This is a genomic window from Bacillus sp. GW823-FHT06A10 (assembly GCF_058795375.1).
Map to the genome: position 1 here is coordinate 437,065 of NZ_JBXAHT010000001.1, position 184,569 is coordinate 621,633.

At 35.2% G+C, this 184,569-nt stretch carries 197 protein-coding genes, 1 tRNA gene, 2 pseudogenes, 2 riboswitches and 2 other annotated features (1 of these 204 only partly in view); of the genes and pseudogenes, 127 read left to right on the forward strand and 73 right to left on the reverse strand.

The genetic code is table 11. The annotated features are described in order from the left end of the window. Together AC1Q8M_RS02265 and pepF are read left to right on the forward strand one after the other, a co-directional pair. On the forward strand, window positions 1–518 hold the end of the coding sequence (locus tag AC1Q8M_RS02265) for a competence protein CoiA (RefSeq protein ID WP_000612279.1). 727 nt of this gene lie to the left of the window's left edge; the window shows 518 of its 1,245 coding nt (coding positions 728–1,245); the start codon falls outside the window, past its left edge; the stop codon is at window positions 516–518. A gap of 50 nt (window positions 519–568) precedes the next feature. Beyond that, window positions 569–2,395 (forward strand): oligoendopeptidase F, encoded by a 1,827-nt coding sequence (gene pepF, locus AC1Q8M_RS02270; protein WP_000003348.1) that lies wholly within the window; start codon window positions 569–571, stop codon window positions 2,393–2,395. A gap of 129 nt (window positions 2,396–2,524) precedes the next feature. On the opposite strand, the gene AC1Q8M_RS02275 is transcribed toward pepF, so the two are convergent. The 4 genes from AC1Q8M_RS02275 to AC1Q8M_RS02290 all read right to left on the reverse strand — a co-directional run bounded on the left by AC1Q8M_RS02275 (window position 2,525) and on the right by AC1Q8M_RS02290 (window position 4,965). Beyond that, window positions 2,525–2,698 (reverse strand): hypothetical protein, encoded by a 174-nt coding sequence (locus AC1Q8M_RS02275; RefSeq protein WP_000750352.1) that lies wholly within the window; start codon window positions 2,696–2,698, stop codon window positions 2,525–2,527. Window positions 2,699–2,927: 229 nt separating this feature from the next. Continuing rightward, window positions 2,928–3,821, reverse strand: coding sequence for a ClpXP adapter SpxH family protein (locus AC1Q8M_RS02280; protein WP_000360660.1), 894 nt, complete (start codon window positions 3,819–3,821; stop codon window positions 2,928–2,930). Beyond that, complete coding sequence (locus AC1Q8M_RS02285; protein WP_000043386.1) at window positions 3,821–4,219, reverse strand: globin domain-containing protein; 399 nt, start codon at window positions 4,217–4,219, stop codon at window positions 3,821–3,823. Before AC1Q8M_RS02285 ends, AC1Q8M_RS02280 begins: the two co-directional genes overlap by 1 nt. Before the next feature lie 167 nt (window positions 4,220–4,386). Beyond that, window positions 4,387–4,965 (reverse strand): CYTH domain-containing protein, encoded by a 579-nt coding sequence (locus AC1Q8M_RS02290; RefSeq protein WP_065228463.1) that lies wholly within the window; start codon window positions 4,963–4,965, stop codon window positions 4,387–4,389. A 144-nt stretch (window positions 4,966–5,109) separates the two neighbouring features. On the opposite strand from AC1Q8M_RS02290, the gene AC1Q8M_RS02295 reads away from it, so the two are divergent. The 4 genes from AC1Q8M_RS02295 to AC1Q8M_RS02310 are packed head-to-tail and all read left to right on the forward strand — an operon-like array spanning window position 5,110 to window position 7,874. Further along, a complete protein-coding gene (locus AC1Q8M_RS02295) occupies window positions 5,110–5,481 on the forward strand; it encodes a UPF0738 family protein (protein WP_016513138.1) in 372 nt (123 codons plus the stop codon). Window positions 5,482–5,511: 30 nt separating this feature from the next. Next, entirely contained in the window at window positions 5,512–6,150 is a 639-nt protein-coding gene (yjbM, locus tag AC1Q8M_RS02300) for a GTP diphosphokinase (RefSeq protein ID WP_001081482.1), read from the forward strand. A gap of 18 nt (window positions 6,151–6,168) precedes the next feature. After that, complete coding sequence (locus AC1Q8M_RS02305; RefSeq protein ID WP_000673190.1) at window positions 6,169–6,966, forward strand: NAD kinase; 798 nt, start codon at window positions 6,169–6,171, stop codon at window positions 6,964–6,966. Between the two features lie 14 nt (window positions 6,967–6,980). Further along, on the forward strand, window positions 6,981–7,874 hold the full coding sequence (locus tag AC1Q8M_RS02310; RefSeq protein ID WP_065228464.1) for an RluA family pseudouridine synthase: 894 nt from the start codon (window positions 6,981–6,983) through the stop codon (window positions 7,872–7,874). A 48-nt stretch (window positions 7,875–7,922) separates the two neighbouring features. On the opposite strand, the gene AC1Q8M_RS02315 is transcribed toward AC1Q8M_RS02310, so the two are convergent. The 7 genes from AC1Q8M_RS02315 to AC1Q8M_RS02345 form a co-directional block, all read right to left on the reverse strand. Then, a complete protein-coding gene (locus AC1Q8M_RS02315; protein WP_000730510.1) occupies window positions 7,923–9,311 on the reverse strand; it encodes a peptidase G2 autoproteolytic cleavage domain-containing protein in 1,389 nt (462 codons plus the stop codon). Window positions 9,312–9,434: 123 nt separating this feature from the next. Continuing rightward, window positions 9,435–10,175: a bis(5'-nucleosyl)-tetraphosphatase PrpE gene (prpE, locus tag AC1Q8M_RS02320; protein WP_000872702.1), complete on the reverse strand. Its 741-nt coding sequence runs from the start codon at window positions 10,173–10,175 to the stop codon at window positions 9,435–9,437. Window positions 10,176–10,251: 76 nt separating this feature from the next. Next, entirely contained in the window at window positions 10,252–11,412 is a 1,161-nt protein-coding gene (locus AC1Q8M_RS02325; protein ID WP_000654698.1) for an FtsW/RodA/SpoVE family cell cycle protein, read from the reverse strand. A gap of 118 nt (window positions 11,413–11,530) precedes the next feature. Next, on the reverse strand, window positions 11,531–12,457 hold the full coding sequence (locus AC1Q8M_RS02330; RefSeq protein ID WP_071713727.1) for a glycosyltransferase family 2 protein: 927 nt from the start codon (window positions 12,455–12,457) through the stop codon (window positions 11,531–11,533). Between the two features lie 13 nt (window positions 12,458–12,470). Beyond that, a complete protein-coding gene (locus AC1Q8M_RS02335; RefSeq protein ID WP_001292839.1) occupies window positions 12,471–13,223 on the reverse strand; it encodes a class I SAM-dependent methyltransferase in 753 nt (250 codons plus the stop codon). A 184-nt stretch (window positions 13,224–13,407) separates the two neighbouring features. Next, window positions 13,408–14,253: a TylF/MycF family methyltransferase gene (locus AC1Q8M_RS02340; RefSeq protein ID WP_043937653.1), complete on the reverse strand. Its 846-nt coding sequence runs from the start codon at window positions 14,251–14,253 to the stop codon at window positions 13,408–13,410. A gap of 122 nt (window positions 14,254–14,375) precedes the next feature. Then, complete coding sequence (locus AC1Q8M_RS02345) at window positions 14,376–15,227, reverse strand: BclA C-terminal domain-containing protein (RefSeq protein ID WP_492334114.1); 852 nt, start codon at window positions 15,225–15,227, stop codon at window positions 14,376–14,378. A 165-nt stretch (window positions 15,228–15,392) separates the two neighbouring features. Here AC1Q8M_RS02345 and AC1Q8M_RS02350 point away from each other — a divergent pair, with 165 nt between their 5' ends. The 10 genes from AC1Q8M_RS02350 to AC1Q8M_RS02395 all read left to right on the forward strand — a co-directional run bounded on the left by AC1Q8M_RS02350 (window position 15,393) and on the right by AC1Q8M_RS02395 (window position 23,519). Further along, window positions 15,393–16,490: a glycosyltransferase gene (locus AC1Q8M_RS02350; RefSeq protein ID WP_090975820.1), complete on the forward strand. Its 1,098-nt coding sequence runs from the start codon at window positions 15,393–15,395 to the stop codon at window positions 16,488–16,490. A 211-nt stretch (window positions 16,491–16,701) separates the two neighbouring features. Further along, the gene (locus AC1Q8M_RS02355; RefSeq protein ID WP_001078430.1) at window positions 16,702–17,391 is read left to right on the forward strand and encodes a class I SAM-dependent methyltransferase; all 690 of its coding nucleotides are present in this window, start codon (window positions 16,702–16,704) and stop codon (window positions 17,389–17,391) included. After that, window positions 17,388–18,074 (forward strand): glycosyltransferase family protein, encoded by a 687-nt coding sequence (locus AC1Q8M_RS02360; RefSeq protein ID WP_001271186.1) that lies wholly within the window; start codon window positions 17,388–17,390, stop codon window positions 18,072–18,074. Before AC1Q8M_RS02355 ends, AC1Q8M_RS02360 begins: the two co-directional genes overlap by 4 nt. Before the next feature lie 14 nt (window positions 18,075–18,088). Continuing rightward, the gene (locus AC1Q8M_RS02365) at window positions 18,089–18,769 is read left to right on the forward strand and encodes a glycosyltransferase family protein (RefSeq protein ID WP_000651522.1); all 681 of its coding nucleotides are present in this window, start codon (window positions 18,089–18,091) and stop codon (window positions 18,767–18,769) included. A 14-nt stretch (window positions 18,770–18,783) separates the two neighbouring features. Further along, window positions 18,784–19,521, forward strand: coding sequence for a sugar phosphate nucleotidyltransferase (locus tag AC1Q8M_RS02370; RefSeq protein ID WP_000676160.1), 738 nt, complete (start codon window positions 18,784–18,786; stop codon window positions 19,519–19,521). Window positions 19,522–19,529: 8 nt separating this feature from the next. Beyond that, the gene (rfbC, locus tag AC1Q8M_RS02375) at window positions 19,530–20,075 is read left to right on the forward strand and encodes a dTDP-4-dehydrorhamnose 3,5-epimerase (protein ID WP_000864165.1); all 546 of its coding nucleotides are present in this window, start codon (window positions 19,530–19,532) and stop codon (window positions 20,073–20,075) included. A gap of 15 nt (window positions 20,076–20,090) precedes the next feature. Next, window positions 20,091–21,062 (forward strand): dTDP-glucose 4,6-dehydratase, encoded by a 972-nt coding sequence (rfbB, locus tag AC1Q8M_RS02380; protein WP_001024177.1) that lies wholly within the window; start codon window positions 20,091–20,093, stop codon window positions 21,060–21,062. Window positions 21,063–21,074: 12 nt separating this feature from the next. Further along, window positions 21,075–21,929: a dTDP-4-dehydrorhamnose reductase gene (gene rfbD, locus AC1Q8M_RS02385; RefSeq protein WP_000664659.1), complete on the forward strand. Its 855-nt coding sequence runs from the start codon at window positions 21,075–21,077 to the stop codon at window positions 21,927–21,929. 108 nt (window positions 21,930–22,037) lie between these two features. Continuing rightward, window positions 22,038–22,808 carry an enoyl-ACP reductase FabI gene (fabI, locus tag AC1Q8M_RS02390; protein ID WP_000421885.1) on the forward strand — a complete coding sequence of 257 codons (771 nt, stop codon included), beginning with the start codon at window positions 22,038–22,040 and terminating at the stop codon, window positions 22,806–22,808. Between the two features lie 141 nt (window positions 22,809–22,949). Further along, window positions 22,950–23,519 carry a spore coat CotO family protein gene (locus AC1Q8M_RS02395; protein WP_098361203.1) on the forward strand — a complete coding sequence of 190 codons (570 nt, stop codon included), beginning with the start codon at window positions 22,950–22,952 and terminating at the stop codon, window positions 23,517–23,519. A gap of 48 nt (window positions 23,520–23,567) precedes the next feature. On the opposite strand, the gene exsY is transcribed toward AC1Q8M_RS02395, so the two are convergent. Further along, window positions 23,568–24,032, reverse strand: coding sequence for an exosporium assembly protein ExsY (exsY, locus tag AC1Q8M_RS02400; RefSeq protein ID WP_001277740.1), 465 nt, complete (start codon window positions 24,030–24,032; stop codon window positions 23,568–23,570). Window positions 24,033–24,157: 125 nt separating this feature from the next. On the opposite strand from exsY, the gene AC1Q8M_RS02405 reads away from it, so the two are divergent. Beyond that, window positions 24,158–24,517, forward strand: coding sequence for a DUF1360 domain-containing protein (locus AC1Q8M_RS02405; RefSeq protein WP_000899660.1), 360 nt, complete (start codon window positions 24,158–24,160; stop codon window positions 24,515–24,517). Between the two features lie 101 nt (window positions 24,518–24,618). Then, window positions 24,619–24,804, forward strand: coding sequence for a hypothetical protein (locus AC1Q8M_RS02410; protein ID WP_023521433.1), 186 nt, complete (start codon window positions 24,619–24,621; stop codon window positions 24,802–24,804). 73 nt (window positions 24,805–24,877) lie between these two features. Here AC1Q8M_RS02410 and exsF read toward each other — a convergent pair whose 3' ends face one another. The 6 genes from exsF to AC1Q8M_RS02440 form a co-directional block, all read right to left on the reverse strand. After that, window positions 24,878–25,381 (reverse strand): exosporium protein ExsF, encoded by a 504-nt coding sequence (gene exsF / locus AC1Q8M_RS02415; RefSeq protein ID WP_000492939.1) that lies wholly within the window; start codon window positions 25,379–25,381, stop codon window positions 24,878–24,880. A 167-nt stretch (window positions 25,382–25,548) separates the two neighbouring features. Next, a complete protein-coding gene (cotY, locus tag AC1Q8M_RS02420) occupies window positions 25,549–26,016 on the reverse strand; it encodes a spore coat protein CotY (protein ID WP_001277719.1) in 468 nt (155 codons plus the stop codon). 142 nt (window positions 26,017–26,158) lie between these two features. Beyond that, complete coding sequence (locus AC1Q8M_RS02425; RefSeq protein WP_072939702.1) at window positions 26,159–28,225, reverse strand: ATP-dependent helicase; 2,067 nt, start codon at window positions 28,223–28,225, stop codon at window positions 26,159–26,161. 99 nt (window positions 28,226–28,324) lie between these two features. After that, window positions 28,325–28,747: a GNAT family N-acetyltransferase gene (locus AC1Q8M_RS02430; protein WP_072939699.1), complete on the reverse strand. Its 423-nt coding sequence runs from the start codon at window positions 28,745–28,747 to the stop codon at window positions 28,325–28,327. Between the two features lies 1 nt (window position 28,748). Continuing rightward, window positions 28,749–29,267, reverse strand: a complete 519-nt coding sequence (locus AC1Q8M_RS02435) for a YjcG family protein (protein WP_000765871.1) — start codon at window positions 29,265–29,267, stop codon at window positions 28,749–28,751. Window positions 29,268–29,360: 93 nt separating this feature from the next. After that, window positions 29,361–30,092 carry an alpha/beta hydrolase gene (locus tag AC1Q8M_RS02440; RefSeq protein WP_000084015.1) on the reverse strand — a complete coding sequence of 244 codons (732 nt, stop codon included), beginning with the start codon at window positions 30,090–30,092 and terminating at the stop codon, window positions 29,361–29,363. 204 nt (window positions 30,093–30,296) lie between these two features. Here AC1Q8M_RS02440 and AC1Q8M_RS02445 point away from each other — a divergent pair, with 204 nt between their 5' ends. Together AC1Q8M_RS02445 and AC1Q8M_RS02450 are read left to right on the forward strand one after the other, a co-directional pair. Further along, the gene (locus AC1Q8M_RS02445) at window positions 30,297–31,208 is read left to right on the forward strand and encodes a DMT family transporter (protein WP_000806939.1); all 912 of its coding nucleotides are present in this window, start codon (window positions 30,297–30,299) and stop codon (window positions 31,206–31,208) included. Between the two features lie 77 nt (window positions 31,209–31,285). After that, window positions 31,286–31,858, forward strand: a complete 573-nt coding sequence (locus AC1Q8M_RS02450) for a Crp/Fnr family transcriptional regulator (RefSeq protein ID WP_097822190.1) — start codon at window positions 31,286–31,288, stop codon at window positions 31,856–31,858. On the opposite strand, the gene AC1Q8M_RS02455 is transcribed toward AC1Q8M_RS02450, so the two are convergent. The 3 genes from AC1Q8M_RS02455 to putP all read right to left on the reverse strand — a co-directional run bounded on the left by AC1Q8M_RS02455 (window position 31,851) and on the right by putP (window position 34,753). Further along, complete coding sequence (locus AC1Q8M_RS02455; protein ID WP_097822191.1) at window positions 31,851–32,519, reverse strand: DUF4386 domain-containing protein; 669 nt, start codon at window positions 32,517–32,519, stop codon at window positions 31,851–31,853. The genes AC1Q8M_RS02450 and AC1Q8M_RS02455 overlap by 8 nt on opposite strands. Before the next feature lie 201 nt (window positions 32,520–32,720). After that, entirely contained in the window at window positions 32,721–33,119 is a 399-nt protein-coding gene (locus AC1Q8M_RS02460; RefSeq protein ID WP_000878729.1) for an Ig-like domain-containing protein, read from the reverse strand. Between the two features lie 155 nt (window positions 33,120–33,274). Then, a complete protein-coding gene (gene putP, locus AC1Q8M_RS02465) occupies window positions 33,275–34,753 on the reverse strand; it encodes a sodium/proline symporter PutP (protein WP_000107189.1) in 1,479 nt (492 codons plus the stop codon). 456 nt (window positions 34,754–35,209) lie between these two features. Continuing rightward, window positions 35,210–35,447, forward strand: a binding site (T-box leader). A 42-nt stretch (window positions 35,448–35,489) separates the two neighbouring features. Continuing rightward, window positions 35,490–35,734: a binding site (T-box leader), on the forward strand. A gap of 52 nt (window positions 35,735–35,786) precedes the next feature. Between putP and trpE the strand changes: the two genes are divergently transcribed. From trpE to AC1Q8M_RS02515, 10 genes are all read left to right on the forward strand, one after another. Beyond that, window positions 35,787–37,205, forward strand: coding sequence for an anthranilate synthase component I (trpE, locus tag AC1Q8M_RS02470; RefSeq protein ID WP_141532464.1), 1,419 nt, complete (start codon window positions 35,787–35,789; stop codon window positions 37,203–37,205). Next, the gene (locus tag AC1Q8M_RS02475; RefSeq protein ID WP_000636319.1) at window positions 37,202–37,789 is read left to right on the forward strand and encodes an aminodeoxychorismate/anthranilate synthase component II; all 588 of its coding nucleotides are present in this window, start codon (window positions 37,202–37,204) and stop codon (window positions 37,787–37,789) included. Before trpE ends, AC1Q8M_RS02475 begins: the two co-directional genes overlap by 4 nt. Then, window positions 37,786–38,811, forward strand: coding sequence for an anthranilate phosphoribosyltransferase (gene trpD, locus AC1Q8M_RS02480; protein ID WP_097822194.1), 1,026 nt, complete (start codon window positions 37,786–37,788; stop codon window positions 38,809–38,811). Before AC1Q8M_RS02475 ends, trpD begins: the two co-directional genes overlap by 4 nt. Before the next feature lies 1 nt (window position 38,812). Continuing rightward, complete coding sequence (gene trpC, locus AC1Q8M_RS02485; RefSeq protein WP_097822195.1) at window positions 38,813–39,574, forward strand: indole-3-glycerol phosphate synthase TrpC; 762 nt, start codon at window positions 38,813–38,815, stop codon at window positions 39,572–39,574. Next, the gene (locus AC1Q8M_RS02490) at window positions 39,571–40,185 is read left to right on the forward strand and encodes a phosphoribosylanthranilate isomerase (RefSeq protein WP_071714529.1); all 615 of its coding nucleotides are present in this window, start codon (window positions 39,571–39,573) and stop codon (window positions 40,183–40,185) included. The genes trpC and AC1Q8M_RS02490 overlap by 4 nt, the downstream gene beginning before the upstream one ends. Continuing rightward, complete coding sequence (trpB, locus tag AC1Q8M_RS02495) at window positions 40,182–41,375, forward strand: tryptophan synthase subunit beta (RefSeq protein ID WP_097822196.1); 1,194 nt, start codon at window positions 40,182–40,184, stop codon at window positions 41,373–41,375. The genes AC1Q8M_RS02490 and trpB overlap by 4 nt, the downstream gene beginning before the upstream one ends. 3 nt (window positions 41,376–41,378) lie before the next feature. Further along, window positions 41,379–42,155 (forward strand): tryptophan synthase subunit alpha, encoded by a 777-nt coding sequence (gene trpA / locus AC1Q8M_RS02500; RefSeq protein WP_071714531.1) that lies wholly within the window; start codon window positions 41,379–41,381, stop codon window positions 42,153–42,155. Window positions 42,156–42,228: 73 nt separating this feature from the next. Further along, window positions 42,229–42,588, forward strand: coding sequence for a DUF4029 domain-containing protein (locus AC1Q8M_RS02505; protein ID WP_053564990.1), 360 nt, complete (start codon window positions 42,229–42,231; stop codon window positions 42,586–42,588). A 114-nt stretch (window positions 42,589–42,702) separates the two neighbouring features. After that, window positions 42,703–44,202, forward strand: coding sequence for an L-lactate permease (locus AC1Q8M_RS02510; RefSeq protein ID WP_098855624.1), 1,500 nt, complete (start codon window positions 42,703–42,705; stop codon window positions 44,200–44,202). 90 nt (window positions 44,203–44,292) lie between these two features. Then, window positions 44,293–44,976, forward strand: coding sequence for a DUF2278 family protein (locus tag AC1Q8M_RS02515; protein WP_071714533.1), 684 nt, complete (start codon window positions 44,293–44,295; stop codon window positions 44,974–44,976). A gap of 14 nt (window positions 44,977–44,990) precedes the next feature. Here the strand turns inward: AC1Q8M_RS02515 and AC1Q8M_RS02520 are convergent, their stop codons facing one another. Continuing rightward, a complete protein-coding gene (locus tag AC1Q8M_RS02520) occupies window positions 44,991–45,824 on the reverse strand; it encodes a hypothetical protein (protein WP_071714534.1) in 834 nt (277 codons plus the stop codon). A gap of 196 nt (window positions 45,825–46,020) precedes the next feature. On the opposite strand from AC1Q8M_RS02520, the gene AC1Q8M_RS02525 reads away from it, so the two are divergent. Continuing rightward, window positions 46,021–46,806 carry a zinc ribbon domain-containing protein gene (locus tag AC1Q8M_RS02525; RefSeq protein WP_000650084.1) on the forward strand — a complete coding sequence of 262 codons (786 nt, stop codon included), beginning with the start codon at window positions 46,021–46,023 and terminating at the stop codon, window positions 46,804–46,806. A 19-nt stretch (window positions 46,807–46,825) separates the two neighbouring features. After that, window positions 46,826–48,061: a TcaA 3rd/4th domain-containing protein gene (locus tag AC1Q8M_RS02530; protein ID WP_098855623.1), complete on the forward strand. Its 1,236-nt coding sequence runs from the start codon at window positions 46,826–46,828 to the stop codon at window positions 48,059–48,061. A 39-nt stretch (window positions 48,062–48,100) separates the two neighbouring features. Here AC1Q8M_RS02530 and AC1Q8M_RS02535 read toward each other — a convergent pair whose 3' ends face one another. Then, window positions 48,101–48,529 carry a hypothetical protein gene (locus tag AC1Q8M_RS02535; protein ID WP_000332398.1) on the reverse strand — a complete coding sequence of 143 codons (429 nt, stop codon included), beginning with the start codon at window positions 48,527–48,529 and terminating at the stop codon, window positions 48,101–48,103. A 200-nt stretch (window positions 48,530–48,729) separates the two neighbouring features. Here AC1Q8M_RS02535 and AC1Q8M_RS02540 point away from each other — a divergent pair, with 200 nt between their 5' ends. The 3 genes from AC1Q8M_RS02540 to AC1Q8M_RS02550 all read left to right on the forward strand — a co-directional run bounded on the left by AC1Q8M_RS02540 (window position 48,730) and on the right by AC1Q8M_RS02550 (window position 51,361). Beyond that, window positions 48,730–50,064, forward strand: a complete 1,335-nt coding sequence (locus AC1Q8M_RS02540; protein ID WP_001110233.1) for a CoA-disulfide reductase — start codon at window positions 48,730–48,732, stop codon at window positions 50,062–50,064. 100 nt (window positions 50,065–50,164) lie between these two features. After that, on the forward strand, window positions 50,165–50,653 hold the full coding sequence (locus AC1Q8M_RS02545; protein WP_098855622.1) for a GNAT family N-acetyltransferase: 489 nt from the start codon (window positions 50,165–50,167) through the stop codon (window positions 50,651–50,653). A 297-nt stretch (window positions 50,654–50,950) separates the two neighbouring features. Beyond that, the gene (locus AC1Q8M_RS02550) at window positions 50,951–51,361 is read left to right on the forward strand and encodes a DUF3908 family protein (protein WP_000996808.1); all 411 of its coding nucleotides are present in this window, start codon (window positions 50,951–50,953) and stop codon (window positions 51,359–51,361) included. 30 nt (window positions 51,362–51,391) lie between these two features. Here AC1Q8M_RS02550 and AC1Q8M_RS02555 read toward each other — a convergent pair whose 3' ends face one another. The 5 genes from AC1Q8M_RS02555 to odhA form a co-directional block, all read right to left on the reverse strand. Next, window positions 51,392–52,933 (reverse strand): SagB family peptide dehydrogenase, encoded by a 1,542-nt coding sequence (locus AC1Q8M_RS02555; RefSeq protein ID WP_071714536.1) that lies wholly within the window; start codon window positions 52,931–52,933, stop codon window positions 51,392–51,394. Window positions 52,934–52,948: 15 nt separating this feature from the next. Continuing rightward, window positions 52,949–54,898 (reverse strand): TOMM precursor leader peptide-binding protein, encoded by a 1,950-nt coding sequence (locus tag AC1Q8M_RS02560; RefSeq protein ID WP_000615603.1) that lies wholly within the window; start codon window positions 54,896–54,898, stop codon window positions 52,949–52,951. Continuing rightward, a complete protein-coding gene (locus tag AC1Q8M_RS02565; protein WP_097822201.1) occupies window positions 54,895–56,814 on the reverse strand; it encodes a putative thiazole-containing bacteriocin maturation protein in 1,920 nt (639 codons plus the stop codon). The genes AC1Q8M_RS02560 and AC1Q8M_RS02565 overlap by 4 nt, the downstream gene beginning before the upstream one ends. Window positions 56,815–56,937: 123 nt before the next feature. Further along, window positions 56,938–58,197, reverse strand: coding sequence for a 2-oxoglutarate dehydrogenase complex dihydrolipoyllysine-residue succinyltransferase (gene odhB, locus AC1Q8M_RS02570; RefSeq protein WP_000569893.1), 1,260 nt, complete (start codon window positions 58,195–58,197; stop codon window positions 56,938–56,940). A gap of 133 nt (window positions 58,198–58,330) precedes the next feature. Beyond that, window positions 58,331–61,198: a 2-oxoglutarate dehydrogenase E1 component gene (odhA, locus tag AC1Q8M_RS02575; RefSeq protein ID WP_098662072.1), complete on the reverse strand. Its 2,868-nt coding sequence runs from the start codon at window positions 61,196–61,198 to the stop codon at window positions 58,331–58,333. Window positions 61,199–62,021: 823 nt separating this feature from the next. Here odhA and AC1Q8M_RS02580 point away from each other — a divergent pair. The 6 genes and pseudogenes from AC1Q8M_RS02580 (at window position 62,022) to AC1Q8M_RS02605 (ending at window position 64,343) form a co-directional block, all read left to right on the forward strand. Next, window positions 62,022–62,231, forward strand: coding sequence for a helix-turn-helix transcriptional regulator (locus AC1Q8M_RS02580; protein WP_097822203.1), 210 nt, complete (start codon window positions 62,022–62,024; stop codon window positions 62,229–62,231). A gap of 2 nt (window positions 62,232–62,233) precedes the next feature. Next, window positions 62,234–62,611 (forward strand): hypothetical protein, encoded by a 378-nt coding sequence (locus tag AC1Q8M_RS02585; RefSeq protein ID WP_001109901.1) that lies wholly within the window; start codon window positions 62,234–62,236, stop codon window positions 62,609–62,611. Window positions 62,612–62,639: 28 nt separating this feature from the next. Further along, the gene (locus AC1Q8M_RS02590) at window positions 62,640–62,822 is read left to right on the forward strand and encodes a DUF3976 domain-containing protein (protein ID WP_001178302.1); all 183 of its coding nucleotides are present in this window, start codon (window positions 62,640–62,642) and stop codon (window positions 62,820–62,822) included. A gap of 132 nt (window positions 62,823–62,954) precedes the next feature. Then, window positions 62,955–63,317, forward strand: coding sequence for a hypothetical protein (locus tag AC1Q8M_RS02595; protein ID WP_097822204.1), 363 nt, complete (start codon window positions 62,955–62,957; stop codon window positions 63,315–63,317). 16 nt (window positions 63,318–63,333) lie between these two features. After that, window positions 63,334–63,587: pseudogene (locus AC1Q8M_RS02600) on the forward strand (hypothetical protein). Between the two features lie 159 nt (window positions 63,588–63,746). Then, window positions 63,747–64,343 (forward strand): DUF4878 domain-containing protein, encoded by a 597-nt coding sequence (locus AC1Q8M_RS02605; RefSeq protein ID WP_001169482.1) that lies wholly within the window; start codon window positions 63,747–63,749, stop codon window positions 64,341–64,343. A 298-nt stretch (window positions 64,344–64,641) separates the two neighbouring features. Here the strand turns inward: AC1Q8M_RS02605 and AC1Q8M_RS02610 are convergent, their stop codons facing one another. Next, on the reverse strand, window positions 64,642–65,928 hold the full coding sequence (locus AC1Q8M_RS02610; RefSeq protein ID WP_098855621.1) for a hypothetical protein: 1,287 nt from the start codon (window positions 65,926–65,928) through the stop codon (window positions 64,642–64,644). A 185-nt stretch (window positions 65,929–66,113) separates the two neighbouring features. On the opposite strand from AC1Q8M_RS02610, the gene AC1Q8M_RS02615 reads away from it, so the two are divergent. From AC1Q8M_RS02615 to AC1Q8M_RS02625, 3 genes are read left to right on the forward strand one after another with little or no spacing between them, the layout of a single operon-like run. Then, a complete protein-coding gene (locus AC1Q8M_RS02615; protein ID WP_098431282.1) occupies window positions 66,114–66,866 on the forward strand; it encodes a hypothetical protein in 753 nt (250 codons plus the stop codon). A gap of 25 nt (window positions 66,867–66,891) precedes the next feature. After that, the gene (locus tag AC1Q8M_RS02620) at window positions 66,892–67,614 is read left to right on the forward strand and encodes a hypothetical protein (protein WP_098855620.1); all 723 of its coding nucleotides are present in this window, start codon (window positions 66,892–66,894) and stop codon (window positions 67,612–67,614) included. A 2-nt stretch (window positions 67,615–67,616) separates the two neighbouring features. After that, a complete protein-coding gene (locus AC1Q8M_RS02625; protein ID WP_098431284.1) occupies window positions 67,617–67,850 on the forward strand; it encodes a DUF7662 domain-containing protein in 234 nt (77 codons plus the stop codon). A gap of 488 nt (window positions 67,851–68,338) precedes the next feature. Here the strand turns inward: AC1Q8M_RS02625 and AC1Q8M_RS02630 are convergent. The 4 genes and pseudogenes from AC1Q8M_RS02630 to AC1Q8M_RS02645 form a co-directional block, all read right to left on the reverse strand. Next, a pseudogene (locus tag AC1Q8M_RS02630) lies at window positions 68,339–68,536 on the reverse strand (hypothetical protein); the annotation flags it as partial. 3 nt (window positions 68,537–68,539) lie between these two features. Beyond that, entirely contained in the window at window positions 68,540–68,719 is a 180-nt protein-coding gene (locus AC1Q8M_RS02635; RefSeq protein ID WP_098431286.1) for a hypothetical protein, read from the reverse strand. 34 nt (window positions 68,720–68,753) lie between these two features. Then, complete coding sequence (locus tag AC1Q8M_RS02640; RefSeq protein WP_098855619.1) at window positions 68,754–69,002, reverse strand: hypothetical protein; 249 nt, start codon at window positions 69,000–69,002, stop codon at window positions 68,754–68,756. Between the two features lie 223 nt (window positions 69,003–69,225). Next, complete coding sequence (locus AC1Q8M_RS02645; protein WP_098431287.1) at window positions 69,226–69,471, reverse strand: hypothetical protein; 246 nt, start codon at window positions 69,469–69,471, stop codon at window positions 69,226–69,228. A 253-nt stretch (window positions 69,472–69,724) separates the two neighbouring features. Between AC1Q8M_RS02645 and AC1Q8M_RS02650 the strand changes: the two genes are divergently transcribed. From AC1Q8M_RS02650 to AC1Q8M_RS02675, 6 genes are all read left to right on the forward strand, one after another. Continuing rightward, window positions 69,725–71,473, forward strand: a complete 1,749-nt coding sequence (locus AC1Q8M_RS02650) for a DEAD/DEAH box helicase family protein (protein WP_098855618.1) — start codon at window positions 69,725–69,727, stop codon at window positions 71,471–71,473. A gap of 97 nt (window positions 71,474–71,570) precedes the next feature. Further along, window positions 71,571–72,143 carry a hypothetical protein gene (locus tag AC1Q8M_RS02655; protein WP_098855617.1) on the forward strand — a complete coding sequence of 191 codons (573 nt, stop codon included), beginning with the start codon at window positions 71,571–71,573 and terminating at the stop codon, window positions 72,141–72,143. 512 nt (window positions 72,144–72,655) lie between these two features. Beyond that, on the forward strand, window positions 72,656–74,983 hold the full coding sequence (hsdR, locus tag AC1Q8M_RS02660; protein ID WP_098855616.1) for an EcoAI/FtnUII family type I restriction enzme subunit R: 2,328 nt from the start codon (window positions 72,656–72,658) through the stop codon (window positions 74,981–74,983). Between the two features lie 110 nt (window positions 74,984–75,093). Then, window positions 75,094–76,560: a class I SAM-dependent DNA methyltransferase gene (locus tag AC1Q8M_RS02665; protein WP_098855615.1), complete on the forward strand. Its 1,467-nt coding sequence runs from the start codon at window positions 75,094–75,096 to the stop codon at window positions 76,558–76,560. Beyond that, the gene (locus tag AC1Q8M_RS02670; protein ID WP_098855614.1) at window positions 76,557–78,305 is read left to right on the forward strand and encodes a restriction endonuclease subunit S; all 1,749 of its coding nucleotides are present in this window, start codon (window positions 76,557–76,559) and stop codon (window positions 78,303–78,305) included. Before AC1Q8M_RS02665 ends, AC1Q8M_RS02670 begins: the two co-directional genes overlap by 4 nt. A 164-nt stretch (window positions 78,306–78,469) precedes the next feature. Beyond that, window positions 78,470–79,291 (forward strand): restriction endonuclease, encoded by an 822-nt coding sequence (locus AC1Q8M_RS02675; protein ID WP_098855613.1) that lies wholly within the window; start codon window positions 78,470–78,472, stop codon window positions 79,289–79,291. A gap of 339 nt (window positions 79,292–79,630) precedes the next feature. On the opposite strand, the gene AC1Q8M_RS02680 is transcribed toward AC1Q8M_RS02675, so the two are convergent. The 6 genes from AC1Q8M_RS02680 to AC1Q8M_RS02705 form a co-directional block, all read right to left on the reverse strand. Next, on the reverse strand, window positions 79,631–80,386 hold the full coding sequence (locus tag AC1Q8M_RS02680) for a hypothetical protein (RefSeq protein ID WP_255291850.1): 756 nt from the start codon (window positions 80,384–80,386) through the stop codon (window positions 79,631–79,633). A 121-nt stretch (window positions 80,387–80,507) separates the two neighbouring features. Then, window positions 80,508–81,593, reverse strand: coding sequence for a tyrosine-type recombinase/integrase (locus AC1Q8M_RS02685; protein ID WP_255291849.1), 1,086 nt, complete (start codon window positions 81,591–81,593; stop codon window positions 80,508–80,510). A 120-nt stretch (window positions 81,594–81,713) separates the two neighbouring features. Next, window positions 81,714–81,786 (reverse strand) — tRNA-Val (locus AC1Q8M_RS02690). A 270-nt stretch (window positions 81,787–82,056) separates the two neighbouring features. Next, window positions 82,057–82,521, reverse strand: coding sequence for a hypothetical protein (locus tag AC1Q8M_RS02695; RefSeq protein WP_098365690.1), 465 nt, complete (start codon window positions 82,519–82,521; stop codon window positions 82,057–82,059). 589 nt (window positions 82,522–83,110) lie between these two features. Further along, the gene (locus AC1Q8M_RS02700) at window positions 83,111–83,332 is read right to left on the reverse strand and encodes a hypothetical protein (protein ID WP_098365689.1); all 222 of its coding nucleotides are present in this window, start codon (window positions 83,330–83,332) and stop codon (window positions 83,111–83,113) included. Between the two features lie 167 nt (window positions 83,333–83,499). Then, window positions 83,500–84,255: a class I SAM-dependent methyltransferase gene (locus AC1Q8M_RS02705; RefSeq protein ID WP_098361239.1), complete on the reverse strand. Its 756-nt coding sequence runs from the start codon at window positions 84,253–84,255 to the stop codon at window positions 83,500–83,502. A 521-nt stretch (window positions 84,256–84,776) separates the two neighbouring features. On the opposite strand from AC1Q8M_RS02705, the gene AC1Q8M_RS02710 reads away from it, so the two are divergent. From AC1Q8M_RS02710 to calY, 6 genes are all read left to right on the forward strand, one after another. Then, on the forward strand, window positions 84,777–85,004 hold the full coding sequence (locus AC1Q8M_RS02710) for a hypothetical protein (protein ID WP_000251856.1): 228 nt from the start codon (window positions 84,777–84,779) through the stop codon (window positions 85,002–85,004). A 152-nt stretch (window positions 85,005–85,156) separates the two neighbouring features. Beyond that, complete coding sequence (locus tag AC1Q8M_RS02715; RefSeq protein ID WP_016513126.1) at window positions 85,157–86,443, forward strand: D-alanyl-D-alanine carboxypeptidase family protein; 1,287 nt, start codon at window positions 85,157–85,159, stop codon at window positions 86,441–86,443. Window positions 86,444–86,633: 190 nt separating this feature from the next. Continuing rightward, window positions 86,634–87,203, forward strand: coding sequence for a signal peptidase I SipW (sipW, locus tag AC1Q8M_RS02720; protein ID WP_000767802.1), 570 nt, complete (start codon window positions 86,634–86,636; stop codon window positions 87,201–87,203). A gap of 64 nt (window positions 87,204–87,267) precedes the next feature. Then, window positions 87,268–87,855, forward strand: coding sequence for a CalY family protein (locus AC1Q8M_RS02725; RefSeq protein WP_000172852.1), 588 nt, complete (start codon window positions 87,268–87,270; stop codon window positions 87,853–87,855). A gap of 134 nt (window positions 87,856–87,989) precedes the next feature. Continuing rightward, entirely contained in the window at window positions 87,990–88,796 is an 807-nt protein-coding gene (locus AC1Q8M_RS02730) for a DUF4047 domain-containing protein (RefSeq protein WP_492334115.1), read from the forward strand. A gap of 386 nt (window positions 88,797–89,182) precedes the next feature. After that, window positions 89,183–89,776: a biofilm matrix protein CalY gene (calY, locus tag AC1Q8M_RS02735; protein WP_000053715.1), complete on the forward strand. Its 594-nt coding sequence runs from the start codon at window positions 89,183–89,185 to the stop codon at window positions 89,774–89,776. A gap of 72 nt (window positions 89,777–89,848) precedes the next feature. On the opposite strand, the gene AC1Q8M_RS02740 is transcribed toward calY, so the two are convergent. Both AC1Q8M_RS02740 and AC1Q8M_RS02745 read right to left on the reverse strand, forming a co-directional pair. Beyond that, window positions 89,849–90,172: a helix-turn-helix domain-containing protein gene (locus AC1Q8M_RS02740; RefSeq protein WP_000578885.1), complete on the reverse strand. Its 324-nt coding sequence runs from the start codon at window positions 90,170–90,172 to the stop codon at window positions 89,849–89,851. 79 nt (window positions 90,173–90,251) lie between these two features. Beyond that, window positions 90,252–90,386, reverse strand: coding sequence for an anti-repressor SinI family protein (locus AC1Q8M_RS02745; protein ID WP_000276219.1), 135 nt, complete (start codon window positions 90,384–90,386; stop codon window positions 90,252–90,254). 342 nt (window positions 90,387–90,728) lie between these two features. Here AC1Q8M_RS02745 and inhA1 point away from each other — a divergent pair, with 342 nt between their 5' ends. The 11 genes from inhA1 to AC1Q8M_RS02800 all read left to right on the forward strand — a co-directional run bounded on the left by inhA1 (window position 90,729) and on the right by AC1Q8M_RS02800 (window position 103,872). Then, window positions 90,729–93,119, forward strand: coding sequence for a M6 family metalloprotease immune inhibitor InhA1 (gene inhA1 / locus AC1Q8M_RS02750; protein ID WP_001035939.1), 2,391 nt, complete (start codon window positions 90,729–90,731; stop codon window positions 93,117–93,119). A 171-nt stretch (window positions 93,120–93,290) separates the two neighbouring features. Further along, a complete protein-coding gene (locus tag AC1Q8M_RS02755; RefSeq protein ID WP_097822210.1) occupies window positions 93,291–94,658 on the forward strand; it encodes an aldehyde dehydrogenase in 1,368 nt (455 codons plus the stop codon). A 239-nt stretch (window positions 94,659–94,897) separates the two neighbouring features. Further along, window positions 94,898–95,881: a spermidine/putrescine ABC transporter ATP-binding protein PotA gene (potA, locus tag AC1Q8M_RS02760; protein WP_000720333.1), complete on the forward strand. Its 984-nt coding sequence runs from the start codon at window positions 94,898–94,900 to the stop codon at window positions 95,879–95,881. Further along, window positions 95,878–96,726, forward strand: a complete 849-nt coding sequence (potB, locus tag AC1Q8M_RS02765) for a spermidine/putrescine ABC transporter permease PotB (RefSeq protein WP_000715500.1) — start codon at window positions 95,878–95,880, stop codon at window positions 96,724–96,726. Before potA ends, potB begins: the two co-directional genes overlap by 4 nt. Window positions 96,727–96,732: 6 nt before the next feature. Beyond that, complete coding sequence (gene potC, locus AC1Q8M_RS02770; protein WP_000714190.1) at window positions 96,733–97,533, forward strand: spermidine/putrescine ABC transporter permease PotC; 801 nt, start codon at window positions 96,733–96,735, stop codon at window positions 97,531–97,533. Between the two features lie 38 nt (window positions 97,534–97,571). Then, a complete protein-coding gene (potD, locus tag AC1Q8M_RS02775) occupies window positions 97,572–98,621 on the forward strand; it encodes a spermidine/putrescine ABC transporter substrate-binding protein PotD (protein ID WP_000772490.1) in 1,050 nt (349 codons plus the stop codon). A 59-nt stretch (window positions 98,622–98,680) separates the two neighbouring features. Continuing rightward, window positions 98,681–99,328 (forward strand): phosphatase PAP2 family protein, encoded by a 648-nt coding sequence (locus tag AC1Q8M_RS02780; RefSeq protein WP_016513124.1) that lies wholly within the window; start codon window positions 98,681–98,683, stop codon window positions 99,326–99,328. A 111-nt stretch (window positions 99,329–99,439) separates the two neighbouring features. Then, complete coding sequence (locus tag AC1Q8M_RS02785; protein WP_000856400.1) at window positions 99,440–101,632, forward strand: MMPL family transporter; 2,193 nt, start codon at window positions 99,440–99,442, stop codon at window positions 101,630–101,632. A 102-nt stretch (window positions 101,633–101,734) separates the two neighbouring features. Continuing rightward, window positions 101,735–102,151: a YodN-related protein gene (locus tag AC1Q8M_RS02790; RefSeq protein WP_000490302.1), complete on the forward strand. Its 417-nt coding sequence runs from the start codon at window positions 101,735–101,737 to the stop codon at window positions 102,149–102,151. A 100-nt stretch (window positions 102,152–102,251) separates the two neighbouring features. Further along, window positions 102,252–103,175, forward strand: a complete 924-nt coding sequence (locus AC1Q8M_RS02795; RefSeq protein WP_098855610.1) for an RluA family pseudouridine synthase — start codon at window positions 102,252–102,254, stop codon at window positions 103,173–103,175. A gap of 91 nt (window positions 103,176–103,266) precedes the next feature. Then, window positions 103,267–103,872 carry a DUF1648 domain-containing protein gene (locus AC1Q8M_RS02800; protein WP_097822211.1) on the forward strand — a complete coding sequence of 202 codons (606 nt, stop codon included), beginning with the start codon at window positions 103,267–103,269 and terminating at the stop codon, window positions 103,870–103,872. A gap of 40 nt (window positions 103,873–103,912) precedes the next feature. Here the strand turns inward: AC1Q8M_RS02800 and AC1Q8M_RS02805 are convergent, their stop codons facing one another. From AC1Q8M_RS02805 to AC1Q8M_RS02820, 4 genes are all read right to left on the reverse strand, one after another. Next, window positions 103,913–104,740: a CAP domain-containing protein gene (locus AC1Q8M_RS02805; RefSeq protein ID WP_016513122.1), complete on the reverse strand. Its 828-nt coding sequence runs from the start codon at window positions 104,738–104,740 to the stop codon at window positions 103,913–103,915. Between the two features lie 465 nt (window positions 104,741–105,205). Further along, window positions 105,206–106,534: a (Fe-S)-binding protein gene (locus tag AC1Q8M_RS02810; RefSeq protein ID WP_098855609.1), complete on the reverse strand. Its 1,329-nt coding sequence runs from the start codon at window positions 106,532–106,534 to the stop codon at window positions 105,206–105,208. Further along, on the reverse strand, window positions 106,531–107,943 hold the full coding sequence (glcD, locus tag AC1Q8M_RS02815; protein WP_098361245.1) for a glycolate oxidase subunit GlcD: 1,413 nt from the start codon (window positions 107,941–107,943) through the stop codon (window positions 106,531–106,533). The genes AC1Q8M_RS02810 and glcD overlap by 4 nt, the downstream gene beginning before the upstream one ends. 117 nt (window positions 107,944–108,060) lie before the next feature. After that, window positions 108,061–109,176 carry a CdaR family transcriptional regulator gene (locus AC1Q8M_RS02820; RefSeq protein WP_098855608.1) on the reverse strand — a complete coding sequence of 372 codons (1,116 nt, stop codon included), beginning with the start codon at window positions 109,174–109,176 and terminating at the stop codon, window positions 108,061–108,063. Window positions 109,177–109,312: 136 nt separating this feature from the next. Here AC1Q8M_RS02820 and AC1Q8M_RS02825 point away from each other — a divergent pair, with 136 nt between their 5' ends. From AC1Q8M_RS02825 to AC1Q8M_RS02865, 9 genes are all read left to right on the forward strand, one after another. Further along, window positions 109,313–110,287 carry a YncE family protein gene (locus AC1Q8M_RS02825; protein ID WP_001234156.1) on the forward strand — a complete coding sequence of 325 codons (975 nt, stop codon included), beginning with the start codon at window positions 109,313–109,315 and terminating at the stop codon, window positions 110,285–110,287. Next, window positions 110,280–110,951: a response regulator transcription factor gene (locus AC1Q8M_RS02830; RefSeq protein WP_001046397.1), complete on the forward strand. Its 672-nt coding sequence runs from the start codon at window positions 110,280–110,282 to the stop codon at window positions 110,949–110,951. Before AC1Q8M_RS02825 ends, AC1Q8M_RS02830 begins: the two co-directional genes overlap by 8 nt. A 3-nt stretch (window positions 110,952–110,954) precedes the next feature. Continuing rightward, complete coding sequence (locus tag AC1Q8M_RS02835) at window positions 110,955–112,355, forward strand: sensor histidine kinase (RefSeq protein ID WP_097822214.1); 1,401 nt, start codon at window positions 110,955–110,957, stop codon at window positions 112,353–112,355. A gap of 382 nt (window positions 112,356–112,737) precedes the next feature. Next, a complete protein-coding gene (locus AC1Q8M_RS02840; protein WP_254904515.1) occupies window positions 112,738–113,427 on the forward strand; it encodes a FadR/GntR family transcriptional regulator in 690 nt (229 codons plus the stop codon). A 168-nt stretch (window positions 113,428–113,595) separates the two neighbouring features. After that, window positions 113,596–114,315 (forward strand): (Fe-S)-binding protein, encoded by a 720-nt coding sequence (locus tag AC1Q8M_RS02845; protein ID WP_000869147.1) that lies wholly within the window; start codon window positions 113,596–113,598, stop codon window positions 114,313–114,315. Between the two features lie 16 nt (window positions 114,316–114,331). Beyond that, window positions 114,332–115,753 (forward strand): LutB/LldF family L-lactate oxidation iron-sulfur protein, encoded by a 1,422-nt coding sequence (locus AC1Q8M_RS02850; protein ID WP_098855607.1) that lies wholly within the window; start codon window positions 114,332–114,334, stop codon window positions 115,751–115,753. Beyond that, a complete protein-coding gene (locus tag AC1Q8M_RS02855) occupies window positions 115,753–116,463 on the forward strand; it encodes a LutC/YkgG family protein (protein WP_000147180.1) in 711 nt (236 codons plus the stop codon). Before AC1Q8M_RS02850 ends, AC1Q8M_RS02855 begins: the two co-directional genes overlap by 1 nt. Window positions 116,464–116,575: 112 nt before the next feature. Continuing rightward, on the forward strand, window positions 116,576–117,298 hold the full coding sequence (locus AC1Q8M_RS02860) for a prepilin peptidase (RefSeq protein WP_000495719.1): 723 nt from the start codon (window positions 116,576–116,578) through the stop codon (window positions 117,296–117,298). Between the two features lie 14 nt (window positions 117,299–117,312). Beyond that, window positions 117,313–117,624 (forward strand): cyclic-phosphate processing receiver domain-containing protein, encoded by a 312-nt coding sequence (locus AC1Q8M_RS02865; protein WP_001103762.1) that lies wholly within the window; start codon window positions 117,313–117,315, stop codon window positions 117,622–117,624. Window positions 117,625–117,651: 27 nt separating this feature from the next. On the opposite strand, the gene AC1Q8M_RS02870 is transcribed toward AC1Q8M_RS02865, so the two are convergent. The 7 genes from AC1Q8M_RS02870 to phaQ all read right to left on the reverse strand — a co-directional run bounded on the left by AC1Q8M_RS02870 (window position 117,652) and on the right by phaQ (window position 123,127). After that, window positions 117,652–118,503, reverse strand: a complete 852-nt coding sequence (locus tag AC1Q8M_RS02870) for a formate/nitrite transporter family protein (protein ID WP_000893034.1) — start codon at window positions 118,501–118,503, stop codon at window positions 117,652–117,654. 202 nt (window positions 118,504–118,705) lie between these two features. Next, entirely contained in the window at window positions 118,706–119,500 is a 795-nt protein-coding gene (locus tag AC1Q8M_RS02875; RefSeq protein WP_000383326.1) for a TerC family protein, read from the reverse strand. A gap of 90 nt (window positions 119,501–119,590) precedes the next feature. Then, window positions 119,591–119,756: riboswitch (yybP-ykoY riboswitch) on the reverse strand. 38 nt (window positions 119,757–119,794) lie between these two features. Beyond that, the gene (locus tag AC1Q8M_RS02880; protein ID WP_000822356.1) at window positions 119,795–121,114 is read right to left on the reverse strand and encodes a TrkH family potassium uptake protein; all 1,320 of its coding nucleotides are present in this window, start codon (window positions 121,112–121,114) and stop codon (window positions 119,795–119,797) included. Window positions 121,115–121,228: 114 nt separating this feature from the next. Beyond that, window positions 121,229–121,414, reverse strand: coding sequence for an alpha/beta-type small acid-soluble spore protein (locus tag AC1Q8M_RS02885; RefSeq protein WP_000241212.1), 186 nt, complete (start codon window positions 121,412–121,414; stop codon window positions 121,229–121,231). 148 nt (window positions 121,415–121,562) lie between these two features. Continuing rightward, entirely contained in the window at window positions 121,563–122,006 is a 444-nt protein-coding gene (locus AC1Q8M_RS02890; RefSeq protein ID WP_001067916.1) for a MaoC family dehydratase, read from the reverse strand. A 101-nt stretch (window positions 122,007–122,107) separates the two neighbouring features. Continuing rightward, a complete protein-coding gene (phaP, locus tag AC1Q8M_RS02895; protein WP_000448592.1) occupies window positions 122,108–122,632 on the reverse strand; it encodes a polyhydroxyalkanoic acid inclusion protein PhaP in 525 nt (174 codons plus the stop codon). 42 nt (window positions 122,633–122,674) lie between these two features. Then, window positions 122,675–123,127, reverse strand: coding sequence for a poly-beta-hydroxybutyrate-responsive repressor (gene phaQ / locus AC1Q8M_RS02900; protein WP_000939954.1), 453 nt, complete (start codon window positions 123,125–123,127; stop codon window positions 122,675–122,677). A 198-nt stretch (window positions 123,128–123,325) separates the two neighbouring features. On the opposite strand from phaQ, the gene phaR reads away from it, so the two are divergent. The 5 genes from phaR (at window position 123,326) to AC1Q8M_RS02925 (ending at window position 128,532) form a co-directional block, all read left to right on the forward strand. After that, window positions 123,326–123,808: a polyhydroxyalkanoic acid synthase subunit PhaR gene (phaR, locus tag AC1Q8M_RS02905; RefSeq protein ID WP_000566941.1), complete on the forward strand. Its 483-nt coding sequence runs from the start codon at window positions 123,326–123,328 to the stop codon at window positions 123,806–123,808. 150 nt (window positions 123,809–123,958) lie between these two features. Beyond that, window positions 123,959–124,702: an acetoacetyl-CoA reductase gene (locus AC1Q8M_RS02910; protein WP_000250407.1), complete on the forward strand. Its 744-nt coding sequence runs from the start codon at window positions 123,959–123,961 to the stop codon at window positions 124,700–124,702. A gap of 83 nt (window positions 124,703–124,785) precedes the next feature. Continuing rightward, window positions 124,786–125,871 carry a class III poly(R)-hydroxyalkanoic acid synthase subunit PhaC gene (gene phaC, locus AC1Q8M_RS02915; protein ID WP_000206336.1) on the forward strand — a complete coding sequence of 362 codons (1,086 nt, stop codon included), beginning with the start codon at window positions 124,786–124,788 and terminating at the stop codon, window positions 125,869–125,871. 94 nt (window positions 125,872–125,965) lie between these two features. Beyond that, window positions 125,966–127,159, forward strand: a complete 1,194-nt coding sequence (locus tag AC1Q8M_RS02920) for an NAD(P)/FAD-dependent oxidoreductase (RefSeq protein ID WP_000772526.1) — start codon at window positions 125,966–125,968, stop codon at window positions 127,157–127,159. A gap of 23 nt (window positions 127,160–127,182) precedes the next feature. Further along, window positions 127,183–128,532: a TrkH family potassium uptake protein gene (locus tag AC1Q8M_RS02925; protein WP_001204706.1), complete on the forward strand. Its 1,350-nt coding sequence runs from the start codon at window positions 127,183–127,185 to the stop codon at window positions 128,530–128,532. Window positions 128,533–128,570: 38 nt separating this feature from the next. Here the strand turns inward: AC1Q8M_RS02925 and AC1Q8M_RS02930 are convergent, their stop codons facing one another. Next, complete coding sequence (locus AC1Q8M_RS02930) at window positions 128,571–128,906, reverse strand: DUF3905 domain-containing protein (RefSeq protein WP_141532466.1); 336 nt, start codon at window positions 128,904–128,906, stop codon at window positions 128,571–128,573. A 148-nt stretch (window positions 128,907–129,054) separates the two neighbouring features. Between AC1Q8M_RS02930 and ykzP the strand changes: the two genes are divergently transcribed. From ykzP to cbpA, 11 genes are all read left to right on the forward strand, one after another. After that, on the forward strand, window positions 129,055–129,207 hold the full coding sequence (ykzP, locus tag AC1Q8M_RS02935; protein WP_000240799.1) for a protein YkzP: 153 nt from the start codon (window positions 129,055–129,057) through the stop codon (window positions 129,205–129,207). A 228-nt stretch (window positions 129,208–129,435) separates the two neighbouring features. Beyond that, window positions 129,436–130,512, forward strand: a complete 1,077-nt coding sequence (locus AC1Q8M_RS02940) for a putative 2-aminoethylphosphonate ABC transporter substrate-binding protein (protein WP_000750893.1) — start codon at window positions 129,436–129,438, stop codon at window positions 130,510–130,512. Between the two features lie 19 nt (window positions 130,513–130,531). Continuing rightward, the gene (locus tag AC1Q8M_RS02945) at window positions 130,532–131,533 is read left to right on the forward strand and encodes a putative 2-aminoethylphosphonate ABC transporter ATP-binding protein (RefSeq protein ID WP_000006196.1); all 1,002 of its coding nucleotides are present in this window, start codon (window positions 130,532–130,534) and stop codon (window positions 131,531–131,533) included. Beyond that, the gene (locus AC1Q8M_RS02950) at window positions 131,534–133,291 is read left to right on the forward strand and encodes a putative 2-aminoethylphosphonate ABC transporter permease subunit (RefSeq protein ID WP_000425531.1); all 1,758 of its coding nucleotides are present in this window, start codon (window positions 131,534–131,536) and stop codon (window positions 133,289–133,291) included. It abuts the gene before it with no gap. 21 nt (window positions 133,292–133,312) lie between these two features. After that, window positions 133,313–134,107, forward strand: coding sequence for a phosphonoacetaldehyde hydrolase (gene phnX / locus AC1Q8M_RS02955; RefSeq protein WP_000687381.1), 795 nt, complete (start codon window positions 133,313–133,315; stop codon window positions 134,105–134,107). Between the two features lie 15 nt (window positions 134,108–134,122). After that, complete coding sequence (gene phnW / locus AC1Q8M_RS02960; RefSeq protein WP_001004781.1) at window positions 134,123–135,220, forward strand: 2-aminoethylphosphonate--pyruvate transaminase; 1,098 nt, start codon at window positions 134,123–134,125, stop codon at window positions 135,218–135,220. Beyond that, entirely contained in the window at window positions 135,217–136,401 is a 1,185-nt protein-coding gene (locus AC1Q8M_RS02965) for a saccharopine dehydrogenase family protein (protein WP_492334116.1), read from the forward strand. The genes phnW and AC1Q8M_RS02965 overlap by 4 nt, the downstream gene beginning before the upstream one ends. Before the next feature lie 40 nt (window positions 136,402–136,441). Then, a complete protein-coding gene (locus tag AC1Q8M_RS02970; RefSeq protein WP_000117666.1) occupies window positions 136,442–137,224 on the forward strand; it encodes a DeoR/GlpR family DNA-binding transcription regulator in 783 nt (260 codons plus the stop codon). A gap of 420 nt (window positions 137,225–137,644) precedes the next feature. Then, complete coding sequence (locus AC1Q8M_RS02975; RefSeq protein ID WP_098361246.1) at window positions 137,645–139,945, forward strand: NEAT domain-containing leucine-rich repeat protein; 2,301 nt, start codon at window positions 137,645–137,647, stop codon at window positions 139,943–139,945. Between the two features lie 298 nt (window positions 139,946–140,243). Further along, window positions 140,244–140,873 carry a class II aldolase/adducin family protein gene (locus tag AC1Q8M_RS02980; RefSeq protein ID WP_000895987.1) on the forward strand — a complete coding sequence of 210 codons (630 nt, stop codon included), beginning with the start codon at window positions 140,244–140,246 and terminating at the stop codon, window positions 140,871–140,873. Window positions 140,874–140,999: 126 nt separating this feature from the next. Beyond that, window positions 141,000–141,623: a cyclic di-AMP binding protein CbpA gene (gene cbpA, locus AC1Q8M_RS02985; RefSeq protein WP_001264204.1), complete on the forward strand. Its 624-nt coding sequence runs from the start codon at window positions 141,000–141,002 to the stop codon at window positions 141,621–141,623. A gap of 160 nt (window positions 141,624–141,783) precedes the next feature. Here the strand turns inward: cbpA and AC1Q8M_RS02990 are convergent, their stop codons facing one another. Continuing rightward, window positions 141,784–142,554, reverse strand: coding sequence for a divergent polysaccharide deacetylase family protein (locus tag AC1Q8M_RS02990; protein ID WP_001234112.1), 771 nt, complete (start codon window positions 142,552–142,554; stop codon window positions 141,784–141,786). Between the two features lie 480 nt (window positions 142,555–143,034). Here AC1Q8M_RS02990 and AC1Q8M_RS02995 point away from each other — a divergent pair, with 480 nt between their 5' ends. Further along, a complete protein-coding gene (locus AC1Q8M_RS02995; RefSeq protein ID WP_000495527.1) occupies window positions 143,035–143,316 on the forward strand; it encodes an aspartyl-phosphate phosphatase Spo0E family protein in 282 nt (93 codons plus the stop codon). A gap of 29 nt (window positions 143,317–143,345) precedes the next feature. Here AC1Q8M_RS02995 and AC1Q8M_RS03000 read toward each other — a convergent pair whose 3' ends face one another. Continuing rightward, entirely contained in the window at window positions 143,346–144,842 is a 1,497-nt protein-coding gene (locus tag AC1Q8M_RS03000) for a DUF3149 domain-containing protein (protein WP_025118332.1), read from the reverse strand. A gap of 195 nt (window positions 144,843–145,037) precedes the next feature. Here AC1Q8M_RS03000 and AC1Q8M_RS03005 point away from each other — a divergent pair, with 195 nt between their 5' ends. The 4 genes from AC1Q8M_RS03005 to AC1Q8M_RS03020 all read left to right on the forward strand — a co-directional run bounded on the left by AC1Q8M_RS03005 (window position 145,038) and on the right by AC1Q8M_RS03020 (window position 148,230). Then, window positions 145,038–145,484, forward strand: coding sequence for a MarR family winged helix-turn-helix transcriptional regulator (locus AC1Q8M_RS03005; protein WP_000203336.1), 447 nt, complete (start codon window positions 145,038–145,040; stop codon window positions 145,482–145,484). Window positions 145,485–145,643: 159 nt separating this feature from the next. Further along, complete coding sequence (locus tag AC1Q8M_RS03010) at window positions 145,644–147,338, forward strand: M3 family oligoendopeptidase (RefSeq protein ID WP_000008582.1); 1,695 nt, start codon at window positions 145,644–145,646, stop codon at window positions 147,336–147,338. 139 nt (window positions 147,339–147,477) lie between these two features. Continuing rightward, a complete protein-coding gene (locus AC1Q8M_RS03015; protein WP_000941977.1) occupies window positions 147,478–148,011 on the forward strand; it encodes a DinB family protein in 534 nt (177 codons plus the stop codon). A 102-nt stretch (window positions 148,012–148,113) separates the two neighbouring features. Next, entirely contained in the window at window positions 148,114–148,230 is a 117-nt protein-coding gene (locus AC1Q8M_RS03020; protein ID WP_000038355.1) for a DUF6254 family protein, read from the forward strand. Window positions 148,231–148,241: 11 nt separating this feature from the next. Here AC1Q8M_RS03020 and kinB read toward each other — a convergent pair whose 3' ends face one another. Further along, a complete protein-coding gene (gene kinB / locus AC1Q8M_RS03025; protein ID WP_000964151.1) occupies window positions 148,242–149,450 on the reverse strand; it encodes a sporulation sensor histidine kinase KinB in 1,209 nt (402 codons plus the stop codon). A gap of 206 nt (window positions 149,451–149,656) precedes the next feature. Then, window positions 149,657–149,700, forward strand: a riboswitch (PreQ1 riboswitch). A 93-nt stretch (window positions 149,701–149,793) separates the two neighbouring features. Here kinB and queC point away from each other — a divergent pair. Genes queC through queF form a run of 4 tightly spaced genes read left to right on the forward strand, consistent with a single transcriptional unit; the run spans window position 149,794 to window position 152,172 of the window. Continuing rightward, window positions 149,794–150,456 carry a 7-cyano-7-deazaguanine synthase QueC gene (gene queC, locus AC1Q8M_RS03030; protein ID WP_000711595.1) on the forward strand — a complete coding sequence of 221 codons (663 nt, stop codon included), beginning with the start codon at window positions 149,794–149,796 and terminating at the stop codon, window positions 150,454–150,456. Beyond that, window positions 150,456–150,947, forward strand: a complete 492-nt coding sequence (gene queD, locus AC1Q8M_RS03035; RefSeq protein WP_098400451.1) for a 6-carboxytetrahydropterin synthase QueD — start codon at window positions 150,456–150,458, stop codon at window positions 150,945–150,947. Before queC ends, queD begins: the two co-directional genes overlap by 1 nt. Next, window positions 150,940–151,656, forward strand: a complete 717-nt coding sequence (queE, locus tag AC1Q8M_RS03040; RefSeq protein WP_000036292.1) for a 7-carboxy-7-deazaguanine synthase QueE — start codon at window positions 150,940–150,942, stop codon at window positions 151,654–151,656. The genes queD and queE overlap by 8 nt, the downstream gene beginning before the upstream one ends. A gap of 18 nt (window positions 151,657–151,674) precedes the next feature. Beyond that, on the forward strand, window positions 151,675–152,172 hold the full coding sequence (gene queF / locus AC1Q8M_RS03045) for a preQ(1) synthase (protein ID WP_001986050.1): 498 nt from the start codon (window positions 151,675–151,677) through the stop codon (window positions 152,170–152,172). A gap of 48 nt (window positions 152,173–152,220) precedes the next feature. Here queF and AC1Q8M_RS03050 read toward each other — a convergent pair whose 3' ends face one another. Continuing rightward, complete coding sequence (locus tag AC1Q8M_RS03050) at window positions 152,221–152,406, reverse strand: YkvS family protein (RefSeq protein WP_001165082.1); 186 nt, start codon at window positions 152,404–152,406, stop codon at window positions 152,221–152,223. A 260-nt stretch (window positions 152,407–152,666) separates the two neighbouring features. On the opposite strand from AC1Q8M_RS03050, the gene AC1Q8M_RS03055 reads away from it, so the two are divergent. After that, complete coding sequence (locus AC1Q8M_RS03055) at window positions 152,667–152,822, forward strand: hypothetical protein (protein ID WP_000461432.1); 156 nt, start codon at window positions 152,667–152,669, stop codon at window positions 152,820–152,822. A gap of 88 nt (window positions 152,823–152,910) precedes the next feature. After that, window positions 152,911–153,513: a hypothetical protein gene (locus AC1Q8M_RS03060; protein WP_000703093.1), complete on the forward strand. Its 603-nt coding sequence runs from the start codon at window positions 152,911–152,913 to the stop codon at window positions 153,511–153,513. 35 nt (window positions 153,514–153,548) lie between these two features. Here AC1Q8M_RS03060 and AC1Q8M_RS03065 read toward each other — a convergent pair whose 3' ends face one another. After that, entirely contained in the window at window positions 153,549–154,127 is a 579-nt protein-coding gene (locus AC1Q8M_RS03065; RefSeq protein WP_098361247.1) for a GNAT family N-acetyltransferase, read from the reverse strand. A 334-nt stretch (window positions 154,128–154,461) separates the two neighbouring features. On the opposite strand from AC1Q8M_RS03065, the gene ykzS reads away from it, so the two are divergent. The 11 genes from ykzS (at window position 154,462) to AC1Q8M_RS03120 (ending at window position 164,061) form a co-directional block, all read left to right on the forward strand. Then, on the forward strand, window positions 154,462–154,656 hold the full coding sequence (ykzS, locus tag AC1Q8M_RS03070) for a protein YkzS (RefSeq protein ID WP_000356686.1): 195 nt from the start codon (window positions 154,462–154,464) through the stop codon (window positions 154,654–154,656). Window positions 154,657–154,755: 99 nt separating this feature from the next. Further along, a complete protein-coding gene (locus AC1Q8M_RS03075; RefSeq protein ID WP_000502199.1) occupies window positions 154,756–155,073 on the forward strand; it encodes a hypothetical protein in 318 nt (105 codons plus the stop codon). Window positions 155,074–155,550: 477 nt separating this feature from the next. Further along, on the forward strand, window positions 155,551–155,910 hold the full coding sequence (gene nrdI / locus AC1Q8M_RS03080) for a class Ib ribonucleoside-diphosphate reductase assembly flavoprotein NrdI (RefSeq protein ID WP_000959447.1): 360 nt from the start codon (window positions 155,551–155,553) through the stop codon (window positions 155,908–155,910). Then, entirely contained in the window at window positions 155,897–157,981 is a 2,085-nt protein-coding gene (gene nrdE, locus AC1Q8M_RS03085) for a class 1b ribonucleoside-diphosphate reductase subunit alpha (RefSeq protein WP_001215839.1), read from the forward strand. Before nrdI ends, nrdE begins: the two co-directional genes overlap by 14 nt. Window positions 157,982–158,062: 81 nt before the next feature. Then, window positions 158,063–159,031, forward strand: a complete 969-nt coding sequence (gene nrdF / locus AC1Q8M_RS03090) for a class 1b ribonucleoside-diphosphate reductase subunit beta (RefSeq protein WP_098361249.1) — start codon at window positions 158,063–158,065, stop codon at window positions 159,029–159,031. Between the two features lie 215 nt (window positions 159,032–159,246). Continuing rightward, a complete protein-coding gene (locus tag AC1Q8M_RS03095; RefSeq protein WP_000687503.1) occupies window positions 159,247–159,627 on the forward strand; it encodes a GntR family transcriptional regulator in 381 nt (126 codons plus the stop codon). After that, entirely contained in the window at window positions 159,624–160,322 is a 699-nt protein-coding gene (locus AC1Q8M_RS03100; protein WP_071714548.1) for an ABC transporter ATP-binding protein, read from the forward strand. Before AC1Q8M_RS03095 ends, AC1Q8M_RS03100 begins: the two co-directional genes overlap by 4 nt. Further along, the gene (locus AC1Q8M_RS03105; protein WP_071714549.1) at window positions 160,319–161,107 is read left to right on the forward strand and encodes an ABC transporter permease; all 789 of its coding nucleotides are present in this window, start codon (window positions 160,319–160,321) and stop codon (window positions 161,105–161,107) included. The genes AC1Q8M_RS03100 and AC1Q8M_RS03105 overlap by 4 nt, the downstream gene beginning before the upstream one ends. 14 nt (window positions 161,108–161,121) lie before the next feature. Continuing rightward, window positions 161,122–162,024, forward strand: a complete 903-nt coding sequence (locus tag AC1Q8M_RS03110; protein ID WP_000528788.1) for an ABC transporter ATP-binding protein — start codon at window positions 161,122–161,124, stop codon at window positions 162,022–162,024. Further along, complete coding sequence (locus AC1Q8M_RS03115) at window positions 162,024–162,800, forward strand: ABC transporter permease (RefSeq protein WP_071714550.1); 777 nt, start codon at window positions 162,024–162,026, stop codon at window positions 162,798–162,800. Before AC1Q8M_RS03110 ends, AC1Q8M_RS03115 begins: the two co-directional genes overlap by 1 nt. A 247-nt stretch (window positions 162,801–163,047) precedes the next feature. Next, window positions 163,048–164,061, forward strand: a complete 1,014-nt coding sequence (locus AC1Q8M_RS03120) for a CPBP family intramembrane glutamic endopeptidase (RefSeq protein ID WP_000558812.1) — start codon at window positions 163,048–163,050, stop codon at window positions 164,059–164,061. Window positions 164,062–164,089: 28 nt separating this feature from the next. Here the strand turns inward: AC1Q8M_RS03120 and AC1Q8M_RS03125 are convergent, their stop codons facing one another. Both AC1Q8M_RS03125 and AC1Q8M_RS03130 read right to left on the reverse strand, forming a co-directional pair. Beyond that, complete coding sequence (locus AC1Q8M_RS03125; protein ID WP_000707107.1) at window positions 164,090–164,272, reverse strand: DUF3913 family protein; 183 nt, start codon at window positions 164,270–164,272, stop codon at window positions 164,090–164,092. Window positions 164,273–164,372: 100 nt separating this feature from the next. After that, complete coding sequence (locus tag AC1Q8M_RS03130) at window positions 164,373–164,825, reverse strand: Lrp/AsnC family transcriptional regulator (RefSeq protein WP_001175498.1); 453 nt, start codon at window positions 164,823–164,825, stop codon at window positions 164,373–164,375. Window positions 164,826–164,951: 126 nt separating this feature from the next. Between AC1Q8M_RS03130 and AC1Q8M_RS03135 the strand changes: the two genes are divergently transcribed. The 3 genes from AC1Q8M_RS03135 (at window position 164,952) to AC1Q8M_RS03145 (ending at window position 166,412) form a co-directional block, all read left to right on the forward strand. Continuing rightward, complete coding sequence (locus tag AC1Q8M_RS03135) at window positions 164,952–165,362, forward strand: carboxymuconolactone decarboxylase family protein (protein ID WP_016082359.1); 411 nt, start codon at window positions 164,952–164,954, stop codon at window positions 165,360–165,362. A gap of 10 nt (window positions 165,363–165,372) precedes the next feature. Then, window positions 165,373–165,927: a cysteine hydrolase family protein gene (locus AC1Q8M_RS03140; protein ID WP_000184438.1), complete on the forward strand. Its 555-nt coding sequence runs from the start codon at window positions 165,373–165,375 to the stop codon at window positions 165,925–165,927. Window positions 165,928–166,013: 86 nt separating this feature from the next. Continuing rightward, the gene (locus AC1Q8M_RS03145; protein WP_000435265.1) at window positions 166,014–166,412 is read left to right on the forward strand and encodes an SseB family protein; all 399 of its coding nucleotides are present in this window, start codon (window positions 166,014–166,016) and stop codon (window positions 166,410–166,412) included. Window positions 166,413–166,463: 51 nt separating this feature from the next. On the opposite strand, the gene AC1Q8M_RS03150 is transcribed toward AC1Q8M_RS03145, so the two are convergent. After that, window positions 166,464–167,384, reverse strand: a complete 921-nt coding sequence (locus AC1Q8M_RS03150) for a S66 peptidase family protein (RefSeq protein WP_000640064.1) — start codon at window positions 167,382–167,384, stop codon at window positions 166,464–166,466. A gap of 115 nt (window positions 167,385–167,499) precedes the next feature. Here AC1Q8M_RS03150 and AC1Q8M_RS03155 point away from each other — a divergent pair, with 115 nt between their 5' ends. After that, complete coding sequence (locus AC1Q8M_RS03155; protein ID WP_088022513.1) at window positions 167,500–168,588, forward strand: NAD(P)H-dependent flavin oxidoreductase; 1,089 nt, start codon at window positions 167,500–167,502, stop codon at window positions 168,586–168,588. A gap of 21 nt (window positions 168,589–168,609) precedes the next feature. On the opposite strand, the gene dltD is transcribed toward AC1Q8M_RS03155, so the two are convergent. The 5 genes from dltD to AC1Q8M_RS03180 all read right to left on the reverse strand — a co-directional run bounded on the left by dltD (window position 168,610) and on the right by AC1Q8M_RS03180 (window position 172,935). Further along, a complete protein-coding gene (gene dltD / locus AC1Q8M_RS03160; RefSeq protein WP_098400453.1) occupies window positions 168,610–169,785 on the reverse strand; it encodes a D-alanyl-lipoteichoic acid biosynthesis protein DltD in 1,176 nt (391 codons plus the stop codon). Beyond that, the gene (gene dltC, locus AC1Q8M_RS03165; protein WP_000807310.1) at window positions 169,782–170,021 is read right to left on the reverse strand and encodes a D-alanine--poly(phosphoribitol) ligase subunit DltC; all 240 of its coding nucleotides are present in this window, start codon (window positions 170,019–170,021) and stop codon (window positions 169,782–169,784) included. Before dltC ends, dltD begins: the two co-directional genes overlap by 4 nt. Window positions 170,022–170,089: 68 nt before the next feature. Next, window positions 170,090–171,265 (reverse strand): D-alanyl-lipoteichoic acid biosynthesis protein DltB, encoded by a 1,176-nt coding sequence (dltB, locus tag AC1Q8M_RS03170; protein ID WP_098361250.1) that lies wholly within the window; start codon window positions 171,263–171,265, stop codon window positions 170,090–170,092. Beyond that, window positions 171,262–172,776, reverse strand: coding sequence for a D-alanine--poly(phosphoribitol) ligase subunit DltA (gene dltA, locus AC1Q8M_RS03175; RefSeq protein ID WP_000770502.1), 1,515 nt, complete (start codon window positions 172,774–172,776; stop codon window positions 171,262–171,264). The genes dltB and dltA overlap by 4 nt, the downstream gene beginning before the upstream one ends. A 12-nt stretch (window positions 172,777–172,788) precedes the next feature. Further along, window positions 172,789–172,935, reverse strand: a complete 147-nt coding sequence (locus AC1Q8M_RS03180; RefSeq protein WP_000440293.1) for a teichoic acid D-Ala incorporation-associated protein DltX — start codon at window positions 172,933–172,935, stop codon at window positions 172,789–172,791. 337 nt (window positions 172,936–173,272) lie between these two features. Between AC1Q8M_RS03180 and AC1Q8M_RS03185 the strand changes: the two genes are divergently transcribed. The 5 genes from AC1Q8M_RS03185 to AC1Q8M_RS03205 all read left to right on the forward strand — a co-directional run bounded on the left by AC1Q8M_RS03185 (window position 173,273) and on the right by AC1Q8M_RS03205 (window position 176,393). Then, window positions 173,273–174,442, forward strand: coding sequence for an amidohydrolase (locus tag AC1Q8M_RS03185; protein ID WP_001082811.1), 1,170 nt, complete (start codon window positions 173,273–173,275; stop codon window positions 174,440–174,442). A gap of 223 nt (window positions 174,443–174,665) precedes the next feature. After that, window positions 174,666–174,842 carry a hypothetical protein gene (locus AC1Q8M_RS03190; RefSeq protein WP_000929009.1) on the forward strand — a complete coding sequence of 59 codons (177 nt, stop codon included), beginning with the start codon at window positions 174,666–174,668 and terminating at the stop codon, window positions 174,840–174,842. Beyond that, a complete protein-coding gene (locus AC1Q8M_RS03195) occupies window positions 174,835–175,281 on the forward strand; it encodes a flavodoxin (protein ID WP_000041153.1) in 447 nt (148 codons plus the stop codon). The genes AC1Q8M_RS03190 and AC1Q8M_RS03195 overlap by 8 nt, the downstream gene beginning before the upstream one ends. 24 nt (window positions 175,282–175,305) lie before the next feature. Beyond that, complete coding sequence (locus AC1Q8M_RS03200; protein ID WP_029441796.1) at window positions 175,306–176,079, forward strand: hypothetical protein; 774 nt, start codon at window positions 175,306–175,308, stop codon at window positions 176,077–176,079. Window positions 176,080–176,231: 152 nt separating this feature from the next. After that, the gene (locus tag AC1Q8M_RS03205; protein WP_000651086.1) at window positions 176,232–176,393 is read left to right on the forward strand and encodes a hypothetical protein; all 162 of its coding nucleotides are present in this window, start codon (window positions 176,232–176,234) and stop codon (window positions 176,391–176,393) included. 2 nt (window positions 176,394–176,395) lie between these two features. Here AC1Q8M_RS03205 and AC1Q8M_RS03210 read toward each other — a convergent pair whose 3' ends face one another. Continuing rightward, on the reverse strand, window positions 176,396–177,298 hold the full coding sequence (locus AC1Q8M_RS03210; protein ID WP_098855606.1) for an aminoglycoside phosphotransferase family protein: 903 nt from the start codon (window positions 177,296–177,298) through the stop codon (window positions 176,396–176,398). An 83-nt stretch (window positions 177,299–177,381) separates the two neighbouring features. Between AC1Q8M_RS03210 and AC1Q8M_RS03215 the strand changes: the two genes are divergently transcribed. Then, window positions 177,382–177,900, forward strand: coding sequence for a biotin transporter BioY (locus AC1Q8M_RS03215; RefSeq protein WP_098855605.1), 519 nt, complete (start codon window positions 177,382–177,384; stop codon window positions 177,898–177,900). 83 nt (window positions 177,901–177,983) lie between these two features. Here AC1Q8M_RS03215 and AC1Q8M_RS03220 read toward each other — a convergent pair whose 3' ends face one another. The 3 genes from AC1Q8M_RS03220 to AC1Q8M_RS03230 all read right to left on the reverse strand — a co-directional run bounded on the left by AC1Q8M_RS03220 (window position 177,984) and on the right by AC1Q8M_RS03230 (window position 179,760). Then, window positions 177,984–178,133, reverse strand: coding sequence for a hypothetical protein (locus tag AC1Q8M_RS03220; RefSeq protein ID WP_000828707.1), 150 nt, complete (start codon window positions 178,131–178,133; stop codon window positions 177,984–177,986). 18 nt (window positions 178,134–178,151) lie between these two features. After that, window positions 178,152–178,325 (reverse strand): hypothetical protein, encoded by a 174-nt coding sequence (locus AC1Q8M_RS03225; protein ID WP_000341062.1) that lies wholly within the window; start codon window positions 178,323–178,325, stop codon window positions 178,152–178,154. Window positions 178,326–178,401: 76 nt separating this feature from the next. Then, window positions 178,402–179,760 carry an MATE family efflux transporter gene (locus AC1Q8M_RS03230; protein ID WP_492334117.1) on the reverse strand — a complete coding sequence of 453 codons (1,359 nt, stop codon included), beginning with the start codon at window positions 179,758–179,760 and terminating at the stop codon, window positions 178,402–178,404. Window positions 179,761–179,946: 186 nt separating this feature from the next. Here AC1Q8M_RS03230 and uppP point away from each other — a divergent pair, with 186 nt between their 5' ends. Further along, complete coding sequence (gene uppP, locus AC1Q8M_RS03235; RefSeq protein ID WP_000796253.1) at window positions 179,947–180,738, forward strand: bacitracin resistance undecaprenyl-diphosphatase; 792 nt, start codon at window positions 179,947–179,949, stop codon at window positions 180,736–180,738. Between the two features lie 31 nt (window positions 180,739–180,769). On the opposite strand, the gene AC1Q8M_RS03240 is transcribed toward uppP, so the two are convergent. Together AC1Q8M_RS03240 and AC1Q8M_RS03245 are read right to left on the reverse strand one after the other, a co-directional pair. Beyond that, a complete protein-coding gene (locus AC1Q8M_RS03240; RefSeq protein ID WP_002040836.1) occupies window positions 180,770–181,357 on the reverse strand; it encodes a thioredoxin family protein in 588 nt (195 codons plus the stop codon). 33 nt (window positions 181,358–181,390) lie between these two features. Continuing rightward, entirely contained in the window at window positions 181,391–181,822 is a 432-nt protein-coding gene (locus tag AC1Q8M_RS03245) for a YrvL family regulatory protein (protein ID WP_000544072.1), read from the reverse strand. A 161-nt stretch (window positions 181,823–181,983) separates the two neighbouring features. On the opposite strand from AC1Q8M_RS03245, the gene AC1Q8M_RS03250 reads away from it, so the two are divergent. After that, on the forward strand, window positions 181,984–182,403 hold the full coding sequence (locus AC1Q8M_RS03250) for a MarR family winged helix-turn-helix transcriptional regulator (RefSeq protein ID WP_000081434.1): 420 nt from the start codon (window positions 181,984–181,986) through the stop codon (window positions 182,401–182,403). A 154-nt stretch (window positions 182,404–182,557) separates the two neighbouring features. Then, window positions 182,558–182,713: a hypothetical protein gene (locus tag AC1Q8M_RS03255; protein WP_000184928.1), complete on the forward strand. Its 156-nt coding sequence runs from the start codon at window positions 182,558–182,560 to the stop codon at window positions 182,711–182,713. 22 nt (window positions 182,714–182,735) lie between these two features. Here the strand turns inward: AC1Q8M_RS03255 and AC1Q8M_RS03260 are convergent, their stop codons facing one another. Continuing rightward, window positions 182,736–183,971: a dicarboxylate/amino acid:cation symporter gene (locus tag AC1Q8M_RS03260; RefSeq protein ID WP_000814809.1), complete on the reverse strand. Its 1,236-nt coding sequence runs from the start codon at window positions 183,969–183,971 to the stop codon at window positions 182,736–182,738. Between the last annotated feature and the right edge of the window lie 598 nt (window positions 183,972–184,569).

Genomic DNA, 184,569 nt, shown 5'->3' on the forward strand with positions numbered 1-184,569 from the left:
TTCGGCAAAACGCTCTGCCTATTTGGAATTATAACTATAAGTCATTATTACGCCTCTTATATCAATTTAAATGTACCCCAGCGAGCTTTCCTTCTGAAATTGGTGTTCCACTCCCTTCTGGATTTGCTTTTCAAACAAACACATTTATATGGCAAGCTTTTCTATATATGAAGTGTATAGGGGGGCTTGCAGTAGGAGAGTGTATTTCTCTTCAATATGTGTGTAGTTATGTAAAAAGGTATACGAAAAGGCGGATACTTCCGTACTTTTCACAGCACACATGGAAAGTGGCAGTTACTGAATATATGACATTTTTATGCTATATAGGTGTATTGCATAAAGTGGGAAGTTATACGTACCGAAAAATAAGGGATGCCGTGATGTTAAAAACAGAGGAGGAAATTATGAAAAATGATGAGATTTGCTTAATACATGCGCTATCTTTATTTGAGGCAAATTTTAACATGAGAGGAGGAAAAGGGGATATAATAAAGAATGATTGTGAAGGAATTACATAAGAAAAAACGAATTGTACTTAAGTAGAGATATTTAAAGGAGGGCTTAAAGAATGTCTGAACAAAACAAAGCGAAAGCATTACCAGATCGCAACGAGATTGAAGAAGCAAGTACGTGGCGATTAGAAGATATTTTCCAAACGGATGCAGAATGGGAAAAAGAATTCCAGGCTATTAAAGAGCTATTACCGAAGTTAACTGAATTTAAAGGGAAACTTGGTGACTCTGCGGACAATTTACTTGAGGCATTGCAATATGAAGATGAAATTTCAATGCGATTAGGTAAGCTATATACATATGCTCATATGCGTTACGATCAAGATACAACAAACTCTGTATATCAAGCATTAAATGATCGCGCAACAAATTTATATTCACAAGTATCTAGTAGCACAGCGTATATTGTGCCTGAAATTTTATCGATTTCAGAAGATACACTGCAAACATTCTTGAAGGAAAATAGAGATTTAAGTGTATATGAACATGCATTAGAAGAAATTACACGTCAACGCCCGCACGTATTATCAGAAGCTGAGGAGGCTTTATTAGCGGAAGCATCTGAAGTAATGAGTTCATCAAGCAATACATTCGGTATGTTGAATAACGCAGATTTAAAATTCCCATCTATTAAAGGTGAAGACGGAGAAGAAATAGAAATTACACATGGTCGTTACATTCAGTTTTTAGAAAGTGATGATCCTCGTGTTCGCAAAGATGCATTTAAAGCTGTATATGAAACGTATGGGAAATTTAAAAATACATTCGCAAGTACGTTAAGTGGAGCAGTAAAACGTAATAATTTCAATGCGCGTGTTCGTAAATATGATTCTGCTCGCCAAGCTGCACTGAGCAATAATAATATTCCGGAAGCAGTATACGATCAACTCGTTGAAACGGTAAATGACAACTTACATTTATTACACCGTTACATCGATATTCGTAAGCGTGCATTAGGACTTGATGAGCTTCATATGTATGATTTATATACACCACTTGTACCAGAAGTGAAAATGAATGTGAAATACGAAGAAGCGCAAGACCTTTTATTAAAATCTTTAAACGTACTTGGTGATGAATATGTTGATATTTTGAAAGAGGCATATGAAAATCGCTGGGTAGATGTGTATGAGAATAAAGGAAAACGAAGCGGGGCATACTCATCTGGTGCATATGGAACAAATCCGTATATTTTAATGAACTGGCATGATAATGTAAATAATTTATTTACACTTGCTCATGAGTTTGGCCATTCGGTGCATAGTTACTATACAAGAAAAACACAACCGCACGTATATGGTGATTATTCCATCTTCGTAGCAGAAGTGGCATCAACTTGTAATGAAGCGCTTCTAAATGATTATTTATTAAAAACGACAGAAGATAAGAAAGAGCGTCTATATTTATTAAATCATTATTTAGAAGGATTCCGTGGTACTGTATTCCGTCAAACGATGTTTGCAGAGTTTGAACATATTATTCATAAGAAAGTACAAGAAGGACATGCTGTTACGCCAGATATGCTAACGGAAATCTACTATGATTTAAATAAGAAATATTTCGGTGACGCTTTAGTAATCGACGAAGAGATTGGTTTAGAATGGTCTCGTATTCCACACTTCTACTACAACTATTACGTATATCAATACGCAACAGGATTTAGTGCAGCGACAGCTCTATCTAAACAGATTTTAGAAGAAGGACAACCAGCAGTAGAACGTTATATTAACGAGTTCTTAAAAGCAGGAAGCTCTGATTACCCAATTGAAGTGCTGAAAAAAGCAGGAGTAGATATGGCATCTCCTGAACCAGTAAAAGAGGCACTACAAGTATTTGAAGAGAAATTAAATGAATTAGAAGCATTATTATTTGAAGAAAAGTAATGAAAAAAGACGAGGGATTGTATCCTCGTCTTTTTTTGAATAGATTAAATGTCGATATATGTCGAAAAAACAAGGTGAATTTCTTTGTTTTTCTAACTGAAAGGATAGTTTTACGGCTGATTTTTGAAATTAAAACCCTTTGAATCGTTTTTTATGATTGAAATAAGAGAGAGTGATAACGATGATTCCGAATAAAAGAGGTAAGGCAATAATTTTAGGAAAAGCTTGTAGTAGAGAGAGGATGTACAAGAAAAAAGAAATGATGACAGCTAGAAAGAGAAGAGCAATATAAGATTTTTTCATAAATAAACCCCCTAAATGACCTTTTTTATAGCTTATTCAAAAATGAAAACGTTTAGAATGTGACAAAAGTGTGAAATTCGACAAAAGGGGTTGTCATCTGACGTCGAATCTTGTAATATAATAAGCGTGAACGAATTCACATACAAACATATACCCCTTTGTTTGAACGTGAAAATTTCTCCCATCCCCTTTAATATTTTTATAAGCCGTAAAGAAGAAGACCTGGTGTTTACACCAGGTCTTTTTCTTTTGCTATCCATTTCCAATAACGTTCGCATTTTACTTCAATCATTTGTACTTTTCGTTTCAGTTGTAATTTTTTAAGCTCGCGCTCAATTTCTTGTTGCGGACAGTCATAAATAAATGCTACTTCTTTTGAAGATATAAATTGTGTTGCTTCTAGTAGCACTTCTAAAGGTGGTAATGGTTCTGGCTCAATTTCACATTTTACAAGTTCTTTCAATAATTGTACGTATACATCGTAGGAATAATTTCCAGCGATTTTAATACCTTCTTCATCTGAGTTCGCATGAAAAAAGACGAGGGAGGGTATTTCTGTAATATGCATTTCATTCGTGAATTTCAAGTCACATTGGAAAGCTTTTTTTGCACTAGCAGAATGTAGATCTTTTTTAAATTCTTCTACATCAATATTGCTATCTTTCGCACATGCAAGTAATAGTTCGCAGTCAGGGGTTGATACATTTTCAAGGAAAATGTATTCTTGGAGTTTTCGCAAAAACTTCGAACCTGCTTTTCGGCCCTGTAACTCCGCTGCCTTAATCGCCATCGAAACTAAATATGGTGTTGACGATGCTTCTTGCATATGTACCTTTCCATCACATGAAAAACCTTGTAAACTTGTTGTCTTTTCCCACACAAATCGAATATTAGCAGGTTTATTCCATTTGTGTGAGGAAGCGTTCGTTCCATCCACTTTTCCTGTTACGATATGACGAATAGAGAAGTATTTCCCGTATTCAAGCCATAGTTTAATAATAAAAGGCTCAATTTCCCAGCAATCTTTACAAAGTGGATCAATAAATAAATATGCTTCTACAGACTTATGCTCGCATGCGGAAGGAGATGGCATATTTATATGCTTTGCTTCCTGCTTATCCATTACACTTCACCTGTTTCGTTTGGAGTATTAACCATATGCTGAGCGGTTAATGCTAAACGTTCAAAAACAAACTCTCTTATATGACCATGCACTCCAGTATCATCCATTGCTTGCTCCATACATGATAGCCAAGCCTCTGCTCGTTTTGGAGTAATCTCAAACGGAAGATGGCGTGCTCTTAACATAGGATGACCATGTTCTTCAGTGTACAAATTAGGACCACCTAAATATTGTGTTAAAAATTGCTTCTGCTTCCTAGCGGTTTCTGTTAAATCTTCCGGGAAGATGGGAGATAAGTCAGGGTGTTTACTGACATAGGAATAAAATGTATCTACTAATATTGCAATGCATTGTTCACCGCCAATTGCTTCAAATGGTGTCATCGGTTGCTTGCTCATCCTTTATAAACTCCTTTTTCCATGAAATGTATATCTATTGTAGCAATGGAATGTTCGAGAGGGCAAATAAACAGCCTTCTCAAAGATTCTTTGCCTATTCTACGGATGTAAATTTTTTAGTGAGGTATATCCACTAGCGAAACATATTCACTAGTGGAATTTTCACTTTAGCGTGCTTTGTTTTGTTTGGCAAGGAAAAAGCGTTTTACTTTGTTATTTGTATGACGAACAGGTATGTTATGTTGCGTTAATAAATGAATAAATGCAGCTTTTCCTGTTTCTTCATCTTGCACTTCAAATTCAATTTCATAATCATCGTGATTGTAATAGAAACTATGATCAAAGACAAGCGTTCCGCCTTTAAATAATGTTTCTGCTCTTTCTGTTGTTAAACTACCCATATATGTTAAAGCAGAAACAGGAATTTGTAATTTGTGTAATTGATCTACTACTGCTCCTTGAATGATTGTGTTTGTTTCCATCATCATTTTTGCTTCGTCTTCTGTTACGATTTGATGCGTTTCTAATAAACCGATTTCTGCAGGTTGTTTCAACGTTAACGTATAAGTTTCTCCTTTATGACGAATACGAAGTGCAGAGCCAGCTTCTTTTAACGAGAAGTCAGGTGTTTCAAAGTAGTGATTCACTTGTTTCGTAAATGCTTCAATAGAAAACGATTTGCATAATGTATCGAATTCTTCTTTTGTAACGATATTTTTGAATTCAATTTCAATTTCTTGTGTCATTGTATAATCTCCTTTTGAAAAATAATTCTTTACACATTATCGCTTTTTCATAAATTTGGTTCAATGTTTTATTTGTTTGCGTCCATGTTATGATACAATAATACTGTTAAGTAAGACAGGAAGTTGAGATGGAGGAGTTAGAGCATGCAAAATAAAATCCAAGTTAAGAGCGTAGAAAAGAGAGAGAATGCTCTTATTTTTTGTGCGGAAAATAGTGAAATAGAGGTAAAGGAGTTAAGTGCACGTAATCACGTACTTGTAGACTCAGACAATTTATCATTTTTATATATCTTAGAAAATGAATCATCTTTTATTTATGTAAGTATTCCGCACACATGCTGGGAAGTAATGCATGAAGCGATGAATAACGATGTGGTTATGTTCGTTAGCGTGAATGACATTGAAATGGAATTAGAAGGATTAAAAGAAGAAGTAGAATATTTAGTTGAAAATATTGAAGGTAATGCAAATTACGGAGAAGAATTAGTAACTGCTGTAGAAAAAGTATTTCTATAAGCAAATGGATTGATTTTGGTGGTGGTTGAAATGAATCGAAATTGGGAAGAATTTTTAGCACCTTACCACCAAGCGGTGGCAGAGCTGAAAGTGAAACTAAAAGGAATGCGTACTCAATTTGCAATGTTAACAGAGCATTCTCCAATTGAGTTTGTAACAGGAAGGGTAAAGTCGGTTGCAAGTATTATTGATAAAGCGGAGAAGAGAAATGTACCGCTAGACCGATTGAGAGAAGATATGCAGGATATTGCTGGGCTTAGAATGATGTGTCAATTTGTTGATGAGATTAAGCCTGTTGTAGAATATCTTCGAAAACGAAATGACTTTGAAATCGTGGAAGAACGTGATTATGTCACGCAAAAGAAAGATAGCGGTTATCGTTCTTATCATGTTGTCATTAGTTATCCTGTTCAAACGATTCAGGGTGAACAAAAAGTATTGGTAGAAATCCAAATACGCACGCTAGCAATGAACTTTTGGGCAACAATTGAGCATTCTTTAAATTATAAATATAGTGGACGTTTTCCTGAAGATATTAAAATACGCTTGCAACGTGCAGCTGAAGCGGCGTTTTTATTAGATGAAGAAATGTCTTCTATTCGTCTTGAAATTCAAGAAGCGCAAAAGGCTTTTTCAAGAAAGCAAGAAACGAAAGATTCCGAATCATAAACTAAAGGGTGTTGGGCGATGAAATTTACAATTATGTCAAAGGGAGATCAATCATCAGATACACTGGCAAGCACGATGAAAGAGTACTTGCTAGATTTTGGATTTATAATGGATGAAAAGGAACCCGATATTGTAATTTCTGTTGGGGGAGATGGAACGCTTTTGTATGCGTTTCATCGTTATTATAATCGATTGGATGAAACAGCATTTGTTGGTGTACATACAGGACATTTAGGTTTCTATGCAGATTGGTTACCGACAGAAGTAGAGAAATTAGTAATTGCGATTGCAAAAACACCATTCCAAGTGGTGGAATATCCGCTTTTAGAAGTTATTATTCGCTATGTGAATGGAAGTAAAGAGTCACAGTATTTAGCGATGAATGAGGCGACTGTAAAAAGTGCAGAAGGTACATTAGTAACAGAAGTAGAAATACGTGGAGAATATTTTGAAACATTCCGCGGGGACGGTCTTTGTATTTCTACTCCTTCAGGAAGTACTGCGTATAATAAAGCGCTTGGCGGAGCAATTATTCACCCATCTATTGAAGCGATTCAAATTGCAGAAATGGCGTCCATTAACAATCGTGTGTTTCGTACTGTAGGATCGCCACTCGTATTGCCGAAGCATCATACATGTGTGTTAAAGCCGGCTGCAGGAATGAACTTACAAATTACAGTGGATCATTTAACAATGGTCCATCAAGATGTGAAATCAATCCAGTATCGCGTCGCAAACGAGAAAGTACGATTTGTTCGTTTCCGCCCGTTCCCGTTCTGGAAACGAGTTCGTGACTCGTTTGTTGCAGATAAATAGAAAGGGTTATATATTTGAACAGATTTACATTGAAATGGGATATAGGGCTGGCTGAAGAGGGAACTTTAGTTAGGGAATTTTTGAAAACGAAAGGTATTTCTAAAGCCGCTTTAACGGATATAAAGTTTCACGGCGGGGCAATTGAAGTAAATAGTCAACATGCGAGTGTTCGTCATCAGTTGCGCGCTGGTGAAGAATTAAGTGTCTTTTTTCCAGTCGAGGAAAGAAGTGAAGGGATGATGGCAGAAGATATCCCTTTATGCATTGTATATGAAGATGATGCGGTTCTTATCATTGATAAAGAGGCGAACATGTCAACGATTCCGTCTAGAGAACATCCGACAGGGAGTGTTGCCAATGCGATTTTATCTCATTATGATAAGCAGCATCTTGCAAGTACAGTGCACATTGTAACACGGTTAGATCGTGATACTTCAGGGCTTATGCTTATTGCAAAAAATCGTTTCGTGCATCATCTTTTATCGAAGCAGCATCAACAAAAAGCTGTGAAACGAACGTATGAAGCAATTGTTCACGGAAAGATTGTAGAACGAGAAGGAATGATTGATGCACCAATTGGTCGAAAATCTGATAGCATTATTGAGCGAACGGTTTGTGAAGATGGACAAAGGGCAGTTACTCATTTTAAAGTAATTGATAGTACATATGATAAGACACATGTAGGGCTTGAGCTTGAGACAGGAAGAACGCATCAAATTCGTGTGCATATGGCTCATATAGGACATCCATTACTTGGTGATAGCTTATATGGAGGGAGAAGGGATGAAATGAAACGGCAAGCACTTCATAGTAAATCTTTGACGTTTTATCATCCTATTTTAGAGAAAGAGATGTCTTTCACTATAAAGCTTCCAAGCGATATGCAAGAAGTGTTGCGGCATACTTAAAAAGGGAACAAAATTCTTATATTATAAAGAATTTTGTTCCCTTTTTTCTTAGCGGAATAATATTAAAATTTGGTTTTCACCCGTACGCTTTATAACGAAAAATCCACTTTCGGCTTTTGTAGCAATGCCATTGTCATTTGGACGACAATATCCATGTGCTTCGCAAGTGCCGTCATCACGTACTAACATTTGTCCAATTAATCCGACTGGAAGCCACTCGGCGCGATCTTTTCTTGCTACATATTTGCAAGCTGGATCCCATTCTGTATTTAAAAGAGGTTGTATTTCTTCTGTTTCCGTCCATACATATTGGCGTTTTCCAAAGTTATCTGTTTTATAGCGTTTTTGCCAACTTAAAGCCCCGCTATTTCCTATAAGTGCAGGGGTTGCACTAGATATTCCTAAAATGAAAGAATCGTGTGAAGTAGCTATCCGAATTTTTTCTTCGCTACTAAATGTAACGAAATAACCGACATCAATAGGTTTATGACCTTCTGTTTCAAACATTTGTGCAAAATCCGTTCCGCTTGCATTGTAAGACGCGCCCTCAATGTACATTTCTCCATTATGGGCAAGCCATTTAGCCCCGATATTATGGTCGGTGTCGTTTACACCATTTGCAATAAACCAAGAATAAGCTTCTTCTGCAGTGCCGAAGCGCCCCATAATATGGCTACCTGCAAAATGAGCTGTTGATGTATGATGACCTTCCGCATGAGAAGAGGATCCGTTAGCGATAGTTGCGGTTCCTTCTGCGTGTGCTGCTTCGCCTAAAGCAATCGTCTGTTTACCCTCCGCATGAGAATAAGCACCGCTTGCTGTCGTTTCACTTCCCTCACTATGCGAACTATGTCCGGTTGCTTTTGAGTTTGATCCTTCTGCATGAGAGAAAGAACCTTTTGCGTGTGTTAATAAGCCTTCCGCATGTGCTGCCATGCCCTCCGCATGAGAGTGAAGCCCCTCCGCATATGCATATCGGCCGCCCCTTTTAACTTTTGTATTTTCAGGTGTAGGTGTCTCAATTATGAGTGGTTTTTCAGTTTGTATATCATTCGATGAAGCCAATGCCTCTTTTATTTTTTTTACTTTGTTTATAATAGCAGCTGGAATTTCTGGTTCCACTTTTTTATTTATTGCTACAGAAATATTTTCTTCGGCCTTTTCTTCTGTTTGGTTAGAATGTAGTACCTGTTCATTTTGATTTGAGAGCTGTTTATTTTTTTGTTTCATCTTTATTTTTTTACGATCGATTATGCGGCTCATCACAGCATTTTCTAAAGAGACATATGTTGGTTTTACTTTGCTTTTTTTTGATGACTCTTGTTCTTCCAGTTCTTCTATCGCTGCAGCCCGAATACTACACCAGTTGTTAATTCCGTACATGGGCAGATATAAAGGGGGAAATTTTCTTTTTTGTTTAGAAGATTTTTTCTTCATTCTGTCACCTCCTGCGACATTATATGTAGGGTAATTAAAAAAAGATGCACTTTATTGCATCTTTTTTTAATTACTTTACCTAGTTTTATATGAAATCTGCCTAAATAATGCTAAGTAAGGTAGTTATGAAATTGGACGGAATTTCTCAGCGACAAAAGGTAACGAAGAAGGGACAGAGATAGTCTCCATTTCAGGATAACGTAATCCGGTTAATTTGCCACCAAATACAGCACCAGTATCAATATTGACTGTCTGATTGACGAATCGAGGTTCTGCTACTGGTGTATGTCCATATACAATCCAAGCTTGCCCCTTGTACTCTTGCGCCCAATCGCGACGGACAGGTGAGCCATCGGCATGCTTTTCTCCTGTAATATCGCCATATAATACAAAGGTTTGTACTTTTTTATCTCGTCTTCCTATGTAATCTTGCCGAATCCCAGCGTGACATACGATTACTCTTTTTTCATCTAGTATGTGGTAGAGCGGTGATTGTTCATAAAGAGTGATAAACTTTTCTTTTATAATGTTTTGCTTATGAGAAGGAAGTGCCTCATATTCAGCAACAGTTGTTTCAAGTCCGTGAGCGACTGTTACATTACGCCCAAGGAAAAATCGATATAGTTTATTACAGTGATTTCCAGGAGCGTAATAAGCTTCTTTTCTATGTATGACAAGTTCCCATACAATTTCAATCATACGTAATGAATGAGGACCACGGTCTGTAATATCGCCAACGAATGCAAGTTTACGTTGGTCAGGGTGAACCGGTAGACCGCTACTCCAGTTATATCCTAGCTTCTCTGTTAAATTTTGAAACTCTTGGAAGCATCCATGAATATCTCCTATAATGTCATATTTCATATTTAAACCTCCATCGTATTTTTCATTAGTATATCTAAAAAAGGATAGAGATAAAAATATAGCGTTTTTGTGTTGTTCATTTAAACATAAAGATTTTCGTTCTTGAGCGAACATTTAAAATGAATCCAATCGCAATCATGTATGTAAGCAGTGAACTTCCTCCGTAACTCATAAGAGGTAATGTTATCCCTGTAATGGGAAGTAATCCGATTGTCATCCCGATATTTTGGAATACTTGGAAAGTAAACATTCCGATTGTACCAGCGCAAATGTAACTACCGAAAGGGTCATTACTTTCTAAAGCAATATGAATCATTCGAAAAATGAGTAAGAAAAAAAGAGAAATAATGACACTTGCGCCTAGAAATCCAAATTGTTCAGCGACATTAGTGAAAATAAAATCTGTATGTGGTTCTGGAAAATATACTTGTCCATTTTCCCACCCTTTTCCTTGCATTTCTCCGGATCCAGTCGCTAAGAATGCTTGTCTTAATTGATAGCCTTGTGCATCATATTTGTAAGGTGCTAACCATCCGTAGAAGCGATTTAATTGATATTCTTTTAAAATGTGTGCTTTAAAGAAATCTGTGTGAGTAAAAAAAATATATATTAATGTAGATCCAGCAACGAAAGTACCTGAAACTAATCCGAAAATAAAACGCCATCGTATGCCAGAAACTAGTATCATTGCTGCAAGCATCGCTGAAATGACCATTGTGTTTCCTAAATCTGGTTCTTTTGCAATAAGTAGTAGTGGTGGCAAGCTTGTCGCAAATATTTTTCCAAGTAATAAAAAATCATCACGCATTGTTCGGGGAAAATATTTCTCATTATGATTTGCTATAATTCTTCCAATGACGATAATTAAAAACAATTTCATAATTTCAGAAGGCTGAAAATTCCCGATGCCTGGGAGCCTGTACCAAGCGGTAGCGCCTTTAATTGTAACGGCACCTGGTACTTGAAGTTCTAGTCCAATAAGTAGTACCATTGCAAAGCTATACAAATACCAAGCAATTTTTTGATAACGATCGAAATCGATAATCATAATAACACCAATGGCTATAAATCCAATGAAATACCATTGGATTTGCTTTAGTACAAAATTGACGTTTTGTAAAAATGGCGGTAAAGAGGCTTGCGCACTTGCAATAGCACAACAACTAACAATCCCAATGGCAAATAAAATAAATAGCAATACGTAGTCTATTTGATATTGAGAATTTGGATCTTTCAATGTAGGTATTCCTTTCTAATGCTCTTTATAGTAATGGATTTTATAGTATGAGAAAGAATGTATGAACTATACGAATGATTCGCATATAGCCCATACACTTTTAATTTTGCAGAGTAATTTAATTGTTTAACTCTTTAATAATTATATCCAAACAATGGGAAAGACGTACATGTGCGTCAGGAAAAATATCTAGTTGATGAAGATAGTATTTTAAGGAACTTTTACACCATTGGTAAGCACTAAGTAGAGCTGCTCTATAGTCCGTAGTATTTTGTAAAAAGCCATATTCTTTTGCTGTTATAACGAGGTGTGTGAAATCTTCACAACCTTGAAGGAGCTTATTGTGTATTTGTTGTCCAGCATGGTAGCGAAATTGACTTAAAGGCTCAGAAATGTATATTGCATTTCCTTTAGAAAGTAAAGAAATCCATGAGGCCATATCAACACTACAAGAATATTGTCGCTTTTTAAGAGTACCAAAAGGATCCGTGAGCAATTCTTTTCGAAACAAAGTAGTTGTAGGCTCACCGATAATGTTGTGCCCGCCCTTTAACATCCAATTACCTAAAAATATTCCGTTTAATGGAGTGTCTTCACTATATAACCTTTGGGTTGGATGGGAATCACCTATTAGATTTCCATGATCATCAATACGTACTCGATAAGAAGTAACAAGAGCAAGATTTTTATTGAGATCTTGCTCAAAATAGGCCATCATTTTTTGTATTTTATGCTTATAAAACACGTCATCGTCCATTAAAAAATTTATATACTCACCATTTGATTTTTCTATGAGCATAAGGTCATTGTGAAATTGTCCTAGAGTAGGGATATTTCGAATGTATGTTATATTTTTATAATTTGGTAAGTATTGTTCGCGTATTAAAGTTTCTGTTTCATCATTTGTGCTGTCATCTCCGATGATGATTTCAATATTTGAATAAGTTTGTGCCAATGCACTTTCTAGAGCGATTTTAAAATAATGAGGCCGATTATAAGTGGGAATAAGGATGGAAACGAGAGGTGGATTTTTTTCATTCATCATACATAACTTCCTTTCAGAAGCTTTTTTTTGTAAGAACAATATCTTGGTAACTTGTATATTCATTTCTGCCGCACCATAAACCGTAATGCGGCTTATTAATTATTTCTAGGCCGTACTTATTCAATAGATTGCAAATATCTGTCTCAGGATAAGCAACTGCAAAATTCGGAATATCTTTATTCACAACGTAGCAATTTTCAATTCGATGATAAAAACCTAATGTACTTTGTCCTGCATTTAAATAATAGGACGATTCAGGATTTATAAGAAAGAATGTAATGAAACATCTCCCGTCTTTTTTTAATACACGTACAATTTCAGATACGTAATGTTCTAATTCTTTTGGGAGAAGATGCGTAAATACAGAAGTTAAAAAGATAAAATCGAATGTCCCGTCTTCATAGGGAAAACGATATTGAGAGGCATCTTCTTTTCCTTCTGGATTATAGAATTGATTATATATGTCAACATGTTCAAAGTGAAAATTATTACGCATAGTTGAAATGTTATTTTGACACCAAGTAATTCCATCTTTAAACAAATCAAATCCATAATACGCTCCATCATCATTTAAGTAATTCAATAATGGTACAGCCATTCGGCCGACGCCGCAGCCTACATCTAATACTTTTTCATTTGATTTTAAAGCGCCAATTTGAATAAAATGCTTTAGGAATTCTTTTCCAACTTTTTTGAAGTCACCACCTACATATTGGACGAGTTCGGGAGGGGGGAGTAAAGTCATTTCTTTGTTAAGTTCGCTCATGAGTATACCCCTTTCTTGTATGAGAAGATGCAGTAAATCTATTAATAAAATTTTCAATTTTTAGTGAGAGAACACAGGAAAACAATTGTTATATGTAAGGAGATTCCGAAAAAGAATACTTAATTGGATTAGAAGTGAGAGAAGGATCAATGAAAATAGAATCCCCTATAGATTAAATCTTTTTTTATTCTTTTCTCCAATAAACGCCAAATACATCAATTTTAGTAATAGGGGCTTTTAAATTTCGTTGGTTTCTAAAGTCTGTCACAGCCTCAGCGCATGGCGGTAGCCCGTAGTCATCGATAATTATATAGCCACCTTTAGAAACTTTATCATATAAGTTCACGAGACCATCCATTGTAGATTCGTACATATCACCATCAAGCCGTGCAATTGCTATTTTTTCAATTGGTGCTGTTGGTAAAGTATCTTTAAACCAGCCTTTTAAAAATTTCACTTGATTATTTAGTAAATCATATTTTTTAAAATTCTCTTGTACTTGTTCTAAAGAGACGCGTAAGTAATCGAATGTGTGTAAATAATCACCGTAATCTTTTGGATATTGTTCTAGATTCGGTGCTGGCAAACCTTCAAATGAATCTGCGACCCACACATTACGATTCGTAATGTTGTTTGCTTGTAAAAAACCATTCATAAAAATGCATGATCCTCCGCGCCATACACCTGTTTCAATAAAATCTCCTTCTATATTTTCACGAACAACGGTTTCCATTGCCTCTTGTAATTGGTTCATACGTTCTCGACCAATCATGCTATGTGCTGCTCTTGGCCAATCCATTCCATCATGACGTTCACTTTTTGAAACATTTGGTTTTACAATTTTTAAGTTATGGTTTTCAGCATATTGCTTAATGAATAAAGGGAGGGGGACTGTAACTGGTTCGAATTCTAGTTCTTTCGAAATATGTAGAGATGCGGGTAAGTATGCCTCATATTCCAACCATATTTCAAATAAAATTGTCTTCTTTAGCAATTCGAGATAAAGCTGAACAGCAGATTTACTTTCCATATTTGTGCCTCCTGCAAAATGTCATACAACAATATGATTATGTAGATAGCGAATGTTTCATGATTGAATTTAAAATTGAAAAAGCAGTAAAACTGATAACAGTTTTACTGCTAAGTAAAAAATTAAGCAACTTTTTCAATAATAATAGATGCATTTGTACCAAGAGCTAATGATAGCCCAAGTCCTGTAACGATTACTTCAACTAATGATGGAGTTGTCGTAATTTGCGTAATTGCTTGAACAACGATAGGTGCTCCAACTGAGATTAAAGTAGCCCCAGTACCTGGTACAGATACCCCATTTACTTGGATTGTAAGCCCCCCTAATACACTTATTGCCGCAGTATATACGATAACAGTGATTTTATAGAATCCAGTTTCAGCAATAACGAAAGTATCAGCATCTAATTGAGAAATTGCTGTACCAAACTGAGATCCAACAGTATTAAATGGTACTGGAGCATTAAGTCCAAGATCTAAAGAAATTCCAGCGGAGTTAAATGCATACAATCCTGCTGGAAGTCCTAGTCCGGATGGTCCAGTCGGTCCAGTCGGTCCAGTCGGTCCAGTAGCCCCAGTAGGCCCCGTAGGTCCAGTAGCCCCAGTGTCACCAGTAGGCCCCGTAGGTCCAGTAGCCCCAGTGTCACCAGTAGGCCCCGTAGGTCCAGTAGCCCCAGTGTCACCAGTAGGCCCCGTAGGTCCAGTAGTCCCAGTGACACCAGTCGGTCCAGTAGGTCCCGTAGGTCCAGTAGGCCCCGTAGGTCCAGTAGGCCCCGTAGGTCCAGTCGGTCCAGTAGGCCCGGTAGGTACAGTAGGGCCCGTAGGTCCAGTAGGTCCAGTAGGCCCGGTTGGTCCAGTCGGAAGGGTAAACGGTGGTATCGGTGGTAATGTAGGTCCTACAAGATTAGGGTCAAATGCACTAGCTGATAAAGATTCATCGGGATTTAATCCATTTGAATAATTATTATTTGACATAAATTCACCTCCATAAAGCGTTCATTATATAGTAGATGCAAAACCGAAAGAAAATGACACGGACATTTGAATTATTGAAAAGAAATCTTAAACTACTTGAACAATTTAAAAAAATGGAAAGTTTAGTATATGTATAACATATGATTGATTTGGAAGAGGGTGATTATGTTGAACAAGCAAGGAATTACAATTAGTTTATGTATGATTGTTCGAGATGAGGAGGAGACAATAGCCCGTTGTTTAGAAACAGTTGAAAAAATTGTGGATGAAATTATAGTAGTTGATACAGGTTCCGTCGATCGAACGAAAGAAATCGTAGAGAAATACACTTCTAACATATATGATTTCCAGTGGATTGATGATTTTGCAGCAGCAAGAAATTTTTCTTTTTCAAAAGCGACGCAAGAGTATATATTGTGGCTAGATGCAGATGACGTATTATTAGAAGATGCTCAAGAAGCATTGAAACTTTTAAAAAGAGAATTAGATCCTAAAATTGATGCTGTTTCGATGCCTTATCACCTTGCAATGGATTCTAACGGGAAACCTTTATATTGTACAAAAAGAAATCGACTTGTAAAGCGTGAAAAACAATTTCAATGGTTTGGAAAGGTTCATGAGTATTTGGCTATTTCTGGTGAGGTTTTTAGTAGTAATGTTGCTATTACACATAAAAAAGAAAAAAAAGTAACAGATCGTAATTTGAAAATTTTTCAAAATACTGTAGCTGCAGGTGAAGAATTGAGTCCGAGAGATTTATTTTATTACGCAAATGAATCTACGGATAACCAAAAATATGATGATGCAGTTCTTCTATATGAAACATTTCTTAATCAAGACGAAGGATGGTATGAAGAAAAAATTTATGCATGTGGTAAGCTAGGAGATTGCTATGCGAAGCTCGGAATGTGGGAGAAGGCAATCGAATCTTGTGTGAAGTCGTTTCGGTATGACGTCCCTAGAGGAGAGAATTGTACAAGAATAGGATATATATATATGGAACAAGAAAAATATAATGAAGCGATATTTTGGTTTAAACTTGCTACGGAAGTACCAATGGCAACGGAAAGCCCTTTCCATAGTCCAGCTAGCTACACATGGCTACCCTATTTACAAATGTGTATTTGTTATAGCAGGTTAGGGGAGCAGGATAAAGCGTATTATTACAATGAATTAGCAGCTTCTTATGTTCCGAATAATGCTGCAATTGAATATAACCGTAAATATTTTCGGGGAGTTTTTGATAAACCATATAAAGTGTAATAGGTTTCGTTTTTTAGAAATGATTTATCGCTATTCTAACTCTAATAGATTGGTTATATATTAGAGTATCAGTAACGTAACCAATATAAATAAAAGATTTTATACTGCTATTTGCGGGCTAATAATCATTGGGGGATGAAAAAAATCTGCACTTTATAGAATTCATATGAGATTTATATTTCTAATTCAATTTGCATAAGGAGTGTGTGAAATGAATCGCGAAAAAAGTTCTTTATATGAAGAAAAATCCGAGCATTATTATAATGCAGCGAATCCGAATTTATTAAAGCATATAAAAAAGGAATGGAAAGAAGTTCTTGATATTGGTTGCTCGAGCGGTGCATTGGGAGCGGCTATTAAAGAAAATGGTACACGTGTATCAGGAATTGAGGCATTTCCAGAGGCGGCAGAAAAAGCGAAAGAAAGACTAGATCATGTTATTTTAGGGGATATAGAAAAAATAGATCTTCCTTATGAGGAGGGGCAATTTGATTGCGTCATATTTGGGGATGTATTAGAGCATTTATTTGATCCGTGGGCTGTAATAGAAAAAGTAAAGCCATATATAAAGCAAAATGGTGTGATTTTAGCAAGTATACCAAACGTTGCTCATATTTCAGTATTAGCTCCCTTACTTGCTGGAAATTGGACGTATACAGAATATGGTTTATTAGATAAAACACATATTCGTTTCTTTACATTCAATGAAATGCTAAGAATGTTTTTAAAAGCAGGATATTCAATTAGTAAAGTAGATCGTGTATATGTTGATCATAAAATGTATGAACCACTTATTGAGGAGTTATATGGAATTTGTAAAAAATATCGTCTTGGAAGTGGCTTCATGGCTGAGACAGTTGTATTTCAGTATATTATTGAAGCTGAAAAATCACAATTATGAGTGCTGCAGACAAAACAATATTATTTGTTACATGTATAAATGATCGGAAATTGTATGCAAACTGCGTGCGACATATATTGCAATTGTTAGTACCGCCAGGATATATTGTCCAATTTATGCCGATTCGAAATGCGAAAAGTATGACGAGTGGATACAATCAAGCCATTTCGCATCCTGCGAAGTATAAAGTTTATTTACATCAAGATGTTTTTATTATAAATAGGGCTTTTTTATACGGATTACTTCAATTATTTGAGGAACATGAACACCTTGGGATGATTGGGATGGTTGGAGCGCAATATGTTCCTCCGACTGGTGTATGGAACGAAGGGCGTGGAATTGTAGGGAAGGTCATTGGTTATATGAATGATTTGTTTTATATGGCAAGTTTAGAACAACCGTATCATGAATCAAAAACATTTATTCCTGTAGAATGTATTGACGGTTTATTAATGGCGACACAATATGATGTTCCGTGGCGAGAAGACGTATTTGACGGATTTGATTTTTATGATGTATCTCAATCGTTTGAATTTAAAAAAGCAGGATATACAGTCGGTGTGCCTGTACAGCGCGATGCTTGGTGTATCCATTATCATTTTGATGTGAATATGACGAACTATGAAAAGTATCGAAAAATATTTGTGGAACACTATATGTCAGATGTAAATAAGGAAGAATAAAAGGGGGGACAAAAATGAAAGATCATACAATATTAGTCGTTGTTTGTGTAAATAATGAGGAGCTTTTCAAACAATGTGAGAGCCAAATAAGAAACATTTTTGTTCCCCCTGGTTATGTCGTGCAAATTTTTCCGATACGAGATGCGCAAAGTATGGCAAGTGCATACAACCGAGCCCTTTCATATCCAGCGAAATACAAAGTGTATATACATCAAGATACATATCTTATTAATCGAGACATGTTTTCTACACTTATATCTCTTTTTAAAGAAAATGAAAAGCTTGGTTTAATAGGAGTCGCTGGGGCTCAGTTTTTACCGAATAACGGGATATGGTGGGAAGGAAAAAATTTAGTAGGGAAAGTGATTGAGTATAGAAGACAGAATTATCAATTATTAAATTTAGATCAGGTTTTTTATGGTAATCAACCATTTTTGTCAGTTCAGGCAATTGATGGTTTATTTATGGCAACGCAGTATGATATTCCGTGGCGAGAAGATTTGTTTCAAGGGTTTCACTTTTATGATATATCACAGTCTTTAGAGTTTCAAAGGGCTGGTTATTTAATCGGTATCCCAAATCAAGCAAATTTATGGTGTATTCATTACAACGGGGATGAGTTTGATGCGGATACATATGAGAAGTACCGGAAAGTGTTTGTAGAACATTACAAAGATATATTATCTCCATCATAAAGGAGAGATGCAAAGTGAAAGGAATTATTTTAGCAGGTGGTACTGGATCGAGATTATATCCAATAACGAAAGTAACGAATAAACATTTACTTCCTGTTGGTCGGTATCCGATGATTTATCATGCGGTATATAAGCTAAAACAATGCGATATTACAGATATTATGATTATTACAGGTAAAGAGCATATGGGGGATGTTGTTAGCTTTTTAGGGAGTGGTCATGAATTTGGAGTGTCCTTTACGTATCGTGTGCAAGATAAAGCGGGCGGGATCGCACAGGCGTTAGGGCTTTGTGAAGATTTCGTCGGGAATGATCGTATGGTAGTTATATTAGGGGATAATATTTTTTCAGATGATATTCTTCCGTATGTTGAAGAGTTTGCAAATCAAAAAGAAGGTGCGAAAGTGCTATTACAATCTGTAGAAGATCCCGAAAGATTTGGCGTAGCACATATTCAAAATCGAAAAATAGTTGAAATTGAAGAAAAGCCGAAAGAGCCGAAAAGTTCTTATGCGGTTACGGGAATTTATTTGTATGATTCGAAAGTCTTTTCTTATATTAAAGAATTAAAACCTTCTGCACGGGGAGAACTTGAAATTACAGATATAAATAATTGGTATTTAAAACGAGGGGTACTTACTTATAATGAAATGAGCGGCTGGTGGACTGATGCGGGAACTCATGCTTCGCTTCAAAAGGCGAATACGTTAGCACGGGATATTAACTTTGGGAAACAGTTTAACGGAGAATAGGTGAGAATATGAAAGTTATAGAAACAAATTTTACCGATGCAAAATTGTTAGAACCGAGGTTATTTGGAGACGAGCGTGGTTTTTTTTCAGAGAGTTATAATAAGCAGGTGCTAGAAACATTAGGGATTACGTATTCATTTGTACAGGATAACGTATCTTATTCGGCTAAGGCTGGAACGATTCGAGGACTACACTTTCAAAAAAAACCGAAAGCACAAACGAAACTCATTCAAGTTATGCAAGGGGCAATTTATGATGTTATCGTTGATTTACGAAAAAAATCACCAACATTTAAACAATGGAAAGGGTATATTTTAAGTGCAGATAACCATCGGCAATTACTAGTGCCAAGAGGGTTTGCACATGGATTTTGCACGCTTGTCCCGCATACTATCGTTATGTATAAAGTAGATGAATATTATAGCGCAGAGCATGACTCTGGATTACTTTGGGAAGATAAAGATTTAGCAATTCCTTGGCCAGTAACCGATCCTATATTGTCCGATAAGGATCAGATATTACCATTATTAGAGGAATATGAAGATAGTTTTTAAGTAGGAGCGTTGTTTATGAATATATTAGTAACAGGTGGGGCTGGATTTATTGGAAGTAATTTCGTTCATTACATGCTACAAAGTTATGAAACATATAAAATTATTAATTACGATGCATTAACATATAGCGGGAATTTAAATAATGTAAAATCTCTTCAGAATCACCCGAATTACTTTTTTGTAAAGGGAGAAATTCAAAATGGAGAGCTATTAGAACACGTTATAAAAGAGCGGGACGTACAAGTGATTGTAAATTTTGCAGCTGAATCACATGTGGACCGTAGTATTGAAAATCCGATTCCTTTTTATGATACAAATGTAATTGGGACGGTCACTTTATTAGAACTAGTTAAAAAATATTCGCATATAAAATTTGTGCAAGTATCAACGGATGAAGTGTATGGCTCTTTAGGAAAAACAGGGAAGTTCACAGAGAAAACGCCGTTAGCTCCAAATAGTCCATATTCTTCAAGTAAGGCGAGCGCGGACATGATAGCTCTATCTTACTATAAAACATATCAATTACCGGTTATAGTAACGCGTTGTTCTAACAATTATGGACCGTACCAGTATCCTGAAAAATTAATTCCATTAATGGTTACGAATGCACTAGAAGGAAAAAAACTACCGTTATATGGTGATGGTTTAAATGTAAGAGATTGGTTACATGTAACGGATCATTGCAGTGCGATTGACGTTGTTTTGCATAAGGGACGTGTAGGAGAAGTATATAATATAGGTGGAAATAATGAAAAAACAAATGTAGAAGTTGTGGAACAAATTATTACTCTTTTAGGAAAAACAAAAAAAGACATTGAATATGTTACAGATCGTTTAGGGCACGATCGTCGTTATGCGATTGATGCAGAGAAAATGAAGAATGAATTTGATTGGGAACCGAAATATACGTTTGAACAAGGATTACAAGAGACGGTGAAATGGTATGAAAAGAATAAGGAATGGTGGAAACCACTAAAAGACCAGTAAGGGGCATGTTACATGAAAGAGAGGGTTATCATAACAGGAGCAAACGGTCAATTAGGAAAGCAACTATTTGAAGAGTTAAACTCTGAAGAATATGATATATATCCATTTGATAAAAAGTTATTAGATGTGACAAATATATCCCGAATACAACAAGTGGTACAAGAAATAAAACCACATATAATTATTCATTGTGCTGCCTATACGAAAGTAGATCATGCGGAGAAAGAACAGGATCTTGCATATAGAATAAATGCAATCGGAGCTAGAAATGTAGCGGTTGCTTCACAATTAGTAGGGGCGAAGCTAGTTTATATTAGTACTGATTATGTATTTCAAGGTGCCAGACCAGATGGATACGACGAATTTCATAGTCCAGCGCCGATAAATATATATGGAGCCTCTAAGTATGCGGGGGAGCAGTTCGTCAAAGAGTTACATAATAAATATTTTATCGTTCGCACATCGTGGCTATATGGTAAATATGGAAATAATTTCGTGAAAACGATGATGCGATTAGGAAAAGAAAGAGATGAAATATCTGTTGTAGCGGATCAAGTTGGCTCGCCTACGTATGTGGCGGATTTAAATATGGTTATTAATAAGCTCATTCATACTTCTTTATACGGTACATACCACGTATCAAACAGAGGCTCATGCTCTTGGTTTGAATTTGCACAAAAGATATTTTCGTATGCAAATATGAAAGTGAATGTATTACCTGTTTCAACGGAAGAATTCGGGGCTGCAGCTGCGAGGCCCAAATATTCTATTTTTCAACACAACATGCTACGATTAAATGGTTTTTCACAAATGCCTTCTTGGGAAGAAGGATTAGAGCGGTTTTTTATAGAAACCAAAAGTCATTAACAAATTTCTGTTAATGACTTTTTTGTTTGCCTTTAAGCGGTTTTATGGTACTATAATTATAGTATCAGGTACTAATAACAAGTATAAGTATTTCTGGGAGGATATATCATGGAACTATTACAAGGGAAAACATTTGTTGTTATGGGCGTTGCGAACCAAAGAAGTATTGCATGGGGAATTGCTCGCTCTTTGCATAATGCAGGTGCAAAATTAATATTCACATATGCAGGAGAACGTTTAGAAAGAAACGTTCGTGAATTAGCGGACACATTAGAAGGACAAGAATCACTTGTATTACCTTGTGATGTAACGAATGATGAGGAACTTACAGCTTGCTTTGAAACAATTAAACAAGAAGTAGGTACTATTCACGGTGTAGCACATTGTATTGCTTTTGCAAATCGCGATGACTTAAAAGGTGAATTTGTAGATACTTCTCGCGATGGATTTTTACTTGCACAAAATATTAGTGCATTCTCTTTAACAGCTGTAGCAAGAGAAGCAAAAAAAGTAATGACAGAAGGCGGAAATATTTTAACGTTAACATACCTTGGCGGCGAGCGCGTTGTGAAAAATTATAACGTTATGGGTGTTGCGAAAGCTTCATTAGAAGCGAGCGTGAAATATTTAGCGAACGATTTAGGTCAACATGGTATTCGTGTCAACGCTATTTCTGCAGGACCAATTCGTACGTTGTCTGCAAAAGGTGTAGGCGATTTCAACTCAATCTTAAGAGAAATTGAGGAGCGCGCACCACTTCGTCGTACAACAACTCCAGAAGAAGTTGGCGATACAGCAGTATTCCTATTCAGTGATTTAGCACGTGGAGTAACAGGAGAAAACATTCACGTTGATTCAGGGTATCATATCCTAGGATAAATAGAATATTAATTTTTAAAGGACAATCTCTAAATGCTGAGATTGTCCTTTTTATTTGTTCTGAGAAAGAACGATTTTTAACGAAAGTTCTTACCACGTGATGAATATAACTATAATAGTACACGATTTATTCAGCTACGTATGGAAGTGGGAGGGACGAGTGTGAAGAATAAAAATAAAAGTTCAACAGTTGGAAAACCGTTGTTATATATTGCGCAAGTAAGTTTAGAACTTGCTGCACCGAAAATAAAAAGGATTATCCTGACAAACTTTGAAAATGAAGATCAAAAAGAGCAAAGTAATAGACATGAAAATATTGTAAGCGGTGCTGTGGAAGAGGTAACAGAACAAGAACAACAAGAAGAGCAGCAAGGGGAAGAAAAAATAGAAGAAGAAAAAGAAGAACACGCAGAACAAGAAGAGCAAGAACAACAAGAACAACAAGAACCAGAACAACAAGAACCAGTAAGAACTGTCCCGTATAATAAATCATTTAAGGATATGAATAATGATGAAAAAATTCATTTTTTATTAAACCGCCCTCATTATATTCCGAAAGTAAGGTGCAGAATAAAAACAGCTACAGTTTCTTATGTTGGATCGATCATATCGTATCGTAATGGCATTGTATCTATTATGCCGCAAAATAGTATGAGAGATATTAGGTTGTCTATAGATGATATCCAATCGATTAGTATGGCTGGCTTTTAAATATGTAAAGGTGGTAGAAAGCTTCTACCACCCCAATAGTTTTTTAGTTTACTTAACGATAGAAACGTCGCGTAAGCATTGAATTGCACAGAAACAGCTTAAATCAACAGTAATACAAGTAGTTGTAGATATTAATCTTGCATTTGGTACAGCTAAAAACGTACAAATTGGATCGTCACCAGGTGGTACCGGAGAACTGTCACCTAAAACTACAGTTAATACACGTAGTACAGCACAGCTATCGTCATCTACACTTTCCACACGGAAAATTGGAGATCGGCAGCTAGTAAGGCTTGCAGATGGTGCGAATGCTTCAAAAGGTTCTCCAGTTTTTGTGTATAAAATAAAAGGGCGTGTATTAGCTACTGATGCAGTATTGTGTGCACCTAAGAATGGGATTTCACAACCAGATCCACATGTTGTTGTAGAACAATCTTGTAATTCATTGATGAATTTTACAACGTCAACTACACAATGAGAAGAGCCATGGTGTTTATTTTCGTTACAACTCATTAATGTCACTCCTTATCTTCTTGTTTGTATTTACATTAATAAGATATTGGAGTCGAGGAGATTTGGTCACAATCTCAAGACCTTTTTTTTTAAATAGGCGAAAGAGGATAAGGGAAGGTGGAATTATGCTGTTTACAAGCTGGCTTTTATTTTTTATTTTTGCGTTAGCTGCTTTTAGGCTCACTCGTTTAATTGTATATGATAAAATAACAGCCTTTTTGCGAAGACCATTTATTGATGAATTAGAGATTACGGAGCCGGATGGAAGTGTATCAACATTTACAAAAGTAAAAGGTAAAGGATTAAGAAAGTGGATTGGTGAATTGTTAAGCTGTTATTGGTGTACAGGTGTATGGGTTAGTGCTTTTTTATTAGTTTTATATAATTGGATTCCTATCATTGCGGAGCCGTTACTTGCATTATTAGCCATTGCAGGTGCAGCAGCAATCATTGAAACAGTTACAGGATATTTTATGGGAGAATAATATTTTTTCATAATAAGAGAAAAAGCGGAGTTTAAAAGAATCAGGGAACGGAAATAAAGAGTTGTTCATATAGTAAATAGACAGAATTGACAGTAGAGGAGATGTTTGCTGTGAGCAATAATCCAAGGCAAAATTCATATGACCTGCAGCAGTGGTATCATATACAGCAACAACACCAAGCACAACAACAGGCATATCAAGAACAATTACAACAACAAGGATTTGTGAAGAAAAAGGGATGCAATTGTGGGAAAAAGAAGAACGCAATAAAACAATATGAAGAATGAAACACTCATGCTACTGTGAGTGTTTTTTATTATATAAAAAGCGGTATTTCTGTATTAGAAATACCGCTTTTTACTAACTAATTTGTGCAACTGTTAATGCTGCTGCGCGGATGTCTACAGTTCCAATTAACTGAACTGGCACAATTTGAATTAAGTCACCAGGATTTAAGTTAATAAGAATAACACCACTGGATACATCTACTTCACCAGTACCAATAACGTTAGAACGAACTGCTGTACCTGATCCAGGAATAATGTTAGCTGGCGTATTTAATGATAAGAAGAAACGACCAGCTTCTGGTGCAACAGGTGAGTTATCAAGACTAATTGTTAATGTATAACTGATTTGATAAATACCAGCTCGTAGAATTCGAATGCCATCTCCGACACTTACTGTATCGTTGATTACAGGAACAGTAATATTTGGATTTGGACTTACGCTAGGTAATAATAGTGGTGTAAATAGTGAAGCAAACTGAGGTGCAGAAGCATTGAAAGCAAAACCAAAGGCAGGTAGTGTACTAGCTGGCTTCGCCTCACAATCGATTTTAGTAAATTCGCAATCAGAAGAGAACATGTTTTTCACTCCTTTATCTGTTTCTACTTTCAGTTAATGAAAAGGACAGGTTCTATGTTCTAGACAAGTTCCCAATTTTAAGAAATTTACATAAGAATACTCTTTAAGCATGGATTGGGTGGCAGAATTATCTGCCACCCAATCCATGCTTAACTCATTATTTAGTTTTAAATAGAAACATCGCGTAAGCATTGAATAGCGCAGAAGCAACTTAAATCAACAGTAATGCAAGTGGAGGTTGATATTAGTCTTGCATTTGGTACAGCTAAAAACGTACAGATTGGGTCGTCACCAGGTGGTACAGCGGTACCATCACCTAAAACTACAGTTAATACACGCAATACAGCACAGTCATCATCATCTATACTTTCTACGCGGAAAATAGGAGATCGGCAACTAGTAAGGCTTGAAGATGGTGCGAATGCTTCAAAAGGTTCTCCAGTTTTTGTGTATAAAATAAAAGGACGTGTATTAGCTACTGATGCATTGTTATGTGCACCTAAAAATGGAACTTCGCAACCAGATCCACATGTTGTCGTTGCACATTCTTGTAGTTCATGTATAAAACGAACAACATTCGATACACAGTTGAAATCACACTCATGTTGATGATCTTCATTACAATTGCAGCTCATTATGTTCACTCCTTCTCGTGAGTTCTGACATACACTATTACAATATGAGTGGGATATGGTTGATATTACGTTAATTCTTATGATAAAAACAAGGAATTTATATAGGAGGGATGTACATAACGCATTATAAAAAAAGACATCCTTATTTAGTGGATGTCTTTTCAGGTAAATCTTTTCGCACAGTATATAAAAAACGAGATATATCTAATTTCTTTCCTCTGAAAAATTGCGGAGAAGAAATGTAAAGTTCTTCTTTCGCACGTGTAATGGCGACATAAAGTAATCGGCGTTCTTCTTCTAATGCTTCAGAAGTTTCCGTAACACGATCATTTGCATCTTTTAAAGAAGAAGTATGCGGCAGGATCCCATCACTCGCTCCAAGTAAAAAGACACATGGAAATTCAAGGCCTTTTGCGTTATGAATTGACATAAGTGAAACGGCATCTTTTTGCGGCATTGTTTTTAATGCTTCCATTTCTTTTTGACCTTGAATCGCTTCGTCAATAAATTGTAAATAAGCTGGAATATCGGTGAAACGAGTTGCAGACTCCATTAATTCTTCCAACATTTCTTCTTGTATGTCTTTATGCATCGTAAAGGAAGAACGATCGTTACTTTGTAAGTACTCTAAATATTTTCCTTTACCATGAATGATTTCTTTTAATGCTTTTTTCGGTTCTAATTCTTTAATAAACTTAATAAAATCGATGCGCTCATTTACCTTTTTCACTTGAAAAGGTTTTAAGCTTGGATTTAATAGTAAGAAATGAAGAAGAGAAGGGAAGCGCCCCTCACCATATTTCCATTGTTCACGTTCAATAAATGAAATACAATCATCACGTCCGATATACATCGTCGGCAATATGTTTGAAAGTGATTCTAGTCGAAACGGCTCAATCACGAGTCTTAAATGATCTAATACAGGCTTAATTAAAGAATGTTCATAAAATGATTGGCTCGCCCCGTGTTTAATAAACGGGATTTTATGAATGGTAAGCTGATCAAGTAACGAACGGCTTACAGAATGTGTGCGATACAGTAAACAAAAATCTTTATAGTTTCGTTCACCGCTATCCACTTTTTCTTGAATGAGCTGTAAAATTTGATTTGCTTCATCAAGAGTCGTAGCAGGTCTTGAATAAAAAGGTTGTACACCTTCCTCACGAACGGAGTATAGCTCTTTATCAAAACGTTCTTGATTTAATTTTATAACTTCATTTCCAAGCCCGACGATAAAGGGATTGGATCGATAATTCGTATTTAGTGCAATGATTGTTGTGTTATCAAATTCTTTTGGAAAAGATAAAATAATTTGGTGACTTGCCCCTCGCCAGCCATAGATAGCTTGATCATCATCACCTGCGATGAACAAATTATTTCTTGGTGTGGCTAACAATTTTACAATTTCATATTGTGCATACGATGTATCTTGAAACTCATCTACTTCAATGTAGTGAAAACGTTGTTGTAATTGAGTTAGTAAAGGAGCATTATTTTCTAACATATAATATGTTTCCAATAAGATGTCATCGAAATCAATATAATTGTATCGTTGTTTTACTTCTTCAAAACGTTCATATACTTCTTTAAATTCTTGTTCCACTGGTGTTTTCGCTTTTACATCTTTCGGACGATTTAATTTGTTTTTCTCAAGTGAAATCATCGCGAGTATCGTTTCCGCATCATAATCGTCTTTTAAACGCAATTCTTTTAAGATTTTCTTTATCATAATTTGTTTATGTTTTTCATTTGCTAAAATTTGCTGATTATACCCTTGACTACGAAGCAATTTTAAGAAAACAGAGTGGAATGTACCAGCAACAACATAGCTACTTGCTGCATGATTCATACCTGGTAACTTCGCAACACGACTTCGGATTTCTTCAGCTGCTTTTTGTGTAAATGTAAGTAATAAAATATTTCGTGGATGAACTTGTTTTACATTTACTAAATAACCAACGCGAGTTGTTAAAACAGATGTTTTCCCGCTTCCAGCACCAGCTAGTGTGAGAACAGGACCTTCTGTTGTGCGCACGGCTTCTAATTGTTTTTCATTTAAAAAAACATTTTGTTGTTCGAGAGCGCGGAAATAAGCCGCATCTACATCTTCTTCCATAATTAAATGGGTAGATGTTTTCGGAATATGATATGTCGCACGCGGAATATCGGCGTGTGTTAACGATTTTTGTGAAAATTTTTCTTGTGTCATATGTTCACCTTCAAAACTATAGCATCAACATTTAACTTTAGCGGAAGAAAAAGAAAATAGCAATGTAAAAAACAGGAGGGGTCACCTCCTGCTTTCAAATTACAATTCTTTTATCATTACGACGTGCGGGATATTTGCTTCCATAAATACATCAGAACTCGTTACATAGCCAAGTTTTTTATAGAAATCTTCAGCATGTGTTTGAGCATGAAGTTTCAATTTTGGTAGCGAATTTTCTTTTGCATACGCTTCAAGCGCATCCATAACAATTTTTCCGATACCTTTTTTACGATGGGAACCTAGCACGCAAATGCGTTCCATTTTCCCTATACCATCAAGGGTGCGAAAACGTCCAGCACCAACTGGAACATCATTGTCATATATAACAACGTGTGCTGAAGTTTCTTCAAACTCATCGTACTCTTCTTCAGCAGAGACACGTTGTTCATTTACAAACACTTGTTTACGTACAGAGAATGCATCTCTTAGTTGTTCGTCCGTTTGTACAATCTGTGCGTGCAAATTAGTTGTTCCCCTTTCCAAGGTGGAATGTTTCGTGTACAGTCCATGTTCCATTTTCTAATTGATATAGAAGATGGAAACGATCAATTGGTTGTTCATAATAGAAATCTTTCATACGTAATCGACCCAATACATCAGCATGCTCTGCATCTGATAAGCCTTGTCCGATTGTTAAGTGAGGTACGAAAGCATATTCGCGTTCTTGTGTGAATAACCCGCCATGCATTTCTTCATTTAAGAAAGTAAGTTCAGGTGTTTTTTCTACTTTAAAATAAAGGACGTTATTAACAGGTGCGAATGAACCAACTTTCCCAACATGAAGGGTGAAAGGATTCGTTTTACCTGCGATTGTATGTAGCTCGTTTACAATCGATTCTAATTGTTCATCTTGCGTCTCAAAGGGTGTTTTCAATGTAATATGTGGCGGAACTAATGCGTAGTGCGGGTCATAACGCTTACGCAATCCGTTCGCTTTATCTTGAATCATTTTAGATGGAAAAATTACAATGCCTAATTTCATGTTCCAATTCCTCCCTTTGTAAGTCTAGTTAGATTTTGAGATAAATAAATCTCTTTATCTATTATATCAAATTATTCTGAATACTGCTCTCTATTATTTCATTGATAGAATATGAGAGAAGGCTTTCGGTAAATCAGTTTGCCAATATTTCCAAGTATGATTACCTTCAAACTCCTCGTAATGCGTAATGAAATTTCTATCTGTGAGAAGTGTATTTAACTCACGGTTTGGTTCTACGAAATCAGATACTTGTCCATCAGTACGCTTTACAGCCGTTTCTTCTGTACCAATGACGTGATACAGTTCTAATGCTTGTGGATCTTTGAAGTCTTTTGCTAAGTTCATCACTGTCTCATCCACAAATGGTGATTGCATAACGACTTTACCGAATGTATGCGGATACATAAGTGCAGTCATAAAGGAAACTGTTCCGCCAAGAGAATCACCAATTAAAACACGACCTTTTCCCATTTGGTACGTTGGATAATTTTCATCAATATATGGTGCAAGTTCATGAGCAAGGAAACGAATATATGCAGCATTTTTCACTTCACTTGGGAAATATTTTTCTTTACGATCCTGTACATTTTTATATGGAATACCGACAATAATTGTACGGTCAATTTCTTCAGTTTCACGAAGGCGCTCAATTACACGGTGCGCTTTACCAAGCTGAAAATAATCTCTACCATCTTGTGCAATTACAACTGTATGTTTGTGCAGTGGTGTGTAATTTACTGGCAAATAAACGAGAAGCGTAACGTCTTCTTGAAGTGATGCGCTATAAAATGAAATTTCTTCAATTCTCCCTATTGTTTGACTCATGTAGATCCCCCTAAATAAAAATTTACTGTAACGATTGTAAGAGCGACGCTTGTAGTGAAAAAGGAAATAAATATTCACTAATTGGTGCCTTAATTTCTATTTTACCATAATGGTACGAAGAATCTAAAAAATTAGTATTTAAGTTACGAAAGAAAACGGATATAATGAAGTGGGATTTTTGACAGGTGAGAGGGGAGACAGGGTTTGAAACAAGAAAAATCAATCGCACTACCATTGGCTATTTCTATAATTGCTATTTCCTTTGCAGCAGTTTTTGTAAAGATGTCCTCAGCACCATCTTCAATATTAAGTATGTACCGCTTATGGATTATCGTACTTATTATGCTGCCTATCGTATGGAAAAAAAGAGAGGAATTTAATAGGATTCAAATGAAAGATTGGGGCTTTTTAATTGGATCTGGTTTCTTTTTAGCACTTCATTTTCTTTTATGGTTTGAATCTTTAAAGCATACAACAGTTGCTAGTTCAACAATTATTTTGGCACTTCAACCGATCGTATCTTTAGTTGGAGGTTTTTTTCTGTTTAAAGAAAGAACAACATATTCAGCCATTGCAACGATGGGAATCGCTATTCTAGGCGTAATGTGCATTGGTTGGGGAGATTTAGGTTTAAGTAAGCAAGCAATTTATGGAGACATATTATCCTTTCTAAGTGTAATAGCAGTTGTCGGTTATTTATTTATCGGGCAAACGACAGTAAAGAAAGTATCACACTGGATTTATAGCTTTACAGTCTTTGCATTCGCAGGTCTTTTTATGGGGATTTATAATGTCATATTGCAAGTACCCTTTACAGGTTATACGAAGTGGGATTGGACCGTTTTTCTTTTACTTGCGGTTGTGCCGACAGTGTCACATGTAATTAATAACTGGCTATTAAATTATGTAAATGCAACGACAATTTCAATGAGTATTTTAGGAGAACCTGTTGGAGCATCTATACTTGCGTTCTTCTTACTTGGAGAAAAATTAAATGCAATGCAAATTATCGGTAGCATGCTCGTATTGTTTGGTGTATCTGTTTTCTTACTGCAGCAACAAAAGCGAACAGCAAAAAATGTCGTAAACGAGCCGGTGTACACACAGGAATTATAGTGTTAGGGGAGAAAAGAGAAGTTGTGATACTTCTCTTTTTGTTTTATAGAAATACGGGCGTAGAAGGGGGGAAGAAAATGGAAGAGATATTAAAGAAGTATATGAATAGATTTACAACACTAAGTGAAGAAGAGCAGCAAATGATTCTCAGTGAATTACAAATTGAAGAATATAAAAAAGGAACAGTGCTCCTAAGACAAGGAAATGTTCCGTTAAAATGTTATTTTGTATTAAAAGGATGCGTTAGGCAACATAGTATAGATGAAGCAGGGAAAGAAGTTACATCAAATTTTTATACAGAAGAACAGGCAATTTCGAATTTCAACCATCATAAACAAGATAAATCTTCATCATATACGTTAACGTGTTTAGAAGATTGTACTGTAGTTGTTGGTGATCTACATAGTGAAAAGGACATGTATAATAAGTATTTACAATTAGAAGAAATGACGCGTAAAATGATCGAGTGCAATTTCGGTGAAGTACAAGATGAACTTGCTGTATTTATCTCATCGACACCAGAAGAGCGATATAAAACATTGTTACGAAAACGCCCGTATTTAATTCATCGCGTTCCACAATATCAGCTAGCAAGCTATCTTGGCATGACACCAGAATCATTAAGTAGAATTAAGAAACGGCTTAATTAGAGTGTTTACCACCTTTCAATAGTAGCCATATCGCAAGTCCTAATTCACCTGCAATCATAGGTAATTGGAATAGTGATTGTATGAGTGAAATCATTGTATCGTATTGTGTAAACATTGTATTCATGACGTGAATTAGCATATAACCGGTAGCAGCAATGAACAGCAGTATACTAATAAACTTTGGTATCTGTATAGAGAGAAAAGCTACATAGCTTAAAACGAAAAGATGTAATCCAAAAATGATCAATCCTACAGACCAAATGTATTCGAATGCACTGAGAAACAACATTGTATATGTTTCTGGATTTGCAATTGTATTTTTTGAAAGCAATAATGCCAATATTAGATTGAATATAGCAATCCCAAGTATAGCTGTATACATAAGACGAAGCAAAGCGGCTAGTAATGAGAGGCTAGTATGAATTGGTTTTAGAAAGAAATAAAGAGCCCACGCAGCGACAATATCAGTGATAAAAATGATAATCCACCCAAAAACTTCCGCTTTGAAAAGTGAATTTGAAGTTTGGATATTATGGAATGTTGTACTCGCATCTCCTTGTATAACGAGGTTTCCATGAACAAAACCGTAAGAGAAAAATGCAATGAATGCCATAACAAGAAGAGATGTGCTAGCAAATAAGGCGTACTTTCGTTCAGTCATAATATGTCCTCCTTTTCTAATATTGTTTTCATTGTAATAGGGAAGAGGAGGAGATTCATTGACTTAAATCAAGACGGGGAAAGTTTAGTAGAATTTCCATCAAAAAAAATGTATGGTTATATCCAATTTTTTATTAACCTTGTAAAAAGTAAAAACTAAAATATTGAAATCAAGTAAAAGAGTGGCTACGAAGCCACTCTTTTACTTTGGATTTGTCATATAAGGTTGTACATGAATGACACATAGGTCACGGAATTTGCCTTCAGCAGTTGTGACAATTACGACTGCTCTACCTGCGCTTTTTCCAGTAATTGTAACGGTGTCGCCTTTTGGATATATGGTGATGATATCAGAATTCATATTTGACCAAATAAGCTCTTTATGCGTTGCTTGTATTGGCAAAATGGAAGCTGCTAACACAATGTTTTGTCCCGTTTTTATTTTTAATTTATGTTTTTCCATATGAACACCGATGACTGAAATAACAGAAGGAGCAATTGAAATTTTAGGCGGGTTAGGTTGCATGTTTAAACAAGACGCAGAAGTATTTGTGATAGGTGAAAATTTTCGTGTTTGTTGTTGCTGGAAAGCTGCTAACATGTTGGAGTCCCCTTTCTGTATAAGTGCTGATACTCATACTATAAAGGAGTAGTGTTATGTTAAATTTAACGAAACATAAAGAATTTGTTAAATTTGATAAGAAGATTGTCGAACTGTAAAAAATCTCTGCTGTTACGATAACAGCAGAGATTTTTTTATAAATTATGACGATGTTGTTTTTCGAAATCCTCAAATTGCTCTTCAACTTCTTTTGAAGGTTGTGTTAATAAACTAACAATTACGATGGCTAGTAAACTAATAGCGAAACCTGGAATCATTTCATATAAGAAATCTTTTAAGAATTTGAATTGAGTCCATATAATAACAGTAGCGGCACCAGAAATCATACCAGCAAGCGCGCCCCATTTCGTCATACGTTTCCAATATAAGCTTAATAAAATAGCAGGTCCGAATGAAGAACCGAACCCAGCCCAAGCGTATCCAACAAGAGCTAAAATCGTATCATTTTGTTTAAGCGCTAATGCACATCCAATTAAAGCGATAACAAGAACAGCCATACGACCGACAAATACAAGTTCTTTATCAGAAGCATCACGCTTAAAGAATGTTCTATATAAGTCTTCTGTTACTGCACTCGAAGTAACGAGAAGTTGAGAAGAAATTGTACTCATAATAGCTGCTAAAATAGCTGCTAATAAAAATCCAGTAATAAGTGGATGGAATAAAATAGTGCCAAGTTCAACGAAAATCGTTTCTGGATCAGAAAGTTTTAAACCTGCTTTTGAATAGTATGCAATACCGATAAGGCCAGTAAACATAGCTCCAGCAACAGAGAAAATCATCCAGCTCATACCAATACGTCGTGCACTTTTAATTTCTTTTACAGAAGAAATCGCCATAAAGCGTACAATAATATGTGGTTGTCCAACATAACCAAGGCCCCATGCGAATAATGAAATAATTCCTAATACAGAAGTACCTTTAAAAATATCTAATAATGCCGGATCGATAGATTTAATTGTTTCAAATGCTGGACCAAGTCCATTTACGTGCATAATTGTTACGATTGGAACAAGAATAAGAGCGACTACCATAATGATTCCTTGCACGAAGTCTGTCCAACTTACAGCTAAAAATCCACCAAATAATGTGTAAGCTACGACAACTCCACCAACGATAAGAAGACCAACATGGTAATTGAGTCCAAATGAATTTTCGAATAATACAGCACCAGAGACAAATCCTGAAGCTACATAAAACGTGAAAAATATCATAATAACAAGTCCAGATACTAAACGTAGCATATGGGATTTGTCGTGGAAACGGTGTTCCAAAAATTCTGGGATAGTAATAGAGTTATTTGCAATTTCAGAGTAGGTACGTAAGCGAGGAGCGACATAAAGCCAGTTTGCATATGCGCCTAATGTTAGGCCAATCGCAATCCAGCTACTACTTAATCCAACGCTAAACATTGCACCGGGTAAGCCCATTAAAAGCCAACCACTCATATCAGCTGCTCCAGCACTTAATGCTGTTACTGCGGGGCCTAGTGTACGCCCGCCAAGCATATAATCTGTTAAGTTGGATGTTTGCTTATAAGCGAAATAGCCGATAATTAGCATCCCAAGCATGTAAATAGAGATAGAAGTTAAAATTAACATCTGCGTACTCATGTAGTTCCCCTTTCTTTTGTCATGTCTTTTGATGCGTTATGCATATTTATCCCGCATGAACGGGCAGTAAAACTCCCACCTTAAAATTGGATGGGCAAGGAAGTTAGGTGGGAGATCAACTGCCCGTAAATGCCCGATTAGTTCAACTAATAATAAGTGGGGGATGAACAAAACCCCTACTGATTAAAGTTTCACTTTATAATCTATCATGATTATTCTGAAAAATCCATATAGAAATACGAATTTTCAGAAATGTAAGCGTTTTTTGATGTTATTTTACTTTTTTAATATATAATATTCATACAAAAAACCTTATTTTTAATAGAGTATTTATTATATTTACATAAAAAGAGGTTGTTTTGTCAATATAATATTGAAAGGAAAGAAAAATAAAATTTTTAAAAAAGTATTGACTTGTGAAAAAAGTCAGGTCTATAATGAGTGCAACTTAAAAAAATGCAAGCGTTGATGAAGAAGAGTACACATGATGAACATGTCAGAGAGCTGATGGTTGGTGCGAATCAGTATGGAATTGATGTGGAATGGGCTTCGGAGCTTCCAAACCGAAACGAAAGAAGTAGGCTTTGGCGACATGATCTCATCGATACAAGAGACACGTATTGTTTTTGATACGGTAAAGTGCGTTACATTTGTAACGAATTAAGGTGGCACCACGGGAGTACCCGTCCTTTCTATAGGATGAGTACTCCCTTTTTGTGTATAAAAAATTAAATAAATGAAATCGTTTAAGTAAGAAGAGTACGTATATTGGAGACGTTACAGAGAGCCGGGAATAGGTGGGAGCCCGGTACGGTGCCATATACGGAATGGGCTTACGAGAGGTATGCTGAACAATTATTTTTAGTAGGCAACCCGGGTTCCGCCGTTACAAGGATAAGGTATAAAATTTGTACCTGAACAAAGCGGGATGCTTTTGCATCCAACACGAGGTGGTACCGCGGTATATTTATCGTCCTCTACATATTTTCGATATGTAGGGGACTTTTTTATTTTTCAGAGTGAGGTGAAGGACATGATGACGAAAGAAGAATTTATAAAACAAAAAAGAGAGAGAAAGACATTTTTAGTAATTACTGAAGAAGAAGGAGATAGCATTACGCCAATTTCTTTATATAGACGTATGAAAGGAAAGAAGAAATTTTTATTAGAAAGTTCACAGCTTCATCAAGATAAAGGGCGTTATTCTTACTTAGGATGTAATCCTTATGAAGAAGTAAAAAGCGTTGGTACGGAAGTAGAACGAACGATTTTCGGGCAAACAGAAAAGTTACAAGGTAACGTACTACAAGTGTTAGAAGAAATAATCGCACCATCACAAGTAGACAGCCCATTTCCATTTTGCGGAGGAGCAGTTGGTTATATTGGATATGATGTCATTCGGCAGTATGAAAACATTGGAGCGGATTTACACGACCCATTAAATATTCCGGAAGTACACCTCTTACTATATCGTGAGTTTATCGTTTACGATCATTTACGCCAAAGGTTGTCGTTTGTATATGTATGCAGGGAAGATGATTCAGCAGATTATGAGGAAGTATACGAAAGGCTACGAGTATACAAAGAGGAAGTGCTACAAGGAGAAGAAACTGAAGTAAATGCAATACAATCCACATTATCATTCACTTCTTCTATAACGGAAAAAGAGTTTTGTGGGATGGTAGAAATGGCGAAAGAACATATAAGAGCTGGAGACATATTCCAAGTCGTACTGTCACAGCGTTTACAAAGTGAATGTATTGGTGATCCATTCGCGTTATACCGAAAACTTCGAATTGCAAATCCATCACCATATATGTTCTATATCGATTTTCAAGATTATGTTGTACTCGGTTCTTCACCGGAAAGTTTGCTATCAGTAAGAGAGAATAAAGTGATGACGAATCCAATTGCTGGTACAAGACCGAGGGGGAAAACGAAAAGGGAAGATGAGGAAATCGAAAAAGAACTGTTAGGCAATGAGAAAGAGCGAGCAGAGCATATGATGCTTGTAGATCTTGGGCGAAACGATATTGGTAGAGTGAGCGAAATCGGCTCGGTTACGATAGATAAATATATGAAAGTAGAAAAATACTCTCACGTTATGCACATTGTATCTGAAGTTTACGGAATATTGCGGAAACAAATGAGCGGATTTGATGCATTAGCGTATTGCCTACCAGCAGGAACAGTGTCGGGAGCTCCGAAAATTAGAGCGATGGAAATTATAAATGAGCTAGAGAATGAAAAAAGAAATGTATACGCCGGAGCAGTTGGATACGTTAGTTTTTCAGGAAATCTTGATATGGCGCTCGCCATTCGAACGATGGTCGTAAAGGATGAAAAAGCATACGTTCAAGCAGGAGCAGGAGTCGTTTACGATTCAGATCCAGTAGCTGAATATGAAGAAACATTAAATAAAGCGAGAGCGCTTTTGGAGGTTATGAAATGATTGTACTTATCGATAATTACGATTCGTTCACATATAACTTGTACCAACTGTTAGGCGAACATGAAGAAGAAATTGTAGTTGTAAGAAATGATGAAATAACGATAGAACAGTTAGAAGAGATGAATCCAAGAGGAATTGTACTTTCACCAGGACCAGGAAAACCAGAGGATGCCGGCATTTGTATCGACGTCATCCGCCATTTTTATAAGAACGTTCCCATATTAGGGATTTGTCTAGGCCACCAAGCGATCATAGCTGCATTTGGAGGAGACATTGTTAGAGCAGAACGTATTAAACACGGAAAAACATCGCGTGTGAAACATAACGGAACGTCAATCTTTTCATACGCTACACAGCCGCTAACGGCGATGCGCTATCATTCCCTTGTTGCAGAGCACACGAGCTTGCCAAAGTGTTTTGACATATTAGCGACAGCGATGGACGATGGAGAAATAATGGCAGTCCGTCACAATTATTATCCGCTCTTCGGATTACAGTTTCATCCGGAATCAATCGCAACAGAAGAAGGCGGAAAGTTAATACGTGCCTTTTTAACAGAAGTAAAAGAGGAGGAAAGAGTATGAATAACTATCTTCGTAAATTAGTGGAGGGTCAACATTTAACAGAAGAGGAAATGTATAAAGCAGGACTACTTTTATTAAGTGAAAACATATTAGAAAGTGAAATTGCAGCTTTCTTAGTCTTACTGAAAGCGAAAGGTGAAACTGCAGAAGAAATATACGGCCTTGTTCGAGCTCTTCGCGAAAAGGCACTACCATTTTCGAACCATATACAAGGAGCGATGGACAATTGCGGAACGGGTGGTGACGGTGCCCAAACGTTTAATATTAGTACAACATCGGCATTTGTACTGGCAGGAGCTGGCGTAAAGGTTGCAAAACATGGTAATCGAGCTGTTTCTAGTAAAACAGGAAGTGCGGACTTATTAGAAGAATTAGGTGTAAATATTAGCAGTACGCCAATCGAAATTGATTATTTACTAGAGCATGTGGGCATTGCATTTTTATTTGCACCAGCGATGCATCCAGCACTAAGGCGCATTATGAAAATAAGAAAAGAGTTAAACGTGCCGACGATCTTTAATTTAATTGGCCCTTTAACAAATCCAGTGAATTTAGAAACACAATTTGTCGGTATTTATAAACGAGATATGTTATTACCAGTTGCGCAAGTATTACAAAAGTTAGGCCGGAAACAAGCACTTGTCGTAAATGGAAGTGGTTTTTTAGATGAAGCATCATTACAAGGGGAAAATCACGTAGTCCTTTTAAAAGATAATGAAATAGTGGAAATGATTATTGATCCAGAAAAGTATGGTTTTTCAAGAGTGAAAAATGAAGAAATTAGAGGGGGGAATTCAAAAGAAAATGCAAAGATTACAGTCGGCGTATTGAGCGGAGAAAAGAGTGTTTATCGCGATACCGTTTTATTAAATGCAGGTCTAGCTCTTTTCGCAAATGGAAAAACGGAAACGATTGAAGAAGGAATTAAACTCGCGGCACATAGCATTGACTCTGGAAAAGCATTAGCCAAATTAAACTTATTAATTGTAGCAAGCAACGAAAAATTAGAAAGGGTGAACTAAAGTGGGGACGATTTTAGATGAAATTTTAGAACAGAAGAAAAAGGAAGTTGCGGAGTTATATGAAATATATACACCAGTAAAAACAAAAAGAAAGACACATTCACTTGTAGAAGCGTTACAGCAGTTTACTGTCATTGCAGAAGTAAAGCGAGCATCACCATCAAAAGGAGATATCAATTTACACGTTGACGTACGAAAACAAGTGGGAACATATGAGAAATGTGGTGCAGGAGCAGTATCTGTTTTAACAGATGGTCAATTTTTTAAAGGATCGTTTCACGATTTACAAACAGCAAGAGAAGAAAGTAACATTCCGCTTTTATGTAAAGATTTCATAATCGATAAGATTCAAATCGATAGAGCGTATGAAGCGGGAGCAGATATTATTTTACTAATCGTAGCAGCGTTAACGAAAGAGAAGTTAAAAGAGTTGTATAGCTACGTGTTAGAAAAAGGATTGGAAGCGATTGTTGAAGTTCATGATGAACAGGAATTAGAAACTGCGATTGTATTAAATCCGCACGTTATTGGCATTAATAATCGTAATTTAAAAACGTTCGAAGTAGATTTAAGCCAAACTGAAAAGCTTGGAAAAAGATTGAATGAGGAGAAATTACTTTGGATTAGTGAAAGTGGCATTCATTCAAAAGAAGATATTATTCGTGTTAAAAGAGCTGGAGCCAAAGGTGTATTAGTTGGAGAGGCGCTTATGACATCATCTTCTATTAGTAGTTTTTTTGAAGATTGTAAGGTGAATATATGAAAGTAAAAATTTGCGGCATCACTGATGTGGAAACAGCGAAAAGTGCGTGTGAATATGGCGCAGATGCACTCGGATTTGTTTTTGCGGAAAGTAAACGGAAAATCACTCCAAAGAGAGCGAAAGAAATCATTCAGGAGCTTCCAGCCAACGTGTTAAAAATCGGTGTTTTCGTAAATGAATCAGTAGAAGTGATCCAGAAAATTGCAGATGAGTGTGGGTTAACACATGTACAACTACATGGGGATGAAGACAATTATCAAATTAGAAGATTGAATATTCTGTGTATAAAGTCGCTAGGAGTAACTTCAGAGAGTGATATGAAAAACGCTCAAAGGTATGAAACGGATTATATATTATTTGATAGCCCGAAAGAAAAGTTTCATGGAGGAAATGGAAAGACATTTTCATGGGAACTACTTGGGCATATGCCAAAAGAATTGCGAAAGAAAACGATATTAGCTGGTGGATTAAACGCTCTTAATATAGAAGAAGCAATTCGAACTGTTCGGCCATACATGGTCGATGTGAGCAGCGGAGTAGAGACAGAAGGAAAGAAAGATGTAGAGAAAATAAAACAATTTATTATAAAAGCGAAGGAGTGTTCCAAATGAACTACGCATATCCAGATGAAAAAGGACATTACGGTATATACGGAGGACGATATGTTCCAGAAACGTTAATGCAATCTGTACTAGAACTAGAAGAAGCGTATAAAGAAGCGATGCAAGATGAAGCATTTCAAAAGGAATTAAATCATTATTTAAAAACGTACGTCGGAAGAGAAACACCGCTATATTATGCTGAAAATATGACGAAGTATTGCGGTGGTGCAAAGATTTATTTAAAACGTGAAGATTTGAACCATACAGGAGCTCATAAAATTAACAATACAATCGGTCAGGCACTACTTGCGGTGCGAATGGGGAAGAAAAAAGTTGTCGCTGAAACAGGAGCTGGACAACACGGAGTTGCAACAGCTACTGTATGTGCTCTTCTCGGGTTAGAATGCGTCATTTTTATGGGAGAAGAAGATGTAAGACGTCAAAAATTAAATGTGTTCCGAATGGAATTACTCGGAGCGAAAGTAGAAAGTGTAGCAGCAGGTAGCGGTACATTAAAAGATGCGGTAAACGAGGCGCTTCGTTACTGGGTTTCACATGTGCATGATACGCACTACATTATGGGATCTGTTCTCGGACCACATCCATTCCCCCAAATTGTCCGTGATTTCCAAAGCGTAATTGGGAATGAGACGAAGAAACAATATGAAGAATTAGAGGGGAAATTACCAGAAGCAGTCGTTGCTTGCATTGGTGGTGGGAGTAACGCGATGGGAATGTTTTATCCATTTGTACATGATGATGAAGTTGCTCTTTACGGCGTAGAAGCAGCTGGAAAAGGCGTTCATACAGAAAAGCATGCAGCAACTTTAACGAAAGGAAGCGTCGGTGTTTTACACGGATCAATGATGTATCTTCTGCAAAATGAAGAAGGACAAATTCAAGAAGCACACTCTATTTCAGCAGGACTTGATTATCCAGGTGTTGGTCCAGAACATAGCTTGCTAAAAGATATTGGCCGTGTTTCTTATCATTCGATAACAGACGAAGAAGCATTAGAAGCATTTCAATTATTAACGAAAAAAGAAGGCATTATCCCGGCGCTAGAAAGTTCACATGCTGTCGCATATGCATTAAAATTAGCTCCGAAAATGAAGGAAGATGAAGGACTTGTTATTTGTTTATCTGGCCGTGGTGATAAAGATGTAGAGAGTATAAAACGTTATATGGAAGAGGTGTAAAAAATGGGAGTAGAAAAAATTAAAGCAGCGTTTGAAAATGGCAAGAAAGCATTTATTCCGTACGTAATGGGCGGAGATGGCGGCCTTGAAAAATTAAAAGAAAGAATTCGTTTTCTAGATGAAGCTGGAGCAAGCATCGTTGAAATTGGTATTCCGTTTTCAGATCCAGTCGCGGACGGCCCAACGATTCAAAGAGCAGGAAAGCGAGCGCTAGATAGCGGCGTAACATTAAAAGGCATTTTTCAAGCGTTAGCAGAGGTAAGGAAAGAAGTACAAATGCCTTTTGTTCTTATGACATATTTAAATCCGGTACTTGCATTCGGAAAAGAGAGATTCATTGAGAACTGTATAGAAGCAGGTGTAGACGGCATCATCGTTCCAGACTTACCGTATGAAGAACAAAATATTATTGCGCCGTTACTTCGAGAGGCAAACATTGCGCTCATTCCACTCGTTACCGTAACGAGTCCTATTGAAAGAATTGAAAAAATTACGAGTGAATCAGAAGGGTTCGTTTATGCTGTTACAGTAGCGGGCGTAACGGGAGTACGTCAAAACTTTAAAGAGGAGATTCATAGTTACTTAGAAAAAGTAAAATCACACGTCAACTTACCAGTAGTCGCTGGATTTGGCATCTCAACAAAAGAACATGTAGAAGAAATGGTTACAATATGCGACGGAGTTGTCGTTGGAAGTAAGATCATTGAGCTTTTAGAAAATGAAAAGCAAGAAGAAATATGTGAATTAATATATGCAACAAAACAAAAAGAAGAGGCGTAGTCTCTTCTTTTTGTTTTGCGTAATAAATGTTAAAATATACAGAAAATACATATAATTTAGAGGGTGAGAAGGCATGCTAAGACGTAAACTACTATATCTATTTTTAACTGTACCGCTATACGCTTGGCTCATTAGCATGACGAAAATAGAGTTAATGGCTCTATTTTTAGGATATGTATTTATCTTTTCCAACTTAAATCGCATTCAAGAACAGTCTATTTTAGAAATATGTCTATTTTCGATTAGTATAGAATTATTTAGTATCGTTTCGATTGTATTATTAAACGAATTATTTCTACGGATTCATTCATTTACATTAATGAAATTTTGGAATATTGCATTGCAAGCAATATGTACTTACATTGTGTTTGTTGTGTTGAAAAAAATAATCGGACAGCAGACAGTTTTTCAGGATAATAGAAAATGGGAGTGAATGAAAAGGGGCCGTTTGCCTCCTTTTTTAAATCTGTTTTAAAAACAATTGAAAATTACAACATCTGTTATATAATAGTTAAAAATTGTATTTTAAACGAAATGAGATGATAACATGGCCATATTGTTGGCACTTATCCCAATTATGATGATTTTCATTTGTTTATTTTTATTTAAACAAACGTCATTAAGGTCTTCGTTAATTTCTTATGCTGTATGTGTTGGAATCGTTTTACTCTCGCCAACGTTTCAATTAGGGATAAGTGAAACTGTGCACGCAACGATTAAAGGGTGGTTAATTTGTTTTATTGTCGGGTACGTTTTATTTTTCGGTATTTTTTTATTTCACCTCATGAACAAAATGGGGTACATCGATCAAGTAGCACGTTTTCTAGAAGAAGTTACTCAGGATCGCTTATTACAAATGCTGCTTATGTGTTTTGGCATTTGCCCGCTTATTGAATCAGTAAGTGGATTCGGTATCGGCTTCATGGTTGCAGCACCTATTTTTCTTTCACTAGGATATAAACCATTTCAAGCTGTACTGCTCTCATTCATCGGCTTACTAGCTAGTTCATGGGGCGCAATGGCAACTGGTACGATTATCGGTTCGCAGCTAATAAATATGCCTCTTACAACACTTGGTACAAATACAGCGCTATTAAGTATTCCGATGTTTGCTTACTTTGTTATTCTTTCTTTATACGTTGTTGGCGGCTGGCAAGCGGTTATAGAAAAGTGGAAAGAAGGAGTAGGATTCTTTCTATTATTTTCTCTCGGAATCTATCTTTCTAATGCGTACGTAAGTGTTGAACTAGCCGGGATATTAAGTTCTATCGTTACGATTACATTTGGCTTTCTTATCATTAAATTAAAAGGAAAAAGTGGGCAAAATCTTATAATAGAACATGCGGCTGCAACGGAGAGAGAAGTATCCATTATAAAAATTATTAGCCCTTATATATTTCTAACAGTTTGTATTTTACTTTCTCGCCTCGTTCCAGCATTACATGATTTGTTCAGATCATATGCGGTTCTTGATTTGAAATCATACTCTTACAAACTAGAGTTACTATATTCACCAGGATTTTGGCTCGGTATGACTTGCTTATTTACTATTATTTTCTTCCGCATCCCGTCTAATATTATTAAACAATCACTCTCGCAAACGATCAAACAATGGATTCCTTTTGCGATTACGACGACAATGTTTATCGCCATTTCAGAACTAATGGGTGCATCAGGCATGCATTCATTACTCGCAAAGACAGCTGGTGATACATTTGGAACATTTTTTGTTTTCGTTGCTCCGTTTATTGGTGCTATTGGTGGATTTTTAACAGGTAGTAACGCAGGATCAAATGCAATGTTTATAAAACTACAAATGCAAACCGCACAAAACGTAGCACTCCCGTGGCAATACGTCACAACACTGCAAAACACCGCATCATCAGTAGCGACAATCGCTTGCCCGTCACGGATTACACTAGGTGCTTACTTATGTAATATCCCTTACCGTGAAAATGAACTGTTAAAGAAGACGACGTTAATGATCTTTGGTGCGGTTTTGCTTGTAATGGTAGAAGTTATTGTTTGGTATATGTTGAGAAATTAAAAATCCTCCTAAAATAGGAGGATTTTTTTTATGAGTGGATAATGATTTAAATATGAATAGCTTCTACTAAATGAATAGGAGATGAAATGTATGCCCCTAAAAAACTACGGTGTGTTAAAAGGTACAGTTATACAATCAAAGATTGGAAAAGGGAAAACACCTCATTATCAAGTTCATTTACAGGGCGAGACTGGAGTAGATTATCGTATTGCTATTAACGTAAAGTCGCAAAGTTATCCGTCAGAAGTTTTATATTTTGCGAGTAACGATATTCGGTCAGAGGCGATTCACATTTTACCGACATTACCATTTGGTTTTACGGAAGTAAAAAACAATGAACCGAAAGTGGCTTTAGATTATGTAAGAGGAAATCTATTTGACTCAAAACAAATGATTCCTTTGCCTCCCGAAAAAGCAGGAGCAGATAATGATTTAAACGAAAAAATAGAACGTTATATAAAGCGAGCGATGGAAGAAAAAGCAATTATTTACGCGTTTGGCGAAAGATGGGGAGCAGAAGAAAACACACCAGATTCCTATTTTCATTTCAAACCAGGAAACGGTATACATGATATTCACATGAATCAAGGGAATGTAGAAAAATGGCAAGGTGATGATGGCATCTGGCAAGATGGAGGAATACTTATTCACTTTGAAAAGGAAGAAGAATGGATTGGTATCTTTCTTGCCTTCCAATCACAGTCATGGTGTACCGATGAAGAGGGGCATGCTCGTGTTCCGGTTGAGCATTGTGATTATAAGGGGAATAATTAATAAGAAGAGGGCGTTCAAAAGGAACGCCCTCTTCTTATTTTATAAAACGAAAAACTAACGAGTGTAGAAAGACAAGAGAACAGCAGTGCCACACTAGAAAACGCAATGAGATACATATTATATTTCATAACCTGTCCAATTAGCTGATTACTGTCGTATTGAAACAGTCCTGCTATTATGTTGAATAAAAATAACACGATAAACATGACGACAACACCGTCTATTGATCCTTTAATGTCTGGTTTACTTAAAGCGATATGTGCGGAAATGCAAATGGCGATAAATAAAAATAACCAAAAGGAAGGATTCAATAAATTGCCGATTGTAAATAAGCTTTTCAATAATACAAACGTCGACAAGAGCATGTTTTGAATCATTTCTACATTAATAGAAGTAGAAGCAATCGTTTTTTCGAGAGTTGTATTAAATAAAAAATATGATTCTGGTACGAAATAGCGCATTAAAAGGATTAATGCAGTAATACCAGAAATAATAGGCCCAATACCGATAAAGAAATTCCCAATTCGTTGATACACACTTTTTTGATTGTATTGATGTTGTATATAACCTAAAGCCCCTTGACTTGTATCTGTTGGGAAGAACTGAGTCGCCACAATTTTATGACGGAACAGTACGCACATAATGGCATGTCCAAGTTCGTGAATCGGAACACCGATCCAAGCCGTTAATAGGAATCCTTTTCTTCCAAAAGCTCTCGACCAATACATGCGTGTGAGAGATTCTAAATGGCCTAATAGAAATCCAATTACAATGATAACGCCAATTAAAGATAATAATTGGATTACGCTTGTAAGGAGTATTTGAAAAATTGAGTTTACCAATTCCATTTTCTTTCATCCAATCTGTTAAAAATATTATTTATTCTGTTTCATAATAGCATTTTTTTTCAAGATTGCTAGCACATATATTTTCTTTCGGAAGAAGGATTTCAGAATCTTTTTCTTGTAGTCATGTTTTATGTACAAATTCATATATTGAACTTGTAACACCCTATAAGGTATATGCTTAAGGAGGGATAAGAGAATGAAATGTCCGTCATGTCATACAGAACATGCAGTAGAGGCAAAGTTTTGCGGGAATTGTGGACATTCGTTAACGGAAGAAGTAGTGGCAAGTAGTGGCAAAGAAGAAGGGCAGGAACAAGCGCGCGCGGCACAAGAAAAGGAAACGCGTCCAAATGAAACGGTAGAACAAGCGAAGCGGTTTGCGAGCGGCTATTTTCAATTTTTTAAACATGCATTACAAGCACCGACAGCGATTATGAAAAGCGGCACTATTGAAGTGCGAAATGGAATTGTAAGTCTTGTTCTTATTTGTTTTTTAGGAGCATGTATTTTTTATAGAATGATGAGTGCAGCATCAGCAGTTACGAGAACATTTGCACCAGATATATCTACTCCCACGTTTTTTGGAGAATCTATAACGGTCTTTTTCTTTTTATTAATTTTAACTTTATTTGTCGGATTTATTATTTTTGTAAGTGGTAAGATGATGAAATCATCTTTTTCGTTTCTTGAAGTATTTGGTATATGGGGAACGATAGCGACGCCGGCTATTGTCATATTAGTTCTTTCTTTTCTTTTTAGTTTTTTATTAATCTTTTTCTTACCGATATTATTATCGGTAGTTGCAACTTATATAGGGATTAGTATAACTGTAGCCGTATTAAAACTAGACAATGGCGGATTAGATCTCGTTTACACACTTATTATTGCAAATGTTTTAATTGGAATTGCAACGTTCATTGTACTTTGGTCTTACATTAGCACGATAATTCAAGCCTTAACACAGGGAATAACTGGCTTCTAATGAAAAGGTGGTTGACTGAATGAATGTATGTACAAAGTGCGGAGTTCAGTTTGAAGATGGTGTACAATTTTGTCAAAACTGCGGGATGAAGAGGGGAAGTCCTGTAGTAAAGAAGAACATGAGCAGTGGTACAAAAGTTGGCATTACACTGTTAGCACTATTTGTTATAGCGATTATTGGATTGTATTTGTACGGATCATCGTATTATACACAGGTGGCACAAGTAGACCGGATGATTACGATTTTACAAGAGCGGGACGGAGAGAAATTAGCTGAGATCGTTACGGCAGATGATCCGTCGGTTATGATAACGAGAGAGAGTTTAACGCCTCTATTTTCATATATAAAAGAAAATCCATCTTACGTAAATGAATTAAAAGGATATTTGAGACAAGGTGAAAAACAACGGGACGGAATAGAAAGAGCTGATTTTTCATTAACGAAAGACGGAAAGTATTTCTTTATATTTGATCGGTATAAATTGAAAGCGAAGACGTACTATACAACTTTGCTTACAAATGAAAAAGGCGTATCGTTAAAAATGAACGGAAAAGAAATTGATAAGACAGATGACAAAAAGTTTGAGAAGCAATATGGGCCATTTCTTCCGGGAAATCAAGTGTTTCAATCAGAATATAAAAATGACTATGTAAAACTATCACGTGAGGAAAAGGTTGTACTTATGAAACAAAGCCAAAATAACGTAACGATAGATTTAACGTTGCAAGGTCAATATATTACAGTTCAAACGAACGCGCCTGGTGCAACATTGTACGTAAATCAAAAACCAGTTACAGCGCTCGCAGGAGAAGAAATTACATGGGGGCCTGTAGCGACTGATGGAAGCGCGAAAATTTATTTAGAACGAAATGGAGAAAATGGACGGGAAACGACAAAAGTAGAGACGGTAACGGCACTTTCGTCTTATAATCTTCCATTCCAAACCAAAAGTACAGAAAAAACAGTTGTTTATAATGTTACCCCGCCACCTACGACTGGGTATGTATATAATGGTTTCATCTTTCCTGATAGTGATATTCGAAAATTAACGAGCACAGATTTAACCTATTTATCGAAAGAACAGTTGAAAATTGCTAGAAATGAAATATATGCAAGGCATGGACATATTTTTCAAACGAAAGATATGCAAGCGTATTTTGCAACACAGTCTTGGTATAGAGAAAATCCTTATTTTAAAGGAAAGTTAACAGATATCGAAACTTATAATATTGAACTGATTAAATCAAGAGAATAGAACACATGGAAAAAGGTACAGTGCATAACTGTACCTTTTTTATGGTTTTTTATCTGAACCAGGATCCCTTGAGAAAAAGATATGAAAGAGGAATGTGACTTTACTTGCTCCTCCTGATGTACTTGCTTGCACGTCAGATAATGCGTTAGATGTTAAAACACCTTCAGAATGAGGGGGTACGACTATTTTGAGAGTATCATCTGATTCTGATGATGCAGTAACTGTTATTGTATCATCAGATAAGTTCAAAATTTTTACAGTACCGATTGGTAAGATGGACTTGCCAGCGTGTGATGCTGAAGCAAAGTGAGAGCCTTTCCAAATCGTTTGTGGAAAAGTTTCATCATTAGATAACCAAGCACGAGCACTATAAATGGTTGCGTTAATAGAAAATTCTTGATCAAGCGACAAGGCGGGTTTTGGTTCTTTCGGTTCCTCTGGAAACTGAGCGAGAAGACCAGCGCACATGTATATTTCACCTACTTTCAATTGGTTACTGTTATAGCATATTAAACATGTTGTTTATAAGACACGACAGTTACCTATTCATACATAAGTTTGTGCACCAAATTTGAAGATGAAATTCTCTTTCTTTACAATGGAAGTAGGTGTTATTTCTATAAAATATGGAAAACGTAAAGAGTATGTAAAAAAGAAGGAGTGGTAAAGTGAACTATGTCATTATTGGCGGAGATGCAGCTGGTATGAGTGCAGCTATGCAAATTGTTAGAAACGATGAAAATGCAAATGTTGTAACTTTAGAAAAAGGTGAAATTTATTCATACGCTCAGTGTGGATTACCGTATGTCATTAGTGGTGCTATCGCTTCAACTGAAAAGTTAATCGCGCGCAACGTAAAGACGTTTCGTGAGAAATATGGAATTGATGCGAAAGTGCGTCATGAAGTAACGAAAGTAGATACGGAAAAGAAAATGGTGTACGCAGAGCATACGAAGACGAAGGATGTCTTTGAATTTCCATATGATCGATTATTAATTGCGACTGGAGTACGTCCTGTTATGCCAGAATGGGAAGGAAGGGAATTACAAGGCGTTCATCTTTTAAAAACAATTCCGGATGCTGAGCGCATATTAAAAACGTTAGAAACGAATAAAGTTGAAGATGTAACCATTATTGGCGGCGGTGCGATTGGACTGGAGATGGCAGAAACATTCGTCGAACTTGGTAAGAAAGTAAGAATGATTGAGCGAAATGATCATATCGGTACGATTTATGATGCAGATATGGCTGAATATATACATAAAGAAGCAGATAAACACAATATTGAAATTTTAACGAATGAAAATGTAAAAGCATTTAAAGGAAATGAACGAGTAGAAGCAATCGAAACGGATAAAGGTACGTATAAAGCAGATCTTGTTTTAGTGTCGGTTGGAGTGAAGCCAAATACTGATTTTCTTGAAGGGACAAATATACGTAAGAATCATAAAGGAGCAATCGAAATAAATGCATATATGCAAACAAATGTGCAAGACGTATATGCAGCTGGTGATTGCGCAACACATTACCACGTTATAAAGGAAATTCATGATCATATCCCGCTCGGAACGACTGCCAATAAGCAAGGGCGACTTGCTGGACTGAATATGCTTGATAAACGAAGAGCTTTTAAAGGTACGTTAGGCACAGGCATTATTAAATTTATGGATTTGACACTCGCAAGAACAGGGTTAAATGAAAAAGAAGCAAAAGGGCTACACATTCCGTATAAAACGGTCAAAGTAGATTCTACAAATATGGCGGGCTATTATCCAAATGCAAAACCACTTTACTTGAAATTACTATATCGCTCCGATACGAAACAATTATTGGGCGGGCAAGTAATTGGAGAAGAAGGCGTAGATAAACGTATTGATGTGATCGCGATGGCACTTTTCAATAAAATGAGCATTCATGATTTAGAAGATGTCGATTTAAGTTATGCACCACCATATAACAGCGTGTGGGACCCAATTCAGCAAGCGGCAAGGAGAGCAGAATAGCACTTTTTAAAGTGCTATTTTTTTGTTAAAGGGGAATTATCATTTTTGTCGAATGAAGAGGATCGGGAAATAGTTACATATGAGGAAGGGGAGTTTTTTTATGATTGTAGCACTTCAAAAGGTTCAAGAATCAGAAAAAGAAATATTACGTAATTTGTACGCTTTATATCTTCATGACCTTTCTAAGTTCACTATGAATATAACTATCGGAGCGAACGGATTTTTTGAATACGAAGATTTGCATATGGTTTGGAAAAATGACGGAATCACGCCGTATTTTATAAAAGTTGATCATAGTATTGTAGGATTCTTATTACTACTGGAACGTCCGTTTTTGAAGAAGGAAAATGATTTTGGTATTAATGATATTTTCATATTGAATCAATATAAAGGAAAAGGAATCGGTAAACAAGCTGTTGAGAATTTACTAGAAGAGAAAAGAGGACAATATTTCGTTATCGAACTTCTAAAAAATGTACCAGCAGTGTCGTTTTGGAAGAAAGTATATAAAAAACTGAACATTGAATTTGATGAGAGAGAGCAGTTAATTGATGATGAAGAATGTCTCGTTCAAACGTTTAAAATTTAATGAAATTGGTTTTCCTTTTATATTACTTTGAAATTTAACTTTATCCCGCTATTTGCGGACAGTAAGACCCCCACCTCAAAATCCAGCGAAAGCAAAGAAGTTAGGTGGGGGGATCAACTGCCCATAAAAGCCCGATTGGTTCAACTAATAATCAGTGGGGATGAAGACCCCTATTGATTAAAGTTTCACTTTATTTTGAATATACCGTTCCCCCTTGAAAACATATTACTAATCGCTTATATTTTCATATAGTATTTATTTTTTAAACGAAGCAATGAACGAACCAGGGGGCGCAGTATGGCAATTAATATGAAAACAATCGAAGAATGGATTGTTGAATCAAATACAAGACATGAAGAAGACTTTGGACACGTTGTGGAAGAAATGAAAGAAGTATGTGTCGGACTTGATAACGCGACATTAATTTATACGAAAAATGTATTTTGTTTCGGTAAAAAAGTAGAAGTATTTTTCTTCTTCCAAGACCATGTCGTGATCGGACAAGAAAAAGACGAATATATTGAGATTGAAAAATTAAAGTATGATGATATTACAAATAGTAATTTAAAAACAAATGACAAAAATACAACGTTAGAATTAAAGTTTGCTAACGGACAATCTATTAATTTAGATAGTTTAAATGATAACTACGGTACGAAAAATTGGTTATTTGCTAGACAAATTAAGAGTATTTTTAAGTTAATCTAGTAAAAAAGCACGCCGTTCATCGGCGTGCTTTTAACTATGCAAAGCCCCTTTTAACCAATTCCGCGCCCGATATGCCCCAACTGGAACTTGAATAAGAGATGTTTCATTTCCAGCATCTATTCCGTACAATTGATCACATGAATTTGTATCAAAACTAAGTAAAGGATGCCCGCCCATCCCCATCGCGGTCGATGCAAAAACGAGTTTATGAACGAGTATACCTGCTTCCATTTGATGAATACGGTACCCTCTATAGCCTAATGCATTTGTATAATAATCTTTCTTTCCGACTACATGTAAGCAAAGTGGTACTTGAAAAAGGTTTACGTTATCCATCGTCATACTAGACTGAAGTGGGTAGCGAAGGTCTCCATATCGAATTGGTTGTATGGAATGTGTTTTACTGTTATAAGCGTAAGCCCCGTTTTCAATATTTTTCACGTTATAAAAACATCCATATAAGGAGACGCGCGCATTTTCATTTACATACTTACCATCAAGGTCGTTGTAATAGGGGAAGGAGAGGCTTGCTTCTTGTAGTAAAGTAGCGAGCTCAGCTGCATCCCATTTCGTTAAAATAAAGTCCGCATCAGGAGAATATCGTTTTTTACAAAGTTGTAGGAAATCATACGATAACCGTTCTACTTTCGGTAGCTGTACAGCGTACGTATTATGTTGATAGTGCTCTTCATGATGTAGTGTTTGGAAGTGTTCTGTCGATTCAATCATAGAAGCTTCATTTATTTTTGTTATCATCGGATGTTCATTTACATGTTTTGAGCGAACGAAATGTTCATGTGCTAACGGCGGAATTTGTTGCAACAACTCATGAGAAGTAACTGTTTTATTTTCACGGTAATCATTGTGAAACCAATTAGTTTCTGGCTCTGTACTTAAAGGAATAACGGCATACACACTTTCTTCACCTTCTGACAATCCGAGTAAATGGTTCAGTGCACGGTCTAGAAATTGAAAGTATACGCCGTTCGTATAACCGAACTGTTTTGCACATTCTAGTAATTGTCCAATGAGAACCCCGCTATCTAATCCTTGAAGGCGATATGAAAAGTTATTGTATTTAAAGAAGTTTTTCCAAAACATAGTGGATACGAATGCGGCACCGAAACAATCATGTATATTACAGCGATTACCGAGTGCGTCTGCTAAATAAGAATCGAAATTTCCTTCGCGAAGTAAAATAAGTCGGTGATGCGCGGCGTCATAATGGTAAATGCCGTCTGGATAATCGTCAATCTTTAAATAGATATACAATTCATTCGGATATAAAGCACCGCCTGAAGGAATGGATCTGCGTAATACATTTCTCTCGCTATTTAGCTGACATAATTGTGTTACACCAAATGAATACCAAAGGTAGTGACCAATCTCATTTAGAGTAGGTGTAGTAGAAGAGTTCGATAAAGATAACGGGATTTCTAAGGAGAGCGGGATGGTAGGTACATTTCGATATAATTTATAAGGAAGCGGTGCGTCTTTCCAGTCCACCTCATGATTCGGCATAATTTCATCAATAGAGAAATGGAGATGATGTAGAAAAGTATCTAGCTGCATGAAATCCCTCCTTTACTATGGAAACGGATGTGGATGTGGATTTAATCTTTCATTCGTTAAAGGTTCGTCTGTATATCCAAGTGTCATTGGTACAGTATATACCCGGTCCAGTCCTGTAACCCGAGTGAGATGGTGACCGAACGTCATCGGTAGCATGCCTGGAATAATGACTTTTACACAGTGTAGTCCGTTCTTTTCTATAAGGGGAACAGTTTGATCTACAACGATTACTTCAAGGTCAGATTGATGCAAACGATCTAAAAGTTGGTGGAGATCGGAAGTTAAATCCATATCAAATGATTGTGATACATTCATTTCTTGGAACGTTTGCACCGGTGCATCTTCTCGTAAAAGGAAGTGAAGACGTTCTTCCGTTTCTTTCAATCCATACAGCATACTATGGTCTTCCATTTTATTAACAAAATAAGGATCTTGTAAGCACTTTTCGTAGTATTCTCTTTTGTGCTCGAGCTCATCGTCTGTTATAAGTAACATGCCTGCTATTTCTTGAATGGCACTTTTTAAAGCTCGAATAGGATCTAAATGAGCGCCTCCCGCACAAACAACGTTCATTCCATTTTCACGTGTATTTTTTGCAATTACCCATAAGCTCGGGATGCCGTGTTCCATCGTCGCATTAAAAGCGTGTAATTCATATCCGGTAATCGTACGTAACCGCTGAATCATTAATTGTAATTCTGTATCATTTGCTGAACTCAGATCAAGGCGGGGAAGAGGTAATTCGGCATACCAAGTGAGTAAGAAGGCATCACGCTCTACAATTTCTAAAATACCGTGAAAAATCGCTTCTTCTAAACTACCGCCAATTGCACATCCATTTGATGTTTCATACACGAAAGCATCTCGATGACCGAGGCTATAATAAGCAATTGATTCAGGAACTAAAAGCGGTCTGTCTTGTGATAAAGAATATCCCCATACCCAGTTTTGCTCATAATCAGGATCAAACGGCTTGAATGGAAAATTATCACGATTGTAATGTTCATTTGTATGTACACCGAGTGTAAGGGGATTTAGTGCATGTTCCTCTAAATCATGAAAACTACCATGCACATTTGTCTTCTTCCCGCGAGGCGACATACCGCAATATCGTTCTAAACCTTCTAAAATAGCAGTTGCTTCACTCACTACAAATGAATGAGTTCGGCCTGCAACACCTTCATTTCCGAACATTAATGGCATGTTTATAATGACGTCAGCGAATGGTAATAAAGAATGCTGCATTTTGCCGTTCAACATACCGACCCGATAATCTAAATAGTCTCTCGTTAAAAATGTGTTTAATTCATGAATGGAACGGCAGCGATACGTTTCGGTGCTTACTTTTAAACTCGGTTGTAAAGAAACTTCCGCCGCATCCGCAGTATCATCAGGTAAATTACTACATACAGGACAGAGAGGATCTGGAAGAAAAGAATGCCGCGTACATTGTAATGTTTGTAAGTTGAGTAAAATAAGTTCATTTTCTAAAGAAGAATGGTTATGAGTTAATATTTTTTCTGTTTCTGCGCAAATAAGATGGCACATTTGTAACATTCCATTTTGGGTGGCACGTACATCACGCCTCGTTACATTATCTGCTTTAAAGGCATATTTCCGCTGTAGTTCCCACATTTCTTTTTGATCAAAGCCAGCGATAAAACGGCGTCCATCAGAACAATGGGAACATCCGGGCGTAAGAGGATGAATGTAAGGACCGATAATACCTTCGCCAAATGAAGTAAAACCACGTAGCCACGGAATATGATTTGACCGAAAAATTAGCTCAGCATCATGATGAATAGTAGAAGGAGATCCATCATGTAATACGAGAGCAAGATGAATATTTTCAGGAAGTTCTTCTGTAAGGGTATGCTGACGAATGATGGAATATTGTTTGCATAATTGATCATGTACATAGTCTGCAAGAAGGCCATCTCCTATAAGCAATATATTTTGAATCATAAACCGTCCTCCTTTGCAATTAATACCCCATACACACCGTCTAAGTTTTCTTTCAAAAAGGGTTCGATTGCTAAATCAAACACGAAAGGATAAAAATTATGTTCTTCTAAATGTTGTAAGGCGAGTTGTAAAGATTGTACGCTTGGAATTTCTTCTTCTGGTTGTATTTCCACTCTAAGAGAATCAGTGTCATATAAAATAATAGATGAGTCATACAAAATATTAGCTCTGTAAGGAATTTCTTCATTTTGAATGTGAAAGAGTGATAGTTGTAGTGCGTTTCGTAACGCTAACGTCATATTAATATTAGATGCACCGTACCATCTATCATTTATACCAACCCAAACGACTGGAAAACTGAGAATCTCTTCACTCATTGCGATTTTAGGTGTTTCATGAATTGTAGCGAGGGCATCGTAATAAAATCTACAATGTTTATCGTGAATATCAGTTAAATCAATCGTTGTAAGTTCTTCTAGCATATGTGACTGCCGCTCATACAATTTATTATTTAAATGTTGTTGTAGTGCCCGGTAAAATCCTTCTGTCATCGTTTCTCCAGCACCGATACCGATATCATTATGTTCAGGAATAAGGCGGTGAATGATTTCTGCTACATATGTTTCAATTCCTGTTAAACCAGCTTCTCGGCGTGCTTCATTATGAGTCAATCCACTGCGAGTCATAAGAGGCAGAAGGGGAGCTGGGCCATCTGATAGTGGAGTGGCTACTTGAATATAGCACTGTGATAACGGTAATTGATATGAATCTTGTTCATCCCATACATGGAATATACCGGCTTCTTTAGAAGTTAATGAGTCAAAAAATCGGAATACATCAGTTGAAGTATGTTGGTTGGACCGATGCTCAAGTTTTTCAGAAAGATTTTCTATCGTATCAATTGTAAAACTTTCATCAGCTGCAAGAGGGTGTTTTATAAAAGGATGCCACGTTCCTTCAAGTGTTTCATAGTTTAATAAAAAGAATTGTGATTCTTTTTCACGATATGAATCATCCGCGACATGTTTAAACAATTCAAAAACGATTACATTTGTTAACATTGCAGATGTAATTGGTGAGAAGGAATCCGATGAATTTTCATTTTGCAAAGTCGTTTCATGTAGCCGATGCCATGCGGATTCCCAGCATTCATCACGATTTTCTGTTACGACAGGTCCAGCTATACCGAGTGTTGATAAACAAATAGCTGGTATGAAATTCTTTTTCGTTTCTCTACAAATAGTGTGAACTGTTTTTAAACCGTCAATGTCTCCGTTTTGGGAAACATATAAAATCCAATCAAAAGGTTCGAATACTTCATGCAAGGGACGGTCAATTGTAGTATCGATTTCTTGAATGAGTACACTGTTATCAACTTCATATGCACGTTCTATTAGCTCATGTATTCTGTCATAGTTTGTTTCATCCCGATCTGTAACAAGGTAATGAAATGTAGGTAAACCAGATTCTAACAAAGAAGAAACTAAGGAAGTAAGCATATCTCCGGAGCCAAGTACAAGGACATTTGCTCCGCGGTACGTTTCAAATTTTAAAGCACCAGAATGAGAATCAGCTTCTAAAAATTCAATTTGTGAAGCATATCTGTCGAGTAATGTACTGTTTAATTCATGAGGTGCATCTTGATTTGCATCGCGAACGAAACCATTTTCATATAAAACCTCTCCAATTTCAAATACACGATTTTGATAGGGGAGAGGGAGACCATCAGTTATTTCTGCTAAAGAATAATTACCGTTAAACATTGGCATTAATTTTTCAATCCAGTCATAAATTCCATCACCGTCCATGCGAAATGAACTGGCGTTATTTCGAAAATAGACACCCCCATTTGAATCGGGGAGGAAAAAAGTATCCTTATTTACTTTAAGTTTTGCATGAATTGGAAGGTTATTCATTTTAATCCTCCTTACGTTTAGGCATACATTATTACTTTATGTCATGAAATTTGTCCCGTATGAACACAATAAAAAAAGGCTGTAGAATGATTTATTCTACAGCCTTTAATAGATTTTAATCTATCAACCTTCTAATAATAATGATTTTGGATCTTCAAGCATATCTTTAACAGCAACAAGGAAGCTAACTGCTTCTTTACCATCAACAATACGGTGATCGTAAGATAAAGCAATGTACATCATTGGGCGGTTTTCCATACGCTCGTTATCAATTGCAACTGGGCGTACTTGGATTTTATGCATTCCTAAAATACCAACTTGAGGGCTATTTAGGATTGGTGTTGACATTAGAGAACCGAATACACCACCGTTTGTAATTGTAAATGTACCACCTTGTAGTTCTTTTAATGAAAGTTTGTTATCGCGTGCTTTCATACCTAAATTACGAATTTCACTTTCGATTTCAGCGAAGTTTAATTGGTTAGCATCGCGTACAACTGGAACAACTAATCCATCTGGAGCTGCTACTGCAATACCGATATCATAGAATTTTTTGATGATAAGCTCGTCACCTTGAATTTCAGCATTTAATAATGGGAATTGTTTTAATGCTGCAACAACTGCTTTTGTGAAGAATGACATGAAGCCAAGACGTACATCATGTTTTTTCTCGAAAGCATCTTTGCGTTCTTTACGTAATTCCATGATCGCGCTCATATCAACTTCGTTAAATGTTGTTAACATTGCAGATGTTTGTTGAACTTCTACAAGACGTTTTGCAATTGTTTGACGGCGGCGGGACATTTTCACGCGCTCAACTGGTTTTTCGAATTCAGTTTTTGCAACTGGAGCAGGAGCTGGGCTCTTTGGAGCAGCTGGTGCTTCTTTTGGTGCTGCAGCATGAGCTTGTACATCATGTGGTCTCACGCGTCCAAGTGGATCTGTGCTACGTACGTCGTTTAAGTCGATTCCTAATTCACGAGCCATTTTTCTAGCAGCTGGTGATGCGATAGGACGGTTCGTATTTGGTAAGCCTTGTAGACCCGTAGTTTGTTCAGCATTTGGAGCCGCAGCTTTCGGTGCTTCAGCTGTTTCTTGTTTTGGTTGCTCAGCAGCTGGAGCAGGTGTACTTACTGCAACTGGTGCTCCATTAGCATCTAAAATTGCGATAGTTGCGCCAACTTCAACTGTATCCCCAGGTTCGCCTAGTAACTTCGATACAATACCTGAATCTTCTGCAATGATTTCTACATTGACTTTATCAGTTTCAAGCTCAACAACGCTGCCACCTTTCTCAACTTTGTCGCCTACGTTGATAAGCCATTGTGAAATAGTTCCTTCGGTAATAGATTCTGCAAGCTCAGGTACTTTAATTTCGATCATTTTAAATGTCCTCCCCTTATTTGCCTAACGGTGTGTTTTTTCTTCTTTTGTCTTCGGTAATCTCCATTTGTTAGCCTGGCCTTGGGCAGATATTCTGCCCAAGGAACAAGCTAGAAACCTTCATTGTTACTTTTTAGTTGCTGTAAACTTCAATTTCTTGTTTATCTTGACGGAAGTTATACTTCACATCTAAAGCATGTGCAACAATTAGTTCTTGCTCAGCTTTGTGAGCGAATGGATCGCCGCCAGATGGACTAGAGCGATCAGGACGTCCAATGTAACCTGTTTTCACTTTATCTCCAGCAAGTTCGAACAGAATTGGAGCCATGTAATGCCATGCGCCCATATTACGAGGTTCTTCTTGAACCCAAATGATTTCTTCTAAGTTTTTAAAGCGTTTAATAATAGATTGAACTTTCTCAGCAGGGAATGGGTACAATTGCTCAATACGAACGACATGAACTTCGTCTAAGCTGTACTCGTGTTTACCAGACTCGATTTCTGCTGCTAAGTCAATCGCCATTTTACCTGTACTTAAAACAAGACGTTTTACTTTATTTGGTTTCATGCCAAGGTTTTCTTGTTCTAAAGCAGGTTGGAAACGTCCTTCGCTTAACTGACTAGCAGTTGAAAGCGTAAGTGGGTGACGTAATAAGCTCTTCGGTGTCATCAGTACTAATGGTCGAACAGCTTCTGTTCCTAAGATAGATGCTTGACGACGCAGGATATGGAAGTATTGTGCCGCGCTCGTTAAGTTTGCAACTGTCCAGTTATTCTCAGCAGCTAACTGTAAGAAACGCTCTGGACGTGCACTAGAGTGCTCTGGTCCTTGACCTTCATAACCGTGTGGTAATAGAAGAACTAAACCAGATTTTTGACCCCATTTTGCTCTTCCGGCTGAAACATATTGATCAAATAATGCTTGCGCAGTATTTGAGAAGTCACCATATTGCGCTTCCCACATAACAAGAGTTTCTGGAGCAAATACGTTATAACCATATTCGTAACCAACAACAGCAGCCTCTGATAACGGACTGTTATGAACAGAGAACGATGCATTAATGTTTGGTAAGCGATGTAACGGTGAATATGTTTCATTTGTTTCTGTATCGTGCAGTACGATATGACGGTGTGCGAATGTACCACGCTGTGAATCTTGACCAGTTAAACGAATTGGCGTACCTTCTTGTAAAATAGAAGCGAATGCTAACGATTCAGCAAGTGCCCATTCAATTTTACCGTTTTCTTCAAGAGCATCTTTACGGCGCTCAAGAATTTTCTTCACTTTTGGATATACGTTAAATCCTTCTGGCCAAGATAGTAGACCTTCGTTAATTGCACGAAGTGAGTCAAGTTCAATACCAGTATCGATTGGTTGAATACCTTTTGCAACAACATTTGGCACTTTAACGTGAATTGTTGCATCGCTCGTATCAGCTGGTGGTACTTGTGCATAATCGGATTTTAATTGCTCTTGTATAAACTGTGTAATTGTTTCAACCTCATCTGCATTTAGAACACCAGCAGCTTGTAATTGATCTGCGTAAATTGCTCTTACAGTAGGGTGGTTTTTAATTTTTTTGTACACTTGTGGTTGCGTAACCGCTGGGTCATCCATTTCGTTATGACCATATCGACGGTAACCGATTAAATCGATTAAGAAGTCTTTTTGGAACAACATGCGATATTGAATCGCAAGGTTAGCAGCTGCAAGACAAGCTTCTGGATCATCAGCGTTCACGTGAACAATCGGAATATCGAAACCTTTTGCAAGGTCACTTGAATATTTCGTAGAACGAGAATCATAGCTATCAGTCGTGAAACCAACTGCATTGTTTGCGATAACATGAATCGTTCCGCCTGTTTGATACGCGTTCAATCTGCTTAAGTTCAACGTTTCAGATACAATACCTTGACCAGGGAATGCAGCATCACCATGAACTAAAATTACGAATGATTTTGAAGTGTCTTGATCTGGAAGACCAGATTTTTTACGATTCTCTTGAGCAGCACGTGCGAAACCTTCGACTACAGGATTCACGAACTCAAGATGACTCGGGTTATTTGCTAGTGTCACGCGAGTGCTAACTTCTTCGTTACTAACGACTTGTTCTCTACCTAAGTGGTATTTTACGTCGCCAGTCCAGCCAGAATTGGCTACTGCGCCTTCTATTTTTGCATGTTTGAACTCAGCAAACATGTGACTATATGGTTTTTCTAATACGTGAGCAAGTACGCTTAGACGACCGCGGTGAGCCATACCAATCATGACATCCTCTACGCCGTTCTTAGCACCTTCTAGAACAATTTCATCTAAAACAGGTACAAGCATATCAACGCCCTCGATAGAGAAACGTTTTTGCCCAACGAATGTTTTATGCAAGAATTGCTCGAAACCTTCAACAGCTGTTAAACGTTTTAAAAGAGCAGTTCGTTTTTTATTTGATAGTGGTTGACGCAATGAATTTGATTCCACCATTTGATGCAACCACGCGCGTTCTTCACTATCTTGTATATGAGAAAATTCATAAGCTAAAGATTTTGTATAAACGTCTTTTAATCTATGAATTACATCAAGTGCAGTGTGAATACCTTCTGGTGCATCTTGCCATACTGTTTTCGCTGGAATCGCTTTCAAGTCAGCATCGCTCAGTTCACTCATTGCTTTCTCAAGAAGTGATTGTCCATTTGCAGCATCTTCCATCGGGTTAATGTGAGCCAACGTGTGCCCGAAAGAACGAATCTGCTCAACAAGTTGAACGACTTTAAGAATTTTTTCAATGTTACCTGTGTTTTGAGGAGAAAAATGTGTTGCTGTGTTGTCCCCTGTTACGACATCATCTTGAAACGAAGGAGCTCCAAAAATTTCAAAAAGCTCTTGTAATTCCGGATCAACAGAACCTGCTCCAGTTACGTAAAGATCATACTGCTCAATAACATAACCAAGGTTCGGACCGTGGAACTTGGCCCAAGGGTTTGTCGTTGTATTCTTCCTCGTCATTTGTTTAAACCTCCCAATGCATATAATCCTTTTCCATACAAAGGTGCATTTTGCTCTTTTTCAATAAGTAATGAATCAATAATCAATGTAAATGTTTTCTTTACTCTTATGTTATTACAATAATTTACATAATACCAAACACTATTACTTATCTGTTTTGTAAAAAAACATTCACAATAACTTATCACCCAAGTTAATCTTTCACTTTATAAAGTAATTTTACAGAAAAATGGGGTGGATATATTTGGTATGCCTACACTAATAGCTATAATTGTTGCATTTAAATATAGGAACAATAGTTAGAATGTTTTGATAAAATTTAGTTTGAATTATGTATATTGAAATAATAAGCGCTTTCATAGATATTATACAACAATATAACGGAATATAGTATAAAAAATAAAAAATTATGAATTTAGCGTAAACTTTATTTCGATAGTGTTAAATATCGAAAGGAAAATGAAGGATTTCTACAAAAAAAGTTGTTAAACATAAAAAATGGTTCATAACCCGTTAGTTTCTATAAATATGACGAAAAACACCGTAAAACCAATAACACATTTCATCTAATAAAGAAGAGAATGAAATATTTTAAAAGGATAAAACAAATATGAAGATATTAAATTTTAAAAAAGGTGAGGAGGAAATATAGTAACGATTACATACAGTGTTCCATGTTTTATTACAAAATAGACGTGCTTAAATCGAACAAGTTTCTTCTATATAAATAGAGTGAAAAATGATTGGGATAAATGTAAAGGAACCTTGACGTAAAGTTTACTTTACATATATACTCGATATATGGGAGGAGGGAGAAATTTCCTTGGAAAATAAAATGGTCGAATACCGAAAAAAATTTGGACTATCTCAAGAAAAGTTGGCTGAGAAACTTGGAGTTTCCAGACAAACCATCATTTCAATTGAAAAGGGGAAATACGATCCATCACTTCCGCTAGCATTTGAAATAGCAAAAACATTTCAAACAACGATAGAACATGTATTTATTTATGAAGAAAAAGAAGAGGGGGAATAGGGGTGAATTATTCACAAAAGTACTTTGTAATTATGGGGATTATTTTTCTATTTATGAGTGGGTTTATGATATTAACAGGTATAATGACGCATTCTGCACCGCCAGCTATAACGTATCCATTGCTTGGGATGATGATTATGAGTTTCTGTCTAAGCTACTTGCACCCGCAATTTAAAGAAAAAGACGAGCGAATGAAACTTATTCGTTATAAAGGAATGTTTGTAACCTTTTTTGCATTAACAGCATATTATCTTCTTTTCTCTATCGGCTTAAACTTAAAAATACTTACACTATCTGCTACTGAATTATTGAATATACTTATGGCACTTACGATGAGTACCGTTTTTATCTCATTTGTTGTTTTGGCAAAAAGATATTAAGATGGAAGAGAGAAAGGAAGATTAACATATGCAAATGATGTATGCTTTTGGCATTGGGCTTGTATTATTTTTAGCTGTATTCTTATTTATTCGTAAAGACGTTCAAGGCGGGACGTTAACGAAACGAGGATTTTATAAAATGATCGGCTGCTTAGTTGTTATGTTTATAGCGATTATTGTAATGATCGTTTTAATAAGTCAGTCACTATAGAATGTAAAAACGGAACCTTACTTCGGTAAGGTTTTTCTTTATTATTTAACCTAAAAATCACCATTAAATCCATTTACTATAAATAACTTGTATTATATAATCCAATGAAATGATAGATAAGGAGTGTAGTATATGAATAAAAAAACTATCTTCTATTTATTAACTTGTCTACTACTTGTAGCTAGTACTACTTATATAATATGTAACAAACGAGAACAAGTGCCACCTATATTAGTATGGGACGAACAAGAATACTATGTTACGAATGAACCTGCCAAAGTAGAAGAAGTTGGGCAAAAACTTGGTGAAGTAACAAAAAAAATTAAAACAAGTAAAAAACCTATTAAAAATAGAGAATCTAATACATTACAAGAGAAAACAGAAGTATTCACAATGATTGAGGAAGAAAAAGGTCCTCAATCACCTTTAATCATAAAGGAAACTTATAGTGATGAATATAGGGTAGTGAGGCCGATGTTGAAGCAAGTATTATGATGAAAAGGGGATTCATATGCAGACAGTAACTTCGTATCCGTGGGTGTTAAGAAAAACTTTTTCCTTTGCTTTATTTTGTCTCCTATCGGTGCAATTTACATTGTAATGAATAGAGGGGGACTACAAAAGAGAGATTTCATTTTATATTTATTATTTGCTGCTATTAATATATGTTGGCTGTCACTTATGATTTTTGATTGGAGTGTGTGGATGGTAGCGGGTAGTAGGGAGCAGAAAATGTGGTTCATTTGTGCTACGGATACAGATTGATAGAAGAGGGACCTTGTAGGAATGCTGCAAGGCTCTTTATATTTTTGGGAATTAATAGAAAATTAATCATATAAATGCTATACTAAAAAATGTTTGTAATGTCAGTTTCATAATATTGTATGATGCTGACTTACTAGAAAAGATAAGAGGAGAATGAACGTGCAAAAGATAAAGAAATTATTGCTATTAATGATGGTAGTGGGATTAACAGCAGGTGTTTTAGCAGGGTGTGCAAATCCGAAAGATACTACAGAAGAATTTTTAACAGCGATACAAAAAGGTGATGTAGAAAAGGCTCGTACATTTGTTGAGAGTGACAAGGAATTTAATAAACTAAATGAAAAAACAGATGATGCTGAGGCAAAAGCAATGCTGAGTGCAATTACGAAAAACTTTAAATTTGAAAAGCTAGAAGAAGTATCGAAAAAGGATGACAAAGCAGAAGTGAAAGTGAAAATTACATCTGCAGATCTATCCGTTGCTGTAACAAAAGCAGTGGGAGAAGTTATGCCAATGGCGTTCGCTAGTGCCTTTAGTGAAGACAAAGAACAATCTGAAAAAGCAATCGAAAAAACAATGACATCAACTATCGTCAAAAACTTAGCAGATAAAGATGCAGCAATGGCAACTCGCGAAGTTACATTGAACTTAAAGAAAGACAAAGATGGCGACTATAAAATCGTTGCTGACGATAACTTGAAAGAAGTATTGTTTGCCAATGCGAAGTCTTTGGAGAAGATGTTTGGTGGAAAGTGATTGAATTAGATAACAAGAGACACCATATCACGTAGAAGGTTGATATGGTGTCTCTTGTTTATGACCCCGGAGAGGCTCGAACTCACGACCTCCACCCTGTCAAGGTTTGAGGGTGAATATGGGGGTATTATTATATGTATAATTGTTGATAACTCAACTTTTCCGATAACTCTATTAACACAATTATACATATTTGATTGACACCCTACAAGGGATTTTAACAACAATATTTAAGAAGAAACTAAAAAAATACGCCCATCATCAATTAAGATGATGAGCATGTACAAAATAAAATATTTTATTCAGATTCAAAAGAAATTTGCGCTAGACAATCCGGGGTTGTTTCTCCTAAATCATCGCAAATACTTTTATAGTTATCCCATATTTTTTTATTTGTTTTATAAAAACCTATTAAAACTTCTTTCAAATGTCTAGGAGAATATACAGAGTTTAAAGCGCTATTTAAAGCTTTTACTATCGTGTCATCAAGTTCAAAATTATCAAGGTAATATAATACCAAATCTTTATTCCTATTACCCCAATTAAAATCGTGCTTTATTTCTCTTTCCTTAAAAGCATGTTTGTAAAAGCTATCAAAGAATCCTTTATCCTTCAAATACATTTTTGGGAATTCTTCTTTTAAAAATTGATCTTCACCAAATATGTCTGATGGAATATTATTAAACATGTGCAAAAATAATTCATCTAATTGTTCTTTTGGAATTAAGTTATTTTGAATCATCATTATAAATATCTTATAATCTACCGCAATTGCAAAATCTTCTTTCCATAAGCTTCTTACATATCCAGGTTCTTTATGGAAATGCTGAATAAGATTAGGTTTTTCTCTCAAGAGGAAATAGGTAAATCTACGATTATCCTTTAAGAAATCGATAAGGATTCTATTTCTTTCTTCTGGTAATGTAAAGAGTTCTGACCACACTAAAATCTCAGGAGTATCCATGAATGCAAAACGTTTTTTTGATCCATATGTTATTTTTAATAACTCTTCTAAAAAACCTTTATATTCAATTAGTTCTATAGCAAAAGGAACTTGTTTTATAATCGGTCCAACATCTGTTCCACTTGGAGTAATAGATGGATTTAAATAATTTATAATTTGTTCAATGACATGTGCTTTTCCGCCATTAACCACAAATTTTGATAAATTAGATTCTATGAATAACCAGAAACTCTCTACATGTGGATAATCTATGGCATTTCCTTTAGCATGTGCACAATCATTCCTTCTATTTTTCCAATAAAAATATTGTTCGTATAAATCGTTAGATACTTTAAAAACTGGTTTTTTCTTTGCCTTTATGGATTCTATAACATGCTTTTCCCACGTTTCATCATTTTGTAATTGTATTTGAATGTTGCTCCATTCTTGATCTTCATACTTTTCTGGCGTCTTTGATAATAACATTCGATGTTTAATTACAGTTTGAAAACCCAAAAATGAAAAAAGAAGAGCCGCACGATATGCTGAAGCTTTGTAGCATTTTACACTTTCACTGAATAAATCTTTCGCCTCATCTTCTATTTCTTGATTATCTAACCAATCTGAAAATCTTAATCTCATTTTTAACACTCATTCCTTTTTAATATGCAAATATCTTTACGTATTATTCTATTACATATCTCATGTCATTTTCACCATAATATTTCTTTATATGTAAATTAAATACACAACAATACAGAACATACATTCCTTTTGGTGTGATATAATGGAATAAATTAGATATTTATACATAGGAGGAGTGTTATTTGACTGAAAATAGAGATGCTTTTGTATTGCTAAAATGTGTAGAAAGTCAATTTGCAGAAAGTATATTAGATGGGAATTTTTATTTTGCAAGGAATAGTTATTTTATAGATTTAGAAGAAAAACAAATTGATAAAGGTATTGGTGATAAAAGGGAAGGCGTATGGAGTCGTGTGTTGGATCCGAAAAAGGACAAGTTATCTTTTATTACCGAAGATGGAATAGAAATACCTTTTACTTATAATAGATGTGTTTTTCGTCAAACAAGTAGTGAATTAAAACATTGCCCTATATGTTGTTTTGTAATGCTTTCTGTAAAAAATGATTTCATTGTAAATGAAGAACAAAGTATATTAACTCTGAAACCAGAAGTCGAAAGAAAACTATCAGAACAATTTGCTGGTAGGGATTTAATTCTTATTACAAATATGGATGAATTTATTGAAAGAATGGATGCAACTTGTAAAAAAGAAAAACTTGGATGGATGCGTGGACGAGTTGCATATTATGATGACGAAACTGAATGTCACCCTTTATCTCGAGAAGAAGCAGAATCAAATCCTGTAAGAACGCTCCTTTATAAACGTAAATTCTTTGAATTCCAAAAAGAATTTCGTTATATTCTTAAAACGCCTCAAGATAACGACAAATTATTAGATGTTGGGAATATTAGAGATATCGCATATAATCTTGGGACAATAAAAAAAGGGAAATTCCAAATTGGGTTCCGATATAGCATAGAAACTATGGAATAAATCGGAAAGAAAAAGGGGCACGGTAATGTTAATTAAATTTTTTAGACCTGAGCATGTTCAACAGTTTTTAGATGGTATGTTGTATTTTAAAAATGCAGGTTACTTTATAGACGAAGAAGAAAAACGAGGAAATAAAGGAATAGGCGATAAGCATGAAGGCTCATTCTTTTCTCCATTCAATCCGCAAACACATGAAATTTACATAAGTATTGGTGATGGGGAGGAAAAACACAAATTGAATATTACTCGAGGTTTTTCCACATCAAGATATGAAAACGTTCGTCAATTGCAATTAACTTGCTTTACAGCGATCACTTTAGATGATATGGAAAATATCAATGAGAGCGAACAAAAAATAAAAGATGAGTTAATAGAAGAATTAAAAAAAGATTTTGAAGGTAGAGTGCCTGTATTAATTTCAGATGAAGATACATTTTTTGATAAAGTAAAAGATGCTTTTGAAACCGCTGATATAGGTGCCAAACGTGGTTTTGTTAATTATTTCGATAGATACAAAGGTTATCCGTTAACAGAAGAAGAATATGAAAACGATATTACAAAAGCATTTTTTTACAAGGAAAATTATTTTAAATCACAAAGAGAATATCGAATTATAACTTCGCACCCTGTAGAAGGTGATTCGTTAGAATTACATCTTGGTGATATAAAAGAATGTGTTGTCAATTTAGAAAGCGTTGATAATTTAAAAAATATTATGTTGCAAACGTTAGAAAAGGAGGAAGTGTAATCATGAGCAAATATGCACCATTAAGCGATTATTTAAGCAAACATGAAGGAAATCATATCAGATTACGTTTCGAAGAAATTGAAGCGATTATATCCGACAAACTACCGAAATCTGCATCTACGCATAAAGCATGGTGGTCAGATGATAAAACACATGTACAGGCGAATGCTTGGTTAAATGCTCAATGGAAAGTAGATAATGTGGCATTAGGCGAATACGTGGAATTTGTGAAATAGGTAGGTAACTTACGGTTACATACCCAACTAGCGTTTCAGGAACACAGGTTGAAATGTGAAAATAATTCACATTTGGTGTTTCAACTGTAAATTTTTTTTACAATTGGATTGCGACATTTTGTCGCAGTTAACATGATTTTAACTGTGAATTTTTTTCACAGTTAAGGGTACGAAGATTGTTCGTATCCTTGAGGGATACATGTAGTATATGTACCCTTGAGGGTTCGTAACAGTATTACGAACCTTAATGCGTAATGAATGTTTACGCATATATATATAAGGAAGCGGTGTTTTACCGCTACCCATTCTATACACTGTATATAGCGACTGTGTTCAACATAAGGGAGTCGTGTTTCACGACACCCTTCAAGGGGGCTCTAAAACGGAGATCCCTTTCCAATTGCAAATTATTTTTGCTATAAAAGGAGACCCAAATTTAGGGCTTCCTTTGAGATAACAAGAGGCCTTGCATAATGCAAGACCCTTGACTCCATATTTTTCAACCATTCTTCACGTTGAATCCGTCTTTCTTCACGCTCTCGCTCTTGTCGTCTCGTCTCATCATCTTTAGCAAATAAATTGACCCACACATTATAAATAAATAACATCATCATTATTACAACTGACAGAAATAACAAGATCGTCTTTATTCGTTCCGATAGTAACACTTTCTTATTCCGTTTCATTGCTTATCCCTTGTAACTTTGATTATTTATTCGTGCAATGCTCTTTCTCAATTCAACTGAGTCCTCAAAAGCGTAACATTGGTATTTTTTATTTTTCCGATTCCGTGTCGTATATTCCAAATCGTGTCCCGCTTTTATTAAATCCATAGCAAGTGTTTTTTTGTAAATCATCTTAATTCCCATATCATATTCCCCTTTAGTAATTTGATAGTTTTAATCAATCATCATATGGACGGTATTGCTTGCGTTTCCTAATGAGTTCTTCTTTCTTTTTCATAATGTCATCACGTAAAAATATATTCACGCCTGTCGTCCGTTTGATTGGTTCTAGTTGACCTTTTTTCAATAGCGCATTCATGCGTGAACGACTGATACCCAGTATTTCAATTGCTTCCGAAGTGACCAAAATTTCTGTACGAGCAAATTCTTGTTTATCAAATTTTTGTAATATGTATACGTCGTTCATGGTATCGCTCCTTATATAAAATAAATCCGACATGCAAAACTTACATGTCGGAAATCTTATCATGCAAAGTTTGCATTATTGAAATCTCGATGTGTAAGTTATGCACATCAGAAAATTCAGAGGTGCATAACTTACACTTCTAAAATCTTAATGTGCATGGTTTGCACGTTTGGAATCTAACATCGTCAGCAACGATGTTGAAGGTAGTAATCAAGTTACTACCTTAGGATTTAACACCTTTCAAGATGTCTTCTATCTGTTCAGCAGCTCTCATATCAAACAACTTTATTACATGAAGTAAATCGCAACTCCTTGTTTCTTCGAATATTTCCGCTAGCAATCTCTTATCATTTAATAGTCCCATTTCAATGTAGTGTTCTAATGTTCTAATCCCCATTTCTGTGTTCTGATGTACATAAAATAGAGTCGTCAGTGCTCCTATTGCTGAATGAACATTTTGTCTTTTCATTTTCAACCAACCTCCTAATTTATTCCATTTTCTATATTATAATACATTTGGAATAATTCTTAAATAAGAATCGAAAAAAATTTCGTGGCTAAGTTTACATCGCAAAACTTCTCAATATAATAGCGGTGTTATGTAAAAACGAAACGAAAAAATTTTAAACAACACGGACAATAAACGCCCAAGAGTTTGAGAAACTATTAATAGAAATCTAAACTTTGTCCGTTTACTGTCCCATAGATGGAGGATATATATAATGAAAAAAAATTACATTACAGATGTTATCACCAAAGAAAATGTGGAAGATATTTTAAAACCAGGCTTCAGCCTAATCGCCTCACCCACAGGAACAGGCAAATCAACATTTATCATCGAGGATTTAATCAAACCGATGTTCAGAAATAAAACGTACGGATTTGGAAGCGGAAAGTATCACGATTTCGCCAGCGCAAATTCATTGTTACTTTCTAACAGAACAGCGGTACGGATTAAGACCGAAGAGGATGTAACGAATTTATATGAAAAAATGGGCATCTTCTCATCGTCTAGTGTCGATGTAAACAGTTATCAAAAGGTATCAACAACAAAGAAAACAATTGATGATATTGACGAAGCAGACGTTATTATATGCGATGAATCGCATTACTTCATTGCAGACGCTTGGAATTTAACAACTGTTCGTATCATGTTAAAACTCATTGAAGTAGCAAAAACAAAACCTGTTATCCTGTTTACCGCAACGCCACAATTGATCCTCGAATATTTCAAGTTCAGAAGTCTCCATTTGAATACATTCTTGGATTACCGCAAAGAACTTGGCTGGGAAAACAGAATGGACTTCATTTGCTCCAACAAACCATTAAAGGAAATCCTGAAGGACATTCCTAAAGGTGAAAAATGGCTAGTGTTTGTGGAAAACGGCAAATCCAGAAAAATGATAAAGAGATTGTGCGAGCAATTAAACACAGAAGGATATGACGTAGAATACTACCATTCTATGTGGATTCAAACACGTGATGGTAAATTTACTGGTCAGAAAGATGAAGAAATGCAGGATAAAATCGGATTGTTGGTACAAGACAAACGTTTCAAAACTCAAGGAGCGCTTGCAAATAAAGCGATTGATAATGGCATTGATTTAAAGGACAAGGACTTAAAACATATCATCCTTCTGAATCAATTCGACCATGTGCAATTACAACAGATGATAGGTCGTAAGCGTTTTGACGTAGATGACGAGAACGACAGATTAACAGTTTGGTTCACGACTGAAAAGAAACCCGTTTTAAGCAACACATACAAAAGGCTGACTGATGCAATCGAAATTTGTTTCAAATACAAAAATTATCACGATGATATGATTGATAAATTCCGATATTCAACTAAGGTGGAATTTGAAATGAATGAAGTAGAGTTCACCGACGAGAAATTAGAAAAAACAACTTTGGAGAAAGTGTACAAGATGTTCTTGGAGAAATATGAAGACGAAGAAATGGAAGAAAGAATCGTAGCATTAAAATTGAATCGTCACCACTTACAAAATGAACATTACGTGGGATTACTAACATTCCAGAAAAAATATATCATTCCACTATTAATGGAAGACCAAGTGGAAGAAACAGATGCAACAGGAGCTTCAAAATCTGTTATGAAAAAGTCCATTGTACGCAATTATCAAACTCTAGTAAAAGAATTGTTCGGGCGCTTATCCAAGTTGTTATGGTCAAGCACTTATGATGCAAAGCAACAAGAATTTAACAATCGTGTAGCAAATGAATTAGCACCGTACTTGGAATCTCTTGAAGGCATCCAACTGATGAATGAAGCCAAGCGAGATTTTGAAGCGCAGATCAGTTATTACTATGGAGCATCAAAAAAGAGTGAAAGATTAGCAAGTTTTACGAATATAAACAAATTTATAGAAGAACATGGTTTTAAAGTTAACAAAACACGTAAAACGATTGATAAGGAAAAAACAACAATTTGGACGATTGAAAGAACATAAATCGTATGGGACACAAGACGGACATTTTTTGAACTAGTATTAATACTTTTTAAAAAGCACGTCCGTTTACTGTCCGTAATAAAAAGGAGAATGAATCATGGAAGAAAACGTTAAATTGGCAATGAGTGAAGCAATGATGGCAAATAAAATTACAGAAGTGTTTGCGATACTAGATAAATATAATATCAACTCTGGTGAAGATTATATGATTATACGATTGTTTGAAGAGTCCGAGGAAGCAAGTAAAGAAGCTCGTGAACGTACCAAACGCATTGAACAAGGTAGAAAGATTGCCCGATTAAAAAAGAAATACGGTTATTTACAGGATCTGTCGGATAATCAAGTAGATGTGTTCTATGCACATTTGTTATATGAAAAGAATCCGAATGATATATTCAACACTCGTTACGAACATCTTGTATTTGAGTGTTCACATAAACGACGTATCAAACGACAACAGGTAAAACAGGAGCAACTATTCTCTCAAGGATTAATCAAGAATAAATACGATGACCGAACATTGAATGAAGTATATTCTACATATGCAGGTAACTATGGCTTCGGTTCATATACAGATGAAACATATTATATATTAAGCATATATGAAGCAAAGCATTGTAAAGCATGTGAGCATTTAATTGAGTGCAAATGCAAATGCAAATGCAAATAGCACAGTAAACAACTATGTTTTTGTGTGCTCGAGAAATGTATATATATAGTATAACTCAAAAATACGGAAAATATAGGAAATGTAAATATATCAAAGAAACCAAATAATAGCCCCTGTCAAAAAAGAAAAAAACTAAGGGGAACGAAAGGACAGAAGGGTGGGAGAATACTAAAAAATCGACCCCCTTAATCAAAAAAATCGAGAAAATGACGTTTTTTAGATGTGAAAAATTGCGTAGAACCGCACCACTAATGGGTTTCTATCCCCAACTTGGATAAAAAACATGCGATTTTTATGTCATTTTTATGCGTTTTTTATGCAAAAATCTATAGAAAATTGCACGTTTTTAACGAAAATTTTAAGGTTTTTATATAGAAAATACTATAAAATTTTTATTATATGAAAAATACCCTGTTTTCCATAAATTCCAATACTATTTGCATATGTATATGGTAAAATTTGATATTATAAATATAAATTTGTTTGGAAAGTTTATGAGGGGAGAATTTATAATGGACAAACACAAAATGACCGAACGTGATATTTGTACAAAATATATTACACCAGCTATTGTGAATGCTGGATGGGATTTACATAGACAAATAAGAGAAGAATATCAAATAACGGACGGCAGAATTATTGTGAGGGGAAGTCTTGTTGCTAGAGGAACGAAGAAAAGAGCAGATTATGTATTATTTTATAAAACAAATCTACCTATTGCTGTAATCGAAGCTAAGGATAATAAACATTCAATTGGTCATGGCATTCAACAGGCAATTGGTTATGGTGAGATGTTAAAAGTGCCTTTTGTATATTCTTCAAATGGTGATGGCTTTCTTGAACATGACCGATTAACAGGTAAGGAACGACAAATAGGTTTAGATGAATTTCCAAGTCCAGAGCAATTATGGAATCGTTATAAACAGCATAACAATATTGATAATCAAGAGGAAACGTTAATTACAGAGCCGTACTATTTTCAACTTGGTGAAAAAACACCTCGATATTATCAAATGAACGCAATTAATGAAACGATTAAGAGTGTGGCAAAAGGTCAAAATAGAATATTGTTAGTCATGGCAACAGGGACAGGAAAGACATATACTGCTTTCCAAATTATTTATCGTTTGTGGAAAGCAAGGAAAGCTAAGCGCATTTTATTTTTAGCAGATCGGAATATCCTAGTTGACCAAACAATGAATCAAGATTTTAAGCCATTTAAGACCGTAATGACAAAAATTAAAAATCGTAAGATAGATACAAGCTATGAAGTTTACCTAGGATTGTACCAAGCAATAACAGGTCCTAGTGAAGAGGATAAGACTTATAAGCAAGTCCCTCCTTCTTTTTTTGATTTGATTGTAATTGACGAGTGCCATCGTGGTTCTGCAAAAGAAGATTCACAATGGAGAGAAATTATTGAATACTTTTCAGATGCTGTACAAGTTGGGCTCACAGCAACACCAAAAGAAACAGAGGATGTTTCTAATATTGGCTATTTTGGAGAGCCAGTATACACTTATTCATTAAAAGAAGGGATTGAAGATGGGTTTCTTGCTCCATATAAGGTATATCGTTATGGATTCGATAAGGATTTAATGGGCTTTAGGCCTAAAAAGGGGCAACTTGATAGAAATGGAGAAGTTATTGAAGACCGTATTTATAATACGATGGATTTTGATACAAATTTAGTATTAGAAAAGCGGACGGAATTAGTTGCAAAAGTTATTTCGGATTTTCTTAAAAAGCAAGATAGATTTATGAAAACGATAGTTTTTTGTATTGATATTGAACATGCTGAACGTATGCGACAAGCATTAGTAAATGAAAATAGTGATTTAGTAAAAGAAGATTCACGATATATCATGAAAATTACAGGCGATGATAACGAAGGTAAAGCGCAATTAGATAATTTTATAGACCCTAATAGTAAGTATCCAACTATTGTAACGACATCAAAATTACTTACAACAGGTGTAGATGCAAAAACCTGTAAGATTGTAGCCATAGATTCACGGATTGAATCTATGATTGAGTTTAAACAGATTCTTGGTCGTGGTACAAGAATCAATGAGAAACATGATAAACTGTACTTTAATTTACTGGATTTCCGAGACGTTTCTAATAAATTTGCTGACCCTGATTTCGATGGGGATCCTATTCTAGTTGATAATGGTGATGATGAAAGCGGAGAAAATGGAAAAGGTAGTCAAGGAAAAGGCGGAAGAAAAGGTAATGATGGTGGCAATGACGATGAAGAAGGTACAGAACCGAGAAGAAAAATATATGTAAATGATGTAGAAGTAATATTGTTACATGAACGAGTTCAGTACTATGATAAAGATGGTAAGTTAGTAACGGAGTCGCTCAAAGATTATTCTAAACGTAATATAAAGGAAGAGTTTGCCGACTTAAATGAGTTTCTAAGACGTTGGAATTCCGAAGAACGAAAAGAAGCAATTATTGAGGAGTTAAAGGAACATGGTGTTATTTTAGATGCGTTGCGTGAAGAAACAGGTCTAAATGAAATTGATGATTTTGACTTGATTTGTCATATAGCATACGATATGAAGCCATTGACTAGAAAGGAACGGGCTAATAATGTAAAAAAACGAAATTATTTCGGTAAGTATTCAGAAGTAGCACAAAAGGTATTAGAAAATCTCTTAGAAAAGTACATGAATGAAGGAGTCTATAACTTAGACGATGCCAAAGTTTTAAGACTTGAGCCATTCTGTGAAATTGGAAAACCAAAAGATTTGATTCAAGCATTTGGCGGAAAAGGTGGTTGGAATAAGGCTGTAAAGGAATTAGAAAGAGAGTTATTTGACATTAGTTAAATCGCTGATTGGAACACATGTTGATATAAAACGTGTGTTCTTATTTTTTTGGTTCTGTGATATAGTCTTTGTGTTATAATTTACATATTGAAAAGTGGAGGTTAGATGGAATGTCAATTACAAATTTCGTGAAATCTATACAAGATATAATGAGACAAGACCCTGGTGTCGATGGAGACGCTCAGCGAATTTCTCAATTAGTTTGGATGCTATTCCTAAAAATATATGATGCAAAGGAAGAAGAAGAGTGGGAAGTATTTGAAGACGATTATGTTTCAATCATTCCTGAAGGTTTGAAATGGCGTGATTGGGCAAAAACGGATGAAGAAACTGGACAAGCTATGACAGGTAGTGAGCTTGTTGAATTTATTAATGAAAAGTTATTCCCTACTTTAAAAGAGTTAGAAATTGATGAGCAAACAGAAGAACGTGCAGCTATTGTTAAATATGTTTTTGAAGATGCGTATAACTACATGAAAAACGGTACATTAATTCGTCAAGTTATTGATGTTATAGATAACATTGACTTTGGTTCTTATGAAGAGCGACATGCTTTTAATGACATTTATGAGACGATTTTAAAAGACCTGCAGAGTGCAGGGAATAGTGGGGAGTATTATACACCACGAGCAGTTACGGAATTTATTGTTGAAATGTTAGATCCGCAAGTAGGAGAAAAATTTGCTGACTTTGCATGTGGTACAGGTGGGTTTTTAACTTGCGCTTTAGAACACATGAAAAAGCAACCAGAATATAAACGTACAGGTGGCGAAGAATCCGTATTTAACGGATTAATTGGAATTGAAAAGAAACCAATGCCGCACTTATTGGCTGTTACAAACCTGATTCTTCATGGTGTAGATGCTCCTAAGATTAAACGTGATAACTCATTAGAGATTGATACTCGTGATATTTCAGATGAACAAAAAGTTGATAAAATTGGAATGAATCCTCCATTTGGTGGAGTAGAGGAAAAATCTGTTCAAACTAATTTTAAAAAGGAATTCCAAACAGCCGAAACAGCAGATTTGTTCATGGTCATGATTATGGAACGGTTAAAAGAAAATGGTAAAGCTGGAGTTGTATTACCTGATGGATTCTTATTTGGAACAGAAGGTGTAAAAAGAAATATAAAAGAAAAGTTGTTGAAGGAATTTAATCTCCATACAATTATACGTTTACCTAATGGTGTATTTGCCCCATACACAGGTATTAACACAAATTTACTATTTTTCGATAAAATAGGACCAACAAGAGAAGTTTGGTTTTATGAGCATCAATTACCAGAGGGTTATAAGAACTATACAAAAACAAAACCAATTCGTTTAGAAGAATTTGATGCTGAACGTGAATGGTGGAATAATAGAGAAGAAAATAATTTTGCATGGAAAGTAACAATCGATGAAGTGAAGGTAAGAAATTATAACTTAGACTTTAAAAAGCCGTATAGTAAAGAAGATGAGTTGCTTTCCCCAGAAGAAGCACTACAGAAATATGATAGAGCTATGCAACAAGTACAAAAAGTGAAAAATACATTAAAACAAGAACTATCAGCTATTTTGGAGGGAATGAAATGAGTTTGCTCCTAGAACATTTTGATACTATTTTTGACTCTCCAGAATCCACAAAGAAATTGCAAGAGCTTATTTTAGATATGGCTGTAAGAGGGAAACTAGTTCCGCAAGATCTGAATGATGAACCAGCAAGTGTATTATTAGAAAAAATCAAGATAAAAAAAGAAAAATTAATTAAAGAAAAGAAAATAAAAAAAGAAAAAACATTACCTCCAATTACGGAAGAAGAGAAGCCTTTTGAATTACCTAAGGGGTGGGAGTGGGTTAGATTACAATATTTAATTGAAAAGATTGGTGCAGGAAGTACACCTCGTGGGGGAAGGGCAGTTTATGTAGATGCAGGTATTAAATTTATTAGGTCACAAAACGTTTGGAATGATGGACTATACTTAAAAGATATTGCTTGTATTACAGAAGAAATCAATAATAAGATGTCAGGAAGTATAGTTAAACCAAATGACTTACTATTGAATATTACTGGTGCTTCAATTGGAAGATGCTGTATCGTACCTTCTACTTTTGATATTGGAAATGTAAATCAACATGTATCAATTATAAGATTGGTAGATGATAACGATACATTAAGACACTATTTACATTACTGTCTAATTTCAAATTATATTCAAAAGACTATTATGTCAACTCAAGTTGGTATATCTAGGGAAGGTTTAAGTATTTCTAAACTTATTGAATTTAAAATTCCTATCCCTCCTTTAAGTGAACAAAAGCGTATTGTAGAAAAAGTAGATCGATTAATGAATTTTTGCGAAATGTTAAAAAAACAATTAGAAAAGAAACAAAGAAGAAAAGATAGATTAAATAAATCTGCTTTCTCTTCTTTAGAAAAGTCAACAACGGAAGCCGAACTACGAGGAAGTTTGCAATTTGTTATATCTAATTTACAATTACTTTGTACAGATACGGAACATGTATTACAGTTACGGAATTCCATTTTATCACTTGCTGTGAAAGGGAAACTTGTAACCAAAAATGAAAATGGTGAACCCGCAAGTATGTTATTAGAAAAAATAGCAGAAGAAAAAGAACGATTAATTAGAGAAAAGAAATTAAAAAGAGAGAAGCCATTATCCCAAATTACAAATGAGGAGAAACCTTTTAACGTACCTAAAGGATGGGAATGGGTAAGGCTACAGGACATATCACATTTAATAACTAAAGGTTCTTCACCAAAATGGCAGGGTGTTGAGTATACAGAAAATCCCGATGATGTTTTATTTATTACAAGTGAAAATGTCGGGAAATTCAATCTCATCCTAAAGAAAAAGAAATATGTTGAGAAAAAATTCAATGAGATAGCGCCGAGGTCATTATTACAAAAAGGCGATTTGCTAATGAATATCGTTGGGGCTTCTATAGGAAGAACCGCAATTTTTAATGAAGATGCTTGTGCCAATATAAATCAGGCTGTGTGTTTAATTCGACTAACTCCACTTGTAATTAAAGAATACTTACTGCTCTTTTTTAACAGTCCGTTATGTATAAGTTATATGTATGATAAACAAGTAGATAGTGCTAGAGCGAATTTAAGTATGAGTAATATTGCTAAATTTTTAATTTCTTTGCCACCATTACATGAGCAACAACGTATAGTTGAGAAAGTCAACAGGCTAATGATTTTATGCGATGAATTAGAAGCAAATATTGAAAAATCTAAGCACGAGAGCGAGCAGCTAATGAAATCTGTATTACAAGAAACTTTTACAGTAAAAGAAGAAGTGTTAAATTAATTTAAGATCCATTCATTTTGCATAATTGAAAATATATCGTGTTAAAATGAATGGATTTTTTTATTGTGAGTGTTGTGGATTAGGTAAGTAACGGATTATACTGGGGGTAAATGCACAATATTATTTCGATTACATAATAAAAATATATCGAAAGGATGTTGTAAATGGGATTACCTAGTATGTATGATGATGTTCATTTGCCGTTATTGACATTAGTTGATACGTATCCCATTAAGAGTTTGAAAGAGGCAGTAGAAGTATTGGCACATTTTTTCGGTTTAACTGATGAAGAACTGAATGAAAGAGTTAAATCTGGTGGGAAGAAATTCTACTCACAAGTAAGTTTTTCTATGAAGCGATTAATTGAAGCGGGGCTAGTTTTTAAAGGTATAAAACCTTTTAGAACAACTGATAATGCAAGAAAAGTATTAGCGAAAAAATCAAATAAGATTACAAATCATGATATTAATGAATTGATTAAGAGGAAGCAAACTTTAAAGGCTCAAAGAGAGAAAGAGTTAGAAAAAAAGCTGATCTTTAAAAGATATGAGAAATATCTCCAGAAATTAAAAAAAGTCCACCATACTTACTTTGAAGAAATTTGCGGATTAGTTCTATCTAGAATGTATAATGTAGATTTTTTACAATGCGTAGAAATTACCCCCAAAAGCAATGATGGTGGTATTGATGGTATCGTTCATTTGGGAAAAGATAAAAACTCTAAAATTTACTTTGAGTCTAAACGATACAATGATGGAAATGTTGGTAGAAAATTAGTGCAACAATTCTCAGGTGCATTAGATCCATATTTAGATCCATATAAGTGTATAAAAGGTTACTATATTACCACAGGGAAATTTGCTCGCAAGGCTAATGATTATGTAGAAGAAATAAAAAGATGCAAAGATATAATATTGATAGATGGGTATAAGCTTGTTGAGCTCATTTTTAAATACAAACTTGAAAACGAAATAAAAATGGATTGAGCAATAGCTATTCTATGCAGTTGTTTTCTTTGTTCTTATGAAATAGAAATTTTACCATATAACGCTCATTGTATTTATTGATTAATGAGCGTTATTTTTTTTGATTTCTTTCCTTACACTGAAAATAAACACAATATAATAGTATTATGAAAGGTAGGTGAAAACACGATTTCATTTTTCACATTCTCTTATAATTTTTAAATTAAATTGTCCATAATTAAATTACTCATTATAACCACGTATCATTCATTTGGTACGTGGGATCTTGCTGTATATACACATCTTTTCACGGACAGCAAACGGCAATTATTTATAAAAGTATTAATAGAAATGCAAAATCTATACCGTTTCGTGTCCGTCACCATTTAACCAATCATAAAACAGTTGATTTCGTGGATTATCGTATGTACGTGTTCCATTCCGAAATGAAATATGGTTTATTACGTTTTTGATTGCTCCACGAATATATACTTTGAGATTGCTGATATTATTTTTATTTTTGATTTCATCAATGACCTTGAAGAACACCTTTTTGCTGATTCCATTTTCACGTGCAAATACATATTCCTCGTGAATAATATCGTTTTGTATAACATCTTCTTTGTTAACAGTACTAGTATTTATAACTTTATTTTGATTAGAAATATATACTTCGGAATGATTAGAAAAACTTCTAGAAGGCGATTCAACAATATCATGGCATACCGTATCATCATTGACTTCCTCCGTTTGTTCACCGTTTGACATATCCGTTTGACATTTATCATTTAACTGTAAATTTTCTTTACAGTTGGCTAGTGGAATGAACGTAAATACTAATGAAGCGAATTGTTCCGATACATTACGATTTTGTTCAATTTGAATTAAATCAGCGCATCTGTCTTTAATTTTCTTTAGGTTGCGTGAAATTGTAGAAGCGGTAACATCACATTTAACTGCTAATGTTGAATTTTTTTGTGATACTACGAACGAGCATTTTGCGTACGCTTGTTGAGAAATCGCTTCGATAATAGTAAATAAAGTGGATCCAGTTTTAACGTTCAGTCGTTCAAGCAAACGTTTCTGAATGTAATTAATATCGCTTTTAATACACATAAGTATTCTCCTTTTCATGGAGAAGAAACTTTGCTACAATTAAATAAGCAAGTCCTTCTCGGATTTGTGGTGAACCGTTTATTCCCAAACTTTGGTCGGTGGGGGAGTAGACGGTTTTATTTTATTTCCTTTTATTACTTCGCTTACGATTGATTACATTTTCACTGCCAAAAAATCCATAAGTCGCATGTTTCTCTTGAACGGTACTATCCGCCAAATGACTGTATATAAGAACAGTTCGTAAATCAGCATGTCCAAGGATTTTTCGTAATGATTCAATATCACCAGAAGATGATAAATAATGAGTAGCCGCTGAATGACGTATCAAATGCAAATAGAATCGCTTTTTAATTTTGGACTCAATAGCGTATTTACGAAAATCACGAAGCACATTGTTTTTGCTTAACATACGTCCGCTTAATGATAAGAAAATTAAATCATCAACATCGCCTTCAAATGCTTCATTTTCCTCTAGCAATTGCATAAGTAGACGATATGTTTTATTTGATAATGGTACGGTACGAGATTTTCGTGATTTGGCGTTATTGGATTGTATAATTACCGCTCGGTTTGTATGGTCAATATTTGATGGTGATAACAACAATGCTTCGGTTATACGAAACATGCCATCAATGAGAAGGTGTAACAATACATAGTCACGAAAATGTTTGAAACTTTTATTGGAGTACGATTTTGCCACCTTCAATAAATTGTTCAATTCATCAATCGAAAGAATGTCAATTTGTGTGTTATCTTTACGGAATCCCTCGAATTTATTGAATGGATTTTTGCTGATGATTTCTTGGCGTAAACACCAATTTATAAATGTTTTCAATCGCTTAATCCTACTAGAAATCGTTTCATCCGCTAATCCAACAGTTTGAGCACTTTCAGGCACGTAAGCGTGACCTTCAAAGCGTATATATTCATTTTTTAACCAGTAGACCCAGTCAGAAATGAAGTTTGTTGTAATCTCATTCATATAAAATGTGTGAGCATTTTGTGTTCTATGAAATGCCTTAATGCTATTAAACATAAGAAGGAATTGATTCAATGATTTGGGGCGTAAATTCTGTTTCACTTTACTGTCAACAAATCTTTCGAATACACGTTCAACAGAATCTTCTTTTGAAATTTTGCTAGTTTTTCGTTTGTGGGGTTGTCGTTTTTTTACGATTTCTTTTTCAGTGAAGTATGTTAAAGACATAAAAAAACCTCCTTCATTCTCATTTAGAGTTAAAGGAGGAGTTTCAATCAAAACTTGAGCGGTACTCACCGTTAGTTTTGGTCAAAATATGAAATTATCAACAGTTGATACAATAGGATATGACCCCGGAGAGGCTCGAACTCACGACCTCCACCCTGTCAAGGTGGCGCTCTCCCTGCTGAGCTACGGGATCCCAACTATAAATATTACGACCAGCAATGTGTTTTCATTCGTGTAATCGGAGGATTTGTATAATCTGTTGAATATTGTAACATTTGATGTATTTCTATAATAGCAACAAACTTTAATAGTGTAAAGATTTAATTTTCTGAATATTATCATTCCAATTTGTATATAAAAAATAAGCCCCGAAGAGCTTATTTCAATAATAATAATAATATCACCGCAATTATCAATGAAATCATCAAAAATACAAGCATAAATAATGGAGCTTGTTCATGAGCTATCTTCCTGTAAGTGTCATTGAAGCTGTATAAATTGTATCTACAGAACCGTCAACATTTGTAATTTTAACTTTGTAACGATATTCCCCGTTTTCTGAAAGTTGTCCACCCCAACCAGTGGTATTGTAAAATTCTTCGTTTGTTCCAGCTGGTAATTCGGAGCCAAAATTGAAGTCAGTTTCATAGTAACCCCAGCCACTTGTCCATTTCTTTTCAATAGTTACACGATAGCGCACATCTTCAGCTCTATCATTTGTGATTTTTGCAATCATATTTTGGCCGTAGCTGTACTCTGTAGCGTGTAATTGAATTGTGAAACCATTCAACGTTTCGCTAGGACCACAAATATAACGACAGAACTCGCTTGCTCCGTCAGCATGTGCCTTCGGTGTATCAATGTTCATAGCTGTTAAACCGCCTAAAGCTAAAGCTCCTGTTAATAATACTTTACTAAATGCTTTCACTTGAAATTCCCCCTAAGTATATTCTCAATTCATTCCATAGATATCACATTAAGTAGTTTTATAACATTAATCTAATCGAACACTTTTTTCCTCGAGTGCATTCGCTATGAATCTTTCATCTTGTAGTAATCTAATCTCTACATAAAATTTCATAGTTTTGATTCCATATATGTATCATGATTTACATAGAACAAATCTGTTAATACGTTTTGGTTAATTGCTTATCCCACTACTTTTTATTACCTTTTATTGGTAAAACATTGATTTTATTATATACCATTATTATCTATTTACAAGAGAAAATCATACTGTATGCAAAAATGCATAATAAAAAACACTGCTTGTATTCTGAATTACAGAATACAAGCAGTGTTGAGTTTCAATTAATATTTGATTGGAACCTAATGCTTATACATATATCATCGTTTATTAAAGTCATAATTGATAAACCTTGTCCAGGGGACGCCCTTTCTGCTGAGATACGGGATTTTCAAAAGGGAAAGTATAAGCGATTATGAGAGTAATGTATGAAGGAATAATGATGAGAAGCGAATTTAGTAGAAAGTAGTCTTTAGATGCAGAGGTTATATTATTTCCGATACCAATCTAAAGGACCTTCATCACTCAAATCAACACGAAAAGGGAACAAGAAGTGTAAAGGTAAGCTTATAAGTTCTGGCATAGCGTTCACTGTTTTTTTTGATAGATATTGCCTCCCAAAACAATACGGACAATCTTTTTCAAATGCCAAGAGTATCGACCATACGTCTTTTACTTTCCATTTCGTTTTACAATACGTACAACGCGCCATTGAGTTCCTCCTCAGTTTAAGGTGTTTTCTAATATATTCTACTTTATTGTACGAAAGTCATTTGAATTTGATGTGGTAAAATGCAAAACAAGCCTAACCTCGTTCTACATTCAGGAAGGGGCTAGGCTTGTTTTAATTCCGTTCAAAGTCTCTTTGTATCAGGCTGTTTATACATTGCCTAGATAGCTTCGTGTTAAATTCGGGAGAATAATTTTTCCGTTTTTACTGTATTTTTCGAATAGCTCTGATAGGAGAAAAATAAAATTTTTATACTGTTCGTCATTTTCTTTCGGAGCATAAGATGCTGATAAATTCCTTCCCAAAAACCCTTCATAATCAAAAAGTAAATCATTTTGATATTCTTTAAACTCATACTTTCCATCCTTAAAAAAGCTATTAAATATTTCTGGAGTTTCATCTATTCCACCGCTAAATCCTTTAAAGTTTGGGCAGGTTTTCTGGCAAATTTCTGCGTTCTCTTTAATAAGTGGACTAGTTAAATCTCTACTATTCCAAACAAGTGCAACATTTGCTTTTTGTTTTAAAATTCGTTGGCATTCGATTTTGAAAGCCTCTTTATTAAACCAATGAAATGCTTGGGCAACAGTTACTAAATCTACACTATTTTCTTTTAAAGTGGTATGTTCAGCAGTTGCTTTTATGGATTGAAAACGAGAATATAGTTTTAACGATTGCTCAGCCATCTTTCTCATATCATCATTTGGCTCAACTCCAATAACATGTAAACCACTTTCAAGCAGCTGGTGGCTAAATATCCCTGTACCTGAACCAATATCAGCCACAATCCGATTCCCTTTCAGTTGGTTAGCTGAAAGCAAGTAATCAATATATTCATTAGGATAACTAGGGCGATATTTTGCATATATATCGGCCCTGTCAGTAAAATTTTCTGTTGTTTTCACAGTACTACCTTCTTTCTTACGATATTATGTACAGAAATAGAAATTAAATATGAATTCCGGCATCAGTCTCTAAGTCTACAACTTAAGAGTCCAGCTAAATAGAAAGCCTCAGTTTCTTTATTCAAATATCCTTTATCCGTTTAGTATACTATTTTAGATAATATCTTCCAAAAGACTAGAATGGCTTACTCAATTATGTTTTAAAGTGTATATTTTTATGGATTTATTTAATAATTTATGAGCGATTGTATGTCGTATTACGTTTACGTAGGTAAGAGATTTTCATTTTTGCTATTTAAATTGGCCAATATATCCTTTTTACAATTTACTGAAAATCATGTATAACAGAGATACATGATTATTTTATCTCGCTATTTGCGGGCAGTAAGATCCCTTACCTCGAAATTTAGCAAAAGTAAAGAAGTTAGGTTGGGGTCGGGATGGCCGTAAAAGTCCGATTGGTGAGGGTTGATGAAAGTTTCACTTTATAAATATTCAGAAGTAGAGGGAGAAAAGTTGTAATGGTAAGAAAAACGTTCAAGATGCGCGTGTCTAAAAATAGAACGATTTCGATTAATGGCTCGATTCTTGATGTGGATGTTACACATGATGAATTTTTACAAGAGTTTGTTGAGTGGGTCGATTCTAAAGGTTGGTCGTTTATGGGGATAACCGATGAGATTACGCCCGAGGAAGCTAGTCAAAAGTTAATAGATTCGTTGATAGATGAGAAGGATAAGAAAGAGTAATTCCTTCTTATTTTTATTGTATATTTATGTTCTTTATCGTAAAAATATGATATAGTAAAAAATAGTGAAAATTCTTCCAGTTTAATACAAATTACATATGATTGGTAGATTTCTTATTTTGTTAGAGGAGTAAATGGAAAAGGGAGAGTCATATGGTAAATTTTAAGAAAATTTTGGTTTTTATTACAGTTATTTGTTTGTTTTTGTTGACACCTATGACATTGCGTGCTGAGACGAATATTGGAGTAAATCCAGAACAAGTTGCACCACCACCTGCAGAAGGACCGAATGTTTTTAGTCAGTTTGCAACGACAATTGATGCGAAAACAGGAGATGTTATGTATGACAAAAACGCATATCACCGAGCATATCCTGCTAGTACGACGAAGGTGTTAACAGCGATTTTACTCATGGAGCATACAAAGCCAGAGGATCAATTTACATTTTCACAATTAGCATTAGATCAAGAGAAGAGTAATTATCAAATTGAGTTTCAACCTGGAGAGACAATTAATAGAAATACTGCGCTTATGATTTTAATGGTGCTGAGTGCGAATGATGTGTCGTATGCGATTGCGGAGCGGATTGGCGGGAGTGTTGAGAATTTCGCTAATATGATGAATGAGAAAGCGAAGCAATTAGGGGCGAAAGATAGCCACTTTGTAACACCGAATGGACTGCATGATCCGAACCATTATACGACGCCGTATGATATGGCTATGATTACGAAGGGTGTGCAAAAGTATCCTGAAATTTTACAAGCGATGAATACGAAAAGAACGACAGTTACGACGTCTAGGCAGACGGTGTCTATTTTTAATAAATCTAATTTTTTTGAAAATCCATATAGCATTGGCGGTAAGACAGGGTTTACGAATGAAGCGCGTAATACGCTTGTTTTATTAAATGAGAAAGATGGAAACCGTATTATAAGCGTAGTAATGGCTTCTCAAAGACCTGAAATTTATGAAGATTTGAAGCAGATGGCGGAATATTCTTTCGGTCAATTTACGAAGCAAATGGTGCTGGATAAACATAATTGGCATCAAAAAACAACATATTTAAATAAAGATGTTAATTCTGAGTTGGAACAAAGTGCGGAGCTTATGCTTAAGAAAGATGAAGGAAAAAATGTGAAAACTATTTTCCGGGCGGCTTCATTAGATAAAGAATCTTTATATCATAAAGGAATACATCGTGGTGAGGTAGTTGGTGCAGTTGATATTACGAAAAATAATCAAACAATTGCGACGGTAAATGTTCTTTCAACAGAAGATGTCACTTTTGCGATGCCTAAAAAAGATACAACTATGCCTGAAGTAAAAGACTCAAATGTTAAAGTAATAAGTGTTGGGATAGGTGCGATTGTATTATTTGGAGCAATTTTATATGTAGTGTTGCGCCGAAATACAAAAGGAATGAAATCAGAAGGTAAATAAATTACTAATATAAAGATTGTGTGAAATTTTGGCACAGTCTTTTTTTTATACTTTAAATAACTAATAATTGTAAATTTTCTTATTGCAATAACTTAAAGTTCGTTATATCATTTACTTGTGTTCTTGTTAAAGAACATAATGGATATTGCATACTTCAAATAATATAAAACAACGGAGAGGGAGAGAGACGATGAAATTAATTTGGAAGGTAATTAGCAACGCGATCTCATTTGTTTTATTTGCATTGATGGTTTTTTTAGCTTTTGTAGTTATTTCTTCAAAAGCGAGCGGTGGTGATCCGACAGTGATGGGATATCAATTTAAGAGCGTTCTTTCAGGATCAATGGAGCCGACGTTTTTAACAGGATCAATCATTGCAATAGAACCAAACAAAGATGGTTCTAAATATCAAAAAGGTGATGTTATTACCTTTAAAGAGAAAGATCAAAAAATTATCACTCACCGTATTATCGGTGTGAAAGATACAAATGGAAAAGTAATGTATGAAACAAAAGGGGATAACAACAACGGACCAGATTTAGAGCCAGTACTTGCAGAAAATGTAGTTGGAAAGTATGCAGATATTACAGTTCCGTACGTTGGTTATTTACTGAATTATGCGAATTCAAAAGCGGGAGCAGCATTACTTCTTATTATTCCAGGAGTCTTTTTACTTGGATATTCCGCGATTTCTATTTTTGGGGCTATTCGTAGCATTGACGGAGAAAAGAAAGATAAAAAAGTAGAACAATCCGTCTAGTTCGTTTGGTTATACTTTCCGTTTAGGAAGTTAACAAATATATATATATTAAGGGGATATGGACATGACTTTAAAGAAAAAATTAGGAATGGGTATTACATCAGCAGTACTAGGAGCAGCGTTAGTTGGTGGAGGAACATTTGCATTTTTCAGTGATAAAGAAGTGTCAAACAATACATTTGCGGCTGGGACACTGGATTTAGCATTAAATCCATCAACAGTTGTTAACGTATCGAATTTAAAACCTGGGGATACAATTGAAAAAGAATTTAAACTAGAAAATAAAGGCTCTTTAGATATTAAAAAGGTTTTACTGAAAACAGATTATAATGTAGAAGATGTAAAGAAAGATAATAAAGATGATTTTGGTAAACATATTAAAGTAACATTCTTAAAAAATGTAGATAAGCATGAGACAATTGTGAAACAAACTACTTTAGATAAATTAAAAGGTGACACACTTACAGCTGTAGATAATGATTTATCGGCTTGGTTCTGGGATGAAAAAGGTATTTCAGCAGGTAAATCTGATAAATTCAAAGTGAAATTTGAGTTCGTTGATAATGGAAAAGATCAAAATCAATTCCAAGGCGATAAGTTACAATTAAATTGGACGTTTGATGCACAACAAACAGCAGGTGAAGAAAGATAATAACAAAAAGGGCTATCACATGGATAGCCCTTTTTCTATTTTTCTAGTATTTGTCTATCAATTTTAATAGTTCTTTACTATAATATAGATAATGTTCTGTATAAAGAACGTAATGTTCGATGGGAGAGATTAAGATGCTGAAAAGACCGCGTAATTTTAAAAAGATGCTTATATTGCCGTGTATGTGTTCTATTACGTTTTATTTAGGATCTCAAATTATGACGCATACAGAAGCGGCGTTCATTCATGAAACGAAAGTAGAAGCGACGTTTTCTACAGCAATTATATTTCCGAAAACAGTTAATACGTTAAAAGAGCAATCCGAGAAACATAAACAGTTTATTGAGCGTGAGTATGGAACGATGAAGGGAAAATCGAAAGCAACTTCTATTGAAGAAATAAAACAGGCGATTTCTGTATGGCAACAAGGGCGTGAGAAAATTGTTGCTGAGAAGGAAGCCCTGCAAAATGTATATACTGAAATAGAAGCTCCTTACAATCAAATACAAGAAGAATTAAAGGTAAATAAAGATGAGTCGATGCAGCAAGTGTCCATATATGTAAATGAAGGCTTCCGCAGTATCAAAGAGAAGCGTGACTATATTGAGAAAGAAATTAGCTTGAAAGCTATTGATGAGCAAATTCAGGCTCTTCAGCAACAATTAAACATTGCAATTGAAGCGGAAGGACAAAAGAAAGCCGAAGAACAAAAGAAAGTAGAAGAACAGAAGAAAGCCGAAGAACAAAAGAAAGTAGAAGAACAAAAGAAAGTAGAAGAACAGAAGAAAGTAGAAGAACAGAAGAAAGTAGAAGAACAAAAGAAAGCCGAAGAACAGAAGAAAGTAGAAGAACAAAAGAAAGCCGAAGAACAGAAGAAAGTAGAAGAACAAAAGAAAGCGGAAGAACAGAAAAAGCTAGAAGAGCAGAAGAAAGCGGAGTAACTGCTTTAGTGAAACAGTCAGAAAACAAGAATGTGGTGTAAGAGAGAGTGAACGAATAAGTAAGACTAGTAATATTTATACGAGTGTGAGGGAACGTTAGCCCTCACTTCTTTATTTTTCTTTTTTCTTATAGTATTAAATGATTTGAGCGTGAAAAAATAAATAAATTATCATTCTTTTTTCTGAAAAGTCTAAATAATATTGAGAAATAAAAATAACTGAAAATATTAATAAATATGTGTTGTGTTTATATAGGTTTGTTCGTTATAATGAACATAAGGTTTTTAAAAAAGAACGCATATTAGCTAAGCTAATATAGTTTTCTTTACATCTCTTATTGAAAAATAAGTGATAAAAATATAAAAAAAAGCTAGGGGGAATTGATTGTGAGTCTGAAAAAGAAATTAGGTATGGGAGTTGCATCAGCAGCATTGGGGTTAGCTTTAATTGGTGGAGGAACATTTGCATTCTTTAGCGATAAAGAAGTATCAAACAATACATTTGCAGCTGGGACGTTAGACCTTACATTAAACCCTAAGACGCTTGTAGATATTAAAGATTTAAAACCAGGGGATTCTGTTAAGAAAGAGTTCTTATTACAAAACAGCGGTTCGTTAACTATTAAAGACGTTAAATTAGCAACAAAGTACACTGTTAAAGATGCAAAAGGTGATAATGCTGGTGAAGACTTTGGTAAGCACGTTAAAGTAAAATTCCTTTGGAACTGGGATAAACAAAGTGAGCCTGTATACGAAACAACTTTAGCAGACTTACAAAATGTGGATCCAGATCTTTTAGCTAAAGACATCTTTGCTCCTGAGTGGGGAGAAAAGGGTGGATTAGCAGCTGGTACAGAGGATTATCTATGGGTGCAATTTGAATTTGTAGATGATGGAAAAGACCAAAATATCTTCCAAGGTGATACATTGAATTTAGAATGGACATTCAATGCTAACCAAGAAGCTGGGGAAGAAAAATAATAAAAAAGCGGGTATTCCCGCTTTTTTTTATAAAGAAAAAGAAGTGCTGGTTGTAAGCACTTCTTTCTATTATTATTTTTGATTTTGCTTCCACTTTGTAAATTCAAGAAATTCACGAAATTGTTCTTTGGAGACACCAGAGTTCATTGCATCTTTAACGAGTTGTGTCCATTCGGAGTCTAGGTTAGTTTCCTTTGTTGTTTCATCATGAAGTAAAGTATCAACTGGAATTTGTAGAACTGCTGCGATCTTTTCAAGAAACTGAATGGAAGGGTTTTTTTGTAAATTTCGTTCTATAGAACTAATGTAAGATTTAGCAACGCCAGCTTTTTCGGCAAGTTCAGTTAATGAAATACCTTTTTGTAAACGAAGGCGTTTTATACGTTCTCCAATCATATTTGCGCACCTTTCTATCAATATGTAGTTGTCTTATGATGTCATTATTATAACATAAACTTCGTTAAAAAGAACAAACCTATTGAGCCTGACTGGATGGCTTCATACGTTGGAAAAATTGCTCGATGTCTTGCATGGCGATACCAGCATCTAGAGCTTCAAGTATTAAATCAATCCATTCTTGATCCAGTGCGTCTGTCTTATCTTTGTACAAATGTAATTCCTCCCTAATTATCGGTCATAATTGCTGCTACAGAACACATGATAATGAAATCCGATTTTGTGTTTTATATAATGAATTATCAAATATTGTGTAGATGAAACAAAGATAAAATCCCCATTAAACTCCCTCTATGGAAATTATAAATTGTTCGATAAAAACTTTCAATATTTTCAGAAAACATTGTTGAATTGTGATATATTCGTATGCTAACTATGAAATTTTTACAAATATATTAAAAACATTACATAATATGACTAAATATTGAAAAAATATTGAATTTTTAATAAAATTCAATTTGTAATACATATTATTTATTAGGGGAGGAAATATGGGATGAACAAGAAACCGTTCAAAGTTTTGTCATCAATCGCTTTGACAGCTGTATTAGGCCTTTCATTCGGAGCTGGAACTCAATCTGCATATGCTGAAACGCCTGTGAATAAAACAGCTACGAGCCCAGTTGATGATCATTTAATTCCGGAAGAACGTTTAGCAGATGCGCTAAAAAAACGTGGGGTAATTGATTCGAAGGCTTCAGAGACAGAAACAAAGAAAGCAGTCGAAAAGTATGTAGAGAACAAAAAGGGTGAAAATCCTGGAAAAGAAGCAGCAAATGGGGACCAGCTTACGAAAGATGCATCCGACTTTTTAAAGAAAGTAAAAGATGCGAAAGCAGACACGAAAGAAAAATTAAATGAACCAGCAACAGGGACACCTGCAGCGACAGGCCCAGTTAAAGGCGGACTAAATGGTAAAGTACCAACTTCTCCAGCAAAGGGAAAAGACTATAACGGTGAAGTTCGAAAAGACAAAGTACTCGTTTTACTTGTAGAGTACGCTGACTTTAAACATAATAATATCGACAAAGAGCCTGGATATATGTATTCTAACGATTTTAATAAAGAACATTATGAAAAAATGTTATTCGGCAACGAGCCATTCACATTAGATGATGGAAGCAAAATCGAAACATTTAAACAATATTACGAAGAGCAATCTGGTGGTAGTTACACAGTGGACGGAACAGTTACAAAATGGTTAACAGTTCCTGGTAAAGCTGCTGATTACGGTGCAGATGCTGCTAGCGGCGGCCATGATAATAAAGGACCAAAAGGGCCACGTGATTTAGTAAAAGATGCATTAAAAGCGGCTGTAGATAGCGGTATTGATTTATCAGAGTTCGATCAGTTCGATCAATACGATGTAAATGGTGATGGAAATAAAAATCAACCAGATGGTTTAATCGATCACTTAATGATTATTCATGCGGGTGTTGGACAAGAAGCAGGCGGTGGTAAATTAGGCGATGATGCAATTTGGTCGCACCGTTGGACAGTTGGACCAAAGCCATTCCCAATTGAAGGTACACAAGCGAAAGTTCCATATTGGGGCGGAAAGATGGCAGCATTCGACTACACAATTGAACCAGAAGATGGAGCGGTTGGTGTATTCGCACATGAATATGGTCACGATTTAGGTCTTCCAGATGAGTACGATACACAATATAGTGGTCAAGGTGAGCCGATTGAAGCTTGGTCTATTATGAGTGGCGGAAGCTGGGCTGGTAAAATCGCTGGAACGACGCCAACGAGTTTCTCACCACAAAATAAAGAGTTTTTCCAAAAAACAATTGGTGGTAACTGGGCAAATATCGTAGAAGTAGATTACGAGAAATTAAATAAAGGTATCGGTCTAGCGACATATTTGGATCAAAGTGTTACGAAATCAGATCGACCAGGTATGATCCGTGTTAACTTACCAGATAAAGATGTTAAAACAATTGAGCCAGCATTTGGTAAACAATATTATTACAGCACAAAAGGTGACGATCTTCATACGAAGATGGAAACACCGTTGTTTGATTTAACGAATGCAACGAATGCAAAATTTGATTTCAAGTCATTATATGAGATTGAAGCAGGTTATGATTTCCTTGAAGTACACGCTGTAACAGAAGATGGTAAACAAACGTTAATTGAAAGACTTGGCGAGAAAGCAACTAGTGGAAATGCAGATTCGACAAATGGAAAATGGATTGACAAATCATATGATTTAAGTCAATTCAAAGGCAAGAAAGTAAAATTAACATTTGATTACATTACTGATGGTGGTTTAGCATTAAATGGATTCGCTCTTGATAATGCTTCATTAACAGTAGATGGTAAAGTAGTATTCTCTGATGATGCAGAAGGTACACCACAATTAAAATTAGATGGTTTCGTTGTATCTAACGGAACAGAAAAGAAAAAACATAACTACTATGTTGAGTGGAGAAACTATGCTGGGGCAGATAACGCGTTGAAATTTGCTCGCGGTCCAGTATTTAACACTGGTATGGTTGTATGGTATGCAGATTCAGCTTATACAGATAACTGGGTTGGTGTACATCCAGGACACGGTTTCCTTGGTGTTGTTGATTCTCATCCAGAAGCAATTGTTGGTACTTTAAATGGTAAACCAACAGTTAAGAGCAGTACACGATTCCAAATCGCTGATGCTGCGTTCTCATTCGACAAAACGCCAGCTTGGAAAGTTGTATCTCCAACGCGTGGAACATTTACGTATGATGGCTTAGCAGGCGTACCGAAGTTTGATGATTCTAAAACGTATATTAATCAACAGATTCCAGATGCAGGACGTATTTTACCGAAGCTTGGTTTGAAATTTGAAGTAGTAGGACAAGCTGATGATAATTCTGCAGGTGCTGTTCGTTTATATCGTTAATACAGTAAAACTACCGAGAGATTTTTTTTCGGTAGTTTTTTTGTGAGCAATGAATTTTATATAGCTGAAAAAGTCATATATAATGTAACTTTAAGAATAGAAATTTGTTATATATGAAGTTTATATAAATAATGAAAGAATTGGATAAAAATAGTGGGAGAAGGTGAGTGAATGAGTATTTCCTCTATTGTAAGTAGGCAAAAGGAATATTTTTTAAAAGGGCATACGAGAAGCATCGAAATAAGAAAGAATAATTTGAAGAAGCTTTATGAAGGCATTCAGCATTTTGAAGAAGAAATATTTCAGGCGTTGAAATTAGATTTAAATAAGTCAGTTCACGAGTCGTTTACAACGGAAGTTGGATATGTATTAAAAGAAATTTCCTTTCAATTGAAACATATGTCATCATGGAGTAAACCGAAGCGAGTTCGAACAGCACTCACTCATTTTGGATCAAAAGGAAAAGTAGTGCCAGAACCGTATGGTGTGACGCTTATTATTGCACCGTGGAACTATCCTTTTCAATTAGCAATTGCACCACTTGTAGGGGCACTGGCAGCTGGAAATACAATCGTTTTAAAGCCGTCAGAGTTAACGCCAAGCGTTTCAAAAGTGCTTAAGATAATGTTAGATGAATTATTCCCAGAAGAGCTTGTAGCGGTAGTAGAAGGTGGCGTTGAAGAGAGTACATCTTTGCTGAGGGAACCAATTGATTATATTTTCTTTACTGGTAGTGTTGGCGTTGGAAAAGTTGTAATGGAAGCAGCAGCGAAACAGTTGACGCCGCTTACGTTAGAACTTGGCGGGAAAAGTCCTTGTATTGTACATAAAGATGCAAAGATAGAGATGACAGCAAGAAGAATTGTTTGGGGTAAGTTTTTAAATGCAGGGCAGACATGTGTAGCGCCTGATTATATGTACGTGCATTCTTCCGTGAAAGAACAGCTAGTTGAGGCACTGCGACATGAAATCACAGAGCAGTATAGTAAAGAACCTTTGCAAAATGAAAATTACGTGCGTATTGTAAGTGAGCGTCATTTTGAACGATTATGTGGATTTTTACAAGATGGTCAAGTCGTAATTGGTGGAAACTATAAGAAAGATACATTACATATTGAACCGACAGTGCTAGCGGATGTTACATGGCAAGATGCTGTTATGGAAGATGAAATTTTTGGTCCGATTTTACCAATCATAGAGTACGACAATATAGAAGATGTAATTGGCACAATCCAGCAACATCCGAAGCCGTTAGCGTTATATGTATTTTCGGAAGATAAAGAAGTACAAAAGAAAGTGACGAGTAATATTTCATATGGTGGAGGCTGTATTAATGATGTTGTCTACCATCTTGCCACGCCATATTTACCTTTTGGGGGTGTTGGAAGTAGTGGATTAGGGGGTTATCATGGGAAAGAAAGTTTTCGGACTTTTTCACATTATAAAAGCATTTTAGCCCAATCTACAGCATTCGACATGAAAATTCGTTACTCTTCTACAAAAAGTGCTTTAAAATTCATACGAAAGTTGTTAAAATGATGATGGTGTTTATCAGTAGGCGTAGCCGTATGATAATAGCCCCTTCGCGATGGAAGGGGTTTTTCTGTTCGACGTTATGTATCATGCGAAAATGAATCAAACATACTACATAAAGAATAGAAACGAACGCTTGCTAAATAACCATTTTTGTTTGGATCGAAACAAAAAATAGTCTATAGAACATAAATATTTATTCATGAATATAAAAATTTAAAATTTAAGGTAGATAGGACGGGAAAATGAAAAAGATTATTAAAGTTGAAGCAGTTGAAAAACATTTTGGAAATCAAGTGATTATCCCACCTCTTTCTTTAGATATTAAAGAGGGAGAGTTTTTAACAATTTTAGGGCCGAGTGGCTGCGGGAAAACGACTTTACTTCGTATGATCGCAGGATTTGAAACTCCAACTAAAGGGAATCTTTTATTAGATGATGAAAGAATTAACGATTTGCCGCCATATAAGCGTCATATGAACCTAGTGTTCCAACATTACGCACTATTCCCGCATATGACAGTAGAGAAGAATATTTGTTTTGGTATGAAAATGCAGAAAGTATCAGCAGCAGAGCAGAAAGAGCGTGCTGAAGAGGCAATGCGTTTAACGCAGTTACTTGAGTTCCGTAATCGTAAACCTGCTAAGCTTTCTGGTGGACAACAGCAGCGTGTTGCAATTGCAAGAGCGATTGTAAATAATCCGCGTGTATTACTATTAGATGAGCCACTTGGAGCGCTTGACTTTAAGTTACGAAAAGACTTGCAACGTGAATTGAAAAACTTACAACGTAATTTAGGAATTACGTTTATATACGTAACGCACGATCAAGAAGAAGCAATGAGCATGAGCGATCGTATCGTCGTTATGAATAAAGGCCATATCGAACAAATTGGAACGCCGAAAGAAATTTATAATAAGCCGAAAACATTGTTCGTTGCGACATTCATCGGTGAAAATAATATTGTGAAAAATGGGGAAGGCTATGTAGCAATTCGCCCTGAAAATGTGAAAGTACGTTCGGTTGAAGAACCAATTTTAAAAGAATACCATCTTGGACATATTGAAGATATTGAGTTTGTCGGAAATATGGAGAAGCTTTATGTACGTGATGAGAAAACATCAGAATTACTAATGGCATATCAAACTGCTGAAGAGGCAGCGCAGTGGAGCATTGGAGATAATGTATATGTAGGCTGGGAGCAAGAGGACGAGGTGACCTTAAATTGAAAAAAGGGAAATTACTCGCACTACCTACAGTCGCGTGGCTGTTAATTTTCTTCCTAATCCCGCTCGTATTCGTATTAGGATTCGCCTTCATGCAGCGCGGAGCTTACGGGACAGTAGAAATGCAATTTACGCTGGAGAATATATCCCGTGTGTTTGATCCATTGTACTTAGGAACGTTATGGGAAACTGTTAAGATTGCAGTTATTACTACAGTAATATGTTTATTAATTGGTTATCCATTTGCGTATACAATTACAATTGTTGACCGCAAATATCGTTCTATTCTTTTATTATTGGCAACGATCCCGTTTTGGATTAACTTTCTTGTTCGTTCATACGCATGGATTGTTATTTTACGTTCACAAGGTCTTGTGAATACGTTGTTATTAAAACTCGGCATTATTAGTGAACCGTTAAATTTATTATATAATACGCCTTCTGTAATACTCGGAATGGTCTATTCTTTATTACCATTTATGATTTTACCAGTGTATGCAGCAATTGAGCAGCTGGATAAGCGTAAGCTAGAAGCGGCTTATGATTTAGGAGCAACACCAATAAAGGCATTTTGGAATATAACAGTGCCGATGACAATGTCAGGAATTGCGACTGGTTCTATTTTAGTATTCGTTTCTTCTATCGGAATGTTTGTTGTATCAGACGTGATGGGCGGATCGAAAGTAGCATTAATCGGAAACGTTATTCAAAACCAATTCTTAGGTGCACGTGACTGGCCGTTTGGATCTGCGTTATCGATTATCGTTGTTCTATTCTCTGTTCTGTTAATTTACTTATATTATCGTGCAACGAAAGTATATAAATATAATGAGAACGGAGGGGAATAGGCAAAGATGAAGAAGTTTTTAGTTTCTTATTCTTGGTTAATTTTGTTATTCTTGTATTTTCCAATGATGGTTTTAATGGTCTATTCTTTCAACGACTCTCGCATTAATGCGGAGTGGGAAGGTTTTACATTCCATTGGTATACAGATTTATTTCAAAAACAAGATGTTATTGATGCATTTGTAAATAGTATTACGATTGCAGTTATAACAACGATTGTGACAACGGTACTTGGTGTATTCTTTGCGATTGCTTTACATCGTTATAAATATCGTTTCGAAGGGGCTATTAATGGCCTTGTATATTTACCAATTTTAATTCCTGATATTTTAATGGGATTATCTTTACTAATTCTTTTCAGTCAGCTAGGAATGGAACTTGGACAAACAACGATTATTATTGCACATATTACATTTAGTATTTCGTTTGTTGTTGTTATTTTAGCTGCGCGTCTTTCAAGTATGGGACGTGACTTAGAAGAAGCTGCAAATGATTTAGGAGCAACGCCTTGGCAAACGTTTCGTTTTGTAACGTTCCCAGCAATTGCACCGGGAGTTATTTCAGCAGCATTATTAACATTCACATTATCAATTGATGATTTTGTAATTAGTTTCTTCGTATCAGGACCAGGATCAACAACATTGCCATTATACATTTACAGTATGGTTAAGCGCGGAGTATCACCAGAAATTAATGCTCTTTCTACAATTTTAATTGTTGCTATCGTAGGATTAATGGTTCTATCTGAAATCTTCCGTAACAAAGGTGCAGATGGTGAAGAAAACTCTGGAGGACACCTTCCTTTATAATACGAACGATATAGAAAGTACGAGGGGGTAATAAACCGATGAAATTAATGAAAAGAATAGCTGGCGCAGCAATTAGCTTTAGCCTTGTTGCTGGTGTGCTTGCTGGTTGTGGTGAAAAGAAAGAAGAATTAAATATTTATAGCTGGGCTGACAATTTTGATGAGCAAGTGCTAAGAGATTTTGAAAAGAAGTATAATGTGAAAATTAACTATGATAAGTACGCAAGTAACGAAGAAATGCTTGCGAAATTACAAGCTGGTGGCGCAAAGTATGATTTAATTCAACCATCTGATTACATGGTTAAAACAATGGCAAAAATGGATTTATTAGCGCCGTTAGATAAAAAGAATATCCCAAATATCGAAAACATGGTTTCTAATTTCAAAACACCTGCGTTTGATCCAGAGAATAAATATTCTTTAGTGTACACTTGGGGTGTAACAGGGATTGCATACAATAAAAAGTATGTGAAAGAAGCACCTACAAGCTGGGCTGACTTATGGAATGAGAAATATAAAGGACATGTAACGTTGTTAAACGATTCTCGTGAAGTATTAGGAGTGGGTCTTAAGAAGCACGGGTTCTCAAACAGTACAAAAGAAGATGCAGAGTTAAAGACAGCAGCGGATGATTTAAAGAAGCTGCTTCCAAACTTATTAGCATTTGATACAGATAACATTAAACAAAAATTCATTACAGAAGATGCTTGGATCGGAACAGTTTGGTCTGGAGATGCAGCATTTATCGCAAAAGATAATAAAGATGTAGAATACGTTGTACCAAAAGAAGGTGGCACAATTTGGGCTGATACGTTAGCAATTCCAAAAGGTGCAAAACATAAAGAGCTTGCTGAGAAGTTTATGAACTACTTACTTGATGAAAAAGTAAGTGTGAAAAACTACGAGTCAATTGGTTACAGTAATCCAAATGAAAAAGCTCATCCTCTTCATAGTAAAGAATACCGTGATAATCACATGATTTTCTTAACGAAAGAAGAGTTAGATCGTACAGAATGGCTTGTTGATGTAGACGATAAGTTAAAAGACTATGATCGTTACTGGACAGAGCTAAAAACAAAAGGTAAATAAGTAAGAAAATGCGGTTTCTAAAGTAGAAATCGCATTTTTTCATAGTAGGAGGAAATCGTTTGAAGAAGAAGTTACATCAGTATGAGGTAATATGTATCGGTTTATTATTTGCTGTATTTAGTATTGTTGCTTGGCGCGTACATGCAGGTGGCGTTACAGTAATGGATACATATGTCCGCGGATTAGTAAAAGGGCTACAAACGGAAAGTTCCCTTACATTTTTCTCGTACTTTACAAAATTGGGGTCAGCAATTGGGATAGCTGCTACGCTCGTTATAAGTTTGCTTGTTTTTTGGAAGCAGCGTTATTATGCTGCGATGATTGTGTATCCAATGGGAATTTTAATAACACATCTTGTGAATAAAGGGATAAAAGAGATTGTAAAGAGAGAACGTCCATCATTAAATGAAGCGTTAGATGCACTTGGATATAGTTTTCCTAGTGGACATGCAATGCTATCGATTATGACATTTGGATTTCTTGCTTATATCATTGCTGCTAATTTGAAAAGCATAGCTGGGAAATGTGTCATAACGATTTTGATGGGTATAGTAATCCTATCGATTGGATTAAGTAGAGTCATTTTAAATGTACATTACCCAACTGATATTTTAGCTGGTTACTGCGTAGGTGGTATTTTGTTAGTTATCGCTATTTACTATCATCGTTTACTTACTGAGAGATTGGGGCTTAATAAAGAGAGATAGAAAAAACGCCTGGAAAAACTATCATTATAGTGTTCCTAGGCGTTTTTTGTTTGTATAAAGATATGATACAGTATAAGTGACAATTGAATTATTTAAAGTAGGTGAAAATGTGTGAAGACAAATGTTCATAAAGTTGATAAGTGGGGGAAGTTAGGAGCTTTTTTGTATCAATTTCGTTATACAGTAATTGTAGCGTTACTGTTGCTTGCAATCGCACTTGGGATTTTTGCTCCAAAGCTACCGGGAGTATTAGGTGGTGACGGTTTCCAAACGGAAGGAGACTATCAAAAAACAAAAGAAATTTTAGATAAAGATTTTAAGAAGTCTCAAGATACGCTTCTGCTCGTTTTTGAGAAAAATAAAGATGCTTCGCATGAGGAATTTAAAAAGCGAATAGATGAAATTGTAAAGAATGTTCAAGAGAAAGAGAACTATGAATCTTTCCATCACCCAATCCAAAATAAAGAAATGCTACAAGATGACATCGGTTATGCGACAATTTTATTTTCCGGGAAAACAAATAAAGAAAGAATGGAAAAGACATTACAATTTGCTAATGAGATTGAGAAAGAAAGTAATGTAGCATTAAAAGTAACACCTACAGGATTTCCGAAAATTAATCAAGAAATTAATGAAAGAACGCAAAATGATTTAAAAGTAGCAGAAATGATTGGATTACCAATTGCGTTTCTTGTATTACTATTTTCGTTTGGTAGCCTTTTGGCATCAATTTTACCGATTTTGAATGGAGCGCTTAGTGTTATTAGCACGATGGGTATATTGTATTTCATCGGTGTGGATAAAGAACTATCTATTTTCGTGTTAAACGTTGCACCGATGATTGGACTTGCACTATCTATTGATTTTGCGCTATTATTTGTGAACCGTTTTCGAGAGGAAGTTGCTAAACGAACGGTAAAAGAAGCGATAGCAATTACATATCAGACGGCAGGACGTGCAATTGTATTTTCAGGATTATGCGTATTTGTTGGGTTATCCGGTTTGTTTTTCTTTAAGATAGATTATATTCAATCTGTCGCAATTAGCGGAATGATTGTTGTGATTATGAGTATTTTATTCTCACTCACACTTCTTCCAGCGTTATTATCGTTAATCGGTAAAAAAATATTAAAAAAGAATCAAGTAGCACATACGCCGGCAAAAGCATGGCGTAAATTTGCACAATTTGTGATGAAACATCCAATTGCAATGATTGTTGTTGTTACAACATTTATTGTTATTTGCTTATTACCGTTACGTACAGCTAATTTGCAGTTCCCTAGTGTTGAAGCTTTACCTGAAAAGAGTGATACAAGGATTGCATATGAAAAGTATGAAGAAGCATTTAATAAAACTGTCAAAACACACGCTGATGTTACGTTAGTTGTAGAGACGAAAAAAGATATGAAAGAAAAAGAAAGTCTACAAAAGATAGAAGAAGTCGTTCAAAAGTTAAAAGATGATAAAAAAGTACATGAAGTAAGAAGTTTATACGACGGGTTAACTGGAATGAAAGCAGATCAAGTTGCTGGAATATTGCAGTCGCCAGAAGCAGCAAAACTAACTCCTGTATTTGAAGCATACACAAAAGGGAATAAGACGACGATAGAAGTTTTTTTGAAAACAAAACCACGTACAGAGACTGCAAAACAGTGGGTGCGTGACTTTAAAAAGAACTATAAAGAAACGAATGTTACGTATTATCTAGGCGGAATGACGACGTTTCAACAAGAATTAGAAGATGAAATTAAAGATAAAGTTGTAATTGGTATGTCTGTTATATTTGGATCGACCTTTGTTATATTATTATTTGCATTCCGATCTATACTCATTCCAATTAAGGCAATTATTATGAATATACTTAGTTTGAGTGCAACCATTGGAATTGTTGTTTGGTTATTTGAAGGTGGTCATTTCGGTTTAGAAGCGAGTCCGGTTCTGTTTGTCTTACCAATCTTCATTTTTGGCCTCGTATTTGGGCTTAGTATGGATTATGAAGTATTTCTTATTTCACGTATTCACGAGCTCTATGAAGAAACAGGAGATAACGATCAAGCAACGTTAGAAGGGCTCGTTTCAACAAGTAGAATCATTACATCAGCTGCATTAATTATGATTGTTGTAACGGGTGCATTCGCATTTACTGATATTTTACCAGTAAAGCAGATGGGGCTTGGCGTGGCATTAGCAATATTTCTTGATGCAACAATTATTCGTCTTATGCTCGTTCCAAGCTTAATGAAGTTATTTGGAGACTGGAATTGGTGGTTACCATTTCGAAAAAAACGAGAAAAATCATCGTAAAAAAATGCTCATCATATTGATGAGCATTTTTTTATGAATAGCAAGACCTACATTTTGCAAATAGTATGTGATAAGAACATTACATACAAGTAGGTGAAGGCAATGTTTCGTTATTTTAAGTTTAAGTTAAATGATACAGTACAGTTTGCAGAAAACGATGGGCATATGTATCGCATTGTCGGTTATCGGTTAGAAAAGGGATTTTATCCAAAAGATGAATGGACTCATATCATTTATGAACTACTTAGAGAATTTGACGGGTATACGATGGATGCAGAGGAGGAAGAACTTGTAAAGGTCGTTCAAGTAGAGGATGAGTATTACAAAATACAAGAAGTATCAGGTTATCGTTATCCAGTAAAGATGAAACAAAAACAACAAGTGATGAAAATAGAAAGGATGGACGATTTATTAGATGCTTACAATGACTATAAAAGGTTGGCGGATTTCTTTAAAGATTTATCGTATGAACAAAAAGCTGAAGAAGTATTGTTAGAAATGAAAAGACTTAGAGCTTGAGGGGCAGTCTATTATAAGACTGTCCTCTATTTTTGACGGTGCACCAAAGTGTGTTTTCCGTTACAATGAGAGAATCAATAGAAATAAGGTGATAAACAGTATGGAAACAAAGAAAAAGGGCGAATGGTGTGAAATTACCGTTCCAGCTAAATGGAATGGTATAAGTATTGAATCGGTATTAAAAGTAGAATGGGAAATATCGAAAAAGCTATTACATCAGCTTCGTATGGGAAAAGGTGTTACGGTTAACGGAGAACAAAGAAGATGGAACGAGCTTTTAAAAGAGAACGATAAGTTACAAGTTCATATGTTTGCGGAGGAAGAGTACGGTGTGGATCCAGAATATGGTGAATTGCATGTAGTATACGAAGATGATCACGTACTCATCGTAAATAAACCAGAGAAAATGGACACACATCCTGCTGAAAAAGGTGGAACCGGGACGCTTGCAAATCTTGTTGCTTTTCATTTTCAAATGCAAGGTTTAGAGACGAAGGTGCGTCATATTCATCGTTTAGATAAAGATACGACAGGTGGTGTCGTATTTGCTAAGCATAGAATTGCTGGTGCAATTATGGATCGTTTATTAATGGAACGAAAAATTAAAAGGACGTACGCAGCGCTCGTTGAAGGGAAAGTAAAGAAGAAACAAGGAACGATTGATGCTGCTATTGGAAGGGATCGCCATCATGCTACAAGGCGTCGTATTTCTCCAAAAGGTGACCAAGCTATCACATATTATAAAGTAGAAAAGTATTTTAAGAAGCAAAACACGACTTTCGTAACGTTACAATTAGAAACGGGTAGAACGCATCAAATTCGTGTTCATATGAGCCATAATGGTAATCCACTAGTTGGGGATGTATTATATGGTGGACAAACAAAATATATGTCCAGTCAAGCATTGCATGCGATGAAGATAAATTTCTTGCATCCAATTACGAAAGAAGCGATTGAAGTTGATGTGCCGTTTCCTACAAAGTTAGATAATAAAATAAGAGAATTTCAAAAAGAAAATGCGTAAAGTATAAGGTTTAATTTGAAAAAAGTAGATTTTTGCAGGGATTTCTCTAAAAGGAGCGAAGCCGTTAAGAGAAAAGAGAGGTGAGAATCACTTGATCAAATATAAGTATGTACTTGGAATATTTTTCGCTTGTCTTTTAGTTACTCTATGTCTCTATCCCTATTTACCAACTCGTATGGCAGTACATTGGAATGTAAATGGTGAGCCAAACGAGTTTATGAGTAAACAAGTTGTTGTAGCATTTATTCCTTGTTTTATTATTTTTTCATATGGATTTTTGTATATTATTTCACATAATATATTTAAGTTTAATGAAAGAGAGCATGGTATTATAGACGGATTTATAAAGAAAATTACGTTATTTATGTTGTTTATTCATATGCTTATCCTCTTTATTAATTTTGAGGATTTGATATCCTTTCAAACAGGATTAACGATTGGGATTAGTATGTTTCTTTTTATGCTGAGTAAAGAATTTAAGAAAATAAAAGGCAAAGAAAAAGACCCAATTAAATTACAAAAAATTCGTTTAGTAAGTAGACAGATTTTTCAAGTGATGGCATGTGGCATATTGTTTTCATTGTTTTTGAACTTAGAGTGGGGATTTTATGTATTGCTTAGTGTAATAAGCTGTGGATCTATGCTATTTATGTTATATATTTTCTATTCATACATAATAGAAAGTTATGAAACTTAAAAAAGAGTCTTCTCATTATGAGAAGACTCTTTTAATCTATTTACTTTGTAATAAATTGTTGTGTCCAGTAGTTGCCGCTTTCTACATAACCAACACCGATGTGAGTGAAGCCGTTATTTAAGATGTTTGCACGGTGTCCAGCGCTGTTCATCCAAGCTTGTACCACTTCTTCAGGTGTACGTTGGCCTTGAGCGATGTTTTCACCTGCAGATGTATAAGAAATACCAAATTTCTTCATCATGTCAAACGGAGACCCGTATGTAGGGCTGTTATGATCAAAGTAGTTGTTTTTTTGCATGTCTTCAGACTTAATACGTGCTACTTTGCTTAATTCAGTATCGATTTTTAGTGCTGGTAAACCTTGTTTTGCACGCTCAGCGTTTGTTAATTCAACAACACGTTGTTCGAACTCGCTTAAAGATTTTGCTTCTTCAGCAGGCTTTTGCTCAGCAGGTTTTTGTTCAGCAGGTTTTTGCGTATTGTTGTTTTCAGCAGGCTTTTGAGCTTCTGGTTTTTGAACTTCTTCAGCAGGCTTTTGCTCGGCAGGTTTTTGCTCAGCAGGCTTTTGAGTTTCTGGCTTAGCTGTTGGTTGCTCAGTTACAACATTTTCAGTAGGTTGTTGACCAGGAATGAAGCAGTTTGGTTGGAAGTTTCCTTGTTGCCATTGTGCTAATGATTCAACTCCCATAGATTGTAAGAATGCTTGTAGTTCTTGTTGGCTCATTTGCTTCATCATCACTTTTGAATGCTGAATATTTTGAACCTTTATGTTAGATGGTTGTACTGTTGCAGCTTGTGCATCTAGAGAAGATACTCCTAAAGTAAGAGCTGTTGCAGCAGCTACAGATAATAAAACACGCTTTTTCATGATGTGTGTCCCCCTATATAAAGTTTTAATTTGTTTTCACACGATTTGTTTTTGACAGCCTGTTTGACTGACAAATTCATCGTAGCATACAATTTGCGAGAAAAAAGATGGAAAAAAATTCATAGACTTTAAAATTACCTAATTTATCCTAAGAGAAGAAGGGAGCAAAAATAAGAGAAATATAGAGTATAAAAGGAATTTATAGTGTTTTTATACTTGGTTTTAAGAGGGGGTTTTTGGATAAAGTTACCTAAATAGAAAATGAAGAATCCTATTGTATCAATGGTTTGAGCAATTTTTTGAGGAATATAATGGATTGATTTTTACAAAACTGTAATGTTTCTGTTGTTCTTTTTTATAATAAAGTAACATATTTTTAATGTTGTAGCAGACAAAAAAGCGGCTATCTCTTTACATAGACGAAGGAGATAGCCGTTTTCCTATTATTACGTATGTTACGAGTTATTACGAGTTAGTTTCAATTGCTTCTAATAATAAATCCACAATGTGAATTCCTCTCATTTTATGAGAAAGCCCTTCTCGCTCAATGCCCAATTTCATTTGTAATAAACAACCTGGATTTGCAGTAACAATGGTTGCTGCTTCTGTTTCATGCACACAGTCCATTTTGTAATCTAGAAATTCCATTGATAACTCTGAATGAACAATATTGTAAATACCAGCAGAGCCACAGCAGCGATCGGCATCTTTCATTTCTCGATATGTTGCACCTTGGATAGCCTCTAGTAACATACGAGGTTCAGAAGATGTGCGCATAACATTGCGTAAATGACAAGAGTCTTGATACGTAATAACCTGCGGCGTGAGTCGTAAGTCAGTTCGCTTATGGAAGTCTAGTTCTACTAGAATAGCAGTAATATCTTTAATTTTAGAAACAAACTGCTTAGCACGTTCAGCCCAATCCGGATCATCCTTTAAAAGATAATCATAGTCTACAAGATAAGCCCCGCAACCTCCTGCATTCGTAATAATATAGTCGATGTTTAAATCTTCGAATGCTTTTATATTTCGCTTTGCTAATTCTTTTGCTCCACTCTTTTCACCAGCATGTCCATGCAATGCACCGCAGCAATTTTGTGTTTTCGGAATAACAATATCACAACCAGCTAATTGAAGAAGTTTCATCGTTGCGTTATTTGTTTCTAAAAACATCGTATCCATTAAACAGCCTGCGAAGAATGCAACTTGTTTTTTCTTTGTACTTTCTGCAGGTAAAAATGAAGGACGATCTTTCATTGCTTTCATTTTAGGGACTTTTGGTAAAACGAGATCCATCGTTGCAAGTGTTTCAGGGAATAACTTCATAATACCTGTTTTATGTGTTAGCGTTTGTAAACCAGAACGTTGATAAAATCCGATTAGTCCGGTTAATTTTCGCATTCGATTTTGATGGGGGAATAATCCTTCAAAAACGACTTTTCGAACAGCTTTCACTGGCATTGAGAATTTTTTATTTTGATTAATAATATCTCGAGCCTCTTCTAATAAATGTCCATAATTTACACCAGATGGACAAACAGGCTCACAAGCACGGCAACCAAGACAAACGTTTAATGTATTTTCAACATCTTCATCTGGTTCGATTAAACCATCAACGACTGCTTTCATTAATGCGATACGTCCGCGCGGTGAATGTGACTCTTTATATCCGGATTGAATGTAGGTAGGACAAGTAGGTAAACAAAAACCGCATCGCATACAGTTAAGTAGCTCATCTTCACTTAATCGTTCTTTAAATTCTTTTTGAATATTTTCTTTATTTAATGTGGTCATCGCTCAACCACCACTCTTTTTCGAGTGTCTTTCGCGAACATTTTTCCAGGGTTCATAATGTTGTTTGGATCGAAAGCTTGCTTTATTCCTTGCATAGCTGCAATACCTTCTTTACCTAATTTCATTTCTAAATATGGAGCTTTCATTGCACCAACACCATGTTCACCAGTAATTGTGCCACCAAGTTCAATTGCTTTCGCAAATATTTCAGCAAAAGCTTGTTCAGCTCGGTGCATTTCTTCTGCATTACGAGCATCTGTCATACAAGTTGGATGTAAGTTACCATCACCAGCGTGTCCAAACGTACAAATAGGAATATTATATTTTTTTGCAATGGCATTAATAGCTTCAACCATTGGAGCGATTTGTGAACGTGGTACAGTCGCATCTTCTAATATTGTAGTAGGTTTTAATCGTGCGAGCGCTGATAGAGCACTACGGCGAGCAGTACGAAGCGCATCTGCTTCTGTTTCATCTTTTGCAATGCGAACATCAACTGCATTCATAGAGCGGCAAACGTTAGCCATGTTTTCAATATCTCGATTGACTACTTCGGGCGGGCCATCTTGTTCGATTAATAAAATTGCTTTTACGTCAGTTGGTAAACCGATTTGTGCAAACTCTTCTACAACTTCAATTGTCGGTTGGTCTAAAAACTCAAGTGTTGCTGGAATAATTTTATTTGCAATAATAGAAGAAACAGCACGTGCAGCTTCATTAATATCTTCATATAATGCAAGCATTGTTTTCTTTGTTTCAGGCATAGGAACAAGTTTTAATATAGCTTCTGTTACCACGCCAAGTGTTCCTTCAGAACCGATAAATAAACGAGTTAAATCGTAACCAGCTACATCTTTTGCTAATTTACCACCAGTGCGAATAATATCGCCATTTGGTAAGACAAGTTCAAGCCCCATTACATAATCACGTGTTACGCCATATTTCAAACCGCGTAATCCACCTGAGTTTTCATTAATATTGCCGCCGATTGTAGAAATTTTCATCGAGCTTGGATCTGGTGGATAAAATAAACCTTTTTCTTCTACCGCTTTAATAATATCAAGTGTAATGACTCCAGCTTGTACAGTAATTGTTAAGTTTTCTTCATCAATTTCTAAAATATTGTTCATATGGCGGAAAATAAGGACGATACCGCCTTCAAGTGGACATGTACCTGCGCAAAGGTTTGTTCCAGACCCGCGCACATATACAGGGATTTTGTGAGTGTTACATACTTTTAACACTTCAGCTACTTCATTTGTATTACGAGGAGCAATGACTGCATCAGGCATTGCTTGGAAGTTTGGAGTGGCATCATAACTATAAGTTAAACGCCCCATATTGGATGTATCTACATTATCTTCGCCAACAATAGATATGAATGAATGAATAATTTGCTTTTCTAACATTGGAAATCCCCCTCAAACTGTCAACGTGTTTAGTTATAATAAACATCGTGGTAACAGTGCTTTCATTATAATGATAAAAAAGTCGAGGGATTCTTTCTATGTGTAATCATCTGAAGATTAATCTGTTTTATCCTTCTTTTTTGTGTGATTATCTAATAGGAGGAGTGCGAAGTATAAAACGTGTAAGTCTTTGAATTGTTTTGGATCAAGTCCTGTATGTTCTTCAATCTTTTTTAGCCTGTAATGTAATGTGTTAATGTGTATATGTAATTGTTTAGCCGTCTGTTTATAAGATTGGTTATAATCGATAAATAAGCGCAAAGTATGCATAAGCTCAGGAAATGATAATAAGTTTTCGATGGTACGCTCTAGAAATTGTTCACGCGTTTCGGCAGAAATATCTTGTAAACACATTTCTAAACGTAAATCTTCATTAAATACAATTTTTTTCGTTTCCAATGATACAGAAAGAGCGCGTAATGCTTGTTCGTAACATATGTTCATATTGTTTGAGGTAACTGTTTGTCCAATCCCGATATATAAAGGAATAGAAAATAAAGTTTCGCAGTCTTGTTTTAACCGTTTTAAAAATTGATAAGTTTGCTCTTTGGAGCTCGTTGCTGTAAATAAAATAAAACGATCATTTCCCCAACGAACAAATAGATGCTCTTTTGTTAAAATATTACGTATGTGTTGCCATATTTTACGCTGGAGCATCGTGTCATTTTTGCCAATAGAAAACAAAATAAGTTGTTTTTTCTTATATAAATCAATGCCAAGTGTTTTGGCGCGATCAAGAAAACTCGGGGACCACTCTGTATTTTGAAGCCAATCAAAGACAAAAGCTTCATAAGAACGGTGCTCAAGTTCTAGTTGCTCTAAAAAGTAGTTTTCATGAATTAATAATTCGGTCATCTTACGCAATATTTCGCTGTAGCGTGAAATATTTTCAGGATCTCCTGTAATTCCAATGACACCAATTACTTCATCATGAAATAATAAAGGAAGATTCATCCCAGCCTTTACACCTTGCAATCGCCTTTCATCTTCTTTTGTAATGATGACGGTTTTCTTTTGTTTGGCGCAGCGGAGTGCACCTTCATGAAATTGACCAATTCTTTCTGTATCTGTACTTGCGATAATAACGCCTTCTATATTAATGATAATAATATTTTCTGTAATTAGTCTGCGTACTTCTCGTACAATTTTATTCGCTAAATCAGGAAATAGCATAATTGACACACCTCAAATTCTATTTGTTGTACATTATATATGTAAATTGAGTAAGAAAGGAAAATTTCACACTTTCCACACATTTATTTGTTATTTTACAATTATAACGAAATCATCCGAAGATGGAGGGAATCTTTTGAGAAAGTATGTTTTTCTTCTCTGTTTTTTATTTCTATTAGTAGGGTGTCAAGGAAGTTCGTATACACCAATTGCTAAAGATAAAAATGTTATTATAACAACGAATATAAAAGAAGGCAGTATTAGTTTTATTGATAAAAAAGATAAAAAGTTAATCACGACATGGGAACTAAATGAGCCAATGGCCGGAATCACACTGCTTCCAAATGGTGAGGAAATACTTGTATACGGTAAGCAATTAGAATATATGTATGTATATTCACTAACGGAAGGAAGGCAAGTGGGAAAATATAAAACTGGAAAGGGCATTGTAAATGTGGTCGTATCAGAAGATAAAAAACAATTATTTGCTGCCGATCAAAATGTTCAAAAGGTAAGGTTCTTTACGATAAATGGGAAAGAGACAGGAAATGTTTCAACAGGCAAAGGACCTATAACGATGGTAGAGTATCATAATCGGTTATCTGTATTAAACTTTTATGATACGAAACTAACGACAATTGATACGAAGAAAAAAGAGGTTGTTCAATCCTTTATGATTCCACCAGCATCAACAGGAGCAACGATTAGTCCTGATGGGAAAGAAATATGGATTGGCGGACATGGTGATGGAAATCAAGTAAATGAGAAAGTGTTAGTATATTCTTTGCAGGATGGAGAAATGGTACGTTCTTTACATGCTCCATTTATGCCTGTGAATATAACGAAGGATAGTAAGTACGTATATGCATTAAGTCATGGGTCGAATACACTTAGAAAGTTTGATATTAGCACATATAAAGAAATAGCTTCTGTAGAAGTAGGATCAAATCCATTTGCATTTTTGGAGAGCGGAGCAGAAGGATATGTAGCAAGTTATGATAGTGATGAAGTGTGCGTTATGGATATGAAGAATTTGAAAATAAAACAAACAATTAAAGTCGGAAAAGGACCGTTTCAACTCATAGAGAGAGAAGGGAAGGACAATGAATAAATATAGAGTGCTAGTTGTAGATGATGAAAGTGATATGAGGCAGCTTGTTGGAATGTATTTGGATAACTTTGGATATGAGTGGGGAGAAGCTGAGAATGGAAAAGAGGCTCTTAAAAAACTAGAAACGGATCATTATGATTTCGTTGTATTAGATATAATGATGCCAGAAATGGATGGACTTTCAGTTTGTAAAGAAATTAGAAAAACGTCAGATGTGCCGATTATATTTTTAACCGCAAAAGGTGAAGAGTGGAATAGGGTGAACGGCTTACGTATGGGAGCAGATGATTATATTGTAAAACCGTTTAGTCCGGGTGAATTAGTTGCCCGTATGGAAGCTGTGCTAAGAAGATATACAAAGCAAGAACAGCAAGAAGAGATTCAATTTGGACCAATTCTTATCAATGAAAAAAGTAGAAGAATCGAGGCGGATGGTGAGTCGATTTCTCTTACTGTAAAAGAGTTTGATTTACTATATTTTCTTTGCCAGCATACAGGACAAGTATTTAGCCGGGAGCAATTACTTGAAAAGGTATGGGGATATGATTATGCCGGAAGTACAAGAACAGTAGATACGCACGTGAAAACGATGCGCTTGAAGCTTGGAGAAAGTGGAAACTACATTCAAACTGTTTGGGGTGTAGGCTATAAATTCGAGGTGTAACGTATGTTTACAATGGTACAAAAACTTTGGCTTACAGTAGTATGTGCAGTATGTGTAACAGTGTCCTTTCTTTATTTCGTATCTTTATACTCGTATGAAAAACTATACGTTGATAATTTAAAAGGCTCATTAGTAATGGAAGGAAAAAATCTTGCTGCCCAATATGATAAGCACGAAGGAATATCAACTTTTGAAGAGAAAGTAAGATCGTTTGATCAAATATCTAGTTCAGACGTTATTTTCGTGTCTAATCCGCGTGATTTAAGTGCATGTTTGCCTTTTGATGTGCATCATCATTCCCTTATAAGTGAAGGAGATAGGCAAACGCTATTAGATGGGAAAACTGTGACAAAAATAGGATATGAAGAACATTTTGACCGTAATATTATGGGGGTTGTCATCCCTGTATTGGAAAATAAAAAATTAGTCGGAATTGTCTATTCGTATATTCCTTTAAAAAGTATAAAAGATTTAATCTATGATATGGGTCTTATTTTAGCACCGTTAGCAATTGCTATGATTTTAATTACTATATGGGTTGGAAGAAAAATTATAATTGCAATTACGAAGCCACTTTCGCAAATGGAACGGGTTGCAAATCATTTGGCTACGGGAGATTTCTCGGAGCGGATTACAGTTTCTTCAGAGGATGAAATTGGACGGTTAGGAAAAGCATTTAATAAAATGGCCAATTCATTAGAAACAGAAGATGTAAAGCGTAAGGAATTTTTAGCAAATGTTTCGCATGAACTTAGAACACCACTTAGTTATATAAAAGGGTATAGCGAGGCTATTTTAGATGGCGTTGCCAAGGGACCGCAGCAGGAAAAAGTAACGCAGCTAATTCATAAAGAAGCAGGTCGTATGCAGCGTCTCGTTCATGACTTGTTAGACTTAGCACAATTAGAAGGTGAGCACTTTCCGTTAAAGAAGCAACCTATCGTTTTTTCACAGCTGATTGAAGACGTATTAGATACGTATGAGATTAAGTTTATAGAAAAGGAACTTCATATTTCAACCAATTTAAATCCAGAGATCATTGTCATGATTGATGAGGATCGTATGCAACAAGTGCTTCATAATGTGTTAGATAATGCGATACGGTATACAAATCAAAACGGAAATATCGTTATAACTTTAGAGCAAATCGATGATTACTGTGAATTGAAAATAAAAGATACAGGAATTGGCATTGATATAGAGCATTTGGAGAATCTTGGGGAACGCTTTTACCGAGTTGATAAAGCGAGAAGTCGTCAACACGGTGGAACAGGTTTAGGCCTTGCTATTGTGAAACAAATTGTTCATATACATGGTGGACATTGGAAAATTGAAAGTGAAAAAGATAAGGGAGCAACGGTTATTATTAAACTGAATGTACAGGATGAGGGGGGCATGTTCTAATTTTTAGGACATGTTCTTTATATTGAAGAAAATATTTATCCCGCTATTTGCCGGACAGTAAGACCCTCACCTCAAAATTCAACGGAAGCAAAGAAGTTAGGTGGAGGCCCTGCTGTCCGTAAAAGCCCGATTGGTGAGGGCTAATAATCAGTGGGGGATGAACAAAACCCCTACTGATTAAAGTTTCACTTTATACGTGAAAATATAAATTAATATGTAATAAATATCGAAAATTTGACTATTTTATGAACAAAACATTTGTACTTCTTATCAATTCGGTCTAAAATAGTTATGATGCAAAGTTCTTATAAATCGTTTCAATTGTTGTTTGGAAGATACTGAGGTGATTTAACTGGAGTACAAATCTATTAAACCGAAAAAAATTTACGAAGAAGTATCTGAAGCTATTTTAACAATGATTAAAAATGGTACGTTAAAACCTGGTGACAAACTACTCCCTGTGCATCAATTAGCTGAGCAGTTTCAAGTTGGTAGATCTGCTGTTCGTGAAGCGCTAAGTGCGCTAAGAGCGATGGGCTTAATTGAGATGAAACAAGGAGAAGGTACATATGTGAAGAACTTCGATTCTTCTTCATTAACGAAATCATTAAACAATAGATTATTAATGAAGAAAGAAGATATTTTGAATTTATTAGAAGTACGAAAGGTGCTTGAAGTGGGGGCAGTTCGAGTAGCGGCGGCAAAACGTACGGAAGATAATTTACAAAATATGAAACATTGGTTAGATGAAATGGCAAAGAGCATTGGAGATGAAAAGGCTGGCGAAAAAGCCGATTTTCAATTCCATATGGGAATTGCAGAGTCTTCGCATAATAACATTTTGCTTGAACTCATGAATCATGTTTCAGAGATGATTGCTGAAACGATTGGTGAATCAAGACGCATTATTTTATATGGTGAACAAACGACATCAGAACGACTTATAGAAGAGCATCAAGTTATATATGATGCGGTGTTAAAACAAGATGTAGAATTAGCGCAGCAAGCAATGCTAGATCATTTAACAAATGTAGAACATATTGTCACAGGTAAAAACGATATAAATTCGTAATTTAATCTTTTAAAAATTTAATTTTCTGATAAAATAGAGAAAGATTAAGTAAGCGTTTTCTTTAGAAGAGGGAGAGGATAGGCTATGGTTGAGCCTATTTCTTCTCTACTCAGTCATCTGATGACCATATGTTTGTTGGCGAAGTTGTAAAAAGGGGGAGTAATAGTTATGAAAGTTACTTTATTTGTTACTTGTTTAGTCGATATGTTCGAAACAAATGTCGGCAAAGCAACAGTTGAAGTGTTGGAGCGTTTAGGTTGTGAAATTGAATTTCCAGAAGCACAAGTTTGTTGTGGCCAGCCTGCTTATAATAGTGGCCATGTAGAAGCAGCAAAAGAAGCGATGAAACATATGATTGAAACTTTCGAAGATGCAGAATATATCGTTACGCCATCTGGTTCGTGTGCGACAATGTTTCATGAGTATCCGCATGTTTTCAAAGATGATCCAAAGTGGGCTAAACGTGCACAAAAAGTTGCTGATAAAACCTATGAATTTACACAGTTTATTGTAGATGTTTTAAAAGTTACAGATGTTGGTGCAAGTTTACCAGGGATAGCTACTATTCATAAATCATGTCATATGACACGTATGCTCGGAATAAAAGAAGCACCAGGAATTTTATTATCAAATGTAAAAGGATTAACTGTGAGAGATTTACCAAACGTGCAAAATTGTTGCGGGTTTGGGGGAACGTTTTCAGTTAAGATGACTCCAATTTCTGAGCAAATGGTAGACGAAAAAGTAGATAGTGTAATGGAAACAGGTGCAGATTATTTAATCGGTGCAGATTGTGGGTGTTTGTTAAACATTGGCGGACGTATTGAGCGTTTAGGAAAAGAAGTAAAAGTAATGCATATTGCTGAGGTACTGAATAGTCGCTCATGAAGGGGGAACATAAGCTATGTCTATGAAAATCAGTGAGAAAAAATTTAATGATCGCGTTGGTGATGGAATTCAAGATTCGTTTATGCGCGGAGCAGTTTCTTCTGCACAAACGCGTTTATATACGAATCGCTTAAAAGCCGCAGATGAATTAGGAAACTGGGAAGAGTGGCGAGAACTAGGTGAACAAATTCGTCAACATACGTTAGAAAATCTTGATTATTATTTAATGCAGTTAAGTGAAAATGTATCAAAAAGAGGCGGACACGTGTACTTTGCGAAGACGAAAGAGGAAGCAGCAAAGTATATTCAAGACGTTGCCAAAAAGAAACAAGCGAAAAAAGTAGTAAAATCAAAGTCGATGGTAACAGAAGAAATCAGTATGAATCATGCGCTTGAAGAGATTGGCTGTGAAGTGTTAGAGAGTGACTTAGGAGAGTATATCTTGCAAGTAGATAACGATCCACCTTCACATATTATTGCACCTGCACTTCATAAAAATAGAACGCAAATTCGCGATGTATTTAAAGAAAAGCTAGGCTATGAAAATTCTGATGAACCGTATGAAATGACAAAGTTTGTTCGTAAACAACTTCGTGAGAAATTTATGGATGCAGAAATTGGTGTAACTGGTTGTAATTTTGCTGTTGCAAATACTGGCTCTCTTTGTCTAGTAACGAATGAAGGTAATGCAGATCTTGTTATGTCAATTCCGAAAACACAAATTGCGGTAATGGGTATGGAACGGATGGTTCCGACAATGGAAGAATTAGATGTTTTAGTTGGTTTACTATGTCGTAGTGCAGTAGGTCAAAAATTAACAAGTTATGTAACGGTAGCAGGACCAATTCAAGAAGAGGAAGTTGATGGACCTGAAGAATTCCATTTAGTTGTTGTTGATAATGGTCGCTCTCAAATTCTGGGATCTGAATTCCGTTCAGTATTACAATGTATTCGTTGCGCTGCTTGTGTTAATGTATGTCCTGTATATCGTCACGTTGGTGGACATTCATATGGATCGATTTACTCAGGACCAATCGGTGCGGTATTAACACCGCTTCTAGGTGGATATGATGATTACAAAGAGCTTCCTTATGCATCTAGTTTATGCGGAGCATGTACAGAAGCTTGTCCAGTAAAAATTCCATTGCATGATTTATTATTAAAACATCGTCAAGTTATTGTTGAGCAAGAAGGTCGTGCACCACTTGCAGAAAAACTAGCGATGAAAATGTTTAGTATGGGTGCTTCTTCAGCTGCTTTATATAAAATGGGGTCAAAAATGGCACCAGCGGCAATGAGTCCATTTACATCTGGTAATCGTGTATCAAAAGGTGTTGGACCACTTAAAAACTGGACGGATATTCGGGAATTCCCAGCTCCAAGTAAAGAGCGATTCCGTGATTGGTATAAAGATCATAAGAAAGGCGGGGATAAATAATGACAGGATTAATTCAAAACCGTGATGCCTTTCTAGATAACATTGCAAAAGAACTTGGGCGCGCGCGTAAAACAGAAGATGTAGAGCGACCAGTATGGAAAAGTAATGTGAATATAGAAACGTTAAAAGATTGTTCACAAGAAGAATTACTAGAAGTGTTTAAAAAGCAATGTACAAACATTCATACAACTGTAGTAGAAACGACAAATGACCGATTAGGTGAAGACCTTCAAAAAGTAATCATGGAAAACGGCGGTGGACCTATTTTATTATCAGCAGATGATCGTTTTGATGCATATGGTTTAACATCTTTATTTAAAGAAGAACTTCCAAAGCGAGACGTTGAAGTAAACGTATGGGATCCAGAGAGAAAAGACGAAAATATGTGTTTAGCTGAAAAAGCGAATATTGGTATTGCATTTAGTGATTATACATTAGCTGAATCTGGTACAATTGTTGTACAAAGTCATAAAGGGCAAGGACGTTCTTTACACTTTTTACCGACTGTATATTTTGCTATTATTCCACGTGAAACACTTGTGCCTCGTATTACACAAGCAGTTCAGGATATGAACTTACGCGTAGAAAATGGGGAGACAGCGGCATCTTGTATTAACTTTATTACAGGGCCAAGTAACTCGGCTGACATTGAGATGAATCTTGTTGTCGGAGTACATGGACCATTAAAAGCAGTATATTTCATCGTATAAAAGAGGGGAAAGCAGGCCAGAAAATGGCCTGCTTTTTAGTAGAATAAAGGATAATATGAAGTAGAAGTTCTCTCCTTTTTTTGCTATGTTTTTTGGGAAAGGAGAGGAAGGGATGTTCACTTATTTATATGCACTGTTAGCAGGGATGGTGTTTGGTTCTTTTTTTATGCTAGTTGCGATGAGGGTTCCATTAGGTGCGTCTATTATTACCCCGCGTTCACATTGTTATTATTGCAAATATGTGCTAAGGCCAAAAGAACTAATCCCCATCATTTCATTTTATATACAAAGAGGCTGTTGTACGAATTGTAAGAGGAAAATTCCAATTATGTATGTAGCATTTGAATGTATAACAGGAAGTATATTTCTTCTTACCGTGTATATGATTGGAATAGAACGAGAGCTTATTATCATTTTATCCCTTTTTTCGCTACTTCTTATTATTTCAGTTACAGATTACTTATATATGTTAATTCCTGATTGTATTTTAATTTCGTTTGCCGTTTTACTCATTCTTGAAAGTGTTTTTGTACAATTAGTTACTTGGACAGATAGTATAGTTGGTAGTGGTGTTATATTCATTTTGTTATATTGCATGCAAAAGATATATCCAGAAGGGCTTGGCGGAGGTGATATAAAACTACTTTCGTTACTTGGGTTTATAGTAGGAGTGAAAGGCGTTTTTATCATTTTATTTTTAGCATCTTGTTTCAGTCTTTGTTTCTTTGGGGTGGGTATCGTATTAAAACGTATAGAAGTACGAAAACCAATTCCATTTGGTCCTTTTATTAGTCTTGGGGCAATATGTTATGTATTGGCCGCATATTCAAATTAGAGAGGGAATAGAAAATGAACGTATATATGGATGATCAAAGAAGTTGCCCGTTCGGGTATGTGCCCGCAACTACAGTAGAATGTGCTTTGCAAATGGTTCGGGATTATGATGTGAATATTCTTTCCCTTGATTTTAATATGGGGTGGGGAGCAAAAAATGGACTGGATTTTGTAGAAGCTTTTTGTACAGAGGGGTTATATGTAAATGAAATTCACCTTCATACGAATGATGTCATCGGTATGCACAAGATGAAACAGAGAATGGATAAGGGAAAGGAAGAAGGAGAAATTAATCCTCACCTTGTTGTTAAATACGTGGGAAGCTAAAAACTCCAAAGTAAAACTTTGGAGTTTTTAATGTTTCATATGTGCTTGTAAAGGAATAATCTCTTCTTGTTGAGCTGCTGCGATTTCAGTTTCTTCCTGTTGAACTTCAGGTGTTTTTTTTGTTAAGTAGTGGTATACCATACCGACAAATACTGATCCGCCAATAATGTTACCGATTGTAACAGGAATTAAGTTATGAATAGCACCTGAAAAAGAAATTGTCTCAGGATGTGGTGAAACTAAAGATAAAGCAAAGAGTGACAAGTTTGCAATACTATGTTCGTAACCAGATAAGAAGAATGTGAAAACAAGTAGCATCATGACCATTATTTTTGCCGTGTCGCCTTTAACCTGAGATGGTAAGAAGCAAGCAAGACATACGAGCCAGTTACATAAAATGGCTTTAAAGAATAACTGCATTGTAGGTGTGTTCATCTTTCCTTCAACGACTTTATTCATTAGGTGACCGTGATCAATTGCTTCAAAAATTCCAGTTGCGTAAAATAGTAAGGCAAAGAATAACGCGCCGGCTAAGTTACCTGCATAACAAGCAACCCAGTTACGAAGTGTATCAGAAATCGTTGTTTCTTTTCTTAAAGTTGCTACAGTAAAGTACATTGTGTTTCCAGTAAACAATTCAGCACCGCCATATATAATAAGTACGAGAGCAATCCCGAAAAACATAGAAGCAGCTAAATAAGTTGCTGGTGAATCTGCAATGTGAAAAAAGTTACCTAATTTAAAACATAGTACAATAATAAAACCGATATAAATACCCGCAAGTGCAGCACGAATGAAATATTGCATTGGGTTTGTATCTAGCATTTTCTTTTTGCTTTTAGCCAGTTTGACAACATAATCTAGTCCTTGTTCTAGCATGAGTAATACGCTCCTTTAGTAAATCTTCTATAAATACTCCTTATATGAATAAAGTACATGGAATTGTTCTCACTTTCAATAAGTTTGTGCAATGTTTCACAAAAAGGACATACATACGTTAAGAAAACGTTTACAAAGGGTAGTATAATGGAATTTTTTCTGGACATTGAGAGGAAGAAAGGAAAAAGAAAAAGCGCTGTAATTACAGCGCTTTTTCGTCTAAATTCTTTTCTACTTTTACTTCTACTTCTTTTGAGAAGAACCAACCACCAACTGCGATTCCGACTAATACAATCCAGAATGTAAGCTTCCACGGAGTGGATTCTGGGAATGAATGTGGAATTACATTTAATGCAGGGTGTGCTAATGTATAAACTGCTAGCTTCACACCAACCCAACCTACAATTAAGAATGCTGCAGTTTCAAGTCCTGGTTTACGTTTTAAGATTTGTACGAATGCAGTTGCTGCAAATCGCATAATGATTAATCCGATAAGTCCACCTACAAAGATAACAACGAATTGCCCAGTATCTAGACTACCAATTGTACCTAATCCTGTTTTTGGTAAAGTCATTGCTAGTGCAACCGCAGCTAAAATTGAATCAACTGCGAAGGCGATATCAGCAACTTCAACTTTAAATACAGTCCACCAGAAGTTCTCTTGTTTTTTCTTTGCTTCTTTTTCTTCTGTTTCTTCATCTGTATTCTTTTTAACATATGTTTTAAATAAGTGATTACCAGCGATAAACATAAGGTAGATGGCACCGATTGCTTGCACTTGCCATACATCGACTAAGAACGAAATCATAAATAACGATCCAAATCGGAAAACAAATGCCCCCGCTAATCCGTAAAATAGTGCTTTCTTTCGTTTTTCTTCTGGTAAATGTTTTACCATAATTGCAAGAACAAGAGCGTTATCAGCCGCTAAAATCCCTTCAAGTGCAATTAGGATGAGTAATACCCAACCATACTCCAATAATAATGATACATCCATGTACATTCTCCTCTCATCTCTATAAGTTCTAAATAAGTGAAGAATTTCCCCACTATTTAGTTTCCCCATACTCCTGCCTATTAACTTTGGAAGAATTTGGAAATGAATACAAAAAAGACCTCTGCCGTTAATAGGCAAAGGTCTTGCTAGACATATGTAATAAAAATGCCAACAAAGCCGGAAGAACTAAGTTCTACGTAATGACGACTTTGTTTCCAAGAAATATTCTTGGACGCTACTCCCCTTTGGAGATATGTTATTGTATTCTCATTATATGGATAATTGATACGGTTGTCAACCTGTTAAAATATCTTCATTAGGATATTTTATTTTCCGGTTCTTTTTACGAGCAAATGAAAAAGCCAATGTTAAAGGCCCCATTTTGCCAAAAAACATCATAAAGATAATAATAGCTTTTCCGATTATAGTTAAGTGGGGTGTTAAGTTCATACTGAGGCCAACAGTCCCGAATGCTGAAAATACTTCGAAAGCACTCATCAATAGAGGAACTCGCTCAGTAATACTCAAAATTAAAATAGCAAAAAAGATAAATGAAATGGAAATAATAGTAATGGTTAATGATTTGACAATGAGAGTATCTTTAATGGATTTTTTAAATACGACAATATCCTCTTGTTCTTGTAAAAATTTAAATACGCCAAAAAATATGATTAAAAATGTTGTTAACTTAATCCCACCACCCGTTGAAGCACTACCAGCACCAATAAACATAAGGAGCATCATTAATAGGAGGGAAGGTTTTGACAATGTAGAAATATCAACAGTATTAAACCCGGCAGTTCGTGTTGAAATTGCTTGAAAATAAGAGGCCATTCCTTCTTCAAATGGGGTAAAACCTCTCATAGAAAGGGAGTTATGGAACTCGAATATAAAAATAAAAAGGGTAGCAATAATGTTGACGATTAGAGTAGAAGTGAGCATAAGTTTTGAATGTAGTGTAAGGTTTTTAAAGTTTTTCTTTCTTTTTATGTCTACAATTACTGTAAAACCAATTCCACCTAAGATGATTAGAGAGGAAATGACGAAATTGACAAGAATGCTATGAGAATGGGACATTAAATTATCGCTCCACACAGAAAAACCAGCATTGTTAAAGGCTGAGATTGAATGGAAAAAACTATAATAGATCCCTTTGGCAACCCCATATTTGGGTACCCATTCAAAAGAAAGAATTAAAGTAGCGATACATTCGACTGTAAAAGAGAATAAAAATAATGCTTTGGCAAGACGGATAACGCCGCCGATATTCGTTTGATTTAATGCTTGTTGTAATAAAATACGGTTTTGAAGACCGATTTTTCTTCCGAGCATAATAGCAATTAAGACCGCAAAGCTCATAATGCCAAGCCCGCCAACTTGTATAAGCGTTAAAATGACACATTGTCCAAATAAAGTAAACACTTTTCCAGTATCCACAACACCAAGCCCAGTAACAGTACAAGCGGAAACGGTTGTAAATAAGGCATCGAGCCATGAAATGGACGTTGTCGTAGCAATTGGCAGTTTTAATAAGCATGTGCCGACAACTGATAATACAATAAAAGATAAAGTAAGAACGCGGGGAGGGCTCATGCTAATATTAATCCGTTTCATGTCACATATTGCTCCTTTCGTTTTGCTTTGATTAGTATGTGAAAAAGCACTATTATGTATGTTGAAAATAGAAAGAGGCAGATAATATCTGCCTCTAAGCCATATGTTATATAATTATCCACGTAATTGTTGTTGAGCTAAAGCAACAAGACGTTTTGTTACTTCACCGCCAACTGAACCGTTAGAACGAGATGCTGTATTAGAACCTAAGCTTACACCAAATTCTTGTGCAATTTCATATTTAAATTGTTCAAGCGCTTGTTCTGCACCTGGAACTAATAATTTGTTTGTTTTTACCATGTTGATACACATCCTTATGAGTAGTCCAGTTCAGCTAAGTTCTTATCTAAACTGGTAACGTTATTTTATGTGGAAATGACATACTCATACGCGGAAGTAATCGGTGCGATTAGAAGTTCTTGGATAGAAAAAAAGAGTAGCAACTTTGCTACTCTTTTTTTAGTATTGTCGCTGTTCCTTCCACGACAATATCATCTGATTGATTATATATGTTTGTTTGCAACGTAATGATTTTTTTATCGTCACGCTTCTTAATAACCTCTGCCACAACGCGAAGTGTATCACCGATTTTGACAGGGGCACGGAATGAAACATTTTGGGATAAATAAATCGTATTTTTGCCTGGGAGTTTCGTTCCAAGGATGGTAGAAATAAAACTCGAAACGAGCATACCGTGAGCAATACGTTCTTTAAACATTGTCGTTTTTGCAAAAGAATCTAAAATGTGAATAGGATTCACATCTCCAGTCAATTTTGCAAAATTGATAACATCTTCATCTGTAATTGTTTTTGTAAGGGATGCTTGATCACCGACTTGAATCTCATCATAACGAAGCTCCGGAACAGTTTGTGCTTCTTGAAATGGATTCATTTTGTCCTCCTTCTTTTCCATATCGAAAAATGTTAGCCATCTTGATGTAGTAGGAGGAAGAAAGAGTTTTGTTTGTGCTGCAGTTAGCTCCCACATTTTTCTTACTTGATGGAAGTAAATAGATTTTTTGAGTTTTCCTCGAACTTTTTTGCGAGTTCCAACTGTTTTGACTTGAACTCTTCCAAAAAACCCTCTAACTGTTTTTGAGCCTCTTCACGTTGTAATTGTTGTTGCTCAATAAATTGTTTTGTTGTTTCTTCAAATTGACCGCTTGTTTGTGTAAGAATTGACAAAGATGTTTTTGTAGGAGAAACAGTAAGCTGCTGCATATGAGCAGAAAGTTCTTTCCACTTGTCTTGCCACTCGTTAATTTGATCATTTAAGGAGTTACCAGTTAATTGTTTCACGTAATCTGTATATTGGTTATTGAACTGAGCAGTGATTTGTTGTAGTTCTTTTTCTAGTTCATCTACTCCTGATGTTAATTTATGCAAAGCGTCTTGTTGTTGTTTTAATGTTTCTAAAGTAAGTTGCTCTAATTGTTTCCCAGCTGAAGAAAAAAGGGAAAGTGATTGAGACCAGTTTTTCCAAAATGCATCGACTAATTCGTATGGTTTAGTTTCCATTGTTTGACCCCCAAATGTTTTTTTACATATTGTGAACGCAGATTACTCTGCTGTACCACCAGGTGAAGATGAAGAATCCTTTTCATCCTTTTCTGGAGAAGTAGAAAATGGAAAGAATGCATTGGTGTATAACGTGAAAAACGTCCGCAACATATTTTGATAATGTTCAAAAGAAGTCGCACATGTTGTTAAATATTGCTCTCCATATTCAGTTAAAGAATAAATTCTTTTTGCCGGCCCTCCATCGCTTGTATCCCAAGTAGAAGAAATAAGGTTTTCTTTTTCTAATTTGCGTAGTGTTCTATAAACATTACCTTGGTCAACAGAAGAAAAGCCGATATCCATTAGCATTTGAATAAGTTTGTAACCATGAAGACTCCAGTCTTTTAGACAGAGAAGTAAGAAGGGAACTAAGAAGTTTTTTGGCATGGAGTTTGGTTGTTTCGCTTGGTTGTTCTCCAAACTTTCGCGTTGTTCTGGTTCATTTTGTAGCATGATTGTGCATCACCTCATGAATCAGTTAGATGGAATTTTTTGCTTATAAGTGCAATTTACACCTATCTGTTTTTAAAGTCAACACATTTGTTAGAAAATAGAAAAAAATAAAATATAGACTTGAAGTTTTATTCGGAATATTAGAAAATAGTGAATAGGTTGAATTGTTTCAAAAAAGAAAAAGGGAGTGTAGGTAAAGTGATTGATCAAAAATTCGATCCACTACAAGCATGGAAAAATGCTTATGAACAAACCGAAACATTTTGGGGAAAAGCGCTCAATGAAACAATTAAAACAGAAGAATATTCTGCTTGGATGGGCAGCGTTCTAGATTTGAATTTGTTTTATCAAAAAGCATTAAATGATACGACAAAAAACTATTTAGAACAAGTAAATGTGCCGACGAAAGAGGATATCGCAAGAGTGGCTACGCTTGTTATTAACTTAGAAAATAAAGTAGATAACATTGAGGAGTTTCTAGAGGAGAAAGTAGATTCTTTAGGACAAGCTCCTACATTAAAGCGTGATGTGACAAAAGTGAAACAAGATATTCGTACGCTTGAAACAAAAGTAGATCAAATTTTAGAATTGCTAGAAAAGCAAAATGCAGTACTAGCTAAACTACAAGTACCTGTAAAAGAAGAGATAAAGCCTGCGAATAAGCCGGAAAATAAAAAATGATAAAAGCGCTTGTTTATAACAGGCAAAAGAGAGAGGGAGAATCTCTTTTCACATGTAAACGGCGAAACATAATTATATAGGGACTCTACAGTATGAGTACCAAAATGATTCATAACAATCGTTCACAAATTCATTTAAGGGGGAAAAGAAATGGTTCAATTAAATGGAAAAGTAGCAATCGTAACAGGTGGAGCAAAAGGGATTGGAAAAGCAATTACAGTAGCGTTAGCACAAGAGGGCGCTAAAGTTGTTATTAACTATAATAGCAGTAAAGAAGCAGCTGAAAACTTAGTAAATGAACTAGGAAAAGACGGACATGACGTTTATGCAGTGCAAGCGGATGTTTCTAAAGTAGAAGATGCAAATCGACTTGTAGAAGAAGCTGTGAATCATTTTGGTAAAGTTGATATTCTTGTTAATAATGCTGGTATTACAAGAGATCGTACATTCAAAAAGTTAAATCGTGAAGATTGGGAGCGCGTAATTGACGTGAATTTAAGTAGCGTATTTAATACGACAAGCGCGGTTCTTCCATACATAACGGAAGCGGAAGAAGGAAGAATTATTAGCATTTCTTCTATTATTGGTCAAGCAGGTGGATTTGGCCAAACAAACTACTCAGCAGCAAAAGCGGGTATGTTAGGATTTACAAAATCATTAGCGTTAGAACTTGCAAAAACAAATGTCACTGTAAATGCAATTTGCCCAGGATTTATTGATACTGAAATGGTAGCAGAAGTGCCAGAAGAAGTACGTCAAAAAATCGTTGCAAAAATCCCGAAAAAACGTTTTGGTCAAGCTGATGAAATTGCAAAAGGTGTAGTATACCTATGCCGTGACGGTGCGTATATCACAGGTCAGCAATTAAACATTAACGGCGGATTATATATGTAATGAAGTAAGAAAAAAGTGCATATCCATAGCAGGAATGCACTTCTTTTTTTAAGAAGGAAATCGACCAAAAAGGAGATAAAAAAATGACTACATTCGCAACAGAATGGGAAAAGCAATTAGAGCTATACCCAGAAGAGTACCGAAAAGCATACCGCCGAGTGAAAAGGGCGAGTGAAATTTTATTACGTGAACCAGAGCCGCAAGTAGGATTAACGCCGAAAGAGGTTATTTGGACGAAGAATAAGACGAAGCTTTATCGCTACATTCCAAAACAAGAAAAAACACAAAGAGTTCCAATTCTGTTAATATATGCTCTTATCAATAAACCATATATTATGGATTTAACTCCTGGAAATAGTTTAGTGGAATATCTAGTGGATCGTGGTTTTGATGTGTATATGCTTGATTGGGGCACATTTGGTTTAGAAGATAGTCATTTGAAATTTGATGATTTCGTGTTTGATTATATTGCAAAAGCAGTAAAAAAAGTAATGCGAACTGCAAAATCGGACGAGATTTCTTTACTTGGTTATTGCATGGGTGGAACGCTAACTTCTATTTATGCAGCACTTCATCCGCACATGCCAATTCGTAATTTAATTTTCATGACAAGTCCTTTTGATTTCTCTGAAACAGGATTGTATGGTCCTTTGTTAGATGAGAAATACTTCAATTTAGATAAAGCGGTTGATACATTTGGAAATATTCCGCCAGAAATGATTGATTTCGGAAACAAAATGTTAAAACCAATTACGAACTTTGTCGGTCCATATGTTGCTTTAGTAGATCGTTCAGAGAATGAGCGCTTCGTCGAAAGCTGGAGATTGGTTCAAAAGTGGGTTGGTGATGGTATTCCGTTCCCAGGTGAATCATACAGACAGTGGATTCGTGATTTTTATCAAAATAATAAACTGGTTAAGGGTGAACTCGTTATTCGCGGACAAAAGGTAGACCTTGCAAATATTAAGGCGAATGTCTTAAATATTTCCGGGAAACGTGATCATATTGCTTTGCCATGTCAAGTAGAAGCATTACTAGACCATATTTCTAGCACAGATAAACAATATGTATGTTTACCGACAGGGCATATGTCTATCGTTTACGGTGGAACAGCTGTAAAACAAACATATCCGACGATTGGAAATTGGCTTGAAGAGCGTTCTAATTAAAAATAAAAAATCCAACTAGCCTATGTTAGTTGGATTTTTTTATGGAAAATAACAAAACATAGAAAGGAGAAACTTATATTTTAGGAGTATAATTATGAAACTTATGAATGGTAAGTTGTTTTGGAATACAGGAGTTTCTGTACCTTGTTATCCACTGTTAGAAAATGATATGATATGTGATGTGCTCGTAGTCGGAAGCGGCGAAGCTGGTGCTCATATAGCGCATTCGTTAGCGAAAATTGGCATGAGTGTTACGCTTATTGAAAAAAGAGCAATTGGGTGTGGTAGCACAGCTGCTAATACAGGTTTACTACAATTCCTTCATGATAAATCGTTAACCTCCCTTATCCATACATTTGGTAAAGAAAAAGGGGTACGAGCATATAAGCTTTGTTATGAAGCGCTAAGAACAATGGAAGAGGTTATACCGACTCTTGATATTGATCCCCATTTTATTCCGCGAAATAGTTTATATTATGCAAGTAAAAGTGAGGATGTCTCATTTTTACAAGAGGAATATAATACGTTACAGAATTATGGATTTCCAGTTGAATATTTTACAGAAGCTGATATTAAGAAACGTTATTCTTTTGCAAAACAAGCAGCGTTATATACGCAAGGTGATGCTGAGGTGAATCCGTATTTATTAGCGCATAGTTTTTTGCATAAAGCAAACCAAATAGGAGCTAATATATATGAACATACAGAGGCAATACATATAAAAAAACGCCAAAATGATTTAATTTGTTACACGAAAACAGGAAATCAAATTGTAGCAAAGAATATTATTATGGCGACAGGTTATGAAGCGCTTTTTGGAAAGAAAGAAAAAAATACAACAGTAGAAACTTCTTATGCAATTGTAACAAATGAAATAGATCAGTTTGAAGGCTGGCATGAGCGATCGTTAATTTGGGAAACGGAACGGCCTTACTTATATTTTCGAACGTATCGAAACCGCATTATTGTAGGCGGATTAGATGAAGCGATGCAAATTCAAACAATCGGTGATACGAAATTATTGCATAAGCGTGATATCCTTATTAATATTGTAAAAGAGATGTTCCCGCAGTATAAAAATATACAGGCAGACTACTATTGGGCAGCCGCATTTGGTGGTACTCATGATGGTCTCCCCATTTTAAAAGAAGACGAAAAGATACATAATTTGTTTTACGCATTGCCGTATGGAGGTAATGGAACTGTATATGGAATGGTCTTTGCCAAATTATTTGAACAGTTATTTACAAATAAAGAAAGGGAAGATTTTTCTTTATTTAATCGATAGAAAAAAGGTAGCGAAGTGATGGAATGAGAGATATAAAAAAGTTTTTACAAAAATTACGTCCAGTACAACTCATTGTTTTATTTTATTTATTAGCAGTAGTTGTATCGGTAATCTTGCTTAGTTTACCGTTTGTTACGAAACCTGGTGTGAAATGGACATTTATAGATGCCCTTTTTACATCGGTTAGTGCGGTAAGTGTTACGGGGCTGTCTGTTATTACGATTTCAGATACGTTTACTACAGCAGGAATTATTGTTTTAGCCCTTATTTTACAATTAGGCGGCTTAGGAATTATGGCGCTTGGTACATTTGTTTGGATCATTACGGGGAAAAAGATTGGTTTGCAAAGAAGAAGATTAATTATGGCAGACCATAATCAAGGAAATTTATCGGGTCTTGTAGAATTGATGCGTTCTATTTTAATTGTAATTATTTCGATAGAACTTATTGGAGCAATCCTATTAGGTACAAGATTTTTACTTTACTTTCCGACTTGGCAAGAAGCTTATTTTCACGGTTTCTTTGCAGCAGTTAGTGCGACTACGAACGGTGGATTTGATTTAACAGGACAATCGTTAATTCCGTATAAAAAAGATTATATTGTTCAAATGATTCATATGTTACTAATTATTTTAGGGGCGATTGGTTTCCCTGTGCTAATGGAAGTGAAGCAATTCCTTAGTAAAAGAGGACAACAATTATTTCGTTTTTCATTATTTACAAAATTGACGACAACAACATTTTTTGCACTCGTTGTTGTTGGTACAATTATGATTTTTTTACTGGAGAGAAATCACTTTTTAGTAGGAAAGTCATGGCATGAAACGGTATTTTATACATTATTCCAATCTGTGACGACGCGAAGTGGTGGACTTGCTACGATGGATATACGTGAATTGTCACAACCGACGCTTTTATTTATGAGTATATTAATGTTTATAGGGGCATCTCCAAGTTCGGTTGGGGGCGGAATACGTACAACTACATTTGCTGTTAGTATATTGTCACTATACACCTTTGCAAGGGGCGGTAGAACAGTTAGAGTCTTCAAACGTCAGCTACATGAAGAGGATGTACTAAAAGCATCTGTCGTTATGACGATGGGGATTTTGTTATGTGCTACTGCGCTATTCATTTTATCTATTACGGAAAATGTACCGCTTATGAGCTTAATTGTTGAAGTTTGTTCTGCTTTCGGAACGACGGGACTATCAACAGGTGTTACGCCTGATTTAACAACTGTTGGGAAACTTGTACTCATTGTGCTTATGTTTATCGGACGCGTTGGTATTTTAACATTTATTTTAGCTAGTGGTGGAAGGGAACAACCACCTCGCTATAAATACCCGAAAGAGCGGATTATTATTGGATAGTATGAAACCATTCTACCTACGTTAGGTAGAATGGTTTTTTAGTCGTTAATACCAAATTGTGGATGCATAAAAGCTTCATTTTTATTATCCACTTCGTTTTTTAGTAACTCTTGATTTTCTTCTGAAATCCACCCAATATCATTTGTCGGATGGATCCACTCATCGCCAGCCATAATGGCAGGATCTACTTCATCACTCCAATTGTTAAGCGGACTGTTCTCGGAATTATATTTACTGTCTCCAATTACAACATTATATTGATTCACAAAAGGTTGTTGCATCGTTTTTCCTGTTCCTTTAAAAGATGGAAAATCCATTTGATGCGGGAGCGTTTCGTCTAAAATTGGTGATTGAATCTTTTCTTTTTTCTTCAAAATTATCGCTCCTTTTTATAATGATTTCTTCATATGTAGTATTTCCATCTAACGCCCCTTATGTACTTGTTAACACTTGCCAGTAATAATTATTTTAAGTTGTTTCAAACTAGAGTAGAAAGTGATTTCTTGAGAGCAGGTGAATGTATTGGTAAAAAGAAAAGTGAAACAAAATGCGGCAATCAATAATAATAAAACTCCGAAAGAAAGCTTACCAGATGCAGAATTTGCATTAGAGTATGAAGGGGAAAATAGCGCAAAGTATGCTAATCGTAATTCAAAAAAAGGGAAACAAAAATGAGGCGTTTTTTACAAACGCCTCATTTTTTTGTGGGATTATAAAGGTTTTTTTAATTATTTGTAAATTTAGTGTTTTCTATTAGCAGAAAAATGCGAAAAAACATAGAAGTAGCAACGTATTACACAAAAACAAACAACAAACAAAAGATTAATGTTGGTTTAATACTGCTTTTACACTAGTTGTTTATATTTGAGTTGTACATAAGATTTGTAAAAGGAGAGAGAAACAGTGAAAAAAACAATCTTTAAAGCTGTAGCGACTGGAATGGTATTTTCGTTATTAATGGGGTGTGGTGCAAAGAAGGAAGAAAGTGCTGGAGCGAAAGTGAAAGATGACAAATTATCTGGATCATTAACTGTTTACACAGCAATTGAAGAAGAGCTTGTACCAATTTATCTTGATTCCTTTAAAAAGAAATATCCTGATGTGAAATTGAACATTGTACGTGATTCAACAGGAGTTATTACTGCGAAATTGCTAGCTGAAGGGAAAAATACACAAGCAGATGTTGTATGGGGAACTGCGGCATCAAGTCTATTAGCTTTAGATAAAAAAGATATGTTAAAAGGATACTCTCCAAAAGGAGCAGATCGTGTTCTTCCACAATTTAAAGATGATAAGCAACCTGAAAAATGGGTAGGAAATACTGCATTTATGACGGGGATTGCTGTAAATAAAGAAGAGTTAAAGAAGAAAAATTTACCGATGCCAGAATCATATGAAGATTTAACGAAACCAGAGTATAAAGGAACACTTGTTATGCCACATCCAGCATCATCTGGAACAGGATTTTTAACAGTTTCTGCATGGCTACAAATCATGGGTGAAGATAAAGGCTGGGATTACATGAAGAAACTTCATGATAATATGGCAAGTTATACGCATTCAGGATCAAAACCAGCGAAATTAGCAGGAGCAGGTGAATATCCAGTCGGTGTATCAATGGTTTATAGTGCTTTAAAAGAGAAACAAAAAGGTGCACCAGTTGAAGTTGTACTGCCGAAAGAAGGATTAGGGTGGGAAGTAGAAGCGAACGCACTTATTAAGAAAGATAATGCGAAAAATGATAAATTAGCACAAGCATTTTTAGATTGGGCAATTACTGATGATGTAATGAAGTTATACTTTGAGAAAAATGGATTTGCGACAATTAAAAATGATTATAAACTTCCAGAGGGATTCCCGAAAGATGTTACTGAAAAATTATATAAAAAGAATGACTTTAAATGGGCAGCAGAAAATCGTGACAAAATCTTAGAAAAATGGGAAAAAGAGTTTGGCCAAAAAGCAGAACCGAAAAAGTAAGTGAGTGGGAGAGAGAAAAATGAGCGAATATTTATCAATTCAACACATTCAAAAACAGTTTGATGCATTTACAGCGTTAAAAGATATTTCTTTTACTGTGAACAAAAATGAGTTTGTTTGTTTATTAGGCCCGAGTGGCTGTGGGAAAACGACGTTGCTTCGCATTTTAGCGGGACTAGAGGAACCAACGACTGGCAGTATAGCTGTGAATGGAAAAGATATTACAGCATTGCCTCCTGGAAAGAGAAACTTCGGAATGGTTTTCCAATCGTATGCTTTATTTCCGAATTTAACAGCACTTGAAAATATTGAATACGGCTTAAAGACAAAAAAATATGGGAAAGCAGAAGTGAAAGAGAAAGCGCTAGATGCGTTAAAACTTGTAGATTTGCTGAATGTAAAAGATAAATATCCTGCTCAAATGTCTGGTGGACAACAGCAGCGAGTAGCACTTGCACGTGCGCTCGCTCTGTCTCCAGATATTTTGTTACTCGATGAGCCGTTATCAGCTTTAGATGCAAAAGTGCGTGAAAAATTACGTAGGGAAATGCGTGATTTGCAAGAGAAAATAGGAATAACGACGATTATGGTAACGCATGATCAAGAAGAGGCATTAACGATGGCTGATAAAATTGTTGTAATGAATCATGCGGAAATTATGCAGATTGGAACACCAGAGGAGATTTATCAAAGACCAGCCAATCCGTTTGTGGCAGATTTTATTGGTTCTATTAATTTCTTTTCGAAAAATAACGAAGAACATGCAATTCGTCCTGAACATGTAACAATTGTACAAAAGGACGGTATTAAAACAGTTGTGGAAAGTATGGAATTTCGCGGATCTGTATATCGGACGGAAGTGCGAGTCGTAGAAGAAAACACACACCTTTATAATGAGAAAATTGTAGTGGATATATTAGCATCAGAAGTAGAAGCAACGGCTATTAGAAAAGGAAAGCCGATTCAAATCTCTTTCTCAGAAAATCATATGTTGTCATATGGAAAGAAGGTCATTGTATAGATGGAGATGTTAGAAAACTATAAGGTAGAAAGTACGAAAAAAAAGATTAAGAGAAGTATAGGGAAAGAGGAATGGATCCAAAGGCTCGTAATTATCGGTATGATTCTTTCCTTCCTTATCATACTTGTATTACCGCTATTACAACTATTTACACAAGCTTTTTATAATAAAGATGGAGTTTTCATTGGTTTAGCGAATTTCAGTAAATATTTCACAACACCAACTTTAGTTCAGTCTTTACAAAATACAGTATGGATTTCGGGCGCAACAACAATGATTTCAGTTGCAATCGCATTCGTTTACGCATATGCAATTGCCCGTACGAATGTTTTTGGAAAGCGCGTATTTCAGTATGTAGCGTTATTACCATTGTTTGCACCAACGATGATGCACGGTATAGCACTTACATATTTATTTGGTAATCAAGGGCTAGTAACGAAAGGAATGTTTGGTTTATTTGAAGGTATACAAATCCCTTTATATGGACCAATAGGAATTGTAATAGCTGAAGTTATGTATACATTTCCGCAAGCCTTTCTCATATTGCTAATTGCCTTTCAAGGATCTGATTATCGTTTATATGAAGCTTCTAATATGTTAGGAGCCAGTAAAACAAAGCAATTTTTCACGGTTACTTTACCTAGTGTAAAGTACGGATTAATTAGTGCAATGTTTGTTGTGTTTACACTTAGTTTTACTGATTTTGGGGCACCAAAAATTGTTGGTGGGCAATATAATGTGCTTGCTACTGACGTATACAAACAAGTAATTGGACAGCAAAATATGCCGATGGGTGCAACTGTCGGAATGATTTTATTAATCCCAGCTATATTCGCATTTGTGGTTGATCGTATTACGCAAAGAAAGCAGGCGAATTTCTTATCTTCAAAAGCAGTACCATACAGAATAATAGCTAATAAGAAAAGAGATGTAATCTCATTCATATATTGTAGTGTGATTACCCTTATGATCATTCTATTATTTGTTGCAGTTGGTATTGCTGCAAGTGTGAAAGTATGGCCATATAATATGAGTTTTACATTTGAGCATTTTAATTTTTCCAGTTTAACAGGAGATGGACTTGAAGCATTTAAAAATAGCGTAATTGTTTCAGCAGTTACAGCAGTTATTGGGGCGATCTTAACATTTGTATTCGCATATGCAATTGAGAAAATAGACCAGCTACAATTTTTTAGAAAAACAGGTTACTTTTTCTCTATAGTGCCGTTAGCGATACCAGGTTTAGTACTCGGATTAGGATATGTCTTTTTCTTTAGTCAACCAACGATTCAAATTCTTGGACTATCAGTAACGAATCCGTTTCATTCTTTATACGGAACAATCGCTGTATTAGTACTAGTAAATATCATTCATTTTTATTCTGTAACATTTGTCACGGCAACGACTGCCTTAAAGAAATTAGACCGAGAGTTTGAGCTTGTTTCGCAGTCGATGGGTATTCCGTTTTATAAAACATTCTTCCGAGTAACAGTACCAATGTGTTTACCAGCAATTTTAGAAATGGTAATGTACTACTTCGTAAATTCAATGGTAACTGTATCGGCAGTTGTGTTCCTATATGCAGCTGATTTTAAACTAGCTGCCGTATCAATCGTAAATATGGATGATGCAGGAAATGTAGCGCCAGCAGCTGCAATGAGTGTACTTATTGTTGTTACAAATATTGTAGTGAGAGTTGTATATGAATGGGGAACGAAAGCACTTCGTAACCGAACTTCACAATGGCAAAAAAGATAAGTAAGAAGGGTGATGGACAGAATGAAAATTGAAGCAGTTATTTTTGATTGGGCAGGTACGACGGTTGATTACGGATGCTTTGCACCACTAGAAGTATTCATGAAGATTTTTCATAAACGCGGCGTTGAAATTACAGCAGAAGAAGCACGTAAGCCAATGGGATTATTAAAAATAGATCATGTAAGGGCACTAACAGAAATGCCTCGTATTGCGGATGAGTGGAAACGTGTCTTTGGTCACTTACCAACAGAAGCAGACATTCATGAGATGTATGAAGAGTTTGAAGAAATTCTCTTTTCTATTTTGCCAAATTATGCTAAGCCGATTGATGGGGTAAAAGAAGTAATCGCTTCTTTACGTAAGAGAGGCATTAAAATCGGTTCAACAACTGGTTATACGAGAGAAATGATGGATATTGTAGCAAAGGAAGCAGCGTTACAAGGATATAAACCTGATTTTCTTGTTACGCCAGATGATGTTCCAGCAGGCCGCCCATACCCATGGATGTGCTATAAAAATGCAATGGAACTTGGTGTGTATCCGATGAACCATATGATAAAAGTAGGGGACACAGTATCAGATATGAAAGAAGGTAGAAATGCTGGAATGTGGACAGTTGGTGTAATTCTTGGAAGTAGTGAGCTCGGTTTAACGGAAGAGGAGGTGGAGAGTATGGATTCGGTAGAGCTTCGTGAAAAAATAGAAATAGTTCGTAATCGGTTTGTTGAAAATGGGGCTCATTTTACGATTGAAACGATGCAGGAGCTCGAAAACGTAATGGAACATATCGAGAAACAAGAACTTATTATTTCATAAAAGGGGTACGGGATCATGAATGAAAATCACTACTTATTATTAACACCAGGACCATTAACGACAACAAAATCAGTAAAAGAAGTTATGCTATACGATTGGTGTACGTGGGATGTTGAATATAATACGATGGTGCAAGAAGTAAGAGCTAAACTTGTATCGTTAGCGACGAAGGAAGAAGAGAAATATACAACAGTGTTAATGCAAGGAAGCGGTACGTTTTCAGTTGAAGCAGTAATTGGTTCTGTTATTCCGGGAAATGGGAAGCTTCTCGTTTGTACAAATGGTGCGTACGGTAAGCGCATTGTACAAATGGCAGAGATGTTACAGATTGATGTAGTGGTCAGCCAAACAGAAGAGTGGGAACCTACTAATATTGTAGAAGTAGAAAAGTTATTGGAAGAAGATAAAGATATTACGCATATTGCAGTTGTTCATTGTGAAACAACGACAGGCATTATAAATCCAATTGTAGATGTATGTAAATTAGGAAAGCAGTATGGAAAGGTTACAATTGTTGATGCGATGAGTAGTTTCGGCGGGATTGAAATAGACATTGCTGATTTACAAATTGATTTTTTAATTAGTAGTGCGAATAAGTGTATTCAAGGGGTTCCTGGATTCGGATTTGTAATCGCAAAACGTGATGAATTATTGAAGTGTAAAGGGCAAGGACGCTCTTTATCTCTTGATTTATATGATCAATGGGAAACGATGGAAAAACAAAATGGGAAATGGCGTTTTACTTCACCTACACATGTTGTACATGCTTTTTATCAAGCACTACTTGAACTAGAAAAAGAGGGTGGAGTAAGAGCGCGTTACAATCGATATTACAACAATCAAAAACTACTAGTGAATAGAATGGGAGAAATCGGATTTAAGCCACTAGTAGATGAGAAATATCAATCTCCTATTATTACATCTTTCATTTATCCAAAAGGGGAGTTCGAGTTTCAACAGTTATATAACGAATTAAAATGCTATGGATTTGTTATTTACCCTGGGAAAATTTCGAAAGTAGATACGTTCCGGATTGGAAATATAGGTGATGTACATGAAGAAGATATTAATCGCTTAGTTGATAGTATTGCTAAAGGAGCTGTTATTGGGTGAAAGTATTTTGTTTAGGTGGAGCAGGTAAAATTTGTCGTGAAGCTATTTTGGATTTAGTTCAATTTTCATCTTTTGAGACGATTACTGTAGCCGATTTTAACGAGGAAGAAGGCCGTAAAGTAGTAGAATGGCTCAACGATTCTCGTGTTGATTTTGTAAAAGTAGATGTAACGAATCACGAGGATACGGTTGCAAAAATGAAAGGTTATGACATTGTATTGGACGGTAGGACGATAAAGCTAAACGGATTGTCGACTCGCTGTATTGCAGAAGCAGGCTGCCACGGTGTGAACTTAAATGGATTTGGTGAAGAAAATGAATCGCATGCTATATTTGTTCAAAATGAAAAAACATGTTTGCCTGGGTTTGGCATGACGCCAGGTGTAACGCAAATGATGGCAATGCATGCAGCAAATCAACTGGATACTGTAGAGTCTGTCCGCGTAAGTCACGGTTCGTATCGTCCGATTGCTTTTTCTGCTTCAATTACAGAGACAACGACATATGAATATAATCCACATTTACCATCACGTACAGTGTATGAAGATGGTGAATTTAAACAAGTACTTCCGTTTGCGCGTCCGAGAGAAATAGAATTGCCAGCGCCTTATGGTAAGGAAACGCAGTATATCATTCCGCATTCTGAAACGATTACGTTAGCAAAGGCACTAGAAAATAAAGGTGTCAAACTGATAGAGACGAGAGGAACTTGGCCGAAGCAAAATATGCAACTTGTACGTGCTTTATATGATTACGGCATATTGCGTAATGATCAGATTGAAATAAACGGGAAAGAAATAGGCATTATGGATTGTATTTCGCAGTATTTATTGCAATCGAAAGAAGGACAAGAAACAGAGCTTTATGGTTATGCACTTCATGTAGAAGTAATAGGTATGAAAAATAATGAGAAGCAAAGACATGTGTTATATCATACACATCCGTTATCTGATGGTTCTGTTGTAGGATGGGAAAAATTAAGAGCGTATACGAGAAACGTCGGTATTCCATTTGGGATTGCCGCAGAGTTAATTGCAACTGGAAATGTAAATAGGGTGGGTGTTGTTACGCCTGAAGAAGCTTTTGAAAATCCACAATTAATTTTTGATGAGCTAGCAAAGCGCGGTATTCATATTCATGAAGAAGTTTCTACTTACAAAGAAAATTATAACTTTGTATAAGCAAGGAAGCTTATGAGGGAGATATAAATGAGGTGAAGCTATGTCTGTAGTAGGAGAAGAAAGAAAGCGAACCATTCTTGAAAAGGTAGAATTTAAAGGGAAAGTAAAGGTTTCAGAATTAGCGAGAGAATTTGCTGTATCAACAGAAACGATTCGTCGTTATTTAGAAGAATTAGATCGTGAAAAGAAGCTGAAAAAAGTGTATGGTGGAGCTGTTCAACTTCCAGGCGCTGGGGTAGAGGCACCGATGTTAGAAAGAGAAATGCTACATATAGAAGAGAAGAAAAGAATTGGTTATAAAGCAGCGACATTTGTAGAAGATGGTGATGTCATTGCAATTGATGATGGAAGTACACCGCTTCAAATGGTTCCATACCTTGTTCATCGTAAAAACTTAACGATTGTAACAAGTTCATTTCCAGTCGCAACACAATTAATTTCTTCTATTAATAAAAAGATGTTTCACGGTGAAGTTTTATTTATAGGTGGAAAAGTATCTCCAAAGCATTCGCGTGTATCAGGGTCTATTTCTCAGCAAGTAATACAGCAATTCCATTTTCATAAAGCGTTCGTTTCGATTGATGGGTTATTACCTAGTTTTGGAGTTTCCAGCTTTGAATTAGAGAAAGCGAAATTGTCAGAGGCGATGATGAAATTAGCTGAGAAGACATATATTTTATGTGATCATACGAAGGTAGGCGTGAAAGGGAATTATCGTATAGCAGCATTTTCACGTATTCAACATGTAATTTGTGATAAAAAAATGCCATATAGTTTTGAAGAAGAACTTATGAAGCATAATATTCAGTGGACAGTTTGTTAAATAAAGTGAAAGTACCTAAACTCCCGCCTAATTTTTAGGAGGGAGTTTTATTGTCTGCAAATCGTAAAATAAAAGATTTGCATTTATGCAAAAAGTGGACACATTTTCTCATCTCTTTCATATAATTTACCAATACAAAAAAAGTTGGTCGAAGGAAAGAAGGGAGAACATGTCAGAACGAATATATAATAAACTTGTATTGTACGCGAATATTTTGCAAAAAATTGGTGTCATCAATGAGAAGGAAAAAAGTGAAATTCTTCATACGATAGGTAAAAAAGCCCTTTGAATAAAGGGCTTTTTATTTTTTATCTTTAAAAATATAAATTTAATGTAATATTCTCATTGACAATGATAATGATATTCATTATCATTTATTTGTAGGTAATTGATAAGGGTTATCAATTATAAAAATTGTATATGATAGGGGATATTATTTTGAAAAAAAATTATATGAAGGCGCTAGTAGTAGCGACAACATTAGCAATTCCATTTGCTACGTATTCTACTCCAGCATTAGCGGCATTAAAAGTTGAAGCAAATCAATCGGTAGCAGCAGCGAGTGATCGCACGTATGATACTGAAATTAAAATATATAAGGACCAAAAAGACGAGCCATCTATGGTTTCTCAATATATAAAAGATCCTAAAGTAACGATTGCAGCTGGTAAAAAAATTGTCACTGTAACAATGCAAGATAGCGATTATTTTCAATATCTTAGAATAGAAGATAGAAACCAGCCTGGTGTATTTCATGATGTGAAGGTTTTGTCAGAAGATAAGAGGAAGAACGGAACGAAAGTAGTCCAATTTGAAATTGGCGAGTTTGAGAAGAAGCACAATATGCAAATGCATATACTTATTCCAGCTATTGGATATGATCACAAATATCAAGTTCAATTTGAAATTAAAGATCCAACTGTAGGTAACAAAGAAACAGAGAAACCAGATGATAACTCTAATTCAGGCAATACGGAAACGGATAATCCAGTTGATAATCAAAATATGATAACAGATAACAAATTAAGAGAACTTGTGAATAAAAAAGTATTTAATAGAAAAGATTTAAATACACCAATTACGAAAGAAGAGTTATTACAAGTAAAGGATTTATTTTTAAATACAAATGAGATACTTGATTATAGTGCATTAAAATATATGCCAAATTTAAAATCTTTAACAGTTGCGAATGCGAAGATAAAAGACCCGTCGTTCTTTGCGAACTTAAAGCAATTAAATCATTTAGCTTTGCGTGGTAATGAATTTGCAGATGTAACGCCACTTGTTAAGATGGATAATTTAGAATCTCTTGATTTAAGTAATAATAAAATTACAAACGTTGCACCACTAACTGAAATGAAAAATGTAAAAAGTTTATATCTATCAGGCAACCAAATAGAAGATGTAACAGCATTAGCGAAAATGGAACAACTAGATTACTTGAATTTAGCAAATAATAAAATTACGAACGTTGCTCCATTAAGCGCTTTGAAAAATGTAACATACTTAACTTTAGCAGGTAATCAAATTGAAGATATTAAAGCGTTATATTCATTACCTTTAACAGACTTAGTATTAACACGTAATAAAGTTAAAGATTTATCCGGCATTGAGCAAATGAAGCAATTAGAAGAATTGTGGATCGGGAAAAATGAAATAAAAGATGTTACTCCTCTAAGTAAGATGACACAGTTAAAACAATTACACTTACCTAACAATGAGTTAAAGGATATTACGCCATTATCAAGTCTAGTAAACTTACAAAAGCTTGATTTAGAAGCGAATTATATTTCAGACTTATCACCAGTGAGCAATTTGAAAAAATTAGTATTTCTAAGTTTTGTTGCAAATGAAATCCGTGATGTCCGACCAGTTATAGAACTAAGTAAGACGGCTTATATTAATGTCCAAAATCAAAAAGTATTTTTAGAGGAAACAGAAGTAAATAAAGAAGTAAAAGTACCTATATATGAAAAAGATGGTAAGGTTTCTACGAAAATCCGTCTGAAGAGCGATAACGGTACATATAGTAATGGTGTAGTGAAATGGAGTACACCAGGTGAGAAAGTATATGAATTTGGTGTGAAAGATCCATTCGCGGATACAGGAATCTTCTTTACAGGATCTGTTATTCAAAATGTAGTAGAAAGTAAAGACGGTAATACATCTAAAGAAGATGAGAAAACAGAAGTGGTAGAATTTAAAGATGTACCAAAAGGACATTGGTCAGAAGAAGCAATTAATTACTTAGCGAAAGAAAAGTTATTTATAGGCTATGGAAATGGTGAATTTGGATTTGGGGATAACATTACTCGTGGACAAGTAGCACTTCTAATACAAAGGTACTTAAAATTAGAAAATAATCTAAAACCCAAAACGACATTTACAGATACGAAAGGAAATATGTATGAAACGGCTATTGATGCAGTAGTTCAAGCTGGTATTATGACAGGGTATGGAAATGATACATTCCGTCCAGATGGAGTATTAACTCGATATGAAATGTCAGTAGTACTACAAAGAGTATTTCAGTTAAAAGAAAATGAAAATAGTGCAGAGAACTTTAAAGATATACCAAATGGCCATTGGGCGAAAGGATATGTGAAAGCTTTAGTAGATAATAAAATATCAAAAGGTGACGGGGAAGGGAACTTTTTAGGAGATAATTTCGTAACACGTGAACAATACGCACAGTTTTTATATAATGCAATAAGGAAATAAGGTGAAACTTTAATCAGTGGGGGTCTTACTGTCCGGCAAATAGCGGGATAAAAAATGAGGAAAATACGCTATTCTTTAATTAAAGAATAGCGTATTTTTTTATGTGCAAAATGAAATAGGCAATAGATAGAAGTATAGACATATGAATAGCCTATTTTAAAGAAGAACCACGAAACTATATTGACAAAAAAGCGTTCTCATGTGATAATTCAATTAAATTTTTAGAATAATCAAAAAATATTCCTTTTACATAGAAAGGATTCGAACCTTATATGAATATTATGCCGGGGGTGACGAAATGTTATTTTTTCTGAAGAAATGGAATGAATTAAAAGATGTGAAATCTGAATTGGCACTTCGTGATTGGTTTTATGGTACCAAAATTAGTTTATCGCTATGTACGTCAAAAGAGCCGTTAACATTCTTAGTAAATATTGAGGGAAGAGATAAAGGGCTATTTTCGGAAGAAGATTTTATTGTCGTAAATTGCATGTGCGAGTCAGTATTTGAAAATGAAGAAAAACCAGCTGCAGAGTCATTTATGCATGCAGATATTTATAAAAAAAGTAGTGCAGGATGTATTTTACAAGTGCAGACTGTAGATAGTCATTTAATATCAGAGTTATATGGAGAAGAAGGAGAAGTAACGTTCGATAAACGCAGTGTGGAGCGTGTTTTCGGAAAAGAAGGTATAACAGAAATGACAATTCCAATTGTAGAAGATGAAAAAAAATTCGCTGATTTATTAGAAAGTAATGTTCCGAATTTCATTGAAGGTGGAGGAGTAGTTCTTGTTCATAATTATGGCATGATTGTGTGGGGGAAAACGCCAGAAGAATCGAAAAAATGGCTAGAGGGTATAGAATATTTAATGAACTATCATGTAAAGTTATTAATGATTAAGGGCGCAAGGAGCTCTGTTATATAAAAATGTATGTGATATGGATACAAGTTAATAAATAAATGAAAGCGTTTTAAAAATAATTTCACTCATAAAATATAGGTCTCCTTATTATATATAGATTACATGTTGACATGTAAGGAGGAACATATTTTGCGAGTTAAATATCATTTTCTGCCAAAGCAGCAAGTAACATTTTGCAAAATAAATGATTCTGGTGAAGAGGCACTGCAAATGATGAACGAAACGGGATTTCGAGCCATCCCGGTATTAGCAGAAGATGAGAAGAAATTCACGGGGATTATTTATAAAGTAGATTTATTAGAAAAAAAATGCAATAGCGGATTAGATCATGTAAGTGCAGGAGATATGCTTGACAATTCCGATGCATTTATTTTTGAAAAGGATTCCTTCTTCAGAGCCTTTTATGTAATTCGTCGGCTTCCGTTTTTAGCCGTGCTAAATGATTATAATGAATTTGTCGGTATGTTAACGCATTCGAATATATTTGATGTTATTGAAGATTCATTTGGTATGCGAACAGGTGGTTATATATTAACAATTGCAACACAAGATTGTAAGGGGACGATTAAAGAGCTTGGGACATTGTTAAAAGCATATAATATCGGTGGTTTGTTTACACTCGATAACGGTGATCAATATATCCGTCGGGTTATTGTAAATATATCAGATGAGTTAGATGAAACAAGATTAAAGCAATTAATCGGAAAAATAGAGAAAAAAGGATTCAGAGTGAGTCATGTAGATTATATTTAAGTTAAAAAGAAAAGTACCTATCTGTTATATACAGATAGGTACTTTTTTGTCCCGTTATTTGTGGGCGGTAAGATCCCCACCTCAAAATTCAGTGAAAGCAATGGGGGGCTTCCCGTAAAAGCCCGATTGGTGAGGGCTGGTTATATGTGAGTAATGAACTTTATTTTGAAACAGGAGGCGGGGATAATGCTAGATCAGATAAAAAAATAAAGTCTGCATGCTCACGAATTTTAGGGATAGAAGTTTCAATAACGCGTGATGTAATTTCACCTGGGGGGCCCACATGCCCGATAGCTACCATAATAGGCTTTTCTTGAATTTTTTTGATGAGTAATTGGGCTTGTTTTGAAATATGTCCTGCTGTATACACATCATCAAAAAATAGTTGGTTTTCAATAATAGGAACTCCTAATTCTTTTCCGATTTTTGGGACGACACTATTAGGATTCGTTTTACTATCTAAGTAAAATAAACCGTGTTTTTTACAAGCAGCAAGTATAAGGCGAACAATTCTTTCATCTGCTGTTACTTTTGACCCCATATGATTGTTCATTCCAATTGCATGCGGAACTTCTTGAATTGCTTGTTCAAGTCGGTTGTTTATTTCTTCATCGCTTAAATCGGTTGTAATGGCTTTTGGTCCAAGCCATTCTTTTTTACCTTTAATAGGTTCCATTGGCATATGTATAATAACTTCATGACCTTTTTTATGGGCAGCTATTGCATCTTCTTTTGTGGAAGGAAGAAAAGGCATAACAGCAACAGTTAGTGGAATTGGAAGTGACAACATTTGATTAGTCCCCTTCATATTATTGCCGAAATCATCAATGACAATAGCAACTTTATTCGTATGAGCAGTTGCTTGAATAGGAAATAAGAAGGACGGTAAAAACAAAACAATGATGAATAATGCAATCGTATATTTTCGCATATAAATATTTCCTTTCTCTTGTTATCCCGCTATTTGTGGGTAGTAAGACTCCCACCTCAACATTGGGCTGGATAGGTGGGAGATTCACTGTCAATAAACGCTTGATTGGTGAATGCTAATAATCAGTGGGGCTGAACAAAAAACACTGATGAAAGTTTCACTTTATCAATCATCATTATGTTTTGCTTTTTTATATAAATTAAACAAAAAATGTCGAAGAAAAGTAGGTGGAAAATTAAGAATCCCCGGTTTACGTAGAATTTGTAAAAAAAGAAGATGAAAAAAATGTCTATTATTGCGAATGTATTTACAAAGATAGAATAATTTGTAATAATTCTCAAAGTGAGGGTAAAGATTTGTAAATTACAGGGAGAAAATGTTAAATTTTCTGATTCTTCAAATTTGCATATGATTAAGTAGTTAAAAAAGTCAATGGAGAAGTGAACTTGAGAGCATGGAAGTATAATAAGGGGGATATGGATGTTTACTGTAAAAAGGAAGTACACATTAGAAAAGCTTTCACGTGATATTCATATGAAACGTGAAGAAATGATTCAACTAGGATTAACAAGTGGGCTAAATAGTAAGGAGACAATTCAAGTTAGTCAAGAATTGGACAAGCTTATTTTACAATATCAGTGTTATAAAGAAAAACAAACACCGAAATGGTTTTCAATTATAAAAATACCTATTTTCCAAATCGGGTATGAAGGAAAATCAAATAATTTTTGGCGAATGCTTGTCGCTGGTTTTATGAAATAAGTATAATTACCCTTATAGGATAAGGATAATTATACTATGTGTAACGGAATTTCGATATGAACTGTCGTTCCTTCGTTTTCTGTACTGTCAATAAAAATATGCCCATTATACATCTCTACAATTCGTTTACATATGACAAGTCCAAGACCTGTTCCAGTATCTTTATTAGTAAAGAACGGATGAAAGAGGTGTTTTTGAATATGTTGTGGAATCCCTTTCCCAGTATCTATAATCTGCAATTGTGCATGTGTTTCATTGTTTTTTACTACAATGGTTAGTGTATCATTAGAAGTCATAGCCTCAATTGCATTTTTTGTAATGTTTAAAACCACTTGTTTCATATGGTCTTTCGAACAACGGATATGAACAGGATGGTCTGGCAAATGTAAATGGAATACAATGTTATGTAAATTCGCCTCAGATTGAATAATTAATGCTACCTCATTTAGAATTGTTCTTACATCATATGTTTGTTCGATGATGGCGGTTGGCTTTCCGAGAATAAGAAATTCACTTACAATTTCATTGATTCGCTCTATTTCTTGTTCAATTACGGAAAAGTAGAACTGATCTTGTTCATCTTTATATTTCTCTTTTAATAGAGCGACGAGTCCTTTAATTCCAGTAAGAGGATTACGGATTTCGTGTGCTGTACTTGCTGCAAAAGTTCCAACTAATTCAATTTTCTGTAGTTCGTTTTGTTGTCTTTCAAGTTTTGTTTGACGTTTTAACAACATATATTGAGCAAGTAAAAATAAAATAGACATTAAAAATAAAGTAGCGATACACTCTATTGCAACCCACTGGTATAAGGTTTTCTGATGAATAGGTAATGGAGAAACAGAGACCTTCCAATTTAATCTTTGGAGTGGGGTAGTAAGCATATTAGAATGCGTATCACTTGTGTCGTTATTATCATCGGTTAGAAACACTACATCATGTTTATCAGTTACCTCAAAATGGTATTGTGGTTTAATGGCATTTAAAGAAGATGAAATGTAATCAAAGCGTAAACTAGCTAATAATAATCCTGAGAGCTCTTTCTGTTTATTGAATATGGGGGTAGCAATCATAATAGCTTTATGTCCAAGAACGCGATCAGTAATGACTGATGATACAGTGGTTTTTTTAGTTTGTAGCACGTCTTGAATATATTTACGGTCTGAAACATCTATAGGCTTTGATTCATCTTCAGATGCGATTGTAATGACCCCTTCTGGTGTAGCGTAATATAAACCAGAAAAGCGTGCATCGTTCCCATCTGTATCATGTACAATTTGTTTAATGCCGTTTATATTACCAGTCTCGGTGCCTACAACTTTTGCAAGCATGTCTAAAGCAGAAATTGCTTCACCAAGATGATGATCTAAATAATCTCTATATAAAAAGAGAACTGTATGAGCGGATAATTTGTTTTCCTGTTTCATTTTATATGTATGATACGAATAAAATGTAGCACCAATCCCTATTGTCGGTAGGATAACAAGCAATATATATATAATTATGCTTTGGAATTTGACTTTCAAATGTGGTACTCCTTCTTTTTTTATTATCATTATATATAAACTATGTTAAAATTGTCATGTTTTTATTCAAGAATGATTCTTAATATATTAGGAGAGAGGAAATGGATGAGTGAATGCTCATTCGGAATTCACATGAAGTATGAAGTGGCATTTTCTTTTTATTGGTGAGAATTTAAGTGAAGGGTTGAAAGTTGTATGACATCAAATAATGAACGAGAAGATATTTCTCAATCTTTAAAAGTATTTATTGCATTATCTCGTGTACATCGTTCTGTTATGGATACTACAAATAAATCTATACAAAGTAACGGGTTAAATCCAACTGAATTTGCTGTATTAGAACTGCTATATCATAAAGGCGGTCAACCACTCCAGCAAATTGGTGAGCGCATTTTAATAGCCAGTGGCAGCATTACATATGTTGTAGATAAGCTGGAGAAAAAGGGATTAGTAAAGAGAATCCCATGTCCGAATGACAGACGTGTTATTTACGCGCAATTAACTGAGTCTGGCGAGAACTTTATTGCTTCTATTTTTCCGGGGCATGAGAAAGTTATACATCAGTCTTTTGAAATGTTAACGAAAGATGAAAAAGATGAATTACTTGATCTATTAAAAAAAATTGGGAAGTATGAAAAATAATAATATGTTCCAAAGGAGCTTTGGATAAATAAATCCAGGGCTTTTTTATTTGCAATGAACTCAGAGTAGTCACTGCCGAATTTTGTTGAAAATTAAGAGGGAATTCGAGAATACGTATTGAATTATAATAAAGGTATGTAATGGAGAGGAGGCTCGTTCATGTCATTTAAAGACTATGAATATAAACGCCCAAATATTGAAGAGTTAAAAGAGAAATTTACTGTTGCTTTAGAGAAGTTTGATAACGCAAAAACTGTAGAAGAACAAAAACAAGTCATTCATTCAATTAATGAAATTCGCAACGATTTTGGGACAATGGGAAACCTTTGTTACATTCGCCATTCTGTTGATACGACGGATACTTTTTATAAGGAGGAGCAGGATTTCTTTGATGAATACTCTCCAGTTGTACAAGGATATGGTACAAAATATTATAAGGCACTTATTAATTCTCCATTTCGTGAAGAATTAGAGGCGTATTATGGAAAACAATTATTTGCTCTAGCAGAATGTGATTTAAAAACATATTCAGATGAAGTCGTGAAAGATTTACAATTAGAAAATAAATTATCGTCGCAATATACACAGTTATTAGCATCCGCAAAAATTGACTTTGCTGGAGAAGAAAGAACGTTATCGCAATTGATTCCGTTTATGCAAGGAAAAGAAAGAAGCGAACGTAAAGCAGCAAGTGAAGCATACTACGGATTTTTAGCTGGAAATGAGGAAGAACTAGATCGTATTTATGATGAGCTTGTTAAAGTGAGAACGAAAATCGCAAAATCTTTAGGTTTCAAAACCTTTGTTGAACTTGGATATGCAAGAATGTACCGTACAGATTATAATGCGGAGATGGTGGCTAATTACCGTCAGCAAGTGCTGGATTATATCGTTCCCGTTACAACGGAATTAAGAAAGCGACAACAAGCACGTATCGGTGTAGAGAAGTTAGCTTATTACGACGAAAACTTTGAGTTTGCTACAGGTAACCCAACTCCAAAAGGAGATGCGGATTGGATTGTTGATCATGGAAAGACGATGTATAAAGAGTTATCGGCTGAAACAGATGAATTTTTCAATTTCATGCTAGATAACGATTTATTAGATTTAGTTGCGAAAAAAGGAAAAGCTGGTGGCGGATATTGTACATATATTGAGAATTATAAAGCGCCGTTTATTTTCTCAAACTTCAATGGAACATCTGGTGACATTGATGTATTAACACATGAAGCAGGTCATGCTTTCCAAGTATATGAAAGTCGTAAATTTGAAATTCCAGAATATAATTGGCCAACATATGAGGCATGTGAAATCCACTCTATGAGTATGGAATTCTTTACATGGCCATGGATGAAGCTATTCTTTGAAGAAGATGCAGATAAATATTACTTCTCTCACTTAAGTTCAGCACTTCTGTTTTTACCTTATGGTGTATCTGTTGATGAATATCAACATTATGTATATGAAAATCCTGAAGCATCACCTGAAGAGCGTAAGACAGCATGGCGTAACATAGAGAAGAAATATTTACCGCATCGTGATTATGAGGATAATGATTATTTAGAGCGCGGTGGTTTTTGGCAACGTCAAGGGCATATTTATAGCTCACCTTTCTATTATATTGATTACACGCTTGCTCAAATTTGTGCGCTACAATTTTGGAAACGTGCAAGAGATAATAGACAAGAGGCATGGGAAGATTATGTGAATCTGTGCCAACAAGGTGGAAGTAAATCGTTCTTAGAATTAGTAGAAGTTGCAAATTTAACATCACCATTTGCTGAAGGCTGTGTGAAAAGTGTTATTACAGAAATTGAAGCATGGTTACATGCGATTGACGACACAAAATTGTAAAAAACATGCGCTTTTTTTCACATGTTTAACATCGACATAATGGGAAAATGATGAGATAATAAAAGAAAATTCAGAATACTAAAGAGGTGTTTCTAATAAGGAGCACCTCTTTTCACCAACAAAAAGGGGGGAAAGAAGTATGCTTCAATCTAATATGGATGTGAGTTTAGAAAGTTTAGTAAGCTCATTACAGTCTACTCGAAGCACGCTATTATCAGAAATTGAAATGTTAAATGATACAGAAGTGAATGTAAAGCCACGCCGTGATAAATGGAGTATTATTCAAATTTTACACCACTTGCATTTAGTTGAACAATCTGTCACGTCTGCCCTTGTATATGCTTTACAAAAAAATGAAAGAAACATGACTCCATTTAAAGACCTCCAACTTACGCTTGATCGCACACATAAACGAGAAGCTCCTCAGCAAATGCAACCAACAGAAACTTTAATGAAAAAACAGCAAGGAATTCAATTACTAGAACATTCACGACAAGAACTATTACATGCGCTTCATAGTGTTATAGATGAAAAAGATCTATTTGAAAATGGATTAAAGCATCCTGTTTTTAATGATCTGAATTTGTATCAATGGGTTCAATTTCTTGATTTGCATGAACAAAGACATCTTACGCAATTAAAAGAGGCGAAACATGCAATTTTGCAGCGCTAAAGTGGAAGAAGTGGGAAACCACTTCTTTTTTTGATACGTGCATAGTTTTCTTTCTTATTTTGGAATACTACATGGAGAAAGAAAAGAAGGAGTTGAAAAAATATGTCTAAGAAGAAGCGAGAAGAAGAGCGCGCCTGGAAAGCGCGTAAAGAAAATCAACAACCGCACGGGAAAGTGAAAGCTTTTGCTGAATTAGTTGAAGGAACAGAAAAAACGTGATGATTATCTCATCACGTTTTTTGTATGAGTGGAAAAGTTAATAAAAAGGTTGTACCGATTCCTTTTTCACTTATAATATCAATTTTTCCATTCATAGCTTGAACAACACTGAATACGACCATCATTCCAAGTCCAGTGCCTTTTTCTTTCGTTGAATAGAAAGGCGAGCCAAGACGTTTTACTTGTTCTGAATCCATACCGACTCCTGTATCTTTTATGTATAACTGAATATGCTTATGATCAGGAACTAATGTGAAATAAAGATCACCGCCTTTTGGCATAGCCTCAATGCAATTTTTTAAAATATTTAATAAACATTGATTTAGTTTTTGCTTTTCTCCAGCGATAAAAAAAGAAGTGCTTTGCTTTATATAATGAGTACGTACATTTGTTAAATTAGCAAGCGGTGTAATTAACGACAATGCATGTAGTAATTCTTCTTCTAACTGTAATGTTTGTTCTTTTTCAATGCTTGGTTTAGCAAAGGTTAAATAATCTGTAAGAACATGATTTGCTTGTTCAATGCCGTTAATGGCAATGTCGATATATAATTTTCGTTCCTGCTCAGTGCATGTATCTGATTGTAACAGTTGTAAAAACCCTTTTGTTGAAGTTAATGGATTGCGAATTTCATGAGAGATAGACGCTGCCATTTCACCAATTAAATGAAATTTTTCAGCATTTATAAGTTCGTTTTGGAGACGAACTTGAGTTTGTAATATGTGTAGTAAATATAAAATTAGAATCGTACCAAGCATTGAACATAACTCATACACAATAATATGCGGTATATAATCAGTCTTATTTGTAACCTTTGAAAGGAAGAAGGGTATCCAACTAAATCCGTATGTGAGACTGTAGATAATAGCAAGTGTTATTTTTATACGATTAGAAGTTCGATTGAAAAATTTATATGTTAATAGTAGAACAATAAATAGAAGAACAGAACCGATAAGAGATGGGAAAACACCGATCCCACCTAATAATAAGCGATATATGTTTAATACAACTAAGATAGAACCACCAGCAATAGGCCCTCCCGTTAATGTACCGACAATTAATACAATATGGCGCATATCAAATTGAAAACCATTATTTGTTTTTGCTGCAAATGTAATACAGAGTACGGTAGCGAGGCAACAGAGTACAATGAATATAGCTGAATTTAATTTAGGAGAGCGTTTCCCTTTTTGATTCCAAAATAAATGATATACGAGCATTGTAATCAGGATGAATAATATATTTAAAAAGAGATAAATAATAAAGGATTTCAGTGGGATGCCTCCTCTCTTCTTATATTAAATTAATCATACTATAAAATGAAAGAAATGAAATGATAAATAGCGGAAAAATCAGAAATTTTTACGCTAGTATACAATATGTTACAATAAGCTGTGTCAATGAAAGAAGAAATTCCGTGCACCGCGCGGGAGAGGTTCGCGAACTCCCTCTATAAAAAACTATGGAAACAACAATATCTTTAGGTATTGTTTTGTTTTTTTATTGTGACAGTTCAAGAACGTTCTTTCTTCTTATTTATAGTAGAGAAGGAGAATGAGTGAAATGAAAAAAGAAAAAGCAGTTGTTGTTTTTAGTGGAGGACAAGATAGTACGACATGTTTATTTTGGGCAATAGAGCAGTTTGCAGAGGTAGAAGCTGTAACATTTAATTACAATCAACGTCATAAGCTAGAAATTGATTGTGCAGCGGAAATTGCAAAAGAGCTAGGAATAAAGCATACGGTACTAGATATGAGTCTATTAAATCAACTTGCTCCAAATGCGTTAACGAGAACGGATATGGAGATTACACATGAAGAAGGTGAATTGCCATCGACATTTGTAGATGGACGAAATTTACTCTTCCTATCATTTGCTGCTGTATTAGCAAAACAAGTTGGAGCACGTCATATTGTAACAGGTGTATGTGAAACTGATTTCAGTGGTTATCCAGACTGCCGTGACGTGTTTGTGAAATCGTTAAACGTTACTTTAAATTTATCTATGGATTACCCGTTTGTCATTCACACGCCACTTATGTGGATTGATAAAGCTGAAACATGGAAATTATCAGATGAACTTGGAGCATTTGAGTTTGTTCGGGAAAAAACATTAACATGTTATAACGGAATCATTGGTGATGGTTGCGGTGAATGTCCAGCATGTCAACTTCGTAAAGCAGGATTAGATACGTACCTACAGGAACGCGAAGGAGCGAACAACTAATGGATAACTTTTTTGGATTTCGCATCGTAGAGAATTTGCAAAAAATGGACCAGGATATTCAGCGTAAACAACTCAAATACCATAATAAAAGAGTAATGGTCAGCAAGGAATTTACATTTGATGCAGCACACCATTTACATTGTTATGAAGGGAAATGTAAAAACTTACATGGTCACACATATAAAGTTGTATTTGGAATTAGTGGATATGTAAATGAAATAGGTCTTGCAATTGACTTTGGAGATATAAAAGAAATTTGGAAGAATGAAATCGAAATTTATTTAGATCATCGTTATTTAAACGAAACGTTACCTGCAATGAATACGACTGCTGAAAATATGGTCGTTTGGATTTATGAAAAGATGGCAGAAGCACTAACAAAAGAGAATCGAGTGAACGAATATAAAGGAGCTCGCGTTGAATTTGTTCGTCTATTTGAGACGCCGACTAGTTATGCGGAAGTAAGACGGGAGTGGATGCTCGATGAGTAAAATCCCTGTCTTAGAAATATTCGGTCCGACTATTCAAGGTGAAGGAATGGTTGTAGGGCAAAAGACAATGTTTATCCGTACAGCTGGTTGTGATTATAGCTGTGCTTGGTGTGATTCTGCTTTTACGTGGGATGGATCAGCTAAAGATCAAATTAGACAGATGACACCAGAAGATATTTGGGATGAGCTTGTTGCAATTGGAGGAGAAAAATTTTCTCATGTTACGATTTCAGGCGGAAATCCGGCATTACTGAAAAATATTGAGTTTCTTCTTTCAATATTAAAAGAAAATGGAATGCGAACGGCAATTGAAACGCAAGGGAGTAAATGGCAAGATTGGTTACTTCAAATTGATGAGGTAACAATTTCTCCAAAACCACCAAGTTCGACGATGAAAACAGATTTTCAGAAGTTAGATGCTATTATTCAGAAACTAGCAGGAAAAGATATTAGTTTAAAAGTAGTAGTATTCGATGATCATGATTTTGAATATGCAGTTAAGATGCACGAACGTTATCCAGGTGTACCATTTTTCCTGCAAGTAGGAAACGATGATACAAAAACAGTGGATGATGCGATGCTTATTAAAAAATTATTAGATAAGTATGAGTGGCTGATTGATAAAGCTGTAAATTGTAAAGAGATGAATGATGCAAAAGTATTGCCTCAGCTTCATGCGTTAGTATGGGGAAATAAACGCGGCGTATAACGAGAAGGGATGTTTAAAATGACTGGAAGATTAGATGAAGATTTAAAAGATGTAACATTATTAGGAAATCAAAATACAAAATATTTATTTGAATATAGCCCAGAAATATTAGAGGTATTTGATAATAATCATCCAAACCGTGATTATTTTGTAAAATTCAATTGTCCTGAATTTACAAGTTTATGTCCGAAAACAGGACAACCAGATTTTGCAACAATTTATATTAGCTATATTCCAGAGCAAAAAATGGTAGAGAGTAAATCTTTAAAGTTGTATTTATTTAGTTTCCGCAATCATGGTGATTTCCACGAAGATTGCATGAACGTTATTATGAACGATTTAATTAAATTAATGGATCCACGTTACATTGAGGTATGGGGGAAATTCACACCACGTGGTGGCATTTCAATTGATCCATACTGCAACTACGGTCGCCCAGGGACGAAGTATGAACAAATGGCTGACTACCGCATGATGAACCACGATCTATATCCGGAAACAATTGATAATCGTTAATAGAAAGAAAGAGCCTGTATAGTATACAGGCTCTTTCTTTCTATTATATTATGCATTTTGATTAATGACAGTATAGTTTTTATGACTTACAACTGTAAGAGGTTCCATATCTAGTTCTCTAAAATTCTTCATAATTGTTATATCAACAATAACAGAGTTTTGATTTACTTTTTGAACACGGCCTTGCATTCCACCTTTAAATTCGATGATATCTCCAGTTTCTGCGATCTGCATAAGCAACTCTCCTTGTTACAGTTTTCCCAAAAAAAGAATAAATTTGGGTTTTTTTATTTCCTCCTATTTTGAACCATATTTCCTACTTTGTAAATGTTTCCAAAGTAAAAATTCGAAAAATATTCACTTTTTGTAAGAAAATATGTAGAAAATCCATGTTATTTGAAAAAAATAGCAAAAATGCGGGAATCTTTATATCGAGGTATAATGAAAAAGTAGAATAACCTGCTGAAGTGGGAGAAATTAGAGGCGGTAAAATGATGTTTGAATTTGTGGGGAGTGTTATAGCTTTAATTTTATTTTTATTTTCTTATATGCATTTAAAAAAGATTCGTCAATATGATACGAGTACATATTTTGATGGGATGGATGGTATCCATGCTTCGATAACGCATGATAGTGGTGGGGAGATGTAAAGGTATATGACTTTCTTTTCTTGCGTGGTATGATGTTTAGAACTAGTGCATAATAGAGTTCGTAAGTGATGAATGGAGAGTGAAAAGAATGAAGATTTCTTTTATTCGTCATGGTTGTTTAGGTCGTATAAGAGAACCGATGACAATTAATTCATTTCACGAATGGATGAAACAGTATGATTCCGAGTCAATGATACAAAAAGCTAAAATGCCGATAGAAACAATAGAGGCAATTGAAGCAGCGAAATTTGTCTTAACAAGTGATCAAAGGCGTGCTGTACAATCAGCAGCTGAATTAACGGATTCTTTATCTTTTATGCAAAACTCTCTTTTTAGAGAAGCTGAAGTTCCTTCATACTTTTTTGCTCCGAAGTGGTTGAAATGCACAATTAAGGTATGGATGTTCATTGGGCGCACATTATGGATACTTGGCTACCATAAAGATGTTGAGTCTTATAAGGAAGTAAGAGAGAGGGCAAGGCAAGCGGCTTACCTGTTACATCGTTATGCTCTCGTACATGGAAGTATTGCTCTTGTAGGTCATAATTATTTTAATTCGATGATTGGAACGGAGCTGAGGGCAATGGGATGGTCTGGTTCTCCTATTTTGCATAGAAAGCCATGGGGATGTACAACATATACGTTTCACGAGGCGATGGATGGAAATATATTAAATACGAATTTAACATAAAAGCACACGATTTATATAAATCGTGTGCTTTCTTTTTAAGATATAGAAATTTTGACGTTTAATGGTTTTACGAGATGAGCATAAGGTTCGCCTACTAGCATAACAATTTCATCTTTTTTATAACCTAACTTTTCGTATAGTGAATAGGCGCGTTTGTTTTCTAAATTAACAAGTAAAGCGATTTTTTCATGCCCTTTTTCAGTTGCATAGATTTCGGCAGCTTCAATTAATTTAGAACCAATACCTTTTCCACCGTGTGCACTTGAAACTGATAATGTATCAATGTAATACTCATCAAGCTCAGCTTCTTTTTCTAACGTAATCGATTCATCTTTATGTAATTCTCTTAAGTGATGTACAATTGGTGCGTCAAGCTGTGTTGCTTCACTACCGTGATAAGCGACAATAATTCCAACTGCACTTTCGTCTTGTTCATAAATAAAACAGTTTTCGTAGCTCAGACGGTTATTTTCTTTTGAGAACCATGTCTCAAGTCCTTGTAATACTTCTGCTTCAACTGTGCTACCTGTGATTTTTTCAGCAATTTCATGCAGAGCATTATACAATAAAGGAGCTATTGCCATTGCATCTGTCTTTTTTGCTTTCCGAATCATAGTATCCCTCCTAGTTCTATTTGTATATTGTAGCATAGTGGTATGGAACTTTGCATAATTGAATGCCGAAATGTTTGATATAGAGAAGTAGCTATGTTAGTATATGATATTTAGTGGACATATAGTAAAACGATATTGTTTGCGAAATAACGAAAATAAAATCATGGCATAACAACAAGATAAAGTGAAATGTTAATCAGTAAGATTTTTTGTTCATTCCACGACTGATTAGTAGTCAACACCAATCGGACTACCCGCAAATAGCGGGATAATTTTACAGTTGTTGACCTATAGAATATACGATAGAATAAAATATTGCAGAGAGGTGAAATACATGGATAAAGAATTAGCAAATACAATTTTAGATCAGCTGAAAAATGGTGAAATAACGGAGTATGTTGTTACGAAAGATGTATTTTATACGTTCAGAGAAGTTGTTGTAAATAGAGAAGACTTTAAGCATTTCATTGGTAACGCACAGCGAGGCGGGCAAGTGATTTATACATATTCAGAAACGCCACGTTCATAAAGGGGAATTTTGATCAGCAGGGCATCCCTCACTGATTAGTAACCTTCACCAACTGGACGTTTAATGCGGAATAAATAAAAGATAAAGGAGAGGGGAATTATGGGCGATTTTAAACAAGGCATTTTACCACATTGGGATTATATGTGGAAAGATAGAGCCGGCAATAGATTTATGGGAATGGTTATGTATCCAGAGAAACGAAAATGTTCAGCAAAAATGCTTCAGAAAATAAAAAGAGCATATGAAGAAGCGATAGAAATTAAAGTAACTGTACAAGTTCAACATACATATCAGTATGTAGAAGGAATGATTGTATACTTTGATGAAGAGGCTCCTGTATGTACAATGCTTGATAAAGATGAAAATCCACATCACATATTTGTAAAAGATATTTTGCGTATTGAGCACTCTGAATAAACTTTTCATAAATAAATTGAAGTTCCATAATAATAATCTTTTTCTATAATAGTTATCTTTTAGTATGTAACGAGAGACGAAAGTATATGTATAATATATTTAATAAGGTAAATTTGATAAATGTAATCGTTTTTTAGAGCAGATTATCGTTTTATATCTGTTCTTTTTTGCGTGATGCTGGAGAAATATATTTCTTCAGCATCTACCGTTTTATGACAAAATATATTGTTAACTTTTTTAAAAATAAGGTTAAATTCGTTGACAACTTTTTTGAAAAGCACTTTATTGACATGAGTTTTAGAATGTTGTTTCATAGTCATTGTATTGAAAAAAAACGGCTATCATGTCGAAAAGTAAAAGTTAAAAAAAGAAAGAATTTATACATATATCTTGTGTCTTATTTTGAAACGTAATACAATATATAGAGAAATCAAGAACAACATATAGAGAATATAGATTTGAGAGGGAGGGTCGGAAATGTTAGTTGCATATGATTCTATGACAGGAAACGTGAAGCGTTTCATTCACAAATTAAATATGCCGGCCGTTCAAATTGATGAAGATCTAGTAATAGATGAAGACTTTATTCTTATTACGTATACAACAGGTTTTGGCAATGTACCAGAACGTGTTTTAGACTTTTTAGAGCGCAATAATGAAAAATTAAAAGGCGTATCTGCAAGCGGCAATCGTAACTGGGGAGACATGTTCGGTGCAAGTGCTGACAAGATTTCTACTAAATATGAAGTGCCTATTGTATCAAAATTTGAGTTATCTGGAACAAATAACGATGTAGAATATTTTAAGGAAAGGGTGCGGGAGATTGCGACACATTGAACTGAATAATGAAATCACGCAAATGCAGGACGGTTTTTATCAGCTTCATAAAGATAAAGAGGCATTAGAAGTCTTTATGGAAGAAGCTAGAGAGAATACCGTTCCTTTTAATAGCGTGGCAGAGCGAATGGAGTATATGAAAGAACATGATTACTATTACAACGTTCTGGACGAGTATAGCTTGGAGGAAGTAGAGGAAGTATATAACATCGCTTATGGTGAAAACTTCGAGTTCCAATCTTATATGGCAGCATCTAAGTTCTACAAAGATTATGCGTTAAAAACGAATGATCAAAAACAATACTTAGAAAGCTATGAAGATCGTGTAGCAATTGTTTCATTATACTTAGGACGCGGTGATGTTTCGAAGGCAAGACAATTCGCAAGCATGATTGTAAAACAAAACTACCAACCAGCGACACCAACCTTTTTAAATGCGGGAAGAAGCAGAAGAGGAGAAATGGTGTCTTGTTTCTTGTTAGAGATGGACGATAGCTTAAATTCGATCGGCTTTAACATTAATACTGCGATGCAATTATCGAAAATCGGCGGGGGAGTAGCTTTAAACTTATCTAAGCTACGCGCACGTGGTGAGCAAATTAAAGGTATCGACAACGCTGCAAGTGGTGTAGTACCTGTTATGAAATTGCTTGAAGATTCGTTTTCATATGCGAATCAACTTGGCCAACGAAAAGGTGCCGGTGCAGTATATTTAAACATTTTCCATTGGGATATTATTGAATTCCTTGATACAAAAAAAATAAATGCCGATGAGAAGAGCCGTATTCAGTCTCTATCAATCGGAATTATCGTTCCAAGTAAGTTCTTTGAGCTTGCTGAGAAAAATGAGCCTTTCCATGTTTTCGCACCTTATACGGTTTATAAAGAATATGGCAAGCATTTAGATGATATTGATATTGATGAAATGTACGATGAATTAATGAGCAATCCGAAAGTGAAGAAGAAGCCACTAGATATTAGTGCACGTGATATGCTTATTAAAATCGCTATGATTCAGCTTGAGTCTGGTTACCCATACTTAATGTTTAAATCAAATGCAAATAATCAACATCCATTGAAGGATATTGGAACTGTGAAGATGTCGAACTTATGTACAGAAATCTTCCAGCTTCAAGAAACTTCAGAAATAAATGATTACGGTACAGATGACATTATCCGTCGTGATATTAACTGTAACTTAGGATCGTTAAATATCGTAAACGTAATGGAAAATAAAGAAATTCGTGAAGCGGTTCATGCAGGAATGGAAGCTTTAACAGCTGTTTCAGATATGACGATCATTCCGAATGCACCAACCGTGAAAAAAGCAAATGACGAGCTTCATTCAGTTGGACTTGGAGCAATGAATTTACACGGGTATTTAGCAAAAAATAAAATCGCTTATGAAAGTGCAGAAGCGAAAGAGTTTGCTCGTACATTCTTTATGATGTTAAATTACTACTCTATTGAGAAAAGTATGGAAATCGCTACAGAAAAAGGCGAGACATTTAAAGACTTCGATAAATCTGATTATGCGAATGGCACATACTTTGAAAAGTATGAAACGACAGATTACAGCCCAGTAACTGAAAAAGTTCAGCAACTATTTGAAGGAATTCATATTCCAACAAAAGAAGATTGGACAAGTTTAAAAGAGCAAGTGCAAAAGAATGGTTTATACAACTCATATCGTCTTGCCATTGCTCCAACACAATCAATCAGTTACGTTCAAAATGCAACTTCAAGCGTAATGCCGATCGTAAGTCAAATCGAATCAAGAACATATGCGAACGCGACAACATATTATCCAATGCCGTATTTATCAAAAGATACGTTCTGGTACTATAAATCTTCTTACGATATGAATCAGTTTAAATTAATTGATTTAATCGCAGAAATTCAAGAACATATTGACCAAGGAATTAGTACAATTCTTTACGTTAATAGTGATATTTCAACACGTGAATTAGCACGTTACTACATCTATGCACATAAAAAAGGCTTAAAGAGTCTGTATTATACGAGAACACGTAAATTAAGTGTGGAAGAGTGTGTGGCTTGTACCGTTTAATATAAAAAGTGAGACATGATGAGCAGGGTTTTCTGAACCCTGCTCATGCTTAGTTATCATATTTAGAGAAGGGGCGATTTAATGCGTGCGGTAAACTGGAACAAAAAAGAAGATGATTTTAGTTTAATGTTTTGGAAGCAAAACATCGCTCAGTTTTGGACAGAAGAAGAAATTGCGGTTTCGTCTGACAAAAATACTTGGGTGCAATTATCGAAAGAAGAGCAAATTGCTTATAAGCGTGTATTAGGTGGTTTAACACTTTTAGATACGAAACAAGGTGGCGAAGGAATGCCACTTGTACTTGTTCATCTTGAAAATTTACAAGCGAAAAGTGTATTAGCTTTCATGGGAGCTATGGAAGAAGTACATGCGAAGAGTTACAGTCATATCTTTACAACGTTAGCTACTGAAGAAGAAATTGATGATATTTTTGACTGGGTAGACAATCATCCATTACTTGAGAAAAAGGCCGGTATTATTACTGGTTACTATCGTCGTTTGTTAAAGCCTGAAGTAACGAAAAAAGAGCTATATATGGCAATGGTAGCAAGTGTGTTCTTAGAAAGTTATTTATTCTATAGTGGATTCTTCTATCCGCTTTACTTAGCTGGTCAAGGAAAACTAACAGCAAGTGGTGAGATTATTAACTTGATAATTCGTGATGAGTCAATTCACGGCGTATTCGTCGGTATTTTAGCACAACAAATCTTCGCAGAACTTTCTGCAGAAGAGCAACAAGAAGTGCAAAAAGAAACACAAGAGTTATTAATGGAACTATATGAAATTGAAATGGCCTATACAGAAGAAATTTACACTTCTATCGGTCTTGTAGAAGATGTAAATCGTTTCGTTCGTTACAATGCGAATAAAGGGCTTATGAACTTAGGACTTGAGCCGAATTTTGAAGAAGAAGAAATTAACCCAATCGTTTTAAATGGTTTACGTACAGATACGAAAAACCATGATTTCTTCTCTGTAAAAGGAAATGGTTACGTAAAAGCAACGAACGTTGAAAAGTTAGCTGACGATGACTTCGTGTTTAACTTTTGATATAGGATTATAAAGAAAAGCTGTCTTATTCATTGATAAGACAGCTTTTCTTTATAATTTTGTTTACATAACACTATTATTTCTGTATAGCGATTTATGTTTGGGAAGTTCTATTCGGTTAACGGATAGAACTTTTTGTAATTAAATGGGTATTTACAAACTTTTTGTATCAGTGTATTATTTAACTAGTACACCGATACGAAAGGAGGGAAGAAATGAAAATAGAGTTTTCTCCAAATATACCAATTTACATTCAGGTAATGGAATACATAAAAAAAGAGATCGTAACAGGACATTTATTGCCTGGTGATAAAATTCCCTCTGTCCGTGAATTAGCGAGTGAATTACAAGTGAATCCAAATACGATTCAGCGTACATTTCAAGAGCTAGAACGGGATGGAGTTGTTGTAACACGTAGAGGAATGGGACGGTATGTAACGAATGAAGGGGAGAAAATTATGGAGCTGCGAAAAGAGATGGCGAAAGAATTACTTCATTCTTTTATAGATGGAATGGACAATTTAGGTTTTTCAGAAGAAGAAATTCTTACAATTCTTCGTTCTTCATTACATGATAAGAGGGAGGAGAGCCAATGACAGAGCTATTAAAAATAGAAAACTTATGGAAGAGATACGGATTAAAAGCAGTGATCCGTGAATTAAACATAGAGATTACGGAAGGGAAAATCGTTGGGCTTGTTGGAGATAACGGGAGCGGGAAAACGACGTTATTGAAAATGATTGCAGGCTTGCAACACCCTTCTGAAGGCAGTATCACAATAGACGGTAAAAAGGTAGGATTACAGACGAAAGAAATCGTTTCATTCATGTCCGATAAGCCAGTCTTTGATGATTGGATGACTGTAAAAGACGCTTTATTTTTCTACCGGGATTTTTATAAAGACTTCGATATTCAAAAAGCGGTAGATACGATTGCAGAATTTAAAATACCGTTAGAAGAAAAAATTACAGCATTGTCAAAAGGTATGGTTGAGAAGCTTCAAATTATATTAACGTTTTCGAGGAAAGCGAAGTTATACGTATTAGATGAACCGCTTGGCGGAATTGATCTTGTTTCTAGAGAGCACATATTGAATCTCATTCTACAATTTTATAGAGAAGATTGTACGATACTAATCTCGACGCACTTAATAAATGAAGTTGAAAATATTTTTGATGAAGTGATCTTTTTAAAAGATGGGGAAATTGTATTGTATGAAAATGTAGAAGAGTTACGTTTTCAGAGAGGAAAAGCTGTTACAGAGGTGTTTAAGGAGGTGTTTAGTAGATGAAGCCGAGCTTAATATATATGTACAATATAAATAAAAAGCAAATAATTATTTCTTTGTTAACATTTATATTCGTTGTCGCTGTAGCTTTCGTAAGTTTGGGGAATTATATTAAGCAAGAATCAGGAGAAGTAAGACAAACAATTATAGTTAGTTTCGTTATTCTAGTATATATAACTTTTTTAGCAATGATAGTTATTCAGGCGGTGTCTGCATTTGGAAAAATGACTGAAAGCACATTATTTCGGTTAACATCGATATCCGGTAAAAAGATTGTTTTAGCAATATTGTTATACGCTGTAATTTATTTACTTATTTTTGAATTAATAGGATCTATTTTTTTATATGGTATTTCTATGAAAATAATAAAAGGTACAGAGCTCTATGAGGTATTATTTACTCAAAGTGTATTCAATCCACTAAAGCACCTCTTTAGTACTATGTTATATGTATTTCATTTATCAAGCATATTGCTAGTATTACTTTTTTCAGTAGCAAGCGTTAAAGTGTTTTCTTTGAAAAAGAAGAAGTTAAAATATCCACTGGTATTTTTCTTATTTTTACTAGTAACAAAATTATTAGGTACTATATATGGAATGTTGGGTGGTCTTGCACCTACTACGCCTTTAATAGCAAAGTTAGTATATATAGATAAATCATCAGAAGTGAATGTGTTTCTCTATCCAGAAAAACTTATGAATTTATATAGTATTGCTTTTTCAATCGGTATATTTGTTCTACTTATTTATATAACAGGTCGCATTATCGATAAAAAACTAGAAGTCTAAAGGAGGAATCAGCATTGGGAAACGTAGTAGTAAAGTTAGAGAATGTTCGAAAAAAGATTGGTGGAACGGAAATTATTCGTGGTTTATCATTTGAGGTTCGTGAAGGAGAAGTATACGGATTCCTTGGGCCGAACGGTAGCGGTAAGACGACGACGATCCGTATGATGACAGGTCTTATTTCAATGACAGAGGGCGATATTACAATTTGTGGACATAGTATTCGCTCGGAGCGTGAAAAGGCACTAGAGCAAATTGGAGCGATTGTAGAAAATCCTGAACTATATGATTATATGACAGGAATGCAAAACTTAAAGCATTTTGCGAATATGGCCATTACACCAATTAGTAAAGAGCGCATTGCTGAGATTGTAAAGCTTGTTGAATTAGAGCATGCGATTCATAAAAAGGTGAAAACATATTCACTTGGTATGAAACAACGTTTAGGAATTGCACAGGCATTACTTCATCAGCCGAAAATCTTAATTTTAGATGAGCCGACAAATGGATTAGATCCAGCTGGTATTCGCCAAATTCGTGATTATTTACAACGTTTAGCGAAAGAAGAGAATATTGCTGTAATCGTATCAAGTCACTTATTGAGTGAAATTGAATTAATGTGTGATCGCGTTGTTATTATTAAACAAGGTGAGTTTGTACAAGAGTACAACTTACATGAAAAAGTGAAACATGATGAGGCAGTCGTTGTAGCGTTTGAAGTAGATGAAGTTCAGAAAGCAAATGAAATCATTAAAGGCAAAGCAAAAGGGAATGTAATTGTAGCATCTGTAACAAAAGACAACATTCCGCAACTTGTAAAAAAACTTGTTCATGCTGATGTGCTTGTATATGGCGTTACTGTTCAAAATAAAACGTTAGAGGATGAGTTCTTAGCGATTACTGGGGGAGTGAAAGCGTAATGTTTAAATTAATTCAAAATGAATTTTTAAAGTTGCATGCGAAAAAAGGTATGTATATTTTAATTGGTGTCATTGCTTTATTGGAGATTTTAGGAACAGTAGTATTGGCGAAATGGGGCGACGCTGGTAGCTTAAGTGGATCTTACTTAGATTTTGCAAGTTCAAATATCGGCTTAATTATGATATTCACAACGATCTTTGGAATTACAATAGCTTCTCGTACAATTACAGATGAATTCCAAAAAGGAACGATTAAGCAATTATTAATTCGTCCAAGAAAACGAATGATAATTTTATTTTCTAAATATATTACAGTATTATTAACGATGTTATTTATCGTATTTGCTAGTACGTTAATTGCTATGATTATTGGTGTAATTGTAATGGACGGTAGTAAAACTGAATTAACGTTAGGAATTGTTTTAAAAACAATTGTATATCAGCTGTTATCACCATTTTTCTTTGCAACACTTGCATTTTTCTTAGCAAACGTATTTAGAAAGTCTGTATTACCAATAATTATTACGATGTTTCTATTATTCTTACAAGGTACAATTAACATGGTATTAATGATGTTTGCAAAAGGTGTAGCGAAGTTTGTAGTATTCAGCCATTTGGATTTAAGAGCTTACGATAGTAATAAATTAATCAATGGTGGAATGGAACCAACATTTACAGAATTTACGTTTACAACTTCATTATTACTTGTAGCTGCATACTTTGTTGTGTTACTTGTAGCATCAAGTGCATTATTCCAAAAACGTGACGTATTATAATAAAAGAAATCCCCGCTTGTAAAAACGGGGATTTTTATTACATAAATTTCACTTGGATTGCAACTTGAAGAACAGCGATATGGTATTTTAAGAGCTATGCTGTTTGAAATGATTTGAGAAAAATAGGAAGGATTTCAACTATATTCATATTATAATTTAGTTATCCTGCTATTTATAGGGAAAGGATTGCCTATAAAGTACTGATTAAAGTTTTATTTTATTTTTACTATCTTTGGGGGTGTTCTATATGCACTATGCATTTTCACGTATAAGGCTACGTAGCTTTTTTGGATGGATGATTATAGGGGTGTTCCTTATAATGATACCATTAGGTCTAGCAAATGTTTCTGAGAATACGATGGAGGTTATTTCACAAATAACTGTATTTTTTGTATTTCCGTTACTTTGGCTATACGTAAAAACAAATAAAAATAATGTTGTATTTAACAGTTTTTTTGATAAGCCAGGACGTTTATCTTGGGGATTAATTGTATTAGCAACGATAATGGGGATGATTTTTTCAGTTGGCATATCTCAGATTCAATTTTACATATTAGCACATACGTTACCGAATTTCTTAGTTACTATGCTAGAAGACGGAAATGTTATTAATACGAGTAACGTATATATGACGATATTTACTTTCATTTCAGCATGTGTGTTAGCACCTATTATGGAAGAGGTTATTTTTAGGGGATTTTTCTTACAGCGAATGGCTCATAAATGGGGAATTAAAAAAGCTGTAATTATATCTTCAATTATTTTTGGCCTAGGACATTTTGATGTTATTGGTGCGTTCATGTTTGGTGTCGTTATGTGTCTTTTATACATAAAGACAAAAAATATATGGACGAATATAGCTGTGCACGCTCTAAATAATTTGATTGCAACAAGTATGCAATTTTTCGGTGGAGAAGAAAGTGGTACAATCTCAATTACTGAATTACAAGCGCAAAGTAATTTATGGATTGGTATCGGTCTTACAGTTGTTGGATTACTATGGTTAATTCCGTATGTTTGGAAACAATGGCGTACAGTAAAAGAAGTTGGCGTGCCACCAGTACGTTTTATAAATGAGCAAAAAGTAGTGAATTCATCACAAGAAAATGAAGTGTATAGTCAAGTGATCGTAACCGATAGATTGATGGCCATAGAGTTACCAGATGAGGCTGTAAATAAGCTTCGGTTAGAAGAAAATGATTATGTAACAGTAGCTGTAGAAGAAGATAAAATCGTTATAAAGAAAGCACATAATAGATAATTAAAAAGTAGCTCTTAGGAGCTACTTTTTAATTTGTAATAATTTCTACACGAAAATTATTACCGTTCTTTACATATTTAATATCTGTAACAGTGCGGACTGTCTTTAAAATCTCCACTTTTTCACCAATTCGCGGGATGGTCGGAACATTGTCCCAAATACCAAGCAAGTCATCTAATTGTGCCGTTTTTTCATAAAACCAGATTTTCAATGTAAAGCCCCTTTCTCAAATATTATGTATTTTAATACATAATATATTATTTTTATTCTTATTGTAAGGGGTTTTTTTATAATTTATGAATAAAAATAAATTAATCTTCTGGGAAGATATGTTCAATATCAGGAGTAAGAGATACTTCTGATAATACGATATGAGAAACGGTCGTTGCATATGAAGAAACATCATTGATAAATTCTTCAAGTTCAACGAGTGAAGGAACAGAAATTTTTACAATGTAGCATAAGCTTCCTGTTACTCGGTAACAAAAACTTGCAGATGGATAAGACTGAATAAACTGTTGCATACGTGTTGTATCACCATTTTTTAAAGTGATTTCTAAAATACAATCTAAAACTAGTCCTGCTTTTTTATAGTCGATATCGATTGTATATTTTTGAATAACGCCTTCACTTTCAAGTTTACGAACACGTTCTGCAGTAGACGGAGCAGATAAGTTTACTCGTTTCGCCAATTCACGCATAGAAAGGCGACTATCATTATATAATTCATTTAAAATTTTTCGATCAACACGGTCTAGTTGCATTTGTAAATATACCTCCAGTAAAATAATGATTTTTGTAAAGGAAAAATATAAATTAAGATTCATATGAAATGTAAAGTGAACGTTATTTATTTTACAATAAAACAGAAGGAAATAGGAGGGGAAATGATGGAGAGAATTTCATTATCAAATGTAGGAGATACAAAGTTTCAAAAGTTATTAGGGCATAATTCGGATATATTACACTCGTGGAGTAAGTTAGAAGATACACTGTACAATAAAGGAACTCTTTCAGCAGAGTTGAAGGAGCAAGTGAGAAGAACATTAGCGTATGGGAATGAATGTCCGTACTGTATGGCAAAGGGAAGACCTGATGATGTGCAAAAGGCAGAGGAGATTGGTGTAGCCGTTACTTTTGCGCATACATTTGTTCATGACCGAAAAGCAATAGATGATACTATGTTTCACGCATTAAAACAATATTGGACAGAAAAAGAAATTGTAGAGCTTTGCGCCTATGTTTGCTTTATTACTGCGTCACAACAACTTGGTTTTCTATTTCAATTACAGCCAAATTAAGGGGGAAATGATGACAAATCAAATAGCACTTATCATAATCGATGTACAAAAGGCATTTCAATTACCAGATTGGGGCGAGAGAAATAATATTTTTGCTGAAGAAAACATGAGAATTTTGTTAGAAGAATGGAGAAAAAGGAAACGACCAGTTTTTCATATTCAACATGTAAATAAAGAAAATGCTCAGTCAATGTTTTATGAGAGAGCGGAAACGGTAAACTTTAAAGAAGAAGTGCAACCACTACTTGGTGAAGTGGTTATTCAGAAATTCGTTAACAGCGCGTTCATTGGGACAAATTTAGAAGAGCGATTAAGAAAGAACAAATGTAATGCAGTAGTGGTTGTAGGATTAACGACAAATCATTGCGTGGAAACTACGACACGAATGGCAGGGAATTTAGGATTTACAACATATTTAGTGAGTGATGCAACGGCTACTTTTAACCGTAAAGGTTTAGATGGTAAGGAGTATAGTGCAGAGGATATTCACAATATGACACTTGTAAATTTACATGAAGAGTTTGCTACGATTGTGACGACAAAAGAAGTGTTAAAATTATTTTAAGAAAATAATTGCGAATTATGTAGAAAAAAATAAGAATATTTCGTATAATCTAAGTACAATCATTTTGAAAATAGGGGTGGCATCATATGGAGCAAATTTCAGTAAAGAAATTAGAAGAGGTACTTGTTGTAGCAGGGGATGATAAACAGAAGCAAAAGGAATTTTATGAATTGCTCTTATCTACTGAGTTTTATGTTGCTGGTTCACTAGAAGCAGAGGACGGGGCAACAGAAGGAATACTTCGTTTGCGTCATTTCCAAGGAGAAGGTAGATGGATCGTTCCGTTCTTTACACAAATGGAATTTGTAAAAGATGTGTTGCCAGAAGGAACGCCCCTTATTACGATACGTGGGAAAGAGTTATTTGGTAGCATTGAGAAAGATGCTACAGCTGTATTAAATGTTGGCACTGATATAAGTAAAACATTTATTCCAGAAGAAATTGCAGATATCGCATCTGGACGAATTTTTAATTATTATAAGTAAAAGTAAAAGTAAAAGTAAAAGGAAAAGCGTAATTGCTTTTCCTTTTACTTTTTAATTTGAATATGAAGTGGCTATACCAGAAGAAATAGAGACTGTTTTATTATTCGTGTTTATTGTCGCTGTAGCTCCAAGTGGAATACCGATGTTTGGACTTATATGTCCAATTGGTAAATCGAATAGAACAGGTATATGATATGGCGCGAAATATTCATATAATATTGTTTGCAATGATTGAGATGGCTTTGAAGGAGTGCAGTCGTGACAACTTGTGAAAATAACGCCCCTGCATTCATTAAACTTTCCAGATAAAAGTAGCTGATTTAACATACGGTCAATGCGGTACGGTTCTTCACCAATGTCTTCAAGTAATAAAAGTGTATTGTCCGTATTTATCTCGTAGGGCGAGCCAATTATACTTGCTAACACAGCTAAATTTCCTCCAACTAACGTACTTGTAACTGTACTGTGAGAGCTAGGTACGATACATTCTGATGCAGATAAAATGGTTGAATACGGATGGAATAGCTGATTAAAAGAGGATAAAGATAGGGAATCAATACCTTTTCCTAGTTCTTCAATCATCGGACCATGAAATGTTATAAGCTTTGCATAACGTGAAACAGCAGTATGTAAAGCTGTAATATCGCTATATCCCCAAAAGATTTTTGGATTCTGCCTAATAACTTCATATTGAATGTGAGGAAGAAGACGAGCACTTCCATAACCACCTCGTGCACAAAAAATTGCCTTCACTTCATTATTTGTAAATGCTTCATGTATATCGTCAAGCCGAACTTGATCACTTCCGGCTAAAAATCCATATTTCTCGTAAACACTCTTCCCGATTATTACGGATAACCCCATCTCTTGTAATACATTCACACCTTTTAATACATTTTCGATTGTAGGTGGACCAGATGGTGCAATAATCATTACTGTATCACCTTGTTTTAATGCATTTGGATAAATCATTAAGCTCAGCCTCCTTCTCTTTCAATATATTCGCTTCATTTGAGGTCCAACCCTTGCAAAAGCAGGGGAAAGCTTATCAAATAAAGAAGATATAAGGGAAATAGGAGGGAAAATGATGTTTACAAGTCGAGTAACAGACATATTAAAAATTGAGTATCCCGTTGTTCAAGCCGGTATGGCAGGCGCGATTACGACGCCAGAACTCGTTGCAGCAGTAAGTAATAGCGGAGGATTAGGGACGCTTGGAGCGGGCTATATGAGCCCAGAACAAATTCGTGAAGCGATTTATAGAATAAGAGAACTAACAGATAAGCCTTTCGGTGTTAATTTACTTGTAACGAAAGAGATACAAATAGAAGAAGAGAAGGTAAATGAGGCGAAAGTATTACTAAGCGGAGTGAATAGAGAATTAGGTATAGAAGTAGAAGGAACGTTAAAGCTTCCAAAAAGCTATAAGGAACAATTACAAGTGCTATTAGATGAAAAAGTACCAGTCGTTAGTTTTGCATTTCAAACGTTAGAAAAAGAAGAAATAAATGATTTAAAAAGAAGTGGAATAAAAGTTATCGGAACAGCTACCCATGTGAAGGAAGCGAAAGTACTTGCCGAGCTAGGAGTAGATATTATTATCGGACAAGGTAGCGAAGCAGGAGGGCATAGAGGAACGTTTATTGGGAAAGAACGAGATGCTATGATTGGTACTTTTGCGTTAGTACCTCAGTTAGTAGAAGCTGTTCCGCATATCCCAATTGTCGCAGCAGGTGGTGTAATGAACGGACAAGGGCTTGTTGCGGCATTGGCACTAGGAGCAGAAGGTGTTCAAATGGGATCGGCCTTTTTAACAAGTGAAGAGAGTATTACGCACGATGTGTATAAAGAAGCGGTTTTACATAGTACAGATACGAGCACAACGGTAACTCGTGCGTTTTCCGGGAAATATGCACGGGGTATCCGGAATGAATTTATAGAGAGACATGAAGGAAAAGAAGAAGGGCTTCCGATGTATCCAGTGCAAAACGTATTAACTTCTAAAATACGCCAAGAGGCAGCGAAGCAAAATAAGGAAGAATATATGTCACTTTGGGCAGGACAGGCAGCATCGTTGGCACGAATCGAATCAGCTCAGCATGTAGTGGAGCGAGTTATGAAAGAAGCGGAGAATGCAATCGAGCAATTACAAAATATATACAAAAAGACCACTTGAGTAATTCAAGCGGTCTTTTCATTAGTTTGCTTTATAAAATTGTTGGATGGCTTCGTCGATGTAAACCCAGCCTTTCCAACCTAAGTGCATATGATCTTTTAAGAAGTATTTATCGTATTCATGATTTGAGAAGTCGGCAATTGGATAACCAGCTTTTTCGATTTGCTCATGAACTTTCTTATAGTATGCTTCGCGGCGTTCTTTCGGGAAGCCAGCGTAGTCGTACCAAGGACCTTTGACAGGAACAGAAATGAAGAGCGGTTTTGCACCAGATTGTTTTAATAAATCAAGTACAATTTGTAAATCTTCATATTCTGGCGATTGGTCATAAGCATCATTTTTTAAGTAACCTTCACGTTGCTTTAATTTTTTCCTAATTTTGCTATTGAAATAATCATCTTCAATACCGTATTCATTAGATCCAGATTCTACTGCACCTGTTTGATCCGCATGTTTACGAGCCTCTTCCCAGTTCATTTGTTTTAATGAAGGATCAAGCTTTTCTTTGTGCGGTTTAATATTAAACATAGCTGTAAATAAATCTTTACGATCTAAAATGTTACGATAAATATAAGCGAAAGGTTTAGCAGCAAGTGCTTTTACTTTATACTTCGTATCATCATAAGCAATGCCTTCAAGCGAAATTTTTAATAAAGTTTCTTTTTTTACAATCTCAAAGTTTAATAAACGCTTTGCAATTTGTTTTTTCATTTCAGGTTTTAAATCATTGTTGAAAATGAAATGGTAACCTTGTTGCTTTGAAAAGTTAGGTGCAAAGTGCGTTTCATCAATACCTTGTGGTACAAACCATTGCGGAGAAAGAACGAATACCATTTTCTTATCTTTCAATTGATCCATTGTAGATGCGAAGTTTAACACATGTACAAGGTCTTGTGTTCCGCCGCGTCCAAGAAGGAATGGTGTGAACCCTTCAGGCTTTACTTTAAAATAATTAGATGGATGGAAAGCATCCATACGTGCGAATTCCGATGAACCGTACATCGGAAGATATTTTGGATTTGCTAACATCTTTTGCTGTAAAATCATACTTTGAATTTTTTCTTCTTTTAAAGAAGTAGCAGCTTGTTCTACTTTTTCATCACTTAAAAGTGGAAGTAGGAAGCGCGTTGGAATAAGTAAGAATACAGCAAAAAGGGCCAATGCTAAAAGCATCGGACCAAATTTTGCTTTGTTCATCGGATTTCTTCCAACTTCTTAATAACCATGTTTGGTGTAGCCCACTCGTCACGGTCAAAATCAGAAATAGAAACTTCAATATCTAAACGCTCTTGGAATTCAACTAATAAAGATACTACAGCGAAAGAATCAAGGATACCTTCTTCAAATAATTGAACATCTAAGTTTTCTTTCACAATATCGTTTTCACATACTTCTTCTAAAATATCTAATACTTGCTCTTTGAATTCTGCCATTTTTAAAATCTCCTTTATATCCGAAATATATTATATGTGCAACTTCTTAATGGAATAAGAAGGGTGCATTAAAAGTATCTGTTAAGGTGTCCAGAGAAGATTAGGAAACCGAAACATACAACGTGGAACGTAATTACAATCGCAAGGATGCGTGTAAATTTAGTGTTTGGCCAAAACTTATGCTTCTTGTTTTTTCGTTCGAAAATATCGAATAAAATAAACAGTGCGGCATGATATAGACCATAAATAATATACTGCGCAACAGCGCTTCCTTGGATATGCCAAATTCCCATAATGAAAAAGTTTAAAAATGCACCGATATACGAAATTGTGTAACGGTTCTTAATTAACTTTTTCTTCGTTGCAAAAAAGACGAAACGCATGTAAATAAAATCACGGAACCAGAATGATAAACTCATGTGCCAGCGGTTCCAGAAGTCTTTAATATTACGACTAAGGAATGGCTTATTAAAGTTTTCTGGCGTTTTAATTCCCATCATATAACTTACACCAATTACAAAAGAGCTATAACCAGCAAAATCAAAGAATAGATATAAGCTATAGCTATACATGTAAATCATATTTGAAAAGATTGTATCGTGTTGAGCGAATGCTGGATCCATACAATATTGCTTTATTAAGTAAGCAATAATAAATTTATACAAGAAACCTTGGAAAATACGATTTAGTCCTGTATATAGTAATTTTTGATATTCTTCAGCGCTAGGTGGCTTTTGAATATCTTTTTGGAATCTTCGGTAACGATCGATAGGTCCTGTTGAAATCGCAGGGAAGAATAAAACGAATTCCCAGAAGTTAAAGAAAGAAAGCTCTTTAATTAAACCATCGCGAACTTCAAATACCATTTGAACTGCTCTGAATGTTACGTAAGATATACCTAGAAAAACAACAAGTTTTAACTCAGGTAATAACGATGCAAATGGTGCGATTTTTGCCAAAATAAGAGGCAAAATCGATAAAATAACAGCTATGCAAAATGTGAATGTACTATTATTTTGTTTTCTTAAAATTAAATAGCCTTTAATAAGGACATATTGCCAAATAATAAATGCAGCTAACATCATTGCTTGCTTCGGTTTATCCGAGAAGATAATAGCAATCATGACTAATGTTAAAACGGCATTATATTTACGCAACATTTTACCTTTTAATCCAGCTATGATAGTAGGTATTAATAAAATGCCCACTATAGCGAAAAAATAAAATGATCCATATGCGGTCATGCTGTAACCTCACTCAATAATTTTTTGCGATCTACCTTTCCATTTGGTGTCATTGGAATAGAAGATTGATACATGAATTTACGTGGAATCATGTAGTTTGGTAATCGCTCATTGAGTTCTTTTTTGATTGCAGATGTTAATTTGAATTCTTTTTCAAACGAATGCTCCCCAGGAACAACAACCGCTAATAAATAATCGTATTTCTCACCTTTTTTAATTGGAACGATAACTGCTCCTTCTACGTAAGAACACGCACGAAGGTGATGCTCAATTTCTTCTAATTCCATTCGATAACCATGCAGCTTAATTTGGAAATCAAGACGACCATTATAGAATAGAAGACCATTTTCAACATAGCCAGCATCGCCTGTTTTATAGGCACGCTCACCGTCAATCATAGTAAATGCTTTTTCTGTTAATTCAGGGCTTCCTAAATATCCAACGCTTACGCTTGGACCGACAATTACGATTTCACCTTTTTCACCATCAGGTGCAATCGTGCCATCTTCTTTCATAATAAGAAGGCGACAGTCTGATTTACAATAGCCAACTGGAAGTGATTTGTATTGATCAAGCACTTCTTCTGTCACGTGAATACCTGTTACAGCGACAGTAGCTTCTGTTGGACCATACGTATTCATAATTGTTGCTTTCGGGAAACGCTCAATTAATTTTCTAGCTACTTCATTTGGTAACACTTCACCGCAGAATAAGAATGTTTTCATGTTCGGTAGCATATTCTCAGAGAAAGATGCTTCCATTAAACACATTTCAGCAAAAGAAGGTGTGGAAGTCCATACTTGAATATCCGATTGCTCTAAAGAAGCAAACAAGTCTTTTGGACGCGCAATCATATCTTTATCGATTGCCCAAAGTGTACCACCTGTTACTAATGATGGGTAAATATCCATTACAGATAAATCGAATGAGAAAGGTGCTTGGTTTAAGAATACTTGCCCTGTTTGTAAGTTGAAATCTTCTACAGCCCATTTTGTAAAGCTAACAAGGCAGTTATAAGTAATCTGAACCCCTTTCGGATTACCTGTGCTTCCTGATGTGTAAATAATGTAGAAGTTCTCATCACCTTTTACCGCATGTTCAGGATTTGGAGTGTTCCCTTTATGAGTAAAGAAAATATCTTTTAAGTTGTCTTCACTTACGATGCGAACTGGTAAATCAGTTACAGTTACTGCTGTTGCCGATAAAAGTAATTTCGCACCAGAATTTTCAGCAATACGTTGTACACGATCAGCTGGGATAGATAAATCTACAGGAATGTAAGCATGTCCAGCTTTTACACATCCTAAAAAGTTAATAATCATTTCAGGTTGCATATGGCCATACACCATAATTGGTGAACGATCGTCTGGATACTCAGAAGAAATCCAATGTGCTAACGCATCAGAATCTTCCTTTAATTGTTTGTACGTAATTTTCGCATCTCGCCAAACAAAAGCGGTTTGATCAGGCGTTTCTGCAGCCCACTTTTCAATTTGTTCTAATAACTTCATAACGTTCCCACCCTAGAATTCATTGTAAATAAATGTACTTGTGTTTGTATCATGGAATCCATACAACCAAAGTAATGCAAATAAAATTGCAAGATAATAAACCGTCTTTGCAACCCATTGTGTGAGTGGTCGAGACCATATCTCTTTTAATCTTTCCATGTCTTTCCCTCTCTTAATGAAATAATAGCTCTTTGTAGGTATCATGTCCTACATTATTGTGAAAAAAACAAAATCCCACATTTTAGGTAAAAATAAGTCAAAAGGCTCTTTTCTGATATTAGCACTAAATACTAAAAAAGAAAATCCCTAACTTAGCAATTATATTACATTCAGCATGAATTTGTAATGGGTTTGACATGTAAATAGAAAGTGGATTGTGTGAATACATAAAAGTGGACTATAAGAATACGTAAAAATGCAGTATTTGTTTTTATTAATCATTTAAGACGGAGTAAAATTTTAAATTTCTAGTTCTTTTGAAAAGGAGGAAATTATCATGAATAGAGTGTGGAAGAGTCTAATTTCGGAAGAAAATATCGTGAAATGGAGAAGGCATTTTCATAAGTATCCGGAATTATCATTTCATGAAAAAGAAACTTCGCAATTTATATATGATACATTATGCTCATTTTCTTCTTTTGAAGTAACGAGACCGACGAAGTATAGTGTACTAGCAATCAAAAGGGGTGTGAAGCAAGGGAAAGTAATTGCGATTCGAGCTGATATAGATGCTTTGCCAATTCAAGAGGAGACAAGTAAATCTTATACATCTGTAAATAAAGGAATGATGCATGCATGTGGGCACGATGCTCACGCAGCTATATTATTAAGTACTGCAGAGGTGCTTAATAATATGAAGGAAGAGTTTGTAGGAGAAATTCGTCTATTCTTTCAGCATGCAGAAGAAGTATACCCTGGTGGTGGACAAGAAATGGTCGAGGCGGGTGTTATGGACGGTGTTGATTATGTAATAGGTTTACATGTTATGTCTGGCTTGGAAAGTGGGAATGTAGGAATTGTATATGGACCGATGATGGCAGCACCAGACGTATTTACAGTTGAGATCCAAGGCAAAGGAGGGCATGCGGCGCGGCCAGAAGAAACGATTGATCCTATCGCTATCGGAGCGCAGATTATTACAAATCTACAACATATCGTATCTAGAAATACAAGTGCTTTCATGCAAAGAGTCGTTTCAGTTACGCAGTTTCATGGGGGAGTGGCTGACAATATTATTCCTAGTACAGCAACTTTAATGGGAACTGTTCGTTCATTTAATCAAGCATTGAGGGTGGAAGCAGAAGGGAAAATCGAAAAAATTGTGAAAGGAATTACAGAAGCACATGGAGGATCGTATACATATACGTATCGATATGGATATGATCCGGTTATTAATGATGAATATATTACGAAAATAGTAGAAGAAAGTGCACTACATTTGTTTGGGAATGAGCGTGTTGTGAAGCTTGAACCTTCTATGGGTGGGGAAGATTTTTCAGCATATTTAAGAAAAGCACCCGGTTGTTTCATTAAATTAGGAACAGGTAATGAAAATATATATACTTGTTATCCACATCACCATCCGAAATTTGACGTGGATGAATCAGCATTAATTTGTGGAGTGGAGCTATTTTTAGAGACGACTATAAGATTACTAAAATCATAGAAAAACAAAAAAGGCAACTGCGCTCTATCGCAGTTGCTTTTATTTCTTTCCGTCAGAGAGGGCTGAGAAAGAACTATGCTCATTTATAGTATATGAATAGCTAACGGACAAGCTTGTACATTTTAATCATTTTTTTAAAAATAGTTGTTGACATTGATAATCAATGTCAATTAATCTAAAAATAGTTGAAATTGATAATTATTATCAATAGGATGGATGCGACATGTTAATGAGAAAAAAATTTCACCTTCTACGGAGGGGATTAAAAGATAAAAATAAAGATGTTGATCAGCATATGGAATGGCAACGAAATGTAATTCGGTCTGAATATGTAGATGAGAAGAAGAGCATTCAAACAGAAAAAGAGATACAAAGTAAAGGGAGAGGTTCAGTTGAGTAAGTTAGTAATGATTTTTGCAAGTATGAGTGGAAATACAGAGGAAATGGCTGACCATATTGCCGGCGTAATTCGTGAAACAGAAAATGAAATTGAAGTTATTGATATTATGGATTCACCAGAAGCTTCTATATTGGAACAGTATGATGGAATTATTTTAGGTGCATACACTTGGGGAGATGGTGATCTTCCTGATGATTTCTTAGATTTTTATGATGCAATGGATTCTATTGATTTAACTGGGAAAAAAGCGGCAGTATTCGGATCATGTGATTCGGCTTATCCGAAATACGGAGTGGCGGTTGACATTTTAATAGAAAAGCTACAAGAGCGCGGGGCAGCAGTTGTGTTAGAAGGACTAAAAGTAGAATTAACGCCAGAAGATGAAGATGTAGAAAAATGTTTACAGTTTGGAGCTGAATTTGTAAAACACCTTTCTTAATGGCAGAAGGGAGCTGAAGAGCAAGTGCATGAGAAAATCTCAATCAAAACGATGACAGATTATCATTTGTATGATTTTATGCGGTGTCCGCATAAATTTTACTTTCGTCATATAAAAAGAAGAGAACCTTCTTCATTTGAATGGCAACAAATAGCGCAAATGATTGTGAATCAAATTATTAACGAGTATTACACGCTACCTGCGGGTCAACAAACGAAAATTGTACTTTTAATATTAATAGAAAAGTATTGGAAAAAAGTAAGGATTAATATGTTTGCTTCGAAGACGGAGTACTATATTGTATTAGCGAAGCTAACGGATCACTTATTACAGTTTGTTGAAAGGGATGATAGTCAGACACCACCATTGTTTTTATACGAGAAGTTTCAAAAATATATGGAAGAGTTAGGTGTCCACATGTCATTGACATTTGAAGTTGGTGAGTGGAATGCTGAGTCGTTTGTAATTAAAAAGTATGTTGTCGATGCGGATGAGGAAATGCTTGCTCTTTGTCAGAAGCTAATGACAGTATTCAGTTATAAAGCTTTCGGCGTTCTTCCAGGAAAAATTGAAGTTATTAATTTAATAGAAGGAACTAAGTATGAGTACATTCCGAAACAGGAAGATATTATAACTGGAATGGCTGATTTATCTAGAATGAAAGAAATGTTACAGCAACCTGAGCATTATACAGAGCGTCATTTTCGTTCTGAGTGTATAAGTTGTGCGTTTCGTAGTGAATGCCAAGGGGAAGAAGTAAAGAAAGAAGCGAAACAGAAGAAAAATATAGTTCATTAAAGGATGCAACTTTGCATCCTTTTTTGTTATTGACATGAAAAGCTTTTCATCATTTACGGTATATTTGTAGCAGATTTTAATAAAGTGAAACTTTAATCAGTGGGGGTCAATCGGGCTACCCGCAAATAGCGGGATAAAGGGAGGAATAATCAATGAAAGATGAAACGAAAGTATTTCAATGGTTAAAAGAACAAAATGCTCCTTTTGAAATTCAACTGCAAATTTTACAGGCATTTCAATTGTATAAAGTTATTGTTGAAATGGATAAAAAGTTAATGATGTATGAGGAGAGAGTATATAGGGAGAGAATGTAATCTCATCCCTGTAATATCGTTTTTAGTTGTTCTGTACTTGTAATGAATTCGAGTTCATTCTCTGATTCAAAGTTATAAATAATATTATGTAGTAAAGGACTATATTGATAAAAGGTAGTAATGCGGTGAATGAGTAATGGATCATGATGAGAAATAAGTGTACTGTACTGTTCATATACAGATGTAGTAAACTCATGTCCGAAATCATAATATAGTCCTGCAAAATCAAAAGCAGGATCGCCAATTTGCGCATCACCAAAATCGATAACACCTGAAATGCGTTTGTTCTGCTTGTTAAATAAAATGTGATGATGTGTAAAATCAGCGTGAATGATTGTGTTTTGAAAAGTGGATGTAGCTAAACATGCAAAGAAATTTTCAAATAAGCGATTTAAGGTTAGTTTCTGTAATGAAGTAAGGTTAGTAGTAAGATATTGGTTTAATTTTGTTTGTAGCTCTTTCCAGTAGGTACATGTTTTTTCAATAGGGAAACATAGCGTTGTAACTTCGTTTAAAGGAATACTATGTAATACCGCAAGGAAAGTAGCTAATTGTGTAATAATTGCTTGCAGCTCTGTATCCTCCAGCGTGGCAACTATTTCTGTTTTTAATGGTTCACCATGAATGAGAGTATAGTAACTACAAAGAGGAACCTCATCAGATTCATTTTTATAAATTAGGTGATATTGTGGAAATTCGATTTCTTGTAGTGATTGAGTGAGAATTGTGCATATTTCTTTTTCTAACGGAATTCGCATTGCAAATTCCTGTTTTCGCGGGAAACGAAACAGTAGCTCATCATTTACTATAATTGCTACATTATCCCAACCTTCTTCATTTTGTTTATATGAATGTATAGAAAGATTAGGCAAAGCTTCTTTTATATAATGTTTGTAAGAGTCCATAATTGTTCCTCGTTTCTGAGTAAAGTTATTCTACTTTATTATATCAGAATTTTCTTTCTATATGTTAAAATATAGCTATCATTATGAAGAAGGGCGGGAGTATTACGAAAAAAAGACTGTTAATCATTTCTCTATGTATCGCTTTTGTATTGTTTTGGTCATATAAAGAGGAGGTTTTTGCTACCTTTAAACTGATTGATCATTACGAGTTAAATAAGGAATTAAAGAACAAAAGTATAGAAAATTTAACTCATAATGAAATGAAAAAGGTAGGAGAGCATTTTGTGACTGAACAACTATCAGTGTTTGAGTTTAATAATAAAGAAGATGTGAAACGAAAAGGTGAAGAAATATTTTTAAATAGAGGGTATGAACAATTAATGGAAAATTATTATCCAAATCGTTTTCGAGATTTAGAGTATAAATTTACAAGCGAGGAGATACGTGAAGAGACAGATGAGAGTTTTCTCTATCAAGCTGTAGCGTACGTTGCGGGTACTGAAAATGGTAAGAGAAGCGAAATGAAATTGAATTATGAAGTGAAAATTGTAAAGGTTAATAATATATTTATGGTGCTAGAACAAAAGCAGCGCGTACAATAAAGGAAATTCATTGCTCAATAGATCATTTGGGGGGGGGTACTACTTAATGCGGAATAAAAAGGCCCTCAAGGAATCAAGGACCTTTAAAGATTTTCATTTTGTTGACCAAGTTCTTTTTGAGCAATATATAAATTTCCTTGCTCCACTTGTTTAAGTGTATGAACAGAATCGCCTGCATATCCTTTTTGTGTTTTAACAGTTCTTTTGGAACGATTGGAATTTTGTCTCTTCATATAATAGGCCACCTTTCATCAAAAATAAACGAAAATGATAAGTATGAGTAATACAGCAGCGAAAATGGTAATGCCCATTAAAAACGAAGTGTTTTTATATTTAGGTGGCTTATGTACATCTTGCCGATATCCAGGTGAAATTTCAGGGGCAAATTCTTCATCGAATGATTGCTTTTTTTCTTTGTCGTCCATATGTACCCACCTTTCTTTTTCATTATATTATACGTTACAAGAAAAAATATGCATAAAGAAAACAGCCGCTTTATTATTAGCGGCTGTTTTGTGTTGTATATTTTCGTTGTACTTGAAAGAGACGGATAAGTAGGAAGGCAGCGCCAAATGCTAGACCGATAATAAGACCGATCCAATAACCTTTTGCGGCCCATTCTGTATATGTTGCTAATATGTAACCTAGTGGTAGACCTATTATCCAATAAGCAATTAAAGTCATAATTAGAGCAACATTTACATCTTTATAACCACGCAGAGCTCCTTGTACAGGGGTTGCAATTGCATCTGAAATTTGAAATAAAATCGCAAAGATAAGAAATTCTTTTGCTAAATGATGAACTTTTGCATCTGTCGTATAAATAGAAGCAATTTGATTATCAAAGAAGTAGAGAAGAATTGAATATAATAAAGCAAAGGCAAGGGCTAATCCAATTCCAATCAGTCCGTATTGTTTTGCATTATCGTAACGTTTTGCTCCAACTTCGAATCCGACTGCAATAGTCATTGCCATTGCTAAACTTAGCGGAGTCATATATAACAAGGAAGCAAAGTTTATAGCTGCTTGGTGAGCTGCAATAGTTGTCGTACTAAAATTACTCATCATGAGAGTTACCGCAGCAAAAATACTCGTTTCAAAAAAGATAGCAAATCCGATAGGAACGCCAAGCTTTAAGAATGTTGTCCAACTAGAAAGAGAAGGGCGATATAATTGTTTGAAAATGTTGAAAGAGGCAAAAGGCTCTTTCGTCTGAATAATAATGACTGTAATAATTAAAATGCACCAATATGTTGCAGTGGAAGCAATTGCTGCTCCGACACCACCAAGCTTTGGGAAACCGAAGTTACCAAAAATTAATAGGTAATTTAATATTACGTTAATTGGTAATGATAGTAATGTAATAATCATCGTTGTTCGAGTTTTTCCTAATGCATCAATAAATCCACGCAAAACAGTGTAAGTGAATAAAGGTATAATTCCTATTGCGATAATACTTAAAAATTGAGCTGCAATTCGTTCCACAGGTTCTTCTAAGCGCATGCCGTTTAAAATAGGTGAAACGACGAAGAAACCGATGAGGATAACAACGAAGCTAGCACAAATTGCTAAATAAACTGCTTGTATGACAACGTGGGGAACGTCCTTTTTTTTCTTGGATCCGACGAGCTGTGCAACAATGGGAGTAGTAGCCATTAAAATTCCTGTTAATCCCGTACTAACTGGAAGCCATATACTTGTTCCAATTGCAACACCTGCTAAATCAGTTGGACTTGCATGTCCTGACATTGTTGTATCAAAAAAACTCATCGCAAATAATGACATTTGCGTTACGAAAATCGGAAAAAATAGTAATACAAATTGCTTTAACTTTTGTGAAAATGAAGTAGTTTCTTTCATAAAATCCCCTTTCCATATAAAAAAACAAACTCTTACTATCATACAATTTAATCAAAGATTAGAAAAGAAATACGCGCCTACAACATATGAAACCAATAAAAAAAGGATGCACTTTGAAAAGGGATAAGGTATTATGATAAGGTGTGAAAAAATTACATATTATTTGTTATTAAGGAGGCACTACTTGTGGCTGATTGGTTAATTGGTTTAATCATGGGTGCTGTTGAAGGGTTAACAGAGTTTCTACCAGTATCATCAACAGGACATATGATTTTAACAGGACATTTAATTGGATTTGACGATGAGAGAGCGAAAGTTTTTGAAGTTGTTATCCAATTGGGATCGATTTTAGCAGTTGTTGTTATATTTTGGAAGCGTCTATGGTCGTTAGTTGGAATAGGTAAAGTAACAGACGGACCATCGTTAAATTTATTACATATTATTATCGGGATGATTCCTGCCGGGATACTTGGCGTATTATTCCATAGCACTATTAAAGAGGTTTTATTTGGTCCAGGACCAGTTGTTATTAGCTTAGTAGCCGGTGGTATTTTAATGATTGTTGCTGAGAAGTTTTCAAAACCAAGTACAGCAAGAACGTTAGATGAAATCACATATAAACAGGCATTTACAATTGGAATGTTTCAATGTTTAGCTCTTTGGCCAGGATTCTCTCGTTCTGGTTCTACAATCAGTGGTGGTTTATTAGCTCGCGTGTCGCATACAGCGGCAGCTGAATATACGTTCATTTTAGCGGTACCGATGATGGTAGCTGCAAGTGGATTAGATTTAATTAAAAGCTGGGATGTATTAAGCTCAGCAGATATAACGCTATTTGTAACAGGATTTGTAACTGCATTCGTTGTTGCGATGCTTGCAATTGTTTCATTCTTGAAATTATTATCTCGTGTGAAACTAACACCGTTCGCTTATTATCGTTTCATTTTAGCTGCGGTATTCTATTTCTTCATTATGTAATAAAAAAACCTGCCGAGCTCGGCAGGTTTTTTTATTTTACTATTTTTTCCACCATATTTTCCATTACATGCTCCCAAAGAGAAGTATCATCAGCTAATGTAGCACGGAAATTAGCATACATTTCTTTTTGTTTTTCTTCGAATGTTGGATCTTCTTTTTCAGGTAATGTAGCGCGCATTGAAGTTACTAATTCTTGTACTTTTGGAGCGCGTGGTCCAAAGACGGCTTGTTCATTTCCATCTTTATCAATGAAAATAAAGATTGGAATCGCACGTGCTGTTCCATTTGTTAAATATTGATCCATTAATTCTAAGTTTTCGTCGCGAATTAATAAACTCATTTCAATATTTGCAACTTCAGAAATTCGTTTCATAACAGGTACGCATAAAAGAGCATCGCCACACCAATCAGCAGTTAATACGATAACACGCCAGCCGTCATTTTGACGTTCTTCTAATACAGGAAGTAATTCATTTGGAATTAAAAAGTTATTGTAAATGTGTAGTAGCTCGTATTGGTTTACTTGCATTTCATTCACATATGTATCAAAGGACATACCTTTATCAGCCCATTGTTGTAAGTTCATAATTAACACCTCTTTAGTAAGATTTGCTTTCATTGTACCAATTTTTATATAGAAAAGCTTGTATTCTTACTCTTTCTCGTCACTTAATAATTTATTTAAGAGGAAAAAGAATAGTACGACACATAATTCAGCTATGTTGGACATTTGTACGCTTTCTATCCAATCATCAGCAGTATGAATGACGAACCAATCTAGTGTAATTTCAATGAATGAGAAAAGAGTAATAGAAATCCAATTTGGCATGTTTTGTGTCAGTGGATATAGCAGCGCTTTGAAGAAACTGAAGATGAAAAATGTAATACTGTCTAAGAAAGTGATTAATAAAAAAAAGAGAAGTAACGCAGTACGTGAACTATACTCTATACCTGTAATTTGAAAGATTCCTACATATACAAAAAATATAAATGCAAAAATTATAATGAGAAAAAGAGCGATAATACTAATGATAATCGTTTTATCTTTTAGGCTGAGATTTGAGAATTTCTCCTCCTCATGCATTAAAATACCCCCTTTTTCTGGAAGTTAACTTCATTTTATCATGAAATACATATTAAAAAACTACGAATTATGGGAAAATAAGGTGACAAAAAGTAAGATTTCATGTAAAATTATTAATAAGGTTTTTATTTAACTAAATGAAATAAAAGGAGCTGTCAAAGTTGTCTCAAAATCGAGAGCAATTAATGGAAGAACTATCGACAAATGTGTTTGCTATGTTTCGCACATTGCGTAATGATATCGGAAAAATATTCGGTGGTTACATACCGTGGAATGAATTCATCGTCCTGAGAATATTAAATCGTACGAATAAAGAAATGGTATCGCGTGTAGCAAATGAATTAAATGTGTCGAATAGTCATATTACAGCTGTTACAGAAAAATTAATTAATAAAGGTTTTGTAACTCGTTCACGTTCTACATCAGATCGCCGAGTTGTGTATTTAGAGATTACAGAACAAGGGAAAGATTTAGTTGCGAAAATGGAAGATGCGAAAAAACAATATTTACAAGAAAGATTCTCTACACTTTCAGAAGATGAAATGAATGTAATGATTTCGATTTCCAAAAAACTTATTTAAGTGATTATAAACAAGAAAACGCTTACGTGATGAAAGAGAAGATCTTCCTTATATATGGAAGGTCTTCTTTCGTGTGTAATAGATGTTAAAAAATAAAATGTGTATGAAAAAAGATAGAGCGCCATACTACAATACAAGGAAGGGAGGGAGAAATATGACGAATCGTAACGGTAGTAAAGGGAGCGGTAATCAAGGATCACCAAAGTCCGGCCAGTTTAATCAGGAATTTAGCACTGAATTTGAAACTGGTAATGATAATAAAGGGAAAGAATATCGTTCTAAAAAAGGGAGTAAATCAAAAAAGGAGTGAATATATTCACTCCTTTTTTGATTTATGATGCTGCCGATTGATCAGTATTATATTTTTCTTCTGATTTTGCGACAATCATTGCGCAAATTGCATCCCCAGAAATGTTTACAGCTGTTCTAGACATATCTAGAATACGGTCAATACCGATAATTAAAGCGATACCTTCTACTGGTAGATTTACTTGATTTAAAACCATTGTAAGCATTACAAGTCCAACACCTGGTACACCAGCAGTACCGATACTAGCTAGTACAGCGGTTAATACGACCATAGCTAATTGCGGTAATGTAAGTTCAACTCCGTATACTTGAGCGATAAATACAGTTGCTACCCCTTGCATAATGGCAGTACCATCCATATTAATAGTTGCCCCTAGTGGTTGTACAAATGAGCTTATCGCTTTTGGAACGCCAAGCTTATCTTGTGCTGTTTTCATTGCAAATGGAAGCGATGCATTAGAGCTAGATGTACTAAATCCAATTGCCATTACTGGTCCGAAATGTTTAAAGAAACGAACAATACTTTCTTTTGCTAATACCTTTAATAAGCCACCATATACAAAGACCCCGTGAATAATGAGTACTAACATAACGACAATCATATACTTGAACATCGCAGCGACGCCTGCAAGCCCCATTTTACCAACGGATGAAGCGAGCAAACCGAATGTTCCAATTGGGGCTAATTTCATAACGAGATTAACGAGATACATCATTAATTCGTTGCCCTGTTCAAGTAATGAATGGATACCTTGAACTCGTTTTCCTAAAATAGCTATACCGAGTCCAATCAATACGGCAAAGGCAATGATTTGTAACATGTTTCCGTCAGCCATCGCTTTTGCTGGGTTATCTGGTACGATATTTAGCAATGTGTCGACGAAAGATGTTTCAGTTTTTGCACCTTCATACTTAAGACCTTCTGTTTTAAAATTACCGCCAGCTCCTGGTTTTATAATAAGTGCAAATGTAACCGCTATAGAGATGGCAACCGCAGTTGTTACGAGAAAGAATGAAATTGATTTTAAACCGATTCTTCCAAGTTGTTTCGGATCTCCAAGGCCGGCAGCACCAAGTACGATAGAAATGAACACAACAGGAACAACTAGCATTTTAATAAGTCTAATAAACAATTGACCAATTGGGTTGAACACATATTGATTTAGTGGCTCAAAGATAGATGGAGCGGCTAAATTTAGAGTGAGTCCAACAACTAGACCTAGAAATAATGCGATTAAGATTGCTTTTGTTTGTTTCAATAAAATCCCCCCTTTTGTTTCTGCGAAATTCCTTCCTAAAGTAATTATACCGAAAAAATACCTAATTTGACAATATTTTCTGAATTTTTAGGTTTTTATTTAAGTACAGATAGATTGATTTTGTGTTTGGAAAATAAAATAGACCATCACATAGGATGGTCAAGGGAAGGGGACAATTTATGTCAATTTAATTAGGGATGGAAGTTGCTTTAAGACACTGGGGAATGTCTTATAAATTAGGGAGGAACAACTTCGATACATATACTATAAAAGATAGGTGTGACTCTCATGTGAACATAGGGTGAAAGAGAGAGGGAGTTTTAAATAAAAGATAGAAAGACAAAAAAATAAGACCATCATTTATAAGATGGTCAAGGAAGGGGACAATTTATGTCAATTTAATTAGGGATGGAAGCTGTTCAAAGACACTGGGGAATGTCTTATAAATTAGGGAGGAACAACTTCGATACATACACTATAAAAGGTAGATGTGACCTCTGTGTGAACATAGAGTGAAGGAGAGAGGAAGTTTTAAATAAAAGATAGAAAGACAAAAAAATAAGACCATCACATAAGATGGTCAAGGGAAGGGGACAAT

Coding starts and splice junctions, on each gene's coding strand:
- pepF (WP_000003348.1), top strand. CDS start 569: ATGTCTGAACAAAACAAAGCGAAAGCATTACCAGATCGCAACGAGATT.
- AC1Q8M_RS02275 (WP_000750352.1), bottom strand. CDS start 2,698: ATGAAAAAATCTTATATTGCTCTTCTCTTTCTAGCTGTCATCATTTCT.
- AC1Q8M_RS02280 (WP_000360660.1), bottom strand. CDS start 3,821: ATGGATAAGCAGGAAGCAAAGCATATAAATATGCCATCTCCTTCCGCA.
- AC1Q8M_RS02285 (WP_000043386.1), bottom strand. CDS start 4,219: ATGAGCAAGCAACCGATGACACCATTTGAAGCAATTGGCGGTGAACAA.
- AC1Q8M_RS02290 (WP_065228463.1), bottom strand. CDS start 4,965: ATGACACAAGAAATTGAAATTGAATTCAAAAATATCGTTACAAAAGAA.
- AC1Q8M_RS02295 (WP_016513138.1), top strand. CDS start 5,110: ATGCAAAATAAAATCCAAGTTAAGAGCGTAGAAAAGAGAGAGAATGCT.
- yjbM (WP_001081482.1), top strand. CDS start 5,512: ATGAATCGAAATTGGGAAGAATTTTTAGCACCTTACCACCAAGCGGTG.
- AC1Q8M_RS02305 (WP_000673190.1), top strand. CDS start 6,169: ATGAAATTTACAATTATGTCAAAGGGAGATCAATCATCAGATACACTG.
- AC1Q8M_RS02315 (WP_000730510.1), bottom strand. CDS start 9,311: ATGAAGAAAAAATCTTCTAAACAAAAAAGAAAATTTCCCCCTTTATAT.
- prpE (WP_000872702.1), bottom strand. CDS start 10,175: ATGAAATATGACATTATAGGAGATATTCATGGATGCTTCCAAGAGTTT.
- AC1Q8M_RS02330 (WP_071713727.1), bottom strand. CDS start 12,457: ATGATGAATGAAAAAAATCCACCTCTCGTTTCCATCCTTATTCCCACT.
- AC1Q8M_RS02335 (WP_001292839.1), bottom strand. CDS start 13,223: ATGAGCGAACTTAACAAAGAAATGACTTTACTCCCCCCTCCCGAACTC.
- AC1Q8M_RS02340 (WP_043937653.1), bottom strand. CDS start 14,253: ATGGAAAGTAAATCTGCTGTTCAGCTTTATCTCGAATTGCTAAAGAAG.
- AC1Q8M_RS02345 (WP_492334114.1), bottom strand. CDS start 15,227: ATGTCAAATAATAATTATTCAAATGGATTAAATCCCGATGAATCTTTA.
- AC1Q8M_RS02350 (WP_090975820.1), top strand. CDS start 15,393: ATGTTGAACAAGCAAGGAATTACAATTAGTTTATGTATGATTGTTCGA.
- AC1Q8M_RS02355 (WP_001078430.1), top strand. CDS start 16,702: ATGAATCGCGAAAAAAGTTCTTTATATGAAGAAAAATCCGAGCATTAT.
- AC1Q8M_RS02360 (WP_001271186.1), top strand. CDS start 17,388: ATGAGTGCTGCAGACAAAACAATATTATTTGTTACATGTATAAATGAT.
- AC1Q8M_RS02365 (WP_000651522.1), top strand. CDS start 18,089: ATGAAAGATCATACAATATTAGTCGTTGTTTGTGTAAATAATGAGGAG.
- rfbC (WP_000864165.1), top strand. CDS start 19,530: ATGAAAGTTATAGAAACAAATTTTACCGATGCAAAATTGTTAGAACCG.
- rfbB (WP_001024177.1), top strand. CDS start 20,091: ATGAATATATTAGTAACAGGTGGGGCTGGATTTATTGGAAGTAATTTC.
- rfbD (WP_000664659.1), top strand. CDS start 21,075: ATGAAAGAGAGGGTTATCATAACAGGAGCAAACGGTCAATTAGGAAAG.
- fabI (WP_000421885.1), top strand. CDS start 22,038: ATGGAACTATTACAAGGGAAAACATTTGTTGTTATGGGCGTTGCGAAC.
- AC1Q8M_RS02395 (WP_098361203.1), top strand. CDS start 22,950: ATGGAAGTGGGAGGGACGAGTGTGAAGAATAAAAATAAAAGTTCAACA.
- exsY (WP_001277740.1), bottom strand. CDS start 24,032: ATGAGTTGTAACGAAAATAAACACCATGGCTCTTCTCATTGTGTAGTT.
- AC1Q8M_RS02405 (WP_000899660.1), top strand. CDS start 24,158: ATGCTGTTTACAAGCTGGCTTTTATTTTTTATTTTTGCGTTAGCTGCT.
- AC1Q8M_RS02410 (WP_023521433.1), top strand. CDS start 24,619: ATGTTTGCTGTGAGCAATAATCCAAGGCAAAATTCATATGACCTGCAG.
- exsF (WP_000492939.1), bottom strand. CDS start 25,381: ATGTTCTCTTCTGATTGCGAATTTACTAAAATCGATTGTGAGGCGAAG.
- cotY (WP_001277719.1), bottom strand. CDS start 26,016: ATGAGCTGCAATTGTAATGAAGATCATCAACATGAGTGTGATTTCAAC.
- AC1Q8M_RS02425 (WP_072939702.1), bottom strand. CDS start 28,225: ATGACACAAGAAAAATTTTCACAAAAATCGTTAACACACGCCGATATT.
- AC1Q8M_RS02435 (WP_000765871.1), bottom strand. CDS start 29,267: ATGAAATTAGGCATTGTAATTTTTCCATCTAAAATGATTCAAGATAAA.
- AC1Q8M_RS02440 (WP_000084015.1), bottom strand. CDS start 30,092: ATGAGTCAAACAATAGGGAGAATTGAAGAAATTTCATTTTATAGCGCA.
- AC1Q8M_RS02450 (WP_097822190.1), top strand. CDS start 31,286: ATGGAAGAGATATTAAAGAAGTATATGAATAGATTTACAACACTAAGT.
- AC1Q8M_RS02455 (WP_097822191.1), bottom strand. CDS start 32,519: ATGACTGAACGAAAGTACGCCTTATTTGCTAGCACATCTCTTCTTGTT.
- AC1Q8M_RS02460 (WP_000878729.1), bottom strand. CDS start 33,119: ATGTTAGCAGCTTTCCAGCAACAACAAACACGAAAATTTTCACCTATC.
- putP (WP_000107189.1), bottom strand. CDS start 34,753: ATGAGTACGCAGATGTTAATTTTAACTTCTATCTCTATTTACATGCTT.
- trpE (WP_141532464.1), top strand. CDS start 35,787: ATGATGACGAAAGAAGAATTTATAAAACAAAAAAGAGAGAGAAAGACA.
- AC1Q8M_RS02475 (WP_000636319.1), top strand. CDS start 37,202: ATGATTGTACTTATCGATAATTACGATTCGTTCACATATAACTTGTAC.
- trpD (WP_097822194.1), top strand. CDS start 37,786: ATGAATAACTATCTTCGTAAATTAGTGGAGGGTCAACATTTAACAGAA.
- AC1Q8M_RS02490 (WP_071714529.1), top strand. CDS start 39,571: ATGAAAGTAAAAATTTGCGGCATCACTGATGTGGAAACAGCGAAAAGT.
- trpB (WP_097822196.1), top strand. CDS start 40,182: ATGAACTACGCATATCCAGATGAAAAAGGACATTACGGTATATACGGA.
- trpA (WP_071714531.1), top strand. CDS start 41,379: ATGGGAGTAGAAAAAATTAAAGCAGCGTTTGAAAATGGCAAGAAAGCA.
- AC1Q8M_RS02505 (WP_053564990.1), top strand. CDS start 42,229: ATGCTAAGACGTAAACTACTATATCTATTTTTAACTGTACCGCTATAC.
- AC1Q8M_RS02510 (WP_098855624.1), top strand. CDS start 42,703: ATGGCCATATTGTTGGCACTTATCCCAATTATGATGATTTTCATTTGT.
- AC1Q8M_RS02515 (WP_071714533.1), top strand. CDS start 44,293: ATGCCCCTAAAAAACTACGGTGTGTTAAAAGGTACAGTTATACAATCA.
- AC1Q8M_RS02520 (WP_071714534.1), bottom strand. CDS start 45,824: ATGGAATTGGTAAACTCAATTTTTCAAATACTCCTTACAAGCGTAATC.
- AC1Q8M_RS02525 (WP_000650084.1), top strand. CDS start 46,021: ATGAAATGTCCGTCATGTCATACAGAACATGCAGTAGAGGCAAAGTTT.
- AC1Q8M_RS02530 (WP_098855623.1), top strand. CDS start 46,826: ATGAATGTATGTACAAAGTGCGGAGTTCAGTTTGAAGATGGTGTACAA.
- AC1Q8M_RS02535 (WP_000332398.1), bottom strand. CDS start 48,529: ATGTGCGCTGGTCTTCTCGCTCAGTTTCCAGAGGAACCGAAAGAACCA.
- AC1Q8M_RS02545 (WP_098855622.1), top strand. CDS start 50,165: ATGATTGTAGCACTTCAAAAGGTTCAAGAATCAGAAAAAGAAATATTA.
- AC1Q8M_RS02550 (WP_000996808.1), top strand. CDS start 50,951: ATGGCAATTAATATGAAAACAATCGAAGAATGGATTGTTGAATCAAAT.
- AC1Q8M_RS02555 (WP_071714536.1), bottom strand. CDS start 52,933: ATGCAGCTAGATACTTTTCTACATCATCTCCATTTCTCTATTGATGAA.
- AC1Q8M_RS02560 (WP_000615603.1), bottom strand. CDS start 54,898: ATGATTCAAAATATATTGCTTATAGGAGATGGCCTTCTTGCAGACTAT.
- AC1Q8M_RS02565 (WP_097822201.1), bottom strand. CDS start 56,814: ATGAATAACCTTCCAATTCATGCAAAACTTAAAGTAAATAAGGATACT.
- odhB (WP_000569893.1), bottom strand. CDS start 58,197: ATGATCGAAATTAAAGTACCTGAGCTTGCAGAATCTATTACCGAAGGA.
- odhA (WP_098662072.1), bottom strand. CDS start 61,198: ATGACGAGGAAGAATACAACGACAAACCCTTGGGCCAAGTTCCACGGT.
- AC1Q8M_RS02590 (WP_001178302.1), top strand. CDS start 62,640: ATGCAAATGATGTATGCTTTTGGCATTGGGCTTGTATTATTTTTAGCT.
- AC1Q8M_RS02595 (WP_097822204.1), top strand. CDS start 62,955: ATGAATAAAAAAACTATCTTCTATTTATTAACTTGTCTACTACTTGTA.
- AC1Q8M_RS02610 (WP_098855621.1), bottom strand. CDS start 65,928: ATGAGATTAAGATTTTCAGATTGGTTAGATAATCAAGAAATAGAAGAT.
- AC1Q8M_RS02620 (WP_098855620.1), top strand. CDS start 66,892: ATGTTAATTAAATTTTTTAGACCTGAGCATGTTCAACAGTTTTTAGAT.
- AC1Q8M_RS02625 (WP_098431284.1), top strand. CDS start 67,617: ATGAGCAAATATGCACCATTAAGCGATTATTTAAGCAAACATGAAGGA.
- AC1Q8M_RS02635 (WP_098431286.1), bottom strand. CDS start 68,719: ATGGGAATTAAGATGATTTACAAAAAAACACTTGCTATGGATTTAATA.
- AC1Q8M_RS02640 (WP_098855619.1), bottom strand. CDS start 69,002: ATGAACGACGTATACATATTACAAAAATTTGATAAACAAGAATTTGCT.
- AC1Q8M_RS02645 (WP_098431287.1), bottom strand. CDS start 69,471: ATGAAAAGACAAAATGTTCATTCAGCAATAGGAGCACTGACGACTCTA.
- AC1Q8M_RS02650 (WP_098855618.1), top strand. CDS start 69,725: ATGAAAAAAAATTACATTACAGATGTTATCACCAAAGAAAATGTGGAA.
- AC1Q8M_RS02655 (WP_098855617.1), top strand. CDS start 71,571: ATGGAAGAAAACGTTAAATTGGCAATGAGTGAAGCAATGATGGCAAAT.
- hsdR (WP_098855616.1), top strand. CDS start 72,656: ATGGACAAACACAAAATGACCGAACGTGATATTTGTACAAAATATATT.
- AC1Q8M_RS02665 (WP_098855615.1), top strand. CDS start 75,094: ATGTCAATTACAAATTTCGTGAAATCTATACAAGATATAATGAGACAA.
- AC1Q8M_RS02670 (WP_098855614.1), top strand. CDS start 76,557: ATGAGTTTGCTCCTAGAACATTTTGATACTATTTTTGACTCTCCAGAA.
- AC1Q8M_RS02675 (WP_098855613.1), top strand. CDS start 78,470: ATGGGATTACCTAGTATGTATGATGATGTTCATTTGCCGTTATTGACA.
- AC1Q8M_RS02680 (WP_255291850.1), bottom strand. CDS start 80,386: ATGTGTATTAAAAGCGATATTAATTACATTCAGAAACGTTTGCTTGAA.
- AC1Q8M_RS02685 (WP_255291849.1), bottom strand. CDS start 81,593: ATGTCTTTAACATACTTCACTGAAAAAGAAATCGTAAAAAAACGACAA.
- AC1Q8M_RS02700 (WP_098365689.1), bottom strand. CDS start 83,332: ATGGCGCGTTGTACGTATTGTAAAACGAAATGGAAAGTAAAAGACGTA.
- AC1Q8M_RS02710 (WP_000251856.1), top strand. CDS start 84,777: ATGGTAAGAAAAACGTTCAAGATGCGCGTGTCTAAAAATAGAACGATT.
- AC1Q8M_RS02715 (WP_016513126.1), top strand. CDS start 85,157: ATGGTAAATTTTAAGAAAATTTTGGTTTTTATTACAGTTATTTGTTTG.
- sipW (WP_000767802.1), top strand. CDS start 86,634: ATGAAATTAATTTGGAAGGTAATTAGCAACGCGATCTCATTTGTTTTA.
- AC1Q8M_RS02725 (WP_000172852.1), top strand. CDS start 87,268: ATGACTTTAAAGAAAAAATTAGGAATGGGTATTACATCAGCAGTACTA.
- AC1Q8M_RS02730 (WP_492334115.1), top strand. CDS start 87,990: ATGCTGAAAAGACCGCGTAATTTTAAAAAGATGCTTATATTGCCGTGT.
- AC1Q8M_RS02740 (WP_000578885.1), bottom strand. CDS start 90,172: ATGATTGGAGAACGTATAAAACGCCTTCGTTTACAAAAAGGTATTTCA.
- inhA1 (WP_001035939.1), top strand. CDS start 90,729: ATGAACAAGAAACCGTTCAAAGTTTTGTCATCAATCGCTTTGACAGCT.
- AC1Q8M_RS02755 (WP_097822210.1), top strand. CDS start 93,291: ATGAGTATTTCCTCTATTGTAAGTAGGCAAAAGGAATATTTTTTAAAA.
- potA (WP_000720333.1), top strand. CDS start 94,898: ATGAAAAAGATTATTAAAGTTGAAGCAGTTGAAAAACATTTTGGAAAT.
- potC (WP_000714190.1), top strand. CDS start 96,733: ATGAAGAAGTTTTTAGTTTCTTATTCTTGGTTAATTTTGTTATTCTTG.
- potD (WP_000772490.1), top strand. CDS start 97,572: ATGAAATTAATGAAAAGAATAGCTGGCGCAGCAATTAGCTTTAGCCTT.
- AC1Q8M_RS02790 (WP_000490302.1), top strand. CDS start 101,735: ATGTTTCGTTATTTTAAGTTTAAGTTAAATGATACAGTACAGTTTGCA.
- AC1Q8M_RS02795 (WP_098855610.1), top strand. CDS start 102,252: ATGGAAACAAAGAAAAAGGGCGAATGGTGTGAAATTACCGTTCCAGCT.
- AC1Q8M_RS02805 (WP_016513122.1), bottom strand. CDS start 104,740: ATGAAAAAGCGTGTTTTATTATCTGTAGCTGCTGCAACAGCTCTTACT.
- AC1Q8M_RS02810 (WP_098855609.1), bottom strand. CDS start 106,534: ATGACCACATTAAATAAAGAAAATATTCAAAAAGAATTTAAAGAACGA.
- glcD (WP_098361245.1), bottom strand. CDS start 107,943: ATGTTAGAAAAGCAAATTATTCATTCATTCATATCTATTGTTGGCGAA.
- AC1Q8M_RS02820 (WP_098855608.1), bottom strand. CDS start 109,176: ATGCTATTTCCTGATTTAGCGAATAAAATTGTACGAGAAGTACGCAGA.
- AC1Q8M_RS02830 (WP_001046397.1), top strand. CDS start 110,280: ATGAATAAATATAGAGTGCTAGTTGTAGATGATGAAAGTGATATGAGG.
- AC1Q8M_RS02835 (WP_097822214.1), top strand. CDS start 110,955: ATGTTTACAATGGTACAAAAACTTTGGCTTACAGTAGTATGTGCAGTA.
- AC1Q8M_RS02845 (WP_000869147.1), top strand. CDS start 113,596: ATGAAAGTTACTTTATTTGTTACTTGTTTAGTCGATATGTTCGAAACA.
- AC1Q8M_RS02850 (WP_098855607.1), top strand. CDS start 114,332: ATGTCTATGAAAATCAGTGAGAAAAAATTTAATGATCGCGTTGGTGAT.
- AC1Q8M_RS02855 (WP_000147180.1), top strand. CDS start 115,753: ATGACAGGATTAATTCAAAACCGTGATGCCTTTCTAGATAACATTGCA.
- AC1Q8M_RS02860 (WP_000495719.1), top strand. CDS start 116,576: ATGTTCACTTATTTATATGCACTGTTAGCAGGGATGGTGTTTGGTTCT.
- AC1Q8M_RS02865 (WP_001103762.1), top strand. CDS start 117,313: ATGAACGTATATATGGATGATCAAAGAAGTTGCCCGTTCGGGTATGTG.
- AC1Q8M_RS02870 (WP_000893034.1), bottom strand. CDS start 118,503: ATGCTAGAACAAGGACTAGATTATGTTGTCAAACTGGCTAAAAGCAAA.
- AC1Q8M_RS02875 (WP_000383326.1), bottom strand. CDS start 119,500: ATGGATGTATCATTATTATTGGAGTATGGTTGGGTATTACTCATCCTA.
- AC1Q8M_RS02880 (WP_000822356.1), bottom strand. CDS start 121,114: ATGAAACGGATTAATATTAGCATGAGCCCTCCCCGCGTTCTTACTTTA.
- AC1Q8M_RS02885 (WP_000241212.1), bottom strand. CDS start 121,414: ATGGTAAAAACAAACAAATTATTAGTTCCAGGTGCAGAACAAGCGCTT.
- AC1Q8M_RS02890 (WP_001067916.1), bottom strand. CDS start 122,006: ATGAATCCATTTCAAGAAGCACAAACTGTTCCGGAGCTTCGTTATGAT.
- phaP (WP_000448592.1), bottom strand. CDS start 122,632: ATGGAAACTAAACCATACGAATTAGTCGATGCATTTTGGAAAAACTGG.
- phaQ (WP_000939954.1), bottom strand. CDS start 123,127: ATGCTACAAAATGAACCAGAACAACGCGAAAGTTTGGAGAACAACCAA.
- AC1Q8M_RS02910 (WP_000250407.1), top strand. CDS start 123,959: ATGGTTCAATTAAATGGAAAAGTAGCAATCGTAACAGGTGGAGCAAAA.
- phaC (WP_000206336.1), top strand. CDS start 124,786: ATGACTACATTCGCAACAGAATGGGAAAAGCAATTAGAGCTATACCCA.
- AC1Q8M_RS02920 (WP_000772526.1), top strand. CDS start 125,966: ATGAAACTTATGAATGGTAAGTTGTTTTGGAATACAGGAGTTTCTGTA.
- AC1Q8M_RS02925 (WP_001204706.1), top strand. CDS start 127,183: ATGAGAGATATAAAAAAGTTTTTACAAAAATTACGTCCAGTACAACTC.
- AC1Q8M_RS02945 (WP_000006196.1), top strand. CDS start 130,532: ATGAGCGAATATTTATCAATTCAACACATTCAAAAACAGTTTGATGCA.
- AC1Q8M_RS02950 (WP_000425531.1), top strand. CDS start 131,534: ATGGAGATGTTAGAAAACTATAAGGTAGAAAGTACGAAAAAAAAGATT.
- phnX (WP_000687381.1), top strand. CDS start 133,313: ATGAAAATTGAAGCAGTTATTTTTGATTGGGCAGGTACGACGGTTGAT.
- phnW (WP_001004781.1), top strand. CDS start 134,123: ATGAATGAAAATCACTACTTATTATTAACACCAGGACCATTAACGACA.
- AC1Q8M_RS02970 (WP_000117666.1), top strand. CDS start 136,442: ATGTCTGTAGTAGGAGAAGAAAGAAAGCGAACCATTCTTGAAAAGGTA.
- AC1Q8M_RS02975 (WP_098361246.1), top strand. CDS start 137,645: ATGATAGGGGATATTATTTTGAAAAAAAATTATATGAAGGCGCTAGTA.
- AC1Q8M_RS02980 (WP_000895987.1), top strand. CDS start 140,244: ATGTTATTTTTTCTGAAGAAATGGAATGAATTAAAAGATGTGAAATCT.
- AC1Q8M_RS02990 (WP_001234112.1), bottom strand. CDS start 142,554: ATGCGAAAATATACGATTGCATTATTCATCATTGTTTTGTTTTTACCG.
- AC1Q8M_RS02995 (WP_000495527.1), top strand. CDS start 143,035: ATGTTTACTGTAAAAAGGAAGTACACATTAGAAAAGCTTTCACGTGAT.
- AC1Q8M_RS03005 (WP_000203336.1), top strand. CDS start 145,038: ATGACATCAAATAATGAACGAGAAGATATTTCTCAATCTTTAAAAGTA.
- AC1Q8M_RS03010 (WP_000008582.1), top strand. CDS start 145,644: ATGTCATTTAAAGACTATGAATATAAACGCCCAAATATTGAAGAGTTA.
- AC1Q8M_RS03015 (WP_000941977.1), top strand. CDS start 147,478: ATGCTTCAATCTAATATGGATGTGAGTTTAGAAAGTTTAGTAAGCTCA.
- AC1Q8M_RS03020 (WP_000038355.1), top strand. CDS start 148,114: ATGTCTAAGAAGAAGCGAGAAGAAGAGCGCGCCTGGAAAGCGCGTAAA.
- kinB (WP_000964151.1), bottom strand. CDS start 149,450: ATGCTCGTATATCATTTATTTTGGAATCAAAAAGGGAAACGCTCTCCT.
- queC (WP_000711595.1), top strand. CDS start 149,794: ATGAAAAAAGAAAAAGCAGTTGTTGTTTTTAGTGGAGGACAAGATAGT.
- queD (WP_098400451.1), top strand. CDS start 150,456: ATGGATAACTTTTTTGGATTTCGCATCGTAGAGAATTTGCAAAAAATG.
- queE (WP_000036292.1), top strand. CDS start 150,940: ATGAGTAAAATCCCTGTCTTAGAAATATTCGGTCCGACTATTCAAGGT.
- queF (WP_001986050.1), top strand. CDS start 151,675: ATGACTGGAAGATTAGATGAAGATTTAAAAGATGTAACATTATTAGGA.
- AC1Q8M_RS03050 (WP_001165082.1), bottom strand. CDS start 152,406: ATGCAGATCGCAGAAACTGGAGATATCATCGAATTTAAAGGTGGAATG.
- AC1Q8M_RS03055 (WP_000461432.1), top strand. CDS start 152,667: ATGTTTGAATTTGTGGGGAGTGTTATAGCTTTAATTTTATTTTTATTT.
- AC1Q8M_RS03060 (WP_000703093.1), top strand. CDS start 152,911: ATGAAGATTTCTTTTATTCGTCATGGTTGTTTAGGTCGTATAAGAGAA.
- AC1Q8M_RS03065 (WP_098361247.1), bottom strand. CDS start 154,127: ATGATTCGGAAAGCAAAAAAGACAGATGCAATGGCAATAGCTCCTTTA.
- ykzS (WP_000356686.1), top strand. CDS start 154,462: ATGGATAAAGAATTAGCAAATACAATTTTAGATCAGCTGAAAAATGGT.
- AC1Q8M_RS03075 (WP_000502199.1), top strand. CDS start 154,756: ATGGGCGATTTTAAACAAGGCATTTTACCACATTGGGATTATATGTGG.
- nrdI (WP_000959447.1), top strand. CDS start 155,551: ATGTTAGTTGCATATGATTCTATGACAGGAAACGTGAAGCGTTTCATT.
- nrdF (WP_098361249.1), top strand. CDS start 158,063: ATGCGTGCGGTAAACTGGAACAAAAAAGAAGATGATTTTAGTTTAATG.
- AC1Q8M_RS03095 (WP_000687503.1), top strand. CDS start 159,247: ATGAAAATAGAGTTTTCTCCAAATATACCAATTTACATTCAGGTAATG.
- AC1Q8M_RS03100 (WP_071714548.1), top strand. CDS start 159,624: ATGACAGAGCTATTAAAAATAGAAAACTTATGGAAGAGATACGGATTA.
- AC1Q8M_RS03105 (WP_071714549.1), top strand. CDS start 160,319: ATGAAGCCGAGCTTAATATATATGTACAATATAAATAAAAAGCAAATA.
- AC1Q8M_RS03115 (WP_071714550.1), top strand. CDS start 162,024: ATGTTTAAATTAATTCAAAATGAATTTTTAAAGTTGCATGCGAAAAAA.
- AC1Q8M_RS03120 (WP_000558812.1), top strand. CDS start 163,048: ATGCACTATGCATTTTCACGTATAAGGCTACGTAGCTTTTTTGGATGG.
- AC1Q8M_RS03130 (WP_001175498.1), bottom strand. CDS start 164,825: ATGCAACTAGACCGTGTTGATCGAAAAATTTTAAATGAATTATATAAT.
- AC1Q8M_RS03135 (WP_016082359.1), top strand. CDS start 164,952: ATGGAGAGAATTTCATTATCAAATGTAGGAGATACAAAGTTTCAAAAG.
- AC1Q8M_RS03140 (WP_000184438.1), top strand. CDS start 165,373: ATGACAAATCAAATAGCACTTATCATAATCGATGTACAAAAGGCATTT.
- AC1Q8M_RS03145 (WP_000435265.1), top strand. CDS start 166,014: ATGGAGCAAATTTCAGTAAAGAAATTAGAAGAGGTACTTGTTGTAGCA.
- AC1Q8M_RS03150 (WP_000640064.1), bottom strand. CDS start 167,384: ATGATTTATCCAAATGCATTAAAACAAGGTGATACAGTAATGATTATT.
- AC1Q8M_RS03155 (WP_088022513.1), top strand. CDS start 167,500: ATGTTTACAAGTCGAGTAACAGACATATTAAAAATTGAGTATCCCGTT.
- dltD (WP_098400453.1), bottom strand. CDS start 169,785: ATGAACAAAGCAAAATTTGGTCCGATGCTTTTAGCATTGGCCCTTTTT.
- dltC (WP_000807310.1), bottom strand. CDS start 170,021: ATGGCAGAATTCAAAGAGCAAGTATTAGATATTTTAGAAGAAGTATGT.
- dltB (WP_098361250.1), bottom strand. CDS start 171,265: ATGACCGCATATGGATCATTTTATTTTTTCGCTATAGTGGGCATTTTA.
- dltA (WP_000770502.1), bottom strand. CDS start 172,776: ATGAAGTTATTAGAACAAATTGAAAAGTGGGCTGCAGAAACGCCTGAT.
- AC1Q8M_RS03180 (WP_000440293.1), bottom strand. CDS start 172,935: ATGGAAAGATTAAAAGAGATATGGTCTCGACCACTCACACAATGGGTT.
- AC1Q8M_RS03185 (WP_001082811.1), top strand. CDS start 173,273: ATGAATAGAGTGTGGAAGAGTCTAATTTCGGAAGAAAATATCGTGAAA.
- AC1Q8M_RS03190 (WP_000929009.1), top strand. CDS start 174,666: ATGTTAATGAGAAAAAAATTTCACCTTCTACGGAGGGGATTAAAAGAT.
- AC1Q8M_RS03205 (WP_000651086.1), top strand. CDS start 176,232: ATGAAAGATGAAACGAAAGTATTTCAATGGTTAAAAGAACAAAATGCT.
- AC1Q8M_RS03210 (WP_098855606.1), bottom strand. CDS start 177,298: ATGGACTCTTACAAACATTATATAAAAGAAGCTTTGCCTAATCTTTCT.
- AC1Q8M_RS03215 (WP_098855605.1), top strand. CDS start 177,382: ATGAAGAAGGGCGGGAGTATTACGAAAAAAAGACTGTTAATCATTTCT.
- AC1Q8M_RS03220 (WP_000828707.1), bottom strand. CDS start 178,133: ATGAAGAGACAAAATTCCAATCGTTCCAAAAGAACTGTTAAAACACAA.
- AC1Q8M_RS03225 (WP_000341062.1), bottom strand. CDS start 178,325: ATGGACGACAAAGAAAAAAAGCAATCATTCGATGAAGAATTTGCCCCT.
- AC1Q8M_RS03230 (WP_492334117.1), bottom strand. CDS start 179,760: ATGAAAGAAACTACTTCATTTTCACAAAAGTTAAAGCAATTTGTATTA.
- AC1Q8M_RS03240 (WP_002040836.1), bottom strand. CDS start 181,357: ATGAAAGCAAATCTTACTAAAGAGGTGTTAATTATGAACTTACAACAA.
- AC1Q8M_RS03245 (WP_000544072.1), bottom strand. CDS start 181,822: ATGCATGAGGAGGAGAAATTCTCAAATCTCAGCCTAAAAGATAAAACG.
- AC1Q8M_RS03255 (WP_000184928.1), top strand. CDS start 182,558: ATGACGAATCGTAACGGTAGTAAAGGGAGCGGTAATCAAGGATCACCA.